Origin of the sequence: Comamonas sp. 23, assembly GCF_049601575.1 — a bacterium.
GTDB classification, from domain to species: domain Bacteria; phylum Pseudomonadota; class Gammaproteobacteria; order Burkholderiales; family Burkholderiaceae_C; genus Comamonas; species Comamonas squillarum.
Map to the genome: position 1 here is coordinate 230687 of NZ_CP187127.1, position 229076 is coordinate 459762.

186 protein-coding genes and 1 riboswitch (2 of these 187 running past the window's edge) are annotated in these 229076 nt (G+C 65.1%); of the genes, 102 read left to right on the top strand and 84 right to left on the bottom strand.

Features of this window, described 5'->3' with window-relative positions; all coding sequences use genetic code 11:
• A protein-coding gene (locus tag ACPEE1_RS00930) for an ABC transporter substrate-binding protein (protein ID WP_423934977.1) crosses the window boundary here: on the bottom strand, positions 1 to 69 show its start. It extends 1440 nt beyond the left edge of the window; only the first 69 of its 1509 coding nucleotides appear in the window; it begins with the start codon at positions 67 to 69; its stop codon lies off the left edge, out of view.
• Between the two features lie 85 nt (positions 70 to 154).
• A complete protein-coding gene (locus ACPEE1_RS00935; RefSeq protein WP_021027159.1) occupies positions 155 to 808 on the bottom strand; it encodes a response regulator transcription factor in 654 nt (217 codons plus the stop codon).
• 367 nt (positions 809 to 1175) lie between these two features.
• Between ACPEE1_RS00935 and ACPEE1_RS00940 the strand changes: the two genes are divergently transcribed.
• The 4 genes from ACPEE1_RS00940 (at position 1176) to ACPEE1_RS00955 (ending at position 7040) form a co-directional block, all read left to right on the top strand.
• Entirely contained in the window at positions 1176 to 1751 is a 576-nt protein-coding gene (locus tag ACPEE1_RS00940) for a hypothetical protein (RefSeq protein WP_182344305.1), read from the top strand.
• Between the two features lie 19 nt (positions 1752 to 1770).
• Positions 1771 to 3147, top strand: a complete 1377-nt coding sequence (locus tag ACPEE1_RS00945; RefSeq protein WP_423934978.1) for a CsgG/HfaB family protein — start codon at positions 1771 to 1773, stop codon at positions 3145 to 3147.
• A gap of 118 nt (positions 3148 to 3265) precedes the next feature.
• Positions 3266 to 6265: a beta strand repeat-containing protein gene (locus ACPEE1_RS00950; protein WP_423934979.1), complete on the top strand. Its 3000-nt coding sequence runs from the start codon at positions 3266 to 3268 to the stop codon at positions 6263 to 6265.
• 145 nt (positions 6266 to 6410) lie between these two features.
• The gene (locus ACPEE1_RS00955) at positions 6411 to 7040 is read left to right on the top strand and encodes an N-acetyltransferase (RefSeq protein ID WP_182344299.1); all 630 of its coding nucleotides are present in this window, start codon (positions 6411 to 6413) and stop codon (positions 7038 to 7040) included.
• A 15-nt stretch (positions 7041 to 7055) separates the two neighbouring features.
• On the opposite strand, the gene ACPEE1_RS00960 is transcribed toward ACPEE1_RS00955, so the two are convergent.
• Both ACPEE1_RS00960 and ACPEE1_RS00965 read right to left on the bottom strand, forming a co-directional pair.
• Positions 7056 to 7670: a flavin reductase family protein gene (locus ACPEE1_RS00960; RefSeq protein ID WP_182344297.1), complete on the bottom strand. Its 615-nt coding sequence runs from the start codon at positions 7668 to 7670 to the stop codon at positions 7056 to 7058.
• A 59-nt stretch (positions 7671 to 7729) separates the two neighbouring features.
• Positions 7730 to 8641, bottom strand: coding sequence for an AraC family transcriptional regulator (locus ACPEE1_RS00965; protein WP_116925327.1), 912 nt, complete (start codon positions 8639 to 8641; stop codon positions 7730 to 7732).
• Between the two features lie 125 nt (positions 8642 to 8766).
• Between ACPEE1_RS00965 and ACPEE1_RS00970 the strand changes: the two genes are divergently transcribed.
• A complete protein-coding gene (locus ACPEE1_RS00970; protein ID WP_116925326.1) occupies positions 8767 to 10056 on the top strand; it encodes an MFS transporter in 1290 nt (429 codons plus the stop codon).
• A gap of 110 nt (positions 10057 to 10166) precedes the next feature.
• Here ACPEE1_RS00970 and ACPEE1_RS00975 read toward each other — a convergent pair whose 3' ends face one another.
• Both ACPEE1_RS00975 and ACPEE1_RS00980 read right to left on the bottom strand, forming a co-directional pair.
• Positions 10167 to 11588, bottom strand: coding sequence for an FAD-binding oxidoreductase (locus ACPEE1_RS00975; RefSeq protein ID WP_027011072.1), 1422 nt, complete (start codon positions 11586 to 11588; stop codon positions 10167 to 10169).
• A gap of 136 nt (positions 11589 to 11724) precedes the next feature.
• A complete protein-coding gene (locus tag ACPEE1_RS00980) occupies positions 11725 to 11949 on the bottom strand; it encodes a hypothetical protein (protein ID WP_116925325.1) in 225 nt (74 codons plus the stop codon).
• 154 nt (positions 11950 to 12103) lie between these two features.
• On the opposite strand from ACPEE1_RS00980, the gene ACPEE1_RS00985 reads away from it, so the two are divergent.
• Together ACPEE1_RS00985 and ACPEE1_RS00990 are read left to right on the top strand one after the other, a co-directional pair.
• A complete protein-coding gene (locus ACPEE1_RS00985) occupies positions 12104 to 12715 on the top strand; it encodes a cob(I)yrinic acid a,c-diamide adenosyltransferase (protein ID WP_116925324.1) in 612 nt (203 codons plus the stop codon).
• Positions 12716 to 12729: 14 nt separating this feature from the next.
• Complete coding sequence (locus ACPEE1_RS00990; protein WP_116925323.1) at positions 12730 to 13629, top strand: LysR family transcriptional regulator; 900 nt, start codon at positions 12730 to 12732, stop codon at positions 13627 to 13629.
• A gap of 37 nt (positions 13630 to 13666) precedes the next feature.
• Here ACPEE1_RS00990 and ACPEE1_RS00995 read toward each other — a convergent pair whose 3' ends face one another.
• Positions 13667 to 14884 (bottom strand): D-amino acid dehydrogenase, encoded by a 1218-nt coding sequence (locus ACPEE1_RS00995; protein WP_260718537.1) that lies wholly within the window; start codon positions 14882 to 14884, stop codon positions 13667 to 13669.
• Between the two features lie 225 nt (positions 14885 to 15109).
• On the opposite strand from ACPEE1_RS00995, the gene ACPEE1_RS01000 reads away from it, so the two are divergent.
• Together ACPEE1_RS01000 and ACPEE1_RS01005 are read left to right on the top strand one after the other, a co-directional pair.
• Complete coding sequence (locus ACPEE1_RS01000; RefSeq protein ID WP_021027896.1) at positions 15110 to 15994, top strand: amino acid ABC transporter substrate-binding protein; 885 nt, start codon at positions 15110 to 15112, stop codon at positions 15992 to 15994.
• 79 nt (positions 15995 to 16073) lie between these two features.
• Positions 16074 to 16805 carry an aspartate/glutamate racemase family protein gene (locus tag ACPEE1_RS01005; protein WP_423934980.1) on the top strand — a complete coding sequence of 244 codons (732 nt, stop codon included), beginning with the start codon at positions 16074 to 16076 and terminating at the stop codon, positions 16803 to 16805.
• An 8-nt stretch (positions 16806 to 16813) separates the two neighbouring features.
• On the opposite strand, the gene ACPEE1_RS01010 is transcribed toward ACPEE1_RS01005, so the two are convergent.
• The 6 genes from ACPEE1_RS01010 to ACPEE1_RS01035 form a co-directional block, all read right to left on the bottom strand.
• Positions 16814 to 17242, bottom strand: a complete 429-nt coding sequence (locus ACPEE1_RS01010) for a hotdog fold thioesterase (protein ID WP_423934981.1) — start codon at positions 17240 to 17242, stop codon at positions 16814 to 16816.
• A 153-nt stretch (positions 17243 to 17395) separates the two neighbouring features.
• Positions 17396 to 18352, bottom strand: a complete 957-nt coding sequence (locus tag ACPEE1_RS01015; RefSeq protein WP_116925514.1) for a LysR family transcriptional regulator — start codon at positions 18350 to 18352, stop codon at positions 17396 to 17398.
• A gap of 83 nt (positions 18353 to 18435) precedes the next feature.
• Positions 18436 to 19827 carry an L-serine ammonia-lyase gene (locus tag ACPEE1_RS01020; RefSeq protein WP_182344287.1) on the bottom strand — a complete coding sequence of 464 codons (1392 nt, stop codon included), beginning with the start codon at positions 19825 to 19827 and terminating at the stop codon, positions 18436 to 18438.
• A 13-nt stretch (positions 19828 to 19840) separates the two neighbouring features.
• Positions 19841 to 21565 carry an acyl-CoA dehydrogenase family protein gene (locus tag ACPEE1_RS01025; RefSeq protein ID WP_423934982.1) on the bottom strand — a complete coding sequence of 575 codons (1725 nt, stop codon included), beginning with the start codon at positions 21563 to 21565 and terminating at the stop codon, positions 19841 to 19843.
• Between the two features lie 61 nt (positions 21566 to 21626).
• Positions 21627 to 22430: an ABC transporter permease gene (locus ACPEE1_RS01030; RefSeq protein ID WP_116925317.1), complete on the bottom strand. Its 804-nt coding sequence runs from the start codon at positions 22428 to 22430 to the stop codon at positions 21627 to 21629.
• Positions 22427 to 23056, bottom strand: coding sequence for an ABC transporter ATP-binding protein (locus ACPEE1_RS01035; RefSeq protein ID WP_423934983.1), 630 nt, complete (start codon positions 23054 to 23056; stop codon positions 22427 to 22429). The genes ACPEE1_RS01030 and ACPEE1_RS01035 overlap by 4 nt, the downstream gene beginning before the upstream one ends.
• Positions 23057 to 23452: 396 nt before the next feature.
• Here ACPEE1_RS01035 and ACPEE1_RS01040 point away from each other — a divergent pair, with 396 nt between their 5' ends.
• From ACPEE1_RS01040 to ACPEE1_RS01090, 11 genes are all read left to right on the top strand, one after another.
• The gene (locus tag ACPEE1_RS01040; RefSeq protein ID WP_423934984.1) at positions 23453 to 25393 is read left to right on the top strand and encodes a filamentous hemagglutinin N-terminal domain-containing protein; all 1941 of its coding nucleotides are present in this window, start codon (positions 23453 to 23455) and stop codon (positions 25391 to 25393) included.
• A 2-nt stretch (positions 25394 to 25395) separates the two neighbouring features.
• On the top strand, positions 25396 to 27099 hold the full coding sequence (locus ACPEE1_RS01045) for a ShlB/FhaC/HecB family hemolysin secretion/activation protein (protein ID WP_423934985.1): 1704 nt from the start codon (positions 25396 to 25398) through the stop codon (positions 27097 to 27099).
• A gap of 86 nt (positions 27100 to 27185) precedes the next feature.
• Entirely contained in the window at positions 27186 to 38327 is an 11142-nt protein-coding gene (locus ACPEE1_RS01050) for a hemagglutinin repeat-containing protein (protein WP_423934986.1), read from the top strand.
• 1 nt (position 38328) lies between these two features.
• A complete protein-coding gene (locus tag ACPEE1_RS01055) occupies positions 38329 to 38754 on the top strand; it encodes a hypothetical protein (protein WP_423934987.1) in 426 nt (141 codons plus the stop codon).
• 191 nt (positions 38755 to 38945) lie between these two features.
• Complete coding sequence (locus ACPEE1_RS01060) at positions 38946 to 39362, top strand: hypothetical protein (protein ID WP_423934988.1); 417 nt, start codon at positions 38946 to 38948, stop codon at positions 39360 to 39362.
• 223 nt (positions 39363 to 39585) lie between these two features.
• Positions 39586 to 40290, top strand: a complete 705-nt coding sequence (locus ACPEE1_RS01065) for a hypothetical protein (protein WP_423934989.1) — start codon at positions 39586 to 39588, stop codon at positions 40288 to 40290.
• 87 nt (positions 40291 to 40377) lie between these two features.
• Positions 40378 to 41940 carry a hypothetical protein gene (locus ACPEE1_RS01070; RefSeq protein WP_423934990.1) on the top strand — a complete coding sequence of 521 codons (1563 nt, stop codon included), beginning with the start codon at positions 40378 to 40380 and terminating at the stop codon, positions 41938 to 41940.
• A gap of 201 nt (positions 41941 to 42141) precedes the next feature.
• Positions 42142 to 43863, top strand: a complete 1722-nt coding sequence (locus tag ACPEE1_RS01075) for an Hsp70 family protein (RefSeq protein ID WP_423934991.1) — start codon at positions 42142 to 42144, stop codon at positions 43861 to 43863.
• Positions 43864 to 43865: 2 nt separating this feature from the next.
• The gene (locus tag ACPEE1_RS01080; RefSeq protein ID WP_423934992.1) at positions 43866 to 45590 is read left to right on the top strand and encodes a hypothetical protein; all 1725 of its coding nucleotides are present in this window, start codon (positions 43866 to 43868) and stop codon (positions 45588 to 45590) included.
• A 47-nt stretch (positions 45591 to 45637) separates the two neighbouring features.
• Complete coding sequence (locus ACPEE1_RS01085; RefSeq protein WP_260718521.1) at positions 45638 to 46270, top strand: hypothetical protein; 633 nt, start codon at positions 45638 to 45640, stop codon at positions 46268 to 46270.
• Positions 46271 to 46452: 182 nt separating this feature from the next.
• Positions 46453 to 46830: a barstar family protein gene (locus ACPEE1_RS01090; RefSeq protein ID WP_423934993.1), complete on the top strand. Its 378-nt coding sequence runs from the start codon at positions 46453 to 46455 to the stop codon at positions 46828 to 46830.
• A 47-nt stretch (positions 46831 to 46877) separates the two neighbouring features.
• On the opposite strand, the gene recQ is transcribed toward ACPEE1_RS01090, so the two are convergent.
• Positions 46878 to 48806, bottom strand: coding sequence for a DNA helicase RecQ (gene recQ / locus ACPEE1_RS01095; protein WP_423934994.1), 1929 nt, complete (start codon positions 48804 to 48806; stop codon positions 46878 to 46880).
• 332 nt (positions 48807 to 49138) lie between these two features.
• Between recQ and ACPEE1_RS01100 the strand changes: the two genes are divergently transcribed.
• Entirely contained in the window at positions 49139 to 50203 is a 1065-nt protein-coding gene (locus ACPEE1_RS01100) for a homocysteine S-methyltransferase family protein (RefSeq protein ID WP_116925511.1), read from the top strand.
• A gap of 29 nt (positions 50204 to 50232) precedes the next feature.
• Here ACPEE1_RS01100 and ACPEE1_RS01105 read toward each other — a convergent pair whose 3' ends face one another.
• On the bottom strand, positions 50233 to 50907 hold the full coding sequence (locus ACPEE1_RS01105; protein ID WP_116925302.1) for a GntR family transcriptional regulator: 675 nt from the start codon (positions 50905 to 50907) through the stop codon (positions 50233 to 50235).
• A gap of 315 nt (positions 50908 to 51222) precedes the next feature.
• On the opposite strand from ACPEE1_RS01105, the gene ACPEE1_RS01110 reads away from it, so the two are divergent.
• From ACPEE1_RS01110 to ACPEE1_RS01135, 6 genes are all read left to right on the top strand, one after another.
• Complete coding sequence (locus tag ACPEE1_RS01110) at positions 51223 to 51957, top strand: DUF969 domain-containing protein (RefSeq protein ID WP_423934995.1); 735 nt, start codon at positions 51223 to 51225, stop codon at positions 51955 to 51957.
• Complete coding sequence (locus ACPEE1_RS01115) at positions 51954 to 52910, top strand: DUF979 domain-containing protein (protein WP_116925301.1); 957 nt, start codon at positions 51954 to 51956, stop codon at positions 52908 to 52910. Before ACPEE1_RS01110 ends, ACPEE1_RS01115 begins: the two co-directional genes overlap by 4 nt.
• A 24-nt stretch (positions 52911 to 52934) precedes the next feature.
• Entirely contained in the window at positions 52935 to 53603 is a 669-nt protein-coding gene (gene pcp / locus ACPEE1_RS01120) for a pyroglutamyl-peptidase I (RefSeq protein WP_116925300.1), read from the top strand.
• A gap of 22 nt (positions 53604 to 53625) precedes the next feature.
• Positions 53626 to 54402, top strand: coding sequence for a LamB/YcsF family protein (locus ACPEE1_RS01125; RefSeq protein WP_116925299.1), 777 nt, complete (start codon positions 53626 to 53628; stop codon positions 54400 to 54402).
• A 14-nt stretch (positions 54403 to 54416) separates the two neighbouring features.
• Positions 54417 to 56009 carry a 5-oxoprolinase/urea amidolyase family protein gene (locus ACPEE1_RS01130; RefSeq protein ID WP_423936500.1) on the top strand — a complete coding sequence of 531 codons (1593 nt, stop codon included), beginning with the start codon at positions 54417 to 54419 and terminating at the stop codon, positions 56007 to 56009.
• Positions 56010 to 56145: 136 nt separating this feature from the next.
• The gene (locus ACPEE1_RS01135; protein WP_423934996.1) at positions 56146 to 57870 is read left to right on the top strand and encodes an acetyl/propionyl/methylcrotonyl-CoA carboxylase subunit alpha; all 1725 of its coding nucleotides are present in this window, start codon (positions 56146 to 56148) and stop codon (positions 57868 to 57870) included.
• Positions 57871 to 57976: 106 nt separating this feature from the next.
• On the opposite strand, the gene ACPEE1_RS01140 is transcribed toward ACPEE1_RS01135, so the two are convergent.
• A complete protein-coding gene (locus ACPEE1_RS01140; RefSeq protein WP_423934997.1) occupies positions 57977 to 60379 on the bottom strand; it encodes a glucose/quinate/shikimate family membrane-bound PQQ-dependent dehydrogenase in 2403 nt (800 codons plus the stop codon).
• A gap of 300 nt (positions 60380 to 60679) precedes the next feature.
• On the opposite strand from ACPEE1_RS01140, the gene ACPEE1_RS01145 reads away from it, so the two are divergent.
• Entirely contained in the window at positions 60680 to 61516 is an 837-nt protein-coding gene (locus ACPEE1_RS01145; RefSeq protein ID WP_423934998.1) for an aminoglycoside phosphotransferase family protein, read from the top strand.
• 193 nt (positions 61517 to 61709) lie between these two features.
• On the opposite strand, the gene ACPEE1_RS01150 is transcribed toward ACPEE1_RS01145, so the two are convergent.
• Positions 61710 to 61970 carry a DUF7661 family protein gene (locus tag ACPEE1_RS01150; RefSeq protein ID WP_260718516.1) on the bottom strand — a complete coding sequence of 87 codons (261 nt, stop codon included), beginning with the start codon at positions 61968 to 61970 and terminating at the stop codon, positions 61710 to 61712.
• Positions 61971 to 62088: 118 nt separating this feature from the next.
• Positions 62089 to 64053, bottom strand: a complete 1965-nt coding sequence (locus tag ACPEE1_RS01155; RefSeq protein ID WP_423934999.1) for a sigma-54-dependent Fis family transcriptional regulator — start codon at positions 64051 to 64053, stop codon at positions 62089 to 62091.
• A 280-nt stretch (positions 64054 to 64333) separates the two neighbouring features.
• On the opposite strand from ACPEE1_RS01155, the gene ACPEE1_RS01160 reads away from it, so the two are divergent.
• Together ACPEE1_RS01160 and ACPEE1_RS01165 are read left to right on the top strand one after the other, a co-directional pair.
• A complete protein-coding gene (locus ACPEE1_RS01160; protein WP_423935000.1) occupies positions 64334 to 66187 on the top strand; it encodes a flavin-containing monooxygenase in 1854 nt (617 codons plus the stop codon).
• Between the two features lie 102 nt (positions 66188 to 66289).
• Positions 66290 to 67270, top strand: coding sequence for a YihY/virulence factor BrkB family protein (locus tag ACPEE1_RS01165; RefSeq protein ID WP_116925293.1), 981 nt, complete (start codon positions 66290 to 66292; stop codon positions 67268 to 67270).
• 81 nt (positions 67271 to 67351) lie between these two features.
• On the opposite strand, the gene ACPEE1_RS01170 is transcribed toward ACPEE1_RS01165, so the two are convergent.
• From ACPEE1_RS01170 to ACPEE1_RS01180, 3 genes are all read right to left on the bottom strand, one after another.
• Entirely contained in the window at positions 67352 to 68653 is a 1302-nt protein-coding gene (locus ACPEE1_RS01170; protein WP_116925292.1) for an MFS transporter, read from the bottom strand.
• Positions 68654 to 68884: 231 nt separating this feature from the next.
• Positions 68885 to 70405, bottom strand: a complete 1521-nt coding sequence (locus ACPEE1_RS01175; protein WP_116925291.1) for an acetyl-CoA hydrolase/transferase family protein — start codon at positions 70403 to 70405, stop codon at positions 68885 to 68887.
• Between the two features lie 237 nt (positions 70406 to 70642).
• Positions 70643 to 71935 (bottom strand): solute carrier family 23 protein, encoded by a 1293-nt coding sequence (locus tag ACPEE1_RS01180; protein ID WP_116925290.1) that lies wholly within the window; start codon positions 71933 to 71935, stop codon positions 70643 to 70645.
• A gap of 287 nt (positions 71936 to 72222) precedes the next feature.
• Between ACPEE1_RS01180 and ACPEE1_RS01185 the strand changes: the two genes are divergently transcribed.
• From ACPEE1_RS01185 to minE, 6 genes are all read left to right on the top strand, one after another.
• Positions 72223 to 73161 carry a double zinc ribbon domain-containing protein gene (locus tag ACPEE1_RS01185; protein ID WP_423935001.1) on the top strand — a complete coding sequence of 313 codons (939 nt, stop codon included), beginning with the start codon at positions 72223 to 72225 and terminating at the stop codon, positions 73159 to 73161.
• 11 nt (positions 73162 to 73172) lie between these two features.
• Positions 73173 to 73835, top strand: a complete 663-nt coding sequence (locus tag ACPEE1_RS01190; RefSeq protein WP_423935002.1) for a hypothetical protein — start codon at positions 73173 to 73175, stop codon at positions 73833 to 73835.
• A gap of 92 nt (positions 73836 to 73927) precedes the next feature.
• On the top strand, positions 73928 to 75409 hold the full coding sequence (locus tag ACPEE1_RS01195) for a hypothetical protein (protein ID WP_165841241.1): 1482 nt from the start codon (positions 73928 to 73930) through the stop codon (positions 75407 to 75409).
• A 190-nt stretch (positions 75410 to 75599) separates the two neighbouring features.
• Entirely contained in the window at positions 75600 to 76331 is a 732-nt protein-coding gene (gene minC / locus ACPEE1_RS01200; protein ID WP_423935003.1) for a septum site-determining protein MinC, read from the top strand.
• A gap of 67 nt (positions 76332 to 76398) precedes the next feature.
• Positions 76399 to 77211 carry a septum site-determining protein MinD gene (gene minD / locus ACPEE1_RS01205; protein ID WP_116927431.1) on the top strand — a complete coding sequence of 271 codons (813 nt, stop codon included), beginning with the start codon at positions 76399 to 76401 and terminating at the stop codon, positions 77209 to 77211.
• Between the two features lie 5 nt (positions 77212 to 77216).
• Positions 77217 to 77474, top strand: a complete 258-nt coding sequence (minE, locus tag ACPEE1_RS01210; RefSeq protein WP_021027472.1) for a cell division topological specificity factor MinE — start codon at positions 77217 to 77219, stop codon at positions 77472 to 77474.
• Positions 77475 to 77855: 381 nt separating this feature from the next.
• Here the strand turns inward: minE and ACPEE1_RS01215 are convergent, their stop codons facing one another.
• From ACPEE1_RS01215 to ACPEE1_RS01230, 4 genes are read right to left on the bottom strand one after another with little or no spacing between them, the layout of a single operon-like run.
• On the bottom strand, positions 77856 to 78314 hold the full coding sequence (locus ACPEE1_RS01215) for a PaaI family thioesterase (RefSeq protein ID WP_021027471.1): 459 nt from the start codon (positions 78312 to 78314) through the stop codon (positions 77856 to 77858).
• Entirely contained in the window at positions 78311 to 79471 is a 1161-nt protein-coding gene (locus tag ACPEE1_RS01220) for an acyl-CoA dehydrogenase family protein (protein ID WP_423935004.1), read from the bottom strand. Before ACPEE1_RS01220 ends, ACPEE1_RS01215 begins: the two co-directional genes overlap by 4 nt.
• A gap of 32 nt (positions 79472 to 79503) precedes the next feature.
• Complete coding sequence (locus ACPEE1_RS01225; RefSeq protein WP_423935005.1) at positions 79504 to 80697, bottom strand: thiolase; 1194 nt, start codon at positions 80695 to 80697, stop codon at positions 79504 to 79506.
• Positions 80698 to 80711: 14 nt separating this feature from the next.
• Positions 80712 to 81077 (bottom strand): Zn-ribbon domain-containing OB-fold protein, encoded by a 366-nt coding sequence (locus ACPEE1_RS01230; RefSeq protein ID WP_423935006.1) that lies wholly within the window; start codon positions 81075 to 81077, stop codon positions 80712 to 80714.
• 255 nt (positions 81078 to 81332) lie between these two features.
• On the opposite strand from ACPEE1_RS01230, the gene ACPEE1_RS01235 reads away from it, so the two are divergent.
• The 3 genes from ACPEE1_RS01235 (at position 81333) to ACPEE1_RS01245 (ending at position 85020) form a co-directional block, all read left to right on the top strand.
• Entirely contained in the window at positions 81333 to 82541 is a 1209-nt protein-coding gene (locus ACPEE1_RS01235) for an ABC transporter substrate-binding protein (RefSeq protein ID WP_423935007.1), read from the top strand.
• A gap of 83 nt (positions 82542 to 82624) precedes the next feature.
• The gene (locus tag ACPEE1_RS01240; protein WP_423935008.1) at positions 82625 to 84064 is read left to right on the top strand and encodes an NAD-dependent succinate-semialdehyde dehydrogenase; all 1440 of its coding nucleotides are present in this window, start codon (positions 82625 to 82627) and stop codon (positions 84062 to 84064) included.
• Between the two features lie 134 nt (positions 84065 to 84198).
• Positions 84199 to 85020 (top strand): prolipoprotein diacylglyceryl transferase family protein, encoded by an 822-nt coding sequence (locus ACPEE1_RS01245; RefSeq protein WP_423935009.1) that lies wholly within the window; start codon positions 84199 to 84201, stop codon positions 85018 to 85020.
• On the opposite strand, the gene ACPEE1_RS01250 is transcribed toward ACPEE1_RS01245, so the two are convergent.
• From ACPEE1_RS01250 to ACPEE1_RS01275, 6 genes are all read right to left on the bottom strand, one after another.
• Complete coding sequence (locus ACPEE1_RS01250; RefSeq protein ID WP_423935010.1) at positions 85007 to 86548, bottom strand: class I adenylate-forming enzyme family protein; 1542 nt, start codon at positions 86546 to 86548, stop codon at positions 85007 to 85009. The genes ACPEE1_RS01245 and ACPEE1_RS01250 overlap by 14 nt on opposite strands.
• Before the next feature lie 10 nt (positions 86549 to 86558).
• Positions 86559 to 87548 carry a Bug family tripartite tricarboxylate transporter substrate binding protein gene (locus ACPEE1_RS01255; protein ID WP_423935011.1) on the bottom strand — a complete coding sequence of 330 codons (990 nt, stop codon included), beginning with the start codon at positions 87546 to 87548 and terminating at the stop codon, positions 86559 to 86561.
• A 44-nt stretch (positions 87549 to 87592) separates the two neighbouring features.
• Entirely contained in the window at positions 87593 to 88789 is a 1197-nt protein-coding gene (locus ACPEE1_RS01260) for an acetyl-CoA C-acetyltransferase (RefSeq protein ID WP_423935012.1), read from the bottom strand.
• A 2-nt stretch (positions 88790 to 88791) separates the two neighbouring features.
• Entirely contained in the window at positions 88792 to 90081 is a 1290-nt protein-coding gene (locus tag ACPEE1_RS01265) for an acetyl-CoA hydrolase/transferase family protein (RefSeq protein WP_423935013.1), read from the bottom strand.
• Positions 90078 to 90971 carry a MaoC/PaaZ C-terminal domain-containing protein gene (locus ACPEE1_RS01270; RefSeq protein WP_423935014.1) on the bottom strand — a complete coding sequence of 298 codons (894 nt, stop codon included), beginning with the start codon at positions 90969 to 90971 and terminating at the stop codon, positions 90078 to 90080. The genes ACPEE1_RS01265 and ACPEE1_RS01270 overlap by 4 nt, the downstream gene beginning before the upstream one ends.
• A gap of 293 nt (positions 90972 to 91264) precedes the next feature.
• Entirely contained in the window at positions 91265 to 92170 is a 906-nt protein-coding gene (locus ACPEE1_RS01275) for an SDR family NAD(P)-dependent oxidoreductase (RefSeq protein ID WP_116927493.1), read from the bottom strand.
• Between the two features lie 223 nt (positions 92171 to 92393).
• On the opposite strand from ACPEE1_RS01275, the gene ACPEE1_RS01280 reads away from it, so the two are divergent.
• The 7 genes from ACPEE1_RS01280 to ACPEE1_RS01310 all read left to right on the top strand — a co-directional run bounded on the left by ACPEE1_RS01280 (position 92394) and on the right by ACPEE1_RS01310 (position 100378).
• Positions 92394 to 93290 (top strand): FAS1-like dehydratase domain-containing protein, encoded by an 897-nt coding sequence (locus ACPEE1_RS01280; protein ID WP_260718508.1) that lies wholly within the window; start codon positions 92394 to 92396, stop codon positions 93288 to 93290.
• An 87-nt stretch (positions 93291 to 93377) separates the two neighbouring features.
• A complete protein-coding gene (locus ACPEE1_RS01285; protein WP_423935015.1) occupies positions 93378 to 94544 on the top strand; it encodes an acyl-CoA dehydrogenase family protein in 1167 nt (388 codons plus the stop codon).
• Between the two features lie 40 nt (positions 94545 to 94584).
• Positions 94585 to 95766 (top strand): CaiB/BaiF CoA transferase family protein, encoded by a 1182-nt coding sequence (locus ACPEE1_RS01290; RefSeq protein ID WP_423935016.1) that lies wholly within the window; start codon positions 94585 to 94587, stop codon positions 95764 to 95766.
• 25 nt (positions 95767 to 95791) lie between these two features.
• Positions 95792 to 97171, top strand: coding sequence for an MmgE/PrpD family protein (locus ACPEE1_RS01295; protein WP_116927447.1), 1380 nt, complete (start codon positions 95792 to 95794; stop codon positions 97169 to 97171).
• Between the two features lie 149 nt (positions 97172 to 97320).
• Positions 97321 to 98274 carry a tripartite tricarboxylate transporter substrate-binding protein gene (locus ACPEE1_RS01300; RefSeq protein WP_232539630.1) on the top strand — a complete coding sequence of 318 codons (954 nt, stop codon included), beginning with the start codon at positions 97321 to 97323 and terminating at the stop codon, positions 98272 to 98274.
• A 221-nt stretch (positions 98275 to 98495) separates the two neighbouring features.
• Positions 98496 to 99377: an HpcH/HpaI aldolase/citrate lyase family protein gene (locus ACPEE1_RS01305; RefSeq protein WP_423935017.1), complete on the top strand. Its 882-nt coding sequence runs from the start codon at positions 98496 to 98498 to the stop codon at positions 99375 to 99377.
• A 131-nt stretch (positions 99378 to 99508) separates the two neighbouring features.
• Positions 99509 to 100378 (top strand): hypothetical protein, encoded by an 870-nt coding sequence (locus tag ACPEE1_RS01310; protein ID WP_021024706.1) that lies wholly within the window; start codon positions 99509 to 99511, stop codon positions 100376 to 100378.
• Positions 100379 to 100445: 67 nt separating this feature from the next.
• Here the strand turns inward: ACPEE1_RS01310 and ACPEE1_RS01315 are convergent, their stop codons facing one another.
• The 4 genes from ACPEE1_RS01315 to ACPEE1_RS01330 all read right to left on the bottom strand — a co-directional run bounded on the left by ACPEE1_RS01315 (position 100446) and on the right by ACPEE1_RS01330 (position 105554).
• On the bottom strand, positions 100446 to 101372 hold the full coding sequence (locus ACPEE1_RS01315; RefSeq protein WP_182345526.1) for a tripartite tricarboxylate transporter substrate binding protein: 927 nt from the start codon (positions 101370 to 101372) through the stop codon (positions 100446 to 100448).
• A 122-nt stretch (positions 101373 to 101494) separates the two neighbouring features.
• Entirely contained in the window at positions 101495 to 103072 is a 1578-nt protein-coding gene (locus ACPEE1_RS01320; RefSeq protein ID WP_116927496.1) for a class I adenylate-forming enzyme family protein, read from the bottom strand.
• A 23-nt stretch (positions 103073 to 103095) separates the two neighbouring features.
• Positions 103096 to 104049: a Bug family tripartite tricarboxylate transporter substrate binding protein gene (locus ACPEE1_RS01325; protein ID WP_423935018.1), complete on the bottom strand. Its 954-nt coding sequence runs from the start codon at positions 104047 to 104049 to the stop codon at positions 103096 to 103098.
• A 188-nt stretch (positions 104050 to 104237) separates the two neighbouring features.
• Positions 104238 to 105554 carry a Glu/Leu/Phe/Val family dehydrogenase gene (locus tag ACPEE1_RS01330; RefSeq protein WP_420093970.1) on the bottom strand — a complete coding sequence of 439 codons (1317 nt, stop codon included), beginning with the start codon at positions 105552 to 105554 and terminating at the stop codon, positions 104238 to 104240.
• Positions 105555 to 105753: 199 nt separating this feature from the next.
• Between ACPEE1_RS01330 and ACPEE1_RS01335 the strand changes: the two genes are divergently transcribed.
• A complete protein-coding gene (locus tag ACPEE1_RS01335) occupies positions 105754 to 106536 on the top strand; it encodes a fumarylacetoacetate hydrolase family protein (protein WP_423935019.1) in 783 nt (260 codons plus the stop codon).
• A gap of 97 nt (positions 106537 to 106633) precedes the next feature.
• Here the strand turns inward: ACPEE1_RS01335 and catC are convergent, their stop codons facing one another.
• The 9 genes from catC to ACPEE1_RS01380 all read right to left on the bottom strand — a co-directional run bounded on the left by catC (position 106634) and on the right by ACPEE1_RS01380 (position 116667).
• A complete protein-coding gene (gene catC, locus ACPEE1_RS01340) occupies positions 106634 to 106918 on the bottom strand; it encodes a muconolactone Delta-isomerase (protein ID WP_116927452.1) in 285 nt (94 codons plus the stop codon).
• Between the two features lie 275 nt (positions 106919 to 107193).
• Positions 107194 to 107958 carry a hypothetical protein gene (locus ACPEE1_RS01345; RefSeq protein WP_423935020.1) on the bottom strand — a complete coding sequence of 255 codons (765 nt, stop codon included), beginning with the start codon at positions 107956 to 107958 and terminating at the stop codon, positions 107194 to 107196.
• 9 nt (positions 107959 to 107967) lie between these two features.
• Positions 107968 to 108840 (bottom strand): YaiO family outer membrane beta-barrel protein, encoded by an 873-nt coding sequence (locus tag ACPEE1_RS01350; protein WP_116927454.1) that lies wholly within the window; start codon positions 108838 to 108840, stop codon positions 107968 to 107970.
• Between the two features lie 20 nt (positions 108841 to 108860).
• Complete coding sequence (gene wecB / locus ACPEE1_RS01355; RefSeq protein WP_116927455.1) at positions 108861 to 110045, bottom strand: non-hydrolyzing UDP-N-acetylglucosamine 2-epimerase; 1185 nt, start codon at positions 110043 to 110045, stop codon at positions 108861 to 108863.
• On the bottom strand, positions 110042 to 111931 hold the full coding sequence (locus tag ACPEE1_RS01360) for a hypothetical protein (protein WP_423935021.1): 1890 nt from the start codon (positions 111929 to 111931) through the stop codon (positions 110042 to 110044). Before ACPEE1_RS01360 ends, wecB begins: the two co-directional genes overlap by 4 nt.
• 10 nt (positions 111932 to 111941) lie before the next feature.
• Positions 111942 to 112973, bottom strand: coding sequence for a hypothetical protein (locus tag ACPEE1_RS01365; protein ID WP_423935022.1), 1032 nt, complete (start codon positions 112971 to 112973; stop codon positions 111942 to 111944).
• Positions 112970 to 113923 (bottom strand): polymer-forming cytoskeletal protein, encoded by a 954-nt coding sequence (locus tag ACPEE1_RS01370; RefSeq protein ID WP_116927458.1) that lies wholly within the window; start codon positions 113921 to 113923, stop codon positions 112970 to 112972. Before ACPEE1_RS01370 ends, ACPEE1_RS01365 begins: the two co-directional genes overlap by 4 nt.
• On the bottom strand, positions 113920 to 115368 hold the full coding sequence (locus tag ACPEE1_RS01375; RefSeq protein ID WP_116927459.1) for a glycosyltransferase family 2 protein: 1449 nt from the start codon (positions 115366 to 115368) through the stop codon (positions 113920 to 113922). Before ACPEE1_RS01375 ends, ACPEE1_RS01370 begins: the two co-directional genes overlap by 4 nt.
• Positions 115369 to 115899: 531 nt before the next feature.
• Entirely contained in the window at positions 115900 to 116667 is a 768-nt protein-coding gene (locus ACPEE1_RS01380; RefSeq protein WP_423935023.1) for an enoyl-CoA hydratase, read from the bottom strand.
• A gap of 349 nt (positions 116668 to 117016) precedes the next feature.
• Between ACPEE1_RS01380 and ACPEE1_RS01385 the strand changes: the two genes are divergently transcribed.
• The 6 genes from ACPEE1_RS01385 (at position 117017) to ACPEE1_RS01410 (ending at position 130295) form a co-directional block, all read left to right on the top strand.
• Positions 117017 to 117469 (top strand): YjfI family protein, encoded by a 453-nt coding sequence (locus ACPEE1_RS01385; protein WP_232539485.1) that lies wholly within the window; start codon positions 117017 to 117019, stop codon positions 117467 to 117469.
• A gap of 40 nt (positions 117470 to 117509) precedes the next feature.
• Positions 117510 to 118214 carry a PspA/IM30 family protein gene (locus ACPEE1_RS01390; protein ID WP_423935024.1) on the top strand — a complete coding sequence of 235 codons (705 nt, stop codon included), beginning with the start codon at positions 117510 to 117512 and terminating at the stop codon, positions 118212 to 118214.
• Positions 118215 to 118307: 93 nt separating this feature from the next.
• Complete coding sequence (locus ACPEE1_RS01395) at positions 118308 to 118991, top strand: ubiquinone biosynthesis protein UbiH (RefSeq protein WP_116927463.1); 684 nt, start codon at positions 118308 to 118310, stop codon at positions 118989 to 118991.
• 78 nt (positions 118992 to 119069) lie between these two features.
• A complete protein-coding gene (locus ACPEE1_RS01400) occupies positions 119070 to 121160 on the top strand; it encodes a flotillin family protein (protein WP_116927464.1) in 2091 nt (696 codons plus the stop codon).
• A 129-nt stretch (positions 121161 to 121289) separates the two neighbouring features.
• Positions 121290 to 126791, top strand: coding sequence for a DNA repair ATPase (locus tag ACPEE1_RS01405; protein ID WP_423935025.1), 5502 nt, complete (start codon positions 121290 to 121292; stop codon positions 126789 to 126791).
• A 135-nt stretch (positions 126792 to 126926) separates the two neighbouring features.
• A complete protein-coding gene (locus ACPEE1_RS01410; RefSeq protein WP_423935026.1) occupies positions 126927 to 130295 on the top strand; it encodes a mechanosensitive ion channel domain-containing protein in 3369 nt (1122 codons plus the stop codon).
• On the opposite strand, the gene ACPEE1_RS01415 is transcribed toward ACPEE1_RS01410, so the two are convergent.
• A complete protein-coding gene (locus tag ACPEE1_RS01415) occupies positions 130292 to 131230 on the bottom strand; it encodes a LysR family transcriptional regulator (RefSeq protein ID WP_116927466.1) in 939 nt (312 codons plus the stop codon). The genes ACPEE1_RS01410 and ACPEE1_RS01415 overlap by 4 nt on opposite strands.
• Positions 131231 to 131298: 68 nt before the next feature.
• Between ACPEE1_RS01415 and ACPEE1_RS01420 the strand changes: the two genes are divergently transcribed.
• A complete protein-coding gene (locus ACPEE1_RS01420; protein WP_021025337.1) occupies positions 131299 to 131754 on the top strand; it encodes a PACE efflux transporter in 456 nt (151 codons plus the stop codon).
• A 64-nt stretch (positions 131755 to 131818) separates the two neighbouring features.
• Here the strand turns inward: ACPEE1_RS01420 and gltS are convergent, their stop codons facing one another.
• Entirely contained in the window at positions 131819 to 133057 is a 1239-nt protein-coding gene (gene gltS, locus ACPEE1_RS01425; protein WP_423935027.1) for a sodium/glutamate symporter, read from the bottom strand.
• A gap of 225 nt (positions 133058 to 133282) precedes the next feature.
• Positions 133283 to 133395: riboswitch (S-adenosyl-L-homocysteine riboswitch) on the top strand.
• Positions 133396 to 133430: 35 nt separating this feature from the next.
• On the opposite strand from gltS, the gene metH reads away from it, so the two are divergent.
• The 3 genes from metH (at position 133431) to ACPEE1_RS01440 (ending at position 137907) form a co-directional block, all read left to right on the top strand.
• Positions 133431 to 136184: a methionine synthase gene (metH, locus tag ACPEE1_RS01430; protein ID WP_116927468.1), complete on the top strand. Its 2754-nt coding sequence runs from the start codon at positions 133431 to 133433 to the stop codon at positions 136182 to 136184.
• A gap of 100 nt (positions 136185 to 136284) precedes the next feature.
• On the top strand, positions 136285 to 136554 hold the full coding sequence (locus ACPEE1_RS01435; protein ID WP_116927469.1) for a helix-turn-helix domain-containing protein: 270 nt from the start codon (positions 136285 to 136287) through the stop codon (positions 136552 to 136554).
• 3 nt (positions 136555 to 136557) lie between these two features.
• A complete protein-coding gene (locus tag ACPEE1_RS01440) occupies positions 136558 to 137907 on the top strand; it encodes a type II toxin-antitoxin system HipA family toxin (RefSeq protein ID WP_423935028.1) in 1350 nt (449 codons plus the stop codon).
• Between the two features lie 46 nt (positions 137908 to 137953).
• On the opposite strand, the gene ACPEE1_RS01445 is transcribed toward ACPEE1_RS01440, so the two are convergent.
• Positions 137954 to 138559, bottom strand: coding sequence for a hypothetical protein (locus tag ACPEE1_RS01445; protein WP_133248225.1), 606 nt, complete (start codon positions 138557 to 138559; stop codon positions 137954 to 137956).
• Between the two features lie 250 nt (positions 138560 to 138809).
• Between ACPEE1_RS01445 and ACPEE1_RS01450 the strand changes: the two genes are divergently transcribed.
• From ACPEE1_RS01450 to ACPEE1_RS01460, 3 genes are all read left to right on the top strand, one after another.
• Positions 138810 to 139634, top strand: coding sequence for an ABC transporter substrate-binding protein (locus ACPEE1_RS01450; protein WP_116927471.1), 825 nt, complete (start codon positions 138810 to 138812; stop codon positions 139632 to 139634).
• 68 nt (positions 139635 to 139702) lie between these two features.
• Entirely contained in the window at positions 139703 to 140470 is a 768-nt protein-coding gene (locus tag ACPEE1_RS01455) for an amino acid ABC transporter permease (RefSeq protein WP_116927499.1), read from the top strand.
• Positions 140467 to 141180 (top strand): amino acid ABC transporter permease, encoded by a 714-nt coding sequence (locus ACPEE1_RS01460; RefSeq protein ID WP_116927472.1) that lies wholly within the window; start codon positions 140467 to 140469, stop codon positions 141178 to 141180. Before ACPEE1_RS01455 ends, ACPEE1_RS01460 begins: the two co-directional genes overlap by 4 nt.
• Before the next feature lie 48 nt (positions 141181 to 141228).
• On the opposite strand, the gene ACPEE1_RS01465 is transcribed toward ACPEE1_RS01460, so the two are convergent.
• The 3 genes from ACPEE1_RS01465 to ACPEE1_RS01475 all read right to left on the bottom strand — a co-directional run bounded on the left by ACPEE1_RS01465 (position 141229) and on the right by ACPEE1_RS01475 (position 143955).
• The gene (locus ACPEE1_RS01465; RefSeq protein WP_423935029.1) at positions 141229 to 142590 is read right to left on the bottom strand and encodes a glycerophosphodiester phosphodiesterase family protein; all 1362 of its coding nucleotides are present in this window, start codon (positions 142588 to 142590) and stop codon (positions 141229 to 141231) included.
• 272 nt (positions 142591 to 142862) lie between these two features.
• On the bottom strand, positions 142863 to 143132 hold the full coding sequence (locus ACPEE1_RS01470) for a hypothetical protein (protein WP_021025328.1): 270 nt from the start codon (positions 143130 to 143132) through the stop codon (positions 142863 to 142865).
• A gap of 43 nt (positions 143133 to 143175) precedes the next feature.
• Entirely contained in the window at positions 143176 to 143955 is a 780-nt protein-coding gene (locus tag ACPEE1_RS01475; protein WP_116927475.1) for an SDR family oxidoreductase, read from the bottom strand.
• A 123-nt stretch (positions 143956 to 144078) separates the two neighbouring features.
• Here ACPEE1_RS01475 and ACPEE1_RS01480 point away from each other — a divergent pair, with 123 nt between their 5' ends.
• Positions 144079 to 145014 carry a LysR family transcriptional regulator gene (locus tag ACPEE1_RS01480; RefSeq protein ID WP_116927476.1) on the top strand — a complete coding sequence of 312 codons (936 nt, stop codon included), beginning with the start codon at positions 144079 to 144081 and terminating at the stop codon, positions 145012 to 145014.
• Positions 145015 to 145107: 93 nt separating this feature from the next.
• Here ACPEE1_RS01480 and ACPEE1_RS01485 read toward each other — a convergent pair whose 3' ends face one another.
• From ACPEE1_RS01485 to ACPEE1_RS01495, 3 genes are all read right to left on the bottom strand, one after another.
• The gene (locus tag ACPEE1_RS01485) at positions 145108 to 145446 is read right to left on the bottom strand and encodes an RNA recognition motif domain-containing protein (protein WP_116927477.1); all 339 of its coding nucleotides are present in this window, start codon (positions 145444 to 145446) and stop codon (positions 145108 to 145110) included.
• Between the two features lie 113 nt (positions 145447 to 145559).
• On the bottom strand, positions 145560 to 145769 hold the full coding sequence (locus ACPEE1_RS01490; protein WP_116927500.1) for a hypothetical protein: 210 nt from the start codon (positions 145767 to 145769) through the stop codon (positions 145560 to 145562).
• Between the two features lie 263 nt (positions 145770 to 146032).
• Positions 146033 to 146704 carry an ankyrin repeat domain-containing protein gene (locus ACPEE1_RS01495; protein ID WP_409935117.1) on the bottom strand — a complete coding sequence of 224 codons (672 nt, stop codon included), beginning with the start codon at positions 146702 to 146704 and terminating at the stop codon, positions 146033 to 146035.
• 177 nt (positions 146705 to 146881) lie between these two features.
• On the opposite strand from ACPEE1_RS01495, the gene ACPEE1_RS01500 reads away from it, so the two are divergent.
• On the top strand, positions 146882 to 148048 hold the full coding sequence (locus tag ACPEE1_RS01500) for a hypothetical protein (RefSeq protein ID WP_423935030.1): 1167 nt from the start codon (positions 146882 to 146884) through the stop codon (positions 148046 to 148048).
• Between the two features lie 19 nt (positions 148049 to 148067).
• Here ACPEE1_RS01500 and ACPEE1_RS01505 read toward each other — a convergent pair whose 3' ends face one another.
• The 4 genes from ACPEE1_RS01505 to ACPEE1_RS01520 all read right to left on the bottom strand — a co-directional run bounded on the left by ACPEE1_RS01505 (position 148068) and on the right by ACPEE1_RS01520 (position 151292).
• On the bottom strand, positions 148068 to 148694 hold the full coding sequence (locus tag ACPEE1_RS01505; RefSeq protein WP_260718494.1) for a pseudouridine synthase: 627 nt from the start codon (positions 148692 to 148694) through the stop codon (positions 148068 to 148070).
• Entirely contained in the window at positions 148694 to 149380 is a 687-nt protein-coding gene (locus ACPEE1_RS01510) for a GntR family transcriptional regulator (protein WP_021025306.1), read from the bottom strand. Before ACPEE1_RS01510 ends, ACPEE1_RS01505 begins: the two co-directional genes overlap by 1 nt.
• Before the next feature lie 4 nt (positions 149381 to 149384).
• Positions 149385 to 150692, bottom strand: a complete 1308-nt coding sequence (locus ACPEE1_RS01515) for a C4-dicarboxylate transporter DctA (RefSeq protein ID WP_312988902.1) — start codon at positions 150690 to 150692, stop codon at positions 149385 to 149387.
• A 234-nt stretch (positions 150693 to 150926) separates the two neighbouring features.
• Positions 150927 to 151292, bottom strand: a complete 366-nt coding sequence (locus ACPEE1_RS01520; protein ID WP_182344195.1) for a RidA family protein — start codon at positions 151290 to 151292, stop codon at positions 150927 to 150929.
• Positions 151293 to 151424: 132 nt separating this feature from the next.
• Between ACPEE1_RS01520 and ACPEE1_RS01525 the strand changes: the two genes are divergently transcribed.
• The 10 genes from ACPEE1_RS01525 to ACPEE1_RS01570 all read left to right on the top strand — a co-directional run bounded on the left by ACPEE1_RS01525 (position 151425) and on the right by ACPEE1_RS01570 (position 164396).
• Positions 151425 to 152090 (top strand): TenA family protein, encoded by a 666-nt coding sequence (locus ACPEE1_RS01525; RefSeq protein WP_116927501.1) that lies wholly within the window; start codon positions 151425 to 151427, stop codon positions 152088 to 152090.
• A gap of 78 nt (positions 152091 to 152168) precedes the next feature.
• On the top strand, positions 152169 to 153368 hold the full coding sequence (locus ACPEE1_RS01530; protein ID WP_021025310.1) for a threonine ammonia-lyase: 1200 nt from the start codon (positions 152169 to 152171) through the stop codon (positions 153366 to 153368).
• A 206-nt stretch (positions 153369 to 153574) separates the two neighbouring features.
• Positions 153575 to 154843, top strand: coding sequence for an MFS transporter (locus ACPEE1_RS01535; RefSeq protein WP_182344191.1), 1269 nt, complete (start codon positions 153575 to 153577; stop codon positions 154841 to 154843).
• A gap of 34 nt (positions 154844 to 154877) precedes the next feature.
• The gene (locus ACPEE1_RS01540; RefSeq protein ID WP_116927485.1) at positions 154878 to 156314 is read left to right on the top strand and encodes an MFS transporter; all 1437 of its coding nucleotides are present in this window, start codon (positions 154878 to 154880) and stop codon (positions 156312 to 156314) included.
• Positions 156315 to 156353: 39 nt separating this feature from the next.
• Entirely contained in the window at positions 156354 to 160160 is a 3807-nt protein-coding gene (locus tag ACPEE1_RS01545) for a nitrate reductase subunit alpha (RefSeq protein WP_116927486.1), read from the top strand.
• Positions 160161 to 160185: 25 nt separating this feature from the next.
• On the top strand, positions 160186 to 160545 hold the full coding sequence (locus ACPEE1_RS01550) for a cupin domain-containing protein (protein WP_165841242.1): 360 nt from the start codon (positions 160186 to 160188) through the stop codon (positions 160543 to 160545).
• Positions 160542 to 162065 carry a nitrate reductase subunit beta gene (gene narH, locus ACPEE1_RS01555; protein WP_116927488.1) on the top strand — a complete coding sequence of 508 codons (1524 nt, stop codon included), beginning with the start codon at positions 160542 to 160544 and terminating at the stop codon, positions 162063 to 162065. The genes ACPEE1_RS01550 and narH overlap by 4 nt, the downstream gene beginning before the upstream one ends.
• Positions 162066 to 162076: 11 nt before the next feature.
• Entirely contained in the window at positions 162077 to 162763 is a 687-nt protein-coding gene (narJ, locus tag ACPEE1_RS01560) for a nitrate reductase molybdenum cofactor assembly chaperone (protein ID WP_182344187.1), read from the top strand.
• Between the two features lie 17 nt (positions 162764 to 162780).
• Positions 162781 to 163503: a respiratory nitrate reductase subunit gamma gene (gene narI, locus ACPEE1_RS01565; RefSeq protein ID WP_116927489.1), complete on the top strand. Its 723-nt coding sequence runs from the start codon at positions 162781 to 162783 to the stop codon at positions 163501 to 163503.
• Positions 163500 to 164396 carry a peptidylprolyl isomerase gene (locus ACPEE1_RS01570; protein WP_182344185.1) on the top strand — a complete coding sequence of 299 codons (897 nt, stop codon included), beginning with the start codon at positions 163500 to 163502 and terminating at the stop codon, positions 164394 to 164396. Before narI ends, ACPEE1_RS01570 begins: the two co-directional genes overlap by 4 nt.
• A gap of 1614 nt (positions 164397 to 166010) precedes the next feature.
• On the opposite strand, the gene ACPEE1_RS01575 is transcribed toward ACPEE1_RS01570, so the two are convergent.
• A complete protein-coding gene (locus ACPEE1_RS01575) occupies positions 166011 to 166217 on the bottom strand; it encodes a DUF3079 domain-containing protein (RefSeq protein ID WP_116927628.1) in 207 nt (68 codons plus the stop codon).
• Between the two features lie 133 nt (positions 166218 to 166350).
• Here ACPEE1_RS01575 and ACPEE1_RS01580 point away from each other — a divergent pair, with 133 nt between their 5' ends.
• From ACPEE1_RS01580 to ACPEE1_RS01590, 3 genes are read left to right on the top strand one after another with little or no spacing between them, the layout of a single operon-like run.
• Complete coding sequence (locus tag ACPEE1_RS01580; protein WP_423935031.1) at positions 166351 to 166908, top strand: hemerythrin domain-containing protein; 558 nt, start codon at positions 166351 to 166353, stop codon at positions 166906 to 166908.
• Positions 166905 to 168905 carry a type IV pili methyl-accepting chemotaxis transducer N-terminal domain-containing protein gene (locus tag ACPEE1_RS01585; RefSeq protein WP_182344181.1) on the top strand — a complete coding sequence of 667 codons (2001 nt, stop codon included), beginning with the start codon at positions 166905 to 166907 and terminating at the stop codon, positions 168903 to 168905. The genes ACPEE1_RS01580 and ACPEE1_RS01585 overlap by 4 nt, the downstream gene beginning before the upstream one ends.
• Positions 168902 to 169603, top strand: a complete 702-nt coding sequence (locus ACPEE1_RS01590; protein ID WP_116927625.1) for a response regulator — start codon at positions 168902 to 168904, stop codon at positions 169601 to 169603. The genes ACPEE1_RS01585 and ACPEE1_RS01590 overlap by 4 nt, the downstream gene beginning before the upstream one ends.
• A 27-nt stretch (positions 169604 to 169630) precedes the next feature.
• Here ACPEE1_RS01590 and ACPEE1_RS01595 read toward each other — a convergent pair whose 3' ends face one another.
• The gene (locus ACPEE1_RS01595) at positions 169631 to 171148 is read right to left on the bottom strand and encodes a PLP-dependent aminotransferase family protein (RefSeq protein WP_423935032.1); all 1518 of its coding nucleotides are present in this window, start codon (positions 171146 to 171148) and stop codon (positions 169631 to 169633) included.
• A 110-nt stretch (positions 171149 to 171258) separates the two neighbouring features.
• On the opposite strand from ACPEE1_RS01595, the gene ACPEE1_RS01600 reads away from it, so the two are divergent.
• The 3 genes from ACPEE1_RS01600 to ACPEE1_RS01610 all read left to right on the top strand — a co-directional run bounded on the left by ACPEE1_RS01600 (position 171259) and on the right by ACPEE1_RS01610 (position 174403).
• Positions 171259 to 171870 carry a LysE family translocator gene (locus ACPEE1_RS01600; RefSeq protein WP_116927623.1) on the top strand — a complete coding sequence of 204 codons (612 nt, stop codon included), beginning with the start codon at positions 171259 to 171261 and terminating at the stop codon, positions 171868 to 171870.
• A gap of 103 nt (positions 171871 to 171973) precedes the next feature.
• Positions 171974 to 172120 carry a hypothetical protein gene (locus ACPEE1_RS01605; RefSeq protein ID WP_165841246.1) on the top strand — a complete coding sequence of 49 codons (147 nt, stop codon included), beginning with the start codon at positions 171974 to 171976 and terminating at the stop codon, positions 172118 to 172120.
• Between the two features lie 414 nt (positions 172121 to 172534).
• Positions 172535 to 174403, top strand: coding sequence for a phosphoenolpyruvate carboxykinase (GTP) (locus tag ACPEE1_RS01610; protein ID WP_423935033.1), 1869 nt, complete (start codon positions 172535 to 172537; stop codon positions 174401 to 174403).
• 383 nt (positions 174404 to 174786) lie between these two features.
• Here the strand turns inward: ACPEE1_RS01610 and ACPEE1_RS01615 are convergent, their stop codons facing one another.
• A complete protein-coding gene (locus ACPEE1_RS01615) occupies positions 174787 to 175224 on the bottom strand; it encodes a hypothetical protein (RefSeq protein ID WP_021029029.1) in 438 nt (145 codons plus the stop codon).
• A gap of 146 nt (positions 175225 to 175370) precedes the next feature.
• Here ACPEE1_RS01615 and ACPEE1_RS01620 point away from each other — a divergent pair, with 146 nt between their 5' ends.
• The 3 genes from ACPEE1_RS01620 (at position 175371) to ACPEE1_RS01630 (ending at position 177902) form a co-directional block, all read left to right on the top strand.
• Positions 175371 to 176348 (top strand): LysR family transcriptional regulator, encoded by a 978-nt coding sequence (locus ACPEE1_RS01620; RefSeq protein WP_116927621.1) that lies wholly within the window; start codon positions 175371 to 175373, stop codon positions 176346 to 176348.
• A 41-nt stretch (positions 176349 to 176389) separates the two neighbouring features.
• A complete protein-coding gene (locus ACPEE1_RS01625; protein ID WP_116927620.1) occupies positions 176390 to 177235 on the top strand; it encodes a metallophosphoesterase in 846 nt (281 codons plus the stop codon).
• 244 nt (positions 177236 to 177479) lie between these two features.
• On the top strand, positions 177480 to 177902 hold the full coding sequence (locus tag ACPEE1_RS01630; protein ID WP_021029032.1) for a universal stress protein: 423 nt from the start codon (positions 177480 to 177482) through the stop codon (positions 177900 to 177902).
• A gap of 173 nt (positions 177903 to 178075) precedes the next feature.
• Here the strand turns inward: ACPEE1_RS01630 and ACPEE1_RS01635 are convergent, their stop codons facing one another.
• The gene (locus ACPEE1_RS01635) at positions 178076 to 179020 is read right to left on the bottom strand and encodes a LysR family transcriptional regulator ArgP (RefSeq protein WP_116927618.1); all 945 of its coding nucleotides are present in this window, start codon (positions 179018 to 179020) and stop codon (positions 178076 to 178078) included.
• Positions 179021 to 179107: 87 nt separating this feature from the next.
• Between ACPEE1_RS01635 and ACPEE1_RS01640 the strand changes: the two genes are divergently transcribed.
• A complete protein-coding gene (locus ACPEE1_RS01640) occupies positions 179108 to 180442 on the top strand; it encodes a D-amino acid dehydrogenase (RefSeq protein WP_232539480.1) in 1335 nt (444 codons plus the stop codon).
• Between the two features lie 69 nt (positions 180443 to 180511).
• On the opposite strand, the gene ACPEE1_RS01645 is transcribed toward ACPEE1_RS01640, so the two are convergent.
• Together ACPEE1_RS01645 and ACPEE1_RS01650 are read right to left on the bottom strand one after the other, a co-directional pair.
• A complete protein-coding gene (locus ACPEE1_RS01645) occupies positions 180512 to 181612 on the bottom strand; it encodes a branched-chain amino acid aminotransferase (protein WP_182344170.1) in 1101 nt (366 codons plus the stop codon).
• A 238-nt stretch (positions 181613 to 181850) separates the two neighbouring features.
• The gene (locus tag ACPEE1_RS01650; protein WP_116927615.1) at positions 181851 to 182660 is read right to left on the bottom strand and encodes an alpha/beta fold hydrolase; all 810 of its coding nucleotides are present in this window, start codon (positions 182658 to 182660) and stop codon (positions 181851 to 181853) included.
• A gap of 154 nt (positions 182661 to 182814) precedes the next feature.
• Here ACPEE1_RS01650 and ACPEE1_RS01655 point away from each other — a divergent pair, with 154 nt between their 5' ends.
• Positions 182815 to 183342, top strand: coding sequence for a flavin reductase family protein (locus ACPEE1_RS01655; protein WP_021029037.1), 528 nt, complete (start codon positions 182815 to 182817; stop codon positions 183340 to 183342).
• A 61-nt stretch (positions 183343 to 183403) separates the two neighbouring features.
• On the opposite strand, the gene ACPEE1_RS01660 is transcribed toward ACPEE1_RS01655, so the two are convergent.
• On the bottom strand, positions 183404 to 184177 hold the full coding sequence (locus ACPEE1_RS01660) for a ferredoxin--NADP reductase (RefSeq protein WP_116927613.1): 774 nt from the start codon (positions 184175 to 184177) through the stop codon (positions 183404 to 183406).
• 145 nt (positions 184178 to 184322) lie between these two features.
• Entirely contained in the window at positions 184323 to 185279 is a 957-nt protein-coding gene (locus tag ACPEE1_RS01665; RefSeq protein ID WP_133248229.1) for a LysR family transcriptional regulator, read from the bottom strand.
• A gap of 87 nt (positions 185280 to 185366) precedes the next feature.
• Between ACPEE1_RS01665 and ACPEE1_RS01670 the strand changes: the two genes are divergently transcribed.
• Positions 185367 to 186458, top strand: a complete 1092-nt coding sequence (locus tag ACPEE1_RS01670) for an alpha/beta hydrolase (RefSeq protein ID WP_165841245.1) — start codon at positions 185367 to 185369, stop codon at positions 186456 to 186458.
• Between the two features lie 4 nt (positions 186459 to 186462).
• Here ACPEE1_RS01670 and ACPEE1_RS01675 read toward each other — a convergent pair whose 3' ends face one another.
• The 7 genes from ACPEE1_RS01675 to ACPEE1_RS01705 form a co-directional block, all read right to left on the bottom strand.
• Complete coding sequence (locus tag ACPEE1_RS01675; protein ID WP_116927611.1) at positions 186463 to 187287, bottom strand: IclR family transcriptional regulator; 825 nt, start codon at positions 187285 to 187287, stop codon at positions 186463 to 186465.
• Between the two features lie 29 nt (positions 187288 to 187316).
• The gene (locus tag ACPEE1_RS01680; RefSeq protein WP_423935034.1) at positions 187317 to 188453 is read right to left on the bottom strand and encodes an alpha-hydroxy acid oxidase; all 1137 of its coding nucleotides are present in this window, start codon (positions 188451 to 188453) and stop codon (positions 187317 to 187319) included.
• 13 nt (positions 188454 to 188466) lie between these two features.
• Entirely contained in the window at positions 188467 to 189381 is a 915-nt protein-coding gene (gene dapA, locus ACPEE1_RS01685) for a 4-hydroxy-tetrahydrodipicolinate synthase (RefSeq protein ID WP_182344162.1), read from the bottom strand.
• A 6-nt stretch (positions 189382 to 189387) separates the two neighbouring features.
• On the bottom strand, positions 189388 to 191151 hold the full coding sequence (locus ACPEE1_RS01690) for an ABC transporter permease subunit (protein WP_182344160.1): 1764 nt from the start codon (positions 191149 to 191151) through the stop codon (positions 189388 to 189390).
• Positions 191148 to 192242 carry an ABC transporter ATP-binding protein gene (locus tag ACPEE1_RS01695; RefSeq protein WP_423935035.1) on the bottom strand — a complete coding sequence of 365 codons (1095 nt, stop codon included), beginning with the start codon at positions 192240 to 192242 and terminating at the stop codon, positions 191148 to 191150. The genes ACPEE1_RS01690 and ACPEE1_RS01695 overlap by 4 nt, the downstream gene beginning before the upstream one ends.
• Positions 192243 to 192355: 113 nt before the next feature.
• Entirely contained in the window at positions 192356 to 193432 is a 1077-nt protein-coding gene (locus tag ACPEE1_RS01700; protein ID WP_423935036.1) for an ABC transporter substrate-binding protein, read from the bottom strand.
• A 50-nt stretch (positions 193433 to 193482) separates the two neighbouring features.
• Positions 193483 to 194913: an FAD-binding oxidoreductase gene (locus tag ACPEE1_RS01705; protein WP_423935037.1), complete on the bottom strand. Its 1431-nt coding sequence runs from the start codon at positions 194911 to 194913 to the stop codon at positions 193483 to 193485.
• A gap of 293 nt (positions 194914 to 195206) precedes the next feature.
• Between ACPEE1_RS01705 and ACPEE1_RS01710 the strand changes: the two genes are divergently transcribed.
• Positions 195207 to 196421, top strand: a complete 1215-nt coding sequence (locus ACPEE1_RS01710) for an ABC transporter substrate-binding protein (protein WP_423935038.1) — start codon at positions 195207 to 195209, stop codon at positions 196419 to 196421.
• A 111-nt stretch (positions 196422 to 196532) separates the two neighbouring features.
• Positions 196533 to 198434 carry an ABC transporter permease gene (locus tag ACPEE1_RS01715; RefSeq protein ID WP_182344152.1) on the top strand — a complete coding sequence of 634 codons (1902 nt, stop codon included), beginning with the start codon at positions 196533 to 196535 and terminating at the stop codon, positions 198432 to 198434.
• Positions 198435 to 198483: 49 nt separating this feature from the next.
• On the opposite strand, the gene ACPEE1_RS01720 is transcribed toward ACPEE1_RS01715, so the two are convergent.
• The 3 genes from ACPEE1_RS01720 to ACPEE1_RS01730 form a co-directional block, all read right to left on the bottom strand.
• Positions 198484 to 198837 carry a signal protein gene (locus ACPEE1_RS01720; RefSeq protein WP_182344150.1) on the bottom strand — a complete coding sequence of 118 codons (354 nt, stop codon included), beginning with the start codon at positions 198835 to 198837 and terminating at the stop codon, positions 198484 to 198486.
• A 143-nt stretch (positions 198838 to 198980) separates the two neighbouring features.
• The gene (locus tag ACPEE1_RS01725) at positions 198981 to 200576 is read right to left on the bottom strand and encodes a DUF3482 domain-containing protein (RefSeq protein WP_182344148.1); all 1596 of its coding nucleotides are present in this window, start codon (positions 200574 to 200576) and stop codon (positions 198981 to 198983) included.
• Between the two features lie 22 nt (positions 200577 to 200598).
• A complete protein-coding gene (locus ACPEE1_RS01730) occupies positions 200599 to 202113 on the bottom strand; it encodes a DUF2868 domain-containing protein (RefSeq protein ID WP_423935039.1) in 1515 nt (504 codons plus the stop codon).
• Positions 202114 to 202214: 101 nt separating this feature from the next.
• Here ACPEE1_RS01730 and trpB point away from each other — a divergent pair, with 101 nt between their 5' ends.
• The 11 genes from trpB (at position 202215) to ACPEE1_RS01785 (ending at position 214165) form a co-directional block, all read left to right on the top strand.
• Positions 202215 to 203414, top strand: coding sequence for a tryptophan synthase subunit beta (trpB, locus tag ACPEE1_RS01735; RefSeq protein ID WP_409935115.1), 1200 nt, complete (start codon positions 202215 to 202217; stop codon positions 203412 to 203414).
• Positions 203415 to 203608: 194 nt separating this feature from the next.
• Positions 203609 to 204610 carry a LysR family transcriptional regulator gene (locus tag ACPEE1_RS01740; RefSeq protein WP_116927601.1) on the top strand — a complete coding sequence of 334 codons (1002 nt, stop codon included), beginning with the start codon at positions 203609 to 203611 and terminating at the stop codon, positions 204608 to 204610.
• A gap of 11 nt (positions 204611 to 204621) precedes the next feature.
• Positions 204622 to 206109: a SidA/IucD/PvdA family monooxygenase gene (locus ACPEE1_RS01745; RefSeq protein ID WP_116927600.1), complete on the top strand. Its 1488-nt coding sequence runs from the start codon at positions 204622 to 204624 to the stop codon at positions 206107 to 206109.
• Complete coding sequence (locus ACPEE1_RS01750; protein ID WP_423935040.1) at positions 206106 to 207080, top strand: ABC transporter permease; 975 nt, start codon at positions 206106 to 206108, stop codon at positions 207078 to 207080. Before ACPEE1_RS01745 ends, ACPEE1_RS01750 begins: the two co-directional genes overlap by 4 nt.
• On the top strand, positions 207077 to 208015 hold the full coding sequence (locus tag ACPEE1_RS01755; RefSeq protein ID WP_116927598.1) for an ABC transporter permease: 939 nt from the start codon (positions 207077 to 207079) through the stop codon (positions 208013 to 208015). Before ACPEE1_RS01750 ends, ACPEE1_RS01755 begins: the two co-directional genes overlap by 4 nt.
• Positions 208012 to 209040, top strand: coding sequence for an ABC transporter ATP-binding protein (locus ACPEE1_RS01760; RefSeq protein WP_116927597.1), 1029 nt, complete (start codon positions 208012 to 208014; stop codon positions 209038 to 209040). Before ACPEE1_RS01755 ends, ACPEE1_RS01760 begins: the two co-directional genes overlap by 4 nt.
• Positions 209041 to 209045: 5 nt before the next feature.
• The gene (locus ACPEE1_RS01765; RefSeq protein ID WP_423936374.1) at positions 209046 to 210074 is read left to right on the top strand and encodes an ABC transporter ATP-binding protein; all 1029 of its coding nucleotides are present in this window, start codon (positions 209046 to 209048) and stop codon (positions 210072 to 210074) included.
• A gap of 72 nt (positions 210075 to 210146) precedes the next feature.
• The gene (locus tag ACPEE1_RS01770; RefSeq protein WP_423935041.1) at positions 210147 to 211715 is read left to right on the top strand and encodes an ABC transporter substrate-binding protein; all 1569 of its coding nucleotides are present in this window, start codon (positions 210147 to 210149) and stop codon (positions 211713 to 211715) included.
• Positions 211715 to 213022, top strand: coding sequence for an acyl-CoA thioester hydrolase/BAAT C-terminal domain-containing protein (locus ACPEE1_RS01775; RefSeq protein WP_423935042.1), 1308 nt, complete (start codon positions 211715 to 211717; stop codon positions 213020 to 213022). The genes ACPEE1_RS01770 and ACPEE1_RS01775 overlap by 1 nt, the downstream gene beginning before the upstream one ends.
• 16 nt (positions 213023 to 213038) lie before the next feature.
• Positions 213039 to 213557, top strand: coding sequence for a CMD domain protein (locus ACPEE1_RS01780; protein WP_116927594.1), 519 nt, complete (start codon positions 213039 to 213041; stop codon positions 213555 to 213557).
• Positions 213554 to 214165 (top strand): peroxidase-related enzyme, encoded by a 612-nt coding sequence (locus ACPEE1_RS01785; protein WP_021024826.1) that lies wholly within the window; start codon positions 213554 to 213556, stop codon positions 214163 to 214165. Before ACPEE1_RS01780 ends, ACPEE1_RS01785 begins: the two co-directional genes overlap by 4 nt.
• Before the next feature lie 97 nt (positions 214166 to 214262).
• On the opposite strand, the gene ACPEE1_RS01790 is transcribed toward ACPEE1_RS01785, so the two are convergent.
• The 8 genes from ACPEE1_RS01790 to ACPEE1_RS01825 all read right to left on the bottom strand — a co-directional run bounded on the left by ACPEE1_RS01790 (position 214263) and on the right by ACPEE1_RS01825 (position 222428).
• Positions 214263 to 215636, bottom strand: a complete 1374-nt coding sequence (locus ACPEE1_RS01790) for an LLM class flavin-dependent oxidoreductase (protein ID WP_423935043.1) — start codon at positions 215634 to 215636, stop codon at positions 214263 to 214265.
• A gap of 30 nt (positions 215637 to 215666) precedes the next feature.
• Positions 215667 to 216230, bottom strand: coding sequence for a carboxymuconolactone decarboxylase family protein (locus ACPEE1_RS01795; protein ID WP_116927591.1), 564 nt, complete (start codon positions 216228 to 216230; stop codon positions 215667 to 215669).
• A gap of 2 nt (positions 216231 to 216232) precedes the next feature.
• Positions 216233 to 217138: a branched-chain amino acid ABC transporter permease gene (locus tag ACPEE1_RS01800; RefSeq protein ID WP_116927590.1), complete on the bottom strand. Its 906-nt coding sequence runs from the start codon at positions 217136 to 217138 to the stop codon at positions 216233 to 216235.
• A complete protein-coding gene (locus tag ACPEE1_RS01805) occupies positions 217135 to 217998 on the bottom strand; it encodes a branched-chain amino acid ABC transporter permease (protein ID WP_232539479.1) in 864 nt (287 codons plus the stop codon). The genes ACPEE1_RS01800 and ACPEE1_RS01805 overlap by 4 nt, the downstream gene beginning before the upstream one ends.
• Positions 217998 to 218720 carry an ABC transporter ATP-binding protein gene (locus ACPEE1_RS01810; RefSeq protein WP_116927589.1) on the bottom strand — a complete coding sequence of 241 codons (723 nt, stop codon included), beginning with the start codon at positions 218718 to 218720 and terminating at the stop codon, positions 217998 to 218000. The genes ACPEE1_RS01805 and ACPEE1_RS01810 overlap by 1 nt, the downstream gene beginning before the upstream one ends.
• The gene (locus ACPEE1_RS01815) at positions 218717 to 219493 is read right to left on the bottom strand and encodes an ABC transporter ATP-binding protein (protein WP_116927588.1); all 777 of its coding nucleotides are present in this window, start codon (positions 219491 to 219493) and stop codon (positions 218717 to 218719) included. The genes ACPEE1_RS01810 and ACPEE1_RS01815 overlap by 4 nt, the downstream gene beginning before the upstream one ends.
• The gene (locus ACPEE1_RS01820; protein WP_198424340.1) at positions 219490 to 220716 is read right to left on the bottom strand and encodes an ABC transporter substrate-binding protein; all 1227 of its coding nucleotides are present in this window, start codon (positions 220714 to 220716) and stop codon (positions 219490 to 219492) included. Before ACPEE1_RS01820 ends, ACPEE1_RS01815 begins: the two co-directional genes overlap by 4 nt.
• 167 nt (positions 220717 to 220883) lie before the next feature.
• On the bottom strand, positions 220884 to 222428 hold the full coding sequence (locus ACPEE1_RS01825; RefSeq protein ID WP_116927586.1) for a YifB family Mg chelatase-like AAA ATPase: 1545 nt from the start codon (positions 222426 to 222428) through the stop codon (positions 220884 to 220886).
• 327 nt (positions 222429 to 222755) lie between these two features.
• Between ACPEE1_RS01825 and ACPEE1_RS01830 the strand changes: the two genes are divergently transcribed.
• The 3 genes from ACPEE1_RS01830 to ACPEE1_RS01840 all read left to right on the top strand — a co-directional run bounded on the left by ACPEE1_RS01830 (position 222756) and on the right by ACPEE1_RS01840 (position 225242).
• Positions 222756 to 223487, top strand: a complete 732-nt coding sequence (locus ACPEE1_RS01830; RefSeq protein ID WP_116927585.1) for a TorF family putative porin — start codon at positions 222756 to 222758, stop codon at positions 223485 to 223487.
• Positions 223488 to 223530: 43 nt separating this feature from the next.
• The gene (glnK, locus tag ACPEE1_RS01835; protein ID WP_027010591.1) at positions 223531 to 223869 is read left to right on the top strand and encodes a P-II family nitrogen regulator; all 339 of its coding nucleotides are present in this window, start codon (positions 223531 to 223533) and stop codon (positions 223867 to 223869) included.
• 65 nt (positions 223870 to 223934) lie between these two features.
• On the top strand, positions 223935 to 225242 hold the full coding sequence (locus tag ACPEE1_RS01840; protein WP_043338911.1) for an ammonium transporter: 1308 nt from the start codon (positions 223935 to 223937) through the stop codon (positions 225240 to 225242).
• An 88-nt stretch (positions 225243 to 225330) separates the two neighbouring features.
• Here ACPEE1_RS01840 and ACPEE1_RS01845 read toward each other — a convergent pair whose 3' ends face one another.
• A complete protein-coding gene (locus ACPEE1_RS01845) occupies positions 225331 to 227583 on the bottom strand; it encodes an aminotransferase class V-fold PLP-dependent enzyme (protein WP_423935044.1) in 2253 nt (750 codons plus the stop codon).
• Positions 227584 to 227683: 100 nt separating this feature from the next.
• On the opposite strand from ACPEE1_RS01845, the gene ACPEE1_RS01850 reads away from it, so the two are divergent.
• Together ACPEE1_RS01850 and ACPEE1_RS01855 are read left to right on the top strand one after the other, a co-directional pair.
• On the top strand, positions 227684 to 228145 hold the full coding sequence (locus tag ACPEE1_RS01850; protein WP_027011371.1) for an Lrp/AsnC family transcriptional regulator: 462 nt from the start codon (positions 227684 to 227686) through the stop codon (positions 228143 to 228145).
• A gap of 75 nt (positions 228146 to 228220) precedes the next feature.
• Positions 228221 to 229076, top strand: partial view of an SMP-30/gluconolactonase/LRE family protein gene (locus ACPEE1_RS01855; RefSeq protein ID WP_021028891.1) — the 5' portion only. It continues 92 nt past the right edge of the window; the window shows 856 of its 948 coding nt (coding positions 1–856); it begins with the start codon at positions 228221 to 228223; its stop codon lies beyond the right edge, outside the window.

Sequence of the window (229076 nt, forward strand, 5' to 3'; positions counted from 1 at the left end):
GCAGCAGAGCAGCAAAACGGCCAGTGCCCAGCGCATCCACTGGGGCTTGTCTTGGGGGCCTGAATCCATCATCGCTTCCTCGTTGTGCACCTGCCTGGCATCGGGCCGGCAAGTGGCATGGCGCTGGCGCTTGGGCGGCGACAGCAGCAGCTTTTTATTTGATGGCCGTGGCGGGCAGGATACCGTTGCGTTGCGCCACCAGCACCGCCTGGGTACGGGTATCGGCTCCCAGGTGCTTGAGGATGGACGCCACCTGGTTGCGGATCGTGTGTTCGCTCAGCCCGAAATGCTTGGCAATGGCCTTGTTGCTAAAGCCCTTGGCCAGCATCTTGAGCACTTCATACTGGCGCAGCGGCAGCACCTCGGCGCTGGGCTTGGCGGCGGGCTCCAGGCTGCGGCCGCTGGCCTTGTGGATGTTGTGCTCCATGCCCAGGCTGCGCAGCAACCAGTGCTGCACCTGCGCGCAGATGGCCTCGGGCTCCAGCGCCTTGGAGATGAAGCCCGAGGCGCCCTGGCGCACCGCATCGCGCATCAGCTCGGGGTGGTCATGGCCCGAGAGCATCACCACATAGGCGCCGGGCCAGCGTTTGCGGATCTGGCCAATGCCTTCGAGCCCATCACAGCCGGGCATGCTGATGTCGAGCATGACCAGGTTGACCCAGTGCTCCTGCGCCACCGCATCGGTGACCGAGCCCGCTTCGTGGATATCGGCCTGCAGCATGTTGCTGCTCAGCAGCATCATGCGCAGGCCTTGGCGGAAGAGGGGATGGTCATCCACCAGCATGACCGATGGCAGGGGCAGTGTCATATCCGCAGGCTCCTTCTTGCGGCATGGGGGGCGCAGTTCTTCATGGCCCGTACCTTACATCTATTTACCGAAGCAACCAATAGTCCATATGAACTAGTGCGCCTCACCGCCGCTTTGATAGTTTCGGAGTATCTGCTTGTGTTGAAAAAAGTCCAATGATTTTTATGGATTTATTGAGAATGCAAGGCTGCATTTTTGTCCCACTTGCGCTGCTAAATGGTCTTTAGGCTAGTACATCTGGTCTATTTACAATTGCTTACTGCCAGCCGAACATGCCTTCCATGCGATGGCTGGCCGCCATGGGATGCCTGTCGTCGCTCCATCTGTTTTGCCCATGAACAGCACAACACCCAACTGTGAGGACGACATGAAACACAGCGCCATCTACCTTGCCGCAGCCCTGCTGACGGCAGCCGCTTCCAGCCATGCCCAGGGCTGGCTCGGCGAATCTGTGCCCTGGCAGTTCCAGACCAGCGCCGACCGGGCCAACCGGGCCCTTACCAACGACCTCATAGAGAAGAAAAAAGGCGGCTACTACGACGCCTTCAAAAGCACCTACATCACCAATATCGAGCGCCAGGTGAACTGCAACTTCCAGCCCACCGCCGCCGGCAACAGCAGCTCGGCCGACCAGGCCAACCAGGTCGCCTCTCCGCAGACCAATGCATCGGCAGGCAACAGCGCATCGAGCACCGGCAGCGCCAGCGACAGCAGCGACAACCTGGGCCGTGGTGGCGTGGCCAACAACAACCAGAGCAACAGCGGCGCCATCAGCAGTGGCGTGCAGGGCAGCCCATCGACGACCACGATGGCGCCGATCAACAGCGAAAACGCCCATGGCCAGCAGGACATGCAGGTCGCGCAGAACAACAGCGGCAACCAAAGCACCAACGTGAGCGGCAGTTCAGCCTGCCAGTTCGGCGCCAGCGGTGCCATCAACTAAAGCGCGGACGGAGGACACCATGCACGCCCTGAACCTTTACCCCCTGTCCGCGCGCGGCCCGCTGCCCCGCCGCACGATGACCCTGTCGGCCCTGGCCGCCACCTTGCTGCTGAGCGGCTGCGCGCTGCCCACCTACCAGCAGGTGCGCATGGCCGATGACGAAGCGCCCGTGATGCAAGGCCCTGGCCCGCGCCACAACGGCACCCCGCTGGACAACAGCTTTGCCTGCCTGTCGCACCGCATCGTCGAGCAGCGCAACGGCCGCGCCCCGCTGTCGATTGCCGTGGGCGACATCAAGGACTACACCGGCAAGTACTCCCAGGGCGATGGCAATGTCGTCACCCAGGGCGGATCGCTGATGGTCTATTCGGCGCTGGGCAAGCTCGGCGGCGCCATCGATGTGCGCGAGCGCTTTGACACCCGCGTGGCCGAGCTGGAGCTGGCCTACACCGACCGGCGCCAGCTGGGCGATGGCAACCAGCACGCACTGGCCGATGAGAAAGGCCAGCGCGCGGTGCCCTGGCTGCCGTACTACGGCGGCTCCATCCTGCGCTCGGACTACTACATCATCGGCGGCCTCACCGAGGTGAACTACAACATCCAGTCCGGCGGCATCGAAGCCCAGGTCAACCAGATCGGCCCGCGCTACCGCGTCTTCACGATGAACGTGGGCGCCGACCTGCGCATCGTCGAGACCAAGACCTTGCGCGTGGTGCGTGCCGTCAGCCTGCAAAAGCAGATCGTGGGCCGCGAGATTGGTGCGGGTATCTTCCGCTTCTTTGGCAGCAACCTGTTCGACATCAACGCCGGCAGCAAGGACCTGGAGCCCGTGCAACTGGGCGTGCGTACTACCTTGGAGCAGGGCGTGCTCGAGCTGATCAGCACGGTGACGCAGACCCCAGCCGGCCCTTGCATGGAAGGCGCCAAGACGGCAGCAGGCGAGCCCGCTGCAGTACCGCCAACGCCTGTTCCCGCCGAACCTGCAGCACCGGTCCCTGCGCCTGTACCGGCTGCCGCTCCTGTCGCTGCAGCCACCGAGCCGATGCCCGAAAAAACCAAGGCCTCGATGACCTCGCTGGACGTGGTCTTTGAAGAAAACAACACCCGCATTGCGCAGCAATCGGCCACCGCTGCAGATACCGTGGCCACCCGCCTGCGCGCCGGCCAGGGCGTGCGCATGGCGCTGCTGGCACGCGAGAACGAGAACGACCAGAACCCCGCCCGGCGCGATGCGCTGACCGACGAGCGCCTGCAGGCGCTGCGCGCTGAACTGGCCCAGCATGGCATCCCGCCTGGCCAGGTGCAGGTGCTGTGGCGCCCCACGCCCGGCGACACCACCGTGCACCGCTACGGCGCGGGCTACCGCCTGCTGGCGCGGTTGCAGGTCAAGCCTTGACTGGCAACATTTCAAAGCTACCAATTTCATAGCTTATAGCGCTTTATAGACGGGCACTAAGAGCATAAAACACCCAAATCACGTCTAGTTTTCCTCCCTGTACCCCTAGGAGACAGTCATGTCCCACAAGCACCCAACCTTTCTTCGCCGGGCACGCCTGGCTCCGCTGGCCGCTGCGGCGGCATTGATCGCTGCGACCTCCGGTGTGGCGCTGGCGCAGAGCAATGGAACCGCTCCGGTGGCCGGACCCTCGGCCAACCAGACCAGCAACGGGGTGGTGAACGCCCAAAACAGCAGCAATGCGCAGTACACCAACTTCCCCAGCAATGGCGTGGTGAACGGCAATGGCGTGGATGCGCTGGCCATCGGAAACCAGCACCGGCTTGCCACCGGTGCGGCTGCCGCCCTGACCATCAACAACCAGCCGCCGACGCTGCCCACGGTGGACATTGCCCAGCAGGTCAGCGGCACCGTCAGCAGCACGACCTCTGGACTGATCGGCGTCAATGCCGCCAATGTGGTGGGCAACCACGATGGTGATACCGCCAGCGTGAGCAATAACGAAGCCACCTCCACCGCGATCGGCAGCACGGCGGTAGGCACCATGCAGATCACCGGCACAGCGGTGGACATGAGCGCCCCGGCGACGGCGGCGGTTAGCCAGACGGCAACCGGGGCGGTGTTTGGCACCACCTCCCTGACCCAGGTAGGTATCCGCCTGAACCAGACCGGGGGTGCCAACCCCGCCAATGCCATGGACAACCTGGGGCTGAGTGTCTCGGGCAACCAGGTCGATGCCAGTGCCCAGGCCAACACCACCCAGGCGGGTATCCAGGTGCAGGGCGGCAGCGTCAATGTGGGGGCCGATGCCAGCAGTACCGTTGACCAAGTGGCCACGGGCCCTGTTTTTGGCATCTCCTCGGTCGGTGGTTTGCTGGGTATCCGGGTTCAGGGCACCCCCAACCAGCCCATGACGGACAGCACCCTGGGCGTGAGCAGCAACCAGGTGCAAGCCTCTGCTGGCGGCAACCAGCAGACCAGCAACCTGCAGATCACGGCATCGGGTGATGTGGTGCAGGCGCCCGGTACGGTTCTGGCCACCACGGCGACCCAGGGCAATGGCGGCATTGTCATCGCCTCAGGCTCGGCAACCACCCTGGGCATCGACAACCAGAAGCCTGGCTCGGCCAACAACAGCTACAGCGTCGCGGGCAACAGCGTCAGCGCCCAGGCCGATGGCAACAGCGGCAGCAACCGCACGGCTGTGGCTGCTGCAGGCAGTATCGACGGTGCGGTGTTGGAGACCACGAATTCCCAGACCCTGGTCTCGCCCGTCGTCACCGCTGGTGCGAGTGTGTTATCGCTGGGCGTGCAGACCCTGGACAGCAGCAATGACACCATGAGCGTCAGCGGCAACCTGGTACAAGCCCAGGCCCAGGGCTCCAGCGCCAGCAACCAGACCCGTGCAGGCGCCAGCAACATTGCTGGCAGCCTGGCCACCACGGCCAATACCCAGGTGAATGCGGGCGGTGCCGTTTCGGCCGGTGCAGGCGCAGCGCGCATCGGCAGCAGCTCGACCAGCCTGTCGGGCAGCAGCCTGACGGTGAGCGGCAACCAGGTGGGCGCAGAGGCCACGGCCGCCTCCGCCACCAACGATGCCCAACTCGGTGCCGACAATACGGTGACGCAATCGGCCGCCGTGGTGATGAACACGCAGGGCCATGCCACCGGCGCAGTGGAGGCCAGCGCCAGCTCCAACCTGGTGGGCGCAGCGACTGCCAGCGCCACCAATGCCACGCTGGTGGTCAGCGGCAACCAGTTCAGCGCCAGCGCTGCCAGCCAGAAGGCCGACAACCTGGCCCGCATCAATGCCACCAATGGTGTGGTTGATTCTGGCGCCATCGTGGTCAATGTGCAGGACCACCAGGCCGGCAATGTCGGTGCCACGGTCGCAGACTTCATCAACGTCAGCCCTTCGCCTCAGCCAGCCCCGATGCTGATCGGCCTGCGTGCCGACACGGCCTCGGGCGCCAGCCTCACCGTCACCGGCAACCAGGGCGCCTCGGATGCCATCGTCAACCAGGCGAACAACCAGGTCTCGATGGCCGGCAGCCGCATCGATGGCAGCTCCGCGGCCATTCTCTACAACGCACAAAACGTGTCGTCGGGCAATGCACAATCGCTCACCTGGGTCAACCTGGGGGTAGATGGCAACACCGTGGCAGACACCACGCGTGCCGGTGGCCATGAGCTGGTGGTGAGCAACAACCAGTTCAGCGCCAATGCCAGCCAGAACCAGGCCGTCAACAGCCTGGAGATGAACGCCGTCAGCACGCTGGGAACGGGCGGCCTGCAGCCGGCACTGCTGGGCAGCGTGCAGACCTCGGCAGGCGACACCTCGGCGACCACGCGGATGGACATCCTCAGCGGCAACAGTGTGGCTACCGATGCCAGCGGCAATACCACCATCACGGGCAACCAGGCCAGCAGCATGGCGCGTGCCAACGTCGCCAACAACCAGCTGACCCTGGCTGCCGGCACGCAGGCGAGCGACCAGTTCGCCTTGCTGGCCAATACCCAGGGCAACGTGGGTGCCGTCACCTCGACCACCAGCTTGCTGGCCGGTGGCAGTGCCGCCAACCGGCTTGATGGCAACATCACCACCACCGGCAACCAGGCGCTGGCCGTAGCGGCAGGCAATACGTCCCTCAACAGCGTGCAGGTAGGTGCCGGCACGGCGCTCAACAGCGGCTCGGGCGTGGGCTTGCTCAACTCGCAGGCCAATAGCGGCAACGTGTTGGCCACTGCAACCCTGAACGCCGATGGCTTCAGCCGTGGCAGCTCGCTCAACCTGAGCGGCAACACGGCCAGCGCCACGGCCGTGGGCAACAACGCGGAGAACGTCGTGAACGTGTCGGCCCTGCCTGGCCAGCAAATGGCCAGCGCGCAGCTGACCTCCACCCAGATCAACAGCGGCAACGTGTCGGCGGTGGTCAGCGGCAGCTACAGCGCCTCCGGCGTACCGGGCACCAGCGGCATCAACGTATCGGGCAACCGCTCGTCTGCCGTGGCGATTGGCAACCGTGCCACTTCGTCGATGACATTGGGTGTGCAATAAGCCGTAAGGCCTTGCACTTTGACAGCCCGCCTGGCCCCCCAGGCGGGCTTTTTTGTGTCTGCCAGCAGCGGGGCATATCGCACCCTTTGCGTGCGAAATGCTGCCGGGGCTAACCTGCCGGGTTTTCCACTGCAGGAGTTTTGGTATGAACCTCGCGATACCCCCCTTCTGGGCATCCTGGCTGTACCGGCCGGTGGAGTTGCGCATCGATGTGAGCCCGATTCCACCCCATCAACTCGAAGGCGAATGCGCCTCCATCCACGATCGCATCCACACGCCCGGCGACCGGCTCCATGGCCTGCCCGAGATCCCTTTGTCCGACCCCCGTTTTGCCATCCGCTACCGCAGCGCCGATGGCGAGTTCTATGTCTATGTCGAAGACCAGCTGGAGCACCGCATTGCGGGCTTTACCGTCTTCAACCGCCTGATCGAGCTGGACAAGCGCGCCGACCGCTACATACGCGGCCCGCACAGCCGCTTTGACCCCGCCTACCAGCGCAAGGGCCTGGCCTCTTGCATCTACCGCTGGGCGCTCGATGCCGGCCTGTGCCTGGTCACAGGCGCGCGCCAGTCACCGGGCGCGCATGCGCTGTGGCACAAGCTCGCTGCCAGCCACCGCCTGGGCTATGTCGATATCAGCAACAAGAAAATGCACTACCTGGGCGAGCGCATGGCGCCCGAGCGGCTCGATCCGCTCAGCACCCGCATGTTTTTGCTCGGCCAGGGCTGGTCGCTGGGCAGCTTTGCCGCAGCCACCGGCATGCGCTGCGATTGACGATGCCGCGCGGCATTACGCGGGCCGGCGCATCACGAACTTGCCCGCCTCGCTGATCGTGAAATAGTCGCCCGGCCCGCCGCCGCGCAGCAGCGGCTTGCCCGCTGCCGTCTGGTACACGCCGCCTTGGAGCAGCTGCTCGTCGATATGCACCATCACCACCTCGCCCAGCACCAGCCAGGTGGGCACCTGCGTGCCTTGCGCGGTCTGCAGCTGCACGATCTGGGTGCAGCGGCATTCCATCGTCACCAGGCTGGCCTGCACGCGCGGCGGGCGCACCAGTGTCGAGGGCTCGGTGGCCAGCCCGGCCAGCTCGAATTCGTTCACCTCGGGGCCCACGGCCGCGCAGCTCTGGTTCATCGCCTCGGCCAGCGATTCGCTCGCCAGGTTCCAGACAAACTCGCCCGTCGCCTCGATGTTGTTCAGGCTGTCCTTGCGCCCCACGCTGGCAAAGCCGACGATGGGCGGCACATAGTTGAAGGCGTTGAAAAAGCTGTAGGGCGCCAGGTTCAGCACGCCGCTGCTGCTGGTGCTGGAGATCCAGCCAATCGGGCGCGGGCCGACGATGGCGTTGAAGGGGTCATGGGGCAGGCGGTGGCCTTGGCGGGGTTCGTAGCTGTGCAGGGGCATGGTGGGGAATGGCAGAGGTTGGATAGTGGAAGAAACGGCGGCAGACCTGGAACGGCCTCCTAGCGGGTCTGCATGCCCAGAAAACGCACCGGTGACAGGCCGCAGGCACGCTGCACCATGGCGCTGAAGGCGCTGGGCGTATAGCCCAGCTCGGCAGCTATCTGGCCAATGGCCAGGCCGCTGGCACCCAGCTCCACCGCCTTGGCCAGAATGACCTGCTGGCGCCACTGCAGGTAGGTGCAGCCCAGCTCCTGGCGGAACAGGCGCGCAATGGTGCGTGGGCTGGCGCCGCTGTTGTGGGCAAAGGCCTGCAGGCTGTCATGGGCCAGCGGGTCGTCCAGGACGGCCTGGCACAGGCTGTGCAGGCGCTTGTCGCGCGGCATGTCCACCCGCAGATCGAGCTGGGTCGCCTGGCGCAGCTCATCGAGCAGCAGCGCGCTGACATGGCGCTCGCGCGCGAGCTGCGCGGCGCTGGGCGCGGGTGCATCGTCGGGCAGGGTGGGCAGATCGCACACGAGCGCGCGCATCAGCTCGGAGACCTCCAGCACACGGCAGCGCCGCCAGAGGTTGGCAGCGCTGTCACCCGGGCCGGGGCCGCACTGACCTTCGGCCTGGTAGATGTAGAGGGTGCGCAGCTCGGCCGTCTCCACGAGGGTCACCGCATGCTCGACACCGGGCGGAATCCACAGCGCGCGCCGGGGCGGCACCACAAAGGTGGCCGATGGCACGCGCAGGTGCACGGTGCCGGTGACCGAGATGGCCAACTGCGCCCAGGCATGCTGGTGGGGCAGCACCCGGGTGTCTCCGCTCAGCTCACGCAGCTTGGCACGCACCGGCCGCTCGGCGGTGGGCACAAACAGGTGCGGGGTGAGCGAGTCCACATACTGCCAGGCACGGCGGGCGCTGGCAGCCTCGCCGCTGGCGGCAGCGCGTGCCGCGTGGGGCGGGGAGGCAGTCCGGGCAGAAGTCATGGCAGCAAGGCGGTTGGGGGTGGTGGTGATGGGGAAGGGCCAGGTGCAGCAGCTTGGCACATTGGCGATAGTAATCGTCTCTCTGTCGCATACATGCCGACAGGGCTTTGGCTAACATCGCTGCCATGACAACCAGCACAACAATACCGCCGGGCGCGCCCGGGCCCAGCGCGTTGGGCAGCCTGCGCCAAGATTCGCGCACCATCGGCCTGGTGGGCCTGGCCCATGGCTCCTCGCACTTCTTCCACCTGCTGCTGCCGCCGCTCTTCCCCTGGCTGATTGCAGATTTCGGCTTCAGCTACTCCGAGCTCAGCGTGCTCGTGTCGGCCTTTTTCATCGTCTCGGGCGTGGGCCAGGCGCTGGCCGGCTTTGTGGTCGACCGCTTTGGCGCCCGCCCCATCATGTTTGCCGCGCTCAGCAGCTTTGCGGTGGCCGGTGTCATTGCCGGCACGGCCAACAGCTATGCGCAGCTGATGCTGGCCGCCATCTTTGCCGGCCTGGGCAACGCACCCTTCCACCCGGTGGATTTCACCATCCTCAACAAGCGCCTCTCGCCCCAGCGCCTGGGCCATGGGTTTTCGGTGCATGGCCTCTCGGGCAACCTGGGCTGGGCGGCAGCGCCGGTGTTCATGGCCGGCATCACCTCGGCCACCGGCTCCTGGCGCATGGCCTGCCTGTGCGGCGCCGCGCTGGCGGCCATCATCCTGGCCATCATGGTGGTCAACCGCGATGCGCTCGATGACCGCGTCAGCCTGCCTGGCGCGGCCCCTGCCAAGGCGGCGGTAGCCGGCAAGCAGGAGCACCCGATGGCCTTTTTGAAGCTGCCTTCGGTCTGGCTGTGCTTCTCGTTCTTTTTCTGGACCACCTGCGCGATGAGCGCCATCCAGTCGTTCTCCAGCCCGGCGCTGCAGCAGCTCTACGGGCTGCCCGCCAGCATCACCGCCTATGTGGTCACCGGCTATATGCTGTTTGGCGCGGCCGGCATGGTGCTGGGCGGCTTTCTGGTGGGCCGGGTGGAGCGGCTGGAGAAGGTCATCTCCGCCTGCCTGCTGTTCTCCGGCATCTTGCTGGCGCTGGTGGGCACCGGCTGGCTGCCTGGCTATGTGGCGCTGGGCGTGGCCGCGCTCGCCGGTATCGGCACCGGCCTGGCCGGCCCCTCGCGCGACATGCTGGTCAAGCGCGCCGCGCCGCCGGGCGCCACCGGCCGGGTCTATGGCACCGTCTACTCGGGGCTGGACCTGGGCTTTTGCCTGGCCGCCCCGGTGTTTGGCTACATGCTGGACCACCACATGAACGCCGGTGTGTTCTTTGGCGCGGCCGTGGGCATGGTGCTGAGCGTGGTGTCGGCCGGCTTTGTCGGCGCCGGAGTGGCCGCGCGCAAGCAAAAGGAAAAGGCCGCTGTGGTGCCTGCCTGAGCAAGAGGCTGCCTACCCCCTGGGCACCCGCAGAAAACCCGCCACAAGGCGTAAAAAGGCCCGCGCAACCGCTTGGTTGCGCGGGCCTTTCACTGGGTCGCTGGTATGGATCAGCCCAGCTGGAAGATCTTGCCCGGGTTGAGGATGTTCTTGGGGTCCAGCGCCTGCTTGATGGCGCGCATCATGGCGACGGCGCCTTCGCCGGCTTCTTCCAGCAAAAAGCCCTGCTTGTGCACGCCAATGCCGTGCTCACCGGTGCAGGTGCCGCCCAGCGCAATGGCGCGCTGCACCAGCTGGTGGTTGAGCTGCTCGGCCTGCGCGCGCTGGGCATCGTTGTCCGGGTCGATCAGGTAGCCAAAGTGGAAGTTGCCGTCACCCACGTGGCCCACCAGAAAGTAGGGGATGCCGCTGGCATCGGCCTCGGTCACGCATTGCAGCAGCGCATCGGCCAGGCGGCTGATGGGCACGCAGGTATCGGTGGTGATGCAGCGGCAACCGGGCACGCTGGAGACGGCGGCAAAGTAGGCATTGTGGCGGGCGGTGAAGAGGCGCGTGCGGTCTTCCGGGCGCTCGGCCCATTCAAAGGCATTGCCGCCATGCTCGCGGGCCAGGTCCTGCACCATCTCGGCCTGCTCCTTGACGCCGGTGGGCGAGCCGTGGAACTCCATCAGCAGCATCGGTTCCTCGCGCAGATCGAGCTTGCTGTAGGCATTGACCATGCGCACTGCATTCACATCAATGAGCTCCACGCGCGCAATCGGAATGCCCATCTGGATGGTCTCGATCACGGTGCGCACGGCCGCTTCAATCGTCGGGAACGAGCAGATCGCGGCACTCACCGCTTCGGGCAGCGGGTAGATGCGCAGGCTGATCTCGGTAAAGATGCCCAGCGTTCCTTCGCTGCCCACCATCAGCCGTGTCAGGTCGTAGCCGGCCGCGCTTTTCTTGGCGCGGTTGCCGGTGCGAATCACCTGGCCGCTGGCGGTCACCACCTCCAGCGCCAGCACGTTCTCGCGCATGGTGCCGTAGCGCACGGCATTGGTGCCGCTGGCGCGGGTCGATGCCATGCCGCCAATGGAGGCGTCAGCGCCCGGGTCGATCGGGAAGAAAAAGCCGGTGTCCTTGATCGCCTCGTTGAGCTGCTTGCGGGTGATGCCCGGCTGCACGGTGATGGTCAGGTCCTCGGTGTCGATCGACAGCACCTGGTTCATGCGGCTCACATCGATGCTGATGCCGCCTTGCACGGCCAGCAGATGGCCTTCGAGCGAGGAGCCGGCGCCGTAGGCAATGACGGGCACCTCGTGCTGGTGGCACAGCGCCACGGCATCCTGCACATCCTGGCTCGACTGGGCATAGACCACGGCCGCTGGCGGCGGCGCGGTGATGGAGCCTTCGTCGCGCCCATGCTGCTCGCGCACGGCCTGCGAGGTCACGCACTGGCTGCCAAAACGGGCACTGAGCGCTGCCATGAAGGCATCGGGAATGGGGCGCTGCGCAGCAGCCAGAATGTGGGGGGAGGTGGGCGCGTTCATCGGGTTCTCCAGGGCGGGAGCCAAGAATAGCACCGCCGGCTTTTCATGGCTGTCCGCTGCGCTGCAGCCGGGCATGAAAAAACCCCGCCGTAGCGGGGAGGGGGAGAGTTCGGGAAAACCGGCAGTGGCTGCTGGGTCAGAGCGCCTTTTTGACCGGTTGGCGCGCCTGATGGCGGCGCGGGTCATGGGTGCCCAGTTGGCGCTCAACCTGGATAATGCGGCTGCCGCTAGCGGCCTGACCGATGCGTTGTTGGCTGCTATTGAGCGGCTGGGCATGCGCCATCGCCGATGTGACCGCAATCGATGCAAACAGCATCACGCTGCGGGCGTCAAAGGGATGGGCGAAAAACTTGCCAGACATCTGTAGATCCTTTCGTCATTCAGACATGGCTCTATTGAACCCGGAATCGGCCGGTTTTGCTATCATTTTTGCTTAGTGTTGCCTCGGCTACATATTTCCTGTGCCGGTAACAGAAAATAGGCGCTGGTTCACCGCTGCTTTACAAGGATTACCCATGGGCAACCGTCTCTCCCAAATTGCGACCAGAACCGGTGACGATGGCAGCACCGGGCTGGGCGACAACAGCCGCGTCTCCAAGGCCAGCGGCCGGCCCCAGGCGATGGGCGATGTCGACGAGCTCAACTCCCACATCGGCCTGCTGCTGTGCGAGCCGCTGCCCGCCGATGTGCGCGAGCTGCTGGTCGATATCCAGCACCAGCTGTTCAACCTGGGCGGCGAGCTGTCGATGCCCGGCTACGAGCTGCTCAAGGACGATGCATTGCTGCAGCTCGACACCGCACTGGCGCACTACAACGCGCAGCTGCCGCGCCTGGCCGAATTCATCCTGCCCGCCGGCACGCGTGCGGCCGCGCAATCCCATGTCTGCCGCACCGTCGCGCGCCGCGCCGAGCGCATGGTGGTGGCGCTGGAGCAGGGCGAGGCCATGCGCGCCGCACCGCGCCAGTACCTCAACCGCCTGTCCGATCTGCTGTTTGTGCTGGCGCGCGTGCTCAACCGCGTTGATGGCGGTGACGATGTGTACTGGAAAAGCGCGCGGCTGGCGCGCATGCAGGCCGAAGATGGCCACGGCGGCCCCGGCGACAACAACATCGGCGCGGGCCGCTGAACCCTGAGGCCCCCATGCGCCTGCGCCATATCGAAGTCTTCAACGCGGTGATGCACACCGGCAGCGTCAGCGCTGCGGCGCGCCTCATCAACATCTCGCAGCCAGCCGTCAGCCGCACCTTGCAGCATGCCGAGCTGCAGCTGGGCTTTGCGCTGTTCCAGCGCAGCAAGGGGCGGCTGACGCCGACCAGTGAGGCGCTGGCCTTGCTGCCGCACATGGAAAAGCTGTTCGCCCAGCTCGAAGAGGTGCAGCGCCTCGCTGACAGCCTGCGCCAGGGCCGCGACAGCGATTCGCTGCGCATTGCCAGCGTGCTGGCGCTGGGCCACGAGGTGCTGCCCCGGGCGCTGGCGCAGTTCAAGCAGAAGCACCCGCATGTCAGCGTCAGCCTGCAGTCGCTGCATTCGCCGCAGATCGTCTCGGCGCTGATGATGCAGGAGGCCGATGTCGGCTTTGTGCTGAGCAATGTGCAGCAGGCCAGCCTGCAGCAGGAGAACCTGGCCCGCGTGCCGATGGTCTGCGTGGTGCCCAAGGGCATGCTGCCGCCCTTCAAGCTGCGCGCGGGCAGCCTCTCGCTCGATGACCTGACCGGCGTGCCCACCATCAGCCTCGATGCGCAGGACCCCGTGGGCATGCTGCTGAGCCAGCTGGCGCGGGAATCGAGCGCCGGCCTGAACCACTATGTGACCGTGCAGACCTACCACACGGCGCTGGCCATGGCCCACCACGGCCTGGGCGTGGCCATGGTCGATGGCTGCACCGCCTTGTCGGCCGACACGAGCAAGGTCGATGTGCTGCCGCTGGCGCCCGGCCTGCAGGTGCCGGTCAATGCGATCCGCGCGGTCTCGCAGCCGCAATCACTGCTGGTCAAGGCGATCACGCGCGAGATGCAGAAGGTGCTGGCGGCGCAGCTGTAAGCCTCTGCGTCAACGTGCGATTGTGCGATTGCGCGGCTCAGGCAGCCTGGCCGATCTCGTAGGCCAGCTGTGCCCCCGTGCCAAACGCCAACGTAAAACCCAGCGCGCCGTGGCCGGTGTTGATCCACAGATTGCTGGCGCCTGCGCAATTGGCAATCGGCACAGCAGTCGGTGTGGCAGGGCGCAGGCCGGCCCAGGGCTGGACCTGCACAAAATCGCTGCAGCCGGGAAACACCGCTTCGGTGGAGGCACACAGGCTTTGGATCTTGTCCTGCGGAATGCGCAGGTCGTGGCCCACCAGCTCCACCATGCCGGCTACGCGCAGGCGCTCGCCAATGCGCGCAAACACCACCTTGCGCGCGCTGTCGGTGATGCTCACCGTGGGCGCCTTGTGGCCGGCTGCTGCCACATCCAGGGTGATGCTGTAGCCCTTGAGCGGGTAGACCGGCAGGTCCACGCCCAGTGGCTTGCACAGTGCCACGCTGTCCACGCCCAGCGCCACCATGAAGTGCTCGGCCTCGATATCGCCCTGCGCCGTCTGCAGCGCGACGATCTTGCCGCCTTCGCGGCGCAGGCTGTGGATGGGCGTGTCCATGATGAACTTCACCCCCTTTTGGCGCAGCCAGTCTTCGAGCTGGCGGCAGACCTGGTAGCAATCGGCGGCGCACTCGCTGGGCGTGTGCACGGCGCCGGCAAACTGGCTGCGGTAGGCGGCGAGCGCAGGCTCCAGCGCGACGGCTTCGTCGGCGCTGACGATGCGCTGGGGCGCGCTGCCCAACTGGCTTTGCACCTCGAGCTGGTGGCGCGCCGACTGCACGGCTGCATCGCTGGGGTAGAGCACCAGCTTGCCGGTGCTGCTGTAGTCCCAGTCGCCGCCCACCTGGGTCTGCATGGCCTCAAAACGCTGGCGGCTGACGGCGGCCAACTGCAGCAATGTGCGGGTGCTGGCCGCAGACCGGTCGGCATTGCAGGCACCCAAGAAAGCCAGGCCCCATTTCCATTGCTGGGGATCGGCCTGCAGGCGGAACTTGAGCGGCGAGTCGCTGCTGAACAGCAGCTTGGGCAACTGCTTCCAGATGGCGGGGTCGGCCAAGGGTTGCACATAGCTGTAGCTCAGCTGCGCACCATTGCCCATGCTGGTGCCGCTGCCCGCATGTGAGGCTTTGTCAACCACCGTAACCTGGTGCCCAGCCTGGTGCAGCTCATAGGCGGCCGCCAAACCCACAATTCCCGCACCCAGAATGCATACCTGCATGGAACACCCCCTGAAAACCCTTAAATATAGGCGCTTGAATTCAGGCTGTCGCATAGCAAAATGGGCAACAGGCATGCCGTTTGCTTATAGGTACAGCGGTTCTTCACCTTTGCGGTATGCCATGCACCATAACCAAGCGTTATGGGCCTGTCCCAAAAAGGCATTGTTGGAACAAAGCGCTGGTTTCTACACTGTTTGCATTGATTGATTCAAGGAGGTCTCACCATGAAGTTTGTTAAGTCGCTGGTCTGTGCTGCCGCTGCCGTTGCCTGCCTGCCCTCGGCCTTTGCCGATGTGCTGGCCAAGGCCAAGGATTCGGGCGAAATCACGTTCGCCTACCGCGAATCCTCGGTGCCGTTCAGCTACCTCTCCGGTGGCCAGAACGCCATTGGCTTCTCGGTGGACATCTCCAACGCCGTGGCCGATGCCGTGCGCAAGGAAATCGGCAAGCCCGACCTGAAGGTCAAGTGGCAGTCGGTCACCTCGGCCAACCGCATTCCGCTGATCCAGAACGGCACCATCGTGCTCGAATGCGGCTCCACCACCAACAACAGCGCCCGCAACAAGGACGTGGATTTCGCGATCAACTACTTCTACACCGGCACCCGCGTGGCCGTGAAGAAGAGCTCGGGCATCAACAGCTGGGCCGATCTGAAGGGCAAGACGCTGGCGATCACCACCGGCACCACCAACCTGCCTGTGGTGCGCAAGTACAGCGCCGACCAGAAGCTGGACATCAACATCACCTTGGCCAAGGACCATTCCGACGGCTTCTTGCTGATGGAAAACGACCGCGCAGCCGGCTTTGCGATGGATGACATCCTGCTGTACGGCTTGAAGGCCAACTCCAAGGACCCTGCTGCCTACGAAGTGGTGGCCGATGCGCTGCAAGTCGAGCCCTATGCCTGCATGCTGCCCAAGGACGATCCTGCCTTCAAGAAGATCGTCGATGGCGTCATCGGCGGCATGATGAAGTCCGGTGAGTTCACCAAGCTGTACGACAAGTGGTTCATGCAACCCATCCCGCCGAAGAACCAGGCGCTGGGTCTGCCGATGAACAAGGAACTCAAGGACAATCTGACGGCGCAAAGCGACAAGCCTGCGATCTGATGGACAATCCCGTGTCGTGCACGGCACGCACTGCAATGGCCCGGCAACGGGCCATTTTTCATTTTCTCTGGAGTTCGGCATGACGCTTTCCACCGTAGGCATTCTGGGCGGCATGGGCCCGGCAGCGGGCGCTGATTTTGTGCGCCTGTTTGTACAGGCCTGCGCAGACCATTTGCGGGCCAGCGGCGCCGCTGTTACCGACCAGGGCTACCCCACGCATTGGCTGGCCCAGTTGCCGATACCGGACCGCAGCGCCGCGCTGCTGGCGCCCGAGACCGCAGAGGACCCCTTCGCGATGATGTGCCAGGGCCTGGACAAGCTCCAGGCAGTGGGCGCCCAGGCGGTGGCCGTGGCCTGCAATACCGCCCACGCCTGGCATGGGCGCCTGCAGCAGGCCTACCCGCAGCTGCAGCTCTTGCACATTGCGCGTGTGGTGGCCGAGGGCCTGCAAGAGCAAGGCCACCAGGCCTGCATGCTGCTGGCCACACAAGGCACCTACCGCATTGGCCTGTATGACCAGGCGCTGGCCGCCTGCGGCATCACCGTGCACCTGCCGCAAGAGGCTGAGCGTGAGTTGCTGATGCGCGGCATCTACCAGGGTGTGAAGGCCGACCGCATGGACCAGGCGCGCGCCGATTTTGCCGCCGTGGCCCAGGCCATGCGCGCCCGCCATGGCGATGTGCCGCTGATCATGGGCTGCACCGAAATACCGCTGGCCCTGCCAGGCGCGGCCAGCGTGCAAGGCCTGCCGTTGGTCGACCCGGCCTGGGAGCTGGCGCGGGCCTTGGCGCGCGTGGCCTACGGCAACTGAATAAGGCCTTAAGCGGCGTCTTCCAGCATCGCCATCGTGATGCGTGAAACGCAGGTCAGCTTGCCGTCATCGTTGACCATGTCGATCTGCCAGACCTGGGTCATGCGGCCGATATGCACGGGCTTGGCGGTGCCGGTGACCCAGCCGCTCTTCACACCCCGGATGTGGTTGGCATTGATGTCCAGCCCCACGCAGCGCCAGCCTTCGGGCGACGAGAACAGTGCGCCAACAGAGCCCAGCGTCTCCGCCAGCACCACGCTGATGCCGCCATGCAGCAGCCCAAAGGGCTGGTGCGTGCGGTGGTCCACCGGCACGCGGCCCACCAGGTAGTCGTCGCCGATTTCAACGTATTCGATGCCCAGGTGTTCAATCGCCGTATTGCGCGCCTTGTCGCGCAGCGCATCCAGCGAGATGGGCTTTTTCCAGATAGCAGTCATGGGGTGTCCAGGCTCAACAAAAGGGATGCCACAGCATAGCGCTGCACAGGCCCGCTGCCTACCGCCTGCATGACTGGCCGGGGTTGCCAGGGCGCTGGCGTGAGCTTTGTGGCAGCTTTTGACGCAGTGGCGGGCTCGCCGGGGCCCGGCGGCTCAGTTGCTGGTCGGCACCTGTTCGTTGTCGCTGTCCGTATCGCCCTGGCCTTCGTCACCGCTGGCACCGTCTTCGACCAGCAGCTCCACCAGCTCGCGGGCAAAGGAGGGGAGCGATTCGAGGTTGCGCACCACGATCTGCATCTCGCGGTTGGACCATTCGTCCGAGATGCTGATGATGCGGATGTCCATGCTGCGCGCGTGGCGGCGGGCAGCGGATTCGGGCAGGATGCCGATGCCCACGCCCGCTTCGATCATGCGGCAGGCGGCCTCGAAATTGCCCACCTGGATGCGTTGCTTGATCGGGCGGTGCAGCAGGTCGCTGTGCTGGCGCAAGAACGCGTGGATGGCGCTCGATTCATGCAGTCCGATGTAGTCGTACTCCAGGGTGTCGCCAAAGGCCACGGCCTTGCGCCGGGCCAGCGCATGGTCGGCATAGACGACGAGCACCAGGCGGTCGCGCCGGTAGGGCATCGCGACCAGGCTTTCGGTGCGCACCTGGCCGGCGACGATGCCGATATCCGTCTGGCCTTCACCCACGGCACGGATGATGTCGTTGGACAGGCGCTCGCGCAGGTCGATATCCACATCCGGGTGCTTGCGCAGGTAGGCGCGCAGCACCGGGGGCAGGAACTCGCCCAGCGCCGTGGTGTTGGCAAACACGCGCACATGGCCCTTGATGCCACGCGCGTACTCCTGCATGTCGCCGCGCAGATGCTCGATCTGGCCCAGCACGGTGCGCGCATGCTGCACAAAGGCCTGGCCCGGCAGGGTCAGGGTCACGCCCTGGCTGGTGCGGTACAGGAGCTTGACGCCCATGCTCTCTTCCAGGTTCTTGATACGGGTGCTGGCCGCCGGCAGCGAGATGAACGACAGCTCGGCCCCCCGCGTCATGCTGTTCGCGTCTGCCACATGCACCATGAGGCGCAGATCTACCAAGTCAAAATGCATTGCCATGGCGCGATTGTAGGCGCTGGGGTCGGCCACCCCCCGTGCGCAAGGCCCGGCTTGTCACCCAGGTTGGTGGCCGCCGCTTGAGATCAGCATTCGACGATGTGCACGGCCAGCCCGCCCAGCGAGGTCTCCTTGTACTTGCTCATCATGTCGGCGCCGGTGGCGCGCATCGTGGCGATCACGTTGTCCAGGCTCACGACATGCGAGCCATCGCCGCGCAAGGCCATGCGTGCGGCATTGATGGCCTTGACGGCGGCCAGCGCGTTGCGCTCGATGCAGGGCACCTGCACCAGGCCGGCAACCGGGTCGCAGGTCAGGCCCAGGTGGTGCTCCATGCCGATCTCGGCGGCGTTCTCCACCTGCGCTGGTGTGCCGCCCATCACCGCGCACAGGCCTGCTGCCGCCATCGAGCAGGCCACGCCCACCTCGCCCTGGCAGCCCACTTCGGCGCCCGATATCGAGGCGTTTTCCTTGTACAGCATGCCGATGGCGCCTGCGGTCAGCAAAAAGTCCACCACACCGGCCTCGCTGGCGCCGGGCACAAAGCGCCAGTAGTAGTGCAGCACGGCCGGCACAATGCCGGCAGCGCCATTGGTGGGGGCGGTCACCACCCGGCCGCCGGCGGCGTTTTCCTCGTTCACGGCCAGTGCAAACAGGTTCACCCAGTCCATCACCTCCAGCGGATCGGTGCTGGCACCGTGGGCATGCTGGGTCAGGCCTTGGTAAAAGCCGGCCGCACGGCGTTTGACGTTGAGCCCGCCGGGCAGGCGCCCTTCGGTGCGGCAGCCGCGTTGTACGCAGTCCTGCATGGCCTGCCAGATCTTGAGCAGGCCGCTGTCGATGTCGGCATCGGCGCGCCAGTGGCGTTCATTGGTGCGCATGATCTGCGCAATCGGCTGCTGGTGGTCCTGCGCCAGCTGCAGCAGCTGCGCGGCGCTGTGAAAGGGCAGGGGCAGCACCTCGGTATCGGGCGCAATCGCCTGCTGGCGCTCGGCATCGTAGGCGGCCTCTTCGCTGACGATAAAGCCCCCGCCCACCGAGTAGTAGGCCTGCGCGTCGACCAGCCCATGCTGCGCATCCCAGGCCTCCAAGCGCATGCCATTGGGGTGGAAAGGCAGGCTGACCTCGCCAATCAAGAGCAGGTCGGTGGCCGGGTCAAACACGATGCGCTGCTCGCCATTGAGCAGCAGCTGCCCGGTGCTGTGGACTTCGGCAATCAGCGCATCGATGGCATTCACATCCACCGTATCGGGCGCATGGCCGGCCAGGCCCAGGATCACTGCACGGTCACTGGCGTGGCCGATGCCGGTGGCGCCCAGGGAGCCGAACAGCTGGCAGCGCAGGCGTGCCACCTGCGAAAGCTGGCCTTGGCGTTGCAGGCGCTGCACAAAGGCATGCGCGGCGCGCATCGGGCCGACCGTGTGCGAGCTGCTGGGCCCGATACCGATCTTGAACAAATCAAACACGCTGACGGCCATGGCTACTTTCCGATCATTTTTGCAACTGCAGACTGGCGCTGAGGATAGCGCTGATCTGCGCCTTGGCAAGCGGATAAGCACCCATCACGCCCAAACTGGCATGTGGCCCCAGGCGGCTGGCGACAAAGGCATCGGCATGGGCGGGCGCTGCGTGCTGCCGCATCAGGCCCGCCTGCGCCACCAGCACCAGCTGCTGCACCCATTGGCGCGCCTGCGCCTGCTGCACCCAGGCGTCTTGCGCCATCGCCTGCCACTGGCCTTGCAGGCACGCCAGCGCTTGTTGGATGGGCGTGTCATCGGCTGCCATGCGCTGCAAGTCCAGCCACAGCGCGTCGCGCAGGTCAGGCTCGCGCTGCAGGGCCTTGACCACATCGAGGCACATCACATTGCCCGAGCCCTCCCAGATCGAATTGACCGGCGCTTCGCGGTAGATGCGTGCCAGCGCCGAGCTGTCGATATAGCCATTGCCGCCCAGCACTTCCATGGCCTCGGCGCTGCAGGCAATGGCGCGTTTGCAGACCCAGAACTTGGCCGCTGGCGTCATGGCGCGCTGCCAGGCCTGCGCGGTGGTCTGGCCCGGGGCGCTGCTGCCCTCAAAGGCCTGCGCCAGCTGCATGGCCAAGAGCAGCGCTGCCTCGCTCTCCAGCGCCAGGTCGGCCAGCACCGATTGCATCAGCGGCTGCGCGATGAGCGCCGCGCCAAAGGCCTGGCGGTGCCGGGCCGACCACAGCGCCTGCACAGTGGCCTGGCGCAGCAGCGCGCAGCTGCCCAGCACGCAGCACAGCCGCGTGACCGTGGCCATCTCCATGATGGTGGCAATGCCCCGGCCTTCCTCGCCCACGAGCACGCCATAGGCATCGTCAAACAGCACCTCGCTGCTGGCATTGCTGCGGTTGCCCACCTTGTCCTTGAGGCGCTGCACCAGCACATGGTTGCGGGTCCCATCGGGTTGCCAGCGCGGCACCCAAAAGCAGGCCAGCGGTGCCTGCAGTGCATGGCCGTCGGCGGCGCTACTGGCCATGCGCGCCACCACCAGGTGCGCATCGGCCATCGGCACCGAATAAAACCATTTATGGCCTTGCAGCCGGTAGTCCGCGCCGCGCCCGCCGCCTGTGGCACCCTGCGGATAGGCCACGGTGGTGTTGCTGCGCACGTCCGAGCCGCCTTGTTTTTCGGTCATGCCCATGCCCACCCACAGGGCCGTCTTGTCTGCCAGCGGCGCATCGCGCGCGTCATGGTGGGCACAGGTAATGCCGCGCGCGATCTGCGCCCACAGCGCTGGCTCCTTGCGCAGCACCGGGATTGCCGCCGTCGTCATTGTTGCGGGGCAGAGGCTGCCCGCTTCTGCCTGGCCATGCAAGTAAAAACCGGCGGCCCAGGCTGTCCAGCGGCCGCGTGGTGCGTCTGCGGGCGTATGTGGTGTGCCAGCAAATGGCATGTCGATCAGTTGCTGCGCGCGGTAATGCGCCAGCACCTGGTGCCATGCGGGGTGAAACTCCACCTGGTCGATGCGCCGGCCCCGTGCATCCCATTGCTGCAACTGCGGTGGGTGGCGGTTGGCCTGGTCGGCCCATTGCGCAAAGGCGCTGCTGCCAACGGTGCGGGCGTGTTGCTGCAGGCCCGGCAGCCAGGCCTGGGCCTGCGCGCGTGCCAGGGCGGCCTGCAAGGCCGGATCGCTGCCCAGCGGGTCGTAGTCGACCAGCTCATCCACCAGGTTGTCCTTGTCGCGCTCTGCCATGGCTGCTCTCCCAGATGTGCTTGCCCATTCTAGGAACAGCACTGCGAGATAGCAAAACAGATCAGCTATGGGCGTTCAGCCGGTCCAGCCGCAGGCGCTGGCGCTCGTCACCCAGCGCCCGGGCGGCCAGCAGCACGCTGCCGGCGGCGGCCATGCCGCCCGCGCCCGTCAGCAGCAGCAACAACAGGATCTGGTACTTGGCCGCTTCCAGCGGGTCCATGCCGCCCAGGATCTGGCCGGTCATGATGCCGGGCAAGGTGATCAATCCCGCAGCCGACATCTGGTTGATGATGGGGATCAGCCCCCGGCGGATAGCGGCGCGGGTGTGCGGTGCCAGGGCGCGGCGGAAAGAGACCCCCAGCGCCAGCTGGGCCTCGATCGCAGCGCGCCCCTGGCGCACGCCATCAAAAAAGCTGTCCAGCCCCAGGCTCGCGGCATTGAGCACGCTGCCCAGCACAATGCCCATCAGCGGTATCGCATAGCGTGCATCAAACCAGGGATCGGGCCGCACGGCGGTCATCAGCGCCAGCACCACGGTCGACAGGCTGGCCAGCGCCACCACCAGCCCCGCAATGCGGTAGCTGCCCCCGCCGGCCAGCCGCTGGTGCGGCCGCACCGCCACCTCGCGCGCGGCAGCGGCAATCATCACCAGCACCACGACCAAGGTGGTGCCCGGGTGCGCCTGCTGGAACACCAGCCGCAGCACATAGCCCACCAGCAGGAGCTGCACCACCATGCGCAGCGATGCCCACAGCACCTGGCGCTGCAGCTGCAGGCGCATCGCCCAGGAGGCGGCAGCGGCGGCCAGCACCAGCGCTGCGCCCACCAGCAAATCGCTGGGTTGCAGATGGATCGCCGTGTTCATTGCGCGGCCTCCATCGGCCCCAGCTGGTGGTCTACCAATTGCATGCAGCGCTGGCCCACGCGCGCGGCCTGCGCCTGCGAATGGGTCACCCACAGCAGGCTCAGGCCCTGCTGCTGGCAGCGCTGCAGCAACTGCTCTACCGCAGCCACCGATGTTTCATCGAGGGCAGCCGTGGGCTCATCGAGCAGCAGCACCTGGGGCCTGCGCAACAGCCCGCGCAGCAAGGCCAGGCGCTGGCGCTCGCCGGTCGACAGCTGGGTCAGCGGAATATCGACAAAGCCCTGGCGCAGCCCCAGCGCACTAGCCATCTCCAGCAACGCCGCCTGCGAGCCCGGCGGGAAATGCTCCATCACCGTCGCCCCCCACCAGGCAGGCTCTGCCGCCAGGTACATCACCTGCTGGCGCCAGGCCGGGCCGCTGAAGGCGCTGCGTGCCTGGCCGTTGAGCAGCACCTCGCCACTGCCCGGGTCCAGATCGGCAATCAGCCGCAGCAACACTGACTTGCCCGCCCCCGATGCGCCCATCACCGCCACGCATTCGCCGGCTGCCAGCTCCAGCGAGCAGGGCCCGCTGATGGGGCTTTGCAGGGCGCGGATGGACAGGCGGGCAGGGGTGGTGGGGGGCATGGGGGCTGAGTGTAGCGCTGGGCGCCGCCAGACCAAGGCGCTGGGATGAAGCAGCGTTTTGCCAACGGGGCTGCAGCAGGGCGAGTCGCTGTTTTAAGTGCGCTGAAATGCCGTGCAGATCGCTGATTCCAAGCCCTGGTTTTTAAAGCTCGCAAAATGTAAATCACATCTCTTAGCTATTAGATAATCCAATGAATATATTAAAAAATCAATGCTTTCAAAGCACCGTATTTAATATATCTTTGTTCCTAATAATATTATTTGATGTTCTCAGGCCACAGAAATACAAGAAATATCAACTCTCAAATGACTAATCCCGAATTGTTAACATTTCAGCGATAACCCCTCGTTAAGATGACCGGAATTTTCTAATATCTCACTTCCTCCAGGATCGTCATGCGTTCGCGTTATTGCCTGCAGCTGGGCTTGCTACTGGCAGCCATTCAGTCTTGCTACGCCCAAGGGGTTACCACGTCAGTGGTTCCACACGCCACCAGCGGCCCCCAAGTTCATATCGATGCAGCAGGGCGTGCGCATGTCACGCCCAATGCCTCAGAAAATGGGGTGTCTTACAACGGCTTTCAGCAGTTCGATGTGGGCAAGCCCGGTTTGTCGTTTCAAAATGAGCAAGCCAATGCCCGCACGATTGTGGCAGAGGTATTCTCGGCCGCGCCGTCGCGCATTCAGGGCGATATGGATGTGGTGGGCCCCCGCGCCAACCTGATCCTGGCCAACCAGAACGGCATCTCGGTCAACGGCGCCAACTTCTCCAACTTTGGCAGTGTGGCGCTCACTACTGGCGCCTTGAGCCTGCGCGACCAGCAGCAAAGCGAAGGCCAGGTGCAGCGCTATGTGGATGTGAGCACTAACCAAGGGTGCATCCATATTGGTGATGAGGGCATGGCCGGCAACCTGATCCGGCTGGAGCTCATCGCCAAAAGCATCCAGGTCGATGGCCCGCTGACCAATGAATTCACGTCGTCGAGCGCCCATATCCGCTTGGTGGCAGGTGAATCCACAGCCAGCTTTGATACGGCTGCGTCGCCTGTCGATAATCTGACACCCTGGGTGTACTACAAGCCCGGCCAGGCCCAGAGCAACGAGGTCGCCATTAAGGTCGGTGCCGGCTCCAAGGTCACGGCGGGCCAGATCCAAATCCTGGTGACGGATAAAGGGGCGGGCGTACGCAATGAGGGCGAAATGGTCGCCTCAGCGGGTGGATTTACCTTGTCATCCACCGGCGATGTGGTGCAAATGGGTGGTCAGATCAGCGCGCAGGGTTCCGTCCAGATCCACGCCGCCAATATCCACCTGCAAGGCTCCGCCGAGCGCCAAAGCCTGGTGTCGGCCGGATTGCAAACCCGGCTGGAGGCAGAGCAATCCATTCGCAATATCGATGGCGAGATTGTTGGCACCCAGCGCATCTCGGACGATACCCCCTATGCCGTTTATCTGAAGGCGGGCGACGCCATCGAAAACCGCAGCCCCATCGGCGCCGAAAAAACCACGGTCATTTTTGGCAAGGGCGATTCGGTCAAGCTCGACGCTGGTGCAGGCGGCATTAGCTCCACCAATGCGCGCATCATCAGCAACCTGAATCTGGATCTGGTCAGCACCGGAGCCATCTCCAACCAAAGCGCTCATATCGCGGGCGAGGCATCGCAATGGGAATCCTCCGGTGGGCTGAGCCGCCGCACCAGCTACAGCGCCGACCAGGGGCGTCTGGCCGATGAGAACCACCAGGGCTACTGGGTGGCGCAGGGCGATCTCAGCGTACAGGCCCAGTCGTTCAGCAATACCGGCGGCTTTGTGTTCTCCAATGCGGGCAGCGTCAAGATCAAGTCCGAGACCGACATCCACAACGAGGCGCTGAGTGTGGGCGGCTACGACTACAGCCGGCGCTGCTTCCTCTTCATCTGCAAAACGCGGGCCAGCAGCACCGAAAAACTGGTGGGCGGCCAGATCATGGCGGCCACGGGGCTGACCATGGAGGCCGGTGGCACCGTGCTCAACCATGGCGGCCTGGTGTATGCCGGCCAGGGCATGCAGGTGGTGGCGCCCACCATCATTGCACGCGCCAAGCCCGTGCACACCGTCATCCTGCGTGACCGGGGCCTCAAGGCGCTGTTTGGCGATACCTGGGCGCAGATCTATGCGACCGACCAGGGCGGCAGCTTTACCGCCCAGCAAGGGCGGCTGCTGCTGCAAGGCGCAGCCCGCCAGGATGGCGGCAGCTTTGTGGCCCAGGAAGGCATTGACGGCGAGATTGAAGTGCTGCGCAAGCCGCACCGCGACCCGGTCCGCATCGAAGACCACCTCGGCATCTTCTGGTGGTGATGATGCGCAACAACCTTCCTATGCCTGCGCTGGGCAAGCATGCGCTGCTGGGTACCTTGCTCGGCCTGGCCTGCCTGTCGGCAGCGGCGCAGAACAACCCCGTGCGCGACCCCAATGACCAGCTGCTGCGCGAGCAGCAGGAAAAGCTGCGCCAAGAGCTGCTGGAGCAGAACTCTGCTGGCAAGATCCAGCAGGACAGCCAGCCCGCAGCCCCCGCCGCTGACGACAACGCCTTCCCTGCCGATATCCAGGCCACGGGGCCCAGCTTCGACATCCAGCACATCCAGGCAACAGGCGACAGCAACTTGCTGAGCGCACGCGCCTTTGACCGCATCACCCAGCCCTTTGTGAACCATGCGCTGGCCGTCGAGCACATCAATGTGCTGCTGGACCGCATCAACAAGGCGCTGATCCAGGCGGGCTACACCACCTCCCGCGCCTATGTGGGTGGCCAGAACCTCAAGGAGGGCGTGCTGTCCATCACCATCGTGGCGGGGCGCATCGAGGCCATCGTCTTCAACGGCGCGCCAGCCTCCGGGGTCGGTGCCTGGCTGGCCATGCCCATGCAACAGGGCGATATCCTGCGCCTGCGCGACATCGAGCAGGCCGTTGACCAGTTCAACCGTCTGCGCCGCAACAACGTGCAGGTGCTCATCAAGCCGGGCCAAACCAACGGTGGCTCCATCGTCGAGTTCGTCAACAAAGAGGGCCCCGTTGCCCGCTACAACCTGGGTATCGACAACCAGGGCTCCAGCAACACGGGCCGCGCGCGCATCCAGGCCGGTGTGGACCTGGGCAATGTGCTGGGCCTGATGGAGTCCATCACCCTGGGCCTCACCTCCAGCAAAGAGACCAATGCGATCTATGGCCTGGTGTCGGTCCCTTGGGGCTACAACACCATCTCGGCCGTCGCCTCGATCTCGGAGTACCAGAACCTCATTGGCGATACCGCGCTGGTGTATGGCCGCTCCAAGAACTTTTCGCTGTCGCTCAACCGCCTGCTGGCGCGCGACCAGAACAGCAAAACGGCCCTCGACATCTCGCTGTCCAAACGCGAGTCAACGCGCGAGGTGAACAACTTTGCGCTGACCCCGCAAGCGCAGACCAGTTTGCGCGTGGGCGTCAACCGCCTGACCCGTTTTGACACTGCGCTGGGCGCCGGGCAGTGGACAGTCGATGTGGGCCTCTCGCGGGGCCTGCCCATTTTGGGTGCGGACAAGGACCCGGATGACCTGCCCAAGGAGGCCGCGCGCTACCAGTTCACCAAGCTGGACGCTGCGGTATCGCTGGACCGGCCCGTGGCCGAGCGCCTGGTCTACCGCAGCCGGGTGAGCGCGCTGTGGAGCCACCAGCCGCTGTACTCGTCCGAGCAGCTTTTTGCCGGTGGCGTCTCCAGCGTGCGCGCCTACCCCGAGTCTTTCCTGGGTGGCGACCAGGGCCTGGTCTGGCGCAATGAGCTGGCGCTGGCCAAGACCCAGCCGCTGTGGGGCAGCGCCCGCTACGAGCCCTATGTGTTTGCCGATGCCGCCATCTTGCGCACCGTCTCGGACAAGCGCTCCAGATGCATTGCGGGCCTGGGTGCGGGTGCGCGCATTGCCTACCAGGGCGCTTTTGCCGACCTGCAGCTGGGGCGGGCCTTGCGCTCCCCCGATGGCTATGAAAAACAAGGCTGGCGTGTGAACGCCAGCCTGACCTACCAGTTTTAACGTTGGTGCCTGAGGGCACGCAGCGACAGATGTGAACGAAGGCGCAGTGGCTGTGCCGCAGCGCCTTTGGCGACAGGAGTGTGGTGATGAGTGAGAGAAACAAGAACGAGCAGCAAAAGCCCCAGGCCACCCGGGTCTTCAGCGACCGGGGCAAGAAGCGCATTGCTGCCACGGTGATGTGGGCCCATGTGCTGACGCAAGCCAGCCTGGGCGTGCTCCCGCCCGCGTATGCGCAAACACCACCGCTGCCCCCCGCGCCCGCCCTCCCCGCGATGGCGCCAATTGCAGACCCGCGCGCGCCGATGGCATTCCAGCCCGGTGTCGAATCGCTCTCCAGCGGGGCATCGCTCATCAACATCACCACGCCCAATGCGGCGGGTCTGTCACTCAACCAGTACCAGCGTTTTGATGTACCAGAGGCCGGTGTGGTGCTCAACAACAGCCAGATTGGTGGCAGGCCCTTGCTGGGTGGCACGGCAGGGGCCAACCCGAACTTGGCGGGCGGCACGGCCAACACCATCGTCAACGAGGTCACGGTCCAGGGCAGCCCCAGCCAGATCAACGGCACCGTCGAAGTGTTCGGCAACCCCGCCGCAGTGATCATTGCCAACCCCAGCGGCATCAGCTGCAATGGCTGCGGGGTCGTCAATACCCCGCGCCTGTCCTTCAGCACCGGCAGCATCACCTTGCAGGATGTGAATGGCGCCTCCAGCAACTTTGATCTGGCATCGGGCATTGGCTACAACGTCCAGGGCGGGCAAATCAGCATCGATGGCCGGGGTGTCGAAGGCACGGTCGGCCAGATCGATCTGGTGGGCGAGCTGCTGCGCATCAACGGGCCTTTGCGTGCGCACTATCTCAACCCGGGCATCTCCAGCATCAACCTGACGGCGGGCAAATCGCCCAACGCCGCCACGCAGACGGCCGATGCCAATGCATTGATCGCCGGCACCGCTGCCGTGCCAGGCACCACCGTGGCCATTGATGCCAGCGCACTGGGCGCGATGACGGCTGGCCGCATCACCGTGGTCTCCACCGATGCCGGCATGGGCGTGAACCTGCGCGGCCCGCTGTTGGCCTACCAGGAAGATGTCGACATCCGCAGTGCCGGCCGGGTCAACACCGGCGATGTGGCGGCCTCGCGCAACATCCGCATCAATGCCGATGGCTTCGTGGTGGCAGGCGGCAATGTGGCTGCCAATGAGCAGCTCCAAGTCAGCGGCAACGACGGCGTGTTGCTGACCGGGCCAGCCCGGGGCAACCAGCAGATTGCGCTGAGCAGCAGCCAGGGCAGCGTCAGCACCCAAGGCCCGCTGGTCACCGCCGGCGATCTGAACGTGCAGGCCGCGCAGGCGGTGCGCCTGGAGTCTCGGACCGGGGCCAGCCAGATTGTGGGCAACACCCAACTGCGCGGTAATACCGTCAGCGTGGCGGGCGCCTTCCAGGGCGGCGGCGATGTCAGCATCCAGGCACGCGATGGCGCGTCCATCGCTGGCGACGCCACCATTGGCGGCAACCTGCAGATGCAGACCGGTGGCGATGCTGCGCTGTTTGGCCGTGTGCAGGTCAACCGCGATGCGCAGGTCACAGCCTCCAATGTGCGCAGCTCTGGCGAACTCACCGTGGGCCAGAACCTGCAGCTGTCCGGCGCCCAAAGCGTGGATCTGCAAGGCAACACCACCGTGGGCCAGCGCCTGCAGGTCGATGGCGGCGAAGTCACCCTGGGTGGCGATATCGATGCCGGCCAGACAGATGTCACCGCCCAACAACTGAACCTGGGTGGCTCGGACGGCAACCTCAATGCGCGCGGCGACTTGAACCTGAATGTCAGCCAGTCCTTCCACAACACCGGCCAGGTCAATGTCTCGGGCAGCTTTGGCCTCAACACCGGGGGCGATGCGCGCTTTGATGGCGCGGTCACCACGGGCTCGGGCTTTGGCGTCAACGCAGGTGGCGACATCGCCATCAACAACACCGTCAACAGTGGCGGCAGCATCAACCTGAATGCGGGAAACAACCTGCAGGTGGGCGATACCTTGACTGCCGGTGGCGGCATCAACGGCTCGGCTGGCGGCAACATTGCGCTGAACGGTCAGGCCAACTCGGCCGGCTCGCAAAACTGGCGCGCGCAGGGCGATTTCAGCGCCACGCAAGGGCTGCAAGGCAACAACGTCAGTATCCAGGGCCACAACGTCAACGTGGCAGGCCCGGTGCTGGGCCAAGGCGCCGTCAACATTGCCGCGACTGACCAGTTGCAACTGGGCAGCGAGGTGCGTGCCAACGGCAATGTGGCGCTCTCCAGCAGCCAAGGCAGCATCAGGGCGCAAGATGTGTTCTCCAACGGCTCGGTCAGCCTGCAAAGCCAGACCCATACCGAGGTGCAGAACGTGCAGGCCGGTGGCGATATCGCCATCACCGCCACGGCCGGCCCCGTCACGGCGGAGGCCCTGTTGGCAGGGCGCGATCTGTCGGTCAACGCCCAAGACCGCATTCGCGTCGCGGGCGAACTGGGCGCGGGCCGGAACGCGGCCGTGACCTCCAGCCAGGCAGATGTGCAACTGGCCAATGCCTCTGCGGGTGGCAACCTCAGCCTTCACGCAGCGCAGTCGCTGCAAGTGGCCGGTGGCGCCAGTGCCGGCGGCAACGCCACGCTGACCTCGCAGAACGCCGGTGTCAGCGCCCAGTCGCTGCTCGCCAACGGCGATATCAACACCCAGGCCGCAGGCGACATCGCCATTGCCGGTGAGGTGGCATCGGGCGGACATGCCCGCTTGGCCAGCACCGGCGGCAAGGTCGATGTAGGCGGCGCCGTGTATGGCGCGCAAGGCGCCACCGTGCAAGGCAGCAGCGTCACCTTGGGCCAGGGTTTGCAATCTGGCGGAGCGGCCACCATCACGGCCAGCACGGGTGACATCACCAGCGGTGCAGGCATTGCCTCCGTCGGCGATCTCAGCCTCCAATCGGCAGGCGCGACCCAGGTGGCGGGCTCCGTGCAATCTGCCGGCCAGGTGGCCTTGCAAAGCGGTGGCGACACCCGCATCAACGGCGACCTGATTGCCGAGCAAGGCCTGCAAGCCCAAGTAGGACGCAATGGGGGTGGCAGCCTGGTGGCCAACACCGTGGCATCGGGTGGCAATGCCAGCCTGGCTGCGGGCAGCATTGATGTGCAAGATGTGCAGGTCACCGGCGCAGCCCAGCTGCAAGCCCAGCAAGACATTCGCATTGCCCAGAACCTGATGGCCAGCGCCATTACCACCGAATCGGTGGCGGGCAACACGACCGTGGGCGGCCAGGTGGGCACGGCTGGCGCATTGGACATGCGCGCAGGCGGCAACATCGCCGCTGGCCAAGTGGTGGCGGGCGTGGCGGGCGGCGCAGCCACATCCATCCAGGCGGATGGCACCGTGCAACTGGCCAGCCTGCAAACGGGCGGCGACTATGTGGGCCGTGCAGGCCAGGACCATGCGGTCAGCGGCGAGATAGCCGTGCAAGGCCATGCCGATGTGCAGGCGGGCGGCAACATCTTGGCCGGGTCGCTGGCAGCAGGCGCGGGCCTGCAGGCGCAAGCCGGTGGCGATATCGTGGTGGATGGCGATGCACTGGTCATCGGCAGCGCCCAACTGCAAAGCGCAGGCGCGCAGCGCGTGGCGGGCAACCTGCAGGTCACCGACCAGCTCGTGGCCGATGCGCAAGGCGGCCTGCAGGTGGGCGGCGATCTGGTGGCCAACAACGGCCTGCAGGTCAGCAGCTCGGCAGGCGCGCTGCAAGTGGGTGGCATGCTGGGCACCCAGGGCCATGCCTTGGTCGATGCGCAGCAAGGCATTCAGGTGGCAGGCAATGTGCTGGCCCAATCGGTGGATGTGCGCAGCAGCGCCGGCGCCATTGCGCTGGGCGGCCAGCTCGCCACCCAGGGTGATGCAACGCTGCAGGCGCAGCAAGACATCGCCATTGCCGGGCCTGTGGCCATCATGGGCAACCTGCAGGCCAGCAGCACCGCAGGCAGCATCAGCTTTGAGGACCAGCTGCAGGTGGCGGGCGATTTCAGCGGCCATGCGCACAAGGATCTGAACTTTCTGGGCGACAGCCTGCTGCTCGGCCAGGTCGATCTGAAGGCCGATACCGGCCGCATCCTGAACCAGGGCAACATGACCTTTGGCCAGGCGGTGAACATCGACACCAGCGGTGATCTGGTCAACGAAGGCACGCTGCAATCGCAGGGCGACATCAGCATCCGCGCCCGCAATATCGACAGCAACCTGGCCAGCCAGGGCGGCATCGCCACCGCTGGCACCTTGGATCTGCAGGCCTCGGGCGGCACGCGCCTGGGCCAGAGCGGCACCTTGAGCGCTGCGCAGGACATCCGCCTGCAATCGGCATCGGGCACGCAATCGGCGGGCACCATCCAGGCCGGGCAAGACCTGCACTACGCAGGCGGCACCCTGTCGAACAGCGGCACCGTGGTGGCGCAGAACGCGGACATCGATGCGGGTCTCGCCAACCAGGGCAAGGTCTACATCCAAAACCAGCTGGGCGTGACCGGCAGCAGCAGCAACAGCGGCGAGATTGCCGCCAACACGCTGACCATGGCCGCTCTGGACAACAGCGGCAAGGTCGGTGCGCAAAGCGCGTCGCTGGGCAGCACCAGCAATGCTGGCGAAATCACCGCCACTACCATCGACATCAGCGGCGGTCTGAGCAATACCGGCGCTGTCAGCGCAGGCGACAGCCTCACGGTGGGCGGCGGCAATACCAGCAACGATGGCAGCATCACCGGCGGCACGGTGTCCATCTCGGGCGGCAGCATCAGCAATGGCGGCCAGATCCAGTCATCGGGTGCCATGCAAATTGCCGGTGGCTCGTTTGAGAACCGCCTGCAAGAGACCAAGAGCTGCGCGCTGCCCGGTGGCTGCAGCACCCCTGATAGCTATGAGTACAGCCAGAAGCCTGGCACGGTGTCTGCCGGCACCACGCTCAGCATCAACACCAGCACTGCCCACAACCAGGGTGTCATCCATGCAGGCTCTGACATCACCATCAACAGTGCGCTGAACAACGAACGCAGCACCAACGACCCCTATACCTCGGGCGGTGCCAGCGGCGCAGCCGTCTCGGGCATCATCTCTGCGGGCGGTAACCTGACAGTGACTGGCGCATCGCTGCAAAACAGCGGTCAGCTGCAAGCGGCCGATGCGGTGCAGATCACCACCGCCGGCGCCTTTGCCAATACCGCGCCCAGCGCGGACGTGGCAGGCCAGGTGCTGGGCCAAAGCGTGCAGATCACCGCTGGCTCGGTCAGCAACGACGGCATGGTGCTGGCCCAGGCCGGCAATGCCCAGATCACTGCCACCAGCGGCGCCATTGCCAACCAGGGCAGCATCGTCGCCAGTGGCGATCTGGCCTTGACCGCAACGGGCGCCGTCTCCAACGGCAAGGACGGCAAACTGCTGGCCGAGAACATCGCCATCAAGGGCAATTCGTTCAGCAACGCTGGCATTGTCTACGGCCAAAACGCCCCGCCCAGCACCATCAGCATCGAGACCACCGGGGCCTTCAGCAATGCCGCCACCGGTGTGGTGATTGCCGGAGAAACCCTCGACATCCAGGCCGGCGGCTACAGCAACGCTGGCGGCACCGTGGGCAGCTTGCAAGATGCCAGCCTCACGATGGCCGGCACCTACACCCCCGCCGGCAATGCGCTGGTGGCCCTGGGCAGCTTGGATCTGAACGTGGGCGGTATCTCCGTGGGCGCTGGCGAGAGCTGGAACGTGGCCAGCCAGGATGTGCGCTGGACCGGCACCCTGCACAACCAAGGCACGGTGGCCATCGCCGGCAATGCCGATGGAACCATCCGCAACGAAGCCACCGGCACGCGCGACCGCGCTGGTGCGCCAGACATCAGCCAGGGCGCCTATGCGGTGGATGCACCACCAGCGGGCCTGACGGGTGCGCAGGTCATCAGCTACACCGATGTGGCCAACCGCGCGCAGCTCTACATTGGCGGCACCTTTACCGGCCATCTGGACAACATCGCCTCCGATGCGCAGGTGAGCGGTGCCTTCTCCCTCAACCAGCAAGACATCGACCAGACCGTGGTGTGGGAGGGCAAGGACGCCAATGGCGATACCGTGCAGATGACGGGCACCTCTGTCTCCAAACCCCGCCTGGATACCAGCGCCGGCGCCACCGAGCTGACCCTGACCGGCCCGAACATCGGCACCATCGTGGGCGACAGCCTCATCATCAACGGCGGTGACATCACCATCAAGCCACCGATTGATCCGTCGACCGGTTTGCCGCTGATCACCGATGCGCAAAACACGCAGGTGAATGCAGGCAACGCCCAGGCGGGCGATGGCTCAGGCACGACCACGGGCGCGATCAAGCCCCTGGTCGTAGAGAACGCCCAGGCCATCAAGTACAGCGATGGCGAAGGCACGGACACCAGCGGTGCAGGCGCTGGCGCGGGCAACAACGCGGGCGCAGGCGATACCGGCTCTGCCGGCACGCCCGTGGCGGGCAATGGCGACGGCCCAGCGCCCACCACGCCAGAGCGCGGCCTGAACCTCAAGGACCCCATCTTCCAGACCCCAGAAGGCGCGGTTGCCGTGCTGATGGGCGCGGGCTTCAGCCCCCAATGGAGCGACTGGAGCCAGCTGCGCGTAGTGCCCGGCGGCCTCAGCGCCAATGACCTGCAGCTCAACCTGAGCGGCCAGTTCATCAACCACGGCCGGTTGGATGTGACCAACCAGCTGATCATCAATGCCGCGCAGGGTATCGACAACTTTGGTGCCAGCATCAGCGCAGGCGGCACCGCCAGCCTCAACGGTAAATACCTGAACAACGACAACGGCCTGATCCAGGCCGGCACCCTGGTCACCGACATCAAGGGCGACATCAGCAACAACCGGGGCCGCATCGTTGCCAGCAACGGCGGCTTCTTGAAGGCGGATGGCAATATCTCGGCGACCGAAGGCCAGTTCATCAGCGACGCCGGCAAGTTTGTGCTGGACGCCGGTGGCGATGTGGACCTGATCGCCAGCAAGGTGGTGGGCCAACAGGGCGTGGGCATCAATGCTGGCGGCAACGTCAACCTGGGCGTCAAGCAGACGACCCAGACCACCCATGCCGATAAAAACAGCCGTGAATACCAGGCTTGGAACAACAGCGCCACTGGCAGCGATACCTTTGTAGAAGGCATCGCCGTCATCGACAGCCGCCAGACCAGCACCAGCACCGCCACCACCAGCGTGGGCACCACCATTGACAGTGCGGACGGCAGCGTTGCCATTGCCGCAGGCGGCAAGCTTGCCATCACCGGTGGCAGCATCAATGCCGGCCAGGATGTGTTGCTGCGAGGCGCCGAGGTAAGCGTGCGCGCCGCGCGCGACACCACGGTGACCGAGCAGGCGCAAAGCCGCACTGTGGATGGCCGCGTGACGGACAGCCAGACCAGCACCACCCACAGCGAAAGCTACAGCGGTGGCACGGTGACGGCTGGCGGCAAGGTGGCGGTGATTGCCAATACTGCCGAAGGCGATACCAGCAAGGGCAGTGGCAATGTGCTGCTGGCGGGTAGCCGGATTGAAGGCAAGCAAGGTGTTGGCATCTCGGCCACGGGCAACGTGGCATTGCAAGCCCTGCAAGCGGAGAGCACCACCACCAGCAATGGCCAGCAAACCACGTACACCAGCACCCGTACCGAAGGACAAAGTGCTTCGGTAAAGAACTACGGTGCGGCCGTATCCAGCAGCGAAGGCGATGTACAGATCGGTGCCAAGGGCACTGTGGATGTGCTTGGCTCCAATGTCAGCGCGGGCAAAGACATCGTCATTCAAGGCGCCAGTGTCAACGTACAGGCTACGAAGGACAGCATCTATACCAACGACTACGAAAAGAGCGGCCGCAAAGAACACCGCCTGGCGCAAAGCAACGAAACCCTCAAGGGCGGTGAAATCACTGCGGATGGTGGCATCACGCTCATTGCCAACGGTACTCCCGTATCTAAGCCAACCAATCCCCGCAGTGGCACAGGCACCCCAGATGATCCCAAGGCGGTAAAACCTACGGAAATAAGCTCGGGCAAGGGCCCTGGCAACATCACGCTGCAAGGTGCCACCGTCACTGCCAAGGGCAATACAGCCCTCATTGCAAGCGGTGATGTCAACTTGCTAGACGTGCAAACCGAGCATGACCGCTACGAGGAAAGCTACAGCAAGAGCAGCGGCTTTTTAAGCAGCAAGCGCACCACCACCGTTGACACGGGCCACGCCAGCCTCAGCGAGGGCACCGTTGTCAGCGGTGACAAAGTTTATGTGCAGGCCGGGCAAGATATCAACCTGCGCGGCTCACACGTGGTGGGGCAGGAATCGGCCACACTGGTTGCAGAGGGCAACGTCAGCATCCTGGCCGGGCAAGATGTAGCCAGTGCCGAAAGCTTCAAGGAAACCAAGAAGAGCGGCATCTTTGGCAGTGGGGGCCTGGGCTTTACCATTGGCAGCAGCACCACATCTACCACACACACCAACGACAGCACGCGCGCTGCAGCATCCAGCGTACAGGCCCAGGGAGGCAAAGAAGGCGAGAACAAAAAGGGCGACGTCACCATCGTGGCGGGCGGCCACTACCAGCAAACCGGCTCGGCAGTGCTGGCTGCGGGCGACATCAACGTCGTTGGCAAAACAGTCTCGATCGATGAAGCGCGCGAAATCGAAAAAGAAAAGTTCGAAATGCGCGCCAAGCAAAGTGGGCTGACAGTAAGCATAAGCAGCCCCATCATCAGCGCCGTGCAGACTGCACAAAGCTTGGGTAACGCCATTGGCAAAACGAGCGATGGGCGCACCCAGGCGCTGGGCCTGGCCGCCGGAGGCTTGTATGCCTACAACAACGCAGGCAGCGTGCAGCAGGATGCCACGCAACTCATGAACGGAGAAATGCCGACCAACATCGGCATCAACGTCAGCCTGGGTACTAGCCAAAGCCGTTCCACCAGCACCTACCAGCAAAACACCGGTGCAGGCTCGGCCGTGCATGCCGATGGCAATGTCCACATCACGGCCACCGAAGGCGACCTCAAGGTGCGCGGCAGTGCTATTGATGCGGGCAAAGACATCAGCCTGAAGGCCGACAAGGGCAACATCGTCCTGGAAGCCTCTCAAAATGCCTACACCACTGAAAGCGGCCACAGCAGCAGCTCGGCCAGCATCGGCGTAGGTTTCAATGTTGGCTCCAGTGGAGTGGGCTTTAACGTCAACGCTGGCTACAACCAGGGTAGTGGCCAAGGCAGCGGCTCTGGCGTCAGCTACAACAACACCACCGTCAAAGCAGGTGGCAATGTCAGCTTGCAAAGCGCGGGAGATACCACCTTGCGCGGGGCAACGGTGGCGGGCAACAGCGTCAAGGCCGATGTGGGCGGTAACCTCACCATCGAAAGCCTGCAAAACAAGGACAACTACAATGAACACAGCAGCAATAGCGGCTTTGGAGTGGTCATCCCCATTGGTGCGGGCATGCCAGGGCTCACAGTCAGCCATGGCAACACCAATATCGACAGCAACTACCAAAGCACGGGCACCCAAAGCGGCATACGAGCCGGTGACGGAGGCTTCCAAGTCAACGTAGCTGGAGACACCACCTTAAAGGGCGGCGCCATCACCAGCACGCAAAAGGCGGTGGATGAGGGCAAGAATAGCTTCCACACGGGTGGTCAGCTGGTAATGAGCGACCTGCAGAACCAGGCCGAATACAACGCTAGCGGCTCGCAAATAACGCTGGGTGTGGGAGGAAGCCTGGGCAGCAGCAGTGCAGGCGTGGGTCGCGACAATGGCAGTGCCAGCAGCACAACGCAGGCTGGTATCTCGGGCATTGCTGGCAACACCAGTACGAGAACGGGAGACAAGGAAACAGGCCTCAAGCCAATCTTTGACAAAGACAGGGTCAGCGATAACGTCAATGCGGGTATTACTGTTACTACAGTTCTAGGCAAGGAGGGTAGTACAACCATAGGCCACTACGCCGACAAAAAAGAAGGCGAACTTCGTCAGCAAGCTGATCTAGCAGCAGATCCGGCGGAAAAAGCGCGCCTGAACCAGGAGGCTGACCAATGGGCCGAAGGCGGAGTCTATCGGACGGCCTTGCACACCGCGTTGGGGGGTATTACTGGTGGGGCAAGTGGGGCAGCGGGCGCAGCTAGTAGTGCTACGGTTATACCAATCATTGGAGAGCAGGTCGCTAATCTGAATTTGCCTAAGCCTGTGGCTGATGCCATTGTTCAAGGCGTTGCAGTGGCTGTAGGAGCAACAGCGGGTGGCACTGAAGGAGTCATCACCTCGGTAAATGGAACAGTCAATAACTACTTGAGTAAAAGCCCGTACAGAAATGTTCGTAGCTTAGTGAACAAAGCAAATGCACGATTGGTGGACGAGTGTGGCGCAACCTGCACAGAGGCGCAATATCGTGCCATCGATCAGCAAATTGCAAAACTGGATACTGCGTCAACTTTGGTTGAGATAGCGAACCATAGTCAGTTAACTACCGACCAAGCCATGACGCTTGCAGATACGTTATCCGTATTGTTACCGGTCTATGGAACACCTATTGCACTTTATCAGGCCCTTACTGGCCAAAGTGCTGTGACAAGTGAAGACCTTAGTACCGTACAACGTTTCTTAAACGGCGTTATTGCTCTTTTACCAGCGGCCACAAGTACCTATCGAGCCGTGAAGGCGATGGGAGAAAGAGTTGATGTTGCTATCGTAGAGGGGGCGGGCGGAGCACTTAATCCTGCAAAGACAGTTCCCTATAGGCCAAACGGATCAGTGGTTTTGCAGGGAAATGCACCAGTTTGCGGCCCAGCATGCGCGACGATGGTCATAACTGATGAGACCGGAGTTGCTGTTAGTCTAGAAAATACCATTGGAAGCTTTCAGAATGGTATAAGGCCGACAGGGGTTAACGCTGTTGAGCTATCCAATGTGATTTCTGCTGCTGGTGTTAAAAATACTGTTGAGACTGCATTATTTCCCAATCAATTGAATCAGGCGCTTAGTAATGGAAATACGGTCATTGTTAATGTTAATAATCATTTTATTATTGTTGATGGGGTGCAAGTGGTCGAAGGGGCAGCGTACTATTTGACTCGCGATCCGTCCGCAGGGCCCCGCGGCGTACTTTCAACTATTTTGAATAATGCTATGTCATTCGGTGCTAACGCAGTAATTGTGGGGAAATGAGATGGAAGATGTAAAAAAATACTTGAATAGAACTGAAATAATCGGTGAAAAGGTGGATTTGACTGGTTATTTAGTCGATGCTAATGAGGGACTGTTTCTCTTGGGTGATCATTATCCTGAAGATTATGACTACAAATATAGGATAAAAATATCAAATCAAAATATAATATATTCTATATTGAGTTGTGTTCCTGCTTTGGGAGGCGGTAAATCCTCATTGTTTTACAAGGCCAGGGTTGTGGGGTTTTCTGAGGCTAAGGGCAAAGTGTGTGCAGTCGAACTATATGTGGAGAAAATCAATGGACCAGGTTTAATGGAGATTGATATAAGGAACGAAGTGGTATCTGAGTATGTAAAAAAATATGGAAATTATGAATATTGCAGATTAAGAGATCCGTTGGGTGATTGGTTGAATGATTTTTCTTAAGTGGACTTCTAAGTGAAAGATGGTTCATATTATTTGCGGAGATGGAAGGGGGGATGCGAGAATGATAGTCAATAATAGTTCGTCGGAAAATAGTCCGACAAACGCTTGCCGGTTGCAATAACGTTGAGATCAGTGCGGTTGAGAAAATTCAAAAAGACTTAGGTGCCGAGCTTAAGCTACGCATAGCCATTGTGGATATAGATGAATTTGAAATTAACGTCATGCGTCTTGCCTTGAGAGGGAGCGATGATTGGGTTGTGAAAATGCGAAGTCAAATTCCACATCTGAAATTCTCAAAAAGAGAACACTTCAATTGCGGATTTGTCACGTCCTTCAACCATTCTTCTAAGGCTGAATCTTTTGCTATCCCTCGTGAAGATAGTGGGTTGCCAGTGAGTGGCTATCCACCTGCAATAAATGCAAGGCGTCGATATCCCGAGGACGGGTTGGTCAGCTTTCTAGTCTGGCTGGGAGAAGATGGGGTGATTGATAGACTGGAAGCCGTTTCATTAACGGATGACAAGTGGCCAGAAAATATATTTGATGGGTTTTATGATTTCCAAGATGATTCTGAATGCATCGTTCAGGTCATTGCCGACGAAAAATGAAATAATTGCTTATTCAAATAGATCTATTTTCAATTAATTACCCTCTAAGTTTTAGTAGCTAAAGTTTGGGCATAAGTTGTTCAACCATGTCTCAGCGTTGAAGTTGCTTAGAGCGGCTTTGTAGATAATTATTTTAAATAACGAATTTATCCGCCCTATTGATAGATATTTTAAATTAATTATTTAAAAATTAAAGCTTCACTCAATACATGGATTTTAGGAAATGATCAAAGCAAACAAGTCTTTTATTGGCGCCATCGCCAGCGCCGCCCTACTGGCAGGCTGTGCCACAACCACCAACACGCCCCCTGGAGCCGTCAAGGTCGACTACTCCAGTGCGTTCATCAATGGCGCCAAGCTCAAGGAAGTGCCGACCGAGGTGCAGATCGTGAAGCGAGAGGACACGGGCAATGCGGTGGCCGCGCAGGTGGGGCTGAATGTGCTGATGCTTGCCTTGGGCGGCGGCGTGGCCGCCAGTGGCTTTAGCAAGGATGACCTCAAAGGTGCGCCCATTGAGGATGTAGCGGACCGGCGCTATTTGCAAAACCCAGTCCCCACCGGTTTTGTTCAATCGCTGCAAGCGGCTGTGGATGCGCGTATGGCGCAAGACAAGCTGGCCCAGGCGCAGAGCTTTCGTTACCCGTTGGTGGTGGGTGGCGGCTCCGCGCAGCTGGTGTACGACAGCTTGACGGGCGCTGAAGTCCCGAACTACCAGCTCTTGCTGAGCCTCGATGTGTATAAGCGCCGCGAGTCCAATTGGGTGCTGCCTCCAAAGCTGGTGGCCTGCAGCGGCCGCTCCGAGCCCGCGCAACCTTTGGCCTATTGGGCCGAAGACTCTTACCGCAACGTGCAGCAAGAGCTGAACCGCATGCTGGCCGACTGCCAAGCCAAGGTGCTGGCGGATCTGCCCAACCTGTTAGAGCAGTAAACCCCTGAGAACCCTGAAGAGGATCCCTCGCCTTGCCAGCGCGCTGGCAGGTTTTTTTAGTGCGTTAGTGTTGAAAAGGATATTTGGATGAAGAAGCATTCTTTGGCCTGGTTGGCCCCTGTACCGGTAGCCGTGTCTCTGTTGATGGCGAGCGGCGCGCAAGCGGCCGAGCGCAGTTTTACGCCGCAGGCGGGCACCTGGGTGGTGACCAGCGAAGTCAATGGCAAGCCGGGCCGTGGCTTGGCCATTGATGTGCAGGAGGACACGTTCTTCATGCAGGTCTACAACTACCAGGCCAATGGCGAGGCAACCTTCCACACGGCACTCGGTGTGATGCAGGGCAATACGGTGACGGCGCCGCTGACCTACTACGCAGGCGGCCGCTACTTTGGTAGCGAGGCGCTAACGGCCGATGAAGCCGGCCAGGCAGGCAATGTGACGATCACTTTCGAGAACGGCCTGAAGGGCACGGTGCAGTTCCCCGGGGAGGCGCCGGTGGTCATTGAGCGCTTTTTGGCAGGCGACTCTGCCGATGCCTTCAAGCCCCAGAACGCTGCCTTGATGCAAGGCGGGCAAAACGCGGTGTGGGCCACTATCGACGGCACGAACCTGCATGAGGTCTGGCAAAGCAATCTGGTGCAAGCGGGCGCCGGCTACCGGCTCACCTTGCGCCCGTTCAGCCAGGTCATCGCGCCACCGTTTACCGTTATCCGCGAGCTCAACTACGACTGCCAGCGTGCCAGCCAGGGCGCTGCTGGTTTTGACTGCACGCAAGACGCTTCGCAAGCGGATTTGGACTACCTGCCCACGCTGAGCTTTCGCTATGCCGCTGCCGATGTAACGGGCACCGCCGTGGCTAGCGAGGCATCGGGCAAGGCGCTGAAGCTGGTGGGCCACCTGCTGGCCAATGGCACGGTGCCCAGCGCCAATGCGGCCGAATGCCAGCCGGCGCTGCAAACCTTTGTGCCGGGCAACAGCTGCAACGCCTCGCGCATTCCCGTCAACGGCACCTGGGTGGTGGCCGATGAGCTCAATGGCAAGCCAGGCCGGGGTATCAGCATGGATGTGCAAAACGGCGTGGCCGTGCTGCAGATTTTTGACTACCTGGCCACCGGCGCATCTACCTTCCACATGGGCTCGGGCGCGTATGGCCAATCTGCGATGGATATCGGCCTGTTCCAGTACGCAGGCGGCCGCTACTTTGGCGGCCCCGCCCGCACCGGCCACGAAGTGCAAGATGCCGGCGCGGCCTACATCGATCTGCAGCAGGCAGATTCGCTGGTCGAGGGCACCATCCAGTTCCCCCGCGAGGCGCCCAAAAAGATCATCCGCATGGACCTGACCGGCCACAGCAGCCCTGTGGAATCGCTGCTGGGCTACTGGCAGTTGTCGATGAGCAAGGGCAACCTGCGCGTCAACACCCGCGCCACCCTGGACCGCATCACCGATGGCGTCGCCACCAACAGCACGGGCAGCGTACGTTGCCAGTTCGTATCCGTTGCCGAGCGGCGCGCCACCTGCGGCTTCTACACCGTCGGTGCAGCACCGCAAGAGATGGCCAGCACCACCTTTTTCTACAACGGCCACTCGCCCGCGACGGGCAGCGTGATGAAGATCAAGGACAGCAAGGGCAATGTGCTGGGGCTGTGATGGTGAGGGGGTTGGCGTGATGTCATGAAAAAGGCATCCGCCAACCGCATCCGCTGCGTCGCCTGCTGCCTGTCGGCAGTGAAGGGCGCGCAGCGGATGTTGATACGTTCAATGATCGCTATCGCGAAAGCTCGCACCAGCCAACAACCATAGCGCGCCTGCTTGCATCACGTTGGGCGATTTATCGACTGCTGAGGAAATATGTTCGTAGGTATTGATTTAGGCACCACCCATAGTCTGGTGGCGGTGTGGCATGACGGCAAAGCCAGGCTGGTGCCCAATGCCTTGGGGCAGGTGTTGACGCCTTCGGTGGTGAGCGTGGACAAGGACGGCAGCCTGCTGGTGGGTGAGCCCGCACGCGAGCGCTTGCAAAGCCATCCGCAGCAGAGTGCTGCGGTGTTCAAGCGCGATATGGGAACGGCACGGGTGTTTCGCCTGGGAGCGCATGCGATGCGCGCCGAAGAGCTGTCGGCCTTGGTGCTGCGCTCGCTCAAGGCCGATGCAGAGGCGGAGCTGGGTGCGGTCGTTACCGATGTGGTGATAACAGTGCCGGCCTATTTCTCGGATGTGCAGCGCCATGCCACCCGGTCGGCGGGGTTGTTGGCGGGCTTTACCGATATCACCTTGCTGAACGAGCCGACAGCGGCTGCTCTGGCCTATGGCTTGCACCAGAGCGAAGGGCGGTTTTTGGTGTTTGACCTGGGCGGCGGCACCTTTGATGTATCGGTGCTGGAGCTGTTTGACGGCGTGATGGAAGTGCGCGCCACCGCAGGCGACAACCGCCTGGGAGGTGAGGATGTGGATGTGCTGATGGTGCGGCGCTTTGTGCAGCACCTGGGCCTGACGGAAGAGCAGGCGCAGCAGCCCATGACCGCTGCGCGGCTGCAGCGCGCGGCCGAGGCAACCAAGCGCAGCCTGGCCGTGCAGGAAGAGGCCCTGATGCGCATTGAGCTGGACGGCAAGCCGCTGGCAATGACGTGGACAGCGCAGGATCTGGAAACCGTGCTGGAGCCCCTGATGGAGCGCATGCGCCAGCCGGTAGAGTGCGCACTGCGCGATTCAAGAATCCGCCCACAGGAGCTGGATGCCGTGGTGATGGCCGGCGGCAGCACGCGCCTGGTAGCCGTGCGGCAATTGGTGACCCGCCTGTTTGGGCGCTTTCCGCAAACCGCTCTGGACCCGGACCAGGCAGTGGCGCTGGGCGCAGCGGTGCAAGCGGCACTGCGGGGGCGCGATGCTGCACTGGCCGAGCGGGTGATGACCGATGTGTGCCCTTATACGCTGGGTGTGCATGTATCTAAGCAACTGGCAGATGGGCGCAGGCAGGAAGGCTTTATGTCGCCCGTGCTGGAGCGCAACACCATCATCCCAGCCAGCCGCGTGGAGCGCTTCTATCCCAGCACGCCAGACCAGCGGCATTTGCACCTGGAGATCTATCAAGGCGAGGCCCGCAGGGTGCAGGACAACATTGCGCTGGGCAAACTGGAAATGCCTTTGCCAGACCGTAGCGATGATGATGGTTTTGCGACCGACGTGCGCTTTACGCTGGATGCCAATGGCCTGCTGGAGGTGGAGGCTGTATTACTGCGGCATGGCCAGCCCCAAGGCATCGCCCGGCAGTTGGTGATTGAGGCTTCGGCGGAGCGCCTTTCGCCTGAGGAACTGGCAAAAAGCCTGGATCGCATGAAAGCGCTCAAACTCCATCCCCGTGATCGCTTGGAAGTGCGCGCACTGATCGCAAGAGCTGAACGCCACCATACACAGCTATTGGGCATGTGGCGCAGCCTACTGGCAGATGCGATTACGGAATTTGAGGCCGCGTTGGATACGCAGGATGATCGCAAGTTTGCCCAGCCACGTAAGGAGCTGCAAGAGCTTCTGGCGCGCATTGAGGCAGAGCATTACCTGGTGGATACGGAATAGTCATGAATCTGCAGGAAGCGTTTGCACAATTAGGGTTGCCCATAGACGCCGATGAGCGGGCGGTGCGCCGGGCTTATGCACGACAGCTCAAAGACATTGACCAACTGGCGCAGCCCGAGGCATTTATCGCACTGCGCAGTGCTTACGAGCAGGCCATGGCCTATGCGCGAAGCAATGCAGCATTGGATCACCCTGATGCAGAGCCTGATAAGACGGAGCCGCAGCAACCGCCTTTGGAACCGCTGCAATCTTTGCAATCGCTGGACTTGCGAGACGTGGCGTCACCAGTTGGGAATACAGAGCAGCATGAGCACAGCAGTGCTGACCCAAGCCCTGGAACCGATTTGGAGCCGAACTCTGAGCCAGAACCACAGCCAGAGCCAAAGCTGTTGGTGATGAGCCCTATGGCTGTTGCAGAGCAGCTGTTGGATGCGTGGCAATGGGAGTTTTCTCCAAATAACATTGAAGCGGCGCAGGCAGAGCTGCAGAGGCTGATGGCCAGCCCGATGCTGGAGAGCTTTGAGAACCGCGAGGCCTTTGAGATGGAGTTGGCGCTGCGCATTGAAGGCGGAGCGCTAGGTGCGCGACGCAGTGCGCTGTTAATTGCGGCGGACAACCTGTTTGACTGGCGGCGAAACGGTGTGCCAGGAGAGTCGCTTGAATATATTCTGGACGGATTTGCTGCGTTGGAGCCCAAGCAGCGAGAGCTGGTAATTGCCTTGTTGGGTGAGCCTGACCCCTGGGTTGCGCGAATGCAAATGGTGACCCCGATCACCCTGGAATTTTTTGAGCAGCAGTTGCCCAATTGGCTTGCGTGGTGGCTGCCCGAGGGACACGCGGAGCGTTGGTTTTCAGTATGGGCAGCTTTACCTGCATGGAAGCGGTTGAAAGAAGGCTTCCGCTTGGCGCCCGAGCAAGCGGGGGAAGATGCCTTTTCTTTTTGGGCTCAGATGGCTTTTATTGTCGTGCTGATCTTGGGCGGAATTTTTGCGTATCACTGGATTTCTGTGCGTGACCAACGAAGGCAAGAAGCTGGGTTGGACCAGGCGTGTTTGCAGAAGTTGGCCTTGTTCCGTTCATCCGCTTGGCAGGACCTACATGCAAAAGATCTTCGTGATTATTTTCAGTGCGCCGGTAGCGCTGGCTTTCCTATGAAAGCAGATATCCGCGGCTGGGAGCAGGCATTGCGCATTGCCAACGTATTGGCTCCGGCGCGAGATCATCGCCAGGAGGGACCTCCAGTGCTGTTGTACGACGATCTTTTGCTGAACTTGTCCGATGGCCGAGCCTTTGGCTTTGTTCGGTCTTACCCATTACCGCCCTATTGCGTGCAGCTACGCAGCTTCGCAGTTCGTAATCAATGGCTGCAGGTGGGCGATATCGCATCAGCCAAGGCTTTCGTGGAGGAGCTGGCATGGTGCGATGCGCAGAAGACTGAGGACGAAACCGAAAACCTTAAGACTAGCGATCGAGTTAGCGTGTTTGACCGGAATATTGATTCGAAAGTTTTAGGATATCTACTGCGCCATGTAGACGTTTGGCCTGATGCCAAGAAGCCAACAGTTCCCTTGGAAGTATTGATGAACGAAGCCAAGCTGCCGGATTACGACTGGCGGTTGCCGCCTGAAGTGGACGCAGGCGCTGTGGAGTGTCCGCATGACGTACCCTGCAAACAATCCGACATGTCCTTGTCGCTTTTGCCGGTAAATACAGACGAAAGAAGATAGTAAGAATCCAAACAGATTTCTACTTCATTTACTTACTAGGAGGTTCCATGGGTATTGCCCAGTCAGGGGTGGCATTTCGGCCCACAAATCCGATTCAAGACGTTCAAGCATTCATCTCTCAACTCTTTGGTCAGAACGCTGTTGAAATCCCTCATCCAAACAGAGGCGAATTTGACATCCGAAATCAAAGCGATGTCATGGTGCAGTTCTTTGACGATGTTTGCTTTGTATGCAATGGCGATCTTGTTTGGGGACTGCTCGCAGACCCGAATGCAGATATGCAGCCGCTTTCCGAGCGGCTTGGCAACCCAGCCTATCTCTTAGCTTTCTGTCACTACGACTCTGGCGGAAGTTTTGGCTATGCGGTGATGGAAAATGGCGTCCGGACTCGCACCAGATTGCAGACAACCGACATTCCGGAGCTTCTTCCACTCATTGAAAGTGGCGAACCACAACAGTTTGAGTCTACATGGCTGTCAGCAACGTCTTATCTTGAAGAAGATGAGGACAATCCACCTGAAGAATGGGAAAGAGTTTATCGCTTAGGAGATCAAGAGGTCACTGAAGATTGGCTCACTGCACAAATGTTGGGTGAAGGTCTTGAAGCGATCTTTGGAGTCTGCCCTTGGACTACAGATGCCACACCGACCTACCATTTCTTTCAGTTGCACTCAAAGTAGTAATCCTGATGGGTTTGATCATGAGGGTGTGATTTAAGTCCATACCAAAGGAAAGTCTGTTTCGAGTCTTGAGGCTCAAGGTGAAGTATTCAATTTGAGCGCTTTTTATGAGGGCTATAAAAATGCATTTTAATATCGAGTTGTGTTCTTTATTATAGACAAGCAATGAGTTTTTGCGATCTATGAGCCAAATACCGCCATTCCATTTCGAAGAACACTGCGCTGAGGAAGATGGGGCTTTTTATGCATCTCTTGGCCTCAGTATTCATAACGGTGAACAGCTGTTGCGAGAGATTGATCAGCTATTTCATTTTCCTGGATACTTTGGGTTTAATTGGGATGCCTTGTACGACTGCCTTAGAGATTTGTCCTGGATAACAGAAAGGCAAGTTGTTTTGATGCATGCAGAATTGCCAAGTATCCCAGAACAAGAACTAAGAATATATTTGGAAGTTTTGCGTGATGCAGTGTTGGACTGGAAAGATTCAGACAGTCATTCCTTGGCGGTCTTCTTCCATCCTAAAGATCGCGGAAGAATCGTGGAATTGCTTGGGCCCTGAGTAGCTCAGGGCATCAAGCCAATGCATCGCCCCGCTCATTCCGGGCATCAATCCCTGCACACCCGCAACACCGCCTCCCCATAAGCCTCTAGCTTCTTCACCCCAATCCCGCTCACGCCCTGCAGCTCATCCAGGCTCTGCGGGTTGCGCTGGGCGATGGCCGCCAAGGTCGCGTCGGCGAAGACCACGTAGGCGGGCACGTTGTGTTCCTTGGCCACCTCGGTGCGCCAGGCCTTGAGGTTGATGAAGCGGACCTGCTCGTCGGGGCCCAGGTTTTGCGCGGCGACGGCGGGTTTGGTGCTGCGCTGGCGCTTGCTGGGGCTGCGCTCGGCGGTGCTTTCGCGCAGCTCCACGGTTTGCTCACCGCGCAGCACGGCGCGTGAGCCGTCGCACAGGGTGAGGGTCTCAAAGCTGTAGCCGGCTTCGGTCTGCACCTTGTGGGTGGCCAGCGCGCCAATGGCCAGCAGCTGGCGCAGCACGCCGCGCAGCTGGGGTTCGGTGTAGTCCTGGCACAGGCCAAAGGTGCTCAGCTGCTGGTGGCCGAACTGGCGCACCTTGTCGGTTTCCTTGCCGCGCACGATGTCGAGGATGTGGCTGGCGCCAAAGGTGATCTGGCTGGCCGAATGGGCGCGGTAGATGGTGGACAGCAGCTTGCGCGCGGCATCGGTGCCGTCCCAGGTCTTGGGCGGGCTCAGGCAGTTGTCGCAGTTGCCGCACTGGTAGCGCGGCGCCTTCTCGGCAGATGCGGCAGAGGCCTCGGGGTGGGCCGAGTCGTAGTCGCCGCCCTGGCCGTAGACCTCGTCAAAATAGGCCAGCAGGCGCACGCGCCGGCAGTCGGTGGCCTCGGCCAGGCCCAGCAGCGCGTCGAGCTTGCCGCGCATCACCTGCTTGAAGGCATCGCCCGCCGGGCTCTCGTCGATCATGCTGCGCTGGCTGACCACATCGCGGTAGCCATAGGCCATCCAGGCGTCGGCGGGCAGGCCGTCGCGCCCGCCCCGGCCGGTTTCTTGGTAGTAGCTCTCGATGTTCTTGGGCATGTCCACATGGGCGACAAAGCGCACATCGGGCTTGTTGATGCCCATGCCGAACGCGATGGTGGCGACCATCACAATGCCTTCTTCGCGCAGAAAGCGGCTTTGGTTCTTTTGGCGCAGCTCGGCGCCCAGGCCGGCATGGTAGGGCAGGGCGTTGATGCCGGCATCGCACAGCGATTGCGCGACCTCTTCGACCTTCTTGCGCGAGAGGCAGTACACGACGCCTGCGTCGCCATCGTGCTCGCGCTCGATGAAGCGCAGCAGCTGGGCGGTGGCGTCCTTTTTCTCAACGATGGTGTAGCGGATGTTGGCGCGGTCAAAGCTGCTGATGAAGACGCGCGCCGATTCGAGCTGCATGCGCTCGACGATGTCGGCGCGGGTCAGCGCATCGGCCGTGGCGGTGAGCGCAATGCGCGGCACGCCGGCATAGCGCTGGTGCAGCACGGTCAGCTCGCGGTACTCAGGCCGAAAGTCATGTCCCCACTGGCTGACGCAATGGGCCTCGTCAATCGCGAACAGGGCCAGCTTGCCCATGGCATGCAGCTCATCGAGCAGGCCCAGAAAGCGCGGCGTGTTGAGCCGCTCGGGCGCCACATACAGCAAGGTGATGCCGCCCGACATCAGCTGCAGCTCCACATCGCGGGTCTGGTCGTAATCCAGCGTGGAGTTGAGGAAGGCCGCGTCCACACCGATCTCGTGCATGGCGCTGACCTGGTCGTGCATCAGTGCGATGAGCGGCGAGATGACGATGGTGGTGCCATGGCCCTGCTGCTGGCGCACGATGGCCGGGATCTGGTAGCACAGGCTTTTGCCACCTCCGGTGGGCATCAGCACCAGCGCATCGTCGCCGCCAATCACATGGTCAACAATGGCTTGCTGCGAGCCGCGAAAATGCGCATAGCCAAAGGCATCTTGCAAGACGGTGTGGGCGAGGGAAGTCACAAATTGCTAGAGAAGGCAGCTGTGCCAGCCCCCTGGGAGGGCCGCGCAAGCGGGGTATCGTCAACGGGCCAGAAGAAGTCGCCCAGACACGGAGCCCGGGCGCAGGCGCAAAGCGCTATTGTGCGCGTTTTGGGGCGCGGCAACGGTAGGGCGGGGTTTGTGGGGCGGTAACGGGCGGTTTTGTGGCGCGGATGCCTTGCAATTGCGCTGTGGATGTGATGCAGATGTGCTGTAGAGGCCCTGCAGCAACCGGGCGCCATACAACCAGCGCCGGTATGGCAAATAACGCCTGGGCGCCACGCCTGGCGGGCGGCCGCCCTACAATGGCCGCCATGTCACTGCCCCGCTATACCCGAGCCCAAGAACTGCCCGCCACCCTGGCCAAGCGCCTCGTCATTCTCGATGGCGCAATGGGCACCATGATCCAACGTTTCAAGCTGGGCGAGGCCCAGTACCGGGGTGAAGGCTATAGCGGCCCTGGCAGCGTCGGTGAGCGCTTCAAGGACTTTGCCTACGACGTCAAGGGCAACAACGAGTTGCTGTCGCTCACCCGCCCCGATGTGATCAGCGACATCCACGAGAAATACCTGGCCGCTGGCGCCGATCTGATCGAGACCAATACCTTTGGTGCGACGACGATTGCCCAGGAGGACTACCACATGGCCGATCTGGCCTATGAGATGAACCTCAAGAGCGCCCAGCTGGCACGTGCGGCCTGCGACAAGTACAGCACCCCGGACCATAAGCGCTATGTGGCTGGCGCCTTGGGCCCCACGCCCAAGACGGCCTCGATCAGCCCCGATGTGAACGACCCGGGCGCGCGCAATGTGACCTTTGAGGCGCTGCGCCAGGCCTACCTGGAGCAGACCTTGGCGCTGATCGAGGGCGGCGCCGATGTGATCCTGGTCGAGACGATTTTTGACACGCTCAACGCCAAGGCAGCGCTGTTTGCGGTGGACGAGGCCTTTGAGCAGACCGGCGAGGTGCTGCCGATCATGATCAGCGGCACCGTCACCGATGCCTCGGGCCGCATTCTGTCGGGCCAGACGGTGACGGCCTTCTGGCACAGCGTGCGCCATGCCAACCCGCTGTCGATCGGGCTGAACTGCGCGCTGGGCGCCACCCTGATGCGCCCCTATGTGCAGGAGCTGGCCAAGGCCGCACCCGACACCTTCATCAGCTGCTACCCCAATGCCGGCCTGCCCAACCCGATGAGCGATACCGGCTTTGACGAGACGCCCGAGATCACCAGCCGCCTGGTGCACGAGTTTGCCGCCGAAGGCCTGGTCAACATCGTGGGCGGCTGCTGCGGCACCACGCCCGACCACATTGGCGCCATCGCCCAGGCGGTGCAAAGCGCCACGGCGCGCAAGCTGTTCTACCCCGCAACTGCCTGAACGGCGGCGCGGCCTCAACGCAGCGGCGTTTACAGCTCCATGCCCGCATCGCTCATGCGGCGGGCATAGACGCTCAGCAGCACACGCTCGGAATGGGTCAGGTAGTCATGCATCAGCTTGGCCGCCTGCTCCATCTCCCCGGCCTCAAAGCGCTCCAGGATGTGGGCATTGAGGTCGATATAGGGCGCATGCATGAACTCGGCATCGCCCAGCATGCCAAAGGCCAGGCGCAGCTCCACCAGCAGGTGCGAGAACAAGGTATTGAGCCGCTCGCTATCGGCCAGCGCCACCACCCCTTTGTGAAAGCGCATATTGCCGGTGCCCACCTCCACCCAGCGGCCGGCCTCGCGCAGCTGCTTCTGGGCGGCGACGGCCTCGCGCATTTCCTTGCGCGCCGGGTGCTGTGGGATGGCCTGCTGCAGCGCCTGGCACTCGATCATGCGGCGCACGCGGTAAATGTCCATGATCGAGGCCATCGACGGGATGGCAACAAACACGCCCCGGTTGGGCAGATGGCGCAGCAGCCCTTCCTTGGTCAGCAGGCGGAACACCTCGCGCAAGGTGTTGCGCGAGATCTCCAGGCTTTCGCTCAGCGCCACTTCCGAGAGGCGTGATCCGGGCTGGAATTCGCCACGCACGATGCGGTCGCGAATCTGCTCGGCCACGCGGTCATTGAGCGAGAGAGTAGGCAGTGCAACATTCATGGCGATCGCAGGTAGTCAGAGATTGATACACATGATAGCGGCGGCCTGTGGCCCGGCCCAGCGCATTGGCCCCAGCCCCTGAATCGGTCACTGTGGCGATTTTCTTCGCCACAAAGACGAGAATTTCGCCTACATCGCTATTTGAAAGCAGATGTGTACGGGTTTTCCCGATAAGAAAGCTTGTTTTGTTTGGCTAAACTTTTGTATTGTTCAACAAACTCAAATTTACCATTGGTCAAATTGATGATTTGTTGAACAAAAACTATGCGGTGCCCAGTCCTTGGGAACCGTGCCTATAACAAACCTTGTATTGTCATGGACAGCTCAATCGTCAACCTCTGGCCGCTCCTCGGGGTGGCCGTCATCATCGTGGGATTCGTCCTGCGTTTCAATCCCTTTGTGGTGGTGGTCGTGACGGCGCTCGTCACCGCTGCGCTGGCGGGTTTCCCCCTGCAAAAAGTGCTGGCCGAGCTGGGCACGGGTTTTGTCAAAACCCGCAACCTGCCGCTTATCCTGGTGTTGCCGCTGGCCGTGATCGGCCTGCTGGAGCGCCATGGCCTGCGCCAACACGCGCAAAACTGGATCGGCCACATCAAGTCGGCCACCACCGGCCGCCTGCTGATCGTCTACCTGGGCGCGCGCCAGCTGACCGCTGCCATTGGCCTGACCAGCTTGGGTGGCCACCCCCAGATGGTGCGCCCACTGCTGGCCCCCATGGCTGAAGGTGCGACCGAAACCCGCTACGGCAAGCTGCCCGAAGCGCTGCGCTACCGCCTTCGCGCTTTCAGCGCCGCCACCGACAACGTCGGCCTGTTCTTTGGTGAAGACATTTTTGTGGCCTTCGGCGCGATTGTGCTGATGACCACCTTCCTGCATGAAGCGGGCATCGACGTCGAGCCGATCCATGTGGCCGTCTGGGGCATCCCCACGGCGATCTGCGCGTTCCTGATCCATGCCTACCGCCTGCGTCGTCTGGACCAGTACATCGCCAAGGAAATGGCCAACGCGCCTGCCGCAGCATCGACCATCCGTGAAGGAGGTGCAGCATGATTTTCAGCATCACCCAAGTCTATTGGCTCGCCGGCCTGGTCATGGCGGCCGTGGCCGTCTTCAACCTGCTCGATGCCAGCAACCCCAAACGCTGGACCACCGGCCTGTTCTGGGGCCTGTACGCGGTCATGTTCCTGCTGGGCGACAAGATGCCGCCTGAAGTGGTCGGTGCCGGCGTCATCGTGCTGGCGCTCATCGTGCTGGTCAAGGGCGTAGGCGGCGGCAAGCCGCAAGTGCGCAGCGATGCCGAGAACAAGGAAAGCGCGCTGCGCCTGAAGAACAAGCTGTTTGTGCCGGCGCTGGCCATCCCTGTGGTGACCGTGATCGGCAGCGTGCTGCTCAAGGACTTCAAGATCGGCGGCAACTTCCTGATCGACCCCAAGAACGCCACCTTGGTGAGCCTGGCGCTGGGCTGCATCATCGGTGCAGCGATGGCCTGCAAGATGACGAAGGAATCGCCGGTGCAATCGCTGCGCGAATCGCGCCGCCTGGTCGATGCGATGGGTTGGGCCATGGTGCTGCCGCAGATGCTGGGCATGCTGGGCCTGGTGTTCTCGGACGCCGGCGTTGGCAAGGCCGTGGCCCATGTGACCACCACCTACATCAACATGGACCTGCGCTTTGTGGCCGTGGTGGTGTACGTTGTCGGCATGGCGCTGTTCACCGTCATCATGGGCAATGGCTTTGCCGCCTTCCCGGTGATGACGGGCGGCGTGGGCGTGCCGGTGCTGATCAATGTGTACCACGGTGACCCGGCCATCATGGCCGCGGTGGGCATGCTCTCGGGCTACTGCGGCACCTTGCTGACCCCGATGGCGGCGAACTTCAACATTGTGCCGGCGGCGCTGCTGGAGCTGCCGGACCGCAATGCGGTGATCAAGGCGCAGGTGCCCACGGCACTGGGCATCCTGGTCTGCAACGTGTTTTTGTTGTATTTTTTGATGAACCACTGATCGCCGCAACCACAGGACTTCTGCATGACTGACGCAACCGTACTGGTGCTGGGCTTTGAGCCCTTTGACAAAGCCCCCCTCAACCCCGCGTGGGAAGTGACCCGCAGGCTCGATGGCAAGGCAATCGGCGGTGCGCGCATCGTCGGCGTGCAGCTGCCCTGTGTGTTTGGCAAAGCGCTGGAGGCGCTGGACGCCGCCTTGCAGCAGCACCAGCCCAGCCTGGTGATTGCGCTGGGCCTGGCTGGAGGCCGCACGGCCTTGTCGATCGAGCGCGTGGCCATCAATGTCGATGATGCCCGCATCGCCGATAACGCCGGCCAGCAGCCCATCGATGTGGCGGTGGCCGCCGATGGCCCTGCGGCCTATTTTGCGCGGTTGCCCATCAAGCAGGCGGTCGCTGCGATGCGCGCAGCCGGTGTGCCCGCCGAGGTGAGCAACACCGCCGGCACCTTTGTCTGCAACCATGTCTTTTACGGCCTGATGCACCGCCTGAACACCGTGCCCGCCTGGGCGCAGACGCGCGGCGGCTTTGTGCATGTGCCCTACCTGCCCGAGATGGCCGCAGCGCTGCCCGGCGCCCCGAGCATGGCGGTGGAGACGCAGTGCAAGGGTATTGAAGCGCTGATTGCGGCCGTGCTGCGGCATGATCCAGAGCAGCAGGATCTGCAGCTGAGCGCAGGCCAACTCCACTGAAATTCATAAGAAAGGTAGCACCATGTCCCTCACCATGGATTTGAACAGCGACCTGGGCGAGAGCCTGGGTGCATGGACCATGGGCGACGATGCGTCCATGCTGTCCATCGTCAGCAGCGCCAACGTGGCCTGCGGTTTTCATGCAGGCGATCCGGCTGGCATTCTCGATACCTTGAAAAAAGCCAAGGCCAACAACGTCGTGGTCGGTGCCCATGTGGCCTACCGCGACCTGGTCGGTTTTGGCCGCCGCAACATGGATGTGGCCCATGCCGACCTGGTGAGCGATGTGATCTACCAGATTGGCGCGCTGCAAGGCCTGGCCGCTGCGGCAGGCACCACGGTGCGCTATGTCAAACCCCATGGCGCGCTGTACAACACCATCGCCCAGGACCGCCGCCAGGCCGCTGCCGTGATCGAGGCCATGCAGGCCGTGGGCGGCCAGCTGGCGCTGGTGGTGCTGGCCGGCTCGCCGCTGATGCAATGGGCAAGCGACGCGGGCCTGACGGTGATCGCCGAGGCCTTTGCCGACCGGGGTTACACCCCGCAAGGCACCTTGGTATCGCGCCGCGAGCCCGGTGCCGTGCTGCACGACCCTGAGATGGTCGCCCAGCGCATGCTGCAGCTGGTGCAGCAAGGCACGGTGCAGGCCAACGATGGCTCGGTGGTCGAGGTGCAGGCCGATTCCATCTGCGTGCACGGCGACAGCCCCGGCGCGGTGGCCATGGCCCAGGCGGTGCGTGAGCACCTGCAGGCCGCTGGCGTGCAGATCCGCTCCTTCATGGACAAGGCGGGTGCATGAGCGACGAACGCACGATGCGCTTTTTGCCGGTGAGCGACCAGAGCATGCTGGTGGAGCTGCAGGACCTGGAGCACACCTTGGACCTGCTCGCTGCTTTGCAGGCCGAGCTGCCCGCTGGCGTGCAGGAGCTGGTGCCCGCTGCGCGCACCATCCTGATCGCCTTTGACCGCTGGCAGACCAGCGCGGCCGACCTGCAGCGCCTCATGGCTGCGCTGCAGCTGGGCCGCCAGGCCCGCAGCGCCGGCCAGCGTGTTGAGATCGCGGTGCACTACGACGGCGAGGACCTGGCCGATGTGGCGCAGATCCTGGGCATTGATGTGCCCGAGCTGATTCGCCGCCACAGCGGCAGCGACTACAGCGTGGCCTTTTGCGGCTTTGCGCCCGGCTTTGCCTACCTGACCGGGGGCGACCCGAGCCTGAACGTGCCGCGCCGCAGCACGCCGCGCACCAAGGTGCCTGCGGGCTCGGTGGCGATTGCCGGCACCTTCAGTGCCGTCTACCCCAATGACACCCCCGGCGGCTGGCAGCTGCTGGGCCGCACCGATGTGCCGATGTGGGACCTGCTGCGCGACCCGCCTGCGTTGCTGCAGCCGGGCATGCTGGTGCGCTTTGTCGACGCCAGCACTGCTGCTGGCCAGGCCTTGCTCCAGCAGCAATCCGCTGTGCAAGCCCCAGCCCCGGCAGCGGCGGAGCACACCGGCGCCGGCATGCGCGTGCGTGCCACCGGCCTGCAAACCCTGGTGCAGGATGCCGGCCGTGCCGGCCAGGCTGGCCAGGGCGTATCGGCCGCCGGTGCGCTGGACCAGGGCGCGATGCGCCGTGCCAACCGCCTGGTGGGCAACGATGCGCGCCTGTCGGTGCTCGAATCGGTGGCCGCAGGCCTGCAATTGCAAAGCCTGGGTGCCACCGTGGTGGCCGTCACTGGCGCCACCGGCCCCTTGACCGTGCGCAGCGCCAGCGGCGCTGCCTGGCAGGCCGAACGCAATGCGGCCATTGCGTTGAACGATGGCGATGTGATCCAGCTGGGCGAGCCCGACAGCGGCGTGCGCAGCTATGTGGCCGTGCGCGGTGGCTGGCTGGTCGAGCCCGTGCTGGGCAGTACCAGCACCGATACCCTGGCCCGCATTGGCCCCGCCGCATTGGCTACCGGCCAGACCCTGGCCGTGGGCGATGCGCGCGATGCCGCTGCCGTGGAGGACGCCGATCTGAACCCGCCGGCGCTGCCCAAGGCCGGAGAGACCGTGGTGCTCGATGTCGTCATGGGCCCGCGCACCGACTGGTTCACCCCCGAGGCCGTGGCCCTGTTTGCTGCGCAGCGCTGGCAGGTGACCCCCCAGTCCAACCGCGTGGGCTTGCGCCTGGCTGGGCAAGAGGCTCTGGTGCGCAGCCAAACCCAGGAGCTGCCCAGCGAGGGCACGGCCCTGGGCGCCATCCAGGTGCCCGCCAGTGGCCAGCCTGTCCTTTTCCTGGCCGACCACCCCTTGACCGGTGGTTACCCAGTCATCGCCTGCATTGCCTCCTACCACCTGGACCTGGCCGCGCAAGTGCCCGTCGGTGGCTGGTTGCAATTCCGCCCCCTGGCGCCCTTTGCGGACCTGGTGGGCTGAGTGTGGAACAGGGCCTGCGCGCCCGTTCTTGAATGGATTTAGCTATGAGCGAAGTGTTGATTGCAAAAGGCCGTGAAACACGCTGCGGCAGTCGCACTTCTCTGTCGTGTTTTGGTTGTCTGGAGTCTTCTCAGCCATGAAAAAAGTTCTGATTGCAAATAGAGGCGAGATCGCCGTCCGCATCATCCGTGCCTGCACGGACCACGGCCTCAAGAGCGTGGCGGTGTATGCCGACGCCGATATCGACGCCCTGCATGTGCGCATGGCCGATGAGGCCTATGCGCTTGAAGGCCAGCGCCCGGCCGAGACCTATCTGGACATCGCCAAGCTGATCGCAGTGGCGCAAAAAAGCGGCGCAGATGCCGTGCACCCAGGCTATGGCTTTCTGTCCGAGAATGCCGCCTTTGCCCGCGCGGTGATCGGTGCCGGTCTCACCTGGGTGGGCCCACCGCCTTCGGCCATCGAGCAGCTGGGCGACAAGGTGCAGGCGCGCAAGCTGGCGCTGAGCGTCGGTGCCCCGCTGGTGGCAGGCACGCCCGAGCCGGTCAAGGATGTCTCCGAAGTGCATGCCTTTGCGCGTGAGCATGGCCTGCCGATTGCGGTCAAGGCCGCGTTCGGCGGTGGTGGCCGTGGCATCAAGGTGATCTGGAAGGCCGAGGACATCGACGAGCTGTATGGCGCGGCGGTGCGCGAGGCGGTCACGGCCTTTGGCCGTGGCGAGTGCTTTGTCGAGCAGTTCCTGGACAAGCCCCGCCACATCGAAGCCCAGGTGATGGCCGACCAGCACGGCAATGTGCAGGTGCTGGGCACGCGTGACTGCTCGCTGCAGCGCCGCAACCAGAAGCTGGTTGAAGAAGCACCTGCGCCATTCCTCACCGACGCGCAGCGCGAGCGCATCCACCAATCGGCTCGCGAGATCTGCCAGGCTGCGGGCTATGTGGGCGCCGGTACGGTGGAATACCTGCTGAGCCAAGGCGGCGCGATCTCGTTCCTGGAGGTCAACACCCGTTTGCAGGTGGAGCACCCGGTGACCGAAGAGACCACCGGTACCGACCTGGTGCGCCTGCAGTTCCGCGTGGCCGAAGGCGAAGTGCTGGCCGATACCTCGGTGCCTGCACCCCACGGCCATGCCTTTGAGTTCCGCATCAATGCCGAAGACGTGGGCCGTGGCTTCCTGCCCGCCCCTGGTCTGGTGACCCGCTTCGAGGCCCCATCGGGCCCCGGCGTGCGCGTTGACAGCGGTGTGGAATCGGGCTCGCAAGTGGCGGGCCAGTTCGATTCGATGCTGGCCAAGCTGATTGTCTGGGGCCCCAGCCGCGAAGTGGCCGTGCAACGCGCACGCCGCGCGCTCAAGGAGTTCAAGATCGAAGGCGTGCCCACGGTGCTGCCTTTCCACGAAGCCGTGATGGCGCATGCCGACTTCATCAACGGCGAGCACTTTGGCGTGCACACCCGCTGGATCGAAACCGAGCTGATGCCCCAGTGGGATGCCCAGCCCGAAACCCGACCCCAGCCTGCCGCTACCGCTGGCCTGCAGCGCGTCGCCATCGAGCTCGACGGCCGCCGCGTGATGCTGGGCCTGCCCGCTTCCCTGCTGTCGGGCCTGTCGGCCCCTGGCGCTGCTCCAGCGCCCGTGGAAGCGGCTGTGGACGAGAAGGCCGTCACTGCCGCCTCCGCCGGCACCCTCACGACCTGGAAGGTCGCTGATGGCGCCAGCGTGCAGGAGGGCGAGCTGATCGCCGTGATGGAAGCCATGAAGATGGAAATGCAGATCAACGCCCCCCGCGCTGGCCGCATCAGCCTGAAGGTGGAAGCGGGCAGCTACCAGGCGGCCGGTGCAGTGATTGCACGGATCGACTAAGCCGCATTTTTACCAATGCAAAGGGCCGCGCAGCCATGGGTTGCGCGGCCCTTTTTATGCGTTGGGGAGCGGTGTTATTGGCGACGGCTCCCCATCCGTCTGCCCATCAATCCGGCAGCGCATAGGCCATCAGCGAGTCGCCCATCTTGGTGCCGAACGAGCCATGCCCGCCGGCCATGATGACCACATACTGCTTGCCGCCGATGTCGTAGGTCATGGGGGTGGCCTGGCCGCCCGCTGGCAGGCGTGCCTGCCAGAGCAGATCGCCATTGCTGGCGTTGAATGCGCGCAGGTAGTTGTCCTGCGTCGCGCCAATGAACATCAGATTGCCGCCGGTGGAGATCAGGCCGCCCAGGCCGGGCACACCGGCCTTGATGGGCGGCAGCTGCATCAGATGGGGGAGGCTGTCGCGGATGGTGCCCACGCGCTTTCTCCACACGACCTCATGGGTGGCGAGATCCACACCAGCGACGGTCATCCATGCGGGCTCCTTGCAAGGCAGACCCAGCGGTGACAGGAAGGCATTGAGCTCCACCCCATACGGCGTGCCGTACATGGGCTGCACGCCTTGCTCGGTGCCGGCGCCTTTTTCAGTGCGTGGGCGGTTCGGGTCTGCAGGGATCAGCCGCGAGACAAAGGGCAGACCCAAGGGATTCATGAACGCGACCTGGCGGTCGGTGTCCACCGACATGCCGCCCCATTCGAATATGCCGAGGTTGCCCGGGAACACCAAGGTGCCGTTTTCCGACGGTGGCGTGTAGATGCCCTCGTAGTTCAGGCGGTGGAAGATCACCCGGCACATCAGCTGGTCGAACATGGTGGCGCCCCACATGTTCTTGTCCGTCAGGTTCTCGTGCGGGCCCATGTTCAATGTCGAGAAGGGCTGCGTCGGCGAATAATGCTCGCCCTTGGTTTGTGGGCCACGCTTGACGCTTTGCGGCACCGGTTTCTCGGTCACCGGCAAGATGGCTTCGCCGTTCAGCCGGTTGAGCACGAACAGCTGGCCGGTCTTGGTCAGCACATAAATGGCAGGCACCGTTGTGCCATCGGGGCGCTTGAGGTCGACCAGCGAAGGCTGCGAGGGCACATCCATGTCCCAGAGGTCATGGTGGGTGGTCTGGAAGTTCCAGACCAGCTTGCCGGTGCTGGCATCCAGGGCCAGCATCGAATTGGCATAGCGCTCTTTCAATTCGGTGCGGTCGCCGCCCCAGATATCGGGCGTTCCCACGCCGGTCGGCACGTAGACGATGTCGGTCTTGGCGTCATAGGCCAGCGGTGCCCAGGCATTGGGGGAGTTGTGCACAAACTCGCCTTTCTCGCCCGGCATCTGGTTCGGGTCCTCGGCGCCGGTGTCAAACACCCAGCGCAGCGCACCGGTATTGACGTCATAGCCCCGGATCACGCCCGAGGGCTCTGCGTTGGACAGGTTGTCGGTGATGGAGCCGCCAATCACGATCGTCGAGCCCGTCACTACCGGGGGCGAGGTGGGGTTGTAGCCGCCACGGTAGGGGAACGGCATATTGGCCTGCAGGTCGACCTGGCCCTGGTTGCCAAAGTCGCTGCAGGGCTTGCCGGTGTCCGGGTTCACCGCGAACAGGCGCCCATCGTTGACCGGCAGAATGACTTTGCGGGGGCACTCGGCAGAGGCCTGGGTCAGGTTCTTTTGCACGCTGGCGCTGTTGCCCTCGACGTTGGCGCTGTCGTAGTACGACACGCCTCGGCAGGTCAGATGCTGGAAGGTGCGGTCGGCTTTGAGCTGCGGATCAAAACGCCAGAGGCGCTTGCCGGTTGCGGGGTCGAGCGCATCGAGGAACTGGTGGGTCGTGCAGATGAACATGCGGTTGCCCACCTTGATAGGGGTCAGCTCCGCCGTGGTTTCGCCCGAGTCGTCATCGCCCTTGAAGTCGCCCGTCTGGTACTTCCAGGCCAGCTGGAGCTTGCTCACATTGCCATCGTTGATCTGCGCCAGCGGCGAGTAGCGCACACCGGCCTGGGTGCGCCCATAGGCCGGCCAGTCAGCATCGGCCACGCCGGCCACCGGTGTTTTCTGCGCCGACGGCGCGCGCGCCAGGCTGCCATTGACCTCTTGCGGATCGTTGAACCAGCTCATGCCCAGCACGGCAAGCACCGCCACAAGGCCCAGCGAGAGCAGCGATTTCGCGCCCGTGCTTTGGCTAAGCCGCCGGCTCGCCCAGGGCAGCACCAGCCACAGGCCCAGCACAAACCAGATATCCAGTCGCGGCGTCAGCGCCCAGAAATCGGTCCCCGACTCCCAGATGCCCCATGCGATGGTGGCAAGCAGCAGCACCGCATACAGCCACAGGCTAGCGGCGCGGTCGCGCGCATACCACCAGGTGATGACGACCATCACCAGGCCTGCCACCAGGTAGTAGGCCGAGCCCCCCAGAGCGATCAACCATCCCCCGCCCCCTACTAAAAACAAGGTCACCAGGACCAGGATCGCTACGGTGAAGTTTCTAGCGATGGGTTTGCCATGCGATTGCGTCATTGCTTCCACTTTCAGGCCATCGGGCCCAAGGTTGAACGGAAGACTTCTACCCATTGGAGCAGTCGCTAAACGTTCTCGTCTCTGGGCCGCTGAATTGGATGAGTCGGCAACTATTGCAGCACCAGACGATGGCAGTGTCTGTCAGCCAAATGCGGTGTTTTCCGCGCAGCAGCGGAAAAGCCCGGGCACCCCAATGGGCGCCGTCTTGCTTTTGATTTGCGCAGCAGCCATCTGCGCCCGCCCATGGTGGTGCACCAGGATTTCCAGGCAGGCACATGCACGTCTACGACAATGCGGTGCATGTCCTCCGACCTCGAACCCTTCAATGTCTACCTCCAGCGCTGGGGTGTACGGGCTGCTGGCAAGCCCGTGGTCACGGCGACCAGTGATCTTCTGCCGGTGAGCCTGCGCGGGTCGCCAGAGGGCCTGCCGGCAATGATCAAGGTGACGCGAGATGCTGACGAGCGCATTGGCGGCCAGGTGCTGCAATGGTGGGGTGGCCATGGCGCGGCGCGGGTCTATGCCTCTGATCCCGCGTCAGGTGCGCTGCTGATGGAGCGCGCCATGGGCTCCCAGGATTTGCTGCGCATGGCTTTGGCAGGCGAGGATGATGCGGCGACGGCCTGTATCTGCCACACCCTGGCCCAGCTGCATTCCCACCGCGCATCGGACCCCCCGGAACATCTGCTGCCGCTGGCGGACTTTTTCAGGTCGCTGGCGCCGATGGCGCAGCGTGAAGGGGGGCTGATGGCCGACTGCGCCATGGTCACCCAGGAGCTGTTGCATGATCAGCGTGAGCAGGTCGTGCTGCATGGCGATGCGCACCACCGCAATATTCTCGATTTCGGGCAGCGCGGATGGCTGGCGATAGACCCCAAGCGCGTCAGCGGTGAACGCTATTACGACTATGTGAATGTGCTGTGCAACCCGGATCTGCCAAGCTGCACCGATCCGCTGCGCTTTGCGCGCCAGTTGGCGGTCATTGTCGATGTGGCAGGACTGGAGCGCCAGCGCCTGCTGCGGTGGGTGATGGCCCACGCCGCTTTATCTGCTGCCTGGTTTTTGGAGGACGGATCGCACAGCCAGGCCCACCAGGAGTTGGCCGTGGCGCATCTCGCTCGCCAGGCCTTGGCCTGAGGCTCTTTGAACAGGTTCTTAGGGCTGGCAGCTCGCGCCTCACCGCAGCGGCATCGCTGCAGGTGCTGAAGATGCTGCGCAGCTGTCCAGGCAAGCGCCGTGATGGTGTGGGGTGGCAGGCTATCTCCTCAGGCACCGCCCGAATGCCAACCAGAATGCCAGCCCTATCCCTGGTGGCTGCGTACACACCCGCTCAGGGAGTGCCTGCGTTCCTCGACGCATCCCCCGCACCCGTCACCCCCATCTCCGTCACATCGCCCCTGCTGCCCGTCGCCATCTCATGGTAGATGTCGTAGAGGTACTGGGCCAACTCGCTGGCGGGCAGATCGGCGGGGATGGCCAATTGCACGGGCGCGCGCTTGCCGTCCTGCCCGACGGCATAGCAGCGCCAGCCGGTGCTGACGGGTTCCAGATCAAGGATGCGGCCAAAAACATTAAAGCGGTATCGGGGCATGGGCAGGCAGCGCAGCAAGGGGGTGGTGGCACCAGCCTAACCGAGGCGGCGCAGGCCGATGCCGTGGCGGGGCTCTTGCGTGTTGCGTGCGAGGTTCGAGGAGACTGTGAACAAGGGCCTAAGGCTGCTCTCCCTCCTGCCTGGCAAACACCCGGCTGAGCTGCTGGCGCTGGATGCGGCGGTGGATGGTGGAGCGGTTCACGCCCAGCAGGCGGGCGGCTTCGGAGACATTGCCCTGGCACTGGGCCAGGACTTGCTCCAGCGTGGCGTTGCGCAAGGCAGGGCCATCCAACGCGGTATCTGCCAATGCGCCATCGCTGACCGTGTCCCGCCCCTGCGCCACAGCAGGGCTGCGCTGCAGCGCATCGGGCAGGTGCTCCAGGTCGATCTGCTGCTCGGCCAGCGCAGCGGCATAGCGCAGCGCATTGTGCAGCTCGCGCAGATTGCCGGGCCAGTGGTGGGCGCGCAGGGCGGCTTGTGCGGCCTCGCTCAGGCGCAGGCTGCAGCCCATGGCGGCGAGCATGTGCGCGGCCAGGGCCAGCAGATCGCTGCGCTCGCGCAAGGCGGGCAGCGGCAGCTCGGCAGCGTTCAGGCGGTAGAGCAGGTCGGCGCGGAACTGGCCGCTTTGGGCCAGCTCGGCCAGCGGCCGGTGCGATGCGGAGATGACGCGTATATCGACCTTGCGCGGCGCACGCGCGCCCAAGGGCGTGATCTCCGACTCGGACAGCATGCGCAGCAGCTTGGCCTGCAGAGCCAGCGGCATGTCGCCGATTTCGTCGAGAAAGAGGCTGCCCTGGTGGGCGGCCTCGATCAGCCCGGTGCGGCCTTTGTGCGCGCCTCCCGTCCAGGTGCCGGGCAGGTAGCCAAACAGCTCGCTCTCGAGCAGCGCCTCGGGGATGGCGGCGCAGTTGATGGCGACAAAGGCACCGCTGCGGCCGCTGGCCGCATGCAGCGCGCGGGCCAGAAACTCCTTGCCGCTGCCGGTCTCGCCCTGCAGCAGCACCGGCAGGTCCTGTGGCGCCAGCCGCGCGGCCTTGTGCAGCACCTGGCCCATGGCCGTATCGCCGGTGTTCAGCGCCTGCAGCGGCGCTGGCAATGTGGGGCGCGGGATGGGCTGCGCGCTGCTGCGCGGCTGAGGCGGCAGCGCATGGGCAAACCAGATGCTGCCGTCGCGTGCGCGCAGGATGCGCTCTTGCGCCGGGCGGTTGCGCATCAGCTGCGGCAGTGCCTGCAGGTCGGTGTCAAAAAAGCGGCCCAGGGGCTGGCCTGTCAGCAACGGGTGCTGACGCCAGTTCAGCCCGGCAATGGCGGCCAGCATGCGGCTGGCGGCATGGGTCATCGCGCGGATGCGGCCGCGCGCATCGATGCTGAGGGCGGCGTCAGCATCGACATCCAGAAAATCGGGCGACTGCGCCAGGCGCAGCACCCAGTCGCTACCCGATTGGGCCATCAGGTTGGCCAGCTCCACGCGGCGCACGGCAGCGGTGACCAGGTGCAGCGCCATCTGCTGGCTGGCGCGGGCGGCGGGCGAGCGCAGCAAGGACAGATCCAGTACCGCAGCGAGCTGGCCTTGCAGGTCGTAGATGGGCGCGGCGGTGCACGACAGGCGCGTGTGGGTGAAGTCGAAATGGTCGCTCTGGTGCACCGTCAGCGCCTCGCCCGTGGCCAGGCAGGTGCCGACGGCCGAGGTGCCGGCGACATCCTCGCGCCACTGCGCGCCCAGGTAGAGGCCGGCGCTGCGCAGGTCGCTGGCGTCGCTGTCATGGCCCAGAAAATCCACCGCCACGCCATGGCGGTCGGCCAGCAGCAGCACATAGTCCAGGCCCTTGAGCTGTTGGTAGAGGCGCTCGAGCCCGCTGCGGGCAATGCGGATCAGCGGCTCGGACTCTTCGCGGTGCGCGCGCAACTGGCCGGCGGGGACGATATGGGCTTCGCTGGTGCGGCAGGGGTCCAGCCGGTGCTGGTCGATGCAGCGGCGCCAGCTGCCCAGCACGGCCCGGTCGCGTGCCTCCCCTTGCAGCGGGTAGCCCATACCAAAGGCTTCGAGCTCCTGGACATGGGCGGTATAGCTGTGGATGGGCATGGCGGGTCTCCTGCAATCACCGGGCTGATTCTGTGCCCGAGCCCCGGCGCTGCCAATCAGGCTAACCCGCAACACATGCTGCAGTGCAAAAGGGCGCATGCAACAGGTGTTGCATCGGCTGCGGCAGTGCCGCTGCCAGCCCGCTGCTGGCAAACCCGCAATGCGCGCCCCTGGTGCAAGGAGGTTGCAGTGCAGCATGGCCGCTTGGCATGGGGCTTGCAAAAACAGCCCAGCTGCGGCCGCTCAGCCGCTGCGATATCCCAAAAAAAGGAGACAAGCCATGACAACCGCTACCACCGCCAACCCCACCCCGGATGCCAGGCCCGCTGAGGCCGGCACCCCCACCGCCCGCGCCCAGGCCCTGCTGGACCAGCTCAACCAGGCGCTGGCCGCCCGCGATTTTGCGGCCGCCAGCCAGCTGTTTGCCCAAGACTGCTTCTGGCGCGACCTAGTGCTGCTGACCTGGAACCTCAAGACCTGCGAGGGCCCGGCGCAGGTGGCCGACATGCTGGCCGCGCAGCTCGACGCCGCCGCGCCCCTGGTGCTGCAGCTCGATCCGAAGGAGGAGGTCATCGAGGCTGATGGCGTGCTGAGCGCCTGGCTGGTGGTGGATGCGCGCCATGCGCGGGGCCTGGGCCACCTGCGTATTCGCGATGGGCGCATCTGGACCTTGCTGACCACGATCCAGGAGCTCAAGGGCTTTGAAGAGGCGCAAGGTGTGCGCCGGCCGATGGGGGCCGAGCACGGCATACGCCGGGGCCGCAAGACCTGGCTGGACCGCCAGCAGGAAGAGGCCGAGACCCTGGGCGAGAGCCGCCAGCCCTATGTGCTGGTGATTGGCGGCGGCCAGGGCGGTATTGCGCTGGGCGCGCGGCTGCGCCAGCTGGGCGTGTCGCACATCGTCATCGACCGGCAGCCGCGCCCGGGCGACCAATGGCGCAACCGCTACAAATCACTGTGCCTGCACGACCCGGTCTGGTACGACCACCTCCCCTACATCCCCTTTCCCGAGCACTGGCCGGTGTTTGCGCCCAAGGACAAGATTGGCGACTGGCTGGAGATGTACACCCGCGTGATGGAGGTGAACTACTGGTCGTCCACCCAATGCCTGGGCGCGCGCTATGACGAGGCGGCCCAGGAGTGGGAAGTGACGGTGGAGCGCGAGGGCCGCCAGATGGTGCTGCGCCCCCAACAGCTGGTGTTTGCCACCGGTATGTCGGGCAAGGCCAACATCCCCCGCATCGAAGGCCAGGAGCGCTTCCGGGGCGAGCAGCAGCACTCGTCGCAGCATTCCGGGCCCGAGGCCTATGCCGGCAAGAAGGTGGTGGTGATCGGCGCCAACAACTCGGCCCACGACATCTGCGCGGCGCTCTGGGAGCATGGCGCCGATGTGACCATGGTGCAGCGCTCGTCCACGCATATCGTGCGCTCCGATTCGCTGATGGACATTGGCCTGGGCGATCTGTACTCGGAGCGCGCGGTGGCCAGCGGCATGACCACGAAGAAGGCGGATCTGGTCTTTGCCTCGCTGCCCTACCGCATCATGGCCGACTTCCAGGTGCCGCTGTATGACCGCATCCGCGAGCGCGATGCCGAGTTCTACCGCCAGCTCGAAGCGGCGGGCTTCATGCTGGACTTTGGTGATGACGATTCGGGCCTCTTTATGAAGTACCTGCGCCGCGCCTCGGGCTACTACATCGATGTGGGCGCCTGCGACCTGGTGATCGACGGCAGCATCAAGCTGCAGGCGGGCGAGAACAAGGGCATCAGCCACCTGACCGAGAACGCCGTGGTGCTGAGCGATGGCACCGAGCTGCCCGCCGATCTGGTGGTCTATGCCACCGGCTACGGCTCGATGAATGGCTGGGTGGCCGAGCTCATCAGCCAGGAGGTGGCCGACAAGGTGGGCAAGGTCTGGGGCCTGGGATCGGACACGACCAAGGACCCGGGCCCCTGGGAGGGCGAGCAGCGCAATATGTGGAAGCCCACCCAGCAGCCGCAGCTGTGGTTCCACGGCGGCAACCTGCACCAGTCGCGCCACTATTCGCTGTACCTGGCGCTGCAGCTCAAGGCGCGGCAGGAAGGGCTGGCCACCCCGGTCTATGGCCTGCAGCCGGTGCACCATCTGCGCTGAGGGTGCCTGGGCGGTTCGCAGAATGTCAGGAATTGGCACCTGGTGCCAGCTATGGCCGATGGCTGACACCGGCGGGCCGCCCATCGATGCCAGAATCGGGCGATGGTGACACAAGACTCGACGCTCGCCCAGCGGGTGCAACGCAAGCTCAATCCTTTCCGCCCCTTCTACCATGCGGCCGAGCAATGGCTGGCGGCCGATGGTCTGCGCATGAGCGCGGCCATGTCGTTCTACGGCATGCTGAGCCTGGCGCCGCTGCTGCTGCTCTTGGTGGGGGTGCTGGGCTGGTGGCTCGATCGCTCCTACATCGAGAGCAACCTGATCCACCAGGTCGAAGACATCATGGGATCGCAAGTGGCCGATGTGGTGCGCGGTGCGCTGTCGAGCGCGCAGACCAAGTCGCAAGGCCTGATCGCCTCGGCGATTGGTTTTGTGATGCTGCTGTCGGGCGCGACCGGGGTGTTTGTGGAGCTGCAGACCTCGCTCGAGCGCCTGTGGAACCATGGCGAAAAAGTCGACAAGAGCGGCACGCCCTGGTGGTACTCGCTGGTGCAGCGTGTGCGCGGCCTGGGCTATATCCTGGTGCTGGGCTTTTTGATGCTGATATCGCTGGTCCTCACCACGATGCTGAGCATGACCACGCGCTGGGCCGGTGCCGTGTTGCATATCGAGGCCCCCGGCATGCTGCTGGGCGTCATCAACGAGACCGTGTCCTTCCTGATCACCGTCACCTTGTTCGTCGGCATGATGCGTATCGGCACCGGCACCAAGCCCCGGCTGCGTTTTTTGATTGCCGGCGCGGCCATTGGCGCCTTCCTCTTCACCATCGGCAAGCAGGTGCTGGCCTGGTATCTGTCCACCGCTGCCGTGGTCTCGGCCTATGGCGCGGCCGGCTCGCTGGTGGTGCTGCTGATGTGGATCTATTTCTCGTCGGCTATTTTGCTGTTTGCCGCCAGCTGCGCGCGCGCACTGAACAGTGCTGACATTGCGCTGCATGGCAAAGGAGGAGGCGGGGCCGAGGAGGACAGCACGCGCCTGCGGCCAACGGCCGGGCAGGCCGCTACCGTGGATTTCCAGATCTAAGAACCTTTTCAAAGTCTCTACGCAGCAACAACAATGCGCCCGAGGGCGCATTGTTTTTTGGGAGGAGGGCTTAGCCGCTCCTTAGTGGGCCTGGGCCTTCACATCAAAGCCTTCGGCGCGGGTGTCATGGCGCATGAAGAACACCAGTGCAAACGCGACGACCGCCAGCGATGCCAGGAACATGACGGCGTAGACATCGTTGCCCATCTTGTCCTTCAAGGTGCCGAAGATCGTGGGGCCGATGTAGCCGCCCAGGTTGCCGATGGAGTTGATCCAGGCGATGCCCGCAGCGGCTGCGGTGCCGCTCAAAAAGGCGGTGGGCAGGGTCCAGAAGGTGGGCAGCGCGCTGAAGATGCCAAAGGCAGCCAGGGTCACCGCCGCCATCTTGGGCACCGGTGCGGCGGTGTTGGCGGCGATCAGCAGGCCGGCGACGATGCAGGCCAGCGGAATCAGCACAAACCATTTGCGCTCCTTCATGCGGTCGGAGCCGCGCGTCCAGAAGATCATCGCGATCGCGCCGACCAGGTAGGGGAAGGCGTTGATAAAGCCCACCTGCACATTGGACAGGCCACCAAAGCCCTTGATGATCTGCGGCAGGAAAAAGCCCAGGCCGTAGAGCGGCACGGTGATGCCCATGTAGACAAAGCCCAGCGCGATCACCTTGGGGTTGAGCAGGGTCTGCTTCCAGGAGATCTTGTGGATGGATTCGCGGTTCTGGCGCTCGGCCGTCAGGGTCTGGGCCAGCCAGGCGCGCTCTTCGTCGCTCAGCCACTTGGCATCCTGCGGGCCATCGGGCAGGTAGAACAGCACGACAAAGGTCAGGAAGATCGCGGGCAGCGCTTCGAGGATGAACAGCCACTGCCAGCCGTGCATGCCGCCCATGCCGTCCATGTCGAGGATAAAGCCGGAGATGGGCGCGCCGATCACTGTGGAGATGGGGATGGCAAACATGAACCAGCCCACAATGCGCGCCCGGTAGGCGGCCGGGAACCACAAGGTGATGTAGAAGATCACGCCGGGGAAAAAGCCCGCCTCGGCAATCCCCAGCAAAAAGCGCACGATGTTGAAGCTGGTGGCGCCGCCGACCCAGGCCTGCGCGGCCGACAGCACGCCCCAGCTGAACATGATGCGGGCAATCCATTTGCGCGCGCCAAACTTCTCCAGCGCCAGGTTGCTGGGCACTTCACAGAGAAAGTACGACAGAAAGAAGATACCGGCCGCGCTGCCAAAGACCGCTGCCGAGAACCCCAGGTCCTTGGACATGCTGGCCCCGGCAAAGCCGATATTGACGCGGTCGAGGTAGGCGATGAAGTAGCAGACCATCAGCAGCGGCAAGAGCCGCCAGCTGATCTTGGAGATGGTGCGCTGTTCCAGGGTGTCCATATTTGGTCTCCGATGCTGTTATGGGTAGGACGGGTGGCTAAGGTGCTTCGCTTTTGATAGCTGTATGTTCAGCTTTATCAAAGGCTTCTGCGGCTTTTTACATAGCTGATGCCATGGATCGCCGCTATTGTGCGCCGCAGCGCGCGCCGCCGCTATTGCGTCGGAGACAGATGCAAAAAAGCCCCGCGCAGCGCAGCTGCCGGGGCATGGAAACGGGGTCAGGGTCCGGAATCAGGCGGTCTTCATCGAGCCGGTATCGAGGTAACGCTGGTGCCAGGACAGCGCCTCGGTCAGGATGTGGGGCGTGTGCAGGCCGGCCGACTGGTGCATCGCGCGGTCCACATAGTCCTGCAGCATGGGGCGGAAGTCCGGGTGCGCGCAGCGCTCGATGATGAGCTTGGCGCGCTGCCTGGGCGAGAGGCCGCGCAGGTCGGCCAGGCCCTGCTCGGTGACGATGATCTGCGTGTCGTGCTCGGTATGGTCCACATGCGAGCACATCGGCACGATGCAGGAGATATGGCCGTTCTTGGCCACCGAGGGCGTGACGAAGAAGGACAGGTAGCCGTTGCGCGCAAAGTCGCCGCTGCCGCCAATGCCGTTCATCATGCTCGAGCCCATCACATGGGTGGAGTTGATGTTGCCGTAGATGTCAGCCTCGATCATCGAGTTCATCGCGATCACGCCCAGGCGGCGCACCAGCTCTGGGTGGTTGGAGATCTCCTGCGGGCGCAGGATGATGCGTTCGCGGTAGAAGTCGATGTTCTCCTCGAAATCGCGGTAGGCAGCTGCCGACAGCGAGATGGAGGTGGCCGAGGCGCGCGCCATCTTGCCCGTGCGCAGCAGGTCCAGCATGCCGTCCTGCAGCACCTCGGTAAAGCCCAGCAGGTTGTCGAAGGGGCCGGTGAGCAGGCCGGCCAGCACGGCATTGGCCACATTGCCCACGCCCGACTGGATGGGCAGCATCTCCTGGGGCAGGCGCCCCATCTTCATCTCGTGCGAGAGAAAGTCGATGATGGAGGCGGCAATGGTGTTGGAGTTGGCGTCCGGGGCGGCAAACACATTGTCGCGGTCACCCTTGTGGGTCTCGACGACGGCGACGACCTTGTCCAGGTCCACCTTCAGGTAGCCCTCGCCAATGCGGTCATCGGCGTGGGTCATGCGGATGGGCACGCGGCGCGGCGGGATGGCGGTGCCGTAGTAGATGTCGTGCATGCCTTCCATCTTGGCGGGAGGCTTGGTGTTCACCTCCAGGATCACCTTGTCGGCAATCTCCAGCCAGGTCTTGTTGTTGCCAACGGCAGTCGACGGGATCAGCAGGCCATCGGCGGTGATGCCCAGTACTTCGACCACCGCCACATGCATGTGGCCCAGAAAGCCGAACCAGGCATGCTGGGCGACGTGGGACAGGTGCATGTCGATGAAGTCGATGTCCCCGGCATTGATGGACTTGCGCGCGATCGGGTCGGTGTTGAAGGGCAGGCGCTGGCCGATGGCAGCGGCCTCGGCCAGCACGCCGTCGCATTCGGCAGCGGTGGAGGCGCCCGTCCAGACATTGATCTTGTAGGGCCGGCCGGCGGCATGCTCGGACTTGGCATGGGCTGCGATGGCCTGGGGCAGGGCCTTGGGGTAGCCTGCGCCGGTGAAGCCGCTCATGCCCACATTGGCGCCAGCAGGGATCAGCGCGGCCGCGTCGGCGGCGGACATGATGCGGGAGTGCAGCGCGCTGCAGCGCACACGGTCATTCAACGACATGGGGGGAGACTCCAGGAAGGTGTTTTCGTTATTGTCTACAGATGCTGCCCGGCGGCAAAGGCCGGGCTGCGAGGCGGGCAAATCTTAGCAGTCGTTGCACCCGAAACCATTAAGGATCCGGGAATACCCGATTGTGGATAAGTGCTACTGCGCTGGCAATTTATTGTTGCACTGCAACAATTTAGCGCATAAAAAAAGCCCGGGACAACCGGGCTTAGCGATGCGTTGGCGTGCCGCTCAGCGCTTGTCGCTGCGGTTGAGCAGTTGGTAGAGGATGATCGCGCCGAAGGTCGCGGTCCCGATGCCGCCCAGCGCAAAGCTGCCGAACTTCAAGGTGAAGTCGCCGGTGCCGATGATCAAGGTGATCGCCGCAACGATCAGGTTCTTGTTCTGCGAGAAATCCACCTTGTTTTCCACCCAGATCTTGGCGCCGGCCACTGCAATCAGGCCGAACACCACGATGGATACGCCGCCCATGACGGGCAGTGGAATGGCCTGGATCAGCGCGCCGAACTTGGGCGAGAAGCCCAGCAGCAGCGCGATGAGGCCAGCGACCATGAACACCGCGGTGGAGTAGATGCGGGTGGCCGCCATCACGCCGATGTTTTCTGCATAGGTGGTCACGCCCGTGCCGCCCACGCCGCCGCTGACCATCGTGGCCACGCCGTCACCGATGAAGGCTCGGCCCATGTACTGGTCCAGGTTGCGGCCGGTCATGGCTGTCACGGCCTTGATGTGGCCCAGGTTCTCGGCCACGAGGATGATCACGATCGGGGCGATCAGCACCATCGCCTGGGGGCTGAACTGGGGTGCCGAGAAATTGGGCATGCCAATCCAGGCGGCCGTGGCCAGGCCCGACAGATCCACCGGCTTGCCCAGGCCCATGCCATTGGTCAGGAGGGCGTAGAGGACAGCTGCGGCAATCAGGCCCACCAGGATCAGCAGGCGCTGCACCATGCCCCGGGTGAGCACGGCCACCATGCCAACGCAGACAAAGGTCATCGCCTGCATCCAGCTCTCGAAGTTGTTGCTGGCCATGTTCTTGACGGGAACCGTGGCCAGGTTCAGGCCGATCACGGCGACGATCGCGCCCGTCACCACCGGTGGCATGAAGCGCTCGATCCAGCCCGTGCCCACCGCCTGCACGATAAAACCGATCAAGGTGTAGAGCAGGCCACAGGCGATGATGCCGCCCAGCGCCATGCCGATGTTGGCATTGGGCCCGGAGCCGGCGTAGCCGGTGGCGGCAATCACCACGCCGATGAACGCAAAGCTCGATCCCAGGTAGCTGGGCACGCGCCCGCCGGTGATCAAAAAGAAGATCAAAGTGCCGACGCCACTCATCAAAATGGCGACATTGGGATCAAAACCCATCAGAATGGGCGCCAAAATGGTCGAGCCAAACATGGCGATGACATGCTGCACCCCCATGATCGAGGTTTGTGGCCAGGGCAGGCGCTCATCGGGCGCGACAACATCATCAGCACCCGGGCGCACTTCGCGCCAGCGGGGAAGGAAGGAATCAGACATGGTTTTGGCAGGCCGCAGGCAGGGCTGCTCCGGGAGGGGCAGTTGCAGGCGAGCGAGAGAAAAGGTGCTGCATCATAGTGAATTTGGCAAGCCTTGTAGAGAGAGGGAAACTCTCTAACCAGCGCCAGAGCGGGGACTGCAAGGCCCCGCATGCCCGGGTCGGCGCAAGGCTGTGGTGCGGTAGCACTGGATTGTTGGGTGAATGCGATAGATAATCACAATGACATTGAGAACAAATACGGCTGGTTGCCTGCAGCAACCGGCCTGTTTCGGGAGAGAGGGTTTCCATGAACTGTGTGCAATGTGGCGAGGCATTGGCCGCCAGCGCTAAATTCTGTCGAAAATGCGGCTGCAAGGTGCAGAGCGCAGCGGCGCCCGAGGCCGTAGCCAGCCCCCGCAGTGCGCCGGCTGCGCCGGTGGCCGCCTACGCCACCTGCCCCGATTGCGGCGCGCTGTGCAAGGGCCAGGCGCTGTTTTGCAAGCAATGCGGATGCCGGTTTGAAGAGACGCCTGGTTTTGAGGACACGGCTCCCTACTGGGACGCGCCGCTGAGCGTGGCCGAAGAAAAGGCCATTCTGGTCTTTGGCAATGTGCAGGACAGCTCCCTGCCGCCCTCCAGCTTGCCGCCCGGCGAGCGCATCCAGACCAGCGCTGCGATGGTGATTGGCGGCGCGGCGGCGAGCCCGGCAGCGGCCGTGCCGGCGCCCGCGTTGCGCGAGCCCGAGGTGCCCTTGTGGGAGACCGATGCCTCTGCCAAGCGTGCCCCTCCCGTCGCAGCGGACCCCCCTCTGCGGCCGCGCGCCAGCGCGCAGCTGCGCAACCCCATGCCTGAAGCCCCGCCGCCCCCCAGCGGGCAGGGGCTGCGCATCGTGCTGGCGCTGCTGGGCATTGCCGTGTTGGCCGGTGGCGGTGCCTGGTGGTGGACGAGCCAGCAAGGGCGCCCGGCCGGTGGCGCGGTGGCTGCGCCCAGTGTCTCCGCACCGGCAGCGCCCGCCCAGCCCGTGGCCGCTGATGTGGCGGTGCCGGTAGAGGCCGCAGCGCCTGCGATGGTCGCTACCGATGCCGCCCTCGCCCCCAATGAAACGCTGCTGGCGCCAGCGCCCGCCGAGGATGCTGCGGCCGCAGCGGTGGCGGTGGAGGAAGCGCCCGCCCCAGCACCTGCACCGGCCCGCCCGGCGGTGCGCAAGCCGGTGCGCAAACAGACTTTGGATGATTTGCTCAATTGAAGGAGAGCCTTGTGAAACTATTGATGAAAATGTCCGCCCTGGTGTCGGTGCTCGCGCTGGCCGGCTGTGCTGCCCCGCCGCCAGAACCCGCACCGGCTCCCGCACCGGCTCCCGCGCCGGCCGTACCGGTGCAGGTCGAATGTGGTGTCGCATCGCCCCCCGGCTGCCGTGAGCCTGCCGTGCCACCTGCCCTGGTGACCTGGGAGCAGAAGATGAAGGGCGAGATCGACGAGGCCGAGGCCCTGCGCCTGCGTGCCGTCGAGGCCATGTCCGCCTTGCCTGCCAAGCAGCGCATCAAGGAAGGCAGCAAGACCATGACCACCGAGCAGGTCTTCAGCACCAGCCAGTCGCCCGCCACGCGCGCCATGCCGGTGCTCGATTCGGTCTCGCTCGATCTGCCCTGGGCCGCCAAGTCGCGCCAGGAGCACAAGGATGCGATGGTCGCCATCAAGGACATTGCCACGATGATGGCCGACAACCGCGGCGGCGCCACGATTTTTGTCACCGTCTCGCCACGTGATCTGCGCGCCAAGAAGGTCAACACCAATTCCGGCACCGCGCCCACCGAGGCCGGCAACCCGGTCGAGGTCAAGAAATCGGCCGACAAGAATGTGCCCGCCGGTGTCGAGCATTTCGTGATCCAGGCCAAACCCTGGCCCAGCCGCATCGACTGAGCAGGCGGCCCATCCCCCCATCTCCGCCATGAAAGCGCCTGCGCAGGCCATGGCGGAGCAGCTATACGGTAAAAACGACGAAGGAATCGCAGATGTCTTCTCCCCAATCGATGTTGAAGTCCATTGACTTTGGCCAACTGATGCGAGCGGCCGAGGGGCTGACCCAGTGGCGCGTGCTCGGCTTGTCGTTCCTGACCTGGCTGGCCGGAGGGCTGGTGATGGTGGGCGGCCAGATGCTGGCGACCCGTGCGGGCAGCATGCTGCTGGCGCTGCTGTTCCTGGTCATCGCCTCGGTGGTGTTCTCGGCCGGCATGTCGGCCGTCGGCATCCTGCTGCAGGACAAGGCCAAGGATGTGGAGCAGCGCAGCGTGGCGGCCGCCATCCGCGCGGGCCTGCTGTGTGTGCCGCGATTTATCCTGTTTGGTCTGCTGGTGCTGGCCGTGGTGCTGGGCCTGTGCCTGGTGGCGGCCATTGTGTATTTCGTCTGCAAGATCCCGTTCATCGGACCGATCCTGCTGTTCTTTGCCCACCCGGTGATGGTGATCGCCGCCTCGGTGTTCTTCATCGCGCTGTACTGGGTCGCCGCGCCACTGCTCGCGCCGGCGATCTGGGACGGCCGCTCGCTGCGCCGCGCCGTATCGCTGGTGGTGGCTGTCGTGCGCACGCGCCTGGTGCCACTGGTGCTGATGCTGCTGGCGCTCTATATCGTCATCACCGTGATCACCTTGGTGGTGTTTACCGGCTTCATCCCCGGCTTTGCCTACATGACGGCCATTGCCAGCGGCGTGATTGGCCCGAGCATGATGGCCTCGATGGGCGGCATGGGCAACTCCGCCGCCTTTGGCGCGATGGCCAGCAGCGGCCATATGCTGGCCGGTACGCTGTCGACCGTGATCCTGTTTGCGGTGCTGATGGCGCTGACCATGCAGGTAATGATCATGGGCGTGAACATCATCTACCTGATGGTCACCGATGGCCTCGATGAGCAGGGCACCGAAGAGAGTCTGCAGGCCGGCATTGACCTGGCGCGCGAAAAGGCCCGCCAGGCCCAGGGCATGGCCCGTGAAGCGGCCGACAAGGTGCGCCACGCCGCGCATATGGATGGCCATGGCCACCAGGGTGCTGCGGCACGAGGCCCGGCAGCGCCTGTGGCGCCAGTGACGCCAGCCGCACCGGTGGCACCGCACCACGATATCTTTGCCCCGGCTCCTGCGCCGGTCGCACCTGTCGCACCGGCTGCTCCCGTAGCGTCCGCGCCGGTACCCGCCCCTGCGCCTGTGCCGCCTTCGGCGCCCGTGGCTCCGGTACCACCTGCCCCCGTGTCGCAAGCCCCTGTGGCCCCGGCACCCGTGGTGGCGCCAGCCCCCGTGCAGCCGCCCGTAGCGCCAGCTACCGCAGCGGGTCTGGGTGGCGCAGCGGTGGCTGGCGGCGCGGCAGCTTCGGCCTTGCCGCCTGCGGCAGCCCCAGCGGCACAGGCGGCCTCCGAGCCCTTGCTGCGCTGCCGCAGCTGCTTTGAAGTGGTGGCGGCCGACGATGTGTTCTGCGGCCACTGCGGCTTCCAGCTCAAGCCTTGACGGGTTGTGGCATTCTTTGAGGGCGCGCAAGCGCCCTTTTTCATGGCACTCTGTATCCGCCCGTAAGCGCGGCTTCATTGGTAAAAGAGTGTTGTCAATCCGGGCAAAACGGCAGACCGGCTGCGGCGATTCACGTCAGGCAGGTTACACTTTGCCGATTCATGTCCAGTAACTAGATCGGCTTATAACCATGTCAGGTGAAACGACCCAGCGCAGCGGTTTCGATATGAAAAGCGCCCAGTTGCCGGTGGTTGCGTTCGCACTGCGTTCGGCCGACCTGGAGCAGTTGGCGCAGGAGTTTGCCGAGCGTTTTGGCAGCGACTCCGCCTTCTTCGACCACGACCCGGTGCTGGTCGATCTGGCGCAGCTGCGCGAGGCCGATGAGGACATCGACTTTTCTGCCCTGGTGGCCTTGCTGCGCCAGTACCGCACCACACCGGTGGCGGTGCGCGGCGGCAGCGAGGCGCAGATGGCCCGCGCCTATGCGGCGGGGCTGATCGCCGCGCCCGAGGCGCCACCTGCGCGCAAGGCGGCTGAGCCCGAAGTGCGCGAGGTCGAAGTCGAGGTCATCAAGGAAGTGCAGCTGCCGGCCAAGGCGACCATGCGGGTCGACAAACCGATGCGCTCGGGTCAGCAGGTCTATGCGGCGGGCAGCGATGTGATCGTCAACGCCATCGTCAGCTACGGCGCCGAGGTGATTGCCGATGGCAACGTCCATGTCTACGGGCCCTTGCGGGGCCGGGCCGTGGCCGGCGCCCGGGGGGATAAGAGTGCACGTATTTATTGCACCTGTTTTGAGCCGCAGCTGGTGTCCATCGCGGGCATCTACCGCACGGTCGAGTCGGATTGGCCCGCCGAGCTGTCGGGCAAGGCAGCCGTGGTGCGGCTTGAAGGTGAGAAACTGTTGATCGAACCGCTGTGACAGGCGCACGGGGACGGCCCGCACCGGGCTTTGGACATTTGAGGACGTAAAGGGATCGGATCGAAAGATGGCAAAAATCGTCGTTGTAACTTCCGGCAAGGGCGGAGTTGGAAAAACTACCACCAGTGCAAGCTTTGCGGCCGGACTGGCGCTGAGCGGGCACAAGACTGCGGTGATCGACTTCGATGTCGGCCTGCGCAATCTGGACCTGATCATGGGCTGCGAGCGCCGTGTGGTCTATGACCTGATCAATGTGATCCAGGGCGAGGCCAACCTCAACCAGGCGCTGATCAAGGACAAGCAGCTCGAGAACCTCTACATCCTGGCCGCCTCGCAAACGCGCGACAAGGATGCGCTGACGCAGGAGGGGGTCGAGAAGATCCTCAAGGACCTGGCCGCGATGGACTTTGATTTCATCGTCTGCGACTCGCCCGCCGGTATCGAGAGCGGGGCGCTGATGGCCATGCACTTTGCCGACGAGGCGCTGGTGGTCACCAACCCCGAGGTCTCTTCCGTGCGTGACTCGGACCGCATTCTGGGCATGCTCAGCTCCAAGACCAAGCGCGCCGTCGATGGCGGCGATCCGATCAAGGAGCATTTGCTGATCACCCGCTACAACCCCAACCGGGTGCAGGACGGCCAGATGCTGTCGCTGGAGGATATCCAGGACATTCTGCGCATTCCGCTGATTGGTGTGATTCCCGAGTCGGAGTCGGTGCTGCAGGCGTCCAACCAGGGCACGCCTGCGATCAACCTGAACCAGACCGATGTGTCCGAAGCCTACAAGGATGTGGTGGCACGCTTTTTGGGTGAAGACAAGCCGATGCGCTTTACCGATGCGCAAAAGCCTGGTTTCTTCAAACGCATTTTTGGGAGGTAAGTTCAATGTCCTTGCTGTCCCTGTTCTTGGGTGAAAAGAAAAAGACCGCGTCGGTCGCCAAGGAGCGGCTGCAGATTATTTTGGCGCGTGAGCGCACTGGGCGTAGCAACAACCAGCCGGACTATCTGCCTGCGCTGCAAAAAGAGCTGATGGCGGTGATCGCCAAGTACGTCTCCATCAATCCGGATGACGTCCGCGTCAACCTGGAACGACAAGACAACCTTGAAGTTCTTGAAGTAAAAATCGAGCTTCCAGACAAGTAAGTCGGTGGGGATCCTGTCCTGGGTGCATGTGTGCTCTGGCGGATTCTTGTTCTGGATGGGACTTTGGCAGTTTTCGTTTTTGGGTGGCGATATGGGCCCGCATGCGTTGTTGTGGCGCCTTGCCATACCAAAGTATTGTCTGCGGCGCCACGCCTAGCCTGCGGGCCCATCTCGCCATTGGGGTGGGTGGCTTGGGCGCTGTGCGCGCTGCTCCTAGCTGTTGAATACCGGAATCACCATCCTGTTTTCCGTTCTTCAAAAACAAACGCGACCTTCGGGTCGCGTTTTCGTTGGGGGTAAGTCGGTGGACTTCTGGTGGGTCGTGGATAAGTCAGCGGCTTATCCACAAAACTATGCACATGGCCGTGCTTTTCCCCTCAGTTATGCACTGGGCTCGGCCGTGTTGTCGTAGGCGTGGGCTTTCCAGTACTTGAAGGTGCCCTGGGCGGTGGCCAGGATGCGGCGGTTGGCGTCGTAGATGTTGGCCTGGCAGGTGCACAGCGAGCGGCCCTGGTTGATGACCCAGCCTTCGGCAACCAGCGGGCCACGGCCCGGGTAGATGAAGCGCGAGGACATCTCGACGGTGACGGCGGTGCTCGACGGCGCGCCGGGCGCGAGCACCGCAGCGCGGGACATGGCCACGTCCAGCAGGGTCATCAGGATGCCGCCATGCGCGGCGGGCAGCTGGTTGCACAGCTCCTCGCGCAGGTCGGGCAGGTGCACGCGCACAATGCCGTCTTCAAAGTTCGGGTCCTGGCGCGCGCCGATGAGGCGCAGAAAGGGCACGCGGGTGTTGAGGTCCTCGATGCTCAGCTGCTGGCGGGGTGGGGTGGTGCTCATGCGGCGGCCTTGGCGTCGCGCACCATGTTGCGCGCAATGATGATCTGCTGGATCTGGGTCGTGCCTTCGTAGAGGCGGAACAGGCGCACATCGCGGTAGAAGCGCTCGATGCCGTACTCGGCCATATAGCCCGAGCCGCCCAGGATCTGCACCGCGCGGTCGGCCACGCGGCCGCACATCTCGGTGGCAAACATCTTGGCGCTCGATGCCTCGGTCGAGACGTTCTGGCCCGCGTCGCGGCGGCGCGCGGCGTCAATGGTCATGCACTCGGCGGCATACAGCTCGGCCTGGCTGTCGGCCAGCATGGCCTGCACCAGCTGAAAGTCGCAGATCGCCTGGCCAAACTGCTTGCGCTCGAGCGAGTACTGCAGCGCGTCGCGCAGGATGCGCTTGGCGCAGCCCACGGCCACGGCGGCGATGTGGATGCGGCCTTTTTCCAGCACCTTCATCGCGGTCTTGAAGCCGCGGCCCTCTTGCAGGCCGATCAGGTTGGCGGCGGGCACCTTGACGTTGTCAAAGATCACATCGCAGGTGTGGGCGCCGCGCTGGCCCATCTTCTTGTCGTACTTGCCAAAGGTGATGCCCGGGCTCTTGGCATCGACGATGAAGGATGAGACGCCCCCCGCGCCCTTGTCGGCCGGGTTGGTGCGCGCCATCAGGGTGAACATGCCGGCATGGGGCGCATTGGTGATAAAGCGCTTGGTGCCGTTGACGAGGTAGTGGTCGCCCTGCTTGACGGCGGTGGTGCGCAGGGAGGCGGCGTCCGAGCCGGCTTCGGGCTCGGTCAGCGCGAACGAGGCGATCACCTCGCCGGTGGCCAGGCGTGGCAGCCACTCGGCCTTCTGGGCATCGGTGCCATCCATCAGAATGCCTTGCGAGCCGATGCCCACCGTGGTGCCGATCACCGAGCGGAAGGCGGGCGAGGTCTGGCACAGCTCCAGCAGCACATGCACTTCCTCCTCCATCGTCAGCTCCAGACCGCCGAACTGCTCGGGAATCGTCAGGCCAAACAGGCCCAGCTCGCGCATCTCCTGCACGATGGCTTCGGGGATCTCGTCGGTCTCGGCGACTTCGTTTTCGGCGGGCACCAGGCGCTCGCGCACAAAGCGGCGCACGCTGTCGAGCAGCGCCTCCAGGGTTTCTGGGTCTCGAATCATGGATGGTTCTCTGTTGTGTTCTGTAGCGCAGGTCAGAGCGTTGCCGCCGTGCCCAGGATCGCCGTGGCCTGGCTGGACAAGGTGCCGCCATTGCCATGGGCCAGTGCCAGCTGGGCGCCCGCCACCTGGCGTTCGCCGCAGTTGCCGCGCAGCTGGCGCACCGCCTCGATCAGCGCAAAGATGCCGTACATGCCTGGGTGCACGCAGGACAGGCCCCCGCCATTGGTGTTGACCGGCAGGCTGCCGCCCGGCGCAATCGCGCCGCTGGCAACAAAGGCACCGGCCTCGCCCTTTTTGACAAAGCCCAGGTCTTCCAGGAAAAGCAGGGTGTTGATGGTGAAGGCGTCATAGAGCTCGACCACATCCATGTCCTGCGCTGTCAGGCCTGCCATCGCAAAGGCCTGCGCGCCGGACTGGCTCGCAGCGGTGACGGTGAGGTCGGGCATCGACGAGATCTGGCGGTTCCAGCAGGCCGTGGCATTGCCCAGCACATAGATGGGGGCGTTGGGGCCGCGCTGGGCGTCTTCTGCGCGGCTGAGCACAAAGGCGCCGCCGCCATCGGTCACCAGGCAGCAGTCGCGCACGGTGAAGGGATCGGCCACCATGCGCGCGCCCAGCACCTGCTCGATGGAGAGCGGATCGCGCATGAAGGCCTCGGGGTTCTTCTGCGCCCACTGGCGCGCCGAGACGGCGACGGCCGCAAGCTGCTCGCGTGTGGTGCCGTACTGGTGCATGTGGCGGGCCGCAGCCATCGCATAGGCTGCGACCGGCATCGTGGGCTCAAACGGGTGCTCAAAGGGCTGCGGGTCCATGAACTTGCGCGCAGCGGTCGATTCTTTGCGGCCAAAGGCGGCCGAGCGCTGGGCGCTGCCGTAGCAGACCAGCACATGCTTGCACTGGCCGGCCTCCAAGGCCATGATCGAGGGCAGCAGGTGGGCGATAAAGCTGGAGCCGCCCAGCATGGTGCCATTGACGTAGTTTGGGTTGATGCCCAGGTGCTCGATCACCGGCATGGGCCACATGGTGGCGTTGACGCTGCAGGTGGCCAGGCCGTCGATGTCCTGCATCGTCAGGCCCGCATCGGCCACGGCCGCATGGGCGGCGCGGGCGAGCAGCAGCATGTCGTCCGAGCCCGGGGCTTCGCCGCAGCCATAGGTGGCCACGCCGGTGATGGCGGCCTTGCCGCGCAGCGCGCGCAGGCCGCTGCTGGTATGTACTTGTGCCATGTTTTTATCCCTCGTTATGCGGCTTTGAACACCACCAGGCCCTTGCCGTTGTGCTCGATGACTTCGGCCTTCACCGCCATGCCGATCTTCACATCGGCCGGTGCCATGCCTTCGACGCGGCTCATCATGCGCGGGCCTTCTGCCAGGTCCACCAGCGCGACGTTGTAGTCGCCACCAGCCTCGGTCTTGCGGCGGATCACTGTGGTCGAGTAGACCGTGCCCTGGCCGCTGGGTTGCTCCCAGGCCAGCGCATCGCTGCCGCAATGCGGGCACAGCTCACGGGGGTAGAAGATGGCCTGGGCGCAGGCCTTGCAGCGCTGAATCTGGAAGCTGCCCGTATCCAATGCAGCCTGGTACTGGCTTGACATCGAGGGTGTCATTGCGGAATCTTTCTGAGGAGATAGCGGATGCTCAAGCATGGCCCCATTGCCTGCTGCACGCAATTATTGGTTGCCGAAGAGGGGGTTTGGCCGCGCTTGACGAACCTGGGTGACAGCAGTTTGCTCTAGAAGACCATCAGGGTTTTCTAGGCTTTGGCGCAGCCTAAGGCGGCGCTTGGCAAATGCAGAAACCGGCGCGCTGGAAATCTCTAGCATCGTCTGTCAAACGCTTTCTATAAAACCGGAGACAAGACCATGAAAATGACCGCGCTGGCTTTGGCCATGGCCGCATGCTGCACCACGGGCGCGCAAGCGCAGGGCATCTCTGACGACGTCGTCAAGATTGCCGTGCTCAGCGATATGTCCGGCCCCTATGCCGACACCGCAGGGCGGGGCTCGCTCGAAGCCGCGCGCATGGCGGTGGAAGACTTTGGCGGCAGTGTGGGGGGCAAGAAGATCGAGGTGGTGTTTGCCGACCACCAGGGCAAGGCCGATGTCGGTGCCAGCCGCGCGCGCACCTGGTTTGACACCGATGGCGTGGACGTGGTGGTGGACCTGAACAACTCGGCCGTCGCGATGGCGGTCTACAACCTGGCCAAGGAGCGCAACAAGCTGGTGCTGACCTCGGGCGGCGCATCGGATGCGCTGACCAGCGAAGCCTGCATCCCCACTGCCATCCACTACACCTATGACACCTATGCGATGGCCAGCGGCGTGGCCCATGCGATGCTGGAAAAAGGCAAGAAGGACTGGTACATCATGGCGGTGGACTATGCCTTCGGCAAGGCCGGCGCCGAGACGGTGACCAATATCGTCAGCAAGGGCGGCGGCAAGATCGTGGGCCGCACCAACTTCCCGCTCAATGCCAGCGATTTCTCGTCATTTGTGCTGCAGGCGCAGGAGTCCAAGGCCTCGGTGGTCACCCTGGTGAGCGCGGGCAATGACACGATCAATGCGATCAAGTCGGCCAAGCAGTTTGGCCTGATGCAAAAGCAGACGGTGGCGCCGCAGTTCATGTTCATCCAGGACGTGCATTCGCTGGGCCTCAAGACCGCGCAGGGCCTGACCTTTGCGACCGCCTTCTACTGGGACCGCACGCCCGAGACGCGCGCCTTCTCGCAGCGCTTTTTTGAGCGCATGGGCAAGAAGACCATGCCCTCGATGGTGCATGCCGGTACCTACTCGGCCGTGACCCAGTACCTCAAGGCCGTGGCGGCCACCAAGACCGACGATGGCCCCGCGGTGACCAAGTACCTCAAGTCCAACAAGATCGAGGATTTCTTCAGCCAGAACGGCCATGTGCGCGAGGACGGCCGCATGGTGCACGACCTCTACCTGGTGCAGGTCAAGTCGCCTGAGGAATCCAAAGGCCCTTGGGACTACTACAAGGTGCTGGCCACCATTGCGGGTGACCAGGCCTTCCGGCCCATGGCCGATGGCAAGTGTGGTTTCTTGAAAAAGTAACCACAGACTTATCCACAGGCAACGCGGTCTTCAGCGCTGAAAGACCGCGTTATGCATTCCAAACCCCCTTGCAGGAGCCCAGCATGTCCCAAGCTTATCCACAGTTGCAACTATTTATCAACGGCCAATGGCTGTCCGCCGACGGCCGCAAGAGCGAGCCGGTCATCAACCCGCTCGACGAATCCACGCTGGGCCAGCTGCCTCACGCCAGCGCCGCCGATCTGCAGGCCGCCCTGCAGGCCGCCAACGCAGCCTTTGAAGGCTGGAAGCGCACCTCGCCGCTGGCCCGCTCGGACATCTTGCGCAAGGCCGCCAGCCTGATCCGCGAGCGTGCCGACCACATTGCTCGCTGCATGACCTTGGAGCAGGGCAAGCCGGTGCGCGAAGCCAAACTGGAAGTGCTGGCCGCTGCCGACACCTATGACTGGTATGCCGAAGAGGGCCGCCGCAACTATGGCCGCCTGGTGCCCGGCAAGACCCCGACCCAGCGCATCGCGGTGCACCATGAGCCCGTCGGCGTCTGCGCCGCCTTTGCACCCTGGAACTTCCCGGCCATCACCCCCGCACGCAAGATTGCCGGCGCGCTGGCCGCCGGCTGCACCCTGGTGCTCAAGCCCGCCGAGGAAACCCCTGCCACCGCCCAGGAGCTGGTGCGCGTGCTGTACGACGCCGGCCTGCCCGCTGGCGTGCTGAACATGGTGTTTGGCGTGCCGGCCGAGGTCTCGGGCTACCTGCTCGACCAGCCCGAGGTGGCCAAGTTCTCGTTCACCGGCTCCACCGCCGTGGGCAAGATGCTGGCCTCGCATGCCGCCAAGAGCATGAAGCGCGCCACCTTGGAGCTGGGCGGCCATGCACCGGTCATCGTCTGGAAGGATGCCGACATCAACAAGGCCGCCGATGCCCTGGTCGCCGGCAAGTTCCGCAATGCCGGCCAGGTCTGCATCTCGCCCACGCGCTTTTATGTACACCGCGATGTGTTCGACAGCTTTGTGAGCGCCTTTGTCGAGCGCACCAAAAAGCTCAAGGTCGGCAACGGCCTGGACGAGAGCAGCCAGATGGGCCCGCTGGCCAATCCGCGCCGCATCGAGGCCCTCACCCGCCTGATCGCCGATGCCCAGGAGAAGGGCGCTACGCTGCACACCGGCGGCAAGCGCATGCCCGGCAAGGGCTTCTTCTGGGAGCCCACTGTCATCAGCAACCTGCCCGAAGACGCCGGCCTGATGAACGAGGAGCCCTTTGGCCCGGTCGCGCTGATCAATCCCATCGCCGACATGGACGAAGCGCTCCAGCGCGCCAACCGGCTGCAATACGGCCTGGCCGCCTATGCCTTCACGCAGGACAGCGCCGTGCGCCAGCAACTCTCCAACGGCGTGCAGACCGGCATGCTGGGCATCAACACCTTGAACATCTCGATGGCCGAGGCACCGTTTGGCGGCGTCAAGGAAAGCGGCTGGGGCTCGGAATGCGGCATTGAAGGCCTGCAGGCTTACTGCAATATCAAGCTGGTCAGCGAAGACCAGTAAAGCCGGTTTTCCCCTTCCCGGGCCCTGCTGCCGGGCCCAGGAATGGAACCAAAAGGCGCGCCAGGTATTCAGACTGCACAATCGCCGCTGGTGTGTACCCACTCCAGCGTTTTTTGTCTTTCAGAAATACAACGATGAGCGCAAGTTTGCAGATCGGGCCGTTCTCACTGCCCTGGGGTTTGGTCATTTTGATGCTGGCATGGCTTGCGGCCGATGTGCTGCTGGCGCGCTGGGCGCGCAAGCGCGGCCTGTCCACAACGCCGCATGCCTGGCTGCTGCCGCTGTTGGCGCTGGTGGCGGCGCGCCTGGGCTTTGTCGCCCGCTATGCCGATGAGTACCTGGCGCAGCCGCTGTCAATGCTGAATGTGCGCGATGGGGGCTGGGAGCCCTGGGCGGCGCTGGCGGTGGCGGTTGTCTATATGTGGTGGCTGTGGCTGCGCAAAAAGGCCGTGTTCCAGCCGCTGGCGGGTGCGGCGGCGCTGTTTGCGGCGCTGTGGCTGGGCGGCCATGCGCTGTTCTACAACTTCTCCTCCAGCGCCAAGGCCTTGCCGCCGCTGTCGCTGGTGGCGCTCGATGCCCAAAGCCATGCGCTCGACCAGTTCAAGGGCAAGCCCGTGGTCATCAACCTCTGGGCCAGCTGGTGCACCCCCTGCGTGCGCGAGATGCCCGCGCTGCTCGAGGCGCAAAAGCGCTACCCACAGGCGCAGTTTCTGTGGGTGAACCAGCAAGAGGCGCCCGAGGTGGTGCTCAAGGCCGCGCGCGGCTTTGGCCTGCCCGATGGCCAGGTGCTGCTCGATCCGCGCAACAGCATGGGCGAGGTGGCCGGCAGCCGCGCGCTGCCCACCACCTTGTTCTATGACGCCAGCGGCCAGTTGCAGGGCCAGCGCGTGGGCGAGTTGTCTGCCGCCAGCCTGAACGACTTCATGCAGCAGATCGTTCCGCCTACGACGCCGTAGCGCTTGCGGGCGCTGCAGCGGTCTGCTCCGCCTCCAGCCGGGCCTGCAGCTCGCGCTTCATCACCTTGCCATTGGCATTCACCGGCAGCTCATCGATGGCGATGATGCGCGCCGGCCGCTTGTAGGGCGCCAGGTGCTCGCGCAGGTGTTCCTGCAGCGCCTGCGCATCGGGTGGATGGCGGGCATCCTGCACGACAAAGGCGATCACGGCCTCGTTGCCATCGGCTTCCTTCTGGCCCACCACCGCTGCGCGCTGGATGCCGGGGAAGCTGCCCAGCGCATGCTCGACCTCGCTGGGGTAGACGTTGAAGCCCGAGCGGATGATCATCTCCTTGAGGCGGCCCACGACGAAGAGCGCGCCATCGGCATGCAGCTCGCCCAGGTCGCCGGTGGCGTACCAGCCGCCGTCGCGCAAAGCGGCTGCCGTGGCCTCGGGGTCACGGAAGTAGCCGGGCATCAGGCCCGTGCCCCGCACCCAGATTTCACCGCGCTCGCCGGTCGGCAGCGGACGGCCGCTGTGCGGATCGACGATCTGCAGTTCCGCGCCATCGATGCAGTAGCCAGCGCTGGTGTCGCTGCGGGCTTCGTCGATGTGCGTCAGGTGCAGCGAGCCGGCGTATTCGCTCATCGCATAGCCATGGTGCAGGGTCTGGCCAAACAGCGCCTCGACCTTGGTTTTCAGCGCCAGATCGAGCGGGCCGGCGCCAGTGTAGAGGTAGCGCAGATGCGGCGCCGCCGGTTGGCGGATGCCCTGCTGCTCGCAGTACTGCAAGAGGCGCGCAAACAAGGTGGGCGGGCCTTGCAGCTGCGTGATGCCATGGTGGGCGAGCGCGTCGAGCAGATCGGCGGGCTCGAACTGGCTGCGCATCTCCAGCGCGGCGCCGGCCGACAGCGAGGCCAGCAGCACCGTGCCCAGGCCGAAGATATGGGTCATCGGCACGAAGGCATAGACCTTGTCATCGGGACCGAGCCGGCGCGACTGGGCCGAGACGCGGGCAAAGTGCGCCACACCGCGCTGGCTCATCAGCACGCCCTTGGGGGTGCCGGTGGTGCCGGAGGTGAAGATGATGGCAGCGACCGGATTGCCGTCCGGCTCGGGCTCGGCGCGCGCATCGGCACGCACCGCCGTGTGGGCCAGGCCCGGCACGCAGGAGGGGCTGACGCCATAGCGCTCGGCGTGCGCGGCAGCGGCCTTGGAGACGCGGTTGGTGAAGTAGACCACCCGCGCATCGGCCTTGTCGGCAAAGCCGCGCACCTCGCCGGGCGCCATGCGGGCATTGACGCCGCAGGCCCAGGCGCCCACGCGGCTGCAGGCCAGCAGCAAGGCGGCATGCTCGGGGCAGTTCTCGGCGACCACCAGCACGCGGTCGCCGCTGCGCACCTGCAGCGCGCGCAGCTCCGCCTCCAGCGCATCGACCAGGCGGCCCAGGTCGGCATAGCTCAGCGTGCGGTCCGGCAGGTAGATGAAGGGCCGGTCAGGGGCCTCCTGCAGCCAGCGGTCCAGAAACTGGTGAATGCGAAATTCCATATGTTCCTCTTCAGTCCACCACAATGCCCTGGGTCACGGTGGACCACATCTGGCGTTCCTTGGCGGCGCGCTCGACCAGGGTCTGGGGGCTGCCCGTCCATTCGTCGTAGCCCAGCTCCTTGTACTTGGCCTTGAGCTCAGGCTGGGCCAGCGCGGCATTGATCGCCTTGTTCAGGCGCATCTGCAGCTCGGGCGCCATGCCCTTTGGGCCGTAGACAGCATACCAGCCGCCGACATCAAAGCCCTTGAGGCCTTCGATGCCGCTTTCGGCAAAGGTCGGCACATCGGGCAGCGCCGGGTTGCGCTGGGGCGAGGTGACGGCAATGGGCGTCACCTTCTTGCCGTGGATATAGGTGCCGGCGGTGCTGATGATGTCCATCATCATGTTGATCTGGCCGCCCATCACATCGGTCATCGCTGGCGCGTTGCCGCGGTAGGGCACATGGTTCAGCTCGATGCCGCTGCGCTTGGCAAACAGCAAGGTGCCCAGGTGGTTGGAGCCGCCAACGCCCGCCGATGCATAGCTGAGCTTGCCAGGGTGGGCCTTGGCATAGTCGACCAGCGCCTGCGTGGTCTTGAAGGACTCGTTGTTGTTGGCCACCAGCACGTTGTAGTAGCTCAGCACCGGCGCGATCGGGGTCAGGTCCTTGACCGGGTCGAACTGCATCTTGCGCATCACGTTGGGGCTGATGGTGATCGTGGGGCTGGCGGCAAACCACAGGGTCAGGCCATCGGGGTTGGCGCGCGAGGTCTCATTACCCGCCAGGGTGGCATTGGCGCCGGTCTTGTTGTCGACCACGACGGTGCTGCCCAGCTCCTTGGACAGCGCGATGGACAGCAGGCGTGCGCCCTGGTCCACGGGGCCGCCGGCCGAGTAGCCGACGATGAGGCGCACCGGTGCGCCCGATCCCAGGCCCCCTTGGGCATGGGCAGCAGCGCAGAGGCTGAGGGCGGCGGCTGCCGTGGCGGCCAGCAGGCTGCGGCGGTGGATGAAGGTCATGTCTTGTCTCCTGGTTTTTTGTCGTAGGTGGCAGCTGCCGTGCGTCAGTAGCGCTCGAACACGGCGGCAATGCCCTGGCCGCCGCCGATGCACATGGTCTCCAGGCCGTAGCGCCCCTTGCGGCGTTCGAGCTCATGCAGCAAGGTGGCCAGAATGCGCACGCCCGTGGCGCCAATCGGGTGGCCCAGCGAGATGCCCGAGCCGTTCACATTCAGGCGCTCGGCATCGTTCCACTCCAGGCCCTGCAGCACGGCCAGCACCTGGCAGGCAAAGGCCTCGTTGATCTCGACCAGGTCCATGTCGTTCATCGACAGGCCCAGCTTGCCCAGCAGCTTCTTGACGGCAGGCACCGGGCCAATGCCCATGCGCGAGGGCTCGCAGCCGGCAGCGGCCCAGCCCACCAGGCTGGCCATCGGCGTCAGGCCCAGCTCCTGGAGCTTGTCTTCGGCAACGATGAGGCAGGCGGCCGAGGCATCGTTTTGCTGGCTGGCATTGCCGGCGCTGACGGTGCCGCCCTTCATCAGCGCGCGCAGCTTGCCCAGCGAGTCCATCGTGGCATCGGCGCGAAAGCCCTCGTCGCGGCTGAACAGCATGGGCTCGCCCTTGCGTTGCGGCACGCTGACGGGTACCACCTCGGCATCAAAGCGGCCGGCCTGCCAGGCGGCAGCAGCACGCTGGTGGCTGCGCAGCGCAAAGGCGTCGGCCTCTTCGCGGCTGATGCCATAGTCGCGCGCCAGGTTCTCGGCGGTCTCGATCATGCCGGAGATGACGCCAAAACGCTCCACCGGTTGCGAGCGCTCGCGGCCCCGGTCCAGGCGGTCATACATGGTGACGCTGCCGGCGCGCTTGCCCCAGCGCATATCGGTGGTGTAGTACTCGATATTGCTCATGCTCTCCACACCACCGGCGATCACGACATCGGCGGCGCCGCTTTGCACCATCATGCAGGCGGTGACCACCGCTTGCAGGCCGCCGCCGCAGCGGCGGTCGAGCTGCATGCCGGGCACTTCCACCGGCAGGCCGGCCTGCAGCGCGGCCCATCGGCCCACGCAAGGCGTTTCGCTGCTGGCGTAAGACTGGGCAAACACCACATCGTCGATGCGGCTGGGGTCGATGTCACTGCGCTCGACCACGGCACGCACGGTGGTGGCGGCCAGGTCCTCGACCGAGACGGGGCGCAGGCTGCCCCCGTAGGTGCCTACCGGGGTTCGCAAAGGGGTGACGATGGCGGCTTTACGCATGGTTATGTCTCCAGAAAATTGAATCTATTCAGTTGTTGGCGCGCTTGGGCCGCCAGAAGGTCTCGGTGTTCAGGCGCGGCAATCGCCAGCATCGCGCGCACGCGCTGGGCCAGGCTCAGGCCGCGCAGATCGGCCACGCCATGCTCGGTGACGATCAAACCGGCATCGGCGCGCGGTGTGGAAACCGGCCCGGACAGCTGCGCGACGATGCGCGACTGGCCGCGCGCGGTAGACGGCAGCGCGACGATCGGCAGGCCGCCATCGCAGGCGGCAGCGGCCCGCAAAAAATCCATCGCACCGCCGACCGCGCCCAGGTACTGGCCCGCCACCACCTCGGCATTGATCTGGCCCGTTAGGTCCACCTCGATCGCCGAGTTGATGGCGGTGAGCCGCTGGGTCTGGCCCAGCACCCGGGCGTTGTGGGTGTAGTCGGTGCCGGCAATGCGCAGCGCGCGGTTGTTATGCGCCCAGCGCCGCGTGCGGGCACTGCCCATCAGCAGGCCGGTGACGCTGGTGCCCACATCGATGCCCTTGCGCGCATTGGTGATGACGCCGGCTTCCACCAGGTCGGCGACGCGGTCGCCAATGGTGCCGCTGTGCACGCCCAGATCGCGGTGGCCCTGCAGTGCCTGCAGCACTGCATCGGGCAGGTTGCCAATGCCCAGCTGCAAGGTGGCGCCGTCTTCCACGCGGCTGGCGATCAGCTGCGCAATCGCCTCTTCGGCGGGGCCAATCTTGCCAGCGGGCACATCGACGACGTCCTGGTCGCTCTGCACCCAGGCATCCACATCGGCCAGGCGCAGGCTGGCGCCCGCCACCCAGGGTACATCGGCGTTGACCTCGGCAATCACGCAGCGCGCATGGCGCATGGCAGTGACCAGGTAGTCATGGGCCAGGCCCAGGCTGCAGTCGCCATCGGCATTGGGTGGTGATACCTGGACGAACACCACATCGACGGCGATGCGGCGGCTGGCGATCAGCTGCGGAATCTGTGAATAGTGGCAGGGAATCGGATCGAGCACACCGGCCATGCCGAGCGTGCGGTGCGAGCCACCGGCCGCATAGCCGCGCATGTCGATGGCATCGGCATGGTCAGGCTGCAAGGTGGTTGCGCCGCCAATGCCCAGAAAGACGCTGGTACGCGCAAAGCGCTGGCGCTGGGCCACATAGGCCTGGATCAGCGACAGCGGCTCGGCGGCCGACTGGCCCCAGACGATGCTGTCACCAGCGCGGATGAACTGCGCCAGGTCCAGGTCTGCCAGCGCCATCTGCCGGCCTTGGGCCATGCTCATGGCTGCGCGGCAGCGATGCTGGCATTGCCGTGGCTGAGCACGACAATGCCGCGCTCGACCACCAGCGCGCGGAACTGCAGCGCGTCCCCTTCCTGCCAGACCTCGGTGCGCAAGGTCTCGCCCGGAAACACGGGCGACGAAAAGCGCGCATGCATGCTGCGCAGCAGGCTGGCATCGCCGTTGCAGGCGGTCATCACCAGCGCATGGCAGACCATGCCGTAGGTGGCCAAGCCGTGCAGGATGGGCTTGTCAAAGCCAGCGGCCTGCGCCACTTTGGGATCGGCATGCAGGGGGTTGTAGTCGCCCATCAGGCGGTAGAGCAGGGCGGCCTCGGGGCGGATGGTGTGGGTATAGGTCCAGCGCGGCGCCGTATCGGGCGTGGGCGCCAGTGCCGGCAGCGAGGTATCGCTGGGCTGGCCGCCCAGCGCTTCGCTGTAGCCGCCATCACCCCGGCAGAACGTGACCTGCTCCAAGGTGGCATAGCGCGTGCCATCTTCGCCTTCCAGGCTGCGCTCGCTCACCACAATCGCGCCTTTGCCCGCGCCCTTGTCGATCACGCGCGTGATCCGCGTCTTGCCCACCACCTTGGCCCCCACCGGCAGCGGCTGGTGGATGGTGGTGCGCTGCTCGCCATGCACCAGCTTGACCCAGTCAATTCCCGTATCCGCCTCCTTGGCCCAAAAGCCCGGATAGCCCAGTACCGAGCTCATCGTCGGCAGCGCCTGCAGCGGCTGCGCCATGCCCTCGTAGACCAGCGGCAGATTGCGGGCATCGAGCGGATCATTGCCCACCCCCAGACTCAGCGCATACAGCATCGTGTCGCGCTGCGAATAATCCTGGTGCACCGGCGCAAACGGCCGGTCCTTGAGTTGCTGGTAATTGATGGTCATGGTCGTTGTCTCTGGGGTTGTTGTTGTGCGAAGGTGGAAGGGAAACGGCACTTCGTTATCGGCTCTGGATGCGCACAGGAGGCTGTTCTGGAGGTCCTGCAACGCCACTGGGGGGCATCTGTGAAACTGGCAGAGCACACCTATCGAGCCTGTGTGAACAACTCAGTCGTCCCTACTGAGCGCCATGCCAAAAACTGGCGAGGCCGATCTACCAGGCACCGACGAAGGGCCGCCCCGCCCGGAGGGTGCCGTCCCCCTTTAGGGGGAAGCGGCAACGCCGCACAGGGGGTAGCTTAGACAGGATCCCAACTGAATACTTCCCCCGACCGCTCCATCGGCACAAACGAGGATTTGAGCGCCGGCATCGCATGCGAGGCGATGTCCTCGGGCGTCCAGCCCTCGCCCTGGTGCACCGAGCGCAGCGGGCGCGGTTGGCTCATCAGGAAGATCTCGTTATTGCGCACGGCAAACACCTGGGCGTTCACATCCTTGGCCTGGTCGCTCAGCAGGTAGACGGCCAGCGGGGCGATCTTGTTGGGGGTCATCTGCTTGAGCTTGTCCACGCGGGCCTGCTGCTCGGGCGTGTCGGTGGGGATGGAGCCGATCATGCGGCTCCAGGCAAAGGGCGAGATGCAGTTGCTGCGCACATGGAACTTGGCCATGTCCAGCGCAATGCTCTTGGACAGCGCGACGATGCCCAGCTTGGCGGCCGAGTAGTTGGCCTGGCCAAAGTTGCCGATCAGGCCGGAGGTGCTGGTCATGTGCACCATCGCGCCGCTCTCCTGCTCCTTGAAGTGGTTGGCCGCAGCGCGCGCCACGTAGTAGCTGCCGTAGAGGTGGACCTTGATGACGGCATCCCACTCGTCGACGCTCATCTTGTGGAAGAACCGGTCACGCAGGATGCCGGCGTTGTTGACGATGCCGTCGAGCTTGCCAAAGCTGTCGAGCGCGCATTGCACGATCTTGGCCGCGGCATTGGCGTCCGAGACGCTGTCGGTATTGGCGACGGCCTGGCCGCCTGCGGCCTTGATCTCGTTGACGACCTGTTGCGCGGGGCCGTCGTCATGGCCTTCGCCGGTGGTGGAGGTGCCGATGTCGTTGACGACAACCTTGGCGCCCTGCTGGGCCATGGCCAGGGCCATATCACGGCCGATGCCGCCGCCAGAACCGGTGACGATAACGACTTTGCCTTCGAGCATGGTGGACATGTCTGCTTTTCCTTGGATCTGTGTGTGTCGATGAATGCCACCAGCATGCCGTCCATTAAGCGCATTGCCAATTCGCAAATGCGTAGGCAGGTCTTTGGCAAACTGAAACGACTGGCTCACAAATGCGCGTTAACCCGCTGTCTTCACCGCTGTAAAAGGAGAGGTTCCAATCTCTGCGATTGCGCTGGCGGGCGCAGCCTGCGACAGTGCCACCATGTCGCAAACCCCTGAACCTTCTGCCGCCTCGCTCTCTGCCGAGCAGGTCACCCATTTGCAAAGCTGGATCCACAAGACCGAGACCATGCAGGACCTGGTGGCCCGCACGGCCGCGGCGGGCCTGTCGGCCACCCTGGACCGCGATGATGCCCCGGCCCAGGATGGCGACAGCCTGCCGCCGCTGTGGCACTGGATGAACTTTTTGCCGATGGCGCGGCAAAGCCTGCTGGGGCCGGACGGCCACCCGGCGCGTGGCGGCTTTCTGCCCCCGGTGCCGCTGCCCCGGCGCATGTGGGCGGGCGGTCGCCTGCAGTGGCAGGCGGACAACCCGCTGCGCATTGGCGAGCGCGTCGAGCGCGTCTCGCGCATCGCCTCGGTGGACCACAAGGTGGGCCGCTCGGGCGAGCTGCTGTTTGTGCTGGTGCAGCACAGCTACCGCAATGCCCGGGGCCTGGCGCTGACCGAGGAGCATGACATCGTCTACCGCGCCGCCGCCCAGCCCAGCGACCCGGTGCCCCAGCCCACGGCCGCCCAGACGCAGGCCGCCTGGAAGCGCGAGATCACGGCCGACCCGGTGATGCTGTTCCGCTATTCGGCGCTCACCTTCAACGGCCACCGCATCCACTACGACCGCAGCTATGTCACGCAGGAAGAGGGCTACCCCGGCCTCATCGTGCATGGCCCGTTGATCGCGACCTTGCTGGTCGATCTGCTGCGCCGCAATGCGCCCGATGCGGTGCTGACCGACTTCTCGTTCAAGGCCATCCGCCCCACCTTTGATCTGCACCCCTTCACCGTGCTGGGCGAGCCCCAGGACGATGGCAAGACCATCAAGCTCTGGGCGCATGACCATGAGGGCTGGCTCACGATGCAGGCCACCGCCAAGATCCGCTGAGCGCCGCCACCAACAACGCTTTTCCCAACACCGGCGGGTGGCGCAGACGCTGTCAGCGCCGCCACCCCCAACGCCCGACCCAGAACCATGATCGAACATACCGGCTCCAACAACTTCCCCGAAATCCGCGATGCCATCCGTGCGCTCTGCGCCGAGTTCCCCGATGAGTATTTCCGCAAGGTCGACGAGGCCCGTGCCTACCCCGAAACCTTTGTCGAGGCGCTGACCAAGGCCGGCTGGCTGGCCGCGCTGATTCCGCAGGAATACGGCGGCTCCGGCCTGGGCCTGACCGAGGCCTCGGTCATCATGGAAGAGATCAACCGCTGCGGCGGCAACTCCGGCGCCTGCCACGGCCAGATGTACAACATGGGCACCTTGCTGCGCCATGGCTCGGCCGCGCAGAAGGAAAAGTACCTGCCCAAGATCGCCAGCGGCGAGTGGCGCCTGCAATCGATGGGCGTGACCGAGCCCACCACCGGCACCGACACCACCAAGATCAAGACCACGGCCGTGAAGAAAGGCGACAAGTACGTCATCAACGGCCAGAAGGTGTGGATCAGCCGCATCCAGCACAGCGATTTCATGATTCTGCTGGCGCGTACCACGCCGCTTGCCGATGTGAAGAAAAAGAGCGAAGGCATGTCGATCTTCATGGTCGACCTGCGCGAGGCCGAGAAAAAGGGCATGGCCGTGCGCCCCATCCTGAACATGGTCAACCACGAGACCAATGAGCTGTTCTTCGAGAACCTGGAGATCCCCGAGGAGAACCTGATTGGCGAAGAAGGTAAGGGCTTCAAGTACATCCTGGACGGCCTCAACGCCGAGCGCACCCTGATCGCTGCCGAGTGCATTGGCGACGGCTACTGGTTCCTTGACCGCGTGACCAACTATGTGCGCGACCGCGAGGTGTTTGGCCGCCCGATTGGCCAGAACCAGGGCGTGCAGTTTCCGATTGCCGATGCCTTCATCGAGGTGGAAGCGGCTAACCTGATGCGCTGGAAGGCCTGCGAGCTGTTTGACAAGCACGAGCCCATGGGCGCCCAGGCGAATATGGCCAAGTACCTGGCTGCCAAGGCGAGCTGGGAGGCGGCCAATGCCTGCCTGCAGTTCCATGGCGGCTTTGGCTTTGCCTGCGAATACGACGTCGAGCGCAAGTTCCGCGAGACGCGCCTCTACCAGGTGGCGCCCATCTCCACCAACCTGATCTATTCCTACGTGGCCGAGCACATTCTGGGCCTGCCGCGCTCGTTCTGATGGCGCTGCGCAGCGAGAAAAACAGACAACCGGAGTCTTCATGACCAGACCATTGGACGGGATCACCGTCGTATCGCTGGAGCACGCGGTGGCTGCGCCTTTTTGCGCGCGCCAGCTGGCCGATCTGGGCGCGCGCGTCATCAAGGTGGAGCGGCCGGGCAGCGGCGATTTTGCGCGCGGCTATGACAGCCGGGTGCGCGGCCAGTCCTCGCATTTCACCTGGCTCAACCGCAACAAGGAAAGCCTGGCGCTGGACCTCAAGGATGCGGCATCGCTGGAGGCGCTCAAGCAGCTGCTGAGCTCGGCCGATGTGCTGCTGCAGAACCTGGCGCCGGGCGCTGCGGCGCGCATGGGTTTGTCGTACGAGGCCCTGCATGCAGCCTTTCCGCGCCTCATCGTCTGCGACATCAGCGGCTATGGCGACAACGGCCCCTACCGCGACAAGAAGGCCTATGACCTGCTGATCCAGAGCGAGGCGGGCTTTCTGTCGGTGACCGGCACGCCCGAGACGCCGAGCAAATCGGGCATCTCGGTGGCCGATATTGCGGCGGGCATGTATGCCTACACGAACATCCTCTCGGCCCTGCTGCTGCGCGGCAAGACGGGCGAGGGCAGCCATATCGATGTGTCCATGCTCGAAGCGCTGGGCGAGTGGATGGGCTACCCGATGTACTACGCGTTCGAAGGCGCAGCGCCACCACCGCGCACCGGCGCATCGCATGCCAGCATCTACCCCTATGGCCCCTTTGTGGCCGGCGATGGCGGCACGGTGATGCTGGGCCTGCAAAACGAGCGCGAGTGGAAGATCTTCTGCGACCAGGTGCTGCTGGCACCGGCGCTGGCGACCGACGCGCGCTTTGACAGCAATGCCAAGCGCAATGCCAACCGCGCCGATCTGCAGGCCGAGATTGTGCGCATCTTTGGCGCGCTCAATGCCAGCGATGTGGTGCAGCGGCTTGACGAGGCCGGCATTGCCAATGCCCATGTCAATGACATGGCTGGTCTGTGGGCACACCCGCAGCTGCTGGCGCGCCAGCGCTTTGCGCAGGTGGACACGCCCGTAGGCACGGTGCCTGCGCTGCTGCCGCCCGGGCGCAACAACCAGTACGACTACCGCATGGATGCGGTGCCTGCAGTGGGCGAGCACACGGCCGCCATTCTCGATGCGCTGCAGCTGCCGGCCGATGCGCTGGCAGCGGTGCGCAAGGCCTCCGGCCTTTGATGCTATCTGTTGGAGAGACAAGAACATGACCACAGCAACCACACAACCCACGCCCGCCGCCCAACTGGCCCGCTTTGCCGCCGAGCTGCAGTACAGCGACATTCCCGAATCGGTGCTGCAGAAAACCGAAGACCTCTGGGTCGACTGGTTTGGCTCGGTGGTCGCCGGCCACAATGCCCGCCCCGTCGCCAGCATCACCCGCTTTGCACTGGGCCAGGGCCCGGCACAGGGCCCGGCCGAGGTGATCGGCCCCGAGGGCCGCAGCAGCAGCCCCTACCTGGCGGCCATGGCCAATGCCGCCGCCTCGCATGTGGCCGAGCAGGACGATGTGCACAACGGCTCGGTGTTCCACCCGGCAGCGGTCGTCTTCCCCCCGGCCGTGGCCGTGGCGCAGGCGCTGGGCAAGTCCGGCAAGGAGCTGCTGACTGCCTGTATCGCCGGCTATGAAGTAGGCATCCGCGTGGGCGAGTTTCTGGGCCGCTCGCACTACAAGATCTTCCACACCACCGGCACGGCCGGCACCTTGGCAGCGGCGGCGGCCGTGGGCCATCTGCTGGGCCTCAATGCGCAGCAAATGCTGCATGCCTTTGGCTCGGCGGGCACCCAATCGGCCGGCCTGTGGGAGTTCTTGCGCACTGCGGCCGACAGCAAGCAGCTGCACACCGCCCATGCCGCCGGTGCCGGCCTGATGGCCGCCTACCTGGCCAAGGATGGCTTTACCGGCGCGGCCGATATCTTCTGCGGCGCGCAGGGCATGGCCGCTGGCATGTCCAGCGACAGCGACCCGGCCCGCCTCATCGATGGCCTGGGCACACGCTGGGCGACGCCCGAGACCTCGTTCAAATGGCATGCCTCCTGCCGCCACACCCACCCGGCGGCCGATGCGCTGCTGCAGGTGGTACGCGCGCACCAGCTCAAGGTCTCGGACATTGCCGAGGTGGTGACCCATGTGCACCAGGCCGCGATCGATGTGCTGGGCCCCGTGGTGGACCCCAGCACGGTGCACCAGAGCAAGTTCTCGATGGGCACGGTGCTGGCGCTGGCTGCGCGCTTTGGCTTTGCCGGCCTCAACGAGTTTGACAACGAATTCCGCGCCGAAGACACGATGGCGCTGCGCGACAAGGTGCGCATGGTGCTGGACCCCGAGGTGGACGGCGCCTACCCGCAGCGCTGGATTGGCAAGGTGACCGTGACCACCACCGATGGCCGCGTGCTGGAAGGCCGGGTCGACGAGCCCAAGGGCGACCCGGGCAACACCCTGAGCCGCGAGGAGCTGACCGACAAGGCGCTGCGCCTGGGTGAATTCAGCCGCGCCGTGCCCGCCGCGCAGATGCAGCAATCGGTGCAGAAACTGTGGCAAGTACGGGATTGGACCAGGGTCGAAAAGCTGTTGGTCGCCGTATAAAGAAAGCAGCAGCGCCGGAGCTTGGTGGCTGCGCAGCGGGGGCCCGTTCAGGCCCCTTCCCCCTACCGGGACGGGCAATGTACCTGTCCCCAGACAAGGAGACAAGAATGCGCTTTCGCATGTTGACCCCGGTGGCCGCTGCCGCCGTGATGGCCGCAGCCGGCCTGGGCCTGCACCTCAACGCCCAGGCGGAGGACTGGCCGACCAAACCCGTGGTGCTGGTGGTGCCCTACTCGGCCGGTGGCCCCACCGATGTGGTGGCCCGCATGCTGGCCATTCCGATGGGCAAGTCGCTGGGCCAGACCGTGGTGGTGGAGAACACCGTGGGCGCAGGCGGCACGATTGCGCCAGCGCGCGTGGCCCGCGCCAAGAACGATGGCTACACCATCCTGATCCACCACATGGGCATGGCCACGGCGCCATCGCTGTACAAGAAGCTGCCCTACGACCCGCTGAAGGATTTCGAGTACATCGGCCAGGTGCTCGATGTGCCGATGACGCTGCTGTCGCGCAAGGACTTTCCGGCCAACAACTTCCAGGAGCTGATGGCCTATGTGAAGGCCAACCAGGAGAAGGTGTCGCTGGCCAATGCCGGCATTGGCGCCGTCTCGCAGCTGTGCGGCATGCTGTTTGCGTACCAGGCGGGCGTCAAGCTCACCACCGTGCCCTATAAGGGCGCGGGCCCGGCGATGAATGATCTGATGGGCGGCCAGGTTGATCTGCTGTGCGACCAGACCACGCAGACCGCGCCGGTCATCAAGGACGGCAACCGGGTCAAGGTGTTTGGCGTGACCACGCCCCAGCGCCTCACTGCCATGCCGCAGATCCCCACGCTCGATGAGCAGGGCTTGAAGGGCTTTGATGTCAAGGTCTGGCACGGCATGTATGCCCCCAAGGGTACGCCGGCCGAGGTGATCACCAAGATCAACACCGCTTTGAATGTGGCCTTGAAGGACCCCGTCGTGGTGCAGCGCATTGCCGACCTGAGCAGCGAGCTGGTCACGCCGGACCGCGCCACGCCGCAGAGCTTGAAGACCTTGCTGGAATCCGAAGTGAAACGCTGGAACACGGTGATCAAGGCAGCCGGCGTGACCGCCGAATAAGAGCCGCCAACGCAACCCTTGATACGTCGTTGCCTGGCCGGCCGCGCCAAGCCTTGTCGTACTACTGTACTGCCTGCGGCTCGGCGCCTAGTCGGGGACGCCTAGTCTCAACCGCAAACCTTCGGTTTGCTGGGTCGTGTTAGCGGCTCTAAGCCTGGCGTTCACCCGCGCAGGAGCAGGGGCCATGGGCCCCTTTTTTGATAAACGGAAGACTGATGGACATGACTCTCAACGCGCATCCGCTCGCCACCGCCACCTCCTGGCTGTTTGTACCGGCCAGCCGCCCCGAGCGCATCGCCAAGGCCCTGGCCAGTGGGGCTGATGCGGTGATCGTGGACCTGGAAGATGCGGTGGCGCCGCAGGACAAGGAAGGAGCCCGCGCCGCCTTGCTGGGCGCCTTTGGCCAGCTGCAAGTGGCAGAGCGCGCCCGCGTGCTGGTGCGCATCAATGCCCATGGCACGCCCTGGTTTGATGGCGACCTGCAGGCGCTGGCCCAGCTGGTGGCGCAGGGCGCCGCCGGGGTGGTGCTGCCCAAGGCAGAGGCCGCCGATGCCATGGCGCTGCTGCTGCCGGCGCTGGGTACGCAAGGGCTGCTGGTGCCCATCATCGAATCGGTGGCGGGCCTGCATGCGATCGATGCGATTGCGCGCGCGCCGCGCGTTTTGCGGCTGGCCTTTGGCCATCTGGATTTTCAGGTCGATGCCGGCATGGCCTGCGCCGAGGACGAGACTGAGCTGGTGCCAGTGCGCCTGGCCGTGGTGCTGGCTGCGCGCCGCGCACAGCTGCCCGCGCCCATCGATGGCGTGACGGTCAACACCCAGGATGCCGCTGTGGTGCAGGCCGATGCGGCGCGTGCGCTGCGCGGCGGTTTTGGTGGCAAGCTCAGCATCCACCCGATGCAGGTGGCGCCCATCAATGCGGCCTTTGCGCCGACGGAGGCGCAGCTGCAGCGCGCCCAGCAGGTGCTGGCTGCCGCCGAGGCAGCGCAAGGCGGGGTCTGCGTCGTCGATGGCCGCATGGTCGATGCCCCCGTGATTGCACTCGCCCACAAGACCTTGCAGCGCCACCAGCAGGCCCAGCGGCGCCTGCAAAGCGCGTCCTGAACAGGTTCTCAAAAAGCGGCCTGCACGGGGTGCAGGGCAGGACACTTTCTGACACAGACCTCCGCAATCTCGTCGATATACTCGCTCCACTACCGCGCCGCTACATTGGCGCACCGATATAGGAGAGCGACATGTTCAAACACGCGATTGCCTGGGCCGCCGTGGCCCTTACCGGAATGGCCCATGCCTACGTGCCCCAGGGCGGCACCTGGATCATCTCCGACGAAGTCAACGGCCGGCCCGGCCGTGGTTTTGCCGTCGATGTGCAAAACGACGTGCTGGTGATGCAGGTCTATGCCTATGAAAGCAGCGGCCAGCCCACCTTCTACATGGCCACCGGCCGCCTGAACGAGAACAGCGAGCTGACGACCACCTTGGGCCGCTACGAAGGCGGCCGTTTCCTGGGCAGTGGCGACCGCAGCGGCGTCGAGCGCGGCAGCCCTGGCAATGTGCGCATCCGCTTTGTCAGCGGCACCTTGGGCTACATCACCCTGCCGGGCGAAGGCGAGAAGGAAATCAAGCGCTACCAGTTTGGCTATGACAACTCGCCCGCCTCCTTGCTGGGCCTGTGGAGCCTGGTCTATGGCGACAGCAATGGCAATATCGAAACCGAGACCATGCAGCTGACCCGCATCACCGGCGGCTCTTCCTTCAGCAGTGGCATGACCGTCTCCTACGACGGCTTGTTTGCCTGCGAGCAGATCATCCGGGGTGTCGATACCGGCAAGACCCAGTGCGTGAAGATGCGCAGCGGCACCTCGAGCGAAACGGTACGGAGCTTCTGGTTTAACTTCAGCGTCAACCAGGCGGAGGGCAACTGGAACAATACCCGTGGCTCGGGCGAGGGCGCGCTGTATGCCAACCGCCTGATGCAGAACTCGGGCCGCATCACCGGCCTGTTGCGCAAGGTGACGCCGGATGCCGGCAGCGAGCAGGGCAGCAATGACGATGCGCTGCGCGCCGCACTGGAAGCCCAGGCCAGCGCGCGCCAAAGCCGCTGATCTGCGTTAACTGCCCCATGAAAAATGCCCTGGCTTGCCAGGGCATTGTCGTTGGGGCCTGAGCCTTTTATTCGATGCGGGCGCCAGTGGCTTTGACGACAGCAGCCCAGCGCTCCATCTCGCGGTCGATATGGGCGCCCAGCGCTTCGGGCGTGGAGCCGACGGGCTCATAGCCGCTGGCGGCCAGCTGCGACTGCAGCGCGGGGTTTTGCAGCGCGGTCGCAATCTCGCGGCTGAGCTTGCCGGTGATGTCGGCCGGGGTGCCCGCCGGGGCGATCACCGCGTACCAGCCATTGATGTCAAAGCCGGGAAAGCCCTGCTCCTGCACGGTGGGGATCTCGGGTGCCAGCGCCGAGCGCTTGGCGCTGGTGACGGCCAGCGCATGGAGCTTGCCGCTGCGCACATGCGGGATCGAGGTGGAGATGCTGTCAAAGGTCAGGTCGATATCGCTGGCCAGCATCGCATTGACGACGCCGGCACTGCCCTTGTAGGGCACATGGGTCATCTTGACGCCGGCGGTGCTGGCAAACAGCGCCCCAGCCAGGTGGCCGGTGTTGCCATTGCCGGCCGAGCCATAGGTGAGCTTTTCCGGGGCGGCCTGCGCGGCCTTGACCAGCTCGCCAATGTTCTTGGCCTGCAGCTTGCTGCTGCCCACGACGATCATCGGCAGGTTGGCCACCAGCGAGACCGGTGCAAAGTCCTTGCGGGTGTCATAGGGCAGCTTGGGGTAGAGGCTGTCATTGATCGCATGCGCGGCCAGCACCATCAGCACGGTGTAGCCGTCGGGCTTGGCACGCGCCACATACTGCGAGGCCAGGGTGCCACCGGCCCCGGGTTTGTACTCCAGCACCACCGGCTGGCCCAGCTGCTGCTGCAGCTGCAAGGCCAGCGGCCGGCCCAGCAGATCGGCACTGCCCCCAGGGGGGTAGGGGATGACCAGCTGGATCGGCTTGGTGGGCCAGGGCGCTGCATGGGCCATGCCGGCCAGCAGCATACCGCTGGCGACCGCCAAGCCTGAGAGCAGGCCGGCCAGCTGCCTGCGCCGGAGGGAAGTGGTGTGGCGATGGGTCAAGTCGTGTCTCCTGGTCTTGTTGTTGGACGGGTGTTGGCTAGCAATCAAGCGGCAGATTGGCTGACCTGGCTCGCGTACAGCGTGCGCAGCTCGCGCTTGAGCACCTTGCCGATCTCGCTGCGCGGCAGCTGGCTGTGGATGACCAGGTCGGCCACACGCTGGGTCTTGCCGACGCGGCTGTTGAGCCACTGCTGCAGCTCGGCCGGCTGGGGGCTGCTGCCGGGCTGGGGCACCACATAGGCGACGGGGCTCTCACCCCAGGCGTCCGAGGGCACGCCGATCACCGCGCACTCGCGCACCTCGGGGTGCTGCAGCATGACGGCCTCGATATCGCTGGGGTAGACGTTGAAGCCGCCGGTGATGATCATGTCCTTCTTGCGGTCGCCCAGCACGATGAAGCCATCGGCATCCATCTGGCCCACATCGCCGCTGCGGATAAAGCGCTCGCCGCTGGGGCTGATCCACTCGGCCTCGCGGGTCTTGTCGGGCTGGCGGTGGTAGCCGGTCATCATGCCGGCCGAGCGGCCGACGATTTCGCCCTGCGCGCCTTGGGGTAGCTCCTGGCCGTCCTCGTCGATAAAGCGCAGATCGGCGTCCGGCCCGGCGCGGCCGACGGTGTGCAGCTTGTCGGGGAACTGGTGGCAGTGCAGCTCGCAGCGCACGCCCCCTTCGGTCATGCCGTAGTACTCGATCAGGCGCCCGGGCCAGCGGCGCAGCACCTCGGCCTTGAGCGCGGTCTTGAACGGAGCGCTGGTGCAGAACTTGTGCTGCAGCAAGTGCAGATCGGTCTGGTCAAACGCCGGGCAGTCGAGCAGGCGCTGGTACTGCACGGGCACCAGCATGGTGTGGGTGGCGCGCTCGTCCTGGGCCAGCTGCAGGTACTGGGCCGCGTCGAACTTGCGCATCATCACCAAAGTGCCGCCCAGCGCCAACGTGGGCAGGACCGCCACCAAGGTGGTGTTGGAGTACAGCGGCGTCGCGCACAGCGATACCGCATCGGGCCCGTAGCCGTTGGTGACTGCGCGCTTGACATGCGACCAGCGCATGCCCCAGCTTTGCACAATGCCCTTGGGCACGCCGGTGGTGCCCGACGAGTAGATCAGGTTGAAGGGCCACTGCGGCGTGGGCTGCACCGCTTGGGGCGCCTGGCCGGCGGGCACCTGGGCGAGCCAGTCGCTCCAGCGCGTGCCGGCCTGTGCGGTATCGTCCAGCGCGATGCAGGGGCGCTCGGCCGTGCTGGCCAGCGGCCACTGGGCGGCGACCTCGGCATCGCGCAGCAGCAGCTTGGCCTCGGCGTTGTCCAGCATGGCGCTCAGGTGCTCGGCCGTGGCCGATGGCGCCAGCGGTGCCACCACCACCCCGGCCTGCAGCGCGCCCAGGTAGGCCAGCACATAAGGCACCGAGGTGCTGGCGCAGATGGCCACTACATCACCGGCCTGCAGGCCTTGCTGCTGCAGCGCGCAGGCCACCTGGCGCATGCCCTGGGCCAGCTGGGCGTAGTTCAGGCGCGTGGCGCCCAGCACCAGCGCGGTGTGCTCGGGGCGCTCCTGGGCCTGGGCCAGCACCAGGGCAGGGATGGAGCCAAAGGGCTGGGCGAGTTGGAAGGAGGAAGTGTCAGACATAGCAAACATGCAAACGAAGGAAATCAGTCCAGAGACAGGTTGGCGGCGCGCACGATCTCGGCCCAGCGCTTGCGCTCCTGCGCGATAAAGGCGTCGTGCTCGGCCGCCGTCTCGCCGCCGGGCACACCACCCAGCTCGGCCAAGGTGCGGCGGATGTCGGCGCTTTGCAGTGCCTCATGCGCTGCCTGCTGCAGGCGGTTGACGATGGCATCCGGCGTGCCTGCCGGGGCGAGCAGGTCAAACCAGGCGGTCACATCCATCGGCACACCGGCCTCGCGCATCGTCGGCACATCGGGCAGCTGGGCCGAGCGCTCGCGGCTGGTGATGGCCAACGCCCGGAACTTGCCCGACTGGATATGCGGCATCGAGCTGGGCAGGTTGTCGATCATGAAATCGATCTGCTGGCCCAGCAGCGCAGTAACCGCAGGCGCTGCGCCGCTGTGGGGTACCAGGGTGACATCGAGCCCGCTTTGCTGGCGGAACAGCTCGGTGGACATGTGCGGCGACTGGCCCACGCCGGAGGTCGCGGCCGTCAGCGGCTTTTGCTTGCCCAGTGCCACGAGCTGCTGCACGTTCTGGATGGGGGAGTTGGCATGCACCACCAGGATGTTGGGCACCGAGATCACATTGGTGATGCCGCGCAGGTCGTTGGGGCCATAGGCCAGCTTTTTGTAGAGGCTGAAATTGATGGCCACCGGGCCGATGTTGCCCATCAGCAAGGTGTAGCCGTCGGGCTTGGCGCGCGCCACATAGGCGGTGCCGATGCTGCCGCCGCCGCCGGCCTTGTTCTCGACGATGACGCTGGTCTTGAGCGAGGAGCCCATCTTCTGGGCCAGCAGGCGCGCTGCGATATCGGTGGTGCCGCCAGCTGCTGCGGGCACGACGATGGTGATGGGGCGGGACGGCCAGTCGGCCGCAAAGGCCAGCAGGGGGGAAAGCAGCAGGGCCGCGAGGGCGCGGCGGCGCGCAAAGCGCATGGCGTTGTCTCCGTATTTATCGTTAAGGGCTCACGATAGGGAGTTCCACCCAGCGGCGTGATGGGGTTTGCCTGCACCAGCGCGCATTGGGCCTTCGCACTTGCGAAAGCCATGCTTTGCGTGCGCGGAAGCAGGGCGCAAAAAAAGCGGCCCGAAGGCCGCTAGCAATGCGTGGAGTCGTTCTGGCTTTATGGGTACAGACCACGTGCCTCGCGTGCGTGCAGAATGCGGCGGCAGGCGATGATGAAGGTGGCGGTACGCAGGGAGACCTTGTTCTCTTGCGCCACTTGCCACACAGCGGCAAAGGCTTCTTGCATGATGCGCACCAGACGGGCGTTGATCTCGTCTTCGCTCCAGAAGAAGCTGGAGAAATCCTGCACCCATTCGAAGTAGCTCACCGTCACGCCGCCCGCGTTGGCGATCACATCAGGCAGCACCAGCACACCCTTGTCGTTCAGGATGTCATCGGCTTCGGTGGTGGTGGGGCCGTTGGCGCCCTCGATCACCATCTTGGCCTTGATCTTGGCGGCGTTCTTGGCGTTGATCTGGCCTTCCAGTGCAGCGGGGATCAGGATGTCGCAGTCGACGGACCAGAAGTCCTCGTTGGCCATCTTGTCGGCGCCCTTGAAGCCGCCCACACCGCCGGTGTTGGCCACGTGCTCGAGCACGGCGGGCACATCCAGGCCCTTGGCGTTGAAGATGGTGCCGGTGTGGTCCTGCACGGCCACGACGATGGCGCCCGCTTCGGCAAACAGCTTACCTGCCGTACCGCCCACATTACCAAAACCTTGCACCGCCACTTTGGCGCCTTGCAGGGCCAGGCCCGACAGCTTGGCGGCCTCGACGCCCACGGTGAACACGCCGCGGCCGGTGGCCTCGACACGGCCGAGCGAGCCGCCCAGATCGATGGGCTTGCCGGTGACCACGCCGGTAGCGGTGGCGCCGGTGTTCATCGAGTAGGTGTCCATCATCCAGGCCATGATCTGGCCGTTGGTGTTCACGTCCGGTGCCGGGATGTCCTTGGACGGGCCGATGAACAGGCCGATTTCGCTGGTGTAGCGGCGGGTCAGGCGTTCGAGCTCACCCTTGGACAGGGTCTTGGGGTCGACGCGGACACCGCCCTTGGCGCCGCCGTAGGGCACGTTCACGGCGGCATTCTTGATCGACATCCAGGCTGACAGGGCCATCACTTCGGACAGGGTCACATCCTGGTGGAACCGCACGCCGCCCTTGCCCGGGCCGCGGCTCAGGTTGTGCTGCACCCGGTAGCCTTCAAAGTGGGCGATCGTGCCGTTGTCCATCTCGATGGGCACATCCACGATCAGCGCGCGCTTGGGGCGCTTGAGCGTCTCGACCCAGCGGGCCAGCGAGCCCAGGTAAGGCGTGACGCGGTCGACCTGTTGCAGGTAGTTGCCCCAGGGGCCCAGGTGCTTGGGGTCGAGGTAGGAAGGCAGAGCGTGTTGTGGCGCTGCGGCGGGAGTGCTGTTGGACGGCATACGATCCATGCGGTTGAAAAGGTCTGTACAGCTTAAATCCGCTCTATACCTTTGTCCAAGGCCGGATGATTGGGATGGAATGCTTTTTTTGCATAACCTTGCACCGGTTCTGCTTACATGTAGCGTGTTTGCTGCGGTGACAGGGGCGGGCGGCGCTGTCCGTTACGCTATGCCGATTGGACTTTTTACACTTTCGGACGCCATCGCCATGCCCTCTGCCGACACCGCTTCGACCTTTCAACCCGCTGCCCTGGCCCAGGCGCTGCAGACCGCCACCGGGGCCGGCGCCGCCATCGACGCGGCCGCCTGGCCGGCGAGCCTGGCGCCTGCCGACATCATCGCCGTGCACCGCGAGCGGGCCCAGCGCTGGGGGGACGCCGCCCAAGCGCCCCAGTACTGGAAATCGGGTGGACCCAGCCGCAGCCAGCCGCTGGGCCATGCGCCTCTGCCGCCCCAAGGGGTGCACGGTGGCGGCGCCGATCTGCGTGCCACCCCGTTTTTCCTGCGCGGGGTTGAGGCGGAGATTGCGCTGCGCCTGGGCCAATCGGTCGATGCGGACCAGGCCGCTGCGCTCGATGAGGCCAGCGCCGCCCAGCTGATCGATGCGATGGCGCTGAGCATCGAGATCGTCGATTCACGCTGGCAGCAGCAGCTGCAGGCGCCTGCGGCCTTGAAGGCGGCGGACCTGCTCTGCCACGGCGCGCTGGTGCTGGGCGCCTGGCAGCCCTACCGCCCGGTGGATGGCAGCACGCAGCGCTGCACGGTACAGATCGGCGCGCAGCCCGCCCAGGCCTTTGAGCGCAGCTATGGCCTGCAGGACCCGTCCTGGCTGCTGCCGCAGTGGCTGCGCCATGCGACGGCGCACTTTGGCAGCCTGCGCGCCGGCACGGTGGTGACCACGGGCAGCTGGTGCGGCTTGCTGCAGGCGGCGCCTGGCGATGCAGTGCGGGTGCAGTTTGACGGCATCGGCGAGCTGCGCGTGCAGCTGTAGTCCGCGCATCCAAGCCGGAAAGCACAACGCACACCGTCGCTGCTCGCGAGGGTGTGCGTCGTACAAGCGGGTGGCCGGCCCCTGCCGGCGCGCCGACTCAGTTCTGGGCGATGGCCGAGGGGTGCTGGGCCAGCGGCGTGACCGAGATCTTCATGTAGGGGAACAGCGGCAGCGCCTGCAGCAGGCCGTGGAGCTCGTCGTTCGATTCCACATCGAACACGCTGTAGTTCGCATACTCGCCCGCCACGCGCCAGATGTGCTTCCAGCGGCCATCGCGCTGCAGATCTTGCGAATAGGCCTTCTCGCGGGCCTTGATCTCTTGGGCCTGCGCTTGGGGCAGGTCATGGGGAATGTTCACATCCATGCGAACCAGATACAGCATTGTTTTCTCCTTGGCGGCGCCCCAGCGGGCCTGCCCGGTGGCCGGCCACCGGGCGCCATGGGTCGATCGGTTGGTCTGGGCCCTGCGGACAGGGCCACGGCGCATTGTCCGCCCAGTGGCAAGCCAACAGGGTCTCGTCGGCTAATCGTTGCTTGAGAAACTTTTTGGATCCTGGAGGAGGGGGTGGCCGGCGAGGTGTGGCCGGCGAGGTGCGGCCGGCGAGGTGCCCCCGGCGAGGTGCAGCGAATTGGGCGCCCCCAGCTAGGCGCCTCCAGCTAGGCGCCCCCTCGCTCAGGCGCTGGCGCAAAGCTCATGAACAGACCGTAGATGCCCAGCTGCGCCGCAATCTGGGGCAAAAAGCTGAACAGCATGTACAAGGGCAAGGTGACCAGCAGGCTGAACTGCTGGGCCAGCCAGGCGAGCGAGGCGGCCTGCAGCGGAATGCTGACGACCAGCATCAGCATGCCGGTCATCGTGGCGGCGACCTTGTGCAGCACCGGGATCGGGAAGATGTAGAGCACCAGCGCATGCACGGCCGGCAGCAGCCAGAGCATGGCCAGGCCCATGTCCAGGATGTTGTCGGCCAGCAGGCGGTTGACGTCGCTGACGGCCAGCGTGGGCAGGAACTCGTAGGACAGCAGACCCACGATGCCCAACAGCGCGACGATGCGCAGCCCGTAGATCAGCGGCAGGCGCTCGCGCGAGAGCACAAAGGACAGCGCCATCAGCCCCAGCGACAGCAGCGCGCCACCCCACCATTGCCAGAGGCCGGGGGGCGGCACATAGAAATGTGTGCGCACCACCTCGATGGGCACGCCCAGCAGCGATGTGGTCTGCACCTCGACCCCCTCGCTGCTGCCCAGGCCCAGGTGCGGCCAGGCCCAGGCCAGCACATCGGCCCAGCGGTGCATCAACAGCGGCGCAGCCCACCACAGCACCAGCCAGAAGGCCAGCAGCAGCACCAGCAGCTGGGCGCTGTGCTGCCAGGTCCAGATGTAGCTTCTGAGGCCCCGGTGCTGGCGGGTCATGCGCAACGACATGGCCTGGCCTTAGAAGTCGAAGAACACCGCAGCGCTCAGGCCCTTGCGGTTGTAGTAGGGGTTGCGGTAGAACTGGCCGCCCACCAGGTAGCCCCAGTCCTTGCCCAGCCACTGGCGCCATTGCAGGCTCAGCTCGGTCGATTGGAAGCCGACCTGGTTGCCCACGCCGTTGGCGATGGCGCCGGTGGGCAGGTAGCCTTCCTTGCCATGGTCGATGCGGGCGGTGAAGTAGTGCTGCTTTTCGCGGCCCATGGTCAGCGCGGCAAAGCCCCGGTAGCCTTCGACCGAGCCGGGGTTGGACTTGTTGTAGACCACACCGCCTTCGCCGACCCAGTCGTTGGTCGAGTAGTAGGCGACCGAGGCGGTGATGCCGGTGTCGCGGTGGATGCCGTCGCGGCTGGCCGATTTCATCAGCGACAGGCCCGTCACCCACTGCTGGCTCTCGGTCCACTTGCGGTAGATGGCGATGTCACCGCGGTACTTGTTCTGGAAGTCGGCCGAGCCGGAGCTGGCACCCACCGACATGTACCACCAGGGCGACAAGGTGTGTGTCAGCGACAGCGCGCCCACGGTGCCGCGCTGGTCGAAGTGGCGCTGGCTGGCCAGGTCCCAGTTCAGGACGGTGCCGGGCTTGAGGCCGACATAGCCGCGCACGTACTCGTCATTCCAGTTGCTGTTGCCGCCGGTCAGGCTGGAGAAGCCCGCGCCGATATCAACCCGGCCGCGCTGGCCCGGCTCGAAGTCTGCGGCCGGTGCTGCAGGCGCGGCGGCGGGCTCGGTGATGGGCGCTGCGGCGCTGGCACCGGTGGTCTGGGCCATGGCAGGGGCCAGCAAGGCGGCGGCGCTCAGCGCCATGGAGCTGCGGAGGAAGAAGGTGTTCATGGGGTTCTTGTAGAGGTTGTTCAGAGGGAGGAGGGCTGCAGATGGCGGGCAATTGCGGCGGCGATCTGCAAGCCGCTGCTGCCATCGCCAAAGGGGTTGTCCACAGAGGCGGGCGGCAGGCCGGGCAGTTGGCCGGTGGCCAGCACATGGCTGGCGGCCGAGAGGATGCGCTCGGCCTCGGTGCCCACCAGCAGGCCGGCGCCGCAGGCGATGACTTCGGGACGCTCGGTCACATCGCGCATCACCAGCAGGGGCTTGTTCAGTGACAGGCCTTCTTCCTGGATACCGCCTGAGTCGGTCAGCAGCAGCTGGGCGGCGTCCATGATCTCCACCATGGGCGCGTAATCCAGCGGGGCCGTGAGGCGCCAGCGGCGCTGCACGTCTGCGGAGCTGGCGCCATGCACGCCGCGCACCACCTGCTGCACCAGCGGGTTCAGGTGCACCGGCCAGACCACGGCGGCCTCAGGGTGCTGCTCGAGCAGGCGCGCCACCGATTGGGCGATCTCCACCATGGGCGCGCCCCAGTTCTCGCGCCGGTGTGCCGTTACCAGCACCAGCTGGCGCAGGCCGCTGTCGACGAACCACTGGTAGTCGGGGTTGGCCACCGGCTGGCCGGCAGCGCGCTGCGTGCGCACATGGCGCGCGGCCAGCAGCACGGCGTCGACGACGGTGTTGCCGACCACCGCGATCTCGCCGGGCACGTTTTCCTTCTCGAGGTTCTCGCGGGCCTGGCCGGTGGGGGCAAAGTGCCATTGGCTCACGCGGCCGATCAGGCTGCGGTTGATCTCTTCGGGGAAAGGCTCGGAGATGCGGCCCGAGCGCAGACCGGCCTCGACATGGCCGACGGGGATCTGCAGGAAGGCGGCCGCGAGCGCGCCCATGGCCGCGCTGCTGGTGTCGCCATGCACCAGCGCTACGGCCGGTTGGAGGCTGGCCAGGGTGCTGCCGATGGCCGACATCAGCTCGCTCGACAGCGCCGGCAAGGTGGCGACCTCGCGCTTGAGGCGGATCACCTCCTGGGGCGCGATGCCGAAAAATTCATAGAGCGGCCAGGCCATCTCTTCGTGCTGGCCGGTGTGCAGCACATGGGTGGTGATACCGCGCTGGCGCAGCGCCAGCACCACCGGGGCCATTTTGATGATCTCGGGCCGGGTGCCCATGATGGCCGCGACGGACAAGGAGGAGGAAGGGGTGGAGGAGCTCATTTTTGTCGACGCATTTCAAGGCTGAGTTCTTGACCGTCCTGCACGCGCACCAGCCAGGCACTATCGGTGGCTTGCACCTGGGCCTGGCCAGCGCGCACACGCACGGCCGCATATTTTGTCTTGGGCACAGTCCAGGCCATCGCGGCCAGGGACTGCGGGTGGCTGGCGCTGAGCAGGTCGTTGTCGCCCTCGGCCGCGATGGACCACTGCACCTGGTTGCGCCGACTGAGGAAGTCGGCCGCCTCGCCCATCGAGATGAACTGGCACTGCTTGCGGTCCGCACAGGCCTGTACGCTGTCGATGTAGGCCTTGACCGCTGGCAGGTACTCCACCGCGCCAATCGGGTGAAAGTAGCTCAGGCGGATGCTGCGGGTATGTTCGATAAAGCCCGCCACCTGCTGCAGCCACTGGCCGAACTCGGCAACCGGTATCTTCTGGAACGAGGCCTCTTCGGCCGACGCAACCTGGCCGTAGGTCAGCACGGGGAAGGCCCAGGACTGCTGGACCTGGCGCGTGCCCAACCACAGCCGTGTGGGCGGCATGCCGACGTTGGCCACCGTGTAAAAGGACTGCACGCCGTGCTCGGCCATCCAGTCATAGGTCCACAGCGGCGTATTGCCGTTGGGGGCCGAGTATTCCTTGGGCTGCAGGCCATGGTTGGCCTTGGTGACCGAGGCATTGTTCAGGTCGAGAAACGGCATGAAATCGTCGGCGTTGTCGTCGGAGGCGTTGTTGCCGAAATAGTTGTGGATCCAGCCGCCGTGGTTGCCGATGCTGTGGCCCTGGCTGAGCAGCATCTGGATCATCTTTTGGGCGTCTTCGTTGTAGTCCAGGTCCATGCCCAGCCCGTCGCCTGGCTGGTTCACATCGGGGCCGGCGGTGAAGTGCAAGGACTGGTGGCCGTGGTCAAAAATGCCCGCTTCCTGCAGCTCGTGCAAAAAGCCGATGGCCCGGCCGTCGTCGTTGTGCCAGTTCAGCACCAGCGCGCCAATGCCGTCCGGTGATGCCAGCAGTTGCGGCTGCTGCACCAGCTGCTGGGCAAAGTAGGCCAGAAAACCGTGCAGGAAAATGCCGTCGGTGCGCTGCAGCAAATAGGTCAGCGGCAGGTTGATGAACATCGCCTGCCCTTTGCCCCAGTGGTTGACGCTGGCCACCACATCGCCATTGCTCGATTGCAGCAGGATGCGTGCGCCCTGGGGGCGGTCGGTCTTGAGCACGGTAAAGCGCTGCGAATCCTTGGTGTAGCCGGCAATGAAGCTGGGAAAGCCAGGTTGATCGACCGCCAGCTCCTCGGGGTCGATCGCAGTGAGCTTGGCAGCGGCCTTGGCATCGAGGTAGCGCCCGGGCGGGATGCCCAGCAGCTCCATCGTGGTGGGCGCGCCCCGGATCTCTTCATAGTCGGACAGCTGGTCCTTGTAGGTGTCGTAGTCGCCATAGCGCACGCCGAGCATCTGCGACAGGCGCGATGTGCCCTTGCTGTAGTAGCCGCGCTCGTCGAGCATGCCGCCGTCCTGCACCACCATGGCCTGGCCGCCAGCCTGCACCACGTCGATCAAGGTCTGCACTGCCGCATCAGAGATATTGCGGTGGAAGGTATCGGGCAGGATCACCGTCTGCTGCGCAGCGGGGGCGCCATAGTGGATGCCACGCATCCATTCGCTGATCGCCAGCGGCTTGAGCAGCAGGCCGCGCTCGCGCGCTGCCTCGCTCCAGATCTGCACCTGGGGCGCATGGGCGGGCATGCCATCGGGGATCAGCAAGCTGATGGTGGCGTAGTGCTGGCTGGCCTGCAGGCTGCGTGACTGGTGCCAGCCAATGACGGCGAGCAGGCACAGCACCACTGCGGTGGCGGCCAGCCATTTTTTCCAGCGCAAGAGCTTGTTCATGGTGTCAGCCTCAAGGGTTGGCAGCCGGGGTGGTTGTGGGCGCGGGCACCGGCGCGGGCACCGGCGCGGGCGCCGTGGCCATTGCAAAAGGGCACTGGGTGCTGATACCCGTGTGCGCCAGCGCGTGGTCGATCATCGCATCCAACACGGTCCAGCCTACCGCAGGCTGGAAGGGCCGTAGCGATGCACGCCAGCAGGCGGCCTGGATCGGTGCGGTCTGACGCATTTTCCATGCAACCAGGCCCCATGCATAGTGGTCTTCGCTGCGCGAGAGCCAGGCGCTGCCATGCTGGGCCAGCCACTGGGCGGTGGCGCGGTCCGATTCGGCGCGGGAAATCACCCCGGTCTGCCACAGGTAGGCGCTGGCCAGGGTATGGGGATAAAAGCGCGGACGGTCGTATTCGGGCAAGGCCGGTTTCCAGTCGCTGCCACTGCGAAAACGCCGGTTGATGGCCGCTGCCAGCTGCTTGGAGGCGGGGCCCGCCTGCGCCCCTTCGGCCGCGCGCAGCGCTTCGTAGACCTCGATGTTGTCCATCAGGTAGTACAGCTCGGTGTCCAGCAAGGCTTTGTAGAGCTGGTTGCTGGGGTTGCGCAGGCGCGCGAGCAGCTGTTGGCTGCGCGCAATGGCCTGCTGGGCAGCGGCCTGCTGACCAGGAGTGAGCCATTGCTTCTGCCGCGCCAAGTGCAGCATCTCGATCGTGGTGGCGGCCATGGAGTCGTCGGCATCGGCGCCCATGCAGCTGCGCCAGGCAGTGTCTGCGGTGGGACAGAAGCGGTCAAAGCCGCCATCCTGGCGCTGGCGCGGCAGCAGCCAGGCCAGCCACTGCTGCAGCTCGGCGCGTAGCGGCACACCCGCCTGCAGCGCGATCGTGAAGCCCTTGTTGACGAAGTAAGGGTCTACGACCTGGCCGCCCAAGGTGGTGTAGTAGGCGCCATCGCCGGTGGCAAAGGCGGCCAGCGCCGGGGGCTCGTCCGGCTGCGCTGCGCCTGCCAGCTGCCAGGCCATGGCTGCCGAGGCGATCCAGAGATTGCGTGTTTTCATAGCACCACCTGTCCGGAACGTACAGCAGCCATACTGCCATAGACGCGGACACTGGCGTGTAAGGCAATGGTCCAGGCCGAGACACTGCTGGGGCACTCCTTGTCGCCCACCTGGCTGTCGGGGCCCAGCTGCAGGCGCTTGCCGGCGCACAGCGGCCCTTCGACATAGTTGTTGCCCTTGGTCTGCAGGTCGCCCTGCACGAACACCGCGCCCTGCACACAGGCGCTCTGGGCCAGCACGGCATTGCCATGCACCTTGATATGGCCCACGACCACGGACATCTCTTCCATCAGCAGGTTGCCGGTGACCACCAGGCCACCGCGCACAATGGTGCCGGCGGGAATGCGCAGGTCGCCTTCATGGCGCCGCTGCAGCGTCGTCAGCGGCATGCCGGTGCCCAGCTCGGGCAGCGGGAACTGCAGTGAGCGCTTGAGGGGCCAGGTAAAGATGCAGGCGGCCGAGAGACGCAGAAAGCGCGCACCGGGCGAGAGCACGATATGGCGCTCGGCGCTGGTCAGGCGGGCCAGCTGGGCCGGGCCCAGGCAGTGGATGCTCTTGGCATGCAGCACGCGTTGCACCACGCTGTTGGCCTGCAGCTCGACGATGTCGCTGGAGACAAGGGTGCGCAGCTGGGACCTGAAGCCGATCACGACCGGCACCTCGGTCCGGGCCATCAGGCGCGATTGGCCACGGGGCACCATCAGGCGCCCCTGGTCATCGTGCTGCCACTGGGCCACGCGCGGCATGGCTTCGAGCAGATCGAGTTGCTCGGCCATGCGCTGGGCCGTGTAGTCCGTGCGGCCGTTGTCCAGCGGATCGATGGCCAGTGCATCGGCATCGCTGCGCGAATACAGCTCGCGCAGCGCCGGCAGCAGCGGCAAGAGGAAGACCAGGGCGGTCACGGTCAGCCACATGCTGCCAAACAGCAGGGGATGGACGGGGGCGTTCATACACGTGCTTCAGGCAGGGCTGCGGGCGAGACGACCGGGGCAGCGGCGGGCGCCTGGCGGTAGCGCACGGTCTTGTCCCATTTGAACTGGCGCTTGAACAGCTTGTCGAGCAGCAGCCCGTCGATCGTGGCCTTGGAGACGGCCACCATGCTGACGACAAAGCCCGTCAGCAGCAGCGGCAAGAGGCGCAGGCGGCGCTGGTGGCCGTCAAGGTGCACGGCAGCGGCCACTTCGAAGAAGGCGGCGAAGTTGCCCACGCAGGCAAAACCGGTGGCGATCAGCAGCATCAGCAAGGCAATGTTCACATTGGCACCGATGCCGTAGCCGGTGACCGTCAGCACCAGGGCCAGCAGCCAGCCCACCAGCAAGATGGGCGACATGAGGAACACGCCCAGGAGCGCCACGCCGTCGACACGCTCCATCCAGCGCAGGCCCTTGCGGGTCAGCATCTCGGTGCCCAGCTTGGTCATCACCTGGTTGTGGCCCTTGGCCCAGCGGCTGATCTGGCGAAAACGCACGGCCCAGCTCTCAGGCACTTCCTCATAGCATTCGGCGTAGCCCAGGTAGGCGGTTTGCCAGCCCTTGAGCAGCAGGCGGTAGGTCAGGTCGGTGTCTTCGGCCAGCACCTCGGGGGTCCAGCCGCCCACATCCTGCAGCGCGCTCAGGCGAATGCCGCCCACGGTGCCGCCGTACTGCGCCACCGCACCCATGTTGAAACGGGCCTGCTGGTCGACCTGGTAGCCACCGGAGCGCTCCAGATCGAGCAGGCGGGTGAGCAGGTTCACGCCGGCGTTCTGGGGCACCACGCGGCCCATGACGGCGCCCACCTCGGGGTCGAGGAAGGGGGCGACCAGCTGCTTGATGATCTTCTTGCCCGGCAGGTAGTCGGCATCGAACACCACGATCAGCTCGGACTCGCCCCGGGCCTGGACGATGGCGGTGGCATCGGCGAGCGCCGCGGCCTTGCCTGGAGGGCCTTCCTGGCGGTGGAACAGTTGCAGGCGGCCAGGGTGGCGGTCGGCATAGCTGTCGATGATCTGGCGCGTGCCATCGGTCGAGCGGTCATTGACCGGCATGATCGTCAGGCGATCGCGAGGGTAGTCCACATCCAGGAGCGCCTCGATGCAGCCCGAGATCACGGCCTCTTCGTTGTGCGCTGCAATAAAGACGGTGATGTGCGGCCAGTGCGCCTGCTCGATGCCGGCATACAGCGGGCGCTGGCGTGCGAACAGGCGGTTGAGCGTGAAGGCGTAGTGGCGGAAGGTGTAGAGCGCCTCCAGCGCCACCACCACCATCAGCGCGGCCAGGCACAGACCCAGCCCCCAGGTGGCCCAGCTGGCTTGGTAAGGCCGCAGTGGCTGGGCATGGGCCCATACAGGCAAAAGGCCCAGGAGCGCTGCGCAGAGGGCAGGGGCCTGAAAGGAGGGGGCGGAGCGCTTGGGCATGGTGTTTGATAGAAAAAAATTCTCACGACTTGTGATTCGATTATATCAATCGCCACAAATGCATGAATAGTGTTTCAATAAGTATCCTAGTAAAAAGTAAGTATTTATTAACGACAAAGGGAAATACTATCAACGATCTGCCTACAAACGCCGTTGGTGAAGTTACAAATTGATGCTTGATTTAGAAGCGATTTTTAACGATCTAATGTAAATATTGCTGCGGCGCATCAAAATTTTCTGTGTCTGGATGATGCTTTTTCTTGGGGGTGTGTTGCCAATCCCATAGAAAAATGACAAGGGATGGCTGGGGCTTGGCACCACACTGCGCCTGCAACAAGGGGCCAGCGCTGGGTATATGCCATCCGGGCGCGATGGGGCATCACCCCTGCGCAGACGGCACGGGCGATCAAGGGGGCGGTAGGGAGAGAAACGGGCCCCGGTTGCGGAGCCCCGGCATCAGCAGGTGATGCAGCCTGCTAGCAAAGCGCAGATAGGCCTGCCCGCTCAAGCGCAGGCAGGCTTGCCCCTGTATCAGTGCTGGCCAAAGCGGGCCATATAGGCCTGGGGCTCACCGGTCTTGAAGGCGTTGGCAAATTCCTGCACGCTGTCTTCGATGGCCTGGTCGAGCGATTGCTTTTCCCAGGTGCGCAGCATGCGTTTTTGCTGGCGCAGTGCCTGCGGGCCGTAGCCGGCCAGCTGGTTGGCCAGGCGCTTTACCTCGTCGTCGAGCCGCTGGGGCGGCACCACCTGGTCGAGCAGGCCCCATTGCAGCGCCTGTGCGGCGTCAATGTTGTCGCCGGTCAGCAGCAGCCACTGCGTGCGCGCCGCGCCAATCAGCCGGGGCAGCATCGCGGCATGTATCACCGAGGGGATGCCGACCTGGACCTCGGGCATGCCGCACTGCACCCGGTTGCTGGCAATGCGGATATCGCAGGCGCAGGCCAGCTCCAGCCCGCCGCCCAGCGTCCAGCCCGGCAGGCGGGCAATCACCGGCGTGGGGAACTGGCGCGCGCCTTCGCAGACGCGGCGCAGCCGGGTGATGAAGGCAGCGGCATTGTCCGGCGTCAGCGCCCGCATTTCCTTGATATCAGCGCCCGCGACAAAGGCCTTGTCACCGCTGCCGCGCAGCACCAGCACGCGGATGCGCGTGTCCTGCGCCAGCGTATCGAATGCCTGGGCCAGCGCTTCGAGCACCGGCGACGACAGGATATTGACGCTGCCGGCATGGCGAATCGTCAAGGTGGCAACGCCGTTGTCTTGCAAGGCAGCGTGGGCGTGGTGCAGGTCGATCAAAAGCATGCGGCCATTGTGAAGATGCCACAGGATGGGGCCGGTCCCCACAGAGACAAAACACGGTGACAGCCCGTGAAATAGCCCTGCAGTGCTATGATTTCAAAGGATAATTTACATATTGAAACTATTACATGTACACATCACATGTAATGGCTGTTATCGTCATCCCATGGATCCAAAAACATCTGCCCACTACCAGCGACTGCACCGCCAACGGCTGCGGGAGCAGGGTTTGGTGAAAAAAGAGGTCTGGGTACTTCCAGAGTACAGCGCGGCCCTGCATTTGCTCGAAAAGCAGATGCGCCAGCCGCAGCCACAACCGGGTTCATTGACCATCCACCGACAGGAGGGGAGCATGGAAAGCAGCAAGCACCACTACCGCAGCATTCAGGCGCTGGCCGACGAGCTGGGCGCATCGGCGCTGGCCCGCGAGGGCAAGTTGCAGATAGAGCTACTGGAGGGGGCCGAGACCAGCGTGCTGGTCACACTGTCCGATTTTGGCGACCTGCCCGTGCATGTGGCCCTGTCGGGTGAGCAATTGGTGGTCGAGGCCTTTTTGTGGCCCGCCAACCAGGTGCGCGATAGCGCCGGTCTCAATGCGCAAATCCTGCGGCTGCAAAAGCTGTTCCCGTTCACGACGATGGCACTGGAGCCCCTGACACGGGGTGGCGAAGGCTATGTGATGTTTGCCGCGATGCGCGCCAACAGCAGCACGGACGACATCCTGGCCGAGATCCTGATCCTGGCCGACAGCGTGATCCAGGCCACCGAGGCGCTGGCCCCCTATCTGACCCTGGCGCAGGTCTGAGCGCAGCCCGTCCCCGACCCCACAGTACAAGGAGAGCATCATGACCGTATGGAACAAGCTGGTGACTGCGCTGCGCGGCGCCGCGCACGAGGCGGGTGAAGCCGTCACCGACAGCCAGGCGCTGCGCATCCTGGACCAGGAAATCCGCGATGCCGACAACGACCTGAACAGCTCCAAGGAAGCGCTGGCCGAGATCATGGCCAAGCAAAAGCTGTCCGCTGGCAAGCTGCAGACCACGCAAGCCAAGATTGCCGAGTACGAAGGCTATGCGATGAAGGCCCTGGAAACCCAGGACGAGGCGCTGGCACTGGAAGTGGCCGGCAAGGTGGCCCTGCTCGAAACCCAGCGTGACGAGGAAGAGGCCCAGCTGAGCGCCTTCACCCAGAGCGTGGAGCAGCTGCGCGGCGCGATCCAGACTGCGCAGTCCAATATCAAGCGGCTCAAGCAGCAGGCCGACACCGTCAAGGCCACCGAGAGCGTGCAGCGCGCCCAGGCCACGGTAGCGGGCCGCTACACCGGCTCGCAGTCGCGCGTGCAGACGGCGCTCGATTCGCTCGAACGCATCAAGCAAAAGCAGGCCGAGCGCGGCGCCCGCATGGAAAGCGCGGCCGAGCTGGCAAACAGCAGTAGCGAAGACGCGCTCGATGCCAAGCTGCGTGCCGCGGGCATCACCGCCGCTGCCGGTAATGCGCAGTCGGTGCTCGAGCGCCTCAAGGCGCAGCGCGCCAGCACCAAGCAGGGCTGATCGCGCCCGGGCCCCTGGCGGGCCCGACCAGACACACAACAAGTGAGGAGCCGGCGCCACGCCCGCTACCGCACACCGAGAAGAGGGACTGCCATGTCGACCTTTCTGCACTATGCGCTGGGCTTTCCGACCTTCATCTTCGGCGCATTGCTGCTGTGCATGCTGCTGTACTGGCTGATCGCGCTGGTGGGCCTGGTGGAGACCGATTCACTGGACCAATGGCTGCTGTTCGATGGCAGCGACCATGCCCATGGCGTGGAGCATTCGGTCAGCGCGCTCGCCGGCCTGCTGCTCAAGGTGGGCCTGGGCGGCATTCCGGCCACCGTCATCCTGACGGTGTTGCTGCTGCTGTCCTGGCTGGCCTCCTATGTGCTGTGCCATCTGGTGCCGATGCCCGAGGGCTGGACCCTGGTCAACCTCATCATCGGCAGCGCGCTGGCGCTGGCCGCGTTGGTGCTGGGCTTTGCCGCCACCGTGGTGGTGCTGCGGCCGCTGCGCGGCCTGGTGGCGCGCATTGCGCCGCCCGAAACCCCGCAGGTGCTGCTGGGCCGCACAGGCCTGGTGCGCAGCGGCGTCGTCAACGCCACGCAAGGTTACGGCAGCGTCGATGACGGCGGCGGCGGGCTCAATGTGCAGATGCGCTCGCCCGAGCGCGATCTGCCGCGCGGCACCGAGATCGTGCTGATCGAGCACCTGCCAGCGCACAACGCCTGGCGCGTGGTCAGCAAGGCCGAGTTCGACGGCAGCGAGATACCGGGTTTGCACCCACCTGTTTGATAGGAGCGGCTCGCCAGCGCCGGCGCGGCGGGCCCGCATCGCATTTTTTTAGAAATTGATACTGATAGGGAGCTACGCATGAATTGGGGAAATCTGGAGTGGTACATAGTCGCGGGGGTGGTGATCGGCACGGTCTTCATCGTCATCCTGGGCCTGTTTGCGCTGGTCAAGGCCTTCTACATCAAGGTGCCCCAGGGCACGGCCTTGATCATCAATGACACGACCTCGCAGCCCAAGGTGAAGTTCACCGGCGGCATGGTGCTGCCGGTAATCCACAAGAAGGAGTTCATGCGCATCTCGCTGATCACCTTGGAGATTGACCGCCGTGGCAAGGAAGGCCTGATCTGCCGCGACAACATGCGTGCCGACATCACCGTGGCCTTCTACCTGCGCGTCAACGAGACCGCCGCCGACGTGCTCAAGGTGGCCAAGGCCATCGGTGTGGAGCGTGCATCGGAGAAGGGTGCCGTCAATGAGCTGTTCAATGCCAAGTTCTCCGAGGCCTTGAAGACCGTGGGCAAGCAGATCGACTTTGTCAAACTGTTCGAGAACCGCCAGGATTTCCGCGACCAGATCATCCATGTGATCGGCAATGACCTGAACGGCTATGTGCTCGAAGACGTGGCCATCGACTACCTGGAGCAGACCTCCAAGGCCTCGCTGGACCCGAACAACATCTTGGACGCCGAAGGGATTCGCAAGATCACCGAGCTGACGGCCAACCAGAACATCGTCACCAACGAGCTCGAGCGCAATGCCGAGCTGGCCGTGACCAAGAAGAACGTCGAGACCAAGGAAGCGATGCTGGCGCTCGAGCGCCAGCAGGCTGATGCCGAGGCGCGCCAGAAGCGCGAGATCGCCACCATCCAGGCGCGCGAGCAGGCCGAGACCCAGAAGGTGCAGGAAGAAGAGCGCCTCAAGGCCGAGCAGGCCCGTATCCAGACGCAGGAGCAGCTCGACATCCGCGAGGAAAACCGCCAGCGCGAAGTGGCGGTGGCCCAGCAGAACCGCGAGCGCGCGGTGGTGATCGAGATTGAAAAGGTCACCCGCGCCAAGGACCTGGAAGTGGTCTCGCGCCAGCGCGAGGTGGAGCTGCAGCGCATCGAGAAGGAAAAGGCCATCGAGGTCGAGAAGGCCAATATCGCCAATGTGATCCGCGAGCGCGTGGTCGTGGAAAAGGGCGTGGCCCAGGAAGAGGAGCGCATCAAGGAAGTGCGCGTGGTGTCCGAGGCCGAGCGCATGAAGCAGGTCACCGTGCTGACCGCCCAGGCCCAGGCCGAAGAAGACATGGTGCGCCAGGTCAAGAAGGCCGAGGCCGACGAGTCGGCATCGCGCCACAAGGCCGTCGAGGTGACCACCTTGGCCCAGGCCGAGCTGGAAGCGGCCGGCAAGACCGCCGAAGCCAAGAAGAAGATGGCCGAGGCCATCGAGGTCGAGCGCGCAGCGCCGGGCCTGGCGGACGCCAAGGTGCGCGAAGTGACGGCAGCGGCCATTGAGCGCGAGGGCATGGTGCAGGCCAAGATCATTGCCGAAAAGCTGATCGCCCAGGCGCGCGGCGAAGAGGAAAAGGGCCTGGCCGAAGTGCGCGTGATCGAGGCGCAGGCCGATGCCAACGAAAAGCTGGGCCTGGCCGATGCCAAGGTGCTCGAAGAGCGTCTGATGGCACAGGCCCGTGGTGAAGCCCAGGTGGGCAACACCAAGGCAGTGGTGACCCGCGATGTCGGCCAGTCCGAAGCCGATGTGCTGCGCGACAAGCTGTTTGCCGAGGCCAAGGGTCTGACCGAAAAGTTCACGGCGCTCGCGTCGCTGTCCGACCAGGCCCGCTCGCACGAAGAGTTCCGCATGCAGCTGGAGAAGAACTTCGAGCAGGCGCTGGCTGCGATCGAGGCGAACAAGACCGTGGCGCAGGAGCAGGCCGAGGTGCTGTCGGCCGCGCTGTCCAAGGCCAATATCGACATCGTCGGCGGCGGTGGCGACTTCTTCAACAACTTTGCCAAGGCGCTGTCGGTGGGCAAGGCGGTCGAGGGTGTCTCGGCCAAGAGCCCCATCGTGCAGGAGCTGCTGCAAAAGTTCATCGGCGGCAAGGGCCTGCCCACGGATGCACTGAGCAACCTGCTGGGCGGCGGCCAGGACAAGAAGAGCCTGCCGCCATCGGCGGCCGAATCCTGAGTCCAGGCCTTGGCCTAGCCCGCCTGGCCCGGCGGCGCCCTGTGCGCCGCTGGGCGGGCCACTCCCATCGCAGGCCCCAGCACCCGTGCTGGCCGGCCTTGCCCCACCGCATTCTCTGCCGCTCTAGCCATGTCCACTATCCCCACCAACCACCCACCGGACCGCTCTGCCGTTGACGACGCCGTCGCCAGCGGCGGCTCCTATGAAGTGCTGGCCAAGCGGCTCGATGCCCAGGGCCAGGCGCTGGAGACGCTGGCGCGCGAACTCAACGAAGCGCGGCTGGAGGAGTTTGGCCGCAGCCAGATGGAGGTCATCGCCCGCATGCGGGTGCGCACCGAAAACAACTGCCTGGGCCGCGACATCGCCCAGGTCGGCGGCTTTTTGCTGTTTGGCTACAACGTGTTCATGGGCCTCAAGCAGGAGACGCGCATCGAGGATGTGTTTGCGCTCTACCGCCTGCACGAGGGCGAGCAGGGCTACGAAGTCACGCCGGTCGAGCTCAAGGACAGCTTCCTGGGCATCCAGAGCTTTGTGCAGGATTTCCAGGAGCTCTACGCCTACTACAAGCACACCAAGCTGATGCAGCTGGCGGTGCGGGATGGCAAGCTGCTGGCCAGCTTCCAGATCGGCGAGCGCCTGGGCGATGTGCGGGTGTTCCGCTGGTCGGTCTCGCCCGATGGCCAGCAGATCCGTTACATCGACAACCGGGGCGAGCGCGACATCGAGCTGCCTGCCCCCCATGATTTTGAGTGGCAGCGCGCCGGCCGCGAGCACCTGGTGCAGGGCCGCCACCCGCACATCAATATCTTGGACAAGGTGTTTGTCGAGACGCTTGACGGCGACCTGACGATCAAGGTCGAGAACAACACCAATGACGGCCTGGGCATCTACCGCGAGCCGGTGCAGGAGAAGAACCAGTCGCTCGATGACGCGGTGTTTGAATACGCGGCCGTCGGCAGCCTGGTGTTGCTCAAGATCCTGCCCTACCGTGAGGACCAGTGGCGTTACCTGGTCTACAACACCTTGTCGCGCCAGGTGCTGCGCATGGATGCGATTGGCGCGGCCTGCATCCAGCTGCCCCAGGACCACGGCATCATCTTCCCCGGTGGCTACTATCTGCAAAACGGCGAACACCGCGCCTTCGAGCAGAACATGCAGGGCATGCGCTACCGCCGCAGCATCCGCTCGCCCAATGGCGAGGATGTGCTCTATGTGTTCTACGAGCCCGAGAGCGGGCGCATGGCGCTGTTCAAGTACAACCTGATCGAGCGGGCGCTGCAGCCGCCCCTGATCGGCCACGGCTATGCGCGCATGGACGATGGCCGCATTGTCATCTTTGCTGCCGAGAGCAATGAGGCCTCGCGCGTGCACCCGATGCAGCTGTGGCGCACGCCCTTTGCGTCGGACGACTATGCCGCGCGCCAGCCGCAAAAGGACAGCGTGCTGGGCCGCATCGGCAATGCCGAGCTGGTCAGCGGCATCTCCGACCTGTACAGCGTGCGCAAGGAGATTGCCGCCACCGAGGTCTCGCTGCCGCGCTATGAGCGGCTGATCGACACGGCGCGGCGCCTCTTTGAGCGCTACCACTGGCTCAGCAGCCCGGGCATGCAGGCGCTGCATGAGAACCTTTTGGGCATTGTCGCCACCGGCGACGCGGTGCTCGACGAGTACGAAAAGGTCGAGAGCATCCGCCAGGCCTCGGCCAAGGCCATGGGCGAGGTCAGCAGCCGCCATGCGCAGCTGCTCAAGCAGATTCGCCTGTCCGACGGCGACAGCATCGATGCCTATGTGGGGGCGCTGACCGATCTGGCCGCATTGCGCGGCCAGCTGCTGGCCACGCGCGAGCTGCGCTATGTGGATGCCGCAGCGATCGAGGCCATGGTGCAGACGGCCGAGGAGGCCCAGGCTGAAGTCTCGCAGCGCACGGCCGGCTTTATCGCCACCGACGCGGCCATGCAGCCCTATGTGGAGCAGCTGCAGGCGCTGGACCAGCAGGCCCAGGCAGCGACCACGGTGGTGCAGCTGGCCGAGCCGCTGGCGCAGATGGCCCAGATGTCGGCCGCGCTCGATCTGCTGTCCGAGCTGATGGGCAGCCTCAAGATTGACGACGCCACCCAGCGCACGGCGGTGGTGGACCGCATCTCGTCCATCTACGCCCGCTTGAACCAGGTGCGCGCGCGCGCCGAGCAGCGCAAATCCGGCCTGGGCAGCGCCGAGAACCTGGCCCAGTTTGCCGCGCAGCTGGCGCTGTTCTCGCAAAGCATCGTCAGCGGCCTGAACCTGGCCCAGACGCCCGAGAAATGCGATGAGCAGCTCGCGCGCCTCCTGGTGCAGCTCGAAGACATCGAGAGCCAGTTTGGCGAGCATGCGCAGTTTCTCTCGGACATCATCGCCAAGCGCGAAGAGGTGCTGGAGACTTTCGAGGCGCGCAAGCAGTCCTTGCAGGACGAGCGCCAGCGCCGCGCCCAGGGCGTGCTCGATGCCGCGCTGCGCATTGTGCAAGGCCTGCCCAAGCGCACCGAAAAGATCGCCAGCCCAGAGGCACTGCACGCGTTCTTTGCCGGCGACCCGCTCATTGCCAAGCTCAAGGAATTGGCCGGGCGCCTGCGCGGCGAGTTGCAGGACCCCGTCAAGGCCGATGACATCGACAGCCGCATCAAGTCGCTGCGCGACCAGGCCTTCCGCGCGCTGCAGGACCGAACCGACCTGTACGAGGGCGATGGCAAGCTGATCCGCCTGGGCCGCCACCGTTTCTCGGTGGGCAACCAGGACCTGGACCTGACCTTGCTGCCGCGCGACGGCCAGCTCTACCTGCACCTGGTGGGCACCGAGTACTTCGAGCCGGTGGACAATGCAGAGCTGGCCGGCCTGCAGGCCTACTGGGATGCCTCGTCGCCGGCCGAATCGGCCGAGATGTACCGGGGCGAGTACCTGGCGCTGGAGGTGGTGCAGGCCGTGCGTGCCGGGCGCGAAGGCTGGAGCCAGGACCGCCTGCGCCAGCTCCTGCCCGATGGCGAGGCGCTGACCCAGGCGATCCGCGAGTTTTCTGCGCCGCGCTACCGCGACGGCTATGAGCGCGGCATCCACGACCATGATGCGGCCGTCATATTGCAGGCGCTGGTGCCGCTGGCCGATGGCGCCGGGGTGCTGCGCCATGCGCCGCAGGCACGCAGCCTGGCGCTCTTGTTCTGGAGCCAGCAGGCCCATATCCAGCAGCCCCAGCTGGCCAGCAGCATTGCACGCTGGCCCGAGCGCGCGCAGCAGGCCCAGGCCATGCAGCAGCTGCTGGGTAGCGAGGCCGAGCGCCTGGCGCTGCAGACCGACATCATGGCCCAGCTGCGCGCCTTTGCGCAGGACCAGGGCCTGCTCGATGCGCTGCTGCGCGCCGACCCGGCCAGCCCCTTGCTGGCAGCGGCAGCGCCCGATGCGGGAGAGTGGGACAGCGAGACTGACAACCTGCTGCGCGCCGCCGCCGATTACCTGCAGGCCGAGCTGGCGCACAAGGCGCTGCGCTTCCATTTCTCGGGCGCCAGCCAGGCGGTGGTGGCCGCGCTGCAGCAGGCGCTCAAGGCCGGCCCCAAGGAAGGCCTGCACTGGGCCGATCTGCAGCGCTACTGGGCGGGCGGCGAGGCCGGCCAGGCCAGCCGCGAGCGCGGCGCCGCACCGCTGGCCCAGCGCTGGCGCAGCGCGCTGCACTGGCTGCAGACAGTGGCCAAGGCCGCCCCCGAGGCCGAGCGTGCCGCCTGGCTGCCTTACTGCAGCGAAGCGGCCGCCTGGCTGGTCTGCCAGGGCGAGCTGCCGCACCAGGTCAGCAATGTGGATCTGCGCTGCGAGGTGCTGGGCCTGCTGGGCCAGCATGGCCGGGTGGATGCCGGCCGCATGTCCATCCAGCTCGACGAGCTGACCACGCGTGCGGCGCGCCACTACCGCCGCTATCTGCCGCAGTGGGAGCGCTACCAGGCGCTGCGCCAGCAGCTGCTGGGCGAGTACCGCGCGCGCTTCCGGCTCGAGGAGTTCAAGGCCCGGCCGCTGTCGTCCTTTGTGCGCAACCGGCTCATCAACGAGATCTACCTGCCGGTGATTGGCGACAACCTGGCCAAGCAGATCGGCGTCGTGGGCGAGAACAAGCGCACCGACCAGATGGGCCTGCTGATGATGATCTCGCCGCCCGGCTACGGCAAGACCACCTTGATGGAGTACGTGGCCAACCGCCTGGGTCTCATCTTCATGAAGATCAACGGCCCGGCGCTGGGCCACTCGGTGCGCTCGCTCGACCCGGCCCAGGCGCCCGATGCGACGGCGGCCAAGGAGCTCGAAAAGCTCAACCTCGCGCTGGAGATGGCCAACAACGTGATGCTGTATATCGACGATATCCAGCACACGCATCCGGAGTTCTTGCAGAAGTTCATCTCGCTGTCCGATGGCACGCGCCGCATCGAAGGGGTGTGGAGGGGCCAGACCAAGACCCATGACATGCGCGGCAAGCGCTTTTGCGTGGTCATGTCCGGCAACCCCTATACCGAGTCGGGCGAGGTCTTCAAGATCCCCGACATGCTGGCCAACCGCGCCGACATCTACAACCTGGGCGATGTGCTGGGCGGCATGGATGAGGTCTTCAAGCTCAGCTATATCGAAAACAGCATGACCTCGAACGCGGTGCTCGCGCCGATGGCCACGCGCAGCCTGCAGGATCTGTACCTGCTGCTCGACCGGGTGCAGGGCAAGGAGGTGTCGGCCAATGCGCTGTCGCACGACTATGCGGCCGCCGAGCTGCGCGAGATGGAGGCGGTGCTCCAGCGCATGCTGCAGGTGCGCGAGCTGGTGTTTAAGGTCAACCAGCAGTACATCCACAGCGCCGCGCAGGACGACAGCTACCGCACGGAGCCGCCTTTCAAGCTGCAGGGCAGCTACCGCAACATGAACAAGCTCGCCGAGAAGATCACCCCGGTGATGAACGATGCCGAGATGGCGCAGATGCTGAGCGACCATTACCAGGGCGAGGCGCAGATGCTGACCGGCGGCGCCGAGGAGAACCTGCTCAAGCTCGCCGAGCTGCGCGGCAGCGCCGATGCGCAGGCCCAGGCGCGCTGGGCCGAGATCAAGGCCCAGTTCCAGCGCCAGCAGGCCGCAGGTGGCGCCAATGCCGATGCGACCACCCGCGTGACGACCCAGCTGGTCGACCTGGTCGCCGCTACGCGTGCGATGGCCCAGGCACAGCAGGACCGCCACCAGGGTGACAGCGCCGCGCAAGAGGGCCTGCAGCGCATGCTGGCGCAGTGGGGCCAGGCGCAAACGGCCGTGGGCCAGTCGCTCGACGGCATTCGCCAGGCGGTGCTGGACAGCGCGCCGGCGCCGCAGCCCGCGCGCCACGCTGATGCACCGCCGCTGGACCTGGCCGTGCAGCAGCTGGGCCAGCTGGTGCTGCAGTCGCTGCAGCCGGTGGTCGAGCACCTGGACCAGAGCCGGCGCCAGCAGCTGGGGCTGCACCGCGTGCTGATGCAGGTCGCCACCCGCATGCAAGAGCAGATCGACCAGCAGCGCGCCGGCCGCCAGCCGCTGCAGGCCACCTTGCAGGCCGACGATATCGACAAGGCCTTTGACCGCATGCAGGATAGCCGGCCACCGCGCTGAGCATCCCAGCGTCCCTGGCAACTGCAGCCACTACCGCCACGGCCACCGCCAGGGACGTTGAAAGCATTGTTATCAGGTGCAAGCAGCGCCCTTGTCCTAGCCTCCGGGGAGGGCGCATACCGATACACTGTGCCGATGCGAGCCTCCCCCCTCTCTTTCTCTGCCCGCCAGGGTCTGCCACGCTGGTGGTTGCCGGCCCTGTGGCTGCTGCTGTGCGCATGCCTGCTCCCCTCGGCAGCGACGGCACAGTCACTGACCTCGCTGGCGGGCCTGGGGGGCAGTTCATCGAGCAGCAGCGATGAAGAGCGCGCCATCCAGGCGCAGCGCGAGGCCACCACCACGGCCGAGCAGGAGGCCGATGCGCTGACCCAGTCGCTCGAGCGCCTGCGCAGCCGCGTGCAGACCCCCGCGGGCGCGCCCCCCGCACCGCTGAGTGACCAGGAGCTGGGCCAGATACAGACGCGCTGGGAAGAGCGTGTACCCGCCAATGCCAGCCAGGAAGTGCTGGAAAAGCTACTGACCGACGAGCGCGAGGCGATTGCCGCGCTCAAGTCCGGCATCGAGAAATCGGCGGCCGAACAGGCCAACCTGGTGGCCCAGCCCGGCAATGGCCGCAGCGACCTGGCCAGCCTGCAGCAGCGCGTGCAGGAGACCGCGACGCCGGTGACGGCCGAGCCGGGAGAGTCGAAGGCGCTGACCCAGGCGCGCCAGCAGCGCCGCAGCGCCGAGCACCGCCGCGCCACGCAGGAGCTGGCACTGCGCCAGGAAGAGCAATCGACGATCGAGACCCGCCAGCGCCTGCTCGATGTGCAACTGCAGACCCAGCGCCGCGAGCTGCTCGAGCGCACGCCGCGCGTGGCTTGGCTCAACCAGCGCATTGCCGACCGCGCCCGCCAGCAGCTCGAGCAGCAGGTGCAGCAAACGCAGGCGGCCGAGAACGACACGGCCGAGGCCTCGGCCGCCGTGCGCGAGCTGGCGCAGCAAAACAGCGCGCTGGCCGCCCAGATCCTGGCGCACAACGACCGCCTGGTCAAAGAGCGCCAGGACCTGGCGAGCGACGAATACCGCCAAAGCCAGCTGGCCTCGGCCTTGCGCGACACGCAGGCGCGCCTGCGCCTGGGCGGCAGCGCCTCGGTGGGCCAGTGGCTGTGGAAGCAGCGCGTGGCGCTGCCCACCGTCAACACCATCCAGTCGCGCCGCAAGGCCACGTTGCGGCAGCTGGCCGAGCTGCGGCTGGCGCTGTTCAATGCCAGCGAGCGGCGCTTCAGCCTCAACGGCACGGCCACGGGTGGCGGCAACTCGGGCATGACTACGCGCGGCAGTGCCCAGAGCACAGCCTTGTGGACCAAGCAGGCCGCGCTGATTGACCAGCTCCAGCCCTTGCTGCTGCGGCGCATTGCGGTGCTGGAGCAGACCGATGCGGCGCTGCAATCGACCTTGAACAGCGGCAACGCGCTGCGCCAGGTGATGGACAAGGAGCTGCTGTGGTTCCCCAGCCATCTGGCGATGGGCGGCGCCTGGCTGGACGAATGGCGCTCGGTGCTGCGCAGCTCGGACGGTGCGCCCCTGGAGCAGGGCGCGAGCGCCTCGCCCTGGAACACCGCGCGGGCGCTGGGCGCGAGCATGCTGCGCAACCTCTGGATCTATGCCGGTATCTTTGCCGGCGTGCTGCTGCTGCTGGGCCTGCGCCGCTATGCCTTGCAAAAGCTGCAGGCGATTGCCACGCAGGTGGACAATTTCTCGCAGGACCACTTTGGCCTGACCTTGATGGCGCTGGGCTGGAGCCTGCTGTATGCGCTGCCCTGGAGCTTTGCCACGGCCGCCCTGGGCACCTTGCTGCAATCGACGGCAGCGCCGGTGGCGCTCGAGCCGCTGGGCCAGGCGCTCGAGCAGCTGAGTGCCTTTGTCTTTGTCGTGACCCTGCTCAACGTGCTGTTCCGCCCCTGCGGGCTGGCGGTGGCGCATTTTGGCTGGCCGCGCGAGCGCGTGCAGGTGCTGCGCCAGATGGTGCTGCGCGCCACCTGGCTGATCGTGCCCATCGATCTGCTGGGCGGCCTGGCCTTCTTCAGCCACGATGATTCGGCGATCAGCACCTGGGGCCGCATGTGCCTGCTGGTGCTGACCCTGGGCCTGGGCTGGATGGCCTTGCGCTACCTGCGTCAAAGCCTGCGCAAGCAGCGCCCGGGCCTGCGCTGGAGCCAGGTGGTGAGCGTGGCCGTGCTGCTGGTGCTGGCCGTGACCCTGGTGGGCATCGGGCTGGGCTATGTCTACACCGCCACCGAGGTGATCCAGGCGTTGCTGAGCAGCTTTGTGTTCCTGGCGGCGGCCGAGGTGCTGGTCAGCCTGCTGCGGCGCTGGCTGCTGCTGGGCGAGCGCCGCCTGGCGCTCAACCGCCTGCGCGCCGCTGCGCTGCAGCGCCAGGCGGCCAATGCGGCAGCGGCTGCCGATGCCGCCACTGGCAGCCCCGCCCCGGCCAACAACAATGCCGCCGATGAGCAAAGCCAGATGGCGCTGGTCACCGTCAGCACGCAGGCACACCGCCTGCTGGGCCTGCTGCAGCGGGTGCTGGTGGCGCTGAGCCTGGTGTACGCCTGGTCGCCGGTGCTGCCAGCGCTGCTGCGCTTTGAGGGCGTGGTGCTGTGGTACACCACCAATACCGAGGCCAGTGGCATTGCGCGCCCCGCGCCGGTGAGCCTGATGGACCTGCTGGTGGGTGCGCTGATCTTGCTGATGACCTTCAGCCTGACGCGCAACCTGCCCGGCCTGGTCGAGGTGGTGTTCTCCGGCACGCGCCGGGTCAGCAGCTCGGACCGCTACACGATGGCGACCCTGGCGCGCTACGGCATCACGATTGCCGGCACGGTCAGCGCGCTGTCCTTGCTGGGCCTGCGCTGGAGCCAGCTGCAGTGGATGGCCGCCGCGCTGACCGTGGGTCTGGGTTTTGGCCTGCAGGAGATTTTTGCCAACTTTGTCTCGGGCCTGATTCTGCTGGTCGAGCGGCCCTTCCGGGTCGGCGATGTGATCACCATCAACCAGCACACCGGCACCGTCACCCGCATCCGCACGCGCGCCACCACGGTGCTGGATTTCGACAACCAGGAAATCGTCATCCCGAACAAGACCTTCATCACCGGCCAGGTGACCAACTGGACCTTGAGCGACGATGTGACGCGCCTGATCATCGATGTCTCGGTTGCGCACGGCAGCGACCCGGGCGAGGTGCAGCGCATGCTGCTGGCCATTGCGGCCGAGCACCCCAAGGTGCTGCGCGAGCCCGAGGCCAACTGCTGGTTCATGGCGCTCGAAGGCCAGGGCCAGAAGTTCGAGCTGCGCGTCTATGTGGGTGCGGTGGATGACCGCCTGCCGGTGCGCAACGACCTCAACCGCAGCATCAACGCGCGGCTGAAGGCAGCCGGCATTGCGGTGGCCTTCCCGCAGATGGACATCCATGTGCGCGACCTGCCGCCCGCCCCCGCTGCGCCGCAAGAAGCCCCGGGCGCTTAAGGTGTTTGGGAGGCTGCCTGCACCAGCGCCACAAAGCGCTTGGCGGCCAGGCCCATCGGGTGCTCCTTGGACCAGACCACATCCACATAGAGCTGGGCGCCATTGCTGAGGTTGGCAAACTCCATCGCCACCAGAGCGCCCGACTGCAGCAGCGGTGCCACCAGCGGCTGGGGCAGCCAGCCCCAGCCAATGCCGGCGCTGACCATCTGCAAGGCAGCCACATGGTTGTCGGTGCGCCAGACATCGCGGGCGTAGACCAGGCGCTCATGGTCCAGCGACCAGTCGCGGCTGGCAACGATGATCTGGCGCGTATTGGTCAGGTGGTGCTCGCGCAGCTGGGGCCGGGCGGCCTCGCCGGGCGCAGGCGCCTGGACCAGCGCCTGCATCAGCGGGTGGCTGGGGGCGATGACGGCCAGCAAGGTCTCGGTCGCCACTTCCTGAAAACCTTCGCGGCCGTCCAGGCTCGGCCGCTCAAAGACCAGTGCCAGCTGCGCGCGGCCGCTGTGCAGCATGGTCAGCGCATCGGCCTGGGGGGCCGTGAGCACCTCGACGGCCAGCTGCGGGTACTCCTGCGCCAGCGCGGCCAGTGGCGCAGCCCAGGGGGCTGAGAGCAGCTCCGGCGCCATCACCAGGCTCAGCCGCGATTCCAGCCCTTGCTCCAGCGCCAGCGCATGGGCGTTGAGCTGCTGCAGCTGCGCGGCCAGCAGGCGCGCCTGCGGCTCCAGCGCCAATGCGGCGGGCAGCGGTCGGGGCTCGCGCCCTTCGCGGGCAAACAGCGGCATCTGCAGCTCGGCCTCGAGCTGGGCGATCTGCATGCTGACGGCCGAGGGCACCTTGCCCAGCGCCCGGGCTGCGGCCGAGAAGCTGCCATGGTCGAGCACGGCCAACAGGGTCTGGATCGTGTCGGAGTCAAAGGGGGCGAAGGCACTGCGCATTGATGTATCAATTTTTATGAAAGATTCTGACTTATGTTATCAGTTCATGACACATAAGATAGCGCCCCATGTCAGTTCAAAAAATACACAACAGCCCTTGGTCGCTGCAGGGGCCGATGCGGCGCGTGGTCTATGTGGCCCTGTACGAGGCCATCGCCATCGTGGCCGCCACGGCAGGCCTGTCGGCTCTGTCGGGCCAGGGCGCTGCGCACTCCGGTGTCGTAGCCGCCGCCTCGTCGGCCATCGCCATTCTGTGGAACGTGGTCTGGAACCACCTGTTCGAGCGCTGGGAAGCCACCCAGCCCACCCGTGGGCGCGGCCTGGGCCGCCGCATTGCGCATGCGCTGGGCATGGAAGGCGGTCTCGTCTTCATGCTCGTGCCGCTGTTTGCCTGGTGGTTCGAGGTCAGCCTCTGGGATGCGCTGGTGATGGACATCGGCCTGCTGCTGTTCTTCCTGGTCTACACCTTTGTCTTCAACTGGTCGTTTGACCGCCTGTTTGGCCTGCCGCAATCGGCACAGTAGGGTCGGAAAGCACAACGGGGCGCCGTGTTACCACTGGCGCCCCGTTGCTGTTAATGGCTGTGCTTTAGCGCAACCAGGCAATCATCAGCTGCAGCACAAAGGCATTGATGATGTCGATAAAGAACGCACCTACCAGCGGCACGATCAGGAAGGCCTTGTGCGAGGGCCCGTACTGGCTGGTGATGGCCTGCATATTGGCCACAGCCGTGGGCGTGGCGCCCATGCCAAAGCCGCAGTGGCCGGCGGCCAGCACGGCGGCGTCGTAGTTGCGACCCATCGTGCGGAAGGTGATGAAGACGGCAAACAGCGCCAGCGCCACGGTCTGCACCGCCAGGATGAGCATCAGCGGCCCGGCCAGCTCGGCCAGCTCCCAGAGCTTGAATGACAGCAGCGCAATGGCCAGGTAGATCGACAGGCCGGCGTTGCCAAAAACATCGATGGCACGGTCAAACACCTTGAAGCCAAAGCCGTAGTCGAGCACATTGCGGATCACCACGCCGCCGCCCAGCGCCCAGACAAAGGTGGGCAGCTGCAGCATCGTGCCCTGGGTGGCGCTGGTCATGAACTCGGCAAAGGCCAGGCAGCCGGCAAACAGCGCCAGGGTCTCGATGGCGGCCTCGGCGGTGATCAGGCGCGGGGCGGTATTGGGCGTCTCGAAATTGGCGACCTGGCTGCTGTCGTTGCCTGGGGTGTGCTCACTCACTTCCTTTTCAGCCAGCGTGCGTGGCTGGGCCAGCTGGTGGCGCGTGATCAGGCGCTTGGCCAGAGGGCCGCCCAGCAGGCCGCCGATGACCAGGCCAAAGGTCGCGCAGGCAATGCCCAGCGCGGTGGCGCCGCTCAGGCCGTATTGGTTCTCCAGCACCGAGCCCCAGGCGCCAGCGGTGCCGTGGCCGCCCAGCAAGGTGATCGAGCCCGCGACCAGGCCAATGAGCGGATCCAGCCCCAGCAAGGTGGCCAAGCCCACGCCGACACCGTTTTGCACAAAGATAAAGGCGACGATGACGCCCAGAAACACCACCAGGCCCATGCCGCCTTCGCGCAGCTTGGCAAAGTTGGCGCTCAGCCCGATCGACGAGAAGAACACCAGCATGAAGCTGGTCTGCATGCCAGTGGCAAAGGCCAGGGTCAGGCCGGTGGCCTGGTGCAGCGCAAAGATAAGGGCGGCCACCACCAGGCCGCCGGAGACGGGCTCGGGGATGTTGAAGTCGCGCAGGAAGCGGATGTGCCGCGTCAGCCACTTGCCCAGCAAGAGCACGAGGACGGCAAAGATCAGGGTGTAGTAAGCACTGAAACTCAGATGCAAGGGAATTCTCCTCAAAAAGCAGGCCTGGACCTGTTTGAAAACAGAAAGCCGGTGTTGCCTATGGGTTGGCGTTGTTTGCCGGCAAAGCGCTGCAATATGGGTGAATGCCGAAGCATCGTCTGATTGAATAGGTCTATAACCAACAATGGTGAATGGTGTTTGTGGCTATGGACAAGCCCCTCTGCCTGTGCTTTGGCGCCCGGCCTGGCTTAAAATGCAGGGCCTTGTTCCAAGGAGCGCTGCAGCAGGCCGGTGGTACCCCCATCGCAGGCCTGTCAGGCTTGGGGCAGGTCGACGGGCATGCCGCGCATGGCCCGCATCAACGGCGCTCACCTGTTCTGTCTCTGTTTTCTGGTTTTCACAGGTGAGCCCCATGTCCGCGTCTGCTGCCCCCGTTTCCGTTCCTCCCATGCGCCTGTCGGGCCTGGAGCCCGTGTTTGTTGGCGAGGACAGCCTGTTTGTCAACGTCGGTGAACGCACCAACGTGACGGGCTCCAAGGCCTTTGCGCGCCTGATCCTGAACGAGCAGTACGAAGAGGCGCTGGCCGTTGCGCGCCAGCAGGTGGAAAACGGCGCCCAGGTGATCGATGTGAACATGGACGAGGCCATGCTCGACAGCAAGGCCGCGATGGTGCGTTTTCTGAACCTGATCGCCTCCGAGCCCGATATCGCCCGCGTGCCCATCATGGTCGACAGCTCCAAATGGGAGGTGATCGAGGCGGGGCTGCGCTGCATCCAGGGCAAGGGCATCGTCAACTCCATCTCGATGAAAGAGGGCGTGGACGAGTTCAAAGCGCATGCGCGCCTGGTCAAGCGCTATGGCGCCGCCGCCGTGGTCATGGCCTTTGACGAAAAAGGCCAGGCCGATACCTACGAGCGCAAGATCGAGATCTGCGAGCGCGCCTACCGCATCCTGGTTGACGAGGTCGGTTTCCCGCCCGAGGACATCATCTTCGACCCCAACATCTTTGCCGTGGCCACCGGCATCGAAGAGCACAACAACTACGGCGTGGACTTCATCGAGGCGACGCGCTGGATCAAGCAGAACCTGCCCGGCGCCAAGGTGAGCGGCGGCGTATCGAACGTGTCGTTCTCGTTCCGCGGCAACGACCCGGTGCGCGAGGCGATCCACACGGTGTTCCTGTACCACGCAATCCAGGCGGGCATGGACATGGGCATCGTCAACGCCGGCATGGTCGGCGTCTATGACGACCTCGAGCCGGTGCTGCGCGAGCGCGTCGAAGACGTGGTGCTCAACCGCCGCCCCGACGCCGGCGAGCGCCTGGTCGAAGTGGCCGACAGCGCCAAGAGCGGCGCCAAGGACGACAGCAAGAAGCTCGAATGGCGCGGCACGCCAGACAGCCCCAAGACCGTCAACGAGCGCCTGTCGCATGCACTGGTGCATGGCATCACCGACTTCATCACCGAAGATACCGAAGAGGCTTACCAGACCATCGTCATGCAAGGCGGCGGGCGCCCGCTGCATGTGATCGAAGGGCCGCTGATGGACGGCATGAACATCGTCGGCGACCTGTTTGGCGCCGGCAAGATGTTCCTGCCCCAGGTGGTCAAGTCGGCCCGCGTGATGAAGCAGGCCGTGGCCCACCTGGTGCCCTATATCGAAGAGGAAAAGCGCCAGCAGGAAGCGGCGGGCGTGGACGTGTCGAGCAAGGGCAAGATCGTCATCGCCACCGTCAAGGGCGATGTGCATGACATCGGCAAGAACATCGTCACCGTGGTGCTGCAGTGCAATAACTTCGAGGTCATCAATATGGGCGTGATGGTGCCCTGCCACGAGATCCTGGCCCGTGCCAAGGCCGAGGGCGCGGACATCATTGGCCTGTCGGGCCTGATCACGCCCAGCCTCGAAGAGATGCAGTATGTGGCCGGCGAGATGCACAAGGACGACTATTTCCGCATCAAGAAAATTCCGCTGCTGATTGGCGGCGCCACCTGCTCGCGCGTGCACACGGCGGTGAAGATTGCGCCCAAGTACGAAGGCCCGGTGCTTTACGTGCCTGATGCTTCGCGCAGCGTGAGCGTGGCCCAGAGCCTGCTGGGTGAGAACAAGGACCGCTACCTGCAAGAGGTGGAGGCCGACTACGACAAGGTGCGCACCCAGCACGCCAACAAGAAGAAAACGCCGCTGTGGACCCTGGCCCAGGCCCGCGCCAATGCCACCCCGGTGGATTTTGCCGCGCACCCGCCCGTCACGCCCCGCGTGCTGGGCCGCCGCGTGTTCAAGAACTTTGACCTGGCCGAGATCGCCCAGTACATCGACTGGGGTCCATTCTTCCAGACCTGGGACCTGGCCGGCCCGTACCCCGCCATCCTCGACGATGAGGTGGTCGGTGTGGAGGCGCGCAAGGTGCTGGCTGATGCCCAGGCCATGCTCAAGAAGATCATCGAAGGCCGCTGGCTGCAGGCCAATGGCGTGATGGGCCTGTTCCCCGCCAACCGCGTGGGCGACGACATCGTGTTCTACACCGACGAGTCGCGCAGCACCGAGCTGCTGACCTGGTACGGCATGCGCCAGCAAACCGAGAAGCAGGCGGTGGACAACGTGATGCGCCCCAGCCGCTGCCTGGCCGACTTTGTGGCCCCCAAGGAATCGGGCATCGGCGACTACGCCGGCCTGTTTGCCGTCACGGCTGGCATTGGCGCCGAGAAAAAGGACAAGGAATTTGAAGCCGCACTGGACGACTACAGCGGCATCATGTTCAAGGCCCTGGCCGACCGCCTGGCCGAAGCCTTTGCCGAATGCCTGCACCTGCGCGTGCGCCAAGACCTGTGGGGCTATGCCGCCGATGAGCAGCTGAGCAACGAGGAACTCATCAAGGAAAAATACCAGGGCGTGCGCCCCGCCCCCGGCTACCCCGCCTGCCCGGACCACACCGCCAAGATCGACCTGTTCAAGGCGCTGGATGCCGCCGATATCGGCATGCACCTCACCGAGAGCCTGGCCATGTTCCCCGCCTCCAGCGTCAGTGGCTTCTACCTGGGCTACCCCGAAGCCGTCTACTTCAATGTCGGCGAAATCGGCGAGGACCAGCTGGCCGATATGGCCCAGCGCCGGGGCATGGACATCGAGGTCCTGCGCCGCGCGCTGGCGCCGAATCTGGCGTAAATACAATCCTTAGGTTGTAAAACGGAAATACAGCCTATATTTTGTAAATCACAAATACAGCGTATAGTGTGTTTTTCTGCTGCTTGCAGAGGAGCGCGCCATGGACGAATTCACCGTACGCACGACGGCACAGCTGCCGACGCTGCTCAAAGCCTTTCGCAAGACGGCCAAGCTGACCCAGGCGGATGTGGCCACGCGTCTGGGGGTCACCCAGCAGACGGTCTCGGCCATGGAGCGCAATGCCGAGTCGGTCAGCGCTGAACGCTTGATGAAGCTGATGGGCATCCTGGGCGTGGATCTGGTATTGCGCGCCCGCCCGGCCACGTCTCCGGACACCGGCCGTGAACTGCAGACACTGGATAGCTGGTAAGCCATGCGCAGCGTTGGCCATAACAAAGCCCTGGGCCTGTGGATGAACGGCCACCGTGTCGGGACATGGCGCGTAGAGGCGGGTAGCGATGTTTTGCAGTACGACGACGCCTGGGTGCGTGATGTGGCTCTGCGCCGGCCCTTGTCCTTGTCACTGCCCTTCACACCGGGAAATGGTCCGCACAAAGGCGAGGCGGTGCGCTTTTATTTCCAGAACCTGCTGCCGGACAACGAGCAGATTTTGGAGCGCATCGCGCGCCGCTACAAAGTAGGCGCTACAGACCCCAATGCGCTGTTGCGGGAAATTGGCAGAGACTGCGTTGGCGCCTTGCAGATCCTGCCCGCTGGTGAGGCGCCCCCCGAAGAACCGGAGATGCAGTACGAGGTGCTGAGCGAGGCGGACGTGGCGCGCCTGGTTCGCGCCGTGGTGAACCCGACGCAGTCTGGCGATGGCGGTCTGGATGACGACGATTTCCGGATCTCGATTGCCGGGGCGCAGGAGAAAACCGCGCTGCTTTACTGGGCCGGCCAATGGTGCAGACCCCTGGGTGCAACACCGACTTCACACATCCTGAAATTGCCGCTGGGTCTGATTGGCAATATGCAGATCGACATGCGCCACTCGGTAGAGAACGAATGGCTGTGTTCGAAGCTGGTGGCCGCCTTTGGGATTCCGATTGCGCCCTGCGACGTGCTGCGCTTTGAAGACCAGAAGGTGTTGGCCGTTGAACGCTTTGACCGGAGCGTATGGAAGGAGAAGGTCCTGGTACGGATCCCGCAGGAGGACATGTGCCAGGCCAGTGGTGTCTCGCCCATTCTCAAATACGAGAGTGATGGCGGGCCCGGCGTCGATACCATCATGGACTTGCTGGCGAGATCCAAAAGTCCGGGGACAGACCGGTTCCAGTTCTTTATGGCACAGCTGTTGTTTTGGATGCTGTGTGCCACTGACGGCCATACCAAGAACTTCAGCATCTTTTTGCGGCCCCAGGGCGTGTTCGAGATGACGCCGCTGTATGACGTGCTCTCGGCCTACCCCATTTGGGGAGCCGGGCCTGGCAAGTTGTCGCCCCACAAGGCGCGCATGGCCATAGCCGTGCGTTCCAAAAATGCGCACTGGAACATGAACAAGATCATGCGCTGCCACTGGGAGGCTGTGGGCGAGCGCTATGGCATCCGCTCGCCCCAAGGCTTGGATGTGCGAGCAATCATCGACCAAGTGGTGGAGATGACACCGGACGTGATTGCCCGCGCCGAAAAGCAACTACCCCCTGACTTTCCGCAGAGCGTGTCAACGGCCATATTCCAAGGCCTGCAAGACGCCGCGAACCGCCTGGGCAGGGTGCATGACTGAGCTGCGGTGTTGATCCAGGACAGCGCTCGCCCCAAGGCTTCACAGCTCAACCCGCCAAGATCCCCTCCAGATTTGCCCGCAGCGCCGTAGCGCGCTCCGTCACCCGCGGCAGCGCTGCTTGGGCGATCGATTGCGCCAGTAACGCCTCACCCAACACGACGGCGACCCGGGCCCAGGTGAGCAGGTGGGCGGGGTGCATATCCTTGTCCTGCGCCGCCAGCCGGGCGGCGGCCAGGAACGACGCGGGGTAGGCGCTGAAAGGGGCAAAAAAGGCCTGGGACTGCCGCTGCCATTCCGACACTACAAAGGCCACTGATTCGGCCGCCTCCTGTGCGCTGGTGCCATAGGCAAACTCGGCATCTGCGGCGTTGCGAAAGCCGGCGATGACCGAGCCGCGCCAGGTGCAGTCATGGTCGCGCATCGCCGGCGGCGCGGGCATGGCGCCACCGGCCACATCGCCCAGCGCCAGCAGATGGGCGCCCAGGTTGACCTGGAACACCGCGCTGCGCGGGCGGTGCTGGACCTCAACGACATGCACCACGCCACCGTCCAGCACACGCCGGGCGATATCGCCCTGGCGGACAAAGCCGGCGGCCACAAGTTGCGGGAAGAACTGCGCACGCAATTCGCTGGTGGTGGTTTTGCGGTCCATGGTGGGTGGTTCTTGGGGGATGGGGCGGCAGGTGCAGACATCGGGTGTGCCGCGCACCCTTGCTTATAAAGCCTTTTGAGCGTCTTGGGCGATGTGCTTTGTCGTCGAGTCGTACATGCGAAATCTACATATCGATTGAATGAAATCGTCGTTGTCCAACGACGGTCTGTATTCCTACACTGGGCCCTCAATCAAGTTTTCGCTGGCCCGGGCATGGTGCCCTGGCGTGGGGATCTCAGAAAGCATAGCTATGAAAAACAAGGCATGGGCGATGGTGGCCACCGCTGCGGTGGCAGCGCTGGCATCGGGGGCGGTGTGGGCCGATCGCCTGCAGGATATCAAGCAGGCGGGGGTGCTGCGCGTGGCAGCCTTTGATGCCAATCCACCGTTTGGTTTTGTCGATCCCAAGACGCGCAAGATCGTGGGTCTGGATGTGGACTATGCGCAGGCCTTTGCGCAGCGACTGGGCGTGAAGCTGCAGCTGGTGCCGACCAACCCGGCCAACCGCGTGCCGCTGCTGCTGTCGAACAAGGTGGACCTGGTGCTGGCCAATTTCACGATCACCGAGGAGCGTGCCAAGCAGGTGGGCTTCAGCGTTCCCTACTTTGCCTCGGGCACACAGTTCATCGCGGCCAAGGGTACGTTGACCTCGCCCGCGCAACTGAACCAGCTGCGCATCGGTGTGGACAAGGGCACGACCAATGAGATCGTGCTGCGCGAGAAGCACCCGCAAGCCACCTTGGTGGCCTATGACGACACGCCGTTTGCGTTCACTGCGCTGCGCAATGGCAATGTGCAGGCCATCTCGCAAGACGGCCCCAAGCTGGTCGGCCTGCTGGCCACGATCAAGGATAAAAAGGAGCGCGACAAGTGGGAGGTGCCGGCGTTCACGATATCGAGCGACTACATCGGCGTGGGCATTCCCAAGGGGGAGGCTGCGCTGACCGACTTTGTCAACACCGCCCTCAAGGAACTGGAGGCCAGCGGCCAGGCCGGCAAGATCTACGACACCTGGTTCGGGCCGCAGAGCGCGACACCGCTGGTGCGCAATTTCAAGATCGGCGACAAGCCATAACAGCATAGGTACCGCACAACCCCCGCGTCTGAGAAGGCGCGGGGCTGTGCCTTTTGGGGTTGGTGTTTATGCAATTTTTGATCTCCTGGCTGGAGCCGCTGTGGCCGCATCTGCTGGCGGCCAAGTACTGGCGCTGGCTGCTCGATGGCTGGTGCACCACGGTGCTGGCGTCGCTGCTGGTGATGGCAGCGTCCACGGTGCTGGGCATAGCCTTTGCGGTCGCGCGCAGTGCGGCCTGGGCGCCGCTGCGCTGGCTGGCGCTGGGCTACCTGTCGGTGTTTCGCAATACGCCGCTCCTGGTGCAGCTGTTCTTTTGGTACTTTGGCGTGCCCAGCCTGCTGCCGCCCGCGTGGATGGCCTGGCTCAACCAGGCACACAGCCTGGCGCTGGGCCCGCTCAGCCTGGGCTGGCCGTCGCTGGAGTTCCTCTCGGCATGCATCGGCATGGTGTTCTATGCCACGGCCTATGTGGGCGAAGAGGTGCGCGCGGGCATCAACAGCGTGCCGGCCAGCCAGAGCCAGGCGGCGCGCTCGCTGGGCATGGGCGGCTGGCAGCTGCTGCGCCATATCGTGCTGCCCCAGGCGCTGGCGCGGGTCATCTCGCCGCTGATGGGCCAGTACATGAACATCGTCAAGAACACCTCGCTGGGCATGGCCATTGGCCTGGCCGAGCTCTCGTACCGGGCGCGCCAGGTGGAGGCCGAGACCTTCCAGTCCTTCCAGGTCTACGGCATCAGCACCTTGCTCTACATCGTGCTGATCATCGGGCTGGAGCTGCTCAGCCAGCACCTGGCCCAGCGCCGCCGTTGGGGCCGGGTGGAGGTGCGGCGCGCATGAACTTTGCTGCACTGGGCGATGACTGGCGCTACCTGCTGCTGGGCACCTTTCCCGAAGGGCCGCCGGGCGGTGCGCTGCTGAGCCTGATCCTGAGCGCCGTCTCCGGCGTGCTGTCTGCATTGCTGGGGCTGGCGCTGGGCATTGCGCTGGTGATGGGGCGGGGCCGGGCCTTGCAGTACCTGCGGGTGGTGCTGGGCTTTTTGCGCGCCATTCCGGTGCTGCTGCTGATCTTCTGGATTTATTTTTTGCTGCCGGTGCTGTTCAACGTGGATGTGCCGGGCAGCGTCTCGGTGGTCTGTGCGCTGTCGCTGGTCAGCGGCGCCTACCTGGCCCATGGCGTGGCCGCCGGCCTGCAGGCGGTTGCGCCGGGCCAGTGGGATGCCGGCGCCGCGCTGGGCCTGACGCGCTGGCAGGTGCTGCGCAGCCTCATCCTGCCCCAGGCGCTGGCGGTGATGCTGCCCTCGTTTGTGAACCAGTGGGTGACCCTGATCAAGGACAGCTCGCTGGCCTATATCGTCGGCGTGGGCGAGCTGTCCTTTCTGTCCACCCAGGTCAATGCGCGGCTGATGGTGCACCCGGCCGAGGTGTTCCTGCTGGTGGGCGCCATCTACTGGCTGATGTGCTCGGCGCTCAACCTGCTGGCCTGGGCCGTGGCGCGGCGCAGCCAGCCGCATCTGGTACGCGGAGTTGGCCCGCTGATGCGGGCATGAAAAAAGGACGCCAGGCGTCCTTTTTGGGTGAATGCTGCAGTGCCGCGATTACTGGTTCTTCAGCTCGGCGATGTAGGCATCGCGTGCCTTCACGCCGGTGGGGGTGAAGTCGGTGAACACGCCGTCGATGCCCAGGCGGTAGTAGGCCAGGAACTCTTGCACCGGGTCACCCTTGTAGATGCCGGCCAGGCGGCCCGCCTCATTGCGGAAGGTGAAGCTGTGCACGATCAGGCCGGCCTTGTGGGCGTTGGCGATCAGGCCCGTATCCTTGAGGGTGTTGACATCCTTCAAGCCCGCGCCTTCCTTGTACGGCACGACAGAATGGGCGAGGACCTGTGGCTTCCAGGGGCCGATGCCATCGGCATAGGTCTTGATCTCGGCCAGGCCGGCAGGGGTCTGCATCACGGCAAAGGTTCGGGCATCGCCGGCGAGGGTCCAGCTGTAGGGGCGGCCGCTGATGAAGGTCCATTCATCGGTGGTGATGTAGACCATCGAGCCATCCTTGAGGTCGAAGTCATTGCCATCGATCAGCTGCACGCCCTTGGCCGTCATGCCGGCCTTGCGCAGGTACTTGAGGCTCTCAGGGTCAAAGCTCTGGATGTAGATGGCCGAGTCCTTGCTGTTGAGCTTGTTCTTCTCGAGCAGCGCCATCACCGCATCTTCAAACGGGTGGCTGCCGCTGCCGCAACCATTGGCGATCGCCTGCTGGTTGTTCCAGTAGGGGTTCTTGGTTTCGGCATACACGGGGATGGTGCGGCCCAGCGCCTTGCCCTTGGCCGCTGCGATGTCGATCACATCCTGGGCGCTGATCAGCGGCAGCTTGCCGTTCCACTCGGTGGGGCGGTCGGCGCGGTTGTCCAAGGTGGTGCCGGCAATCCAGTCGCGCAGCTCCTGCATCGTGAAGTCGCTGATCGACCAGTCATTGCTGTGGTCTTCGCCGTCGACGATCAGCGCCTTGAGCACCGACTTCTGGTTGCCCGGCTCGACCAGGTCCGTCAGGTACTGGCTGGGGCCGTTGGCCGGGATGGCGGGGTATTTCACATTCACCAGCACGCCGGGCGTGGTGCGCTTGCGGGCTGCCACGGCGGAATTGGTCTTGGCTACATCGGCGATGTTGGTGCTGTCGCTCAGCCAGGCGTTGTGGCGTGCCACCAGCTGGCAGTCACGCGTCATGTGCATGTCCAGCTCCAGCATGTCGGCGCCGGCGTCTGCTGCCTTTTCGTAGGCCATGCGCGTCTGCTCGGGGTACATGCCGGAGTAGCCACGGTGCGCGATCACCTGGGGCTGTTTGCCGTCCAGGGTCTTGAAGCTGGGATCATCATCGCCGCCGCCACAAGCGGTCAGCAGCAGTGCGCCGCACAGGGCAGAGCCCAGCGCAGCCAGGCGAAAGGTGGATTGGTGTGTTGTCATCGTCCGTTGTCCCCAGGGTTGGTGAATCAGCAAGTGGATGGATGCTGCGGGGTCGGTATGACGGCACGGTGACAATGTAAAGCGCGCGTCTGCGACTCACAACAGGCGAGGTGTGCAGGCACTTGTCGGTCTTTGCTGCCGCCTGTAGAGAACACCCCCATCAACCGCTGCAGGCATCCAATTCCACGCACCAGCGTAGTGCAAGGCAGGCAGCGGGCCCAGTGTTTTCGATGCTGCAGCGCGGCAACTGTGGTGTTCTGTCCAATCGCCGATCAGGCGCGGCCCAGCCACCAGACCAGGCCCAGCGCCAGCGCGGCGGGCACGGCGAAGTTGACGAGCAAGATGGGCAGCTCCTGCGCGACGGTATAGCCGGCCTTGTGGACGCCGACCCACATATTGACCAGCGCGACCCCCAGCCAGGCGGGGATGAAGTACTTGGCCGCCAGCGCGATGCTGGCCGCATCGGCGCCCCAGAGCTTGCCCAGCAGGGCAAAGACGGCCAGCAGCAGCAAGCCGGTCAGCATGACCAAAATCATATGCATGGGCAACTCCTTGTGGTGGTGGGAGGGCGGCGCCCTCCAGGCTTTATTTTGTCGTATAGCCGCCGTTGATCAGAATCGTCTGGCCGGTGATCCACCAGCCATCGCTCACCAGGTGGCGCACAAAGGGCACCACGTCTTCGATGTCGGTCAGGCCCGTCTGGCTGAACGGCGACAGCGCCGCTGCGCTCTTGTGGTAGGCCTGCGCGTCAGCGCTTTCCTGGCCGTAGAAGAAGGGCGTGTCCATCGGGCCGGGGCCCACGGCGGTGACCGAGATGCCGCGCGCGCCCAGCTCCTTGGCCGCTGCGCGGGTGTAGTGCTCCACCGGCGCCTTGGTGCCCGCGTAGGACGCGTAAAACGGCGTGAAGGCGCCCAGCAGCGAGGTGACCAGCGTGCAGATCTTGCCGCCATCATTCACCTGCTTGCCTGCCTCCTTCAAGAAGAAGAAGGCGGCCTTGTTGTTGACCGCATCCATCTCGTCAAACTCCGCTTCGCTGATCTCGGCCATCGGCTTTTTCAGCACCTTGCCGACGGTGTTGATCGCAATGTCGGGGCGGCCCAGCGCGGCCACGGTGTCGGCAAACAGCTTCTCCACGGCGGCGGCCGTGGTCAGGTCGCCTTGCAGCATCACCGCCTTGGCGCCCAGCTTTTGCAGCGCTGCCAGCGTCTGCTCGGCATCGGCCTTGCTCGCTGCGCTGTTGTAGTGGATGGCCACGGCCTTGGCGCCATGCTGGACAAAGTCGGTGGCCAGCAGGCCGCCCAGGTTTTTGGCACCGCCGGCGATCAAAACGGTCTTGCCCTGCAGGCTGTGTTGGGGTTTGGACATGAAAAGCTCCTTGGGGATAGGTCAGAGCTGTTCAGCGTAATTGGTCACGAAACAAAGATAAATATAGAATTTATTCCATGTTTATCCAGAATTTATTAACAATGAATGTGCAGGATCCGGGCTATGGACCGCATTGACCTGCTGCGCATCTTTTTGCGTGTGGCCGCGACCGGCAGCTTTTCCCAGGCCGCCGACCAGCTGGCGCTGCCCCGGCCCACCGTGTCGCTGGCGGTGCAGCAGTTGGAAGCCCGGCTGGGCACGCGCCTGCTCCACCGCACCACACGCAAGGTAGCGCTGACGTTGGATGGCCAGGCGCTGGTTGATAGCGCCAGCAGCCTGGTTGATGAGATGCAGGACCTCGAGCAGCGCTTTCGCCCGCAATCGCATGCCGTGGCCGGGCGCCTGCGCATCGATGTGCCCAGCCGCGTGGCGCGGCTGATCGTCGCCCCCGCATTGCCAGCGCTGCTGGCGCAGCACCCGGGGCTGGAGGTGGATCTGGGCTCCAGCGACCGGGCGGTGGACCTGGTGCAGGAGCACATCGACTGCGCCTTGCGCGTGGGACCGCTGGCCCACAGCTCGCTGGTGGCCAAGGCGCTGGGCAGCATGGAACTGATCAACTGCGCCAGCCCCACCTACCTGGCCCGGCAGGGCACGCCGCAGACACCGGCTGACCTGGCAGGCCACCAGAGCGTGCACTACAACTCGCCCACCAGTGGGCGCCCTGCCGCCTGGGAATGGGTGGAGGGCGGCGCCGAGCACAGCATGGTGCTGCCCGGGGCTGTGGGTGCCAACCATGTGGAGAGCTATATCGCCTGCGCGCTGGCGGGCCTGGGCCTGATCCAGATACCGCGCTATGACGTGCAGGCCCATCTGCAGTCGGGCGAGCTGGTGCAGGTGCTGCACAGCTACCCGCCGCCTGCGCTGCCGGTGCATGTGCTCTACCTGCACCGGGCGCAGCTGTCGCGCCGGGTGCGGGTGTTCATCGACTGGATCGCGCAGCTGCTGGCGCAGGCCGGAGCGATTGCGCCCGGCCCGGACGGCCCCGTGTCCGCTCCATGACAAAGCGCCTCTCTGTACCAGCGGTACCGAGAGGCGCTTTGTAAGGCCTGATCGAACCGGCTACGACAGCCGGGTCTTCAAGATGCGATGCGCTCAGTAACGGCCACCGCCGTAGCCGCCTTGGCCGTAGCCCACGTCGGAGCGACCGCCCGAGTTGCTGTAGCCACCCGCGCCTCTGGATTCTTCACGGGGGCGGGCCAGGTTGACGACGATCTGGCGTCCGTCGACCGACCTGCCATTGAGCGCGTCGATTGCTGCCTGGGCCACATCGGCCGAGGCCATTTCGACAAAGCCGAATCCCTTGGAGCGACCGGTATCGCGGTCCATCATGACTTTGGCGGAGGTCACCGAACCGAATTCGGAGAAGTTGTCCTGGAGACTGGAATCGGTCACGGAATAGGGCAGGTTGCCCACATAAATTTTGCTGCTCATGTCAGAGCCTTTCTGAAAGAAGTTGCACCATGGGTGCACATGGAGTGGCGGCGGACTGGACAGACCAGGCCATGTCGCCAAGGAATGGGAGGGGTGGTGTTGCCACCCCGCGGTCAGCAGACCGGAGGCTTGGGCATGGATGACTGCAGCCAGCCTTGGGTCACTGCAAAGATGCGCGCCGCTTCTGCAGAGGCGAATGTCTTGTCGAAGCGGAATACCCGGCAATAGCTGCCATTGCCCGGTGATCGCTGGAAGGAGAAGGAGGCGCCAAAGCGGCCATTGGGCGCTTGGTGGGTCGACGGGGAAACGAGGTACTTCCCGATGGAAATAAAAGTCTTAGAAATGGGTATCAATCAGGATCACGGGCTTGGGCAGCCTGTGTGAGCGTGTAGGTACGCGGTTGACTGCTGCTCTGCAGACCAACCAGGCGAATGTCGCCAAGAACGCTGGAAGTAGCCCTGCCACCCACCAGCGGGAAAAAGAGGCTTGCACAGCGGCAAATACCTCTCAGACGGTGTTCACTATAAAGCAATAGTTATAAAAAGTCTAATTTTTATTAACGTATTGCATAAAACAACGTTGCGCCTCAGCGCGCACCGGCCGCTGTCAGCATCTCCACCATCGCGCTATAGCCGCGTTGCCGGGCATGGGCCAGCGGTGTCACGCCCTCCTTGTCGGCCAGGTTGACATCGGCCTTGGCATCGATCAAGAGCTGCAGGATCTGCTGGTGGCGCGGGCCGCCATCGCTCAGCACGATGGCCTCCATCAGCGCCGTCCAGCCCAGGCGGTTGACATGGTTCACATCGACGCCGGCGTTGATGAGGGTGCGCACGGTCTCGACATGGCCGCGCTCGGCTGCCGGGATCAGCGCGGTGCCGCCATAGCGGTTGGTGCTGCGCAGGTCGGCGCCATGGGCCAGCGTCATCTGCAGGATCTCCTGGTGGCCGCGTGCGCCGGCGTACAGGTAGGGGCTGTCTTCGATGTGGTCCTTGGCATTCACATCGGCGCCGGCCTCGATCAAGGCCTTGGCCGCTGCCACCTGGTTGCTCTGGGTGGCTACGAGCAGCGGCGTGCGGCCCTGGGCATCGCGTGCATCGAGGGCGCTGGCGCCACCGTTTTGCAGCAGTTGCTGGATGCGGCTGCCGTTGTTGGCGGCCGCTGCCTGGTGCAGGGCGAGCGTGGTCATGTTCTGTGCGTGGGCAGGGGGTTGCGTCAGTTGAAAGGCCAGGCCAAGGCAGAGGCTGAGCAAGGGGCGCATGGGGTTTCCTTTGAACAGGTTCTTACAGCGGGGGTATGGCAGCCGCGTCCATCCCCTCCAGTTCATATACTCCCAAAACCATAGCTGGTCTTGCAGGCTTAGTGGGTGCGAAAGGGCATTCTTGCACAGGAATGCCGGATGCCGGTGGAGATGAGAGACAAGGGAGTGCAGAGGTCCATGGGTTGGAGACAAGAGGGAAGGCGGCAGCGCGGCCATGCGGCGCTGCTGGTACTGGGCGGTGTGCTGATGGCGGCGCTGGGCGTGCTGCTGCTGTGGCTGTGGTTGCCGCTGCTGATAGCAGTGGCCGCAGGCGGGCTGGTGTTTGTGCTGCTGTCGCAAGCGGGCCGCATCGGCTGGATGCTGGAAGGGCGGCGCGCGCTGCGCGATCCGGCGTTGCGGATGGAGGACGGGCGCCTGCGTACGCCCGTGTGGCTGCCGTTCTACGCGATGCTGGCGGCCTTGCTGGCGACGGCCTGCGGCTGGATGGTCCTGTTTGTGCTGCCCGAGGGCCTGCACCCGGCCGAGATGCTGCAGATGGGCACGGGCCTGGCCGGCGCCATCGTGGTGCTGGTGGTGGTCTGGCTGCTGGGGCAGTTGAGCACCGGCTGGTCGCTGCTGCGGCAGGGCCAGGCCTGGAATGCCCGCCGCATGTCGCCCGAATGGTGGATCTGGGCGGCGATCGCCTTTGTGCCAGCGGCGCTGGCCATGGGCCTGATGGCGCCCGACCGGGCCGGGCTGCAGGCCTGGGGCCTGCAATGGCGCGGCTATGACAGCCAGCCCATCCGCATTCAGCTGGCGCCTGCCCGCAACCCGGAACAAGCCCGCCTGCGCGATGTGGCCCTGCTGGAGCTGGTGCAACCACTGCTGGTGCAGGGCAGCCGCCGTATTGCTGCCAGCATGCGTAGCCGCCACGGCAGCAGCCACTGGACCGCCGCCCTGCCAGCGCGCTACCGGCTGCAAGGCGATGTGCTCGACATCCAATTGGCGGGCCGCCTGGAGCCGGAGGGGCTGCAGCGCTATGCCCAGCAGCTGCAGCAACTGGGCGCGGGCGACCTCAGCGCGTTGCGCTGGCTGGCTGCGGCGCAATGCCTGCCAGCGCCCCATGCGATGGCGGCCCTCAGCGCGGCCGAGCGGCGCGCGCAGTGGGCGCAGGTGCAGGCCTGCGCGCAGCAGCGCAGCCAGGCCTTGCAGGCGCTGGGCGCGCAGCTGCAAGGGCAGATCGAGCAGGTGGAGGTGTTGCCGCTGGCGCACTACCGGCCTTGGCCCCGGCGTGGTGGCTGGCAGGCGGTGGCCCTTCCCTCGGGGCAAGAGGCTTTGGATGCATTGCCGCTGCTGGCGCAATGATGCCTGGCGCGGCGACTTTTTACAGCGCCAGATCCGTCCACTGCCCGGGCTCCAGGCCAGCGAGCGAGTAGGGGCCAATGGCCATGCGCACCAGGCGCAAGGTGGGGTGGCCGGCGGCAGCGGTCATGCGCCGCACCTGGCGGTTGCGGCCTTCGCGGATGATGAGCTCGATCCAGCAATCGGGCACGCTCTGACGCACGCGGATCGGCGGGTGGCGCGGCCACATCGCAGGCTGCGGGTCGAGCATGCGCACCTGCGCCGGCAGGGTCTTGCCGTCTTTCAGGTCCACGCCATCGCGCAGCTGCTGCAAGGCGGCGGCATCGGGAATGCCTTCGACCTGCACCCAGTAGGTCTTGGCCATCTTGTGGCGCGGGTCGGCAATGCGGGCCTGCAACTGGCCGTCGTTGGTCAGCAGCAGCAGGCCTTCGCTGTCGCCATCGAGCCTGCCAGCGACATAGACGCCGGGCACGTCGATAAAGTCTTTCAGGCCTTGCCAGCGCCCCTCGGGTGTGAACTGGCTGACAACGCCATAGGGCTTGTGAAAGCCCAGCAGCCGGGGCGGGCCGGCCGGGCTTGCGGGCCTGGCAGGCTTGAGGAGTCGGCCCGGCCCGCCGCTCTTGCGCGGCCGCATGCGTGGCTCGGGCATCAGCGCTGCACGGGGCTCAGGGTGGCACGCAGGCGCTCGCCAGGCGCAGTCTCCGGGGGCGGAGGGGTGGTCTCCAACGCTTCTTCGACGTTGCCGATATGGGCCAGCATCAGTGCGCGGGCCTGCTCGGCGTCGCCCCGCTCCAGCGCCTCGACAATGCTGGCATGGTCCGCGCAGGACTGCTCGGCGCTGTGGTCGGACTGGTAGAGCGTTGCTGCCAGCGTGGTGCGGGCGGTCAGGTCGCGCAGGGTATCGGCCAGCAGGCGGTGGCCCATGTTCTCGGCCAGGCAGACGTGGAAATCGGCCAGCAGAAAGGCGCGCGTGGCCGCGTCGGCGCCCTGGATCGCGCGCTGCTCCTCGTCGATATGCAGGCGCAGCTGGCGGATCACCTGCTGCATCGGGCGGCCTGCGGTCTCCAGGATGCCCGCCTCGATGATGCGCCGGGCGGCGAAGGCGTCGCGTGCCTCTTCGGCACTGGGCTGCACCACGTACCAGCCCCGGCGCGGCTGCACCTGCACAAAGCCGCGCGCCTGCAGCTGCATCAGCGCCTCACGCACCAAGGTGCGGCTGACCGAGAAGTTGTCTGCCAGCGCCTGCTCTCCCAGGCGCTCCCCGGGCGAGAGCTTCTGCGCGAGGATGGCTTCGACGACGCGTTCTGCAATGGTGGTGGGGCTGACAGCAGTCATGGGCTCAGGCGTGGGGTGTAGACAGCTCCGATTGTGCCGTGTCTTGCGGTAGTTTCTCGCCATTGAGCACCTTATGGGCGCGCTCGCGGTCGATATCGCCTTCCCAGGAGGCAATCGCCACGGTCGCCACGCAGTTGCCGATCAGGTTACCCAGCGCCCGGGCAATGCCCATGAACCAGTCCACCGACAGCACCAGCACCAGGCCGATGGCCGGGATCGCGGGGATCGCATGCAAGGTGGCGGCCAGCACCACGATGGCCGAGCCCGGCACGCCGTGCGCGCCCTTGGAGGTGACCAGCGCAATGGCCAGGATGGTCAGCAGGTCGGTCATCGAGATCGGCGTATTGGTGGCCTGGGCAATGAAGACCGCCGCCAAGGTGATGTAGATCGAGAACGCATCCAGATTGAAGGAGTAGCCGGTGGGGATCACCAGGCCGACCGTGGAGTCGCGGATGCCCAGGTGGCGCAGCTTGGCCATGATCTGGGGCAGCACGCTGTCCGACGAGGTGGTGGCAAACACCACCATCAGCTCTTCACGCAGGTAGCGCAGCAGCTTGATGAGGCTGAAACCCGAGACGCGCATCGCAAAGCCCAGCACCACGAAGACAAAGAAGGCGACGGCCACATAGAACAGCAGCACCAGCATGCCCAGCTGCTTGAGCGAGCCCACGCCGTACTGGCCGACGGTAAAGGCGATCGCGCCCAGCACACCCAGGGGCGCGAGCTTGATGATGATGCCCATCACCTTGAACAGCACATGCGACATGGTGTCGATCAGCAGGCTCACCGGCGCGCCGCGCTCGCCCAGCATGGTCAACCCGCAGCCAAACAGCACGGCAAACAGCAGCACCTGCAGCACGTCGCCGGTGGCAAAGGCCTGCACCACGGTGGTGGGGATCAGCTTCATCAGGAAATCGACCGTGCCGCCGCTGGTCAGCTTGTCGGCATTGCTGGCGTAGGCGCTCATGGCCGAGGCATCGAGCTTGCTCGGGTCCACGTTCATGCCTGCACCAGGTTGGAACACAAAGGCCAGCACCAGGCCCAACACCAGTGCAATGGTGGTGAGCACCTCGAAGTAGATCAGCGCCTTGACGCCGACCCGGCCCACGCGCTTGAGGTCGCCTGCGCCCGCGATGCCATGCACCACCACGCAGAACACCAGCACCGGGATGATCATCTTGATGAGCTTGATGAAACCATCGCCCAAAGGCTTGAGCTTGATGGCCCACTCCGGCGCCAGCAGGCCGATGAGGACCCCTACGATAAGAGCCACCACCACCTGCCCGAACAGCGATCTGACAAAACGACGCATACGCATTCCTTTTCGGTTTGTATACAAGTTGTAAATTTCTTGTATGCAAAATGTACCCATGCACATACCGATCAGTGAACAGGGATTACCCGTGAGCGTTCACCGACTTGTGCAGCCTGGGAGACACAAGCAAAAAGCCTGCCATGCAAGTTGCAAGACAGGCTTTGTATGCAAGGAATGCTGCGTTCAGCGCAGCCTTAGAACAGGTTCTTGGGCAGGGCCAGCGCGCCCCGATCAGGCCTTGTCGACGGCGGCGACCACCACCACTTCGATCTTGTAGGCCGGGTTGCCCAGCGTGGCCTGCACGGTGGCGCGGGGCGGCGTGTGGCCGGGGGTCACCCAGGCGTCCCAGACGCTGTTCATCTGGCCAATCTCGCTGATGTCGGTCAGGTAGATCTGGCACTGCAGGATGCTGGCCTTGCTCGATCCGGCCTCGCCCAGCAGGCGGTCGATATGGCTCAGCACTTCCTGGGTCTGGGTGACGATATCGGCACCGGGGTTGTTCTCGGGGATCTGGCCGGCCAGGTAGACGGTGCCGTTGTGGATGGCGATTTCGGACAGGCGGGCGCCGACATGGCGGCGGTCGATGGCAGAGGTCATGCTCGTCTTTCGGTAACAGAGGGAGAGGGTGGGGATGTGCAAAAATCATAGCGCATCACAAGGGTGGTACGCAGGCACAAGGCTGTTGCGGCACAATGGCCCTCTTTGCCGTTGCAGCCCCTGCCGCCCACCATGACCGACCGTTTTTCCGAATCGCTTCAAGCGCTGAACCAGCCCGTCTGGGATGCCTGCATCCAGCACCGCTTCATTGACGAGATGCGGGCCGGTAGCCTTGATGATGCGGTGCTGCGCCGCTACCTGGTGCAGGACTACCAGTTCATCAACCAGTTCGTGGCGCTCTTGGGCGCGGCCATCGCCAGCGCCGATAGCTTTGCGCCGCGCGTGCGCCTGGCGCAGTTTGCGGCGATGATCACCAGCGACGAGAACACCTACTTTCAGCGCAGTTTTGACGCGCTGGACGTGTCCCAGCAGGAGCGCGATACGCCGCCGCTGACGCTGCCTACCGTGCAGTTCCAGGCGCTGATGGGGCAGGCTGCGCGCAGCCAGAAATACGCCAACTGCCTGGCCGTGCTCTGCGTGGCCGAAGGCCTGTACCTGGACGGCTTTGACCAGCCCGGCCAGCGCCTGCCGCCGCGCTTTGAACATGCCGAATGGATCAGCCTGCACGCCAATGACTTCTTCCGCGATTTTGTCGGCTGGCTGCGCGCCGAGCTCGACCGCATGGGCGAGAGCATCGAGCCCGACGTGCGTGCCGAGGCGGCCGATTATTTCAGCCGCGCGGTGGCGCTGGAGCAGGCGTTTTTTGACCATGTCTACCAGCCGCCCAGCGCCGACTGACGCCCGGCAACACGGATACGGCACCCATCACCACTGCCGCCCCCTGGCCGGGCGGCCCACCCTCCAGCGAGTCATCCCATGCTCAGCATTCAAGACATCCGCGACGCCGCCCAGCGCATCCAAGGCAAGGTCGAGCGCACGCCGTGCCTGTACTCCCACACCCTGTCCCAGATCGTGGGCGCCAAGGTCTACCTCAAGTTCGAGAACCTGCAGTTCACGGCGGCCTTCAAGGAGCGCGGTGCCTGCAACAAGCTGATGCAGCTCAACGCCGAGCAGCGCGCACGGGGCGTGATTGCGATGAGCGCGGGCAACCATGCCCAGGGCGTGGCCTACCATGCGCAGCAGCTGGGTGTGCGGGCGGTGATCGTGATGCCGCGCTTCACGCCGGGCGTCAAGGTCGAGCGCACGCGCAGTTTTGGTGCCGAGGTGGTGCTGCATGGCGACACGCTGGAAGAGGCCCGCGCCCATGCCTATGCGATGGCCGAGGACCAGAAGCTGGTGTTTGTGCACCCCTTTGACGATGCCGACATTGCAGCCGGCCAGGGCACCTTGGCGCTGGAGATGCTCGAAGACCAGCCCGACCTGGACACCCTGCTGGTCGCCGTCGGCGGCGGGGGCCTGATTGCCGGCATGGCCACCGCCGCCAAGGCGGTCAAGCCCAGCATCCAGGTGGTGGGTGTGCAGACCTCGCGCTTTCCCAGCATGGTCAATGCGGTGCAGCACCAGGACCTGCCCGTCGGCGTCTCGACGATGGCCGAAGGCATTGCGGTGGCGACGGCCGGCCTGATCACGCGCGAGATCGTCGCCCGCACGGTGGACGACCTGGTGCTGGTCGAGGAGAGCGATATCGAGCAGGCGGTGCTGATGCTGCTGGAGATTGAAAAGACCCTGGTCGAGGGCGCGGGATCGGTGGGGCTGGCGGCGCTGCTGCGCTACCCCGAGCGCTTTGCCGGCCAGAAGGTGGGCCTGGTGCTGTCGGGCGGCAATATCGACCCGCTGCTGCTGGCCTCCATCATCCAGCGCGGCATGGTGCGCTCGGGGCGGCTGGCACGCCTGCGCATCAGCTCGCGCGATGTGCCCGGCATGCTCGCACGCATCACGGCCATCGTGGCCGAGGCGGGCGCCAACATCGAAGAGGTGCACCACCAGCGCGCCTTCACCAAGCTGGCCGCGCAAAACACCGAGATCGACATCGTGCTGCAGACCCGCAGCAAGGCGCATATCGATGAGGTGGTGGACAAGCTGCGCGCCGTGGGCATGCAGGTCGATCTGGCCTGAGCAACCGGGCATCATGCCGGCCAGGCTGCATGGCCGGTTTGATGCACATCAGGCGCTGCCGAGAAAAGCGGCGCCATAGTTCTTCAGAACGATGGCAGGGCGCAGGCCATCGTTCTTGCGGCGCGGCCTGATGCGCTAACCGGTGGATGGTGCGCTGCGCGCTGGCGCAGCACAGTAGAGGCAGACCAACAACATCTGCCCCCACCATGGATTCCGCCACTGCCCCTCCCGCTGTCTCGCGCCAGGCCTGGAGCGTGCTCGCCGTCAGCACGCTGGCCTTCACGGTCTGCTTCATGGTGTGGATGATGTTCGGCGTCATCGGCATCCCGCTCAAGCAGCAACTGGGCCTGAACGCGACCGAGTTTGGCCTGCTCACCGCCATGCCGGTGCTCTCGGGCTCGCTGGTGCGGGTGCCGCTGGGCATCTGGACGGACCGCTTTGGCGGCCGCACCGTGATGACCGTGCTGATGGCCGTCACCGTGCCGGCCGTCTGGCTCATGGCCTACGCCACGCAGTACTGGCAGTTCCTCGTCATCGGCCTGTTTGTCGGCCTCGCCGGTGGCTCTTTCTCGGTGGGCACGCCCTATGTGGCGCGCTGGTTTCCCAAGAGCCGCCAGGGCATGGCCATGGGCGTCTATGGCGCGGGCAACTCCGGCTCGGCCGTCAACAAGTTTCTTGCGCCGGCGCTGTTGGTGGCGGGCGGCTGGGCGCTGGTGCCCCAGGTCTACGCGGCCATTCTGGCGGGCACCGTGGTGCTGTTCTGGCTGTTCAGCGCGCATGACCCGCGCCACCTGGTGGCCAGCAACGTCCGCTTTGTCGACCAGCTGCAGGCCTTGAAGGACCCGCGCGTGCTCAAGTACTGCCAGTACTACAGCATCGTCTTTGGTGGCTATGTGGCGCTGGCGCTGTGGATGGTGCAGTACTACGTGGGCGAGTACGGCCTGGACATCCGCGTCGCCGCCTTGCTCGCGGCCTGCTTTTCGCTGCCCGGCGGCGTGCTGCGCGCCATTGGCGGTGTGCTGTCCGACAAATACGGCGCCCACAAGGTCACCTGGTGGGTGATGTGGGTGAGCTGGATCTGCCTGTTCCTGCTGAGCTACCCGCAGACCGATTTCACCGTTGCCACGGTCAACGGCCCCCAGACCTTCCACCTGGGCCTGAACGTCTACAGCTTCACCGCGCTGATGGGTGTGCTGGGCGTGGCCTTTGCGTTCGGCAAGGCCAGCGTCTTCAAGTACATCGGCAACGACTACCCCGACAACATCGGTGCCATCAGCGGCATCGTGGGCCTGGCCGGCGGCCTGGGCGGCTTTGTGCTGCCGATCCTGTTCGGTCTGCTGCTCGATCTGACGGGCCTGCGCTCCAGCGCTTTCATGCTGCTCTATGGCGTGGTCTGGGTCTCGCTGATCTGGATGTACTGGACCGAGGTGCGCCGCACCGATGTGATGGGCCCCGCTGCGGGCCGCAAGGCGTGACAGCCGCCATCGATTTCTGCTGGAAAGACTCTCCATGACAAGCAACACCCCCTCTGCGCCGCGCCGCGGCAGCACCTTGACGATCTGGACCCCGGAGGACAAGGCCTTCTGGGAAAAGGAGGGCGAGGCCATCGCCAAGCTCAATTTGTGGATCTCCGTGCCGGCGCTGTTCCTGGCCTTTGCCGTCTGGCAGGTCTGGAGCGTGGTCGCCGTCAGCCTGCCGGGCCTGGGCTTTCAGTACTCCACCAACCAGCTGTTCTGGCTGGCGGCCGCGCCTGCGCTGTCGGGCGCCACCTTGCGCATCTTCTACTCCTTCATGGTGCCTTTGGTGGGCGGCCGGCGCTGGACGGCGATCTCGACTGCCAGCCTGCTGATCCCGGCGATCGGCATCGGCATGGCCGTGCAGGACCCGGCCACGCCCTACCCGACGATGCTGATCCTGGCGCTGCTGTGCGGCCTGGGCGGGGGCAATTTCAGCTCCAGCATGGCCAACATCAGCTACTTCTTCCCCAAGGACCGCAAGGGCTCGGCGCTGGGTGTCAATGCCGGCCTGGGCAACCTGGGCGTGTCGGTGGTGCAGTTCCTGAGCCCCATCGTCGTCACCGTCGGTCTGCTGGGCATCTTTGGCGGTGAGCCGCAGACCATCACCCAGGGCGGGGTGCAGGTCGAGGTCTGGATGCAGAACGCTGCCTTCATCTGGGTGCCCTGGATTGCGCTGACCTCGGTCGTTGCCTGGTTCGGGATGAACGATGTGGCCGATGCCAAGGCCTCAGTGGCCGCGCAGGCCGCCATCTTTGTGCAGCCCCACAACTGGATCATGTGCCTGCTCTACCTGGGCACCTTTGGCTCCTTCATCGGCTTTGCCGCCGGCTTTCCGCTGCTGATCAAGGGCCTGTTCCCCGCCGTCAATCCGCTGGCCTACGCCTGGCTGGGCCCGCTGGTGGGCGCGCTGGTGCGGCCCTTTGGTGGCTGGCTGGCCGACAAGGTCGGTGGCGGCGTGGTCACGTTCTGGAACTTTCTGGTGATGGCGCTGGCCGTGCTGGGCGTGCTGTGGTTTCTGCCCAAGGGCACGGGCAGCTATGCGCTGGCCTGGGGGCCGCAAGCGGGCAGCTTCACCGGCTTTTTTCTGATGTTCCTGGTGCTGTTTGTCACCACCGGCATCGGCAATGGCTCCACCTTCCGCATGATCCCCGTGATCTTCAACCAGCTGGCCACGCAAGGCGCAGGCAAGGATGCGGCCTCGCAGGCCGCCGCCCTCAAGGAAGGCAATGTGCTGGGCGCCGCCGCCGTCGGCTTTGCCGGCGCACTGGGTGCGTATGGCGGCTTTTTCATTCCCAAGAGCTATGGCAGCTCGATCGCATCCACCGGCGGGCCCGAGGCCGCGCTGTGGGTCTTTTCTGCCTTCTATCTGCTGTGCGCCGTGGTGACCTGGTGGTGCTATGCCCGCCGCAACGCCGCGATGCCCTGCTAAAGGCCCCAGAGCCTGGACCCCACGAGAAAGAGAACCGTTATGAGCCATTTCCTCGACCGACTCACCCACTTTCGCCTGCCCAAGGAGAGCTTTGCCGGCGGCCACGGCCGCACCACCGGCGAAGACCGCACCTGGGAAGACGCCTACCGCGCCCGCTGGGCGCATGACAAGATCGTGCGCAGCACGCATGGCGTCAACTGCACGGGCTCCTGCTCCTGGAAGATCTATGTCAAAGGCGGCATCGTCACCTGGGAAACCCAGCAGACCGACTACCCGCGCACGCGCTGGGACATGCCCAACCATGAGCCGCGTGGCTGCGCCCGGGGTGCCAGCTACAGCTGGTACCTGTACAGCGCCAACCGGGTCAAGTACCCGATGGTGCGGGGCCGCTTGCTCGAGCGCTGGCGCGCGGCGCTCCAGGTGGCCAAAACGCCGGTCGATGCCTGGGCCCTGATTGCACAGGACGATGCCGCGCGCCGCGACTACCAGCAGGTGCGTGGCCTGGGCGGCTTTGTGCGCTCGACCTGGGACGAGGTCAACCAGCTGGTGGCCGCTGCGAACGTCTACACCATCAAGCAACACGGGCCGGACCGCATCATTGGCTTCTCGCCGATCCCGGCGATGAGCATGGTCAGCTACGCGGCCGGCAGCCGCTACCTGAGCCTGATCGGTGGCGTCTGCATGAGCTTTTACGACTGGTACTGTGACCTGCCGCCGGCCAGCCCCCAGGTCTGGGGCGAGCAGACCGATGTGCCCGAATCGGCCGACTGGTACAACAGCAGCTACATCATTGCCTGGGGCTCGAACGTGCCGCAGACGCGCACGCCCGATGCCCACTTCTTCACCGAGGTGCGCTACAAGGGCGCCAAGACCGTGGCCGTCACCCCCGACTACAGCGAGGTGGCCAAGCTCTCCGACGTCTGGCTGCACCCCAAGCAGGGCACCGATGCGGCGCTCGCGATGGCCATGGGCCATGTGGCGTTCAAGGAGTTCTACTTCGACAAGCGCAGCGACTACTTTGACGGCTACGCGCGCCGCTACACCGACCTGCCGATGCTGGTGCTGCTCGAGAGCAAGACCCTGGCCGATGGCAGCGTAGTGCAGGTGCCTGGCCGCTACCTGCGCGCCAGCGATTTCAACGGCAAGCTCGGCCAGGACAACAACCCCGAGTGGAAGACCATGGCCTTTGACAGCCAGGGCCGCGCCGTGTTGCCCCATGGCTCGATCGGCTTTCGCTGGGGCGCCGAGGGCCGGGGCGACGCGGGCAAGTGGAACCTGGAGTCCAAGGAAGCGCGCCATGGCGACGAGGTCCGCCTCAAGCTCTCGGTGCTGGAAGATGGCAGCCAGGCCCATGAGATTGTCGATGTCGGCTTTCCTTACTTTGGCGGCATTGCCACGCCGCACTTCACCGCCAACGAACAGCAAGGCGATGTGAGCCGCGCCAAGGTGCCGGCCGTGCGCCTGCGCCTGGGCAGCGAGGGCGAATACCACGAGGCCCTGGTGGCCACCGTGTTCGACCTGCAGGCCGCGCAATACGGCATCAACCGGGGCCTGGGCAGCGGCGCTGCCAGCTACGACGACGATGCCGCCTACACGCCCGCCTGGGCCGAGAGCATCACTGGCGTGCCGCGCGAGCAGATCACCCTGGTGGCGCGCGAGTTTGCCGCCAATGCCGACAAGACCCAGGGCAAGTCCATGGTCATCATCGGCGCGGCGATGAACCACTGGTACCACTGCGACATGAACTACCGGGGCGTCATCAACCTGCTGATGCTCTGCGGCTGCGTGGGCCAAAGCGGCGGCGGCTGGTCGCATTATGTGGGCCAGGAAAAGCTGCGCCCGCAGACCGGCTGGACGGCGCTCGCCTTTGCGCTCGATTGGGCACGCCCACCGCGCCAGCAGAACTCGACCAGCTTCTTCTACGCCCATACCGACCAGTGGCGCTACGAGAAGCTCGGCCTTGAAGAGATCGTCAGCCCCCTGGCCGACCGCAGCCAGTACGGCGGCAGCATGATCGATTACAACGTGCGCGCCGAGCGCATGGGTTGGCTGCCCAGCGCGCCGCAGCTCAAGACCAACCCCTTGTCGATAGCGGCCGCCGCCGATGCCGCCAACCTGGCGCCGCGCGACTATGTGGCCCAAGGCCTGCAAAGCGGCAGCCTGGCGATGAGCTGCGAAGACCCCGATGCGCCCGAGAACTGGCCGCGCAACCTGTTTGTCTGGCGCAGCAACCTGCTGGGCTCCAGCGGCAAGGGCCATGAGTACTTCTGCAAGCACCTGCTGGGCACCGACAACGGCGTGCAGGGCAAGGACCTGGGCCCCGATGACGCCAAGCCCGAAGAGGTGACCTGGCATGCCGATGCGCCCCAGGGCAAGCTCGATCTGCTGGTCACCCTGGACTTCCGCATGAGCACCACCTGTCTGTACTCGGACATCGTGCTGCCCACGGCCAGCTGGTACGAGAAGAACGACCTCAACACCAGCGACATGCACCCCTTCATCCACCCGTTGTCGGCCGCGGTCGATCCGGTCTGGGAATCGCGCTCGGACTGGGAGATCTACAAGGGCTTTGCCCAGTCCTTCAGCGAGGTCTGCGTGGGCCACCTGGGCGTGGAGCGCGACACCGTGCTGACCCCGCTGATGCACGACACCCCCGCCGAGCTGGCCCAGCCCTATGGCGTGGCCGAGTGGAAAAAGGGCGAATGCGCGCTGATCCCCGGCAAGACCGCGCCGCAGGTGACCGTGGTGGAGCGTGACTACCCCAACACCTACAAGCGCTTTACCGCACTGGGCCCGCTGATGGACCAGCTGGGCAATGGCGGCAAGGGCATTGGCTGGCAGACCGGCACCGAGGTTGAGCAGCTGGGCCAGTTGAATGGCCTGACCACCGAGCCGGGCGTGACCGAGGGGCGCCCGCGCATCGTGAGCGATATCGATGCCTGTGAGACGATTTTGCAGCTGGCCCCCGAGACCAATGGCCATGTGGCGGTGAAGGCCTGGGAGGCGCTGGAGAAGGTGACCGGCCGCGCGCACAAGCACCTGGCGATCTACCGCGAGGACGAGAAGATCCGCTACCGCGATATCCAGGCGCAGCCGCGCAAGATCATCAGCTCGCCCACCTGGAGCGGCATCGAGAGCGAGACCGTGAGCTACAACGCCGGCTACACCAATGTGCATGAGCTGATCCCATGGCGCACCCTCACCGGCCGCCAGCAGTTCTACCAGGACCACCCCTGGATGGTGGCCTTTGGCGAGGGCTTCTCCAGCTACCGTCCGCCGGTGGACATGAAGGCCACGGCCGGCATGCAGGGCATCCAGCCCAATGGCCACCCCGAGATCCAGCTGAACTTCATCACGCCGCACCAGAAATGGGGCATCCACAGCACCTATACCGACAACCTGTTGATGCTCACGCTCAACCGGGGCGGGCCGGTGGCCTGGATCAGCGAGGAGGACGCCCAGCGCGCCGGCATCGAGGACAACGACTGGATGGAGATGTTCAACCTCAACGGCGCAGTGGCCGTGCGGGCGGTCGTCAGCCAGCGGGTCAAACCCGGCATGGTGATGATGTACCACGCGCAGGAGAAGATCATCAACACGCCCGGCAGCGAGATCACTGGCGTGCGCGGCGGTATCCACAACTCTGTCACGCGGATTGTGCTCAAACCCACGCACATGATCGGTGGCTACGCGCAGTACAGCTACGGCTTCAACTACTACGGCACCATCGGCACCAACCGCGACGAGTTCGTCGTGGTGCGCAAGATGGCCAAGGTGGACTGGCTGGACACGCCGCGCGATGACCACCTGGCCGCCGCCTACCAGGCCCAGGGCGAGAACCCCTGAGCGCCACGCAGAAGGAGTCCCCGCCATGGCACTGACCCACACCCCTGCTGGCGCCGTCTTCTCGGCGCGGCCCCTGGCGGCCGCGCTGGGCGAGGCGCGCTCGTACACCCTGGTGCGCGATCCCGGTCTGCAGATCTTCCGCCTGGTGCTGCAGGCCGGCCAGTCGCTGCACAGCCACCAGGTGCCAGAGCGCATGGTGATCCAGTGCATCGAAGGGCGCTTCGTCTTCGAGACCATGGGCCGCCAGCTGGCCATGGCGCCGGGTGACTTTTGCCACATCGCCGCGGGCGAGCCCCACGCTGTGCATGCCCAGGAGGCCGCATCGGCCCTGGTCATGCTTTTCGCACCGACCCCCACACCAACCCCCACGGAGAACCCAACATGAAGGTTCGCGCACAAATCGGCATGGTCCTGAACCTGGACAAATGCATCGGCTGCCATACCTGCAGCGTCACCTGCAAGAACGTCTGGACCAACCGCCCCGGCGTCGAGTACGCCTGGTTCAACAACGTCGAGACCAAACCCGGCATCGGCTACCCCAAGGAATGGGAAAACCAGGACCGCTGGAATGGCGGCTGGGTCCGCAAGGCCGATGGCTCCATCGCGCCGCGCCAGGGCGGCAAATGGCAGCTGTTGATGAAGATTTTCGCCAACCCCAACCTGCCCGAGATCGACGACTACTACGAGCCCTTTACCTTCGACTACGAGCACCTGCAAACTGCCAAGGAGATGAAGGCAGCGCCCACGGCCCGGCCGCGCAGCCTGATCACCGGCCAGCGCATGGACAAGATCGTCTGGGGCCCGAACTGGGAAGAGATCCTGGGCGGCGAGTTCAGCAAGCGCAGCAAGGATGTGAACTTTGACGAGGTGCAAAAGGACATCTACGGCCAGTTCGAGAACACCTTCATGATGTACCTGCCGCGCCTGTGCGAGCACTGCCTCAACCCCGCCTGCGTGGCCAGCTGCCCCAGCGGCTCGATCTACAAGCGCGAGGAAGACGGCATTGTGCTGATCGACCAGGACAAATGCCGGGGCTGGCGCATGTGCGTCTCGGGCTGCCCCTACAAGAAGATCTACTACAACTGGAAAAGCGGCAAGGCCGAGAAGTGCATCTTCTGCTACCCACGCATCGAGGCGGGCCAGCCCACGGTCTGCTCCGAAACCTGCGTGGGCCGCATCCGCTACCTGGGCGTGCTGCTGTATGACGCAGACCGCATCGAAGCAGCGGCCAGCGTCACCCAGGACAAGGACCTGTACCAGGCCCAGCTCGATATCTTCCTCGACCCCAACGACCCGGCAGTGATCGCCCAGGCGCGGGCCGATGGCATCCCCGAGGCCTGGCTGATCGCGGCCAGGAGCAGCCCCGTCTACAAGATGGCGGTGGACTGGCAGGTGGCCCTGCCGTTGCACCCCGAGTACCGCACCTTGCCGATGGTTTGGTACGTGCCGCCGCTGTCTCCCATCACCGCCGCCGCCCAGGCCGGCCATGTGAGCGCCAATGGCGAGCTGCCCGATGTGAACCAGCTGCGCATCCCCGTCAAGTACCTGGCCAACCTGCTCACCGCAGGCGATACGGTGCCGGTGGTGCGCGCGCTGGAGCGCATGCTGGCCATGCGCGCCTACCAGCGCGGCAAGCATGTCGATGGCCTGCCCAACGAGGCCGCACTGCAGCAGGCCGAGCTGACGGTGGCCCAGGCCGAGGAGATGTACCGGACCATGGCCATTGCCAATTACGAAGACCGCTTTGTGATCCCCACCACGCACCGCGAATATGCCGAGAACGCCTTCAATGTGCGCGGCGGCTGCGGCTTCTCGTTTGGCAACGGTTGCAGCGAAGGCGTGACCGACACCAGCCTGTTCGGCAGCGAGAAAAAACGCACCATCCCGATCCAGGCGAGCCTGTGAGGAGAGACGACATGAAAGACAGCATCAGCTTTACCTTGCGCGCACTGGCCCACCTGCTGCGCTACCCCGACGCCGCGATGCGCGGCCACCTGGTCGACATCCACACGGCGCTCAACGCCGAAAACGCGCTGGGCCATGTGCGCCGCAGCGAGCTGGACGCATTGATGGACCGCCTGCTGGCCGAAGGCATGGATGCCGAGGCCATCTATGTGGACCTGTTTGACCGGGGCCGTGGCACTGCGCTGCACCTGTTCGAGCATGTGCATGGCGACTCGCGCGACCGGGGCCCGGCGATGGTCGACCTGGTCCAGACCTATGAGCAGGCCGGCCTGCTGCTCGACCCCACCGAGCTGCCCGACCACCTGACGGTGCTGCTGGAGTTCGCCTCCACCCAGCCGACCCTGGAGGCGCGCGCCTTCATCGGTGAGTTTGCGCACATCCTGCAGTCCATCGCTGCGGCACTCGGCCGCCGCCACAGCGACTACGCCGCCGTGCTGTCCGCCGTGCTCGATCTGGCCGGCCAGCCGCTGGTGGCCGACACCCCTGCTGCGCCGCTGCCCGCCGACGAGCCGCTGGACGCAAGCTGGGAAGAGCCCGCCGCCTTTGGCGGCTGCAACAGCCAGGGCCAGGCCGCACCGGGCAGCGCCCAACCCATCCACATCACGCGGCGCCAGCCACCCGCTGGCGCGGCCCGCTGAACCCCGAGGAGACCGCCATGCCCATTGCATTGCACAACTTCCTGTTTAACGTCTATCCCTACATCTGCCTGGCCGTCTTTCTGATGGGGAGCCTGGCGCGCTTTGACCGCGACCAGTACACCTGGAAGAGCGACTCCTCGCAGATGCTGCGCGCCGGCCAGCTGCGCTGGGGCAGCAACCTGTTCCATATCGGCATTCTGTTTCTGCTGTTCGGCCACACGGTGGGCTTGCTCACGCCGCACTTCATGTATGAGTGGCTGATCACCGCGCCGCAAAAGCAGATGCTGGCCATCATCTCCGGCGGCACCGCCGGCCTGGTCTGCTTTATTGGCCTGAGCCTGCTGCTGCACCGCCGCATTGCCGATCCGCGCATCCGCCGCACCAGCCACCGCACCGATCTGGCCATCCTCATCATCCTGTGGGTGCAGCTGGTGCTGGGCCTGGCCACCTTGCCCGCCTCGTTCTCGCACCGGGCCGATGCCCACGCGATGCTGGTGCTGGCCGACTGGGCCCAGCGTATCGTCACCTTCCGCCCCGATGCGGCAGGCCTGGTGGCGCTGGACTGGCCGTTCAAGGTGCACATGGTGCTGGGCATGACAATCTTCCTGCTCTTCCCCTTCAGCCGCCTGGTGCATGTCTGGAGCGGCTTCGCCTCCGTGGCCTACCTGGCACGCCCCTACCAGCTGGTGCGTGCGCGCCGTCTGAACCTGTCCAACAAGCAGCCAGGAGGCCGCCCATGAACGCCGATCTGCACACCTCCACGGGTGGCTGTGGCAGCGCAGCCTGCAGCTGCCAGGACAGCCCCGCCGCCCTCAGCCTGCCCCGCATCGAGGCGCCGCTGGGCGCCCCGCGCGATGCGCTGGCCGCTGCCCAGGTCAACGGCATTGCGCTGTGCGATGCCGATGAGCTGCTGGACCCGCTGGAGCTGCGCCAGCGCGCCTGCACCGAGCTGCTGCGCCAGGCCGCCCAGGCCCAGGGCCTGCTCGCTGCCGACGACCCCGTGCCCCGCGCCGGCGCCATCAGCGAAGCGGCCGGCAGCGCCATCGAGCAGTTGCTGGACGCCGAGCTGCAACTGCCCGAGCCCGACGACAACGCCGGCCGCCGCCACTACCAAGCCCACGCAGCCCGCTACGCCCGGGGCGAGCGCGTGCGGGCACGCCATGTGCTCTTTGCGGTGACGCCCGGCGTCGACATCAACGCCTTGCGCCAGCGCGCCGAGGCCTGCCTGCTGGATGTGCGCAGCGCCACCCCGCAAGAGCAGGCCGCCGGCGACCGCTTTGCCGCCGCTGCCAGCACCAGCAGCAACTGCCCCAGCGGCGCGCAGGGTGGCCAGCTGGGCTGGCTGCGCATCGAGGATTGCGCCCCCGAGTTCGCCCGCGAGCTTTTCGGCCATGCCGAGGTGGGGGTGTTGCCGCGCCTGGTGCACAGCCGCTTTGGGCTGCATGTGGTGGAGGTGCAGGAGCGCGAGGCGGGCACCGTGCCGCCTTATGAGCAGGTGCGGGCCGCTGTGTTGCAGCAGCTGCGGCAGCAGAGTTTTGCGACGGGGTTGTCGCAGTATTTGCGGTTGTTGGCTGGGCGGGCGCTGGTGGTGGGGGTGGATTTGGAAGGGGCGGAAACGCCTTTGGTGCAGTAGCTCTTTTGTTTGATTGCCGCCTGGTTATGTCTCACCGTCGGCTCTTTGTTAACCGCCTGCTTTTTGTTTAAGGACAGAGGCCGGGCGAAAACCGGCCTCCGGCCTGAAGGCCAAAGCAGGAGTCTGCATGGCCAAGAGCGATGGTGCGTAGAGTGTTGCCATCGCTCTGTCCATGTCCAATTAAGAGCCGCTGACCGGCTCAGCTTCCGTTTTACCTCTATTGCTTAATCGAAGGACAGAGGCCGGATGTCGTCCGGCGGCCGACTCACTTTTCTTGCTCGCACAAGAAAAGTAAGCAAAAGAAGTGCGCCCCTGCTGTCCGTGTCCCCAGCGCCTGGGGCGCTGGGGCAACCTGCGATGCTCGGCCCAGGGACGTGCCGCATAACTCACTGCGCGCCAGGGCGCTCCGTTCAAACAGATGCGGCAAGCATGTTCACGAAGCGTGTGTCCTTCGGCACACGCCCGCCCCTGGGCCTGTGCTTCTCGGCACGGACAGAAGGGGCCCGACAACCTGCGAGCCATTGCTGCGCTCGGCATCGGGGGCATCCCCCCTTCTGTATGTGCCTGTGGTAGGGCGTTTGCGGGCTGGCATGCGCGCCCCAGCGCGCATGCTTCGTGAACTGACTCGCCGTGGCTGTTTGAACGGAGCGCCTTGGCGCGTAGTGAGTTCCACGGCGCAGACCGCAAACGTCACGCCACAGGTTGCCCCGCAGCGCAGCGAAGGGGTCGCAGACGGTAGGGGCGTGTTTCTTTGCTTACTTTCTTGCACGAGCAAGAAAGTGAGTCGCCTGCCGGGCGAAAACCGGCCTCCGGCCTGAAGGCCAAAGCAGGAGCCTGCATGGCTAAGAGCGATGGAAGGCCGACCATCGCACGGTATTGCCGAGTTAATGGAGAAGCGTTGGCCACAGCGGCTGGTTTCTACTTCTTCTGTTGTTGAAGGACAGAAGCCGGATTTCGTCCGGCAGCCGACTCACTTTTCTTGCTCGCACAAGAAAAGTAAGCAAAAGAAGTGCGCCCCTGCTGTCCGTGTCCCCTTCGCTGCGCTGCGGGGCAACCTGCGATGCTCGGCCCAGGGGCGTGCCGCATAACTCACTACGCGCCAGGGCGCTCCGTTCAAACAGATGCGGCAAGCATGACGACGAAGGCGTGTGTCCTTCGGCACACGCCCGCCCCTGGGCCTGTGCTTCTCGGCACGGACAGAAGGGGAAAGAGGGGGCCCAGCAGCCCAAGCTGGCATCGCTGCGCTCGGCATGGGAGGTGACGGCATCCCCCTTCTGTATGCGCCTGTGGTGGGGCGTTTGCGGGCTGGCATGCGCGCCCCAGCGCGCATGCTTCGTGAACTGACTCGCCGTGGCTGTTTGAACGGAGCGCTTTAGCGCGTAGTGAGTTCCACGGCGCAGTCCGCAAACGTCACACCACAGGTTGCCCCGCAGCGCAGCGAAGGGGTCGCAGACGGTAGGGGCGTGTTTCTTTGCTTACTTTCTTGCACGAGCAAGAAAGTAAGTCGCCTGCCGGGCGAAAACCGGCCTCAGGCCTGAAGGCCACAGCAGGAGCCTGCAGGGCCAAGAGCGATGGAATGCCGACCGTCACACGATCCGCACGCCGCCCGAAACATCAGGACTGCCCTGGCAGACCGGCATCCTCAGCAGGCTGAGAAGCCAAAGGATCCCAGTCCGCCCAATCGGGCCCAAACAACTCCACCGGATGCGCCGACCGCTCCGACCCATTGCCACAAGCCATGGACGACGCAGCGCAATAACGGTCACACCCCCAGCAAGTCCGCTCCGGATGCGCAGGATGGATAGGAAAACGTTTGGCCATAAAGAGCTAACAGGGCAAAGATATAGCAGTACCGCACCACTGTGCGCCTGCGTCAGTCAGCAAAATTTGACCTGGATCATGCTTGGCGTACACCGCAACGCACGGTCAGCGATGGGCAGCGAAAATGGAGGCTGTGAAACAGCTCCTGAACACCCCACCCACAGCAGGCTTTGACGAGCCGTTCGGCATGCTGCAGGCCTGCCACGGCCGGGTGGCGCGCAGCCTGGATCTGTTGGGCCGCCTGGGTGCCTACCTGGCCGAGCAGGGCGGCGGCGATGCGCAGGGCCAGGCGCGCGATGCGGCGGCCGATGTGCAGCGCTACTTTGACCTGGCGGCGCCCTTGCACCACCAGGATGAAGAGCAGCATGTGCTGCCCGTACTGCGGGCGGCGGGGCAGGGCGCGCTGGCAGACCAGCTGCAGGCCGAGCACCGGCAGATGGAGGCGCTGTGGCCGGCGATACGGGCGGATCTGCAGGCGGTGCAAGCAGGCCATGCACCGATGGTCGGGGCGCTGGTGGCGGCCCGGCGCCGCTGGGCCGATTTTGCCGAGGTCTATACGCGCCATATCGCGGCAGAGGAGACGCAGGCCTACCCCAGCGCGCAAGCGCAATTGGAGCCAGCCGTGCAAGCCGCCATGGGGCGCGAGATGGCGCAGCGGCGCGGGGTGCGTTACCCGGAGGCGGGGCCATGAAAGGGGAACTGCAGCCAGCACGCCAGCGGCCGCTGGCCGTCAAGATCGGCGCCATTGGTTGCGCGCTGCTGCTGATGGCGCTGGTCGCGATTGGCCTGACCTTGCGGCTGACCTGGTCGCTCGAAGGCGGCGCTGCGGCCGTGAACGAAGCGGGGCGCATGCGCATGCAGACCTGGCAGCTGGCGCAGGCCTTGCCGGAGGCGAGCCCGCAGCGCCTGGCCTTGCTGATCGGCCAGCTCGACACCAGCCTGGCCTTGCTGGAAAAGGGTGATGCCGCCCGGCCGCTGTCGGTGCCGCGCGATAAGGCCTCGCGTGCCGCCCTGCAAGCTGTGCAGCAACGCTGGCAGCGGCTGCGCGCAGCCTGGCAGCAGCCGGTGACTGGCAGCCATGTGGTGCAGGCCGAGGTCACGGCCCAGCAGGCGCAGAGCTTTGTCGGCGAGGTGGACCACCTGGTCGGCCGCATCGAGCAGCAACTGGCGCGCTGGACGACCTGGCTCAACACCGCCCAGTTCGTGATGATGGCGCTGGCCATTGCTGCCGCGCTGGCGCTGCTGTATGCGGCCCAGCTGCTGGTGTTTGGGCCGCTGGCGCGGCTGCAGACGGCCCTGGCCCAGGTCGAGGCGGGCGATTTGTCGGTGCGGGTGCACGCCGATGGCGGCGATGAGTTTGGTGCGCTGGCGCGGGGCTTCAACCGCATGGCGGTGCGCCTGCAGGACCTGTATGCCAGCCTGGAGCGCCGCGTGCAGCAAAAGACCGAACACCTGCAGGCCGAACGCGCCCGCCTGGCGGTGCTGTACGACGCTGCCGCGCTGGTGGCGCGCGCCGATGCGCTGCCGGTGCTGGCCCAGGGCTTTGCGGCCCAGATGCGCAAGACGGCGCAGGCCGATGCGGTGGCGCTGCGCTGGTCGGACGAGCACAACCGCCGCTATGTGCTGCTCGCGTCCGAAGGGCTGCCCGAGGAGATGGTCGATGCCGAGCACTGCCTGCCCACCGGTGACTGCGTTTGCGGCCAGCCCCAGGCCCAGGCGCAGACCCAGCTGGTGGCGCTGCAGGATTGGCGCCGTGGCGTGCCGGCAGCGGCCGGCCGGGTCGATGCCGGGCAATGCCGGCGGGCGGGCTTTGTCAGCGTGCTGAGCGTGCCGGTGCGGCTGCATGAGCGCATGGTGGGCGAGGTGGACCTGTTCTTTCGCCAAGCCACCATGTTGGCGCCCGATGACCGTGCGCTGCTCGATGCGCTGGCCAGCCACCTGGCCGGCGGCATGGAGGGCCTGCGCGCCGACGCCTTGCAGCGCGAAGCGGCGGTGGCCGACGAGCGCGGCCTGCTGGCGCGCGAGCTGCACGACTCCATTGCGCAGAGCCTGGCGTTCTTGAAGATCCAGGCGGGGCTGTTGCGCAGCGACATGGCGCGGCTGCCCCCGGATGGCGCGCGCGTGCAGGCAACCTTGGGCGAGCTCGATACCGGCATCCGCGAAAGCCTGTCCGATGTGCGTGAGCTGCTTCTGCACTTTCGCACCCGTACCAATGCCGAGGACATCGTGCCTGCGCTGCGCACCACCTTGACCAAGTTCGAGCACCAGACCGGTCTGCCCGCGCAGCTGCAGATTGCCGGCGAAGGCATGGCGCTGCCGCCCGATGTGCAGGTGCAGGTGCTGCATGTGGTGCAGGAGGCGCTGTCCAACGTGCGCAAGCATGCGCAGGCCAGCCAGGTGTGGGTGGAGGTGGAGCAAGGCCCGCAGTGGGCGGTGGAGGTGCGCGACGATGGCCAGGGCATGGCGCAGGCCGCCCTGGCGCTGGATGAAACCCATGTGGGCCTGCGCATCATGCGCGAGCGCGCCGCTGGCATTGGTGCCAGCCTGGAGATCCATTCCGTCCCCGGGGCCGGCACCTGCGTGCGCCTGAGCCTGCCCCGCTTGCAGCCCCTGCAACCCCTTCAGCCTCTACCGACTTTTCAGCCGCCCACGGCCGCAACCTTTGCCACCTCCAGGAGCCCCGCATGACGGCAGCGCAAGCGCCTACCCCCGCGATACGCCTGCTGGTGGTGGACGACCACCCGCTCTTTCGGCGCGGTGTGATCGCGCTGCTGGCCGCCCAGCCGCAGCTGCAGGTGGTGGCCGAGGCCGGCGATGCGGGCGAGGCGCTGCGCCAGGCCGCGCAGCTACAGCCCGATGTGGTGCTGCTGGACCACCATATGCCGGGCGTGAGCGGCGTGGATCTGTTGCCGGACCTGCGCGCAGCAGCGCCGGCGGCGCGGGTGCTGGTGCTCACCGCCAGCGAAGACGCGGGCACGCTGGCGCTGGCCTTGCAGCGCGGCGCCCAGGGCTACCTGCTCAAGACGGCCGACAGCGAGGTGCTGGTGGCCGCGATCGAGCGCGCGCTGCGCGGCCAATCGACGGTGAGCATGGAGATGACCGACAAGCTGGTGAGCGCCCTGCAAAACCGGCCGCTGGAGCCGGTTGCGCCGCCGCCGGCCATGCCCGAGCCGGCCGACCCGCTGGAGCAGCTGTCGCCGCGCGAGCTGGAGATCCTGCGCGAAATTGCCGCCGGTGCCAGCAACAAGGAGATTGCGCGCAGCCTGGCCATTGCCGAGACGACGGTGAAGATCCATGTGCAGCACATTCTGCGCAAGCTGGGCCTGTCATCGCGCGTGCAGGCCGCGGTGCTGCTGACCGAGGGGCGCGGGCGTACGGGCGGCTAAGGCTGTCGCCTCAAATGCCTGGCCTGATCAAGCGCCCCGGTGGCGCTCCAGCAGCAAGGCCAAGGTCTGCCAGGCAGCCGGCTGCTCGGCCATCGCCACCGAGATGCGCAGCAAGCTCGACGGCGCCTGGCGCGGCGAGAACAGCACGCCAGGCGCCAGCAGCAGGCCATGCTCGCTGGCCTGGCGCGCCAGCAGTTCCGAATCCATGCCGCAGTCCACCCAGGCGAAGGTGCCGGCGACGGGCTCATGCACCGCGTGGCAGCCCAGCGCTTCGAGCTGGCGCAGGCAGCGGTGGCGCGCCTTGTCCACGCGCTCGCGCAGCCGGTCCACATGCTTGCGGTAGCTGCCATCGGCGAGGATGCGGTGCACGATCTGCTCGCTGGGCAGGGCCGAGGTCAGGCCCCCCAGCAGTTTCAGATCCGTCAAGCGGTGGATGAACTCGGGGCGCGCGGCCACATAGCCCACGCGCAGACCGCCCGACAGCGTTTTGGAGTAACCCCCCACGAGCAGCACGCGCTGCAGCCGGTCCATGGCCGCCAGGCGCAACGGCATATTGCCCAGGTACTCGGAATAGGTGTCGTCCTCGACCAGCAAAAAATCATGCTGCTCGGCAATGCGCAGCACGTCATGGGCCACGCCGGCCGACAGGCTCAGCCCGGTGGGGTTGTGCACCGCGGTGTTGAGGATAAAGAGCTTGGGCTGGTGCTGCGCGGCCAGTGCCTGCAGCGCCTGCACATCGGGGCCGCCGGGCAGGCGCGGCACCCCCACCACGTTGACCCCCATGGTGTTGAGGCGGCCAAAGATCAGGAACCAGCCCGGGTCCTCGACCAGCACGGTGTCGCCGGGCTGCAAAAAGCAGCGCACGATCAGGTCCAGCCCGTGGGTGACGCCGCTCACCGTCATCAGCTGGGTCTCGGGGTGGGCCGGCACTTCTTGCGCCTGCAAGGTCGATGCGATCTGGCGGCGCAGCGGCGCCAGGCCCTGGGGCAGGCCATAGCCCAGCAGGCTGCGCTCGGCACGCAGGCCCTGCTTCAGGATGGCGCGCAACGCGCCGCTGATCAGTCCCTCGTCCATCCAGCTGGCCGGCAGGCAGCCGGCGCTGCCGGTGTGGCCGGAGCCATCGGCATCCTCGCGGAAGATACCGCGCAGCAGGTAGGAGGTATCAAAGGCCGCGCCCTGGGCCAGGCTGGCGGCAGGGGCTGCGGCCGCCTCGGCCAGCGCGCGCTGGGCACAGACAAAAAAGCCCGCACCCCGGCGCGACTGCACCAGGCCCTGCGCGGCCAGCCGGTCATAGGCTTGCACGACGGTGTCGCGGCTCACCCCCGCCTGCTCGGCCAGCGCCCGCACCGACGGCAGGCGCATGCCCGCGCGCAGCCCATGGTTGCGGATGCGGTCGCTGAAATGCGCCACCAGCTGCTCGACCAGGGAGGCGCTGCCGGTGCGCACCGGCTGCCAGCCCCAGGCAGCTGCGGCCAACGGACTGGCGGTTGCAGCTGCGGGGGAAGCGTGGGCAACAGCGGCGGCAGGTGAAAGTGTCAGGGTCATAAGAGCAGGCCAATTCTTGAACTGGCCAGATAAAGTGTACCGGTACTGTACTGCATGGCAGCGTTAGCATAGCAGCAGCTTTTCTTTTCTCCTTTTTCCCGCACCTTGCCATGTCCGTTCTGCCCGAAACCTCCGCCTTTGTGGTGCCCCTGGCCCTTTTCGCCTTTGTCAGCTCCGTCACGCCGGGCCCCAACAATGTGATGCTGACGGCTTCGGGCGCGAGCTTTGGTTACCGCCGCACGGTGCCGCACATGCTGGGTATCAGCCTGGGGGTGGTGGCCATGCTGCTGCTGGTGGGTCTGGGCCTGGGCGTGGCCTTTGAGCGAGAGCCGCGCCTCTACACCTGGCTCAAGTACCTGGGCGCCGCCTACCTGCTGTGGCTGGCCTGGAAGATCGCCCGCTCGGGCCAGGCGGGGGCCGGGCAGGCCGGGGCACAGCCCTTTGGCTTTTGGCAGGCCGCGGCCTTTCAGTGGGTGAACCCCAAGGCCTGGATCATGGCCATCGGCATTGTGGCGACCTACACCCCGCGCGATGGCTATGCCGCCAACCTGCTGCTTGCCGCGCTGGTGCTGGGCCTGGTGAACTACCCCAGCGTCAGCGTCTGGACCTTGTTTGGCAGCGCGGTGGGCCGCGCGCTGCGCACGCCCCGGGCGCTGCAGCGCTTCAACTGGTGCATGGCGGCGCTGCTGGTGCTGTCGCTCTACCCCGTGTTGGAGGGCTGATCGTTGGCGAAAGGGTCATGCAGCTGGCTCAGGGTTCGCCCGGCATGCAGGCCCGGCGCCCGCTCGCTACAATGGTTCTCAGCCTTTGCATTGGAGAGAGCCCATGTCCAGCCCGCACACCGACGCCGACACCGAACACCCGCCGATGGATACCGTGGAAGCCATTGTTCCGCTGATGCCGGTGGTGCTGCCCGTGGTGGGCGCGCTGATGATGTTCCTGCTGGCCTTTATCGCCGTCTACATGGCCTGAGCGCTGCGCGCAAACCGCGCTCCAGCTCTTGTTGCTGAACCCGCCGCTGGCGGGTTTTTTGTTGCCTGCCGCTCCCTCGCGATGGCTGGCGATAGCTGACGCGGCCCCGCGCTGCTGTGGCCGCTTGGCGACGCCGGGCCCAGCGCCACCTGCGCGACAGGAGGCTTGCCAAAGAAACCGGTATCAATACAGTTATGCATTTCATCATGCGTCAAATGCATAGATGTTGAGACTGAAAATTACCGTTTTGGGGGCCGACTGCTAAAATCGCCAGTCCAGCGTAGGCATTTTTGCGCACAGGCATGGCGCCTTGTCCGACGTTGTGGAGACGGTTTTTCAAAAATGGGTTGCTGTCGGCCAGGGGCTTGTCGCAGCGGTTTTTGATGAACCGTTTACAACTTTGAAAGCCTTCCCATGAACGCAAACATCCAGGCCGGTCTCGCCATTCAGGCCCCCGACTACGTCAAGAACCCCAAGCTCATCGCCTGGGTGGCCGATATGGCCGCGCTGTGCAAGCCCGATGCCGTCTACTGGTGCGATGGCAGCCAGGAAGAATACGACCGCCTCTGCCAGCAACTGGTCGATGCCGGCACCTTCAAGAAGCTCAACCCCGCCAAGCGCCCCGGCAGCTTTCTGGCCTGGTCCGATCCCTCGGACGTGGCCCGCGTGGAAGACCGCACCTACATCTGCTCGGCCAAGAAGGAAGACGCCGGCCCGACCAACAACTGGATGGAACCTGCCCAGATGCGCTCGACTCTACAGCCGCTGTTTGACGGTTGTATGAAGGGCCGCACCATGTATGTGGTGCCGTTCTCGATGGGCCCGCTGGGCTCGCCCATTGCCCACGTGGGCATCGAGCTGTCCGACAGCGCCTATGTCGCCGTCAACATGAAGATCATGACCCGCATGGGCCGCGCCGTGTATGACGTGATCGGCAGCGATGGTGCATTTGTGCCCTGCGTGCACACCATCGGCGCGCCGCTGCAGGCCGGCGAAAAGGACACCACGAGCTGGCCTTGCAACAAGACCAAGTACATCGTGCACTACCCCGAGACGCGCGAAATCTGGTCCTACGGTTCGGGCTACGGCGGCAATGCGCTGCTGGGAAAGAAGTGCTTTGCGCTGCGCATCGCCTCCACCATGGGCCGCGACCAGGGCTGGCTGGCCGAGCACATGCTGATTCTGGGCGTGCAAAATCCCCAGGGCAAAAAGTACCACGTGGCCGCCGCTTTCCCCAGCGCCTGCGGCAAGACCAATTTCTCGATGCTGGTGCCGCCCACCGGCTTTGAAGGCTGGAAGGTCACCACCATCGGCGACGACATCGCCTGGATTAAGCCCCAGGCCGATGGCTCGCTGCGCGCCATCAACCCCGAAGCCGGCTACTTTGGCGTGGCCCCCGGCACCAACTACCACACCAACCCCAACTGCATGGCCAGTTTGGACAAGAACGTGATCTTCACCAACGTCGCGCTGACCGATGACGGCGATGTGTGGTGGGAAGGCATGGAAAAGGACAGCGGCCAGCTGCCCGACCACCTGATTGACTGGCAAGGCAAGGACTGGACGCCCCAGATCGCCAAGGAAACCGGCGCCAAGGCCGCCCACCCCAATGCCCGCTTCACCGTCGCTGCCACCAACAACCCGGCGCTCGACGAAGCCTGGGACGACCCCAAGGGCGTGAAGATCGATGCCTTCATCTTTGGCGGCCGCCGCTCGACCACCGTGCCGCTGGTGACCGAGGCGCGCAACTGGAAGGAAGGCGTCTACATGGCTGCGACCATGGGCTCGGAAACCACCGCTGCCGCCTTTGGCGCGCAAGGCGTGGTGCGCCGCGATCCATTCGCGATGCTGCCTTTCATGGGCTACAACATGAGCGACTACTTCGCCCACTGGCTGAACCTGGGCGACAAGCTCGAAGCCGCTGGCGCGCAGCTGCCCAAGATCTACACCACCAACTGGTTCCGCAAGGATGCCGCTGGCAAGTTCGTCTGGCCTGGCTACGGTGAGAACATGCGCGTGCTCAAGTGGATGCTCGACCGCCTCGAAGGCCAGGTGCAGGGCACGCAGACCGCCTTTGGCGTGGCACCGCAGTACGCCGAGATCAACTGGACCGGCCTGGACTTCAATGCCGAGCAGTTCAAGACCGTCACCAACATCGACACCGCCGTCTGGACCGAAGAGCTGGCATCGCACCAGACCCATTTCGACCACCTGGCCCAGCGCCTGCCCCAGGCCTTGCTGGACATCAAGGCCGATCTGGAAAAGCGCCTGGCCGCTGCCTGATCGGTAGCTCACGAGGTCGCTGGTAGCACTGCTGCCAGTGGCTGGGATAGCGAAAGACAACAAAACCCCGCATGTTTCAGGCATGCGGGGTTTTGTTTTGTGGGAGTGGCGGGCCTTACACCCGCTGGGGCTCAGCGTCAGCGCATCGGTAGGACTGTGGTTTGTTGCATACAGTCGGCACCGCTGAGGGCAGGAAAGCGCTTGCCAACCTTCTTCCAGGCACCTGCCGCTTGTGCTGGCGGAGGTGTTTAGCGATGCCAAGCTGCTGATCCGCTATGGATGGGGGCGACCACCGACAACAAAAAAGCCACGGCATGCCGTGGCTCTTGAAAAGGCAGATCGTGGCTGCCGGCGCTGGGGCTCTGGAGGACCCCCGGCGTTGATCAGTAGTTCTTGTGGTAGAACGAAACCGCTGCGTCGCTCATGGCGCGGTTCAGGTCAGCCATCACGCGGCTGTCTTGCAGGGCCACTTGCCAGGTCTTGTCGTCTTCCAGGGCGCGGCGGTGGCCCTCGTCCCAGCTGCGGCGAGCGGCGCGCAGGCTGCTGCTCAGGTTGCGGGCAGGGGCAGCGAGCAGGGCGATGGCGACAAAGGCGACGGCCCACAGCAGGGCCCAGCCAGCGATCCAGTGGCTGCCGCCAGCGACGGAGTCCACCAGGCGGGTGGCAACCACCAGCACGGCAGCGACCAGCGCGGCCAGCATCAACGATGCGCCAACGCCCTTGGTGCCGAAGGTGGTCTTGAGATGTTCAGCAGCACGTTCCACACGCAGAACGCCCGTGTGCTCGGTAGCCATGTCAGTGTGTACAAAACTGTTGGTCATGATGGATGTCTTTGGGATTAATGCTTCTTTGAAGCGATGAACGAAGTATAGGGTTTACCCTAGACGTTCTCAAATTTATCTTTTGAATCTGTATCATTCATGTCAGTGATGTATTGCGGTTCGCCCAGCGCTGCAAAGGATTGAAAATGCTGCCCCACCAATTTCGGCACCTGGACCTGAACCTCTTGCGTGTATTCGACGAGGTGATGAATGAGCGCAGCCTGACCCGGGCGGCCGACAAGCTGGCCATCACCCAGCCGGCAGTCAGCAATGCGATGCGGCGCCTGCGCGAGGCGCTGCATGACGAGCTTTTGGTGCGCAGCGGCCAGGGTGTGGAGCCCACACCGCTGGCCAATGCGCTGTGGCCGGTGGTGCGCGAATCGCTGGCGCGCCTGCAGGCCAGCTTTGCGCCTGAGCGCTTTGACCCCGCCCATGCGACCCAGGCCTTTGTCGTGGCGATGGCCGATGCCACCGCCGCCACCTTGCTGCCCAGCCTGATGCACATTCTGGAGACCGAGGCACCAGGCGTCTCTGTGCATGTGCAACCACTCACTACCCGTGATCCGCGCGAGGAGCTGGACGCCGAGACGGCGGACCTGGCCGTGGGCTATTTCCCCTTTGTGCTCGCCGAGATGACGGCGCGCGCCCAGTCGGGGGACCTGGTGGATTTCGAGAGCCGGCGCCTCTATGACGGCGAATACCTCTGCGTGATGCGCAAGGACCATCCTTTGAGTGAGGGCTTGCTGACTTTGGAGCGCTACTGCGATGCACGCCATATGCTGGTGAGCTTTTCCGGCCAGCCCTTTGGCTTTCTGGACGAGGCGCTGGCATCGATCGGCCGCAAGCGCCGGGTGGTGCTGACGGTGAACCAGTACTTCACCGCCGCGCGCGTGGTGGCGCGCACCGACCTGCTGACCGTTTTGCCGCGTCACTTTGTGCCTGCCACCGGCATCGCCGATCTGCTGGCCTTCCAGCCGCTGCCGCTGCGCGTCGAGGCCGTGCATGTGGATGCGCTGTGGCGCAGCCGCAGCGGGCATATTCCGCCCTCGGCGCTGGAATGGATGCTGCATGCACTGGAGCGCTCGGCCCGGGCGGCTTTTCCTGACCTGGAATTACCGATGTAGCGGGCTGCAAGGCGCTAAAGCCCATGGTAGGCTAGGCGACCATGCACCTGCAAATTCTGTCCGACCTGCATCTGGAGACCCACCCCCATTTCCGTGCCCAGCCTGCGCCCGGCGCCCAGTTGCTGGTGCTGGCCGGCGACATTGGCTCCTACCAGAATGGCTCGATGCTGGACGATAAGGATTTTGGCCTCACCCAGTTCAGCCCGCAGCAGGCTGGCGGCCATTGGCCCGAGCCGGTAATCCTGGTGCCTGGCAACCACGAGTTTGACAATCAGGATTTCGATGCCGCCCGGCTGCGCCTGCGTGCCAGCTGCGAAAAGTTGGGCATCACGATGCTGGACTGCGACACCCTGATCATCGACGGCGTGCGCTTTATCGGCACCACACTCTGGTCCGACTACGACGCCATTGCCCTGCACAACGGCGTGACCGAGCTGGGCGCGCTGATGAAGCAGCGCGAGAAGGCCTTCAAGGCCGCGAACTTTTACTTGACCAAGGCCCAGATGCAGCGCAACGGCCAGCCCTTTTTGGCCGCCGAGATGCGCGACGAAGCGCTGCGCTGCCAGGAATGGCTGCGCGCCGCACTGGCCGAGCCCTTTGATGGCAAAACCGTCGTCATCACCCACTTTGCGCCCAGCCTGCGCAGCGCCGATCCGCGCTATGGGCTGACGCCCGGAACCGCCGGTTTTTGCAATGTGCTCGATGACCTGCTGCCCTATGCCGACCTCTGGATCCACGGCCACCTGCATGCGCCCAGCGATTACCTGGCCAAAGGCCAGCACAGCGATGGCCGCCCCTGGCAATGCCGGGTCGTGGCCAACCCGCTGGGCTATGCGCGCAAGGGTGAGCAGGAGAGCTTCAATCCGCATTGCCTGGTGGCGGTGTAGCCAGGGTCGCTCCACTTCTGGCATTCCCTCCGCCAAGCCAAAGCCCAAGGGTTTTTACCTAAATTTGTCGCCGCGCCTGATGCATATCAATGCCCGTTTGACGGTAAATCTATAAGCTGATACACATGATTTAGCCTGTAAAGCGCGTTCTCGCTGATGGAGCGCGGGTTTGCCAGGCCACAGTCCAGCGTTGGTGGCGCCACCGGTGTTGGGTTCCTCACCCCTTTTTTGAAGGAGTCAAGGCATGCGTATTTTGTTGGCCGTTGATGGCAGCCCCTACACCCAGAAGATGCTCGATTACCTGGCAGCGCACGCAGAGTGGCTGACGCCCAACCACCATTACACGGTGCTCACGGTGCAGCCCCTGCTGCCGCCCCGGGCCGCCAAGGCCTTGGGCAAGGCGCTGGTGGACGACTACCACAGCGAAGAGGCGCAGAAGGTGCTGGTGCCGGTGCAGGAGTTTCTGGCCGCCCACCAGGTGAAGGCCGTGGCCGAGACTGCCGTAGGCCCGATCTCCCAGACCATTGCCGAGACGGCCGATAAGGGCGGCTATGACCTGCTGATCATGGGCACCCGCGGCCATGGTGCGCTGGCCAAGCTGGTGCTGGGCTCGGTGGCGACCCAAGTGCTGGCCGAGAGCAAGCTGCCGGTATTGCTGATTCGGTAAATGGATCAGATCATGCGTCTGTCATTTGCTATTCACCATATAGCAATACTTGGCGCGGATACTGCGCATGCAATGGATGTCACTGATGAGGGAGGGATGGAACCACCGGTGCGATGAATGCCTGTGGACATCCGGAAACTGCTTGCATCCCCCTGGGGGTGCAGGCAGTTTTTTTATGCCTTGACCATGGCGCGAGCGGCCGCCGTGGGCGGCGCCAGGCTGCTCTTGGCGCTGTGCACCATCGCGTCGCTCAGGGCACCCAGCAAGGCCGACTGCAGGTTCCAGCAGTGCCAGTACAGGTCGACGCGCAGCACCTGGGTCTCGGCCACATTGACCAGGCGGCCATCGGCGAGGTAGGGGCGGGCCAGCAGCTCGGGCACCACGCCCACGCCCCAGCCAGCGGCCACGGCGCGCACCTGAGCTTCGGAGTTGGGCACATAGAGCTGGTGCAGGCCGACGGTCTTGAGGCCCATCGCGCGGGCGACAAACACGCGCTGCATGTCGTCCTTGCGGTTGTAGCTCAAAAACGGCAGGTGCTTGAAGTTGCTGCGGTTGATTCCTTGCGGCACATGCTGCTGGGCAAAGGCGGGCGATGCCACGGCGATGTAGTGCATTGCGCCCAGCGCGGTCACGCGGCAGCCGCGCAGCGCCTGCGGCATGGTGGTGACGCAGCCGAGCACCTCGCCGGTGCGCAGCAGCTCCAAGGTGTGGTCCTGGTCGTCGGTGATGATCTCCAGCGGCAGCTGCTGCAGCGCGATGTCCTGCAGTGCATCGAGCGCCCAGGTGGCAATGCTGTCGGCATTGATGGCAATCGAGATGGCCTCGTCATGCGCATTGCGGCGCATGGTGTGGGGCAGCAGGCTGTGCAGCTCCTGCTCCAGGTCGGTGCGCAGCAGCCGCAGCTGCTGGGTGTGCTTGAGCAGCAGCTGGCCGGCAGCGGTGGGCCGCAGCGGGCGGCTGCGCACCACCAGCACCGAGCCGATCTGTGCCTCTAGCGCACGCAGCCGCTGCGAGACGGCCGATTGCGTCACATTCAGGCGCAGCGCGGCCTTCTCGAAACCGCCTTCTTCAATCACGGCGGCCAGGCATTCCAGCGCGACAGGGTCCAGGTTGCTCATGGGGCTCCAGTATTAGTAGAACTGATGAATCCTGAAGAAGTTTAATTGCACTTTATGTTACAGCCAAGATGCCAGACACTGAGAGGCATGAAAGTCATCATCCTCGGCGCCGGCATCATCGGCACCAGCACTGCCTGGCATCTGCTGCAACTCGGCCACGACGTCACCGTCGTGGATCGCCAACCGGACGCGGCGCTGGAGACCAGCTATGCCAATGCCGCGCAGATCTCGGTGAGCTACTGCGAGCCCTGGGCCAACAAGCATGCCCCGCTCAAGGCGCTCAAGTGGATGTTCGACAAGGAGGCGCCGCTGCTGCTGCGCCCGCATGCCGATCCGCAGCAATGGCGCTGGCTCACGCAGTTTCTGGCCGAGTGCAATGACCGCTCCTTTGCCCGCAATGTGCAGCAGATCGTTGCGCTCGGTGCCTACAGCCACAACGCCTTGAAGGCCGTGGTGGCCCAGACCGGCATCCAGTTCAACCGGCTCGAGCGCGGCATTGCCCACTTCTTCACCAGCGACGAAGCGGTGCAGGATGCGCAGATGGCCGTCGACCTGATGCGCCAGTACGGTGTGAACCGCCGCATGGTCAGCACCGAAGAGTTTTTGAAGATCGAGCCCGCCTTCAAGCCCTATGCCGCGCATATCAAGGGCGGCACCTTTACCGAGAGCGACGAGAGCGGCGATGCGCGCGTGTTCACGCAAAAGCTCGCCCAGCTCTGCGCCCAGGGCGGTGTGCAGTTTCTCTACAACCACCGTGTCGAGCGGCTGAATGTGGCCGGTGGCGCGATCGACTCGGTCACCGTGCGCGCCACCGCAGCAGGCGCAGACAGCAGCCCGCGCACCTTGCAGGGTGATGCCGTCATCGTCGCCTGCGGCAGCTATACCGCGCCGCTGTTGCGCACCGTGGGCCTGAATGTGGCCATCTACCCGGGCAAGGGTTACAGCGCCACCTTGCCGATCTTGAAGCCTGAGGCCGCGCCCTTTGTCAGCTGCATTGACGATGGCAACAAGCTGGCGATGAGCCGCCTGGGCAACCAGCTGCGCGTGGCCGGCACGATCGAGCTCAACGGTTTTGACAGCTCGCTGGACAGCCCCCTGGCCAAGGCCCGCTGCCACATGCTGGCGCGCCGCATCGAGGAGCTGATGCCCGGCGTCTGCGACACCCGCCTGCCTGAGCAGGGCGGCAACCCGCAGTTCTGGACCGGCCTGCGCCCCGCTACGCCCACCAATATTCCGTTCATCGGCCGCACCAAGATCGGCAAGCTCTGGATCAATGCCGGCCACGGCACCTTGGGCTGGACCCATGGCGCCGGCAGCGGCAAGGCGATGGCCGAGCTGGTGAGCGGGCGCATGCCGGAGATGCGCTTTGGCTTCTATGGCTTCGAGAGCGACAGCAAGCGCCAGACTGCCGTCGCTGTGTAAAGGTCTCACAGCACCGTGAAAAAAGGGCCGCACACTGTGCGGCCCTTTGGCGTTTATATCGCGGACGGATCAGGCGTCCAGACGCACCAGCCAGCCGTGGCGGTCCGGGGCGCGGCCGTACTGGATATCGGTCAGTTCCTTGCGCAGGGCCATCGTGACTTCGCCAGCGGGGGCCGACAGGTCGCCCACCGAGAAGCCTTCGCCCTTGAGCTGGCCGATGGGGGTGATGACGGCAGCGGTACCGCAGGCAAACACTTCGGTGATCTCACCGGAGGCCACGCCCTGCTTCCACTCGTCAACGGCGATCTTGCGCTCTTCGACCACCATGCCACGGTCGCGTGCCAGTTGCAGCAGCGAGTCGCGGGTGATGCCTTCCAGAATGCTGCCCGACAGCGCAGGCGTGACCAGCTTGTTTTGCTTGCCGTAGACCAGGAACACGTTCATGCCGCCCAGCTCTTCGAGGTACTTGCCTTCGGCAGGATCGAGGAACAGCACCTGCGAGCAGCCGTTGTCCTGGGCTTGCTGCTGGGGCAGCAGCGAAGCGGCATAGTTGCCGCCGCACTTGGCAGCGCCGGTGCCGCCCTTGGCCGCGCGGGCATAGTCGGTCGACAGCCAGATCGCCACGGGCGCCACGCCCTTGGCAAAGTAGGGGCCGGCGGGGCAGGCGATCACGTAGTAGGTGGCCTTGTGGGCGCTGCGCACGCCCAGGAACACTTCGTCACCGATCATGAAGGGGCGCAGGTACAGGCTCGCTTCGTTGCCGCTGGGCACCCAGTCCTTGTCCACGGCGATGATCTGCTTGAGCGATTCGACAAAAACATCGACCGGCAGCTCCGGCAGCGCCAGGCGGCGGGCGGAGCGTTGCAGGCGCTCGGCATTGGCCTGGGGGCGGAAGGTCCAGACCGAGCCATCGGCATGGCGGTAGGCCTTGATGCCTTCAAAGATTTCCTGGCCGTAGTGCAGCACGGCAGCGGCGGGGTCCAGCGCAATCGGGCCGTACGGGGTCACGGCCGCATCGCGCCAGCCGCCCTCTTTGTCCCAGTGCACCGAGACCATGTGGTCGGTGAAGTGCAGACCAAAACCCGGGTTGTCCAGAATCTTGGCGCGCTCTTGGGCGCTGCGTGGCTGGCTCGATGGGGTGACGGCAAAGGTCAGGGAAGAGGGGGACACGGGACTAATCCTTCAGTTGGCAACAGGGACAGCAGCGTCCTGTGGGGTGCCGCTGCCGATCATGGTGGCCGTCCGCCAGCCTGGAGAGGCTCCAGGAAAGTGACGGGCTGCACGCCAAACCCCATAGCATGCCAGTTTTTTGCCCCGGTGGCGCCCAGCGGGCTGCATTGCCAGGATGGCAAGTCAACCACCTGCAGAGGCAAACCGCCGCCGCAGGCGCCGGATTTACGGGTTTTTCCTAGTGCACCGTGGCGCGCTGGGTCGCCAAAAAGTCGAGCAGCAGGCCTTCGAAGGCATCGGGGCTCTCCAGCTGGGGCCAGTGGCCAACGCCCTCCAGACGGGCATGCCGAGCGTCGGGCAGTTGGTCTGCCAGCGCCTGCATGCGCTGGGGTGGCATGCAGACATCCTGGCCGCCGCTCACCAGCAGGCAGCGCTGGCTGAGGTGGGGCAGGCGCTCGGCCAGGGTGCTGGGGCCGGCCAGCATCTCCAGCATGCGGCCATAGGCCAGCGGCTGGATCTGGGTGATCGCGTGGCGCGCCAGCTGCAGCCCTTCGGGCAAGGCCTGCTGGCCCGATTGCAGCTGCACCAGCAGCTCGGCAAAGCGCTGCATCTGCACCGCCTCGGTGCTGGCCTGCTGCTGGCACTGGGCCAGCAATTGCTGGCGCGTCTGCACCCAGTGCTGCTGGCTGTCCGCCTCCAGCGCCGGGCCGCCGGCCACCAGGGTCAGGCTGCGCACGCGAGTGGGGTGGCGCAGGGCCAGCTCGGCGGCCACCATCGCGCCCATGCCATGGCCGACGATATGGGCGCGGCCAATCTTCAGCGCTTCGAGCAGGCCATCCGCCGTGGCGGCCAGCGCCTTCAGGCTGTAGCCGCCATAGGGTGGCGGGTTGGCATGGTAGCCAGGCATGTCCCAGGCGATCGCGCGGTAGCCCTGGCTGGCGAGCAGCTCCACCTGCGGGGCAAAGCCCAGGTGGTCGGTGTCGGCATCGTGGAGCATCAGCACCGTCGGGCCACTGCCGAGCATCGCGAAGTTGGGAATCAAGGACATAGGTTTGCTTCTCGCCGTGTATTTCCCCTGCAGATGCGGCCCGCCTGCCTTGTTTTCAAGCACCTACGCGCGCAGGGGCCTCGCCCCCTGGCCGATAATGACCCCATCCATGCTTTTGACGGCATGGCGTCTGCCCCTGCCGTCTGCCTGCCCCGTGAACCGCTCCCTCCCCCCTGAACACCTGCAATCGCCTGTTTCTGCCTCGTTTTCCGAACGTGAGTTTCGCAATGCGCTGGGCCAGTTCGCCACCGGGGTGGCTGTGGTCACGGCACTGGCGCCCGATGGCAACAAGGTCGGGCTGACGATCAGCTCCTTCAATTCCGCATCGCTCACCCCGCCACTGGTGCTGTGGAGCCTGATGAAAACCGCCTCGTCAATGCCGGTGTTCGAGACCGTGAGCCACTACGCGATCAATGTGATGGGCGCGCACCAGAAGGAGCTGGCCCTGCAGTTCAGCCGCAAGGGCATCGACCGCTGGGCGGGCGTGGAGTATGAAGTGGGCGTGACCGGCGTGCCGCTGCTCGCGGGCGCCATTGCCAGCTTTGAGTGCCGCAACGGCCCGCACCATGATGCGGGCGACCATGTGATCCTCGTTGGCGAGGTTGCGCACTGCCAGCATGTGGTGGGCGTGCCGCCGCTGCTCTACCACGGTGGCAATTTCTACACCGAGCAGCTGATCTAATCTGCGCTGCAGGCAACAAAAAACGACCCGAGGGTCGTTTTTTGCTGGGCGGGGGCGCTGCTTACTTCTCGACGAAGGCGCGCTCGACGACAAAGTCGCCGGGTGTCGAGGTATTGCCTTCCTTGAAGCCCTTGGCTTCAAGCAGTTCCTTCAGCTCGGCGAGCATCGCGGGGCTGCCGCAGAGCATCACGCGGTCGGTGTCCGGGTTCAGTTCGGGCAGGCCGATGTTCTGCGGGAAGGTGCCGGCGGTGATCTGGTTGGAGATACGGCCCTGGTTGCGGAAAGGCTCGCGCGTCACCGTCGGGTAGTAGACCAGCTTGTCCTTGACGATTTCGCCGAGGAACTCGTGGTTGGGCAGCTCTTCTTCGAGCAGCTGCTGGTAGGCCAGCTCCTGGACCTGGCGCACGCCGTGCACCACAACGACCTTTTCGAAGTGGTCATAGGTCTCGGGGTCGCGCGCCACCGACAGCCAGGGCGCCAGGCCCGTGCCGGTGCCGATCAAATACAGGTTCTTGCCCGGCAGCAGGTAATCGACCAGCAAGGTGCCCGTGGGCTTTTTGCCGACGATGATGGTGTCACCCACCTGGATGTGCTGGAGCTTGCTGGTCAGCGGGCCGTCATCGACCTTGATCGACAGGAACTCCAGGTGCTCCTCGTAGTTGGGGCTGGCGATGGAATAGGCGCGCAGCAGGTTCTTGCCATCGACCTTCAGGCCAATCATCGTGAAGTGGCCGCTGGAAAAACGCAGCGCGGGATCACGGGTGGTCGTGAAGGAGAACAAACGATCGGTCCAGTGGTGAACAGACAGGACACGTTCTTCGAGAAAGGCGCTCATAGCAGTGCAGTAGTCAGTTGGTCTTGTGTATATCTATAAACGCTATTGTTCACTATTCATACAACTTAAACGTCATATGGACATATCGGCGCGTTGTGAGCGGGGTTTTTAGCCAATAAGCGAAGGCTGCGCAGCCCTGAAACACTCAAGCGGATGGTCCGGTGTGCGCTGCATTCTGATGTTTGGCTGTGGCCGCCACTAAATCGCGGAGCCACACGCAACCCGGATCTTCGTGGCTGCGTTCATGCCACAGCATGCGATAGCCAAAGCCGGGCAGTTCAAGCGGTGGCTTCAAAAGCCGGAGGCCATTGGTGTCCGCAAGCGCAGTCGCGACCCGCGTGGGCAGGGTGACGATCAAATCCGAGGCAGCACTGACCAGGCCCGCCGTGGCAAAGTAGGGGAGCCACAGAGCGATATGCCGTTTCTGGTGACAGGCAGCCAGGGCATCATCCACTTCGCCCGTCCGCCCACCAAAGATGCTGACCAGCGCGTGCGGCCACGCGACAAACTCTTCCAGACTGAGCACCTCGTCTGCGCGCGCCTCTTGGTTTACCAGCAAGGGGTGGTTTGTTCGCAGCACGCAGGAATAGGTCTCCCGAAACAGCGGGCGGGTTCTCAGCGTGCCCGCAACCGGATCGTCGCTGTACAGAACGAAGTCCACCTGGCCCGCATTGAGCAGCTCAAAAACCGCATCGGAAAACGGGATCACTTCGATGCCGGCCAAAGGGGCTTGTTGTGCGAAAGCTTGCATCAAGCTGGGCAGCACCGCGACTGCGCCGTAGTCGGTGGTAGCAACGCTGAACACGCGCCTGGTGGTGGCCGGGTCAAACACTGCGGGTGCTACACATTCTTCCAGCTGGTGCAGCAATGCGGCAAGCGGTGCCGACAGCGCTTGCGCACGCAACGTGGGTGCCATGCCTCCAGCCACCCGTACCAGCAGTTTGTCGCCCAGTTGCAGACGCAGCTTGGCCAGCGCTCGGCTCACCGCAGGCTGGCTCATATGCAATCGCTCTGCCGTTCTGGTAACACTGCCTGTGTCCAAAAGCACACGCAGCACCACCAGCAAATTGAGGTCAATACGCCTAATATCCATTTCGCGCATAACCAAGATTCTAACTATTCATTAGGAGAAATATACGCCTTCGCCAACACTTCGAACCCTTGCAAATGGCAAAGAAAGTCAAGTCCCATGTCCTTTCCACGTATCTTCAGCAGCGTTGCCCTGATCGCTGGCCTCACCGCTGGCAATGCCCAGGCTGCTGCTCCCGCCTCTCAGGCTGACTCTCGCGCGGCCTTCCAAACCCAGGCCTGGGGTGCCAGCGGCCGCATTGCCAACACGCACTATGCGGTCGAGCAGGTGCGGTTCCTGTCGCAAGGCACCGAAATCGTTGGCAACCTGTTGCTGCCCAGTGGGCATGTGGGGCCTCGACCTGCGGTGGCGGTGATGGGCCCCGTCGGCTTTGTCAAAGAGCAATCACCTATGCAATACGCTACACGGCTGGCGCGGGAAGGCTTTGTGGTGCTGGTGTTTGACCCGCGTTACCACGGCGAAAGCGCCGGCACGCCAAGGCGGCTGGAGAGCGGAGCGGCCAAGACGCAGGACCTGCAAGCAGCGTTGGAGTATCTCGCCCAGCGGGCGGAGGTGGACAGCGCGGCGCTGCATCTGCTGGGTATCTGCCAGGGCGTGAACTGGGCGGTGGATGCTGCCATCACCGAGCCGCGCGTGCGGTCGGTGGCGCTGGTGGCCGGGCACTACCTCACGCCCCAGACGGCATTGATGTACCTGGGCAGCGAGCAGGAGATCGAGCGCCGCGCCGCACGCTCACAGGCTGCCCTAAAGCAGTTTCAGGAATCCGGTGCCGTGGATTACATCCCGGTCGTCTCGGAGCGGCCCACTCCGCCCAACCCGGATGCACTGCTGAAGGCGTCTGCGGTTCAGCAGTTCTACAGCCGCTGGGCCGACCGGCATGCGTTCTGGAACTTCCATGGTCTGTGGGAAAACCGGATCGCCATGATGTCGGAGGCTGGCATCTGGGGGCACCGCGCCGATCAGGCCATGGCCAAGCTCAGCACCCCCACGCTGATGGTGCATGCGGACCGTGCGGCAAGCGGGCCTGACATCCCACGGCGGCTGTTTGCATCCATTCCTGCGGCCAGCAAGGAACTCGTCTGGCTCGACCAGGAAAACCAGATGCAGTTCTACGAAGACCCCATCACGCTCGACCGCGTGACACCGGAACTCACGCGTTTCTATCACTCCCAGACCGTCCGTACCAGGTGAATGTCTAGAAATTATCCAGGATATTGGAGATCGAGGTCGCCGCCAGCAGCACATGGGGCAGCAGCTCGGCCTCGGCCTTGGCCGTGCCCCAGCGGGTGGAGGGGGCCGAGATGGTAATAGCGCCAATGGGCACACCGCCCCGGCCGGTAATGGCGGCGGCCACCGAGATATCGCCCACCACAGTCTGGTTCTGCACAATCGCATAACCGTCGCGCTCGGCGTCTTCAATGCGGCGCAGCAGCTCCTCGGGGTCGGTCATGGTCTGGGCGGTAATCTTGACCAGCGGGGTCGATTCGATCAGGCGCAGGCGCTCGTCCATCGGCAGCTTGGCCATCATCGCGCGGCCCGAGGCGGTATAGGCCGCAGGCAGGCGCGAGCCCACGGCAAAGTCCGAGTTGTAGATGTAGCGGCCCGGCACCTTGGCAATAAAGACCACCTCGTTGCCATCCATCTCCTGCAGGTTCGAGGTCTCGCCCAGGGTGTGGGTCATCTCGATCAGATAAGGGTAGGCGCGCTCGACGATGCGTTGCGAGCGCAGGTAGTTGTAGGACAGGCGCAGCACCTCAGGCGCGAGCGTGTAGAGGTTGGAGCCAGGCAGTCGCCGGATGTAGCGCAGTTTTTCCAGGGTGAAGATGATGCGCTGGGTGGCACTGCGGTCGAGCTGGGCGGCGCGGGCAATCTCGGCGAGCGACATCTCGCGGTGGGTGTCGCGAAAGGCCTCCAGCACCTGGAAGGCCTTGGCCAGCGAGCCGACAAACAATGAGGATTCACGGGCGGTGGGTTCAACGCTTGCTACGGGCTCGGCAATGCTGTGTGTGGTTTTAGGCATCGTAAAAAGCGGCTGTCTCGGGTCACTGTCTAGTATTTTTGCAGAAAGGTCGCGTCCAGGCTCGTGGCCTGCGGGGCGCCCAGCAATCGGAGGGTGGTCTCCAGCTCGGTGCGCAGTATCTCCAGCACTTCGGCCACGCCCTGGGGCCCGCGCGAGGCCAGTCCGTAGAGGGGCGCGCGCCCCAGCAGAACGGCATCGGCCCCCAGCGCCCGGGCTTTGGCGATGTCACTGCCGCGGCGCACCCCGCCATCGACAAAGATATGCATCTTGCCATGAACGGCGTCGGCAATCTGCGGCAGTTGCGCCATGGGCGCGGGTGCGCACTCCAGCTGGCGCCCGCCGTGGTTGCTGACCACGATGCCATCGGCGCCCGCCTGCAGCGCGCGCCGGGCATCCTGGGCGCTGAGCAGGCCCTTGACGATGACCGGGCCCTGCCAGTGGCGCCGCACCCAGGCCAGGTCTTCCCAGCGCAGGGCCATGTCCATCTCGCGGCTCATCGCGGCGGCCTGCTTCTGGATATTGCTCTCCACCCCGGCGCTGCGCGCCAGGTTGACCAGCTGCGGCGAGCCGCCCTGGCGCAGCATGCGCAGGCACCAGCGCGGGTGGCTGAGCAAATCGGCCAGCAGCCTGGGCGTCCAGGGCACGGGCATGCGAAAGCCGTTGCGCACATCGTGGTCGCGCTTGCCATGCACCATGGTGTCCACGGTCAGCATCAGCGCGCTAAAGCCCGCCGCCTGCGCGCGCGCCATCATGCTCTGCGCAATGCGCCGGTCCTTTTGCACATAGAGCTGCAGCCACAGATCGCCCGGGCTGGCGGCGCGCACATCCTCCAACAGCGACGTGGAGGCGGTCGACATCACAAAGGGCAGGCCGGCGGCATGCGCTGCGCGGGCCAGCACCTGCTCGGCCTGGGGCCAGAACAGGCCGTTGAGCCCGGTGGGCCCGACAAAGGCCGGCATGGCCTGCTTGCGGCCAAACAAGGTGATGCTGGTGTCCACCTGGCTGACATCGACCATGGCGCGCGGCAAGAAGGTGACATCGCCCCAGGAGGCGAGGTTACGTGCCATGCTGCGGCCGTCTTCGGCGCCGCCTTCGAGGTAGTCAAAGGCAAAGCGGGACAGGCGCTGGCGGGCCAGCGCGCGGTAGTCTTTGATGGCGGGCAGCATCGCGGGTGCCCGGTCAGGCCAGCTGGCGCTCGGCCTGCAGCCGCACTGTCAGCGCCTGGCGCAGGCGGGCGGACAGATCGGGGTTGCAATCGACCAGCGGGGCCAGCAGGTGCGGGGCCTGCACACCCACCAGGTCCCAGACCGACTTCATCGGGCCGGGGTTGGTTTCGGCAAAGGCCAGGTCCAAGAGGCCAATCAGCTCCTGGTGCAGGGCCAGCGCTTCTTCGGTCTTGCCGCTGGTCAGCAGCGCGTACATGCGGGTCCAGGTCTTGGGCAGCAGGTTGGCCGTCACGATGATGCCGCCCTGGGCGCCGCAGAGCATCTGCGCGGGGAAGATGGTGTCCTCGCCGCTCAGCACCGCAAAGCTGGCATCCACGCCCTGGACCACCTTGAGGAAGTGGTACATGTCGGTGTTGCAGGCCTTCATGCCGATGATGTTCTCGTGGCGCGAGAGCTCGTGCAGCACTTCGGGCGCGATCGAGATGCGGGTGCGGTAAGGGATCTCGTAGATCACCACGGGCAGCGGCGAGGCATCGGCATAGCGCATGAAGTAGTCGCGGATGCCTTGCTGCGATGGCGTGGTGTAGTACGGCGTGAGCAGCATCAGCGCGTCGGCGCCGGCATCGGCCAGCGCCTGGCCCGAGGCAATGGCGTCGTGGTAGCCGGGGTCGAGCACGCCGGCCAGCACCGGCAGGTCGGCGGCCTGGTGCTCGCGCACCGTGGCCACCATGCGGGCCCGCTCGGCGCGCGACAGGGCGCCGTACTCGCCGGTGCCACCCAGCGGCACGGTGCCGCTGATGCCGCTGCCTTGCAGGTGGGCGAGCAGCGCACGCACGGCCTGGGTGTCGATCTGGCCGTCGGCGGTCACGGGCGTGGCCAGTGCCGGGAAGATGCCGCGGAGTTGCTCAGAGGTGATACGTGTAGTCATGGTTCATCAATTCAAAGAAGCGGCGGAGCGGCGACGCAGCCAGTCCGCACAGGTGATCAAAATGCCGATGAAGGCGAACAGGCAGGTCGAGACGGCGGCGATCACCGGCGAGATCTGCAATGTCACTTCATCCCAGAACTGCTTGGGCAGGGTGGAGCTCAGGCCCCCCGAGGCAAACAGCGAGATGGTCAGCTCGTCAAACGAGGTGGCAAAGGCAAACAGGAAGGACGAGGTCAGGCCGGCGGCAATGATTGGGAAGGTCACGTAGCGCAAGGTCTGCCAGGGGCGCGCGCCCAGGCTTTGGGCGGCCATGTCCAGGCGCGTGTCGTAGTTGCGCAGCACGGCCATCATCGTCATCACCACATAGGGGATGGCGATGACGGTATGCCCCAGCACCAGACCCAGCGAGGTGCCCACCAGGCCCACCTTGGAGAAGAAATAGAACATGCCCACGGCAATGATCATGCGCGGGATGATCAGCGGCGACAGCACAAAGGCCAGCAGCAAGGCCTTGCCGCGCATCTGGCCGCGCACCAGCAAGAAGGCCACTGGCGTGCCCACAGCCATGGCGGCCAGCGCGGCAAAAAAGCCCACGACAAAGCTGCGCACCGTGGCGTTGATCCACAGCGGCGAGGCCAGCATGTCCTGGTAGTGCTGCAGGGTAAAGCCCTGGGGCGGCCAGTTCAGGCCCGACTTGTCGGCAAACGAGATGGGGATCATCAAGAGCGCAGGCACGCTCAGGAACACCAAGAGGGCCACCACGCTGGCGCGCAGCACAAAGGAATCCCCCTGCTGCAGATCGCGTTTGCGCGAGCGCGGCACCAGCGCAATCAGCCGGTCGCTGATGCTGCCGAGCAGGCCCAGCACCATCTCGGACAGCTGGCGCATGAAACCGCTGCTGTGGTTGCTCTTGTCCGACTGCGCGCCCGTCATCGTCGACAGACCCAGCACCTTGTCATAGATCGCAAAAACGATCAGCACGACGATCAGCAGCAGCACCGAGATGGCGCCGGCAAAGCCCCAGTTCATCACCTGCATCACCTGCTCGATGATCAGCTGGGTGATCATGGTCTCCTTGCGGCCACCCAGCAGCTGCGGCACGATGAAAAAGCCCACGGCGGTGACAAAGACCATGATCGCGCCCGCAGCCACGCCGGGCATGGACAGAGGAAAGTACACGCGCCAGAAGGCCGTGCCCGGGCGGGCACCCAAGGTGAGCGCGGCACGCGGCAGGTTGCGGTCGATGTTCTCCATCACCGAGAGCATGGTCAGCACGGCCAGCGGCATCAGCGCATGGACCATGCCCACGAGCACGGCGCCAAAGCTGTAGAGCATGTTCGACGGCGCATCCTGCAGGCCCAGCGCCAGCAGCAGCTGGTTGGCCAGGCCATTGCGGCCCAGCACAACGATCCAGGCGAAGGCGCGCACCAGAAAGCTGGTCCAGAACGACAGCAGAATCCAGAACACCCAGCGGCTTTTCTTGTCCTTTTGCAGGGACGAGACCAGGTAGGCAATCGGGTAGCCGCCCACGATGGACAAGAGCGCCGTGACCAGCGAGATCTTCAAGGTGATCCACATCGTGTCCAGGTAGACCGAGGAGCTGAACAGCTGGCTGTAGTTGTTCCACTTGAAGCTGCCGTCGCTGTAGATGCTCAGCAGCAGCAATTGGCCCACGGGGTAGACCAGCAGCACCAGAAACAGCATGACCAGCGGTGCGGCCATCATCAGCGGCCTCACCCAGGCGGCACGGGGGGTGGCGGCGCTGTTCATGCGGGCTCCGGCACGGCGACGGCGTCGCTGCTGGACCAGCCAAAGTCCAAGGTGCTGCCCACTGCGTGGTCATGCTTGGCAATGGAGGTGGGGAAGGACAGCACCACCGGCTCGGTGCTGAGCGCAGGCGCCTTAAGGTAGAGCTTGGTGAGGCTGCCAGTGATCATCGTATCGAGCAGCTGGCCGCTGAAGCGCTCGCTGGCGCCCTGGGCAGCACCGGCGGCGGCCATGTTCTGCGGGCGCACCATCACGCAGACCTTGGCGCCGGTGGCCAGCGGCTGGTCGGCCGAGGCCAGCAGCTCGGTGTTGGTGCCGTTCAAGGCGACGCGGGCCTGGCCGGCCTGGCTGGCAACGACGGTGCCCTTGAACAGATTGCTCTCGCCCAGAAAATCGGCCACAAAGGGCGTGCGCGGGCGGAAGTACAGGTCTGCGGGCGAGCCCAGCTGCTCGATGCGGCCGCCGTTCATCAGGCAGATGCGGTCCGACATGGTCATCGCCTCTTCCTGGTCGTGGGTCACATAGACGATGGTGGTGCCGGCTTCGCGGTGGATGCGCTTGATCTCCAGCTGCATGTGTTCGCGCAGCTTCTTGTCCAGCGCGCCCAGCGGCTCGTCCATCAGCACAATCGAGGGCTTGTAGACGAGGCAGCGCGCCAGTGCAATGCGCTGCTGCTGGCCGCCCGACAACTCTTTGGGAAAACGCTGGGCCACATGGGGCAGGTGCACCAGCTCCAGCGCCTCCATGGCGCGCTTCATCGCGGTGGCGCGGTCGAGCTTGCGCATCTTCAGCGGAAAGGCGATGTTCTCGGCAATCGTCATGTGCGGGAACAGCGCATAGTTCTGGAACACCATGCCGATGTCGCGCTCATAGGGCGCGCCATAGGTCACATCCTTGCCGTTGATCAGCAGCTGGCCGCCATCGGGCACGGACAGGCCGGCGATCATGCTCAGCAAGGTGGTCTTGCCCGAGCCCGAAGGGCCCAGCAAGGTCAGGAACTCGCCCTCGGGCACTTCCAGGTTGGTGGGGTGCAGCGCGACAAAGGAGCCATAGCGCTTGGTCAAGCCCGCAATCGACAGTTTTATATTCTTCATTTCAATCTTCTCCATTGCACCGTGCTGCAACGAATCAACCTGGTGGTGCCTGTGCTGAGGCTGGCACGGTGTGCCGTGCCTCAGCAGGTTTGGTCATCACTGGCGCGCAGCGCTTACTTGAGCACCCAGCCGTTGAACTTCTCGATCACTGCAGCCTGGTTGGCCACCCAGTACTTGGCATCGATCTGCACGCCGTTCTTGATGTTGTCGGGATAGGTGGGCGATTCCTTGGCCAGCTCGGGCTTGATGAACTTGAACGCTTCTGGCTGGGTCACGCCGGCGGCAAAGTACTGGGTCAGCGAGGCCATGCGCTGGGGCTCGGACGCGAACTTGATGAACTCGCGGCAGGCGTCGGCATTGGGCGTGCCCGCCAGGATGGACCAGCTGTCCACGCCCCAGATGTTCTGGTTCCAGACGATGCCGATCTTGGCGCCATCGGCATTGGCCGATTGCGGCCGCGACACCCAGGTGGCGATCATGTCGACTTCGCCGGACTTGAGCATCTGCTCGACCTGGGCGCCGGAGTTCCACCAGACATCGATCTTGGGCTTGATCTGGTCCAGGGCCTTGAAGGCGCGGTCCAGATCCAGCGGGTACAGCTGCGAAGCAGACACGCCCGAGGCCATCGCCGCCTGCTCCAGCGTGTCAAACGGGTGCTTGCGGATGCCACGGCGGCCGGGGAAGTCCTTGACGTTCCAGAAATCGGCCCAGGACTTGGGCGCGGCGCGGCCCCTGAAAGCCTCTTCGCGGTAGGCCAGCACGGTGCTGTAGACATTGGTGCCCACGCCGTAGGGCGACATGTACTGCGCCGGGATGGTCTTGACGAAGGGGTCGTTTTCCAGGCCGTGCTTTTCCAGCAGCACCTTGCCGCCTTCGGTCAGCAGCAGGATGGCCGGCTGGCTGATCTTGGCCATGTCCCAGGTGTAGTTCTTGGTCTCGACCATGCTGCGGATCTGCGCCACGGGCTCGGCCGTTGCCTGCACCCCCACCACTTCGATGCCGGTCTTCTGCGTGAAAGGCTTGTAGTACACCGCGCCATAGGCCTTGGTGTAGATACCGCCGTCATCACGCACCACGATACGCTTGGACGTGGCACGGGCATAGCGCAGTACGGCAGGTGCAGCAATCAGGCCTGCGCCAGCCACGGCCGCCTTCAGTGCGGTGCGACGGGAGGTAGTGATCTCAGTCATAAAGTGTCCTTTCGAAGGAAGAGGCAGGGGAAGTCAAGGGAGGGAGGGGATCAGGGAGCGGGCGGCAGCAGGCGCGCGGGGTTGAAGCGCTGCTGCGGATCGATGGCGCGTTTGATGGCCTGCATCAGATCGAGCTCGACGGCGGGCTTGAACAGCGCCATCTCGTCGGTCAGCACCTGGCCGATGCCATGCTCGGCGCTGAAGGTGCCTGCCAGCGCGCAGGCCACTTCGTTGACGGCCTGCTTGACGCGGTGCGAGAGCTGGTCCTGCTCAGCGGGCGAGAGCGCCTGCCACTGCGCAAACTGCATCTGCGGGATGAAGTGCACATTGCCGTCGCCCAGGTGGGCCACGATGATGATGGGCGCGCCCGGCACGATGCCGTGCGCGGCGGCCGTCGCCTGGGTGATGAACGCCGGGATGGCCGACAGCGGCACCGCCGGGTCGGTGTTGATGCCGATGCCGGCCTTCTTGTTGCCTTCGGAGACGCTGTGGCGCACCTCCCACCAGTCGGCCTGTTGCTTGCCATTGGTGGCGATGGCCGCATCCAGCAGCAGGCCCTCTTCGGCGGCGGCCGACAGCGTCTCTTCGAGCGCAGCGGACAGCAGCGCCTCGTCACAGGTGTCGGTCAGCTCCACCAGCACATGCCAGGGGTAGCTGGGGCTGAGCGGCGCGCGGCGGTCGGCCACATGGCCCAGCACAATGTTCAGCTGCACATCGTTGAGCATCTCGAAAGCCGACAGCGAGGCGCTGCAGCGGCTCTGGAACCGGGCCAGCATGGCGATGGCCGCCTGGGGCGATTCCACCGCCAGCCAGGCCATCGCGCGCGCCGTGGGCAGCGGGTGGAGCTTGAGCGTGGCGCCGGTAATGATGCCCAAAGTGCCTTCTGAGCCAATGAACAAATGCTTGAGATCAAAGCCGGTGTTGTTCTTGCGCAGGCCGTAGAGCCCTTCCCAGATGCGGCCATCGGGCAGCACCACTTCGAGGCCCAGCACGTTCTCGCGGGTATTGCCATAGCGCAGCACGCCCGTGCCGCCGGCATTGGTTGCGATATTGCCGCCGATCTGGCAGGAGCCTTCGGCGCCCAGGCTCACCGGGTAGAGGCGCCCATGGCTGCGGGCGGTCTCCTGCACGGTCTGCAACACGCAGCCGGCATCGACCACCATCGAGTTGTTGGCCGGATCGACCGCGCGCACCTGGCGCATGCGGCCCAGGTTGATGACCACGGTCTCGGGCAGATCTGCACGCGGAATCGCGCCTTCGCAGAGGCTGGTATTGCCGCCCTGGGCCACGACCGGCACCTGCGCTGCATGGCAGATCCGGACCACCTCCGCCACCTGCGCCGTCGTCGACGGGAACAGCACGCACTGGGCCTGGCCCTGGTAGCGGCCGCGCCAGTCGGTCACATGGCCGGCCAGGTCCTGCTGGCTGCGGAGAACTGCGCTATCACCAAGCAACGCGATGAAGGTCTGAATCAATGCCATATGCCCACGGGTCCAAAGTCTGGGAGAGGAACCGATGATCGCTAATTCTTAATAAGATTAGTATTAGATGAAATACGAATACATGTGATCGAATGGCAATTAGTCAAAATCTGGCTAGGGCGCCGCAGGCCGCAAAACCTGTCGCACCAAGCGGTCAAAAACGAATCTGCATCCGCATGCGGGCAGCCCTTTGCAGCTCGGGGCGTTCACAGCGCGCGGAAGCCGTCACAATAGCGGCCTGACTGTCAGCGCCTGCCTCCGCTGTGGGGCCGGTCTCACCTGGAGACTTTTGCATGCCTATTTCTGCCCGCTACCGTCTGTTGTCCCGCACGGCCAGTGCGCTGGTGCTCGCTGGTCTGGGGGCCTCGGCTGCCCAGGCGGCCGGTGTCATCAAGATCGGTGAGATCAACAGCTACAAGAACCAGCCCGCTTTTTTGGAGCCCTACAAGCGCGGCATGGAGCTGGCGGTGGACGAAGTCAACCGCGCAGGCGGCGTGAACGGCAAGAAGCTCGAGCTGATCACGCGCGACGACAATGCCAACCCGGGCGATACCGTGCGCGTGGCCGAGGAGCTGATCGCGCGCGAAAAGGTCGATGTGCTGGCCGGCGGCTTTCTGTCGAACACCGGCATGGCACTGACCGATTTTGCCAAGCAGCGCAAGTTCTTCTACCTCGCTACCGAGCCGCTGACGGACAAGATGGTCTGGAGCAATGGCAACGCCTACACCTTCCGCCTGCGCCCCTCCACCTACATGCAGGTGTCGATGCTGGTCGAAGAGGCGCTCAAGCTCAAGAAAAAGCGCTGGGCTCTCGTCTACCCCAACTACGAGTACGGCCAGTCCTCAGTCGCCACCTTCAAGGCCAAGATGAAGGCGGCCCAGCCCGATGTGGAGTTCGTCACCGAGCAGGCCACCGTGCTGGGCAAGGTCGATGCCGGCAGCGTCGTGCAGGCGCTGGCCGATGCCAAGCCCGATGCGATCTTCAATGTGCTGTTTGCCACCGACCTGACCAAGTTTGTGCGCGAGGGCAATACGCGCGGCCTGTTCAAGGACCGCGAGGTCGTCAGCGTTTTGAGCGGCGAGCCCGAATACCTGGACACGCTCAAGGCCGAAACGCCCAATGGCTGGATCGTCACCGGCTACCCCGTGCACACGCTGAAGACGCCCGAGCACAAGGCCTTCTTCGACGCCTACCAGGCCAAGTACAAGGACTACCCGCGCCAGGGCTCGGTCGTCGGCTATGCCGGCATCAAGTCGCTGGCCGAGGGCATCAAGAAGGCCGGCAACACTGACACCGAGGCGCTGATCAAGGCCTTTGAAGGCCTGCAGGTCGTGTCGCCGTTTGGCCCGATCACCTGGCGCGCGCAGGACCACCAATCGACCATGGGCGCCTATGTGGGCAAGCTCAAGAACGTGGGCGGCAAGGGCGAGCTGGTGGACTATGTCTACCGCGATGGCAAGGACTACCTGCCCAGCGATGACGAAGTGCGCAAGATGCGCCCGCAGTAAGCTGATGGAACGCTGCCTGGCCCCCGCAAGCGCCGCAGGTCGGTGGGCGCGCATGCCCCGCTGGCTGGGGCGGCAAGACGGCCAGGCATGGCGACAAGCGCAGGGAGGCGCATGAGTTTTTCCGGTCTGCTGGTGCAACTGCTCAATGGCCTGGCCGGCGCCTCGTCGCTGTTTCTGGTGGCCGCCGGGCTGTCGCTGATTTTTGGCGTCTGCCGCATCGTCAACTTTGCGCATGGGTCCTTTTACATGGTGGGGCTGTACGCGGCCTATGCGCTGGCCGAGGCCATGGCGCCCCTTGGGGGCGGCTGGGGTTTTTGGCTGTCGCTGCCGCTGTCGGCCATCGCCGTCGGGCTGCTGGGCGGTGTGGTGGAGGTGCTGCTGCTGCGCCGCATTTACAAGGCGCCCGAGCTGTTTCAGCTGCTCGCCACATTTGCGCTGGTGCTAGTGATCAAGGATGCGGTGCTGTGGCTGTGCGGGCCCGATGAGCTGCTGGGCCCGCGCGCGCCGGGGCTGGGCGGCGCGGTCGATATCCTGGGCCGCGCCTTTCCAAGCTATGACCTGTTCTTGATCGCGGTGGGCCCACTGGTGCTGGGTGCCACCTGGCTGCTGCTGCACCGCAGCCGCTTTGGCATGCTGGTGCGCGCCGCCACGCAGGACCGCGAAATGGTGGGCGCTTTGGGCGTGCGCCAGGCCTGGCTGTTCACGGCGGTGTTTGCGCTGGGCGCCGCGCTGGCCGGGCTGGGCGGCGCGCTGCAGCTGCCGCGCGAACCGGCCACCCTGGAGCTCGATCTGCAGACCATTGGCTCGGCCTTTGTCGTGGTGGTGGTCGGCGGCATGGGCTCGCTCACCGGTGCCTTTGTCGCGGCACTGCTGGTGTCCACCGTCAAGGCGCTGTGCATCTGGCTGGGCGTGGTGCAGATCGCCGGTATCGATATTGCGTTTCCGCAGCTGACCTTGGTGGCGGACTTTTTGGTGATGGCCGTGGTGCTGGTGCTGCGCCCCTGGGGCCTGCTGGGCAAGCCGCAGGCCGCGAGCCGCAGCCAGGGCCTGCGCGAGCAGCCGCTGCGCGCCCCCCCGCCTGCCTTGAAAGCCGTGGGAGCTGCTGTGCTGCTGGCCTTGCTGGCGCTGCCCTGGGCGGTCGATGCGCAGTCCTACACCCTGGTGCTGATGGTGGACCTGGTCATTGCCGCGCTGTTTGCGACCAGCCTGCATTTCTTGATGGGGCCGGCAGGTCTCCATTCCTTTGGCCATGCGGCCTTCTTTGGCCTGGGCGCCTATGGTGCGGCGCTGCTGCTGAACGCGGCGGGCCTGCCGATGCTGTGGGCGCTGCTGCTGGCGCCACTGCTGGCGGCCTTGGGCGGCCTGTTGACCGGCTGGTTTGCGGTGCGGCTGACGGGCGTGTATTTCTCGATGCTGACCCTGGCCTTTGCGCAGATCATCTGGGCTACCACCTTCCAGTGGGATTCGGTCACCGGGGGCAGCAATGGCCTCACGGGTGTCTGGCCGGCGGCCTGGCTGGAGGACAAGCGCTGGTTCTACCTGCTGACCCTGCTGCTGGCCACCGCTGGCGTGCTGGCGCTGTGGCGGGTGCTGTATGCGCCGCTGGGCTATGCGCTGCGTGCCAGCCGCGACGCACCGCTGCGCGCCGAGGCCATCGGCATTGCGGTGGCGCGGGTGCAGTGGATGGGCTTTGTGCTGGCTGCCTCGGTGGCCGGGCTGGCGGGCGCCTTGTTTGCGTTCTCCAAGGGCAGCATCTCGCCCGAGACCATGTCGGTGGCCAAGTCCGTCGATGGCCTGGTCATGGTGCTGCTGGGCGGTGTGCAGACCTTGGTGGGGCCGATTCTGGGCGCCTTCAGCTTTACCTGGCTGCATGACGCCATGGCGCGCAACACCGACTACTGGCGTGCCACCTTGGGCGCGGTGATTCTGCTGCTGGTCTTGCTGTTCCCCCAGGGCATTGCCGGCTACGGCAAGCGCTGGTGGCAGTGGCTGGTGCAGCGCCGGGCAGCGTAAAAAACCCTGCGGGTTTGCGCAGGGTCTGGGTGGTGCGGGGCGGCGCCGATCAGCTGTTGCAGGCCTTGCTGCCCTTGGCCGGTTGGATGCCCTTGGCTTTCGCATCTGCCACCGTCATGTACTCGCCTTGCTTGGTGGTGCCGTAGTAGCGGTCACCTTGGCAGTGGTAGATCTTGGAGCTGGTATTGGCCCAGACCTTGCCGGCACCGCCGCCAGGGGCGGGGGTCTTGGCCTTGTCGGCAGCGGCCGCTGGCGCTGCTGCTGCGGGGGCCGCCGGCGCGGCCTTGGCGGCAGGGGCTGGTTTGGCCGCCGGTGCCGTGCCCGCTGCCGGTGTCTGGGCAAAAACTGCCGCTGTGCTGCACAGGGCGATACCGCTGATCCAGGCTTTCCAGGTATTGCGCATAGAACTCTCCTGTCGTTTTGTTTCAAGGGATGCCGGGCCTCAGGGCCATGGCACCCCCATGCTGCGACGGGCACCTGCAAAAAACAACCGGGTCAATGCGGATATATGTTTTTTATCGTCATTAATTTTGTAATTGCTTGTTTTTATTGATTGTTGGCATGAGCACTGCCTGCCGGTCGATCCATGTCGGGGTACAGGCGGCCTAGCGCCTGGTGCAGGCATTCACCGAGCTGCAGCTGCAGCGCCTGCAAGTGGGCGGCGCGCGCCTCGTCGCTCAAACCGGCATCGGCGGCCAGGCTGCCCAGCGCCTTCCACTGCTGCTGCCATTGGGTGGCGCGGTGCTGCACGGCGGCCTGCACGGCCTCGCTCCACTGCGCCGGCGCGCTGGGGCTGGTGTAGCGCCCGCGTCCCCGGCCAAAGTGCGAGATCACCAGGTACTTGAGCAGCAGCTGGCCGGTCAAGGCGCTCAGGTACTCGGGCGAGAGGTGAAAGCGCTGGGCCTGCTGGTCAAACATCTTGTTGGCGCTCCAGGCGGCACCGGCAAAGGTGACGGCACCCACCAAGGCGCCCACCAGCGCGCCTGCGCCCAAGGTCATGCCGCCGGCCACCATATCGGCGCCCAGGCCGGTTGCAGCACCAGCCGTGAGCGCGCCCCAGAGGCTGGCCGTCTGCGGATCAAGCGGTGTGCTGGTTTTCAGGTGGTCCTTGAGCTGCTGCTGGATCTGGCTGGCCGCCTGGCCATCGAGCTGGTGCAGCGCCAGCAGCGCCTGGGTGCTGGCCAGGTCGGCCTGCTGCAGGGACTGGGTCAGGCGCTGCATCGCGGCGGTCTGCTCGGGGCTGAGCTCGGCGCCCTCAGGACCACTGCCACGGATGGCCTGTGCAACCGAGCCGCTCACCTTGCTCCAGGCGCGCTGCCAGAGCTTGTTGTCGCTGGTCTGCACGGTCTCCTGCGCAGTGGCCGCCAGCAGCAGCTGCTCGGCCAGGGCCTGCAGGCTGGCCGCTTCGCGCGCTTGCTGGCGCTGTGCGCGGGTTTGCAAGAGGCGCTGGTAAGCCGGCTGCTTGGCATCGGGCAGCAGCGGCGCGATGGACTGCATCACCTGCTTTTCATGCCACCAGCTGCGTGTGAAGGCATCGAGCACCTGCACCGAGCGCACGGTGCCGGCAAACTCGGCCGTTGCCGCGCGCCAGCGCTGCAGGTCGGCGGCGGTTTGGGTGGCTGTGGTGTCACTGCCGATCTGGTTGAGCAGCACCAGCACGGGCTTGTCCATCCACTGCAGGATGCGCATCTCGCTGGCCCAGTAACCGGCGTCGGCCGGGTCTTCGGCGGCATTGACCAGGTAGAGCATCACATCGGCATGGTCACGCGCGGCCTGCAAGGCGCGCTGGCTCATGTAGAAGGGCTTGTCGCGCCAGCGGTCCCAGACATTGGACAGAAACCAGCCCAGCGGGTTGCCCTGCTGCTTCAAGCGGTTGTAGAGCCGCACCGAATCGCCAAAACCCGGCGTGTCCCAGAGCCACAGTTCATCGCCTTGCTCGGTGCGCTGCAGCAGGTATCGCTGCGATTGGCTGGTGACATGGGCGGCGTCCTGGACTTCGCCAATGTCCTCGGCGACCAGGGTGCGGGCCAGGGTGGTCTTGCCGATATTGGTGTGCGACAGCAGGCACCAGGCGATGGTCTGGTCGTTGGCTGCATCCGCTGCCTGCGGCACAGCGGCGGGGAGTGGGGGGGCGTTCGTCATCTCGGTCATCGTGCGGGTCTCGTCAGGTGCCGGTGGTGATCAGCTGCGCGTTGAAGCCGTGCTGCTGGGCAAATTCCTGCCACAGCGCTTCGCGCTCCTGCAGGCGGCGGGGGGCGCCGGCATTGCGGGCGGCAAAGTCACTGGCCCAGAGCCAGAGCTGGCCGTTGGCGCCAAAGCGGCTGCGCAGCTGGGCCAGCAGCTCGCCATGTACCTCGGCCTCGGGCGTGGCTGACAGGTTGATGAGCGCAATGGCCTGCGCAGCGGGCGCCAAATCGACGGCCGGCAGCGCAGCGCCATAGGCCAGCGTCGGCAGCCAGTCGACATGGGCGCCGGCGCCATACAGATCGGTCGCAAAGTGGTCGATCGCGGCGCGCCGCTCGGGCGTCACATCCATGCTGAACGGCAGCAGCACCAGGCGCGTGGCCAGGCCGCCAAAGTCGCGCTGCAGCCGGGCAAAGTAGGCCTGGTTCAGCGGCAGCTGCAGGTGCTGGCTGCGCCAGCGCGCGCGCAGCCCTTGCCATAGCGCCAGCAGCACACGCGGTACCACCACGGTGGCGCCCAGCAAGGCGGTATAGGCCCAGACCCAGCGCGCGCCGACACCGGAGGCGGGGGCTGCCATGGCCTGGGTTGCCGGGGCCGATGGCGCCGCGGGCAGGCTGCTGCTCACCCAGCCTTGCAGCGCCTGGATATCGGTCAGGCTCCAGGGCGTCGTCCACTGCAGCCATTGGGTGGGGGCGAACAGGAGGTTGAGCCAGTGCTGCACCTGCGGGGCCGACAGGAAGGTGCTCTCCCAGCCGACCTGGTATTCCTTGGTGAGGCCCGTGAGCCAGAGCGAGGCCAGTGCGCCCACGGCGACCAGCGCCGCGCCCAGGTGCAGCCACAGCAGCCATTGCGCATTGCGCACCCCTTCGCTGGCCTGCCACCAGTTGCGCTCAAAGCGCAGCGCCATCTTGCGCAGGCCGCTGCCGCGCAGCGCAGGCATGGCCTTGCCGCGCAGGCGGGCGATCCAGCCGGGGTGCTCATCGGCAGCAGCCGCGCTGGGTGCCGTGCCGGCTGGCGTGGGCTGTGCGGGCTCCCAGGGCGCCACGCGCGCTGGCTGGCGCCGTGCCAGGCGCAGCAGGCTGCGCAGCAAGAGCACGGTGTACATCAGCAGGTTCCACAGCACGATGCCCATCAGCGACAGCGACATCAGATCGACCCGGTGCGGATCGGTAATGCGGTGGCTGGCAAAGCCAAGGCACAGCGCCAGCAGGCCGATCGCCAGCGGTGCCCAGTGCGCCAGCCCCGGGGCATGCTGCCACAGCTGGCGCACATCAGCGGGCAACTGGCTGGCCTGGATGATGCGCTTGGCGCGCAGCTGCAGAAACTGGGCAAAGGCGGCCTGGCCGGCCTTGCCACCCAGCGCGGGCTTGCCCAAGGTGTGCAGCACCTCCTGCGTGATGGCCTCGCAGCGCGCAGCGCTGGGCAGGGCCTCATGGGGCGGTGAGGTCTCGATGGCATGGGCCAGGGCGATGTCACGAACGGCGTCAGCTTTCATGGCAGCTATTGTGGCATCGGGAAAACCTGCAAGGTTTTGCCTGGAGTGCTGTGGTATCAACAAGCTTTGCCTTCACAGAGATAAAGCAGCCTATGACAACCATGATGAACTTTGCTGAGATGCCCGATGCCAACGGTTTCTTTGGTGACTACGGCGGCCAGCTGGTGCCCCCGCATCTGAAAAAGGCCATGGACGACATCGCCGAGGCCTACGAGCAGATCGTGCAGCGCCAGGACTTCCAGGACGAACTCCAGCAGCTGTTCCAGGACTATGTGGGCCGCCCCAGCCCGATCTTCCATGCCCGCCGTTTGTCAGAGCAGCTGGGCGGCGCGCAGATCCATTTGAAGCGCGAGGACCTCAACCACACGGGGGCGCACAAGATCAACCACTGCCTGGGCGAGGCGCTGCTGGCCAAGTTCATGGGCAAGACCAAGGTGATTGCCGAGACCGGCGCCGGCCAGCATGGCGTGGCGCTGGCCACCGCCTGCGCGCTGGTGGGCATCCCCTGCGAGATCCACATGGGCCAGGTCGATATCGAAAAAGAGCACCCCAATGTCACCAAGATGCGCATCCTGGGCTGCAAGCTGGTGCCGGTGACCTTTGGCCAGGCGACTCTGAAGGAGGCGGTGGACAGCGCGTTTGAGGAATACCTCAAGGATCCGACGAACTACCTGTATGCGATCGGCTCGGTGGTGGGCCCGCACCCGTTTCCGAAGATGGTGCGCGACTTCCAGTCCATCGTCGGGCGCGAGGCGCGCGAGCAGTTCCAGACCCGGCACGGCAAGCTGCCCGACTATGTGGCCGCCTGCGTGGGCGGTGGCTCCAATGCGATGGGCATCTTTACGGCCTTTCTGCCCGATGCCAGTGTCAAGCTAGTGGGCGTGGAGCCAGCGGGCGAGGGCGTGGACCAGCCGGGCAAGCATGCCGCCACCTTGTCGGTGGGCAAGCCCGGCGCCATCCATGGCATGAAATGCTATGTGCTGGAGAACGCCGATGGCAGCCCTGCGGCCGTGCATTCCATCGCTTCGGGCCTGGACTACCCCGGCGTGGGCCCGCAGCACAGCTACTTGAAGGACCTGGGCCGGGTCGATTACCAAGCCGTGGACGACCAGGCCTGCCTCAACGCCTTCATGACCCTGTCGCGGGTCGAGGGCATCATCCCGGCGCTCGAAAGCGCCCATGCCGTCGCCTGGGCCATGGGTATCGCGCCGCAGCTGGACAAGGGGGTGAACATCCTCGTCAACCTCTCGGGCCGGGGCGACAAGGACGCCGATTATGTGGCCAAGAAGCTGGGGCTCTGAGCGAGTTTTGAGCTAGAAGCAGCCGGAAACGGCCGTCACGCAGGGAGCGCATGCTCCCTTTTTTGCGTGGCTACGGCATAGCGCAGGTCGCCTGGTACTCGGGTAAATACGCTTCTGCTATTTGGATATGTCTATTTAGTATTTGTGGATTGCATACTCGATAGCTCAGAATGCGGTTTTCGCATTCAATACCCATGGAACTTCGCCAGCTTGAGGCCTTCGCGGCCGTGATCTCGACCGGCAGCGTGACGGCCGCCGGGCGCATGCTGGGCCGCTCGCAGCCCGCGATCAGCCGCCTGGTGCAGGAGCTGGAGCAGGAGATTGGTTACGCGCTGTTCAGCCGCAACGGCCCGCGCATTACCCCGAATGAACAAGGCTTTTTGCTGTACGAGGATGTGGCCCATGCGCTGCACAGCCTGCAACAGATCCGCCAGCGTGCCCGCGAGATTGCAGGCGGCAGCCAACGCCCGCTGAACCTGCTGGCCACGCCGGCGCTGGCCGCGGGCCTGGTACCTGCGGCGCTGGCGCGGCTCGAAGGCGCGATGGCGCAGAGCATCTCGCACATCCAGCTGCGCAGCGCCTCGCCCGAGCAGGTGGCGCAAGGCGTGCTGACGGGGGCCGCCCAGCTGGGCGTGAGCAGCCTGCCGCTGGAGCACCGGGGCCTGCAGGTGCACTGGATTGGCCGCGCGCCCTGCGTGGCGGTGCTGCCCGAAGCGGACCCACTGGCCGCGCTGGACGTGGTGCCGCTTTTGGCACTGGCCGAGCGCCGCATCATCACCATGGCCAACCCCTACCGCTTGCGTGGCCGCCTCGATGAAGCCTTTGCCGCTGCCCGCCCGGGCGCGCAGCCGGGCGAGACCCAGTTCATGGAAACCAATGCTTCGGTCAATGCGATGGCCGCCGTGCGCGCCGGCCTGGGCGTGTCGGTGCTGGAGCCGGTGACGGCGCTGGGCCTGCCTTTGCAAGGCGTGGTGGTACGCCCGCTCGATACCGAGATCCCGTTTTTGTTTGGCGTGGTCAGCCAGCAGGCCACGCCGTGTACGCCTGCGATGGATGCGCTGTGCCAGGCCTTGACCGAGGTGGCGCAGGCGCTGCTGCCCGGCTTTGTACTGCATGACGCACGCGCCCACGCCGCGCTGCTGGAAGAAATGCTGCCCGAGGGCCAGCGGCCCGCTGCGGGCACACCAGAATTTTGAGAGAACCACGCATGAACGACGAACGCTTACTGCCGCCCCAGGGGCTGGCCGCACTCGAAGCCCGGGTGCGCCAGGACCTGGCCTGGCTGGACCTGCCCGCCAAGGACTGGCTGCCCGAGACCGCGCTGGAGGGCGAGCCGGTGCTGCCCGTGGCCATCATCGGCGGCGGCATGTCGGGCCTGGCCGCATGCGCGGCGCTGCGCTTCATGGGCGTGCCGGCCGAGATCTTTGACCAGTCGCCGGCGGGCTTTGAAGGCCCCTGGGCGACGACGGCGCGCATGGAAACGCTGCGCTCACCCAAGCAGCTCACCGGCCCGGCGCTGGGCAAACCGGCGCTCACTTTCCGCGCCTGGTTCGAGTCGCAGTTCGGCCTGGAGGCCTGGGAGGCGCTCGACAAGATCCCGCGCCTGCAGTGGATGGACTACCTGCGCTGGTACCGCCAGGTGCTGGCGCTGCCGGTGCACAACGGCCACAAGGTGCTGGCCGTGCGCCCACGCGGCGCCGATGGCGTGGTGCAGCTCGATCTGGAGACGCCCGGCGGCGCACGCAAGGTGCTGGCGCGCCATGTGGTGCTGGCCACCGGCCGCGACGGCCTGGGCGGCGCCTATGTGCCCGAGATGGCACGCAGCCTGCCGCGCGACCGTTGGGCCCATTCGTCAGACAGCACCGATTACGCCCAACTGGCTGGCCAGCGTATCGGCGTGGTGGGGGCCGGTGCCTCGGCGATGGACAGCGCAGCGACGGCGCTGGAGAGCGGCGCGGCCAGCGTTGATCTGCTGATCCGCCGCAACGACATTCCCCGCGTCAACAAGGGCAAGGGTGCCGGCAGCCCGGGCCTGACCCATGGCCACCTGCAGCTGCCCGACGACTGGAAGTGGAAGATCCGCCACTACATCAATGTGCAGCAGGTGCCGCCACCCCGGGGCAGCACCTTGCGCGTCTCGCGCCATGCCAATGCCCGCTTCAACCTGGGCTGCGCGATCGAGCGCATGGAATGGACCGGCGACGAGATCCGCGTCCATACCTCCAAGGGCGTGTTCCACCTGGACTTTGTCGTGTTCTCCACCGGCTTTCGCATCGACTGGAATGCGCGCAGCGAGTTTGCGCCCTTTGCCGCCCATGTGCGCAACTGGGGCGACCGCTACCGCCACCCCGAGGGCGAGGACGACCAGGAGCTGTCCGATTCGCCCGACCTGGGCCCGGCCTTCGAGCTGCAGCAAAAGATTCCCGGCGCCTGCCCGGGGCTGGAGCGCATCCATGCGTTCTCCTACCCGGCCGCGCTGACGCATGGCACGGTGTCCGGCGATATTCCTGCGATCAGCGTGGGCGCCGAGCGCCTGGCACAGGGCATCAGCAGCCGCCTGTATGCCGAAGATGTGCAGTGGCATTTCGAGAAGCTGCAGGCCTTCAGCGACCCCGAGGTGTTTGGCGATGAGTGGACGCCGGCTGAACCACCTGGCCAGGCCACCGCACTGCTGGACAAGGCGGGCGCACCATGATCGGCTGGCTGCTGCGCCGCCTTGCGCAGGCCGTGGTGGTGGTGCTGCTGATGACGGTCATCGTCTTCGTCGGACTGCATGCCATCGGCAACCCGGTCGATATCCTCATCGGCCAGGACGTGGACCAGGTCGAGCGCGCGCGCATCATCGCCCAGCTGGGCTTTGACCAGCCGCTGTGGCGCCAGTACCTGGGCTTTGTGGGCGGCGCGCTGCAGGGCAACCTGGGCGTGAGCTTTGTCTACAACGTGCCGGCGATCGAGCTGATTTTGCAGCGCCTGCCCGCAACCCTGGAGCTGGCGATTGCCGCGCTGGTCATCGCCGTGGTGCTGGGCGTGCCGCTGGGTTTGCTGGCCGGCCTCTACCCCGAGAGCTGGTTTTCCAAATCCATCATGGCCGGCAGCATCGTGGGCTTTTCGCTGCCCACGTTCTGGGTCGGCCTGATGCTGATCATGACCTTCAGCGTGTCGCTGGGCATGCTGCCGTCGAGCGGGCGCGGCCAGACGGTGGAGTTCCTGGGCGCGCAGTGGTCGTTTCTGACCACCGATGGCCTGCGCCACATGCTGCTGCCTGCGATCAACCTGTCGCTGTTCAAGATCTCGCTGGTGATCCGTTTGACGCGCGCCGGTGTGCGCGAGGTGCTGCCGCTCGACTATGTGAAATTTGCCCGCGCCAAGGGCCTGTCGCCGCTGCGCGTGGTGGGCCTGCATGTGCTGCGCAATACGATGATTCCGCTGGTCACCGTGCTGGGCCTGGAGCTGGGCTCGACCATCGCCTTTGCGGTGGTGACCGAGAGCATCTTCTCCTGGCCGGGCGCTGGCAAATTGATTCTGGACAGCATCAATGCGCTGGACCGTCCCGTCATCGTCTCCTACCTGGTGGTGGTGGTCTGCCTGTTTGTCACGCTCAATCTGATCGTGGATATCTTGTACAAGGTGCTCGACCCCCGCGTGCGCCTGGAGGGCGCAGCATGAGCGGCACCAACACCCCTGCCAACGCCCCCGTGGGCACGGCCCCGGCCGCGGCGCTGCGCCAGCCTTCGCCCTGGCGCGCGCATGTGGCCGATTTTCTGGCCTCGCGCCTGGCGCTGTTTGGCCTGATCGTCGCCGTCGTGCTGATCCTGGCGGCGCTCGTCGCGCCCTGGATCACGCCGCAGAACCCCTATGACCTGCAGCAGCTCGATGTGCTCGATGCGCGCCTGCCGCCGGGCTCAGCCAATGGGCTGGCCAGCTTCCACTACCTGCTGGGCACCGATGGCCAGGGGCGCGATCTGTACTCGGCGATTCTCTACGGCCTGCGCATCAGCCTGCTGGTGGGCGTGGGCTCGGCGCTGATTGCCGGCGTGGTGGGCACCTTGCTGGGCCTGCTGGCCGCCTATGCCGGTGGCAAGACCGACACGATCATCATGCGCGTGGTGGACCTGATCCTGTCCTTCCCCTCGATCCTGGTGGCGATGATGATCCTCGCCTACCTGGGCAAGGGCGTGGGCAATGTGGTGCTGACCCTGGTGATCCTGGAATGGGCCTACTACGCCCGCACGGCACGCGGCCAGGCCCTGGTCGAGCGCCGGCGCGAGTATGTCGAGGCGGCGCGCTGCCTGGACATCCCCAACTGGCGCATCATGGTGCGCCACATCCTGCCCAACTGCCTGCCGCCGCTGATCGTGATCGGCACCCTGCAGATCGCCCGCGCCATCACCCTGGAGGCCACCCTGAGCTTTCTGGGCCTGGGCGTGCCGGTGACCGAGCCTTCGCTGGGCCTGCTGATCTCCAACGGCTACCAGTTCATGCTCTCGGGCCAGTACTGGATCAGCTTCTACCCCGGCATTGCGCTGCTGGTCACCATCGTGGCGATCAACCTGGTGGGCGACCGCCTGCGCGATGTCCTGAACCCGAGGAACACCCGATGAGCAGCGTGCCCACCTTGCAGGTGCGTAATCTGCGCACCGAGTTTGCGACCCGCGCCGGCACCCTGCGCGCGGTCAACGATGTGTCCTTCACCTTGGAGCGCGGCCGCATCCTGGGCCTGGTCGGCGAGTCCGGCTCGGGCAAGTCCGTCACCGGCTTTTCCATCATGGGCCTGGTCGATGCACCGGGCCGCGTGACCGGCGGTGAGGTGCTGTTCCAGGGCCGCGACATCACCAAGATCAAGCCGCGCGAGCTGCGCCAGCTGCAGGGCAACCGCATCGCGATGATCTTCCAGGACCCGATGATGACGCTCAACCCCGTGTTGCGCGTGGACACGCAGATGATCGAAGCGGTGCGCGCCCACACCTCGGCCAGCAAGGCCCAGGCGCGTGAGCGGGCCCGCGAGACCCTGGCGATGATGGGCATTGCCAGCCCCGACGAGCGCCTGCAGGCCTACCCGCACCAGCTCTCGGGCGGCATGCGCCAGCGCGTGGCCATTGCGACTGCGATGCTGCACCGGCCCGATCTGATCATTGCCGACGAGCCCACGACGGCGCTGGATGTGACCATCCAGGCGCAGATCCTGTCCGAGGTGCAAAAGCTCGCGCGCCAGCAGGGCACGGCGCTGATCTGGATCACGCACGACCTGTCGGTGGTGGCCGGTCTGGCCGATGAAGTGGCTGTCATGTATGCCGGCCGCATCGTTGAGCAAGGCGGCGTCGATGCCGTGCTGGACAGCCCCCTGCACCCCTATACCGCTGGCCTGATCGGCAGCCTGCCGGCCAACAACCGGCGCGGCAGCCGCCTGCAGCAGATTCCCGGCATGACGCCCAATATGCTGCAGCTTCCTCCCGGCTGCGCCTTTGCCGCGCGCTGCACCCGCGCCACTGCCGCCTGCCAGGCCCAGCCTGAGCAGACCGAGCCGCTGCCCGGCCGCCTGGTGCGCTGCTTTCACCCGGCGCTGACCGCCAGCGCCCCAAGCACCCTTGGTGCCACCGCGCCGCAAGGCCTGGAGGCCCGCGTATGAACGAGATGACGAATACCACAGCAGCCGACAGCGCGGCAGACACCCCGGTGGTCGAGCTGCGCCAGGTCAGCAAGCGCTTTGGCGAGCAAAAGCCGGGCATCGGTGGCCGACTGCTGCAAAGCCTGGGGCTGGAAAAGCCCCACCCGGTCACCCGCGCGGTCGACCAGGTCGATCTGCTGGTGCGCCCCGGCGAGGTGGTGGGCCTGGTGGGCGAATCCGGTTGCGGCAAGTCCACCCTGGGCCGCATCGCGGCGGGGCTGTTGCCCCCGTCCGATGGCGAGGTGCTGTTCTCCGGCAAGGCCATGGCCAGCCTGACGCCGGCCGAGCGCCATGTCGAGCGCCTGCGCATCCAGATGATCTTCCAGGACCCGTACGCCAGCCTGAACCCGCGCCTGCGCGTGGACGAGATCGTTGGCGAGGCGGCCCGTATCCATGGTCTGGTCGACCAGGCTGGTTTTGACGACTACGTCTGCGCGCAGATGGAGCGCGCCGGGCTCGACCCCGCGCTGCGCAGCCGCTACCCGCACCAGTTCAGCGGTGGCCAGCGCCAGCGCATCGGCGTTGCCCGCGCGCTGGCCGTGCAGCCCCGCATGCTGGTCTGCGATGAGGCGGTCGCCGCCCTCGATGTGTCGATCCAGGCGCAGATCCTGAACCTGTTCATGGACCTGCGCGAGCAATTGCACCTGACCTATCTGTTCATCAGCCATGACCTGGGCGTGGTCGAGCATATCTGCGACCGGGTGGTGGTGATGTACCTGGGCCGCGTGATCGAGACCGCGCCGGTCGAGGAGCTGTTTGCCCGGCCCAACCACCCCTACACCCAGGCCTTGCTGGCCGAGGTGCCGAACATGAACGCGCGCCACAAGACCTACTCGGCCATCCAGGGTGAAATCCCCAGCCCGCTCAACCCACCCAGCGGCTGCCACTTTCATCCGCGCTGTCCGCGTGCCATGCCGCGCTGCAAGGTGGAGGCGCCCCAGCTCAAGGGCATCGCCATCCAGCACCAAAGCGCCTGCCATTTGAACGACGCCTGAGCGCTCAGCTGAGCGCCGCCTTTTTCTCCGTATTTGTTCGAACCGTTTTCACAGTTTCACCAGGAGTTCGCCATGAAACGCATCATCGTCTCTTCCCTCACCGCTGCCCTGATGGGCGCTGGCCTGGCTGCCCATGCGCAGACCTTGAACATCGGCTTTGCCGACCCGGTCTCGTCGATGGACCCCCAGCTCAACAACCATGCCGGCGACCGCTCGGTGGACCTGCATTTCTGGGATCTGCTGGTGCAGAACAACCACAACAAGCTGCAGCCCGGCCTGGCTGCGAGCTGGAAGAACCTGGACCCCAAGACCTGGGAGTTCAAGCTGCGCACTGATGTGAAGTGGCAGGACGGCAAGGCCTTCAGCGCCGAGGACGTCATCTACTCCTACCAGCGCGCCCGCGCCGTGCCCGGCAGCGTGGCCACCTTTGCCGGCTACCTGCGCACCGTCGAATCGGTGACGGCCAAGGACCCGCACACGCTGATCATCAAGACCAACATCCCCAACCCCGATCTGCCGCTGAACCTGGCCTCGGTGCACATCGTCAGCAAGCATGTGGGCGAAAAATCGGCCACCGAAGACTACAACTCGGGCAAGGCCATGGTCGGCTCGGGCCCTTACAAATGGGTGTCCTACACGCCAGGCGACCGCGTGGTGATGCAGCGCAACGATGGCTACTGGGGTGACAAGCCGATCTGGGACAAGGTCAACTACCGCTACATCAACAATGCCGCATCGCGCACCGCTGCGCTGCTGGCCGGCGATGTGGATGTGATCGACAAGGTCTCGGTCTCTGATCTCGCGCGCCTGAAGAATGCGCCCAATGTCACCGTCTACCCCTATGACGGCCTGCGCGTGATGCTGCTGCAGCCCAGCTTCAACCCGGCGCCCAATGCCTATATCACCGACAACGCCGGCAAGCCGCTGGCGAAGAACCCGCTGCTGGACCAGCGCGTGCGTGAGGCGCTGAACCTGGCGATCAACCGCGGCGCCATCGTCGACCGCATCCTGCAGGACGCGGCCACCGAGGCCAACCAGTGGATGCCCAAGAACACCTATGGCTACAACCCCGACATCAAGAACATTCCTTTTGATGCCGCCAAGGCCAAGAAGCTGCTGGCCGATGCCGGCTTCCCCGAAGGCTTCAAGCTGACCATGCATGTGCCAAACGACCGCTACCCACAAGGCCCGGAAACCGCCCAGGTGGTGGCCCAGTTCTGGACCCGCATTGGCGTGAAGACCCAGGTGGAGGTGGTGCCTTGGGCCGTGTACTCGGGCCGCGCCAACAAGAACGAATATGCGATGAGCATGCTTGCCTGGGGCAATGGCACTGGCGAGGCCAGCTATGCGCTGGTGAACGTGCTGGCCACGGTCGATGCCAAGAAGGGCCTGGGCGCCTCCAACTGGGGCCACTACAGCAACCCGGCCGTGGACAAGGCGCTGACCGAATCCACCGAAGAGTTCGACATGGCCAAGCGCGAGAGCATCCTGCGCCAGTCGGCCAAGGTGGTGTCCGATGATGTGGGCATCATCCCGCTGTTCCACTACCGCAATATCTGGGCTGCGAAGAAGGGCCTGAAGGTCACCCCGTTCAGCAGCGACCGCACCACCGCATCGATGGTGACCAAGGTGGCACCCTGATGGTCCAGCTGTCCATCACGATGGACCAGGCGGACGCGCTGATCGATGTGGCACGCCACATCCGTATCGAAGGCGCCCAGCCCGGTGAGACGGTGGAGGTGACTGCCGAGACCCCGCGCAGCGGCGTGCTGTGGCGCTCGCAGGCGCGTTTCATCGCCGATGCTAAGGGGACGGTAGATCTGCGCCGCGATGCGCCCGTCTCCGGCAGCTATGCCGGTGCCGATGGCATGGGTCTGGTCTGGTCGCAAAGCCCGGTGGCATCCACCAGCCGCGAGCTGTTCAACCAGCCGGTGACCGATGCGCTGCTGACGACCTTGCAGGCCAGCACAGGCACTGCGCAGGCGCAGGCAAGCTTGAGCCAGCAGCTCGCAGCCCCCGGCGTGACCCGCCGCGAGGTGCGCGAGGACGGGCTGGTCGGTACCCTGTACCTGCCCGCTGGCCCGGGCCCGCACCCGGCGGTGATGATCGTCAACGGCTCGGGCGGCGGCATCAATGAGCCGCGCGCGGCGCTCTATGCATCGCGCGGCTATGCGGCCTTTGCGCTGGCCTATTTCAAGGCGCCGGGCCTGTCGCCCTACATCTCTAACACCCCGTTGGAGTATTTTGAAAAAGGCCTGCAATGGCTGCGCCGCACGGTGCAACCGGCGCATGACTTTGTCGCGCTCAGCGGCCAGTCGCGCGGGGGGGAATTGGTGCTGCTGCTGGGGGCGACCTTTGCGCAGCAGGTATCGGCCGTGGTGGGCTATGTGCCCAGCGCCTTTGTGCACAGCGGCCAGAACGCCTGCGACCCGCAGGTGGGGCGCGAAGGCCCGACCTGGCTGCTGGGCGGCAAACCGCTGACCCACATCTGGGAGAACAACCGCACAGCCAGCTGGGCACCGTTTGACGAAGGTCCATCGCCCCACCGCCATGAGCGCGCGATGCGCACCGCCTTGCTTGATGCCGAGGCCGTGGCGCGTGCGCGCATCCCGGTCGAGCGCATCCAGGGCCCGGTGATGCTGCTGTCGTCCACCGACGATGGCTCCTGGCCGTCGAGCGTGTATTCGCAGATGGTGCGCGACAAGCTGGCCGAGGTGCAGCACCCGCACGATGTGCAGTGGCTGGACTTTGAGCGCGCCGGCCACGCGATCCTGTTCCCCTATGTGCCGACCACGCAGCTGGTCTACGCGCACCCGGTCTCGGGCAAGGTCAGCACCGGCGGTGGCAACCCGGCCGACAACGCCCATGCCGATGCCGCGTCCTGGCAGGGCGTGCTGCAGTTTCTAGAACGCGCGGTGGCGGCCAAGGCCGGCGCTGCACAACCATAAATCCAAGGAGTCTTGCATGTCCACATCCCCCAGCGATGACCTGATCGACCGGCTGGTCGGTCTGGCACCGGGCAGCCGCACCTATGCGGCGCGCCACCAGCGTGAAAAGGTGGTGGCCGCCACCCAGGGCAGCTACCAGGCGCTGTTTGATCCGGCGCTGCCGGGCATCAGCCTGGCCGAGCGCCTGCTGGTTGCGCTCTACGCCTGCCGCCTGACCCCTGCGCCCGAGCTGGTTGCCCACTACCGCGAACGCCTGCAGCAGCTGGCAGTCGATGCTGCACTGATCGCCGTCGCCGAGACCGGCCAGCCCCAGGATGCGCAAGACCCGCGCCTGGCCGCCATGCTGGCCTTTACCCGCACCCTGATCGAGAACCCGATCGAGGGCGACAAGGCGGCGCTGGAAACCCTGCCAGCCGCAGGCATCAGCACCCCGGCCGTTGTGGCGCTGTCGCAGCTGATCGCGTTTCTCTCCTACCAGGTCCGCCTTGTCGCCGGCCTGCAAGCCATGAAAGCATCCGAGGAGGCCACCGCATGAGCACGCCCGCCGCATTCCAACCCGCCCAGGTCATCCGCGCCCACGGCTTTACCAACGAATCGCTGGAGTGGAAGGCCTGGCTGGATGTGGTCCAGCTGGGCCAGGCCACGCCCGACCAGATGGCCGTGCTCGAAGAAAGCCACCCCAAGGCCAAGACCTCGGACTACTACCTGTTCCTGGTGCACCAGCCGCTGATCCTGCGCGAGCGCTCCACCGCCTTCAACGCCATCATGTATGCGCCCGGCGGCCTCTCGCGTGCCGAGCGTGAGCTGGGCTCCACCGTGGTCTCGCGCATCAACGGCTGCGTCTACTGCGCGTCGGTCCATGCGCAGCGCTTTGAGCAGCTGGCCAAGCGCAGCGACACCATCGCCCAGGTGTTCGAAGAGCCCGCCACCGCCGGCACCACGGCGCGTGAAAAGGCCATCGTGCAGTTCTCGATCAAGATCACCGAGCAGCCCGCCGCCATCAACGCCGCCGACATCGATGCGCTCAAGGCCGAGGGCCTGAACGACGGCGAGGTGCTGGACCTCCTGCACTCGGACGCGATCTTTGCCTGGGCCAACCGCCTGATGCTGAACCTGGGCGAGCCGCTGATGCCGGAAGCCTAAAGCGGCTGTCTGCGCTGATGTGCCAACCCCCATCGCCTGTTTCCGGGTGGTGGGGGTTGTTTTTTGTGGGTGGTCCTTGTGGCCGTCTGCTGGAACATCAGCGCCGGTAGGCGGCGCCCGGATGGCTGGCCGGCAGCAGCTTGCCCCCTGCCGGGAACAGCTTTTCGCGCAGTGTCCCTTGCGCATAGCGCGTCTTGAACATGCCCCGGTTTTGCAGCTCGGGGATCAGCAGGTCGACGATGGCGTCCAGGCTCTCGGGCATGACGGTGCGCACAAGGTTGAAGCCGTCGATATCGCTCTCGGCGACCCAATGGGCCATCTGGTCGGCCACATCAACCGGCGAGCCGATGAAGACCGGTGCGCGCGCACCGACGGGGCTGAAATCCAGCAGATCGCGGACCTTGGGCGGCTGTGGCGTGTTGCGGGTCAGGTGCTCGACGGTGGACTGTATGGCATTGGTCTTGGCAAAGGGCAGCACATCGTCCAGACCCAGCTGGGACAGGTCCATGCCGGTCCAGCCCGAGACCAGCGCCAGCTGGCCGGCGCTGTCCAGGTAGCGGCGGTAGTCGTCGCGCAGGTCCTGGGCTTCGGCGGTCGTCGGCGCAACGATCACGGTGGCGCCCAGCAGGGTGAGCAGATCGTAGGGATCGCGCCCGGCGTTGCGGGCTGATTCGCGCAAGGCCTTCACCGATTTGGCCGCTGCCGCAGGTGTGGGGCCATTGATAAAGCAGGCCTCGGCATGGCGGCCGGCAAACTGCTGGCCGCGCGCGGAGCTGCCAGCCTGGTACAGCAGGGGTGTGCGCTGGGGTGAGGGCTCGGCCAGCGCCCGGCCATGCACGCGGTAGTAGGGGCCGTCATGGGCGACGGCATGCACGCGCTCGGGGTGTGTGAACACGCCTGTGTCCTTGTCGCGCACGGCAGCACCGGCCTCCCAGCTGCCTTCCCAGAGCTGGTAGATCGCGGCCATGAAGTCTTCGGCTACCTCGTAGCGCTCGTCATGGTCGCGCAAGCTATCGCTGCCCAGGCCGCGCGCGCCGCTTTCCAGGTAGCCGGTGACGATGTTCCAGCCCAGGCGGCCGTTGGTCAGGTGGTCCAGGGTGCCAAAGCGCCGTGTGAAGGAAAACGGATGGTCGTTGCTCAGACTCGATGTCACACCAAAGCCGATGTGCTCGGTCACCAGGGCCATGGCCGAGATGAGCATCGTCGGGTCGAGCTGCGGGGACTGGGCCCCTGCCACCAGCGCCGCATCGGCATTGCCCGCGTAGACGTCGTAGATGCCAAACACATCGGCGATAAAGATGCCGTCGAGCAGGCCGCGCTCTGCCGTGCGGGCCATGCCCGCCCAGTAGCGCAATTGGTGGTATTGCGCCTGGTTGTCGCGCGGGTGCTTCCACAGGCCCGCCCAGTTGTGGGAGGGCGCGGCCATCTGAAAAGTGTTGAGGCGCAGTTCACGCCGGGGCTGTCGGCTCATTCCCATAAATCCATCACGGTGCCTCTGCCCTTAGACCTGCGCCGCCGCCTCGCTGGCTGCCGGGGTGGCCAATGGCGCGGTCTGCACCTGCAGAATGTCGTTGAAGCGGTTGAAGGCGCCGCACAGCGCGGTGCGCCAGGTCAGCTCCACAATCTGCGCTTCGCTGAAATGCTGGTGCAGGCGCGCAAAGATTTCGTCGCGCGTCTGGCTCCAGTTGCGGGTCACGGCGATCGCGTACTCCACCACCAGGCGGTCCACCTCGTTCAGTTCAGGGTGGCTGGCATAGTCCAGCAAGGTCCGCACGCCTTCGGCCGATAGGCCTTCGACGAGCAGCTTGGGCCCATGGTGGTCGATGCAGTACTCGCATGCATTGAGCAGCGAGACGGTGACGATGGCCAGCTCGGTGTAGCGCTTGGGCAGCACCGCTTCCTGGCCCAGCTGCAGCAGCAGCGCCCAGGTCTGCGAGAAGATCGGCAGGCGCTGCGCCATGACGCCGGCCTGGTCGGCAAAGTCGCCAGCGGCCAGCATGCGGTCCCACAGCGGCTGCTCTGCGGCGGGCAGGTCGTCGCGGGATTTGCGGGTGATTCGGGACATGGCTATTTTCCTTGAGAGCGGGGGCCGAGCCGGTACTCCGGCAGCAGGCCGTTGGGTTTGAAGATCAGCATCGCCAGCAGCAGCAGGCCCACCAGCGACAGGCGGATGGCGGCCAGCTGCGTGCCATCGAGCCAGGGCACGACGCCGGCCAGCATGCGGCTGCCTTCCAGCAGCAGGATCACCGTGAAGCCGGCAACCAGCACGCCGGCATGGCTGCCGCGCCCACCCAGGATCACAGCCATGAAGGCGTAGGCCGTCAAGATGGTGCTGAACTGGGTCGGGTCGATATAGGTGTAGTAGAAGGCGTGCAGGCTGCCGGCAATGCCCAGGATGGCGCCGCCCAGCGCAAAGCTGCGCGCCCGCACCCAGAGCACGTTCTTGCCCAGCGCCTCGGCCACGCCCGCGTCCTCGCGCGTGGCGCGCAGCAGGCGGCCAAAGGGCGAGCGCGCCAGGCGCTGCAGCACCACAAACACCAGCGCCAGCCAGACCAGGCAAAAGCCCAGAAAGAACAGGTCGCGCCAGGCGCTGGGCACCAGCTCGGCAAAAGGCCGCACGATGTTGGGGATGCCCAAGGTGCCCCGGGTCAGCCATTCCTCGTAGCTGATAAAGAGCCGCAGCGATTCGGCAAAGCCCAAGGTGACGATGGCCAGGTAGTCCTCGCTCAGCCGTACGGATATCAAGCTGACCAGCGCACTGGCCGCTGCCGTCAGCAGCAGCGCCAGCAGCATGGCAGCGAGCGGCGGCAGGCCCTGCATCTGCAGCAGGCTGCAGGCATAGGCGCCCAGCATATAAAAGCCGAACAGGCCAAAATTAACCAGGCCACCCAGGCCCCACTGCAGGTTCAGCGCCAGGCCCGACAAGGTGGCGATGACCACCAGCACCAGGGTTGCAATCAGATAGCTTGTCATTTGCGCACCCACTTGGCACCAAAGAGACCCTGCGGGCGCAGCAGCAGCAGCAAGGCCATGACCCCAAAGGCCACCACCGTGCGGTAGTGGGGCGGCAGCAACAGGGTGGCCAGCTCTTCGGTCACGCCCAGCAGCAGCGCGCCCGCCACTGCCGCCATCGGGCTGCCGATACCGCCCAGAATGGCTGCGGTAAAGACCGGCAACAGGTAGTTCCAACCCATTTGCGGATCCACATTCGAATCGAGCCCGATCAGCACGCCCGACAAGGTCGCCATTGCGGCGGCCAGCGCCCAGACCGCGGCCGTCACCTTTTTGCGCGAGATGCCGCGCACGTCCGCCAGATCGGGGTTGTCGGCCACCGCCTGCATGGCCCGGCCCAGGCGCGTGAAGCGGAACACCAGCCACACGAGCGCCAGCGCCACCAGCACGCAGACCAGGGTGATGAGCTGCTCCTGGTTGACGCGCAGGCCGAGCAGGCGCGCGGGCCGGGCAATCTCCACACCAAAGCCGCGCGGCGCATTGCCGGCGACCAGGCGCACCAGGTTCTCCAGCACCAGGCCCAGGCCGATCGAGGCCACCAGCAAGGTGACGCCCGAGCGCCCGCGCAGCGGCGCAAACACCAGCCGGTCGAGCAGCAGCGAAAGCGCAACGCTGAGCGCCATGCCGGCGGCCACCGCCAGCGGCAGCGGCCAGCCCAGCGGGCCGTTGAAGGCATAGACCAGGTACGCGCCGGTGGTCACCATCGCGCCAATGGCGTAGTTGGCAAAGCGCAGCACGCTGAAAATCAAGGCCAGCGACAAGGCCGGCAACGCAATGAGCAGGCCCGATACCAGGCCGTTGAAGATGAGTTGCGCCAGCATCAGTGCGCTCCCAGATAAAGACTTTGCAGCTGGCCGTTGGCCAGCAGCTCCTGGCTGGGCGCGCGTGCCCGCACCTGGCCGGCGACCAGCACCAGGCCCCGGTCGGCAGCGGCCAGACCCAGGCGGGTGTTCTGCTCGATCATGAACAAGGTGACCCCGGTGTGCGCCACGCGCTGCACCACGTCAAACAGGCGCGATGCATTCAGCGGCGACAGGCCCGCCGAGGGCTCATCGAGCGCCAGCAGCCGGGGTGAGGGCATCAGCGCCGCGCCCATGGCCACCATCTGCCGCTGGCCGCCGCTGAGCAAGCCAGCGGCCACGTTCAGCTTGGGAACGATCTCGGGAAACAGCGCCAGCACCGCATCGAGCCGCTCGCGCAAGGCCCTGGCGCCACCGCTGGCGATGAACTCATGGCCGAGCTTGAGGTTGTCCAGCACCGAGAGGTTGCGGAACACATTGGCCTCCTGCGGCACATAGCCCAGCCCCAGGCGTGCGCGGCCCGGCGCATCGAGGGCGGTGATGTCGCGGCCATCCCAGATGACGCGGCCCGACTGCGGGCGGATCAGCCCGGTCACGACGCGCATCAAGGTGGATTTGCCCGAGCCATTGGGGCCGACGACCACCAGGCTGGAGCCGGGTGCGACATCCAGACTCACGGCATGCAGTACGGCGCGCGCGCCGTAGCCGGCCACGACGCTGTCCAGACGCAGTTCGGCGCTCATGCCACACCTCCGAGGTAGGCCTCGACCACCAGCGCGTTGGCAGACACCTGGGCAAAGCTGCCCTGGGTCAGCACCTTGCCCTGGGCCAGCACATACACCGGGTCGCACAGCGCGGCAATCATGTCCATGTTGTGTTCCACAATGGCAAAACTCATGCCTTCGGCCTGCAGGCTGCGGATGAAGTCCGCAATCTCGCCGACCAGCACCGGGTTGACGCCGGCCGCCGGCTCGTCGAGCAGCACCAGCCGGGGCTTGAGCATCAGCGCGCGGCACAGCTCCAGCAGTTTCTTCTGGCCGCCCGAGAGGCTGTCGGCCCGGTCATGCGCCAGGCGCCACAGGCCCACGCGCTCGAGCAGGGACTGGGCTTGCGCCATCGCCTGGGCTTCGTGCTGGCGGGCGGCCGCCGTGTTCAGCAGCGCATGCCAGAGCTTTTCGCCGGGCTGCTGGGGAGCGGCGAGCAGCAGGTTCTCCAGCACGGTGAGCGCGCCCATCTCGCGCGAGATCTGAAAAGTGCGGGTGAGCCCGGCCTGGGCGCGGCGGTGCACGGACCAATGCGTGATGTCCTGGCCGTCGAACAGCACCCGGCCGCCCTGGTGGGCCTGCTGGCCGCCCAGCACGTTGAACAAGGTGGACTTGCCCGCGCCATTGGGCCCCACCATGCCGGTGATGCCGCCGCGCGCAATGCGCAGGTGGGCACCGTCCAGCGCGGTGAATTCACCAAAACCTACATGAACATCCTGAACCCTGAGCAGATCGTCTGTCTGCAGGCTCATTTGGTGGTGCCCACCAGCTTGCTCACGCCGTTGAGCACGCGGTAGTGGCCGTAGTCCAGGTCCACCTGGTCGCCATTGGGCGCAAAGCGGAAGTCCGCCGTCGCGCCGGAGTAGCGGAAAGGCTTGCCTGCGCGAATCAGCTGCAGGCCCTGCACGGGGTCGTGCACATCGGGACCTTTGGTGTTGACCACATTGGCGATTTCCTTGCTGAAGTCGGCCGCCTTGGCGCTCTTGGCTTTTTCGATGGCCAGCGCCAGCACATTGATCTCGTCAAACACATTGGCGCCAAAGGCGACGATGGTGCCTTCGGGCTGCTGCGTTTGCTTGAGGTAGAGCTGGTAGCTGGCGTTGTTGCCCACCGGCGTGGCCTGCACATGGTTCACGCCTTCGGCGGCGGCCTTGCCCACGTTCTGCACAAACTTGCCGCCGCTGTCGGCCGCATGGCTGAAGGTGTAGAGCTTGCTTTCGTAGCCGCTGCGGTAGATCTCGCGCACGATGGCGCTGAACTCGGGGATATAGCTGGGCAGGAAGACCGCATCGGGCTTCTTGCTGAAGATCTTTTCCACCTCGGCCCGGTACGAGGGCTGGTTGGGGTTGAAGTAGAGGGTGTCAAGCACCTTGCCGCCTTGCTGCGCAAAGCGCTCGGCAAAGGGCTTGACGGTGCTGAGCGTGAAGGGCGTCTGCAGCACCAGGATGGAGGCGGTCCTCGCGCCATCCTTGTAGGCCACATTGGCAAAGGCCTGGCCCCAGTTCTTGCCATTGGTCTGGAAGCGCCAGACCAGGCCCTTGTTGTCGCCCTCGGTCAGCTCATCGGCCGAGCCTACGGGCAGCAGCGCAACACTCTTCTCGAGTGCCACCGGGCGCACGGCCAGCGCCACCGCGCTGCTCCACACGCCGGTGATCGCGACCACACCATCCACATCGATCAGCTTGCGCGCGGCCGACACGCCGGCTGTGGGCGTGGTCTCGTCATCGGCGACGACGATCTCCAGCGGACGGCCCAGCACACCGCCATGTGCATTGATATGGGCTGCGGCTGCCTTGGCCGCCGTTTCCTCTTCCTTGCCATAGGCGCCACCCGATCCGGTCAGCGGGGCCAGCAAGCCGATACGGATGGGGGCGCCGCTGGGGGCACTGGCTGCACCTGCCGCACTGGCACCGGCCACCACACAAAGCGACGCTGCCGCCACGCCCAACACCCGCCACTGACCCAATTTGCTCACGCCCATATCCGCTTTCAAAAAACCGCCGTTCGCAGCAGGGCTGCGCGGCGCAAAAGGGGGATTGTGCGAAGTCAGCGTTGCGGGAGGAACTAATTTTTCTGACTTACTAAACGCGTTTTCTGCATAAGGGTGGACATGCGGCAGCGCTGCCCGCGTGCATGTGCTGCCTACATGCCGCTGCTGCCCAGCAGCGCCCGCCGGTACTGCACCGCCTCGGCCACATGGGCCGGGCTGATGGTCTCCGACTGCGCGAGATCCGCAATCGAGCGCGCCACACGCAAGCTGCGATGGATGCCGCGTGCCGACCAGGCCAGCTGGGCGGCGGCGGTTTGCAGCAGCTGCAGCGCAGCGGGCTCGGCATGGCAGTAATCGTCGAGCGCCTGGCCTTGCAGCTGCTGGTTGAGCATGCCCTGGCGCTGCAGTGACCGGGCGCGGGCAGCGGTCACCCGCTCGCGGATGGTGGCGGTCGATTCGCCGGCCGGGGCGGTCAGCAGCTCATCGGCGGGCAGGGGGCTGACTTCCAGGTGCAGGTCAATGCGGTCGAGCAAGGGGCCGCTGATGCGGGCCTGGTAGCGGCTGACCTGGTCGGGCGAGCAGCGGCAGGCGCGCTGGCGCGAGCCCCGAAAACCGCAGGGGCAGGGGTTCATCGCGGCAATCAGTTGGAAGCGGGCGGGAAAGGTGGCCTGCTGCGCGGCGCGGGCGATGCTGATCTGGCCGGTCTCCAGCGGCTCGCGCAGTGCTTCGAGCGCGCTGCGCGGGAACTCGGGCAGTTCGTCCAAAAACAGCACGCCGCAATGGGCCAGCGATATCGCACCGGGCCGGGGCGGACTGCCGCCGCCCACCAGGGCCACGGCGCTGGCGGTGTGGTGCGGCGCCATCGTGCTGCGCTGGCCCCAGCGCTGGGCATCAAAGCTGCCGACCAGGCTGTGCACGGCGGCGTTCTCCAGCGCCTCGGCCACGCTCAAGGGCGGCAGCAGGCCGGCAAAGCGCTGGGCCAGCATCGATTTGCCAGCGCCCGGTGCGCCCAGCATCAGCAGGTTGTGGCCGCCTGCGGCAGCGATCTCCAGCACCCGCTTGCTGGCCGCCTGGCCTTTGACATCGGCCATGTCGGCGCCGGGGGCCTCGGGCGGGCGGGGCTGGGCGGGCATGCGCTGCCACTGGCTGGGCGCTGCATCGGGCTCGGCGCTGGCGGCCTGGGGCGCAAAGTGCTGCACCACGTCCAGCAGGTGGCTGGCGCGGTAGACCTCGGCATCGGGCACCAGGGCGGCATCCTCTGCACTGCCCGGGGGCAGCACCTGGCGCACCTGCTGGCCGCGCTGGTGCAGGTCCATGCTGGCGGCCAGCGCGCCGCGCACCGGGCGCAATGCACCCGACAGCGACAGCTCGCCGGCAAATTCATAGTCCTTGAGCCGGTCCGCATCGATAGCGCCGCTGGCCGCCAGAATGCCGACCGCGATGGCCAGGTCGTAGCGGCCCGACTCCTTGGGCAGATCGGCCGGTGCCAGGTTGACAGTGATGCGTTTGTTGTGCGGAAACTCCAGCCCGCTGTTTTGCAGCGCTGAGCGCACACGCTCACGCGCTTCCTTCACTTCCAGATCGGCCAGGCCGACCAGGGTAAAGCTGGGCAGGCCATTGGCCAGATGGACTTCGACGCTGACGGGATGGCCGGTGAGCCCGACCAGGGCCCGGCTGTGCACCACGGCGAGACTCATGGGCGGGCTTCCTTGTTGTTTTGCACCTTTTTGGTGCATTGCGAAGCACCTCTTGGAGGCACGGCTGCCACCAGCATCGCAAAAGTCGCTGGCAGCAACAAGTGGCGACAGCCCGGGGAAGGCGTGGCGGCGGCGCCGGCCTGCCATCCCGCGCCCCCGGCCGCCCTGTGGCGGCTCAGAACGTAAGCATTTGCAAAAAAATATAGCGCGCTGCGCTTGTCTGGTGCGCGCAACGCAGCGGGTAGCGCTGGGTTTGGCACGCTCTGTGCATTGTGCTTGCCACAAACGGATGGGTCGAATTCATCAACAAGGAGTGTGGCAATGGCAATGAGCAACAGAGGCTGGATGGTGGTGGCGGGTGCAGCGTTCCTGGCGCTGCCAATGGTGGCAAGCGCGCAGCTGACCGCCAATGTGAGCGTGACCACGAACTACAAGTTCCGCGGTCAGGACCAGAAGTCCTCTAGTGCCCAATGGGTCAAGCCCGCACTCCAGGGAGGGGTCGACTACGCCTTTGGCGACAGCGGCTTTTATGTGGGGAACTGGAACTCCACCGTCGACTGGCTCGACAACAACAAGCTGGAGATGGATTTCTACGGTGGCTACAAGTTCAAGGCCGCTGATGTGGATTGGGATGTGGGTCTGCTGACCTATGTCTACCCCGGCAACACGCTGGGCAACACCACCGAACTGTATGGCTCGGGCACCTACGGTCCCGTGACCGTGAAGTACTCGCACACCGTGTCGAAGGATTACTTTGGCTGGGCCGGCACCAAGTACGACAGCACGTACAAGGGCCGCAACACCGGTTACCTGAATGTGGCATTCGCCCAGGAAGTGGCGCCCAAGACGACCTTGAAGCTGGCCGTGGGCTATACGCGCTTTTCCAGCGACATCAAGGACCTGGGCGTGCCCAACTACCTGGACTACAGCGTGGGCGGTGCCTATGACCTGGGTGATGGCTTCTCGCTGAGCGCTGCCTGGGTGGGCGCCAACAAGACGGGTGCCTTTGGCTTTGTGAACAAGGGTCGCGCGATCGTATCGCTGACCAAGGCTTTTTGACGCAGCGCCGCTGCAATAAGTGACGACAGGAGAGACTATGAACATGAAACTGGTAGTGGCGGTGATCAAGCCCTTCAAGCTCGATGAAGTGCGTGAGGCGCTGTCCGATATTGGGGTGCAAGGCATCACGGTGAGCGAGGTCAAGGGCTTTGGCCGTCAGAAGGGCCATACCGAGCTGTACCGAGGCGCCGAGTACGTGGTGGACTTCCTGCCCAAGGTGAAGCTGGAGATTGCGGTGGCCGAGGACCTGGTGGACCGGGTGATCGAGGCCATCGAGAACGCAGCGCGCACCGGCAAGATCGGCGACGGCAAGATCTTTGTCTCGCCGCTGGAGCAGGTGGTGCGTATCCGTACCGGCGAAACCGGCCCGAACGCGATCTAAAAAACAGCGCTCCGCGCTGGCAAGGCGCGCGCAACAAGCCAATTTATCTTGAAGGTGTGAACAACATGAGACGACTTCTTTCCTTGGCAGGGCTGGCGGCAGTGGCACTGGCCACTGCGGGCAACGCGGCTGCGGCCGATGCGGCAGCTCCCGTTCTGAATGCAGGCGATACCGCCTGGATCATGACCTCGACCATGCTGGTGATCCTGATGGTCATCCCGGGTCTGGCGCTGTTCTATGGCGGTCTGGTGCGCAGCAAGAACATGCTGTCGGTGCTGGCCCAGGTGTTCACGATCTTCTCGCTGATCACTGTGCTGTGGACCATCTACGGCTACTCGCTGACCTTCTCCGGTGAAGGCAACTTCTTTGGCGACTTCGGCAAGGTGTTCCTGATGGGCATCACGCCCGATACCTTGTCGGGTGCGATGGCCACTGTGCCGGAGTATGTGTTCGTCTCGTTCCAGGCCACGTTCGCCGCCATCACCGTGGCGCTGATCGTCGGTGCCTTTGCCGAGCGCATCAAGTTTGCGGCCGTGATGATCTTCGCCGTGCTGTGGTTCACCTTCAGCTACCTGCCGATTGCCCACATGGTCTGGGGCGGTGGTCTGCTGGGCAAGGATGGCGCGCTGGACTTTGCCGGCGGCACCGTTGTGCACATCAACGCCGGTGTGGCCGGTCTGGTGGGCTCCTATGTGCTGGGCAAGCGCCTGGGCTTTGGCCGCGAAGCGCTGGCTCCGCACAACCTGACCTTGACCATGGTGGGCGCATCGCTGCTGTGGGTGGGATGGTTCGGCTTCAACGCCGGCTCGGCAGGTGCTGCCAACGGTATTGCGGGCCTGGCCTTCATCAACACCATCGTGGCCACCGGCGCAGCCTGCGTGAGCTGGTTGGTGTGCGAGACGCTGCACAAGGGCAAGCCCTCGATGCTGGGTGCCGCTTCGGGTGCCGTTGGTGGCCTGGTGGTCATCACCCCAGCCGCCGGTTTTGTCGGCCCCATGGGTGCCATCGTGATGGGTCTGCTCGCCGGTGCTCTGTGCCTGTGGGGTGTGTCCGGTCTCAAGCGGCTGCTCAAGGTCGATGACACCTGCGACGTCTTCGGTGTGCACGGCGTGGGCGGTATCCTGGGTGCCATCCTGACCGGTGTGTTCTGCGCCTCCAGCCTCGGCGGTGTCGAGCCAGAAGGCTACAACATGGCCCACCAGATCTGGGTGCAAACCAAGGGCGTGCTGATCACCATCGTGTGGTCGGGTGTGGTGGCCTGGATCTCGTACAAGGTGGCAGGTTTGCTGACCGGTGGTCTGCGTGTGACGGAAGAAGCCGAACGCGAAGGCCTGGACATCACCTCCCACGGCGAAGCGGCCTACGGACGTTGATTCTTGCGGATACTCCTTGGGGGGCCGGACGGGTGCACAACCCGGCCGGCCTTTTTTTATGCGCCGTGCTGGCGGTTGAAATGCGTTCTCAGACGGATGCCGTGGCGCGCTCTGGCCACAGCGCCAGGCCGCCAGCCACGCTGAAGGCCTGTTGGTGGCCCAGCCGGCGCAATGCATGGGCGGCCTGGGCGCTGCGGTTGCCGCTGCGGCAGTAAAACACCACGGGGGTATCGGCCGGCAAGGCCAGCCACTGCGGCAGCGCATTGAGCAGGCCCGACAGCGGCACGGCCTGGCTGCTGGCGCCATCGTCCAGGCCAGGCGCCTGGCCCAGCTGCTGTTCATAGGGCTCGCGCACATCCACCAGCAGCGCGGCGCTGCCGGCCTGCTGCAGCGCCTGGGCACGGGCCACGGGCAGCTCCACACACACGGCGGGCGTGGCGGCATCGACGCGGGCGCCGCAGGCCATCGTCTGGTAGGCGGTGGGGGCCAGGTCCTGCTCCAGCGCGGCCTTGGCAGCGGCAAAGGCGGCGGCATCGAGCTGGCCTTGCAGCACGCCGGCCAGCAGCGGCTGGGCTGCAGCTTCAACGGCCAAGGTGCAGGCAAAGCGGTTGTCATAGTCATGGCCGGGCAGCAGCAGGGTTTGCGGGCCCACGGCCCGGGCCAACAGGCGCAGGCTGTCCGCATAGGCGAGCGGCGCGCTCTGCACAAAATCGCTGCGGCCCAGCGCGCCGGGCAGCACGGTATCGCCCACCAGTGCCAGCTGCAGCTGAGTGCCTTCATGCAGCAGGTAGGCGGTGGAGTCTTCGGTGTGGCCGGGCAGCGCCAGGCGGCTTAAGCGGTAGGCGCCCAGCGTGATCTGCGTGGCGCCTTGGGGCCAGCCCAGCGCATCGACCGCGCCCGTGGCCTGCAGCGCAGCGGGAACGGCAGCGCGCAGCTCGGCCGCCGATGAGGCATGGTCGCCATGGCTGTGGGTATCGAGCACGGCCGCCAGGGTAAAGCCCCGGCAGCGCAGCCATTGCGCCAGGCGCTCGACCAGCTCGGGCAGCGGATCGACGACCACACAGCGCTGGCTGGCAGCATCGGCCAGCAGGTAGCAGCAGGCGCCGTCAACGACAAAGCGCGTCAGCAGCGGGGCTGTGCCATGGGCGGTGTCCTCAGGCGCTTCCACCAGACAGTTCGCGCGCAGTGCCGCGCCGCAGGCGCGGATGCGCTGGCAGGCCTCGGCGATCATCTCGGCCGAATCGGCCGCGCCAAAGGACATGCGCACCGCAGCAGCCGTCTGCCAGGCGGGCAGGCCCATGGCCTCGAGCACATAGCTGGGCTGCGCCTTGCTGGCACTGCAGGCCGAGCCGCCACTCACCCGCAGGCCGGCAGCGTCAAACAGATCGAGCAGCAGCTTGGCGCTGAGGCCCGGCACGGCAAAATTCAACGTGGTGGGCAGGCACAGCGCGGGCGGCGCATTGAACACCAGGCCGGCAAAGGCCTCGCGCAGTGCGGCTTCGAGCTGGCTGCGGTGGCCCGCCATCGTGGCGGCGCTGGCAAAGCTGCTGCCGTCCCGCAGCGCGCGCAGCACGGCGCCCAGCGCGGCAATGCCGGCCATGTTCTCGGTGCCGGCGCGCAGCGCGCCTTCCTGCCCGCCGCCGGCCAGCAGCGGGGTAAAGGGCGCGCCCTCACGCACATAGAGCATGCCCACGCCCTTGGGGGCATAGAGCTTGTGGCCGGAGAACGGCGCGTAGTCGATGCCGCGCTCTACCGGCTTGAGCGCCAGCTTGCCCAGCGCCTGCACGCCATCGACCAGCCACAGCGCCGGGCTGCCGCGCAGCGCATCGGCAATGCCGTCCAGGTCGCTGATGACGCCGGTTTCGTTGTTGGCGGCCATCGTGCACACCAGGCCGGCCGAGGGTGCCTGCGCGCGCAGCCAGGCCAGGTCATGGCGGCCATCGCGGCCCACGGGGATGGCGGCAATCGGCAGGTGCAGGCCGAGTACGGCGTTCCAGTGCTTGAGGGCCTCGGGCACGGCCTTGTGCTCGGTCGCGCCATAGAGCAGCTGCAGCACAGTGCTGTCGCCGGCCTCGCGGCGCTGGCGCAGGGCGCTCAGCGCCGACAGCACGGCGGTCTGGATGCCCTCGGTCGCACCGCTGGTGAACAGCAGCTGGCCGCTGGGCACGCCCAGCACCTGGCGCGCGGCGGCACGTGCTTCGTCGAGCAGCGCGCGGGCCTTGAGGCCGCTGCCATGGATGCTGCTGGGGTTGCCGTAGGCATCGGCCATCACCGCCAGGGCGGCGGCGCGGGCTTGGGGGAGAACGGGGGTGGTGGCGTTGGCGTCGAGGTAGATTTCCATGCCCAAATTGTCCAGCCCGGGCCGGGGAATACAGTCGCAAAATTCGCCAGCTACTGCACAATATTGGAGTTCTATTCCAGAAAATAGGAAAAAAATGAAATTGGATTCTATTGACCGCAAACTGCTGGAGTTGCTGCAGGCCGATGCGGAGACCCAGGTGGCCGATCTGGCGGCCCAGGTCGGGCTGTCGGCCACGCCCTGCTGGCGCCGTATCCAGCGGCTCAAGGAGGCCGGGGTCATCAAGCGCCAGGTGGCGCTGGTGGACCGCGACAAGGTCAATGTGGGCGTGACGGTGTTTGTGGCGGTGCGCACCAGCACGCACAGCCAGGAGTGGTTTGAGCGCTTTCGTGCGGCAGTGGCGGCCATTGCCGAGGTGGTCGAGTTCTACCGCATGAGCGGAGAGGTGGACTACCTGCTGCGCGTGGTGGTGCCCGATATCGCCGCCTACGACAAGGTCTACAAGCGCCTGATCGCCGATACCCAGCTGCTCGATGTGTCGTCGAGCTTTGCGATGGAAGAGCTGAAGTTCACCACCGCCTTGCCGCTGTCCTATATTCCATAAGCCAGCCTCGCTGCAAGCCAGGTGGCACAGATAATGCTTAGGGTTTTCCATGCAATTCATTTCTAAAGGAACGCCATGATCTGGCATACCGTGGTCAGCCAGCCCTTTGCGTTGGGGGAGTCTCCTTTCTGGCAAGCCAGCGGTGGTGTTCTCTATGGCGTCGATGTCGCTGGCAAACAGCTGTGGCGCACGATGCCCGGATCGGGCTATATGGACCGCTGGGACATGCCCGCCGAGCCCGGCTGCATTGCGCCGGCCCGCAGCGGCGGCGCGTTGGACGGCTGGATCGTCGTGCTGCGCGACCGCATCTGCCGCGCCACCCACTGGGGCGGTACGCTGCACGACATCGCCCGCCTGCCGATAGACCCGGCCACCGAGCGCGGCAACGATGGCCGCTGCGATGCGCAGGGCCGCTTCTGGGTCGGCACCATCCACGAGCCCGCCAGCGGCCCGCGCCAACCGGTGGCCGCGCTCTACTGCATCGATGGGCTGACGGGCACCACGACGGTGCGCAAGGTGCAAGATGGCGTCTCCAACGCCAATGGCCTGGCCTGGTCGCCCGACCGGCGCACCATGTACTGGGCCGATACCCCCAGCCACACGATCAAGAAATTCGCCTGCGACGTGAGCGGCTATCCGCAAGGCGAGGGCGAAGTCTTCATGCGCTTTGATGCCAAGCCCGAGGGCTGGACCCCGGGCGAGCCCGGCTATGGCGGCCGGCCCGATGGTGCCGCTGTGGACGTTGAAGGCAACTACTGGTGCGCGATGTACGAGGGCGGGCGCGTGCTGCAGATCTCCCCGCAAGGCCGCATCCTCGCCAGCCACTACACGCCGGCGCTCTGCCCCACCATGCCCTGCTTTGGTGGCAGCGATGGCCGCACCTTGTACGTCACCTCCGCCCGCCACGGCCGCAGTCGCGACGAGCTCGCCC

What these genes read in the sequence shown, in the direction of transcription:
- ACPEE1_RS01215 (WP_021027471.1), bottom strand. Translation starts at nt 78,314, where the DNA reads ATGAGCACCACCCCACCCCGCCAGCAGCTGAGCATCGAGGACCTCAAC.
- ACPEE1_RS01695 (WP_423935035.1), bottom strand. Translation starts at nt 192,242, where the DNA reads ATGAAGAATATAAAACTGTCGATTGCGGGCTTGACCAAGCGCTATGGC.
- ACPEE1_RS01165 (WP_116925293.1), top strand. Translation starts at nt 66,290, where the DNA reads ATGGTGACACAAGACTCGACGCTCGCCCAGCGGGTGCAACGCAAGCTC.
- ACPEE1_RS01815 (WP_116927588.1), bottom strand. Translation starts at nt 219,493, where the DNA reads ATGAGCCTGCAGACAGACGATCTGCTCAGGGTTCAGGATGTTCATGTA.
- ACPEE1_RS01065 (WP_423934989.1), top strand. Translation starts at nt 39,586, where the DNA reads ATGATCAAAGCAAACAAGTCTTTTATTGGCGCCATCGCCAGCGCCGCC.
- ACPEE1_RS01365 (WP_423935022.1), bottom strand. Translation starts at nt 112,973, where the DNA reads ATGAAAACACGCAATCTCTGGATCGCCTCGGCAGCCATGGCCTGGCAG.
- ACPEE1_RS01595 (WP_423935032.1), bottom strand. Translation starts at nt 171,148, where the DNA reads ATGACCCTGACACTTTCACCTGCCGCCGCTGTTGCCCACGCTTCCCCC.
- metH (WP_116927468.1), top strand. Translation starts at nt 133,431, where the DNA reads ATGTCCGCGTCTGCTGCCCCCGTTTCCGTTCCTCCCATGCGCCTGTCG.
- ACPEE1_RS01335 (WP_423935019.1), top strand. Translation starts at nt 105,754, where the DNA reads ATGCCCTCTGCCGACACCGCTTCGACCTTTCAACCCGCTGCCCTGGCC.
- ACPEE1_RS01130 (WP_423936500.1), top strand. Translation starts at nt 54,417, where the DNA reads ATGCGCTTTTTGCCGGTGAGCGACCAGAGCATGCTGGTGGAGCTGCAG.
- ACPEE1_RS01510 (WP_021025306.1), bottom strand. Translation starts at nt 149,380, where the DNA reads ATGACTGCTGTCAGCCCCACCACCATTGCAGAACGCGTCGTCGAAGCC.
- ACPEE1_RS01050 (WP_423934986.1), top strand. Translation starts at nt 27,186, where the DNA reads ATGAGTGAGAGAAACAAGAACGAGCAGCAAAAGCCCCAGGCCACCCGG.
- ACPEE1_RS01345 (WP_423935020.1), bottom strand. Translation starts at nt 107,958, where the DNA reads ATGTCGTTGCGCATGACCCGCCAGCACCGGGGCCTCAGAAGCTACATC.
- ACPEE1_RS01740 (WP_116927601.1), top strand. Translation starts at nt 203,609, where the DNA reads ATGGAACTTCGCCAGCTTGAGGCCTTCGCGGCCGTGATCTCGACCGGC.
- ACPEE1_RS01675 (WP_116927611.1), bottom strand. Translation starts at nt 187,287, where the DNA reads ATGCCTAAAACCACACACAGCATTGCCGAGCCCGTAGCAAGCGTTGAA.
- pcp (WP_116925300.1), top strand. Translation starts at nt 52,935, where the DNA reads ATGACTGACGCAACCGTACTGGTGCTGGGCTTTGAGCCCTTTGACAAA.
- ACPEE1_RS00955 (WP_182344299.1), top strand. Translation starts at nt 6,411, where the DNA reads ATGAACCTCGCGATACCCCCCTTCTGGGCATCCTGGCTGTACCGGCCG.
- ACPEE1_RS01520 (WP_182344195.1), bottom strand. Translation starts at nt 151,292, where the DNA reads ATGACCTCTGCCATCGACCGCCGCCATGTCGGCGCCCGCCTGTCCGAA.
- glnK (WP_027010591.1), top strand. Translation starts at nt 223,531, where the DNA reads ATGAAACTGGTAGTGGCGGTGATCAAGCCCTTCAAGCTCGATGAAGTG.
- ACPEE1_RS01045 (WP_423934985.1), top strand. Translation starts at nt 25,396, where the DNA reads ATGCGCAACAACCTTCCTATGCCTGCGCTGGGCAAGCATGCGCTGCTG.
- ACPEE1_RS01195 (WP_165841241.1), top strand. Translation starts at nt 73,928, where the DNA reads ATGTCTTCTCCCCAATCGATGTTGAAGTCCATTGACTTTGGCCAACTG.
- ACPEE1_RS00950 (WP_423934979.1), top strand. Translation starts at nt 3,266, where the DNA reads ATGTCCCACAAGCACCCAACCTTTCTTCGCCGGGCACGCCTGGCTCCG.
- ACPEE1_RS01040 (WP_423934984.1), top strand. Translation starts at nt 23,453, where the DNA reads ATGCGTTCGCGTTATTGCCTGCAGCTGGGCTTGCTACTGGCAGCCATT.
- ACPEE1_RS01390 (WP_423935024.1), top strand. Translation starts at nt 117,510, where the DNA reads ATGACCGTATGGAACAAGCTGGTGACTGCGCTGCGCGGCGCCGCGCAC.
- ACPEE1_RS01600 (WP_116927623.1), top strand. Translation starts at nt 171,259, where the DNA reads ATGTCCGTTCTGCCCGAAACCTCCGCCTTTGTGGTGCCCCTGGCCCTT.
- ACPEE1_RS01500 (WP_423935030.1), top strand. Translation starts at nt 146,882, where the DNA reads ATGGGTTGGAGACAAGAGGGAAGGCGGCAGCGCGGCCATGCGGCGCTG.
- ACPEE1_RS01255 (WP_423935011.1), bottom strand. Translation starts at nt 87,548, where the DNA reads ATGACCTTCATCCACCGCCGCAGCCTGCTGGCCGCCACGGCAGCCGCC.
- ACPEE1_RS01530 (WP_021025310.1), top strand. Translation starts at nt 152,169, where the DNA reads ATGCTCAGCATTCAAGACATCCGCGACGCCGCCCAGCGCATCCAAGGC.
- ACPEE1_RS01360 (WP_423935021.1), bottom strand. Translation starts at nt 111,931, where the DNA reads ATGAACAAGCTCTTGCGCTGGAAAAAATGGCTGGCCGCCACCGCAGTG.
- ACPEE1_RS01270 (WP_423935014.1), bottom strand. Translation starts at nt 90,971, where the DNA reads ATGACCATCAATTACCAGCAACTCAAGGACCGGCCGTTTGCGCCGGTG.
- ACPEE1_RS01465 (WP_423935029.1), bottom strand. Translation starts at nt 142,590, where the DNA reads ATGACAACACACCAATCCACCTTTCGCCTGGCTGCGCTGGGCTCTGCC.
- minE (WP_021027472.1), top strand. Translation starts at nt 77,217, where the DNA reads ATGTCCTTGCTGTCCCTGTTCTTGGGTGAAAAGAAAAAGACCGCGTCG.
- ACPEE1_RS01250 (WP_423935010.1), bottom strand. Translation starts at nt 86,548, where the DNA reads ATGGAATTTCGCATTCACCAGTTTCTGGACCGCTGGCTGCAGGAGGCC.
- ACPEE1_RS01615 (WP_021029029.1), bottom strand. Translation starts at nt 175,224, where the DNA reads ATGACCAACAGTTTTGTACACACTGACATGGCTACCGAGCACACGGGC.
- ACPEE1_RS01845 (WP_423935044.1), bottom strand. Translation starts at nt 227,583, where the DNA reads ATGGAAATCTACCTCGACGCCAACGCCACCACCCCCGTTCTCCCCCAA.
- narH (WP_116927488.1), top strand. Translation starts at nt 160,542, where the DNA reads ATGAAGGTTCGCGCACAAATCGGCATGGTCCTGAACCTGGACAAATGC.
- minD (WP_116927431.1), top strand. Translation starts at nt 76,399, where the DNA reads ATGGCAAAAATCGTCGTTGTAACTTCCGGCAAGGGCGGAGTTGGAAAA.
- ACPEE1_RS01310 (WP_021024706.1), top strand. Translation starts at nt 99,509, where the DNA reads ATGTTCAAACACGCGATTGCCTGGGCCGCCGTGGCCCTTACCGGAATG.
- ACPEE1_RS01105 (WP_116925302.1), bottom strand. Translation starts at nt 50,907, where the DNA reads ATGAATGTTGCACTGCCTACTCTCTCGCTCAATGACCGCGTGGCCGAG.
- ACPEE1_RS01485 (WP_116927477.1), bottom strand. Translation starts at nt 145,446, where the DNA reads ATGAGCAGCAAAATTTATGTGGGCAACCTGCCCTATTCCGTGACCGAT.
- ACPEE1_RS01020 (WP_182344287.1), bottom strand. Translation starts at nt 19,827, where the DNA reads ATGGCCGTCAGCGTGTTTGATTTGTTCAAGATCGGTATCGGGCCCAGC.
- ACPEE1_RS00975 (WP_027011072.1), bottom strand. Translation starts at nt 11,588, where the DNA reads ATGAACGCGCCCACCTCCCCCCACATTCTGGCTGCTGCGCAGCGCCCC.
- ACPEE1_RS01805 (WP_232539479.1), bottom strand. Translation starts at nt 217,998, where the DNA reads ATGCTGGCGCAACTCATCTTCAACGGCCTGGTATCGGGCCTGCTCATT.
- ACPEE1_RS01745 (WP_116927600.1), top strand. Translation starts at nt 204,622, where the DNA reads ATGAACGACGAACGCTTACTGCCGCCCCAGGGGCTGGCCGCACTCGAA.
- ACPEE1_RS01460 (WP_116927472.1), top strand. Translation starts at nt 140,467, where the DNA reads ATGAACTTTGCTGCACTGGGCGATGACTGGCGCTACCTGCTGCTGGGC.
- ACPEE1_RS00935 (WP_021027159.1), bottom strand. Translation starts at nt 808, where the DNA reads ATGACACTGCCCCTGCCATCGGTCATGCTGGTGGATGACCATCCCCTC.
- ACPEE1_RS01660 (WP_116927613.1), bottom strand. Translation starts at nt 184,177, where the DNA reads ATGAGCGCCTTTCTCGAAGAACGTGTCCTGTCTGTTCACCACTGGACC.
- ACPEE1_RS01435 (WP_116927469.1), top strand. Translation starts at nt 136,285, where the DNA reads ATGGACGAATTCACCGTACGCACGACGGCACAGCTGCCGACGCTGCTC.
- ACPEE1_RS01525 (WP_116927501.1), top strand. Translation starts at nt 151,425, where the DNA reads ATGACCGACCGTTTTTCCGAATCGCTTCAAGCGCTGAACCAGCCCGTC.
- ACPEE1_RS00945 (WP_423934978.1), top strand. Translation starts at nt 1,771, where the DNA reads ATGCACGCCCTGAACCTTTACCCCCTGTCCGCGCGCGGCCCGCTGCCC.
- ACPEE1_RS01070 (WP_423934990.1), top strand. Translation starts at nt 40,378, where the DNA reads ATGAAGAAGCATTCTTTGGCCTGGTTGGCCCCTGTACCGGTAGCCGTG.
- ACPEE1_RS01330 (WP_420093970.1), bottom strand. Translation starts at nt 105,554, where the DNA reads ATGGATCGTATGCCGTCCAACAGCACTCCCGCCGCAGCGCCACAACAC.
- ACPEE1_RS01715 (WP_182344152.1), top strand. Translation starts at nt 196,533, where the DNA reads ATGAGTTTTTCCGGTCTGCTGGTGCAACTGCTCAATGGCCTGGCCGGC.
- ACPEE1_RS01620 (WP_116927621.1), top strand. Translation starts at nt 175,371, where the DNA reads ATGCTGCCCCACCAATTTCGGCACCTGGACCTGAACCTCTTGCGTGTA.
- ACPEE1_RS01720 (WP_182344150.1), bottom strand. Translation starts at nt 198,837, where the DNA reads ATGCGCAATACCTGGAAAGCCTGGATCAGCGGTATCGCCCTGTGCAGC.
- ACPEE1_RS01700 (WP_423935036.1), bottom strand. Translation starts at nt 193,432, where the DNA reads ATGACTGAGATCACTACCTCCCGTCGCACCGCACTGAAGGCGGCCGTG.
- ACPEE1_RS01265 (WP_423935013.1), bottom strand. Translation starts at nt 90,081, where the DNA reads ATGAGCATGGCCCAAGGCCGGCAGATGGCGCTGGCAGACCTGGACCTG.
- ACPEE1_RS01385 (WP_232539485.1), top strand. Translation starts at nt 117,017, where the DNA reads ATGGAAAGCAGCAAGCACCACTACCGCAGCATTCAGGCGCTGGCCGAC.
- ACPEE1_RS01085 (WP_260718521.1), top strand. Translation starts at nt 45,638, where the DNA reads ATGGGTATTGCCCAGTCAGGGGTGGCATTTCGGCCCACAAATCCGATT.
- ACPEE1_RS01475 (WP_116927475.1), bottom strand. Translation starts at nt 143,955, where the DNA reads ATGTCCAAACCCCAACACAGCCTGCAGGGCAAGACCGTTTTGATCGCC.
- ACPEE1_RS01440 (WP_423935028.1), top strand. Translation starts at nt 136,558, where the DNA reads ATGCGCAGCGTTGGCCATAACAAAGCCCTGGGCCTGTGGATGAACGGC.
- ACPEE1_RS01320 (WP_116927496.1), bottom strand. Translation starts at nt 103,072, where the DNA reads ATGTCTGACACTTCCTCCTTCCAACTCGCCCAGCCCTTTGGCTCCATC.
- ACPEE1_RS01220 (WP_423935004.1), bottom strand. Translation starts at nt 79,471, where the DNA reads ATGATTCGAGACCCAGAAACCCTGGAGGCGCTGCTCGACAGCGTGCGC.
- minC (WP_423935003.1), top strand. Translation starts at nt 75,600, where the DNA reads ATGTCAGGTGAAACGACCCAGCGCAGCGGTTTCGATATGAAAAGCGCC.
- ACPEE1_RS01480 (WP_116927476.1), top strand. Translation starts at nt 144,079, where the DNA reads ATGGACCGCATTGACCTGCTGCGCATCTTTTTGCGTGTGGCCGCGACC.
- ACPEE1_RS01175 (WP_116925291.1), bottom strand. Translation starts at nt 70,405, where the DNA reads ATGTCGTTGAATGACCGTGTGCGCTGCAGCGCGCTGCACTCCCGCATC.
- ACPEE1_RS01630 (WP_021029032.1), top strand. Translation starts at nt 177,480, where the DNA reads ATGCGTATTTTGTTGGCCGTTGATGGCAGCCCCTACACCCAGAAGATG.
- ACPEE1_RS01750 (WP_423935040.1), top strand. Translation starts at nt 206,106, where the DNA reads ATGATCGGCTGGCTGCTGCGCCGCCTTGCGCAGGCCGTGGTGGTGGTG.
- ACPEE1_RS01765 (WP_423936374.1), top strand. Translation starts at nt 209,046, where the DNA reads ATGACGAATACCACAGCAGCCGACAGCGCGGCAGACACCCCGGTGGTC.
- ACPEE1_RS01415 (WP_116927466.1), bottom strand. Translation starts at nt 131,230, where the DNA reads ATGCGCAGTGCCTTCGCCCCCTTTGACTCCGACACGATCCAGACCCTG.
- ACPEE1_RS01410 (WP_423935026.1), top strand. Translation starts at nt 126,927, where the DNA reads ATGCGAGCCTCCCCCCTCTCTTTCTCTGCCCGCCAGGGTCTGCCACGC.
- ACPEE1_RS01650 (WP_116927615.1), bottom strand. Translation starts at nt 182,660, where the DNA reads ATGTCCTTGATTCCCAACTTCGCGATGCTCGGCAGTGGCCCGACGGTG.
- ACPEE1_RS01245 (WP_423935009.1), top strand. Translation starts at nt 84,199, where the DNA reads ATGAGCGCAAGTTTGCAGATCGGGCCGTTCTCACTGCCCTGGGGTTTG.
- ACPEE1_RS01780 (WP_116927594.1), top strand. Translation starts at nt 213,039, where the DNA reads ATGTCCACATCCCCCAGCGATGACCTGATCGACCGGCTGGTCGGTCTG.
- ACPEE1_RS01275 (WP_116927493.1), bottom strand. Translation starts at nt 92,170, where the DNA reads ATGCTCGAAGGCAAAGTCGTTATCGTCACCGGTTCTGGCGGCGGCATC.
- ACPEE1_RS01125 (WP_116925299.1), top strand. Translation starts at nt 53,626, where the DNA reads ATGTCCCTCACCATGGATTTGAACAGCGACCTGGGCGAGAGCCTGGGT.
- ACPEE1_RS01515 (WP_312988902.1), bottom strand. Translation starts at nt 150,692, where the DNA reads ATGCGTCGTTTTGTCAGATCGCTGTTCGGGCAGGTGGTGGTGGCTCTT.
- ACPEE1_RS01285 (WP_423935015.1), top strand. Translation starts at nt 93,378, where the DNA reads ATGATCGAACATACCGGCTCCAACAACTTCCCCGAAATCCGCGATGCC.
- ACPEE1_RS00980 (WP_116925325.1), bottom strand. Translation starts at nt 11,949, where the DNA reads ATGTCTGGCAAGTTTTTCGCCCATCCCTTTGACGCCCGCAGCGTGATG.
- ACPEE1_RS01110 (WP_423934995.1), top strand. Translation starts at nt 51,223, where the DNA reads ATGGACAGCTCAATCGTCAACCTCTGGCCGCTCCTCGGGGTGGCCGTC.
- ACPEE1_RS00940 (WP_182344305.1), top strand. Translation starts at nt 1,176, where the DNA reads ATGAAACACAGCGCCATCTACCTTGCCGCAGCCCTGCTGACGGCAGCC.
- ACPEE1_RS01295 (WP_116927447.1), top strand. Translation starts at nt 95,792, where the DNA reads ATGACCACAGCAACCACACAACCCACGCCCGCCGCCCAACTGGCCCGC.
- ACPEE1_RS01350 (WP_116927454.1), bottom strand. Translation starts at nt 108,840, where the DNA reads ATGAACACCTTCTTCCTCCGCAGCTCCATGGCGCTGAGCGCCGCCGCC.
- ACPEE1_RS01230 (WP_423935006.1), bottom strand. Translation starts at nt 81,077, where the DNA reads ATGACACCCTCGATGTCAAGCCAGTACCAGGCTGCATTGGATACGGGC.
- ACPEE1_RS01575 (WP_116927628.1), bottom strand. Translation starts at nt 166,217, where the DNA reads ATGGCCAAACGTTTTCCTATCCATCCTGCGCATCCGGAGCGGACTTGC.
- ACPEE1_RS01315 (WP_182345526.1), bottom strand. Translation starts at nt 101,372, where the DNA reads ATGCTGCTGGCCGGCATGGCCCATGCAGCGCCCTGGCCCACCAAGCCG.
- ACPEE1_RS01800 (WP_116927590.1), bottom strand. Translation starts at nt 217,138, where the DNA reads ATGACAAGCTATCTGATTGCAACCCTGGTGCTGGTGGTCATCGCCACC.
- ACPEE1_RS01665 (WP_133248229.1), bottom strand. Translation starts at nt 185,279, where the DNA reads ATGCGCGAAATGGATATTAGGCGTATTGACCTCAATTTGCTGGTGGTG.
- ACPEE1_RS01495 (WP_409935117.1), bottom strand. Translation starts at nt 146,704, where the DNA reads ATGCGCCCCTTGCTCAGCCTCTGCCTTGGCCTGGCCTTTCAACTGACG.
- ACPEE1_RS01180 (WP_116925290.1), bottom strand. Translation starts at nt 71,935, where the DNA reads ATGTCTGATTCCTTCCTTCCCCGCTGGCGCGAAGTGCGCCCGGGTGCT.
- ACPEE1_RS00960 (WP_182344297.1), bottom strand. Translation starts at nt 7,670, where the DNA reads ATGCCCCTGCACAGCTACGAACCCCGCCAAGGCCACCGCCTGCCCCAT.
- ACPEE1_RS01185 (WP_423935001.1), top strand. Translation starts at nt 72,223, where the DNA reads ATGAACTGTGTGCAATGTGGCGAGGCATTGGCCGCCAGCGCTAAATTC.
- ACPEE1_RS01115 (WP_116925301.1), top strand. Translation starts at nt 51,954, where the DNA reads ATGATTTTCAGCATCACCCAAGTCTATTGGCTCGCCGGCCTGGTCATG.
- ACPEE1_RS01160 (WP_423935000.1), top strand. Translation starts at nt 64,334, where the DNA reads ATGACAACCGCTACCACCGCCAACCCCACCCCGGATGCCAGGCCCGCT.
- ACPEE1_RS01540 (WP_116927485.1), top strand. Translation starts at nt 154,878, where the DNA reads ATGACAAGCAACACCCCCTCTGCGCCGCGCCGCGGCAGCACCTTGACG.
- ACPEE1_RS01795 (WP_116927591.1), bottom strand. Translation starts at nt 216,230, where the DNA reads ATGTCCCGAATCACCCGCAAATCCCGCGACGACCTGCCCGCCGCAGAG.
- ACPEE1_RS01025 (WP_423934982.1), bottom strand. Translation starts at nt 21,565, where the DNA reads ATGGCAGAGCGCGACAAGGACAACCTGGTGGATGAGCTGGTCGACTAC.
- ACPEE1_RS01785 (WP_021024826.1), top strand. Translation starts at nt 213,554, where the DNA reads ATGAGCACGCCCGCCGCATTCCAACCCGCCCAGGTCATCCGCGCCCAC.
- ACPEE1_RS01830 (WP_116927585.1), top strand. Translation starts at nt 222,756, where the DNA reads ATGAGCAACAGAGGCTGGATGGTGGTGGCGGGTGCAGCGTTCCTGGCG.
- ACPEE1_RS01000 (WP_021027896.1), top strand. Translation starts at nt 15,110, where the DNA reads ATGAAGTTTGTTAAGTCGCTGGTCTGTGCTGCCGCTGCCGTTGCCTGC.
- ACPEE1_RS01570 (WP_182344185.1), top strand. Translation starts at nt 163,500, where the DNA reads ATGAACGCCGATCTGCACACCTCCACGGGTGGCTGTGGCAGCGCAGCC.
- ACPEE1_RS01705 (WP_423935037.1), bottom strand. Translation starts at nt 194,913, where the DNA reads ATGGCATTGATTCAGACCTTCATCGCGTTGCTTGGTGATAGCGCAGTT.
- ACPEE1_RS01770 (WP_423935041.1), top strand. Translation starts at nt 210,147, where the DNA reads ATGAAACGCATCATCGTCTCTTCCCTCACCGCTGCCCTGATGGGCGCT.
- ACPEE1_RS00990 (WP_116925323.1), top strand. Translation starts at nt 12,730, where the DNA reads ATGCGCCTGCGCCATATCGAAGTCTTCAACGCGGTGATGCACACCGGC.
- ACPEE1_RS01005 (WP_423934980.1), top strand. Translation starts at nt 16,074, where the DNA reads ATGACGCTTTCCACCGTAGGCATTCTGGGCGGCATGGGCCCGGCAGCG.
- ACPEE1_RS01395 (WP_116927463.1), top strand. Translation starts at nt 118,308, where the DNA reads ATGTCGACCTTTCTGCACTATGCGCTGGGCTTTCCGACCTTCATCTTC.
- ACPEE1_RS01605 (WP_165841246.1), top strand. Translation starts at nt 171,974, where the DNA reads ATGTCCAGCCCGCACACCGACGCCGACACCGAACACCCGCCGATGGAT.
- catC (WP_116927452.1), bottom strand. Translation starts at nt 106,918, where the DNA reads ATGCTGTATCTGGTTCGCATGGATGTGAACATTCCCCATGACCTGCCC.
- ACPEE1_RS01755 (WP_116927598.1), top strand. Translation starts at nt 207,077, where the DNA reads ATGAGCGGCACCAACACCCCTGCCAACGCCCCCGTGGGCACGGCCCCG.
- ACPEE1_RS01840 (WP_043338911.1), top strand. Translation starts at nt 223,935, where the DNA reads ATGAGACGACTTCTTTCCTTGGCAGGGCTGGCGGCAGTGGCACTGGCC.
- narJ (WP_182344187.1), top strand. Translation starts at nt 162,077, where the DNA reads ATGAAAGACAGCATCAGCTTTACCTTGCGCGCACTGGCCCACCTGCTG.
- ACPEE1_RS00970 (WP_116925326.1), top strand. Translation starts at nt 8,767, where the DNA reads ATGACAACCAGCACAACAATACCGCCGGGCGCGCCCGGGCCCAGCGCG.
- ACPEE1_RS01825 (WP_116927586.1), bottom strand. Translation starts at nt 222,428, where the DNA reads ATGAGTCTCGCCGTGGTGCACAGCCGGGCCCTGGTCGGGCTCACCGGC.
- ACPEE1_RS00995 (WP_260718537.1), bottom strand. Translation starts at nt 14,884, where the DNA reads ATGCAGGTATGCATTCTGGGTGCGGGAATTGTGGGTTTGGCGGCCGCC.
- ACPEE1_RS01055 (WP_423934987.1), top strand. Translation starts at nt 38,329, where the DNA reads ATGGAAGATGTAAAAAAATACTTGAATAGAACTGAAATAATCGGTGAA.
- ACPEE1_RS01090 (WP_423934993.1), top strand. Translation starts at nt 46,453, where the DNA reads ATGAGCCAAATACCGCCATTCCATTTCGAAGAACACTGCGCTGAGGAA.
- ACPEE1_RS01690 (WP_182344160.1), bottom strand. Translation starts at nt 191,151, where the DNA reads ATGAACAGCGCCGCCACCCCCCGTGCCGCCTGGGTGAGGCCGCTGATG.
- ACPEE1_RS01305 (WP_423935017.1), top strand. Translation starts at nt 98,496, where the DNA reads ATGACTCTCAACGCGCATCCGCTCGCCACCGCCACCTCCTGGCTGTTT.
- ACPEE1_RS01680 (WP_423935034.1), bottom strand. Translation starts at nt 188,453, where the DNA reads ATGCTGCCCGCCATCAAAGACTACCGCGCGCTGGCCCGCCAGCGCCTG.
- ACPEE1_RS01445 (WP_133248225.1), bottom strand. Translation starts at nt 138,559, where the DNA reads ATGGACCGCAAAACCACCACCAGCGAATTGCGTGCGCAGTTCTTCCCG.
- ACPEE1_RS01080 (WP_423934992.1), top strand. Translation starts at nt 43,866, where the DNA reads ATGAATCTGCAGGAAGCGTTTGCACAATTAGGGTTGCCCATAGACGCC.
- ACPEE1_RS01730 (WP_423935039.1), bottom strand. Translation starts at nt 202,113, where the DNA reads ATGAAAGCTGACGCCGTTCGTGACATCGCCCTGGCCCATGCCATCGAG.
- ACPEE1_RS01610 (WP_423935033.1), top strand. Translation starts at nt 172,535, where the DNA reads ATGAACGCAAACATCCAGGCCGGTCTCGCCATTCAGGCCCCCGACTAC.
- ACPEE1_RS01625 (WP_116927620.1), top strand. Translation starts at nt 176,390, where the DNA reads ATGCACCTGCAAATTCTGTCCGACCTGCATCTGGAGACCCACCCCCAT.
- ACPEE1_RS01010 (WP_423934981.1), bottom strand. Translation starts at nt 17,242, where the DNA reads ATGACTGCTATCTGGAAAAAGCCCATCTCGCTGGATGCGCTGCGCGAC.
- trpB (WP_409935115.1), top strand. Translation starts at nt 202,215, where the DNA reads ATGATGAACTTTGCTGAGATGCCCGATGCCAACGGTTTCTTTGGTGAC.
- ACPEE1_RS01035 (WP_423934983.1), bottom strand. Translation starts at nt 23,056, where the DNA reads ATGCCCCCCACCACCCCTGCCCGCCTGTCCATCCGCGCCCTGCAAAGC.
- ACPEE1_RS01535 (WP_182344191.1), top strand. Translation starts at nt 153,575, where the DNA reads ATGGATTCCGCCACTGCCCCTCCCGCTGTCTCGCGCCAGGCCTGGAGC.
- ACPEE1_RS01370 (WP_116927458.1), bottom strand. Translation starts at nt 113,923, where the DNA reads ATGAACGCCCCCGTCCATCCCCTGCTGTTTGGCAGCATGTGGCTGACC.
- ACPEE1_RS01400 (WP_116927464.1), top strand. Translation starts at nt 119,070, where the DNA reads ATGAATTGGGGAAATCTGGAGTGGTACATAGTCGCGGGGGTGGTGATC.
- ACPEE1_RS01550 (WP_165841242.1), top strand. Translation starts at nt 160,186, where the DNA reads ATGGCACTGACCCACACCCCTGCTGGCGCCGTCTTCTCGGCGCGGCCC.
- dapA (WP_182344162.1), bottom strand. Translation starts at nt 189,381, where the DNA reads ATGACTACACGTATCACCTCTGAGCAACTCCGCGGCATCTTCCCGGCA.
- ACPEE1_RS01775 (WP_423935042.1), top strand. Translation starts at nt 211,715, where the DNA reads ATGGTCCAGCTGTCCATCACGATGGACCAGGCGGACGCGCTGATCGAT.
- ACPEE1_RS01420 (WP_021025337.1), top strand. Translation starts at nt 131,299, where the DNA reads ATGTCAGTTCAAAAAATACACAACAGCCCTTGGTCGCTGCAGGGGCCG.
- ACPEE1_RS01380 (WP_423935023.1), bottom strand. Translation starts at nt 116,667, where the DNA reads ATGCTTTTGATCGACCTGCACCACGCCCACGCTGCCTTGCAAGACAAC.
- ACPEE1_RS01710 (WP_423935038.1), top strand. Translation starts at nt 195,207, where the DNA reads ATGCCTATTTCTGCCCGCTACCGTCTGTTGTCCCGCACGGCCAGTGCG.
- ACPEE1_RS01145 (WP_423934998.1), top strand. Translation starts at nt 60,680, where the DNA reads ATGTCCTCCGACCTCGAACCCTTCAATGTCTACCTCCAGCGCTGGGGT.
- ACPEE1_RS01015 (WP_116925514.1), bottom strand. Translation starts at nt 18,352, where the DNA reads ATGGCAATGCATTTTGACTTGGTAGATCTGCGCCTCATGGTGCATGTG.
- ACPEE1_RS01790 (WP_423935043.1), bottom strand. Translation starts at nt 215,636, where the DNA reads ATGAGCCGACAGCCCCGGCGTGAACTGCGCCTCAACACTTTTCAGATG.
- ACPEE1_RS01585 (WP_182344181.1), top strand. Translation starts at nt 166,905, where the DNA reads ATGAAAGGGGAACTGCAGCCAGCACGCCAGCGGCCGCTGGCCGTCAAG.
- ACPEE1_RS01155 (WP_423934999.1), bottom strand. Translation starts at nt 64,053, where the DNA reads ATGCCCATCCACAGCTATACCGCCCATGTCCAGGAGCTCGAAGCCTTT.
- ACPEE1_RS01170 (WP_116925292.1), bottom strand. Translation starts at nt 68,653, where the DNA reads ATGGACACCCTGGAACAGCGCACCATCTCCAAGATCAGCTGGCGGCTC.
- ACPEE1_RS01635 (WP_116927618.1), bottom strand. Translation starts at nt 179,020, where the DNA reads ATGAGCAACCTGGACCCTGTCGCGCTGGAATGCCTGGCCGCCGTGATT.
- ACPEE1_RS01135 (WP_423934996.1), top strand. Translation starts at nt 56,146, where the DNA reads ATGAAAAAAGTTCTGATTGCAAATAGAGGCGAGATCGCCGTCCGCATC.
- ACPEE1_RS00985 (WP_116925324.1), top strand. Translation starts at nt 12,104, where the DNA reads ATGGGCAACCGTCTCTCCCAAATTGCGACCAGAACCGGTGACGATGGC.
- ACPEE1_RS01100 (WP_116925511.1), top strand. Translation starts at nt 49,139, where the DNA reads ATGTCACTGCCCCGCTATACCCGAGCCCAAGAACTGCCCGCCACCCTG.
- ACPEE1_RS01300 (WP_232539630.1), top strand. Translation starts at nt 97,321, where the DNA reads ATGGCCGCAGCCGGCCTGGGCCTGCACCTCAACGCCCAGGCGGAGGAC.
- ACPEE1_RS01325 (WP_423935018.1), bottom strand. Translation starts at nt 104,049, where the DNA reads ATGCGCTTTGCGCGCCGCCGCGCCCTCGCGGCCCTGCTGCTTTCCCCC.
- ACPEE1_RS01240 (WP_423935008.1), top strand. Translation starts at nt 82,625, where the DNA reads ATGTCCCAAGCTTATCCACAGTTGCAACTATTTATCAACGGCCAATGG.
- ACPEE1_RS01590 (WP_116927625.1), top strand. Translation starts at nt 168,902, where the DNA reads ATGACGGCAGCGCAAGCGCCTACCCCCGCGATACGCCTGCTGGTGGTG.
- ACPEE1_RS01640 (WP_232539480.1), top strand. Translation starts at nt 179,108, where the DNA reads ATGAAAGTCATCATCCTCGGCGCCGGCATCATCGGCACCAGCACTGCC.
- ACPEE1_RS01235 (WP_423935007.1), top strand. Translation starts at nt 81,333, where the DNA reads ATGAAAATGACCGCGCTGGCTTTGGCCATGGCCGCATGCTGCACCACG.
- ACPEE1_RS01455 (WP_116927499.1), top strand. Translation starts at nt 139,703, where the DNA reads ATGCAATTTTTGATCTCCTGGCTGGAGCCGCTGTGGCCGCATCTGCTG.
- wecB (WP_116927455.1), bottom strand. Translation starts at nt 110,045, where the DNA reads ATGAGCTCCTCCACCCCTTCCTCCTCCTTGTCCGTCGCGGCCATCATG.
- ACPEE1_RS01140 (WP_423934997.1), bottom strand. Translation starts at nt 60,379, where the DNA reads ATGACGCAATCGCATGGCAAACCCATCGCTAGAAACTTCACCGTAGCG.
- ACPEE1_RS01030 (WP_116925317.1), bottom strand. Translation starts at nt 22,430, where the DNA reads ATGAACACGGCGATCCATCTGCAACCCAGCGATTTGCTGGTGGGCGCA.
- ACPEE1_RS01670 (WP_165841245.1), top strand. Translation starts at nt 185,367, where the DNA reads ATGTCCTTTCCACGTATCTTCAGCAGCGTTGCCCTGATCGCTGGCCTC.
- ACPEE1_RS01260 (WP_423935012.1), bottom strand. Translation starts at nt 88,789, where the DNA reads ATGCGTAAAGCCGCCATCGTCACCCCTTTGCGAACCCCGGTAGGCACC.
- narI (WP_116927489.1), top strand. Translation starts at nt 162,781, where the DNA reads ATGCCCATTGCATTGCACAACTTCCTGTTTAACGTCTATCCCTACATC.
- ACPEE1_RS00965 (WP_116925327.1), bottom strand. Translation starts at nt 8,641, where the DNA reads ATGACTTCTGCCCGGACTGCCTCCCCGCCCCACGCGGCACGCGCTGCC.
- ACPEE1_RS01405 (WP_423935025.1), top strand. Translation starts at nt 121,290, where the DNA reads ATGTCCACTATCCCCACCAACCACCCACCGGACCGCTCTGCCGTTGAC.
- ACPEE1_RS01470 (WP_021025328.1), bottom strand. Translation starts at nt 143,132, where the DNA reads ATGCATATGATTTTGGTCATGCTGACCGGCTTGCTGCTGCTGGCCGTC.
- ACPEE1_RS01760 (WP_116927597.1), top strand. Translation starts at nt 208,012, where the DNA reads ATGAGCAGCGTGCCCACCTTGCAGGTGCGTAATCTGCGCACCGAGTTT.
- ACPEE1_RS01545 (WP_116927486.1), top strand. Translation starts at nt 156,354, where the DNA reads ATGAGCCATTTCCTCGACCGACTCACCCACTTTCGCCTGCCCAAGGAG.
- ACPEE1_RS01225 (WP_423935005.1), bottom strand. Translation starts at nt 80,697, where the DNA reads ATGGCACAAGTACATACCAGCAGCGGCCTGCGCGCGCTGCGCGGCAAG.
- ACPEE1_RS01280 (WP_260718508.1), top strand. Translation starts at nt 92,394, where the DNA reads ATGTCGCAAACCCCTGAACCTTCTGCCGCCTCGCTCTCTGCCGAGCAG.
- ACPEE1_RS01150 (WP_260718516.1), bottom strand. Translation starts at nt 61,970, where the DNA reads ATGCCCCGATACCGCTTTAATGTTTTTGGCCGCATCCTTGATCTGGAA.
- ACPEE1_RS01075 (WP_423934991.1), top strand. Translation starts at nt 42,142, where the DNA reads ATGTTCGTAGGTATTGATTTAGGCACCACCCATAGTCTGGTGGCGGTG.
- ACPEE1_RS01505 (WP_260718494.1), bottom strand. Translation starts at nt 148,694, where the DNA reads ATGCCCGAGCCACGCATGCGGCCGCGCAAGAGCGGCGGGCCGGGCCGA.
- ACPEE1_RS01290 (WP_423935016.1), top strand. Translation starts at nt 94,585, where the DNA reads ATGACCAGACCATTGGACGGGATCACCGTCGTATCGCTGGAGCACGCG.
- ACPEE1_RS01375 (WP_116927459.1), bottom strand. Translation starts at nt 115,368, where the DNA reads ATGCCCAAGCGCTCCGCCCCCTCCTTTCAGGCCCCTGCCCTCTGCGCA.
- ACPEE1_RS01450 (WP_116927471.1), top strand. Translation starts at nt 138,810, where the DNA reads ATGAAAAACAAGGCATGGGCGATGGTGGCCACCGCTGCGGTGGCAGCG.
- ACPEE1_RS01810 (WP_116927589.1), bottom strand. Translation starts at nt 218,720, where the DNA reads ATGAGCGCCGAACTGCGTCTGGACAGCGTCGTGGCCGGCTACGGCGCG.
- ACPEE1_RS01725 (WP_182344148.1), bottom strand. Translation starts at nt 200,576, where the DNA reads ATGACGAACGCCCCCCCACTCCCCGCCGCTGTGCCGCAGGCAGCGGAT.